The following is a 166,370-nucleotide window of genomic DNA, read 5'->3' as shown; positions in this document are numbered from 1 at the left end:
ATGCCTGGCGCACAACGAAAAAGAGCCCATCCGAGGATGAGCTCTAAGTCGTTGAAATCTGGTCGGCGTGGCAGGATTCGAACCTGCGACCCCTTCGTCCCGAACGAAGTGCGCTACCAAGCTGCGCCACACGCCGATCAACGGCCGGTATTATACGGATTGGCTGGTTTTTTACCAGCCCCCGTATGATTTTCACTGCCCACTGGCAGTGGGTAATACCGAGATATCCGCCACCCGCAGGAACAGGTTACGCAGCAGGTTGAGCATGGCCAGGCGGTTATTACGCACGGCCTCGTCGTCAGCCATCACCATGACTTCATCAAAGAAGTTATCCACCGGCTCCCGCAGGCTGGCGAGAGAGCTCAAGGCCGTCGCGTAATCGCCTTTTTCAAACAGTGGCAATGCCTTGTCGGCTTGCTGGCGGATTTGGTCGGCCAGTGTTATTTCCGCCTTGTCCTGCAACAACTCACTGTCGATGCTTTCACCAATGCTGTCGCCACCCTGCTTGGTAAGGATGTTGGACACCCGTTTGTTGGCGCCGGCCAGGGCCAGGGCTTCCGGTAGCTGGCGGAAGGCTTCCACGGCTTTCACCCGGCGGTCAAAGTCCAGCGGGCGTGTTGGACGGCGGGCGTGCACGGCGAGGTAGACTTCGGCACTGATGCCCTGCTCTTCATAATGCGCACGGAACCGTTCCAGCATGTAGTCCACCACCGTGTTGGCCACATTCGGTTCGGTGATGCTGTTGTGTTCCTCTACCGCCCACTCGCACAGGGTTTGCAGGTCCAGCGGCAGCTCCCGCTCGATGATGATGCGCAATACGCCCAGTGAGGCTCGACGCAGCCCGAACGGGTCACGGGTACCGGACGGTGGCTGGTTGATGCCGAACAGCCCCACCAGGGAATCGATGCGGTCGGCAATGGCCACGGCGCAGCCCGTCAGTGTTGCGGGCAGGTCGTCACCGGCAAAGCGGGGCATGTACTGCTCGTTCAGTGCGCTGGCCACGTCTTCGTTCTCGCCGTCGTTGGCGGCGTAGTACTGGCCCATGATGCCCTGCAGGTCAGTGAACTCCAGCACCATCTCGGTGACCAGGTCGGTCTTGGCGAGCATGGCGGCGCGCTCAGCCAGAACGGGATCGCTGCCAATGGCGTCGGCGATCTTCTTCACCAGTGCGGCAACGCGCACGGATTTGTCGTAAATGCTCCCCAGCTTGTCCTGGAACACGATCGGCTTGAGCCGGTCGATGCGGTCTTCCAGCCGGGTCTTGCGGTCAGTGTCGTAGAAGAAAGCCGCATCAGACAGGCGTGGGCGGATGACCTTTTCGTTGCCGGAAATGACCTGTTGCGGGTCCTTGCTTTCCAGGTTGGCGACGGTGATGAACAGCGGCAGCATCCGACCGTCAGCAGAGACCACGTGAAAGTACTTCTGGTGTTCCTTCATGGAGGAAATCAGTGCCTCGGCGGGAACTTCCAGGAAGCGTTCCTCGAAACGGCCCATAAGCGGCACGGGCCACTCGTTGAGGGCGGTGACTTCATCCAGCAGGTCTTCATCGATAACCGCCTGGCCGCCTGCTTCTTTCTTGGCGATGGCGGTGACGCCGTCGCGGATCTGCTCGCGGCGTTCGGCGAAGTCAGCGATCACATACCCTTCCTGGCGCAGCACCACTTCGTAGTCGCCGGGCGTGGGCACGATCAATGATTTCGGGCAGTGGAAACGGTGGCCACGGGTTTTATTACCCGGGGTCAGCCCGATGATCGGGGTGTCGATCACCTTGTTGCCGAACAGTAGGATGGCCCAGTGCACCGGGCGCACGAACTCGGTTCTGTGCGCGCCCCAGCGCATGCGTTTTGGGATCGGCAGTGCGGCCAGGGACTGGTCTACCAGTTCCGGCATCAGTTCAACGGTGGGACGGCCTTTCTCGATGGTGCGATAGACCACCCAGGCGCCCTTGTCGGTTTCCATGGTGTCGAGCTGATCTGGTGTTACGCCCAGGGAGGTGGCGAAGCCGGTCAGTGCCCGGGTGGGGTTGCCGGAATCGTCGAACGCAGCTTTCACGGCCGGGCCGCGTTTTTCCACCGGTTTGTCCGGCTGAGCGTCTTCCAGGTCCCGTACCCTGACGGCAAGCCGGCGTGGTGCAGCAAAGGCTTCCACCTTGCCGAACTGAATACCCGCCTCTTCCAGGCCATTGGTAATGCCACGGGTAAACGCGTCCGACAGTGGCTTGAGGGCCTTGGGAGGCAGCTCTTCAGTGCCCAGTTCGACCAGAAAATCCTGTTTTGCCATGATTATGCGTTCCCCTGTTCCTGCTGAGCTTTTTTCGCTTTCTTACCCTTCTTGCCATTCGCCTTTTCGGCGGCGGCCTCGGTCGCTGCCAGTACCTCTTTGCGCAGGGCATCCGGTGCCAGCGGGAAGCCAAGCTTGCGGCGGCTGTCGAAATACGCCTGGGCAACGGCCCGGGCCAGGGTGCGAACCCGCAGGATAAAACGTTGGCGCTCGGTCACGGAGATGGCGTGGCGGGCGTCAAGCAGATTGAAAGTGTGTGACGCCTTGAGCACCTGCTCATAGGCGGGCAATGCCAGGCCGGCTTCAATCAGGCGCGCGCTCTCGCGTTCGTGTACATCGAAGCTGTGAAACAGGAACTCGGTGTCGGCGTGCTCGAAGTTGTAGGTGGACATCTCCACCTCCTGCTGATGGAACACGTCGCCGTAGGTGACTACACCATCCGGGCCTTCGGTCCACACCAGGTCGTAGACACTGTCCACGCCCTGCAGGTACATGGCGATGCGCTCAAGCCCGTAGGTGAGCTCGCCGGTGACCGGGTAACATTCCAGGCCGCCCACCTGCTGGAAGTAGGTGAACTGGGTTACTTCCATGCCGTTCAGCCAGATTTCCCAACCCAGACCCCAGGCGCCGAGGGTGGGTGATTCCCAGTTGTCCTCGACGAAACGGATATCGTGTACCAGTGGGTCCAGCCCAAGAGCCTTCAGGGAATCCAGGTACAGCTCCTGAATGTTGTCCGGAGACGGTTTCAGCACCACCTGGAACTGGTAGTAGTGTTGCAGGCGGTTGGGGTTCTCACCGTAGCGGCCATCAGTGGGGCGGCGGCTGGGCTGAACGTAGGCGGCGTTCCAGGTTTCCGGACCGATGGAGCGCAGGAAGGTGGCCGGGTGGAAAGTGCCGGCACCCACTTCCATGTCCAGGGGCTGGAGGACGACGCAGCCGTGCTGCGCCCAGAAGTTCTGCAGGGCGAGGATCAGGCCCTGGAAGGTTTTGATGTCCGGCGTGTTTGCGGAAGTTGCCTTGTCTGTCACGACGTTTGCCTGCTGGTCAGTCTGTGTGTGGCGCCCGGGCATCTGGCCGGGGCACTCCGGAAAAAAGGGGCATTATACGCCTGCCAATCGCGTATTTCTAAGTTGGGTTCAGAAGATTGATTTTGCGCTAGAAGAACGTCAGTCCCACCTGGAACAGTTTCTCCACATCCCGTATCCGCGACTTGTCCACCAGGAACAGGATAACGTGGTCATCCGGCTGTACCCGCAGGTGGTCGTGGGCGATGAGGACCTCGCTGTGGCGGACGATGGCGCCGATGGTGGTGCCTTCCGGCAGGTTGATTTCGTCAAGTCGCTTGCCCACTACCCGGGAGGACCGGTGGTCGCCATGGGCGATGGCCTCAATGGCCTCAGCAGCGCCCCTACGGAGTGAGTGAACGTTTACTACGTCCCCGCGGCGAATGTGGGTAAGCAGGCTGCCAATGGTGGTTTGCTGGGGTGAAATAGCGACATCAATGTCGCCGCCCTGGATCAGGTCGACGTAGTCCGGGTTGTTGATCAGCGTCAGTACCTTGCGGGCACCCAGGCGTTTGGCCAGCAGTGACGCCATGATGTTGGCTTCGTCATCGTTGGTGACCGCACAGAAGACATCGGTATTCTCGATGTTCTCTTCCAGCAGAATGTCCTTGTTGGCGGCGTTGCCCTCCAGCACCACGGTTTTGCGAAGGTTCTCGGACAGCATCACGCAACGTTCGTGGTCCCGTTCCAGAAGTTTCACCTGGTAGCGGGATTCGAGAGTATGGGCCAGGCGCTGGCCAATGTTACCACCCCCACAGATGAAGATGCGCTTGTAGGGTTTTTCCAGTGGCTGCAACTCGCTCATGACCGAGCGAATATGGTCGGAGGCAGCGATGAAGAAAACCTCGTCGCCGTCTTCGATCACCGTATCCCCCTGAGGCATGATCGCCCGGTCTTTCCTGAAAATGGCGGCGACCCTTGTTTCGATTTTGGGCATATGGCTGCGCAGGTACGACAATTCGTGGCCAACCAGTGGGCCGCCTTCCGTCGCCCGAATGGCGACCAACTGAACAAGCCCCTTGGAAAACTCCAGTACCTGCAGCGCGCCGGGGTATTCGATCAGTCGTGTGATGTGCTTGGTGACCAGGTGCTCCGGGCTGATCAGAACATCGATGGGGAAACCCCGCAGGCTGTCCAGATCCTTTTTCTGATCTCGCTGGTAGAACAGTTCTGGTTTTGCCAGGTAGGCGTTGGCCCTGACCCGGCAGATGGTTGTCGGGGTTTTGTAGAGCAACTTGGAGACCTGGCAGGCCACCATGTTGACCTCGTCACTGTTGGTCACGGCGATGACCATGTCGCCATCTTCAGCGCCTGCCTGACGCAGAACCGTGGGGAAGGAGGCCATGCCCTGGACAGTCCGAATGTCCAGGCGATCCTGAAGCTCCCGCAGGCGGGTACTGTCACTGTCGATCACGGTGATGTCGTTGGCTTCGTTGGCGAGGTTTTCTGCCAGGGTCCCGCCCACCTGGCCGGCACCGAGAATCAGGATTTTCATGGTTCGGGTTTCTCCAGCACAGCGTAGAAAAATCCATCGTGGCTTTCGGGAACAGGCAGCATCTGGCGGCCGGTTTCCATATCGCGCCCCCAAAGGACATCGGGCTCCACCAGGGCAGCGTCGTCCTGCTGCTTCAGGAATCGACGAATTATACGGTGATTCTCCTGCGGAAACACCGAACAGGTGGCATAGACCAGGCGCCCTCCGGGTGCGAGCACTTGCCACATCGACTCCAGCAGACCCAGCTGAATGCTGGCGAGCGGGACAATGTCTGATTCACGGCGCAGCAACTTGATGTCCGGATGGCGGCGAATCACGCCGGTGGCGCTGCAGGGAACGTCCAGCAGGATGCGATCGAACGGCTTCCGGTCCCACCACTGGTCAATATCTGCGGCATCGGCCTGTTTCAGTGTCGCCACGAGATCCAGCCGTTCCAGGTTTTCCTGCACCCGTGGCAGTCGATCAGCGGATTCGTCGATAGCGACCACTTCTTCCAGTTGTCCGCAGCTTTCAAGGATAGCGCAGGTTTTGCCTCCCGGTGCGGCACAGGCATCCAACACCCGTTGGCCGGGCGCCAGGTCCATCAGGGTGGTGCAGAGCTGGGCTGCTTCATCCTGCACACTGACCGCGCCTTCGGAAAACCAGGGCAGAAGATCCACCGGCACCGGGGCGGCCAATTGGATGCCGTGGGGCGCAAACACGGTTGCGTTGGCATCGATACCGGCATCGGACAGTAATTGCAGGTAGTCGTCGCGGCTGAAGCGCAGGGCGTTCACCCGCAGGGTCATGGGGGCCTGGGTGTTGTTGGCTTCGAGAATAGCCTGCCAGTCGTGAGGCCAGTTATGGCGTAGTTTTTCAAGCATCCAGGGAGGGTGGCTGAAACGACCGATTTCGTCGGCAATGGGCGGCTCCCCTTCCCGCTCCGCAGCCCGCAGAACGCCGTTCACCAGCCCTGTCAGATGTGGTTTGTCGAGGGCGCGGCAGGCTTCCACGGTTTCATTCAGAATCGCGTAGGTGGCCTGCTGACTGAAGCGAAGCTGGAACAGTGCCACCAGCATCAAGTGGTGGACCACCCGGTCGGATTTGCGCAGCGGTTTTTTCAGGCGCGCCTGTAACTCGCCATCGAGCCGGTGAAACCAGCGACAGGTGCCGTAGCACAGTGCCTGTAGTGGTGGTCGTTCGTTGTCTGCCACATCACCCATGGCGTGGGGCAGGCATTGGGACAGCGACTGGCCGTTCTCAACGGATTGCAAAACCCGGGCAGCAACCGCCCGCAGTGGCTGGCCCTGCTGGCTCATTCAGTTCAGCTCCTGGCCGGGCATCAGTATGTCCTTGCCGCCGTTGATCAGGTCGTTCACCGATTGTGGCCGCGAGCCGGACAACTGCAAACGGGTGATCCTCAGGGATTCCAGGCCGCAGGCAATGTCGATGCCCTCGCGGTCGCGGCGAATCACCGTGCCGGGATGTTTGTCGCTGGTGTCGTCCAGAATCTCCGCCTGATGAATGCGGATGCGCAGATCGTCCAGGTCGGTGTAGGTGCCCGGCCAGGGATTAAAGGCACGAATCAGCCGGCTGATGGCGGGGGCATCCCGGGTCCAGTCGATATGCCCTTCTTCCTTGCTGAGTTTACGGGCATAGCAAGCCCTAGCCTCGTCCTGGACTTCGCCCTGCAGTTCGCCTTTCTCAAGCTGCTCCAGCGACTTGACGATGGCTTCGCCACCCAGGCCAGCCAGACGGTCGTGAAGGCTGCCGCCGGTATCCGCGTCTTCGATTGGGGTAATGGCTTTCAGCAACATTGCGCCGGTGTCGAGGCCAGCGTCCATCTGCATGATGGTAATACCGGTTTCCCGGTCATCCGCGGCGATCGCGCGCTGAATAGGCGCGGCACCGCGCCAGCGAGGCAGTAACGAGGCATGGATGTTCAGGCAGCCGTGACGAGGGAGGTCCAGCACCGCCTGCGGCAGAATCAGTCCGTAGGCAGCGACGATCATCACGTCTGCGTTAAGACTGCGGAGCTGTTCCTGCGCTTCGGGCGATTTCAGGGACTCTGGTTGAAACACGGGAATGCCCGCCTCAACCGCCACCTGTTTGACCGGGCTGGGTGTCAGTTTGCGGCCACGGCCAGCGGGCCGGTCGGGTTGGGAGTAAACGCCAACCACCTGATGATGGGTCGTGAGCAGTGCCTTCAGCGCGGTGGCTGCGAATTCGGGGGTGCCGGCAAAAACAAGTCGCACGGGTATCGCTTCCTGGTCCGTTGAATACGAAAAGACCGGGTTTTCACCCGGTCCCGATTTACGCTGTTTTGGCGGCTTCAGGCGCTTTTCTTGTGAAGCTTTTCCAGTTTCTTGCGAATACGGGTGCGCTTCAGTGAACTCAGGTAGTCCACAAACAGCTTGCCGTTGAGGTGATCCATCTCATGCTGGATACATACCGCCAACAGGCCACGGGCTTCCAGCTCAAAGGGTTTGCCGTCACGGCCAATAGCCCTGATCATGCAGTGTTCGATACGGGAGACGTCCTCGTAGAAACCCGGTACCGACAGGCAGCCTTCCTGCATCTCCTCAAGCTCGCCATCAAGCACTTCCACTTCCGGATTGATGAATACCCGCGGTTCACTTTTGTCTTCGGACAGATCCATGACGATGATCTGCTTGTGTACATTGACCTGGGTGGCTGCCAGGCCAATGCCGGGCGCATCGTACATGGTCTCGAACATGTCGTCGATCAGCTTGCGGGTCTCGTCTGTTACCTCGTCCACTGGCTTGGCAAGGGTGCGCAAGCGGGGGTCCGGGTATTCGAGAATATCTAGTATCATGGCGCTCGTACTTTTGGTGTCTGATTCTGGCTTTCACCGTTATCTTTTGTAACGGTGTGAATACTGTCTCCGAAATGCGACAGCGTACTGCGCATTTTTCCATCCCGTGACTATTATGATCGGGATGAAAGAGCCGGTTTCAACGGGTTTTTGCCGTTTATGGTGCTATTATCCCTCAACTCGCTCATTGAGTACAAACTGATCAGTTGATAGTCAAAAGCTTTCGACCATAGCGTAGAATTTACTGGAAGAACAAAAGATAACATCACAATTTGCGAGACATCTTCTATAGTAGTGGTATAAAAGGCAGAGTACCGGCTGCTTACCAAGAACAGAATCTATCGATTCAAGGCACGCGATCAAGGACTTAAACAATGAGGAAACTGCTGTACGCTCTGGCAGCAAGCATGCTGCTGCTAACCTCCTGGGCCCACGCCGCCCCGGAACTGAGGTCCGATCATCCCGAGCGTTACACTGTCGTGAAGGGTGACACCCTGTGGGATATTTCCGCCCGCTTCCTGAATAACCCCTGGTACTGGCCGGAAATCTGGCACGTGAATCCACAGGTTGCAAACCCACACCTGATCTATCCGGGTGACGAGCTGGCGCTGGTCTATATTGACGGCAAGCCGCGTGTTACCAAGGTTTCCAGTGATCGGGTGGTGAAGCTTTCACCAAAAGTGCGTTCCGAGCCCATCGATACGCCGATTCCCGCGATTCCCCTGGATGCGATCAGCAGTTTCCTGACCGACACGCGTATTGTTGACGTTGAGGCACTCAATGGCGCGCCTTACGTGCTGGAAGGCGAGGACGGCCGGATAATTACCGGCGCGGGTGATCGGATTTACGCCCGTGGTGAGAAGCCGGCTGACAATGTGGGCGTCTTCCGCCGCAGCAAGGAATTCCGCGATCCGGAAACCGGCGAGTTCCTTGGCCTTGAGGCCCGGAGTATTGCCCGCGGCGAAGTCATTGCCGAGAATAAAGACGTTCTGACACTCCGACTGAAGCAGTCCAATGAGGAAGTGCGCATCGGGGACCGTCTGCTGGTTGGCGAAGAGCGTCGCATCACCACCAGTTTTGTGCCCAGCTCTCCCGACAGTGACATCGAGGCCCAGATGATCTCGGTCGATGGTGGTGTCAGCCAGATCGGGCAGTTTGACGTGGTGGCTATCAACCGCGGTGAACGGGAAGGTCTGAAGCCGGGCAATGTCATGGCCGTGCTGAAGAGTGGCAATCTGGTTCGGGACCCGGTCACCAATGAAACCATCGAACTGCCCTCCGAGCGTGCCGGGCTGATGATGGTGTTCCAGACCTACGAGAAAATGAGCTATGGCCTGATCCTGCAGGCCACCCGTCCGTTGTCGGTTGGTGACAAGGTGACCAATCCCTGAGCTGATCACAACGTAAGACGTCCGTAGAAAGGGAGCCGCATCGCCGGCTCCTTTTTTTATGGCATAATTCACCCTCGGCCTGCCAGGAAGGCAGGCCCCGTTAGCCAACCCTGATCCACGGAAGGATGCCATGCCCCTCTCTACCGAGCCCCTGTCTGTCCCGAACCTGTTCCAGTCGGAACACGGGTTCTGGATATTCCTGTCCTGTCTGCCGAAATTCGGAGCCCGTCGCCAGCAGGCGATCCTCGAACAGATTCCGGATTTCCAGCATCTCCTGACCCATAACGCCGCCACGCTGAAAGCACTGGGTTTGGCGGCGGAAACGATCGACGCTCTCCAGGCATGGCGCCGCCAGGACAGCGCTCACCCTGTGATCGCCAGCGCCGACGGCATATACCGGGATTGCCTGCGGACCGGCACGGCTATCCTGACCATCGCCGATGCTGACTACCCCGAGCCTCTCAGGCATATTCACGACGGGCCATTGGTCCTCTATGTGCGCGGTGATCGCTCCCTGCTGGGGCGCGAGCAGATCGGTATTGTAGGTAGCCGCAACGCCACCCGGGCCGGGCTGGAACATGCCCGTTCCTTTGCCGCGGCGCTCGGCCAAAAAGGCTTGCTGGTGACCAGCGGGTTGGCCCTGGGGGTGGACGGCGCCGCCCATGCCGGCGCCCTGGATGCCGGCTTCCCGACCGTCGCCGTGATTGGCAATGGTGTTGATAAGCCTTACCCCTACCGCCACCGCACGCTCAGTGAGCGCATCGCCGGAGAGGGAGTGATTGTCTCCGAATACCCGCCAGGCACCTCCGCCAAGGCGGGCCACTTCCCTCGCCGAAACCGGATTATCAGCGGCCTTAGTCGAGGTATCCTGGTGGTAGAGGCGGGACTCAAAAGCGGCTCCCTGATCACCGCCCGACTGGCGCTGGAACAGGGGCGGGAGGTATTTGCGATTCCGGGCTCGGTCCACAATCCTTTGGCACGGGGCTGCCATCACCTGATACGCCAGGGTGCGAAGCTGGTGGAAACCGTGGACGATATCTGCGAGGAACTCGGCGGCTGGTGGACCAGTCAGAACGAGGGCGATTCCTCTTCGGTGATCATGAAAAGGCCAGCACCCGAAGGCCTGGACTCCCGGGAAATCGCGGTGCTGGAGGCTTTAGGGTATGATCCGCAGTCAACCGATGATTTGTGTTCAGTGACCGGTCTTCCCGCCGATCAGTTGATGCAGTCGCTGCTTCTCTTGGAGTTACAGGGATTGGTGGATTCTGCGCCGGGAGGGTTTCAACGGATTGGCTGAGCCACGTTTACAGACTTGAAGATTTCATGAAATTACCACAGCAACCTTTGTCCGACTGGCACCTTCATTGCGCCCGCCGCACCGTCCTTGGTGGCGGGGTCATTGCCTATCCCACGGAAGCCGTCTGGGGGCTGGGTTGTGACCCCTGGGATCAGGACGCCGTTGAACGGGTCCTGTCGCTCAAGCAGCGTCCCATGGAGAAGGGACTGATCCTTGTGGCGGCGTCTGTTGATCAGATACGGTTCCTGTTGGACCCATTGCCGAAGGAGCAGCAGCGCCAGGCGATGAGTCATTGGCCTGGCCCGGTTACCTGTCTTCTGCCGGATATCCGCAAGCAAATCCCACAACAGGTTCGGGGGCATCACAGCTCCATCGCTGTCAGGGTCAGTGACCACCCTGTTGTGCGCGCCTTGTGCGAGGCGGTCGGCTTTCCCCTGGTTTCAACCTCCTGTAATCCGGCAGGACGCCAGCCGGCCCGTTCCTCCTGGCAGGTACGTCGTTACTTCGAGGGCCAACTGGATTGGCTGGTGCCAGGAGACCTGGGCGGTAATCGTCAACCCAGCCGTATCATCGATATCGTCAGCGGAAAGCAACTGCGCTAGGAGTTCCCATGTCTCAGCACCCTGTCCAGCACCCCGACACCAATGCCGTGAAACAATACCTGCTTGGCCTGCAGGATCGAATCTGCGAACGGCTGGCTGCGGTCGATGGCAAGGGCGTTTTTGAAACCGATGCCTGGGACCGGCCCGAGGGCGGAGGTGGCATCAGCCGGGTGATCACCGATGGCGAGGTGTTCGAGAAAGGCGGTGTAAACTTCTCCCATGTGATGGGCGAGACCATGCCTGCGTCAGCCACCGCGCATAGACCCCACCTGGCGGGTGCGCCCTGGCAAGCCATGGGGGTGTCTCTGGTCATGCACCCTTCGAACCCCTACGTACCCACGTCCCACGCCAACGTCCGGTTTTTTGTTGCGACCCCCGAGGATGCAGAGCCGGTCTATTGGTTTGGCGGGGGTTATGACCTTACGCCCTATTACGGCTTCGACGAGGATTGCGTCCATTGGCACCGGGTTGCGAAAGCCGCTTGTGATCCTTTCGGCGACCAACTGTATCGTGAGTACAAGCACTGGTGTGACAACTATTTCTACCTCAAACACCGGGACGAGCCGCGGGGCGTGGGAGGGTTGTTTTTTGACGACCACAACACCGGGGATTTCAGCCGTGATTTTGCCTTGATACAGTCAGTCGGGGACAGCTTCATCGATGCCTATGAGCCCATTATCGAGCGACGAAAAGCCATGGTGTGGGGCGATCGCGAGCGCGATTTCCAGCTGTACCGCCGCGGCCGCTACGTGGAGTTCAACCTGGTGTACGACCGGGGCACCCTGTTTGGCCTGCAGTCCGGTGGCCGTACCGAATCCATTCTGATGTCGCTGCCGCCGCTGGTGCGCTGGGAATATGCCTTCGTGCCGGAGCCCGGCTCGGAAGAAGCCCGGCTGACGGACTATTTTCTTACTGGACGGGATTGGCTGGAGAATGTCGATGCATAACGATCTTTACGCCGTGGTGGGCAACCCTATCAGTCACAGCAAATCTCCCCGCATTCATAGCCTGTTTGCCCGCCAAACCGGCGAGCAGCTGGAGTACACGGCCATACAGGCGCCAGAAGACGATTTCGCGGGTACCGTCAAAGGCTTTTTCGAACGCGGTGGCAAGGGGTTGAATATCACCGTGCCTTTCAAGGAGCAGGCCTGGCAGCTCGCGGACCTGCGAACCCAGCGCGCCGAGCGAGCAGGTGCGGCGAATACGCTCTACAAAGACAGTAAGGGCTCACTAACCGCCGACAACACGGATGGCAAAGGACTGGTTACCGACCTGATGGTCAACCATGGCGTTCGCCTGGCGGGTAAACGCCTGCTGGTGTTGGGCGCCGGCGGGGCCGTTCGTGGCGTTCTGGGGCCGATTCTTGCGGAAGAACCCGCCGCCTTGACGATTGCCAACCGCACCCTGGCAAAAGCCGAGGGGCTGGTCAGTTTCTTTGAATCCGTGGCCGGCGATACGCACCTGGAGGCCTGCGGATTCGAACAGCCGGCCGACGCTTTCGACGTTATTATCAACGGCACCAGTGCCAGCCTGCAGGGAGATTTGCCGCCGGTTTCCACAAGTGTGATCGGTGCCGACACGGTGATCTACGACATGATGTATTCTCTGCAGACCACCACCTTCAACCAGTGGGCTCTGGACCAGGGAGCCACCCGGGTGTTCGATGGCCTGGGCATGCTGGTGGAACAGGCGGCGGAGTCGTTCCGGATATGGCGTGGAAAAACTCCGGACACCCGTCCGGTGATTGAAGAATTGCGAAACGACTGAGCCCAACCCGGATGAATGGGCTATGCTTCGCAGGTGCAAACGGTTCCCGAAGATCGCTGATTAATCGCTGATTTAAGGTCTCTGATGGATATACTCACCCTTGTCGGGCTGGTGGCAGGCGTACTGATTGTCGTGCTTGCGATGCTGGCTAACGCGTCGATACTGACCTTTTTCAACCTTCCGGGGTTGGCGATTGTGCTGGGTGGCACGTTTGCCGTTACCCTGATCAAGTTTCGTCTGCCTTCGGTGATGAGTGCTTTCAGGCTGGCGTTTTCAGCGGCATTCAAGGACCGCGTAGAACGGCCGGCGGAGTTGATCCGCGAAGTTGGAACATTGGCTCTTGTCGTTCGCAAGGAAGGTATCCTGGGCCTGGAAAACCACCCCACCAAAAACGAGTTTCTGCAAAAGGCCATCAATCTGTGCGTGGACGGCCACCCACCGGAGCTGGTTGAAGAAGCTCTGGCCCAGGAAACCCAACAGACGGCTGAGCGTTACGAAGTCTCCGAAAGGGTATTTCGTGGTATTGGTGAATCCGCTCCGGCCATTGGTATGCTGGGTACGCTGGTTGGCCTGGTGCAGATGCTCAACACCCTCGACGATCCGTCCTCCATTGGCCCGGCCATGGCGATCGCCCTGTTGACCACGCTCTATGGCGCCTTCATCGCCCAGCTGATCGCCCTGCCCCTGGCCGACAAGCTGCAGCTCAAGGCCGAAGATGAGGCACGTAACCAGGTACTGATCACCACGTCGATGCGTACTATCATGCGCGGCGAGAATCCCCGGGTTATGACCGAACTGCTGTCGTCCTTCGTAACGCCGGAGCAGCGCAACGGTCTTGCGCCGGAGCGGGAGGCGTAGGTTTTGGTGGTCCGCCAGCCCGTCAAAAAGAAGAAGCATGGCCGTGGCTCCCCGGCCTGGATCGTCACCTTTGCCGATCTGGCCACCCTGCTGCTGACCTTTTTTATCCTGTTGCTGTCCTTCGCCGAAATGGATGTTGAAAAATACCGTGCTATGGCCAATTCCATGGCGGTGGCCTTCGGCAGCAACCAGGTGCTCGGCGATGCGGTGGGGGGCTCGCCGCTGACATTGATTGAGTCGGATACGGTTTCCCTGCCGGAGCCAATGGAGACGGCGACCGACGAGCCCGAATTTATTGATGAACGCGCGGAGGGGGATGCCCCGACCAAAATTCCGGCGGGTGTGATCGATCTGGCCAGCCGAATGATCGAAGAGCTTGAACCGGAAGTGGCTTCGGAGGCATTGAGCGTCAACTACGATGAAAGCCGGGTGGTGATCCGGTTTTCGGAGGAAGCCACGTTCCGCTCCGGAGAAGCGGCGATCAAGCCGGGAATGGTGCCGATCATCGAGCGCGTGGTAGAGGTGTTGTCTGGTTGCACCGGTGACGTTCTGGTGGCGGGTTACACGGATGACCGCCCGATAGCCAGTGGCCGCTATCGCTCTAACTGGGACCTGTCTGCCGCGCGTGCCGTGTCGGTGGTTCACGAGCTGGTGCTGAATCGTCAGGTGCCGGCGGAGCGGGTTGTCGCGGCGGGCCGGGCGGAAACCAACCCGCTGGCGCCCAACGACAGCCCGGAGAACCGGGCCAAGAACCGAAGAGTGGAGATCGCCATCCGCAACCCGCAATGCGACGACAGCGTGGAGACGGATCAGTTACCGGTGGAAATTAACCCGTGAAGTTCGCATATGCCTGCCGGGAAGCTCCTCATAGTGAATTTATATAACCCCGGCGCTTTTAGATCTTTATACTGTGCAGCCCAACGCAAACACATTTGTCGTAACTATTTGCTGTAAAAAGCTGTAACGAAAAGGCCAGAGAGATTATGAGCGGACCTGACAAACCGAAAGTGATTGGTGAGGAATGGAGCGATGAGCGGGTAAAGAGCTTCCTGGCCATTACGCCCTACGACAGCAACATCAATCCTGACTTCAATGCCCTGATCAAGGCCTACCAGGCCATGATTGCCGAAGACTTTGACCGTTTCGTCGGTTTCTTTGTGGAAGCGGGGCGGGATCTCAACGCAGTTGATGAAAATGGTGAGACTATCCTGGACCTGGTGTCGCGGCACCGTCGTAGCACCGCTTACGCTGAGACACTTCGCAAAGCCGGCGCAAAAACAACGGCAGAGGCCGGGAGCTGAATCTCGCCGTTCTCCTTCTTTGCGGGTTACTGCTTAATAAAGCCTGAAGCGGATACTTTTACCGGAATGTGCGGACCGCTGAAAGTCCGATGAAGGAAGGGCCGGAAACTGGCCATTGAAGGCCCCGGTTGACCCGAGTGAGGGTGCGCGCCCCAACGGAATCCGCGTAAGCCTTCCTGATCACCGCTGCCAACAAACGGCGCCAGCATTGTGGGGTCGGCGCTGATCACATGAACAACGACGTCGCGGCTGGCGTTGTCGCCGGTGATCAAAGGGGCCGCCTGATGGTCGCCTGTCAGCACCAGCAGGGTCTTGTTATCCACATGACGTTTGGCGTACTCGGTGGCCACGTTCAGCGCATAATCCAGCGAGCGGGCGTAGTGATCGCGTACGCGCTCGGGGTCCCGCCACAGGCTTGCGGGTGCTTCGCCGGCATCTTTCCAGCGGTTAAAGATTTCTCCATCGCCGATGCTGTCCCAATCGTCCAGAACCGGGAGTATGGGGACCCATGGCGCGTGGCTGCTGATCAGTGCCACTTCAGCGAACACAGGGGTATGATTGGCGCGCTCCCGAATCTGGCGTTGGAACCATGACCAGGTGTACTGATCCGGCATGGTGACCCAGTTCAGGGCGGGTCCTCGATAGCCCATGGAGGTGGAGTGATAGATGCGGTTGTAGCCGAACGCAAGACCCTCCGGCCACTCGCGGGTAATGGCGGGCATAACAGCCACGGAATCATGGCCAGTCGCGCCCATATCGTCAATCAGTGTGGGATAGTCACTGGCCAGGAAAGTGTCGTAATCGAGTTGGGTATCGATCCATTGGCCGCTGAGCAGCGTGGTATGCGCCAGCCAGGATTGACCACCCTGAACGGGGGATTGCAGGCGGCCCGTGACCATATGCAGGCCGGCGTTCGCCAGCACCTGCTCCATTTGCTGGAGGCGAGGCTGGATCAGGCGCCCGTAACGCGGGTCGGTGACGGATGATATGCCGTAGGACTCAATGAACCCCAGGATCACATCGGTTTGAGCAAGCGCCTGCAGTGGCCTGGATTGGCTGGCGCCCGGGTTATCCATCAAATGCTGCTGGAAAGAGGCCGTTGACTGATAGGTATCAGCGGCCAGTTCAACTTGCTGAGTGGCTGCCCGGGCTGCCGTCAGGCCTACGAATGGTTGCGGCAGGAAAGTTACCCCGATGGCGACGATGCCCAGAGACGCAACAGCCCTTGCCGCGGCGCGGGAACGGTTTGCATCAACCTGCCGGAGCAACCGGCTCACGCAGATGCCCAACCCCACGAAGACAGTCAGGGCCATGACGATCAGCACCAGCGACAGCGTCACGCCCAGGTTGCTCTGCAACAGGTTAAACACCGAACCGGCAAGGCCCAGCTCGAGATAGAGATTGAAAGGTCGCCCGATGCTGTGGCGAACCAGAACATCACTCAGTGCAAAGAAGGCGAGCAGGCCAAAGAGAGCGCCAACAGTTGCCGCTCCGACACGCTTCCCCTTGCTTTCAGGTAGAAGAGCGAACAGTCCACTGATCAACAGGGCTTCCGCAGCCAACCAGGGCATTTGGGAATAGTGAGGCAGCAGCAACGCCAGAAACAGAACGTTCAGCAGGATGGTGGTGAGTAACAGTCGCTTCAATGGCGGATCTCTCCACTAAACCTCATTGAGATAGTCGTCCTTGAGTTTGACGTAATTGGCCGCGGTGTACTTGAAGAAGGTCTTTTCCTGATCCGACAACGCCCGGGCCTGTTTGCAGGGTGAGCCCACATACAGGTAACCGGACTCCAGGGTTTTGCCCGGCGGCACCAGGCAGCCTGCGGCGACAATCACTTCGTCCTCCACCACGGCGCCGTCCATGATGATGCAACCCATACCTACCAGCACCCGGTTACCAATGGTGCAGCCGTGCAGCAGCGCCTTGTGGCCAACGGTCACGTCATCCCCGATCTGAAGTGGATAGCCACCGGGGTTATAATCACTGGCATGAGTGATGTGCAGCACCGACCCATCCTGAATGCTGCAGCGGTTGCCGATGCGAATCTTGTGCATGTCGCCGCGCACCACGGTCATCGGCCAGATAGAGACGTCATCCCCGGTCTGGACATCCCCGATAACCACTGCACTGGGATCAATCCAGGCGCGTTCTCCAAATTGTGGCGTGTTACCCTTGTGTGTTCGTACATTCGACATTACATATACCTATATAGCGTTTACCCGAAGGCTCGGGGCACCTGTGGAGAGGCCTTTCCAAAACTGTACGGAGCCATGGATGGCGGAGTCCAAGCGTCACATGGATGTGCCGAAGGAGCGTGTTTTGGAAAGGCCTCCCCACAGGTGCCTTATCCCGATGTTGAATACTCGAAGCTACCTGACAAATTAAAGGCTGAGAAGGGGACTTATGAATAACCCGTTATTGACCGACGACCTGTTGCCCAAGTTTGACCATGTTCGCACCGAGCACATGGAACCGGCAATTGACCAGATTCTCAGCGAAAACCGCGTGAAAATCTCACAACTGGCGCAGCAGGACGAACCCACCTGGGAAACCCTGGCGCAACCGATGCAGGCAACCGAAGACCGGCTGGAAAGAGCCTGGTCGGTGATTTCCCACCTGAACGGTGTGATGAACAGCGACGACCTGCGCAAGGTGTACAAGAACTGCCTGGAAAAGCTCACCGAGTACAGCACCGAGCTGAGCCAGAATGCTGAACTCTGCGAGGCTTACAAGAAGCTGGCAGCAAGCGACCAGTACAATGAACTCAGCGAGGCACAGCGTAAATCCGTGGACAACACCCTGCGGGACTTCCACCTCGGTGGCGTCGATCTGCCCCAGGAAAAGAAAGAGCAGTACGCCAATCTGTCGATGGAGCTGTCGGAGCTCTCCAACCGTTTCAGCGACAATGTTCTGGATGCCACCCAACACTGGTTCAAGCACATCACCGATGTGGAAGAGCTGGCGGGCGTTCCTGAGAGCGCACTCGATGGCGCCAGGCAGGCAGCACAACAGAAGGATCTGGACGGCTATGTGATCACCCTGGATTTTCCCAGTTTCTACCCGGTGATGACCTACGGTGACAACCGCGACCTGCGCCGTGAAGTCTATGAAGCCTTTGTGACCCGAGCGTCCGACATGGGCCCGGATGCTGGCACTTGGGACAACACGCCAGTGATGGCGGAAATCCTCAAGCGTCGTCACGCCATGGCTCAGTTGCTCGGATTCGACAATTACGCCGAGCGCTCCCTGGCCACCAAGATGGCCCGCAATGTGGACGAAGTGCTGGACTTCCTGAACCAGCTGGCGGCCAAGTCCAAACCCATTGCCGAGCGGGAGTTTGCCGAGCTGAAGGCCTTCGCCAGGGACACCCACGGCGTTGACGACCTGCAGGCGTGGGACATCGGCTACTACAGTGAAAAACTGCGCCAGGAACGCTACGACATTTCCCCGGAAACCCTGCGCCCCTGGTTCCCGGTGGACAAGGTGGTCCCGGGCCTGTTTGCCGTGGCCGAGAAGCTGTTCGACGTGCAGATTGAAGCCAAACCAGAGGTAGAAACCTGGCACCCGGACGCGACCGCCTATTGCATCAGCCGCAATGGCGAGCCCCTGGCCTGGTTTTACCTTGACCTGTACGCTCGCCAAGGCAAGCGTGGCGGCGCCTGGATGGCGGACTGCCGGGTACGCTGGCGCAACCTGCGTGGCCAATTGCAACTGCCGGTGGCCTTCCTGACCTGTAACTTCACGCCGCCGGTGAACGGCAAGCCGTCACTGCTGACCCACGATGAGGTCACCACGCTGTTCCACGAGTTCGGGCACGGCCTGCACCACATGCTCACCCAGGTGGATGTGCTGGACGTATCCGGAATCAATGGCGTTGCCTGGGACGCCGTCGAGCTGCCCAGCCAGTTCCTGGAAAACTGGTGCTGGAACCCCGAGTCCCTGGCCCTGATCGCCTCGCACCATGAAACCGGTGAGCCGCTGCCGGACGACCTGCTGCAAAAGCTGCTGGCGGCCAAGAACTTCCAGTCCGGCATGGCGATGGTGCGTCAGCTGGAGTTTTCGCTGTTTGACTTCCGCCTGCACGCGGAATTCACCCTGGATGCCCCCACTAACCCGCTGGATATGCACCGCAAGGTGCGTAGCGAGATTGCGGTGGTGGAAGCACCGTCATTCAACCGCTTCCCCAACAGCTTCTCCCACATTTTTGCGGGTGGCTACGCCGCGGGTTATTACAGCTACAAATGGGCCGAGGTGCTGGCGGCGGATGCGTTTTCGCTGTTCGAGGAGAAGGGTATCTTCGATCCGCAAACCGGCAAGGCGTTCCTGCAGAACATCCTTGAAAAAGGCGGTTCCCAGGAACCGATGGAACTGTTCAAGGCGTTCCGTGGCCGTGAACCGGAGGTGGGTGCGCTGCTGAAACAGACGGGTATTACTGAAGACGCGGCTTAAGCCGATATCACCCGGTCAGTGTTGTGGCTGGCCGGGTTCTGGAATTGTTGGAGTTTTAACCATGGCGACCCCCAAACGTTTTATCGCCGGCGCTGTCTGTCCCCGTTGTGCGGAGATGGACAAAATCATGATGTTTACCACCGACGACGATGATCAGGTTCGCGAGTGCGTCGCCTGCGGTTTCACGGATGCGGTGTCTGATACCCCGGAGCCGACCAATCCCGAACTGGAAACCCGGGTGAACAAGCTCGACAACGAAGATGATCATACCGTTAAGCAGGTGGTGTTCTTTTCTTCCAAGGATGATTGAGGCTTTGGAGTTTGCCCTCTTTTTGTAGCCTGCCTGGTTTGGGGCTGCGAGGGGGCAGGGGGAGTTTTTGCTCTTGAAATGGAACTCGCTGCGCTCAGACACCCATTTCTGGCGAGCAAAAATCCCCCTACCCCCTCACGAACGAACCACGTCGATATCGCCAGGCGAACGCCGAGGGCTCGTCCCGCACGGCGATATCTTTCTGGTTTAATCCGGAGGGTGTTGGGGTGCTTTCTGCCGGGAAAAAGGTGTCTGAGCGCAGCGAGTTCTTTTTCCCAGAAGAAAGCATCACGACGCCGTCCAGGCCCCCACAAACCAGCAGGCTACAAAAAAGCAGGCAACTCCCAGCCTCAAAGAACCATAGCCGCCAACCACCCAAAGCCCAACAACGGCAGGTTGTAGTGCAGGAACGTCGGCACCACCGTATCCCAGATGTGGTTGTGCTGGCCGTCGACGTTGAGGCCAGCGGTAGGGCCGAGGGTGGAGTCCGAGGCCGGGGAGCCGGCATCGCCCAGCGCGCCGGCGGTGCCGACCAGGGCCACTATGGCCAGGGGGCTGAAGCCCAGTTCCAGGGCCAGCGGCACGTAGAGGGCGGCGATGATGGGGATGGTGGAGAAGGATGAGCCGATGCCCATGGTGATCAGCAGGCCGACGACCAGCATCAGCAGGGCGGCCAGAGCTTTGTTGTCGCCGATGGCAGAGACGGAGCCTTCCACCAGGGTGGCAATGTCACCGGTTTCGCGCATGACTTCCGCAAAGCCGGAGGCGGCGATCATGATGAAGCCGATCATTGCCAGCATTTTCATGCCTTCGGTGAACAGGTCGTCGGCTTCTTTCCATTTCACCACCCCGGACAGGTTGAACAGTACAAAGCCAGCCAGCGCCCCGAGGATCATCGAACCCAACCACAGTTGAACCACGAACGCCGCCACGATGGCGACCAGGGCCATCAGCAGCGTGCCGCCGTTGTAGGTCACATCCACCCGTTCGGTGCGGGCAATGGCGTCCAGATTGTAGTGTCGGTCGCCGCGGTAGCTGAAAAAGACGGCAACGAGAAGTCCACAGAGCATGCCGAGTGCTGGCAAGGCCATGGCGGACATGACATTGAGATCAGTGGCGTCGATGCCGTTGTCACCCACGTTCGCCAGCAGTATTTCATTGAGGTATATCCCTCCAAAACCCACAGGCAGGAACATGTAGGGTGTGATCAGGCCGAACGTGAGCACGCAGGCCACCAGGCGGCGGTCCATGTTCAGTTTGGCCATCACGTACAGCAGTGGTGGCACCACAAGCGGAATGAAAGCAATGTGAATGGGCAGGATGTTCTGGGACGACATGGCAATGGCCAGTAGCAGGCCAACGATCAGTAGGCGGATTCCGCCAGCGGCTTTGCCGTCATCCTGCCGGCCCACCAGGTTCAGGGCTTTGTCCGCCAGGGCATGGGCGAGGCCGGATTTGCCGATGGCGACGGCGAAGGCACCGAGGGTGGCGTAGGACAGGGCGACGGTGGCGCCGCCTCCCAGGCCCTCGTTAAACGCGGCAATGGTGGCGTCCAGTGACAGGCCGCTGATCAGGCCGCCGGCGACGGCGCCAATAATCAGGGCAACAACAACGTGGATGCGGCACAAGCTCAGCACGAGCATGATCACGACCGCAGCAACAACGGCATTCATGGCAAACTCCGGGATGTCGGGGATGGCTTTCAGCGCCCCGGAGGTGGGGCGGTTCAGGAAAGCGCGCTAATGTGCCGGAAACGCGTGCTGCAGTCAAAAATCGTGCTTACGGGTGATCGTCGGCCACGTAGGTAAACCGGGGAACATCCTCGCCAGCGACTTCCACTGTCTCCTGGAACATCGCCAAGGGTCGTACCCATAGGCTGTAGTCACCGTACAGGCAGCGGTATACGACCATCGGCTCTTCGGTTTCGCTGTGGCGGGCTACACCGATGACGTCATAATCCCTACCCTTATAGTGTCGGTATCGGCCTGGGCGGAGCTCTGACTTTTTATCGGTCATCGTATCTGTCTCCATGCGTCGTTAGTTACACGCGACCGGTGACCACTCGAACGGTCAGTTCTTGAGCTTGTAGCGGCCCGGTCCAAGAAAAATAACGGCAATGGCAATGAACAGGAAGAAGCCCTGCAGTTCGAGTGCCCAGCCGCCGTTGTTACCCAGTGCCATCAGTTCATGGCTGTGTACCAGAGCAATGGCCACCAGCATGTTGAAGGCGATGAGTAACGCGCCGATACGGGTCTGGTAACCCAGGATCACCATCAGTGGTGCCAGCAACTCACCAATGAACACGCCCCACGCGAAAAAGGCGGGAATCCCATGGCTGGCCAGTTGGCCTTCGATGAAGCCCACGCCATGGAACAGCTTGGCGATGCCATGAAACAGCAATAGTCCGCCCAGGGTCAGTCGAACAATCAGTTTTCCCAGATCCGCGTTGTCGAGCAAGGTTTATTCTCCCGTCAGGAAAGGTTTATCGGTCAGCGGGCAAGCTTAACCGGTTTGTCGCCCGGCTCAAATCAAAGGTTGCGGATCTGGGGGTACAGCGGCACCAGTTTTTTGATCAGTTGGTTCTGCGCACCCGTGGGTATGCCGTTCTCTTCCATGGCCAGGATGAGGTTCTCAGCCAGGGCATTGAATTGGGTGTCCGTCACGTTCATATCGGCGTGGCTTTCGCGCATTCCGCGCCCGGAATAGGTGCACGGCCCACCACTGAGTTCGCAGAGTTGGTCCGTCAGGTTGGTGTGGAACTGGCGCACGTTAATGCCACGAAACTGATCGTTGATACGCTCGTCTTCGACAATCCGGTAGAGCAGGTCTTCGACGATATCGGCAATGCCGGAACGTTCCCCAAGCTGCTGATAGAGAGAAGTATTCTGTTGGCTGGATTCAACCATGGACTGGCAACCGGAGAGAGCCAGAAGAGGTAATAGAACCAAGATGATGACAGAATGTTTCATAATGATCTCCCGGGTTGTCAGAAACTGGCCTGCAGTGAAAGGTAGGCGCCGCGCTGGTCTTCCAGGGTGGCAACATCACCAAGATTGACCAGGGCGGCCGTGACCGACAAGCGCCTGTCGGGTACCCAGGCAACAAAGACGTCCCACCAGTCTTCCTCGGTGGCGAAACCCAGGTTGTCCGGCTTCTGGCGGTATTCCGTACCCACCAGCCACTGGCGGGTCACAAACAACCCGACGCTGCCTTCAAACATGGCCTCGTAGCTGTCGTTGCGGTCGCCGCCGAAACCCAGTAGTCCGCCCTGATTGGCCTTGGTACCGCGAACGGTAGCATTGACCAGGAGATTGCGATCCATCACCGCCGCGAAGAAGAGTTTGCTGCCTCCGACGTAGATATCGGTGCCGCTGTCATCTTCCGCGCCGATGGCGTCGGGTACGGTAAACTCGCGGTTGCGTTTGTGCAGAAGCCCGGCTGACCATTGCCCCCAGGGGCTGTAGAGGGCGTCGCCGGCGAGTCTTACTTTGAGCCCGAAAACGTCCTGTACCAGTTCGTCCTCTTCAAGGCCAAAGCCGTTTTTCAGGGTGAACACCAGGCTGTCCAGGTCCAGAGTCTGGCGCGCCAGCGTGAGCTCAACACGATTGTTCCAGGTGACGCCTGTCCCGACCACCGACAGGGTATAGTCGTCGGTTTCAGCGCGGGACAGGGTCAGCGTGCCCCCCCACTCTTCATCGCTGGCATAGCCGCCAAGCAGGGCCCAGGGTGACAGACCGCCCCCGGCGGCACCCCCGACGGACGTTACCCCACCGGTGGCCCAAAGCCTGCTGCCTGTGTCTGCGGACAGGTTTGCCGATACCGTTAATGCCAGCAAACCGGTGCTTAGTGCCCTGGCCAAGCGTGTCATGACGTGGTTTCTCCTGCGTATCTGAGTTCCTGCTGACGGTCCGTCAGCGACTGCTCTGTCTCCTTCAGGTCGCCAGCGGCAACGGGGCGGCTGAGGAAGAACCCCTGCCCGATCTCACAGCCCCAGTCCCGCAGCAGCGACCAGCTTTCGGCGTTTTCGATCCCTTCCGCGACAACCCGCAACCCCAGGCCATGGGCCATATCAATGGTGGAGCGCACGATGAGCTGGTCCTGGGGTTCGGTATTCAGGCGCAGGACGAAGGATTTGTCGATCTTGAGTTCCTGCACCGGCAGATTGCGCAATTGCGACAGCGAGGAATAGCCTGTGCCAAAGTCGTCCACCGACAGTGTGACACCGAGTTGGCGTAAGCGCCGCAGGGTTTCAAAGGCCGTTTCGGGTTCCTCCATCAGGGCGCTCTCGGTTACCTCCAGGGTGATACTGGACATGGGTAACTGCCATTGGGAAAACGCCTCGGCAACTTCCCTGGCGAGTTCCGGGCGGGTGAGGTCGAGCGCCGACAGGTTGATGGCAACACCAATATTCAGGCCCGCGGCGTGCCACTTGCTTGCATCGTTGGCAACACGGCGGAGAATGTGTCGGGTCAGGTCGGTGATCTGGCCGGATTGCTCCGCCAGGAAAATGAACTCTTCCGGTGAGATGAACCCCAGGTCCGGGTGAATCCAGCGCACCAGTGCTTCGGCCTGATGAAAGCCGGCAGACGCCATATCAAGTTTGGGCTGGTAGTTCATATGCAAGCCGTTGCTGGCAATGGCGTGGTGCAGATCAGAGATCAGCTGAAGTTCCCTCAGGTGGTTCTCATCCTGTCCTGGCTGATAATGGGTTACGGGCAGCCGGCTTTTGTGTGCCTGTTCGAACGTGAGGTTCAGACGCCTGCGAACCTGGTCGGTATCGATGGCGTCCTGGGGTAGCTGCAGCGTAACCATGGTGCAGCGAAGGGAGAACGGAGTGTTGTCGATGAACAACGGCGATTCCACGATTTCGCTGATCTTGGTGGCAAGTTTATCGAGCTCGGATTGCGGCTGGAGACCAGTCATCATCAGGAATTCGGCGCCTCCGGTCCTTGCCAGTGCTGAGCTGCCGGGCAGTGCTTCCTCCAACCTGGCCGACACCGCCTGTAAAACCTTGTCCCCGAACTCGAGGCCCAGAGTGTCATTGACGTCAGAAATATCATTGAGGCGCAGGCCCATCAGGCTGCAGGGGCGGTGGTTGTCGAATTGCTCCCGCAGGCGCGACAGAAAGGCGTTTCGATTGGGTAGCCCGGTAATTTCATCGTGGCTGGCGGCGTAGTGTATCTGCTCCTCGCGGTCCCGCAGTTTGCTCAGCATGTCGCCAAGCGCCCTGCGCAATTCGGCCAGTTCGCCGCCGGCGCGAATACGGGGAGGTGCGGGCGTGTGGCCATCGCCGATGGCCTTGGCATAGTCCGCCAGTTGCAGGACTGGTTGCCCCATGTTGCGAGCGATAATGAGCGCAATCAGGGCAGCCAGCACAAGAACGGCACTGACCAGCGTAAGAATTTCCACAGCACGCTCATAGTAGTTGCTGAGACGGGCCTCACGGTTGATCAACAGCAGCAGCTGCAGGGCCGGTGTTTCGTCCCCGGTCAGGCTTATGATGCGGGTGAAGTAATGTGTACTCTCAAGAAACTGGTTCTCGCCGGACGTCCTGGCCATGGCATTGTTCAGTTCATCCAGCCTCGATGCGTTGATGGAACCCGGGTCGGTAAGAATCTGATAACTGCCTTCTTCACCAGTGGAGGCCCTGAACAACACCTCGGTGCCGCTCAGTCGACCGATAATGTCGGTAAGATCATTGTTGATGTTAAAACCGGCAATCAGCCAGGCCCTTAATCCGGGCGCTTCCACCGGGATTGTGAGCAGTTCAAAGCCGTCTGCACCGAAAACGCTCATCTGGCTGGCAAAGCCTGTTTGTCGCGCCCTGGACAGCATTTCTGTAACCAGCGGGCTATTGGCAAACGCATCGGGCAGTCCATCGGTGTCGGCGAGAATATGTCCGTCGCTGCCAAGCAAGACGGCAAAATCGGCATTCACCCTTCGGGCCTGATTGGTCAGTGCGCTGTCCGTGGTGGCGCGATCTCCGCTGGCGACGGCAGAGCGAAAGCCGAAATCGCGGACCACAACGTCCAGCCGGGAAAGGATCAGGCTGGTGCGGCGCTCAAGCACTTCCTCTGCAACTCGTTCACCGAGACTCAGTTGCTCAAGTGCACGTACTTTCTCATCCTCGAACAGGTAAAGCATTAACAGTGCACCGATGCTCAGGCTGACGATGGCCACCATGGTGACCATGACGGTGACTAAACGTCCACGAAACCCTATTCGGCTAGCGACCGCCATCAAAGCTCCCGGAAACGTTCTTGCAGGCCATCCAGCCTGTCATCACTCGCGGGTTCCGGGGACAATTTCACCGACAGTTTGAGTGATTCGGGATAGGGTTGCTCAACGGTGAATCGGGCCATACGGGTGTTGTCTGTCAATCGGGGGTGCCATACCTGGAGCTCAATCTTACCGGACCCATCGTCTGCCGACGGCGGAATCTCAACCGTCAATCGGCCCTGTTCATCCGTTCGGCCTGAGGGTGCACTGTCGATGACCAGAATAAAGGCCTGCATGTGGTCATGGATGTTGCAACCAATTTCCACCACACCGGTCTTGTTGAAGACAACCGGTTCTGTTGGTCGTCCGGCGTATAACTCAATGTTAAATGTCTTGGCGGGTGAGAATGAGTAGACGTGGTGCTGGGTGTTGTCCTGGTTGGGAAAGTCCACCTGGGAATGCTTGGGTATGATCAGCGTATGAGGGTGAAAGTTTCGGTTTTTCTGAACAATTTCAGCCTCTATGGGCGATTCCGTAGGGCCGTTTTCCAGAATCACCACGGCATTGGCGACCGGCTTTCCTGACAGGTTATCGGTCAGTTGAAGAGGTACGGTGTTGGTCTCGGTGCCGTTGCAGAGAGAGCCTGCAAGCAACAGAAACAGGGTTACGGTCAGCTTGTACATCAATGTTGTTCATCCGTATTTTCTAAAGACCCGCTCCTAACGACAAACGTATGTGGTTACGGACCAGCAGGTTTTCCCAATAGTGTCTCATCCAGTCCCATGCAACGTTCCTTGTCTGTTCTACGAACGGGTCCAGGTTCAGTTCGTAATAGTCCGGTGAGCCGGCAATCTGCAACACGGTGACGGTGATGGACTGGTCCAGTTCGTTGGCGAACGGTTCGCCGATCAACTGATGCGCCAGCAGATTTGCCCGTGTTGCCTCCACGTCGACCAGTTCGCTGGCGCGGGTGGAGCGGTTGTTTTCGTACATTTCCTCCATCAGGCGGTGGCAGAGATAGGCTCGTATCAGAAGCCCGTCAAGGCCATCATAACGTACCAGAAGAACGGATGGTTGGGTAAAATAACCGATCGCTGCCTCTACAAACGGCGCAAACAGCTCGGCCTTACGAGCTTCTCTTGCGCAGGCTTCCACGCATTCAATCAGTCGGGGCGCCATTTCGATGTACTCAATGGCAAACTGGAACAGGCAGGTCGCTGGCTGGTAACCGTCAATGGTGATGGTGGCAGGCAGCGACGATGCCCTCTCCCGCATCTGCTTTAGAAAGGTGCCGGAGCGGGCTTCCTGCCTTCGGGCCTGATCAATGATGTCGAGAACTACCTTTGGTGTCATTTCAGGAGAAGCCGGTCTCTGAACGGAATGGGGTCGCAAGGCGCCTCCCGTTATACGCTTGGGATCGTCAGGGGCATGGGAAGCGGCTGGCTACCGCAACATGCCTGCCTTTTCTCACAAGTGTAGACGAGTTTTGACAGGCTGCTGTGGTGTGAGCATTAAACCTGAACAGGTTGTACCTAGTTTGTCAGCACACTCCCTTACTGCCCTGAAAACCAGCGATCGTGCCGTGAATGGCTCAAAAACAGCCAACCCATGGAAACTGCCCGTGCCAGCATCAGGCAGATCAGCGAGAACCACAGTCCATGATTACCCCACCCGGTCGTCAGCCACCAGACCGGCAGGAAAACCACCAGTGCTGAAAACAGCATCGTGTTCTGCATGTCTCGCGTTCGGGTTGCGCCGATAAACACGCCATCCAGAAGGAAGCCCCACACCGAGGCCAGCGGTAGCATCCATAACCACGGTAGATAATCCCACGCGGTTGCGCGCACTTCCTCGATACCTGTTAGCAAGCCAATGAGGAAGCGCCCGCCAAGAACAAAGGCGACGGTAAACAGCACGGAACCCCACAACGACCACCGGAATGCCACCCGAAAGACATTTTTGAACTGGCGCCGATTGTTTCTTCCCACCGCTTCACCAATCAGTGCCTCGGCGGCATTGGCAAAGCCGTCAAGGCCGTTGGAAATGATCAGTAGAAAGGTAATCAGCACCGCGTTGGCGGCCAGTATGGTATCGCCCTGTCGCGCACCCTGTGCGGTGAAGAAGGCCAGCACCAGAAGCAGGGCAATGGTGCGCACCATGATGTACCGGTTGACCTGTAATATTCTGAGGTAGTCCCGCAGCTGCCCGAACAGCGCCCGCTCAAACCCCTGACCGTCCGGCATGCGTTTCAGCACCATGTAGAACCCGATGGCGGCCGCCGAGTACTCTGCCATCACGGTGGCCATGGCAACGCCCCGGCTGTTCCAGCCAAAACCGGTCACAAAGAGCACATCGAGAACAATGTTGAGCCCGTTGGCCACAATCAGCATGACCATGGGGCCTCGCGCGTACTGAGTGCCTATCAGCCAGCCCACCAGCGTGTATTGGCAGAGCACGGCCGGTGCGCTCCAGATACGGATGCTGGCGTACTCTGCTGCCAGCGCGGCAACACGTTCACTGGGGTTCATCAGCGTCAGGCCCAGTTTGATCAACGGCTGATGGAACAGAATCAGCAACAGGCCGATACCGATAGCCAGCAACACGGAGCGTAGCAGCAGGGCAATCTGCGCAAACTCATCGCGTTTGCCCCAGGCCTGGGCAGCCAGCCCCGTCGTGCCCATGCGCATAAAGCCAAAGGTCCAGTAGAGGATGCTGAACAGGTTTGCGCCCACCGCGACAGCCCCCAGATATTCCGGTGTATCGAGGTGTCCCAGCACGGCCGTATCCACAAGCCCCAGCAGCGGCACAGTGAGATTGGTGAGCATCAGTGGCCAGGCCAGCGCCCAGAGCCTGCGGTCGGTGGTGGCGAGTTGCGGAGCGGATTCTATGGGAATGAGAGGCCTTCCTTCTTTAATACATTTATGGGTGGACGGACTTTCGCATTTTTTTGATCTGTGTCTATACTGGGTTGTGTATTATCCATAGCAGACTTCCACCCTGACTTGGATAGTGTGTGCGAGCACTGTCTGGAACAGGGGGATTGGACGCAAAATCCGACAAGAATAACACTCTGTGGAGACACAGTATTATGCGCGTGCACGCTAAGCGGGCAGGTGTCCTCTTGGGCGGGCTTATGACGCCAGCGTTGTCCATGGCGGACTGGACGCTGAACATGAGTCCCGGGGTCACCGGTACCAGCAATGAAATCTTCAGCCTTCACATGACGATCCTCTGGATCTGCGTTGTCATCGGCATCGTGGTGTTTGGGGTCATGTTCTGGTCCATCTTCGCCCATCGCAAGTCCCCGGGCCGAAAACCGGCAAACTTTCACGAGAATACCCTGGTCGAGATTCTCTGGACCATCATTCCCCTCGTGATTCTGGTGGTAATGGCGATTCCTGCCACTGCAACGCTTGTGGACATGTACGACACCAGCGAAGCTGACGTAGACATCAAGGTCACCGGCTATCAGTGGCGCTGGAAATACGACTACATAGAGGATGATTTTGGATACTTTTCCAATATCACCACCAGCGATGACGAAATCTACAACCGCACCGAGAAAACCGAGAACTACCTGCTGGAAGTAGACAACCCGATGGTAGTGCCTGTTGGAGCGAAAATCCGCCTGTTGGTCACCGCCAATGATGTTATCCACTCCTGGTGGGTGCCTGCCTTCGGCGTGAAAAAGGACGCCATTCCCGGCTTTGTGAACGAAACCTGGACCAGGGTCGACGAGCCCGGTATCTATCGTGGTCAATGCACCGAGCTGTGTGGCGTAAAACACGGTTTCATGCCTGTGGTGGTCAAGGCGGTGCCTCAGGACGAATACGATGCCTGGGTGGCTGAGCAGAAGGAGGCGGCCCAGCGTGAGCGTGAGCTGACCGAGAAAGACTGGACCCTGGAAGAGCTGATGGCACGTGGCGAAAAAGCCTATGCCAGCGCGTGTGCTGCCTGCCACCAGGCGGACGGTAGCGGTGCGCCGCCAGCATTCCCGGCTCTGAAGGGCAGTAAAGTCGTGACCGAAGACATGCAGGCGCATATGGATATTGTTGTAAACGGCGTTTCCGGCACCGCCATGCAGGCGTTTGGCGGTCAGCTGAGCGAAGTCGACCTCGCAGCGGTCATCACCTATGAGCGGAATGCCTGGGGTAATGACACCGGTGAAATGGTGACGCCAAAAGAAGTCTTCGAGTACAAGAATCAGGAATGATGAACCGGGTGGGGTGGAGCGAAGGCTCCAGTCCACCCTATCCAATGACGCCAGATTAATGACATCACCAGCCTGAATATACGGCGGTAACGGGGGTTTTTCATGAGTGCGGTTGCAGATACCCACGCCCAGGACGATCATCACCACGGCCCCGCAAAGGGTTTTTCTCGGTGGCTGCTGACGACCAACCACAAAGATATCGGGACCATGTACCTGATATTCAGTTTCACGATGTTCCTGCTCGGCGGAACCATGGCCATGGTGATCCGGGCTGAACTGTTCCAGCCGGGCCTACAGATTGTCGAGCCGGAATTTTTCAACCAGATGACCACTATGCATGGTCTGATCATGGTGTTCGGCGCGGTTATGCCGGCCTTCGTTGGCCTTGCCAACTGGATGATTCCGCTGATGGTGGGCGCGCCTGACATGGCGCTGCCACGAATGAACAACTGGAGCTTCTGGCTCCTGCCGTGCGCCTTTCTGATTCTGGTATCCACACTGTTCATGCAGGGCGGTGCGCCCAACTTCGGCTGGACCTTCTACGCGCCGTTGTCGACGACCTACGGCCCGCCCAGTACCACGTTCTTTATCTTCGCCATTCACATCATGGGTGTGTCGTCGATCATGGGTGCTATCAACGTGATCGCCACCATCCTGAACATGCGGGCGCCGGGCATGACACTGATGAAGATGCCCCTGTTCGTCTGGACCTGGCTGATCACGGCGTTCCTGTTGATTGCTGTCATGCCAGTTCTGGCAGGCGTCGTCACCATGATGCTGATGGACATTAACTTCGGCACCAGTTTCTTTGATGCTTCTGGTGGTGGCGACCCGGTGCTGTTCCAGCATGTGTTCTGGTTCTTCGGGCACCCGGAGGTCTATATCATGATCCTGCCGGCCTTCGGTGCGGTGTCGCATATCATCCCGGCGTTTTCCCGTAAGCCCCTGTTTGGTTACGCCTCCATGGTATATGCGGTGGGCGCCATCGCCCTACTGTCGTTTGTGGTCTGGGCTCACCACATGTTCACCGTCGGTATTCCCATCGCCGGGCAGCTGTTCTTCATGTACGCCACCATGTTGATTGCCGTGCCCACGGGCGTGAAGGTGTTCAACTGGGTGGCGACCATGTTCCGGGGGTCACTGACCTTCGAGGCGCCGATGCTGTTTGCGGTCGCCTTCGTCATCCTGTTTACCATCGGCGGTTTCTCCGGCCTGATGCTGGCCATTGCACCGGCTGACTTCCAGTATCACGATACCTACTTCGTGGTAGCACACTTCCACTACGTACTGGTACCGGGCGCCATCTTCGGCATCTTTGCCTCGGCGTATTTCTGGCTGCCCAAGTGGACCGGCCATATGTACGACGAAACACTGGGCAAGACGCATTTCTGGCTGTCGTTCATCGGTATGAACCTGGCCTTCTTCCCGATGCACTTCCTCGGTTTGGCGGGTATGCCGCGGCGTATTCCGGATTACGCGCTGCAGTTTGCCGACTTCAACATGGTGTCCAGCATTGGCGCATTCATGTTTGGTGCCAGTCAGATCCTGTTCCTGGTGATTGTGGTCAAGTGCATCAAAGGCGGTGAAAAGGCCTCTGCCCAGCCGTGGGACGGTGCCGAAGGCCTTGAGTGGACAGTGCCCTCTCCGGCGCCCTACCACACCTTTGCCACGCCGCCGGAAGTGAAGTGAAACAGAGGCTGACTGGCGCCCACAACAACAAACGATAACGGATAAGCCATCGGAGATTGTCATGGCGGAAAACCAGACGTACTACGTTCCGGAACAGAGCAAGTGGCCGATTGTCGCCACCGTCGGGCTGGGGGTTACCCTCTACGGCGCGGCGGCCATTATGGTGAACGGCCAGCAGGGTGAGAGCACCACCGGCTCCTGGGTGATGTTCTTGATCGGTTCCCTGATCATGGCCTACATGCTGTTTGGATGGTTCGGGACCGTCATCAAGGAAAGCCGGTCAGGCCTGTACAGCCCACAGATGGATCGTTCCTTCCGCTGGGGTATGAGCTGGTTCATTTTTTCCGAGGTCATGTTCTTCGCGGCTTTCTTCGGTGCCCTGTTCTACACCCGGATGTTCGCGGTGCCCTGGCTTGGCGGTGAAGGCGACCGTGGCAGTTCCAATATCCTCTGGGAAGGTTTCCAGGCGACATGGCCGCTGATCAACAATCCTGACCCCGACGCTTACCCGGCACCGGAAGGCATTATCGGCCCCTGGGGTTTGCCACTGATCAACACCATTCTGCTGGTGACGTCGTCCTTTACGGTTACGGTTGCGCACCATGCCCTCAAGGAAGACAACCGCAAGAAGGTCAAACTCTGGCTGAGCGCCACCATTGCGCTGGCGCTGATCTTTGTGTGTGTCCAGGGCTATGAATACGCTCACGCCTATCAGGATCTGAACCTGACCCTGCAGTCCGGCATTTATGGCAGCACCTTCTTCATGCTGACCGGGTTTCACGGCGCCCATGTGATACTGGGTACCCTGATGCTCACGATCATGTTGATCCGCATACACAAAGGCCATTTCACCGGCGATTACCACTTTGGTTTCGAGGCGTCGGCGTGGTACTGGCACTTCGTGGATGTGGTCTGGCTCGGGCTGTTCGTCTTCGTTTACGTGCTCTGACGACGCGCGTCAGGGGGTCGGATTCAGGGTCAGGCCCCCTTGCCATACCGAAATCAGAATGACTGCCAGCAGCAGTACGCTGAGGGCGACCCGCAACGCCAGGGAATTCAGGACACGGTTCGTTTTCCCGCCATCCCGGATCAGGAAGAACAGACCGCTGAACAGGCTCACCAGAACGGCCAGCATGAGTACGACAATGAGAATCTTCAGCATGGGAAATCCTGTAAACGGGAATGTAGATCCAGAGCCCACTATAGCAGAGCATGTCTGATCCAACCGATCGTTCTCGTCGCCAATGGCACTTCGATTGGCGCCTGTTGGTGTTCGCCGGCTTCTTTCTGCCGGTACTGTTAGGCTTGGGGATCTGGCAGCTGGAGCGAGCAGGAGAGAAACAGGCCCAGCTTGAACAGTGGCAGCAACAGGCCGGAAACCTGAGCTGGTCGCAACATCTGGCGGCCGGCCTCGAAGCCGGGCAACCAGTGACACTGTCCGGCCGTTACAGCGAGGTATCCTGGCTCCTCGATAACCGTACACGCGATGGCGCGCCGGGCTATGAGGTACTGACCCTGTTCCACCCGGTTCAGGGCCGCCCGGTGGTTGTGAATCGCGGTTGGGTACAAGCTCCCCGGCGACGTGATCAACTGCCCGATGTCAGTTATCCGTCCGGAGAGCTTAGTGTGAAGGGGCGGTTGAGTGAGTTTCCGGAACCCCCGGTGCTCAAGTCCGTGCCATCTGACAACGCGGGCTGGCCGAAGCGAACACAGTCGCTGTCCCACGGGCAGGCTCGGGAAATTGAGAGTGATGTTGCCAGCCTGGTACTCAGGCTTTCCGGGCCGGAGCAACCTGGCGCCTACCGCGCCGACTGGGCTCCAGACCGGATGGGGCCGCAAACCCATTATGGATATGCCGTGCAATGGTTTTCACTGGCCATCGCGCTGGTTATATTGACGGTCGTAGCGAGCTATCGCAAAACAGGAGTCCGTAATCACAATGACAACGGCTGAGCGCATGGACCAGAAAGACCCGGACGACAACGTCTCTCCGGAGCAGGTACGCCGCGGCAGGCGAACCGCCCTTTTACTGTTTGCCATCGGTTTCGGTCCGATGATTTTTGCCACTATCATGTACTACACCGGCTGGCTGAATCCTGCCGGCAATAGCAATAATGGCGAGCTGATCCAGCCGCCGGCGCCCCTGGCTCAAATGCAGCTTCAGGGAGCCAGCGGCAACCCGCTTGTCGACCGCTTTGGCCCTGACGAACCCGACGCCGAATGGATGATGGTGGTGGTTTCCGAGCAATGCGCCTCGGAGTGTGAAGAGCTTCTGTATCTGGCGCGCCAGGTCAATATTGCCCTGGGCAAGAATGCTAACCGGGTAAATCGTTCGGCCTGGCTCGGCACTATCCCTGACGATCTTTCGGCTCGCTGGAGCGACGAATACAGCTCCATGGAACGGCTGAGTATCCTGGAGGGCCGCGCTCCGAAATGGCCGTCCGGCATCAACCCGGAGCACCAGCCACGGATTCTGCTGGTGGACCCCTTTGGTAACGTGATCATGCACTACGGCACCGAACACACGGGAAAGGATATGCTGAAGGATCTGAAACACCTGTTGAAGCTGTCACAGATCGGCTGACCATCAGTAACCGGAGATGCCCCGTTGAACACCACCCAACCCCGTCTTTCCCGCCCGGCCCACCTCATGGCGCGCTGGTCGCTACTGGCCACCCTGCTAGCGGTGGTCGTCATCATGCTTGGGGCCTGGACCCGATTGGTGGACGCGGGCCTTGGCTGTCCGGACTGGCCCGGTTGTTACGGGTTTCTGACGGTGCCCCATGATGAGTCGCGGATGGCCATCGCCAATGCGCGCTTTCCCGACACGCCCGTCGACGTGGAAAAAGGCTGGCCTGAAATGATCCACCGATACGCCGCCGGCACGCTGGGGCTGGTGGTGTTTGGCCTGGCGGCCTACGCGTTCCGTCATCGTCGTGACGGCGTGCCGCTTCGGTTGCCACTGTTTATTGCTGCCTTCATTCTGCTCCAGGGCGCCTTCGGCATGTGGACAGTGACCCTGAAGCTCTGGCCGCAGGTGGTTGCCCTGCACCTGTTAGGGGGCTTTACCACCCTGAGCCTGCTGACACTGCTCACGCTTCGCCTACGCCGTAGACCGCAACCTGAAGGGGAATCACCCGGCGCAGGCCGGCCCCCCGGGTTGCGCCGTTTCCGGCCGTGGCTATACGGTGGTCTGGCGCTGGTTGTTATGCAAATTGCACTGGGGGCCTGGACAGCGGCCAACTACGCTGCTGTGGCCTGTACTGACCTGCCCACCTGCCAGGGCGAATGGTGGCCGGCTGAGATGGACTTCCAGCATGGGTTCGATGTCACCCAGCATGTGGGGCCGAATTACCTGGGCGGGCAGCTAACGGCTGACGGTCGTGTCGCCATCCATGTCAGTCACCGGCTGGGAGCGATGATAGTGCTTGCGTACTTCACGGTTTTTCTGGCATTACTGTGGCGCAGGACAAAGCGAACACCACTGGCGTGGCATGTGCAGCTGGTGGCCGTGGCCCTGGTTGCGCAGATTGCGCTGGGCCTGGCCAACATTGTGTTTCATATACCCCTGTCAGTGGCGGTGGCGCACAACGCGATGGGCGCAGGGCTTTTGCTGGCAGTGATCAATCTGCTCTGGCGATTTCATCAACAGGCCCTGCCAGAGGCAGCGAAAACAGAACCTACAACAACAATCGAGCGAGAGGTGACGGCATGAGCGAGCACGTAAAGGCGCTGCCGGCGCAGGGAACGACCAACGAGTCCGCTGCCGCGGGCATTTCCTGGCGGGATTTTCTGGAGCTGACCAAGCCCACTGTGGTGGCGATGATGATCCTCACCTCAGTCATAGGCATGCTACTGGCCACACCGGGCGTGCCGGGTTGGGAGGTTATGCTCTACGGTAACCTGGGCATCGCCCTGCTGGCGGGCGCGGCAGCCGTGGTCAATCACGTGGTGGATCAGAAAATCGACACGGTCATGGCCCGTACCCGCAAACGGCCCGTCGCCACCGGGAAAATCTCGCCGCTGGACGCACTGCTGTTCGCAACCGTGCTGGCGGTTGCCGGCATGGTCATCCTGGTGTGGCAGGTGAATGCGCTGACAGCCTGGCTGACCCTGGCGTCACTGGTGGGGTATGCGGGCGTCTACACCCTGTTTCTCAAGCGTATGACCCCGCAGAACATCGTTATCGGTGGCCTGGCCGGCGCGATGCCGCCTTTGCTGGGCTGGACCGCGGTGACCGGGCAGGTGGAAGGCCACGCCCTGTTGCTGGTGCTGATCATCTTCGCCTGGACGCCACCGCATTTCTGGGCACTGGCCATCCATCGCAAGGAAGAATACGCCAAGGCCGGTATTCCCATGCTGCCAGTCACCCATGGCAACAAGTACACAGAGTTACATATACTCCTGTACACCCTGATGCTGCTTGCTGTCAGCCTGCTGCCGTTTGTCACCGGTATGTCTGGCGTTATCTATCTGGTGGGTGCACTGGCCCTCGGCCTGCGTTTCCTGCAGTATGCCGTACGGTTGCTCAGAGGTGATGACCGTCGTGTTGCGCTCAACACCTTCAAATATTCCATCACCTATCTGATGGCCCTGTTTGTGGTGCTGCTGGTCGACCACTTTGTGTTTTTCTGAATGCTGATTTACCGGAGATTTCATGGACCGTTCGATTCGCCTGACGCTGATCCTGCTGCTGTTGGTTGTCGTGCTGATCTTCGGGCTGGTGGTTGGACGGCAGGTGTTGCTGGTCGGAAATGACCAGCCTTCACCCCCGCCGGAACTCAGCAGTATCAACGCCTACGTGTACGAAAACAGTCGTAAACTTGCAGAGTTCGAGCTGCTTAACGAACAGGGCGAAACGGTCACCCGGGACAGCCTGAAGGGCAAATGGACGTTTGCTTTCGTTGGTTATACCAATTGCCCGGACATCTGCCCCGCTGCCATGGCGACCCTGCGCAAAACCGACAAAATGCTACCGGAGGAGCTACCGCAGCCGGAGTTCCTGTTGATTTCCGCCGACCCGGAACACGATACGCCCCAGAGACTGAAAGACTATGTGGGCTTTTTCGGCGACGACTTTCACGGCCTGACTGGCGACATTGAGACACTAAGAGAGCTCGCCAGAAGCATGAACGCGGTTTTCTCCCAACGTCAGGTGGATGGCGAACGGCTGGTGGAACACAGCGGGCATTTCACGCTGATCAACCCGGACGGCGAAATGACCGCCGTGCTTCAGCCTCCCCACAAGCCGGAAGACCTGGTTGAGGCCTATCGTGAGATCTACGAGTGGGCCCGGGAAAATCATCCGCGAGCGTCCCAGTCATGACCCTGCGCTCCTCGCTTTGACTCGGCTGACTTCCTGCTCCCACTGACTTAGACTGCCTACCGGCTTTCCCCAGGGGTTCTGTGATGCCAAATTCCCACCCTTCCTGCACACCGCCGCGGGATCTTTATCTGGTCGTGGTAGCGGGTGCCATCCTGTTGCTGGTCACCCATGGCCTGGGCCGTTTCATCTACACGCCGCTATTGCCGTATCTGGTGGACGATGGCCAGATCACTGCCGGGCAGGGTGCTGCGGTGGCCACCTGGAACTACCTTGGCTACCTCCTTGGCGCCTTGCTGGCCATCCGCTGGCACACCATCAGCCACATTCGCATGCTGCTGCCAGCGTCCCTCGCGGTTCACCTGTTGACCACCCTTGCGATGACACAGACTGACCACCTTGGGGCCATGTCCACCGCCCGCCTGTTTAACGGCATCGCCAACGGCGTTGTCTTTGTCCAGGCTCCGGCGTTGATCCTGGAATGGCTGGTGCTGCGCAACCGCGCCACTCTGAGTGGGCATCTCTACATTGGTGTAGGCCTGGGCCTTTTGGTATCAAGTGGCCTGGTCAGCTCCAGCGCCCACTGGCTTGAGGGAACTGAACGCTGGTGGCCTGCCGTCGTGCTTTCCATCCCCCTGGCCTGGTGGGCCACGGCGCGGTTACTCCGACTGGACGTACCGGTGAGGGCGCAAAGCGACGGCGAAACCCCGCCGGGAAAATCGCCCCTGTTTGACCGGGCAAGTGTGCCCCTGTTTCTCTCCTACGCCGGGGCTGGTCTCGGTTACATACTGCCGATGACGTTCTTGCCATTGCTGGCCAAGGACCAGTTACCGGCCGACCACTGGCTGCTGGATGGCGCCTGGTTCCTGGCGGCTGTGGCGACGATCCTGTCACCCTCGATATGGAACTATCTTGGTGCAAAAATCGGCGATCTCCCTGCATTGCGCATGAATTTCGTGGTACAGCTTGCCGGCGTCCTGGCAGCAGTGATCTTGCCTGGTGCCTTGGGCCTGGCGGTTTGTGCCGCCCTGGTGGGCAGCACGTTCGTGGGTACGGTGATGCTCACCCAACGCATCGGCCGGGCCCTGCATCCGCACCAGGGGCCGCGACTGTCAGCGGCAATGGTGTCGGTCTACGGCTTCACCCAGATGGCCGGCCCGTGGCTCACCAAGCAATGGCTGGAAGCCGGTGGTACCCTGACCACGGCCTTTGGCATCGGGGTGGTGGCGTTGGCTCTTGGAGCGGTGTTTGCGTTTTTTGTGCCTTTGCCTGGGGGGGGCTGGCAGGACTGATCGTTAGGGGGCATGAGCGGGGTGGTGGAATTATTTTCCTTGGGAATGGAACTCGCTTCGCTCAGACACCCATTCCTGGCGGAAAATAATTCCACCACCCCACTCTTATGTAACGCACAGTTATCGCGTCTGAGGAGGTATGAGCATCGCTGTTTCGTACAAACCGGAGCAGGCCCATAGTACGCTTTTGAGAAATCGACGAGTTACCTAAGGGTGTGGGTGTGTTTTATCTTTCAATAAAGAAAATGGTGTCCGAGCGAAGCGAGTTCATTTTCATTTGAAAAATAAAACACACCCACGCCCCTCCCCCAACCCAACCAGTCCTGAACACAGCCAAAAACAAATGCTCCCAATCAACAACATCATCCCGGACCTCCTGAACACCCTGGAGTCCCAAACAACCATCCTGCTACAGGCACCACCGGGCGCCGGCAAAACCACCAGGGTGCCACTGGCTCTGATGGATGCTCCCTGGCGTGAGGGTCGCAAGATCCTGATGTTGGAGCCGAGACGTTTGGCAGCCCGGTCGGCGGCAAGGTACATGGCCGGGCAGATGGGAGAGAAGCCGGGCCAGGCGGTGGGTTACCGCACGCGGCTGGATACGCGGGTGACGTCGGCGACGGTGATCGAAGTGGTCACCGAAGGCATTCTCACGCGGTTGATCCAGAATGATCCGGCGCTGGAAGACTACGCCGTTGTGATTTTCGATGAGTTTCACGAACGGTCATTGCAGGCTGATCTTGGGCTGGCGTTGGTGCGGGAAGCCCGCCAGGCCTTGAGGGAGGACCTGCGGATCATCGTCATGTCCGCCACGTTGGATACCGCACCCATCGCCCGGTTGCTGGGTGATGTGCCGGTGCTGAGTAGTGACGGCCGGGCGTTCCCTGTGGAGGTGGCGTATCGCCCCATTCCGCGTAATGGCCGGATCGAGCAACAGGTGGTGTCCGTTATTCATGAGGCACTGGCGGATCAGAGTGGGTCGTTGCTGGTGTTTCTTCCCGGTGCGGGCGAGATTCGTCGGGTTGAGCGTCAGCTTCAGAACCAGACAGGCAACGATGTGATCGTGGCACCGTTGTACGGCAACCTGAAAAGCGAGGAGCAGGACCGGGCCATCGCGCCGGCGCCCGAAGGTTACCGCAAAGTGGTTCTGGCCACGGCTATTGCCGAATCCAGTCTCACCATTGAAGGCGTGCGCGTCGTCATCGACAGCGGTCAACAACGCCGGGCGGTGTTTGATGCCAACAGCGGTATGACACGGCTGGTGACGGGCTGGGTGTCAAAAGCGTCTGCGGAGCAGCGCAAGGGACGGGCCGGGCGTATTGAGCCTGGCGCCTGTTACCGGCTGTGGAGCGAGTCCGCCCAGTTTGGTCTGGCCGAGTTCACCCCGCCGGAAATACAGGAAGCGGACCTGGCACCCCTGGTGCTGGAACTGGCGCAATGGGGCGCGCGGTCGCCGGATCAGCTGGACTGGATTGACCCGCCCCCTGCTGCGCACTGGCAGCAGGCTGTGGCGTTGTTGCAGTGGCTGGATATGCTGGATGCCGACAGCGCCATTACCGAACATGGCAAGGCGGCGCGGGACATGGGCGTTCATCCACGGCTGGCGCACATGATTCTACGCGGACGGGACATTGGCCATGGCTATCTCGCGGCCGAGTTGGCGGCGCTGCTGGAAGAACGGGATCTGGCGGGCCGATCAGCCGGGGCGGATATGCAGGAGCGGGTCAGGATGCTGCGGGGTTCTGGCCCGAGACAGGGTGTGGATACCGCCAGGGTGATATCGATCACCAAGTCGGTGTCCCGCCTGGCGGCAGGGCTTGAACGACCACAGGCGATGCCCTCCGAGGATGAGGTAGGACGCGTGCTCGCACAGGCCTACCCGGACCGGATTGCCCGTAAACGGCGGGGCGAAGCACCGCGATACCAGCTCAGCAACGGCCGCGGCGCAGCCCTTCGCAGCGACGACAGGCTGGCTCGCTATGAGTGGCTGGTTGCCGCTGAACTGGACGGCAAGGCCAGGGAGGCCACGATTTATCTTGCTGCACCGGTTACCCCAGCGGTGCTGGAACAGGACCTGTCCGGTCACATTGAAGAATACGAGGAGGCGGTCTGGGACGAGCGACGCGGAACCGTGGTGGCCCGTCGCGTCCGAAAACTGGGGCAGTTGGAGCTGGAGGAAACAGCCTTGCCGGCCCCGTCACCGGAACTGGTGCAGCAGGGGCTGCTCGCCGCCGTGCGCAAGAAGGGCCTTGGGAGCCTGCCATGGACGCCGGCGGCGGAGCAGTGGCTTGCCCGGGTCACCCTGCTGGCAGAGTACTTTTCCGGAGAATGGCCAACGGTCAGCGAGCGCTGGCTGACAGATAACCTGGAAACCTGGCTTGGTCCGTTCCTGGCAGGGATGACCCACTGGCGTGACCTGGACAAGCTCAACCTGAGCCAGGCTCTTGCCAGCCTGCTGGAGTATCCGCAACAACAGGCACTGGAAGACCTGGCGCCCACCCGCCTGACGATCCCAACCGGCCAGTCCGTGGCGCTGGATTACACCGCAGAAAACGGCCCTGTATTGGCGGCCAAGCTCCAGGCGCTGTTCGGCTGGACCAAAACTCCTACGGTTGCCGGAGGCCAAGTGCCCGTGGTGATCCACCTGCTGTCCCCAGCCCAGCGCCCTCTGGCCGTCACGGCCGACCTGGCAAGCTTCTGGCAGAACGCCTACCCGGAGGTCCGCAAGGACATGCGCGGTCGGTATCCCAAGCACCCCTGGCCGGAAGATCCCCTGACGGCCGATGCGAGTCAGGGGACTAAGAAGCGTCCTCCCCGCTCTATTGGCAAAGGGTGATGTCGTTACGAAAAGCGAGGGTTTGGCGGTGCTTTGATTTCGAGCTCTCCGACAAACCCAGGAAAAATCAGGGTAAATTGTCGCGACAACTGTTGTTAACTAAGGGTATGGGGGTGTTTTATTTTTCAATAAAGAAAATGGTGTCTGAGCGAAGCGAGTTCATTTTCATTTGAAAAATAAAACACCCCCATGCCCCGCCCCCTAAACCCCCAGTCCAACCCAAAGCCAAAGCAAAGAATAAACATTGCACCCAACCCAAACCTGTATAAAATGCGACCAACCCAACCACGCACCCAACCCAAATGAAACTGGTCTCCTTCGACATATTCCGCACCCTCGGCTTCCCGAATACCAAAACCCTCAAGCCCGAACAGTTCCTGGCCCACAAAGAGCTGCTTAAAGACGCAGACTGGGTGCTGTTCCCGGAATACTGGCAGCTGAATGCCCTCGTACACGGGCTGAAATGCCGCGTTTTCCCCAGTGTCGCCAGCTATCGCATCGGCCACGACAAGGTGGAAATGACCCGGGCTTTCCAGGCGGTCGCACCTGAACACACTCCGTGGACTCTGATTGAAGCCAATGGCCCGGAGGAACAGCAGGCGGTGTGGGATGCCATGGTCGTGCCCTTCGTGGCCAAGCTGCCCAAAGCCAGCATGGGCGAAGGTGTGTGGTTAATCGAAAACAAAGCCGACTGGCAGCGTTATTGTGAGCGAACCCATGTTCTTTATGCCCAGGAATACCTGCCGATTGATCGGGACGTGCGGGTGGTGATTGTCGGGGACAAAGTGGTATCCGCCTATTGGCGAACCCAGGCGGACCAGGGGTTCTACAATAACGTGTCGCAGGGTGGGCGCATCGACCGGGGGCCAGTGCCTTCCGTGGTAACCGATCTGGCACTGCGCCTTGCGCGGGAGCTGGAGGTGGATCACGCGGGGTTTGATATTGCCCTGGTGGAGGGGTATCCCTACGTGCTTGAGTTCAATCGGCTATTCGGCAATCAGGGACTCGGTCAGGGTAGTGATCTGAAAACTGCGATTCTGGATTACCTGCAGCGCCAGGCCGAGCCCGAAGACCCGAACGGCCCCACCGGGCCGGCGCCGTTGTGGCCAGTCGCAGTGTGAGCTGAAGGCAAAAGGGCCAGACGGTGGTTATGGGTAGATATGCTCATATCACGCCCCCGGAAAAGAACCGATGATCGCGCGATTGACGGGTACCGGATCGGTACCTATGTTGTTTGAACGACCCGTTTGCCCTTTGGAGGGAAACCCTATCCATGACCGAATCCACCAACGCCATCATCACTGACTACTACGACGCCGAGACCTTTGCCCGTATCAAGGCATTTGCCGATACCAAGGACACGCCCTGCGTCGTGATTGATACCGCGACCATCAACCGCCAGTACGATGAACTGGTGGAAGGCTTTCCCTATGCCAACGTCTACTATGCGGTGAAGGCCAACCCTGCCCCGCAGGTTCTGACGATGTTGCGGGACAAGGGCGCCAGCTTTGATATCGCGTCGGTGTACGAACTCGACAAGGTCATGGGCCTGGGTGTGACGGGCGACCGCATCAGTTACGGCAACACCATCAAGAAGGCCAAGGACATCCGCACCTTCTACGAGCGAGGTGTTCGCCTGTACGCGACGGATTCGGAAGCGGACCTGCGCAACATCGCGAAGGCGGCTCCGGGCTCGAAAGTGTATGTTCGCATCCTGACCGAAGGCACCCTGACCGCTGACTGGCCGCTGTCCCGCAAGTTCGGCTGCCAGACCGACATGGCCATGGACTTGCTGATCCTGGCCCGCGATCTGGGTCTGGTGCCTTACGGCGTGTCCTTCCACGTGGGCTCCCAGCAACGGGAAATCGGCGCGTGGGACGCCGCCCTGGGCAAGGTGAAGGTGATTTTCGAGCGTCTGAAGGAAGAAGACGGCATCGAACTGAAGATGATCAACATGGGCGGCGGCTTCCCGGCCAACTACATCACCCGTACGAATGACCTGAAAACCTACGCGGAAGAGATCAAGCGTTTCCTGGATGAGGATTTTGGCGATGATTTGCCGGAGATTATTATCGAACCGGGCCGCTCGCTGATTTCCAACGCAGGTGTTCTGGTAAGTGAAGTGGTGCTGATTTCACGTAAATCGCGTACTGCCCTACACCGTTGGGTATTCACCGATGTTGGTAAATTCGGTGGCTTGATCGAAACGCTTGATGAATCCATCAAGTTCCCGATCTATACCGAGAAATCCGGCGAAGGCGAGGACTGTGTAATTGCAGGCCCAACCTGCGACAGCGCCGATATCATGTACGAACACCACAAGTACCCGTTGCCGCTGAATTTGGCCATCGGCGACCGCATGTACTGGCTGTCCACCGGTGCCTACACTACGACGTACAGTGCCATAGAGTTTAACGGTTTCCCCCCGTTAAAGGACTATTACATCTAAGCCAGCGGTAAGGACGTGGGGTGGGGGTATATTTTCCGCCAGAAATGGGTGTCTGAGCGAAGCGAGTTCCATTTCCAAGGAAAAAATACCCCCACCCCGCGGCCCGGCAAAGCATAGATCAATGGCACCAGACAGAGGGTCAACTTTCGGGTTGGCCCTTTTGTCGTTTCAGGTCCAGGGTAAAGGTCAGGGGAAGAACCAGAACGCAATAGGCGATGATAAAGATAATGGCGTATCGGGCGTCGTTGCCCCAATCGGCCAGTAACCCGCCGATCATGGGAACAGAAAACGCCACCGTGTAACCAACCAGAAAGTTTCCTGCTGAGAGTCGCCCCGTTTCTCTTGATTCCACCAGTACAGGGGGTAAAGCCACCAGCAGGATCAGCAGAATGCCGGCCGTGAAGCTCATAAACGTTGCGCTGGCTATTGACCACCAGCCAGTAAAGACGACCGTTCCCACTGTGCCCAGGATGCTGCAGGTTGCCATCACCATGATGGGGCCTTTGAGGCCTACCCAATATCTCGCCATTTTCAGCATGACCAGGGAGGCGATCACCTGGGCGAAGTTATACCAGAACAAGGCGTCCGCCAGCATGTCGAAGTTGCCTTGTTGCTCCAGGATATTGCCCATGTAGGCGTTAAGGCCGAAGAACAGGGAGCCTGACAGGCCCAGCAGCAGGCCAATTCGCAGAGTCAGTGGGTTTTTCCAATCAGGCAGCCATGCCGGTTTCTTTACAGGTCGGGCCATTTCTCTTCGGGGCAGGAACAGAGCGGCAGCGACCAGCAACGCGGGCAGTGACCAGGCCAGCAGGGTGGCGCGCCAGCTGTCGTCCATCAATGGCATCAGTACTGGAAGAGTGATGCCGGCGCCGATGAATTCGCCCATCAGCATGCCGTTCATGTAGATAGCGGAGCCGATGGCCAGATGTTTGGGTTCGAGCCACCGTGGCAGGAGTGCCGGCAGGGAGGGCTGCATCATGGCCACACCCAGGCCCATGACGGCACTCGCCAGCATAAGCGTGATGGTATCGGGTGACAGCCCGCGACCGGCGGAACCGATGACCATGATCACCATGGCCAGCGCCAGGGTATTGCGTGGGCCCATCCGTGCGATGGCCAGGGAACCGGGCATGGAACCGACAGCCAGCATCAATATTGGAAGAGTGGTGAGCGCACCGGTCAGAGCCTGGGACAGGCTGAGTTCGTCGCTGATGAACGGCGCCAGGGGAGGTGCAACCAATACCGGTATGCGCAGGTAAACACCGGCAAGCCAAAGCAACACCGCCACCGGAAGCAGCTTGGCTGCCGGTGGCGGTGTTGTTGTGCCTGAAACGTCAGCCACTGGGGCCGGGCTTAGTTGTCGCCGGTGTCCGCGATGTAAGCGCCGTCTTCGTCGTGGACTTCACGGCCGGTGACGGGCGGGTTGAAGGCACAGATCAGTCGCATGTCTTCGGTGCCACCACGCAGCGTGTGCGGGTCGTTCTTGTCCAGCGCGTAAAGCGTGCCATCGGAAATCTCGTGGGTTTCGCCAGTGGCCTTGTCGTAGATGCTGCCGTTACCGGCGACACAATATACAGCTTCAAGGTGATGCTTGTACCAGAGGTTCAGCTCGGCGCCCGCAGGGATGATGGTCTCGTGGAATGAAAAGCCCATGCCGTCTTTCTTCAACAGCATGCGGCGGCTGGTCCAGCCCGGCCCTGATACTTCGCGCTCGGTGCCGATGATGTCCTGAACTCGTACAATTTTCATACTTATCCCTCGCTGTGTGATGGAGCAGCCTTACAGTATAAACATCCCCGTCAGGTTCGGTTCAACCGCCAATCGTCGTAGGCGTCCAGCGACTGCTCGATGGCGGCTATAAAGGCTATCCTCATTTTGTCATCCAAGGCGCGCTTTTTCCGGCAACGTTCAAAGGCCTGATGGATGGTCCGGCGTTGCCTGCGGTCGAGTTGCTCAAGCCAATGGTCATCGGCAGGTTCAAGATCCAGCAGGTCCCGGCCGGCATGATTTCGGTGGCTGATATGCCACCAGTGATTAACGGCCCTTCCTAATACAACATAGCCGAATTGGCTGTCTTGTACAGGCCCGAAGGTGGCGGTCCTGAGCCCGTTTTTCAGTACACCGGTATTGAGCACCGGCAGTGCCAGGCGGTCGCCGTAAAAATAGCTGCCTGCGGCACCGATCAGCCCGCCTACCAGGGCTCCGGCGCCCAGTGAATGGCCAAGGGTCAACGCATCCACCCCGGCCCCGCTCACGGCACCGGCCCCGAAGCCTGCGGTGGCCAGGTAGCGGCGGTTTACTCCCCAGGCTTTGTGGCTGTCTTCGCTGAACAGGTCGTGTTCACTGTGCCATTCCAGTTCCGCTTCCTGTCGTTGTACACGGTGATGCTCGTAGAGCTTCTCAATGGCAATTCGAAGGTGCTGTTCCCGTTTTCTCTGGTTGTCATACCAGCTTTTGCGCAACTGTGCGGCCAGGTCGTGATCGGAGATTTCGCTGGTCTGGAGCGTGGTCAGTGTCCGTTTTTCGCGGAAGGACATCATGTCTTCCAGGCTGCGGGCGATGAGTGTGGCCGCTTGGGTGCGGCGTTGCCGTCTCTGCGCCGAGAGAAACGCCGTCGCGCTGTCCAGGGGCTGCTCCCAGTCCGGCTCAAGTTGCCCAAAGGCCCGCAACAAGCTGAGGTGTTGCTCGAAGGGCGCGCGAACCGCATCAAAGGTCCGGACAACCTGGAAAAACTGGCCGAGCGCCCTGGCCCAGGTGTCGCTGTAGTCGTCTTCACCAATACTGTTGATCAAGGCGAGGCTCGGCCGGCCGGTCCAGCGCAGGATGGTCATCTCCGCTTCATGCTGGGTGCTGTAGGGAACCGAACCGTCAACCACGTAGATAATGCCCGCGCCTTCAATGAGCGGTTGCAAGAGCTCGCATTCATCGACAAAGCCGTTGTCCTGGCGGTGTTGGACCACAAAGGCCTCGGCGGTTTCGGCCCGGTCAGAGGCAGACACGCTGTGGGCTTCAAGCCATTCCAGTACACGCCGGGGGCGTTGGAACCCCGGCGTGTCCACCAGTGTGTACAGTGTCTTGCCATCGACAGCCAACGGATAGGCCTGATGTTTACGGGTGGTTCCAGGCTCCAGCGCGATGGCAATGGCGTCGTTCTGGGACAGCGTGGCCACAATGCTGGATTTGCCCTTGTTGGGGTGGCCGACCACGGCAAACACGGGGGCTTTCATTATTCGTCCTGGTCCTGCAGTGCGCGGTGCATAAGGATATCCGGCGGTGTTGTCATCGGCGTGCTGACCACCATCCTCTCATCCTCCGTACGCTCCGCAAACCGCAGCCACTGGCTGAGTTGATGGTCAGGTGGCGACTGGTCTGGTTGAGCTGCCATCGGTACCAGCGCAATGGTGGTCTGCCTTGGCCATGTTTCGCGGGCCTGTTGTAGAAAATCCGCAAGCTCGCCGGTGGGTGGTTCCCAACTGCGGGTGACGATAATGGCCGCTGGAGTGAGAGCACTGGTCAGTCGCTGGTTTGCCAGTTCGATGATGTGATGGTCGTGCTCGAGCGAGGCGCTACCGCCGGCGGCGAGGGGCTCCTGGTCTCCTGCGATGATGGTTTGCGGCAGCGCTGGCCTGCCGGCTTCCGCCCAGCGAATAATAGCCTGGGCCCTGGGGATAGGCTGCAATTTCGCAGACGTTGTCGTATCCGGTTGGTCGGCGGCGTCATTGTGGCGATTGCCCGTGTCCACGGTGGGTGTCTCCATGCGGTACTGGAGGGCGACCCAGCCATGATGGGCTCGGAGCGCCTTACGCGCGCGCATGTGGGGATGAACGATCGCCACCACCAGCAGAGCGAGCCGGGGCAGGACGACATAGATCATCCAGACCATTGCCACGAACGGCCACCAACTCCCCCAGAGGGCCGGATCGGTCGTTGTGGAAGACTGGCTGCGGAAGAACCGGGTGGCATCCACCAGTTCGCGGTCCGGCATCGCCGCAGGCCACAGATGCTGCCAGGGTGTGGCGATGGCGGATAGCATGCGGTAGTAGCTGTCGGTGCCGGTATTCAGGGTGGTGCTCCAGCCAAAGGCGAGATCCTGGATCACCACCAGTACCAGCAGGGTTATCAGTCCGGCGACACCAAACGCCAGTCCGCCGGTATGGGCGGCACGGGCCATTAACAGTGGTTGCAGTGTTCGCAGGGCGCCCGAGTGGCGTGCGACCGCAAACTTCCTCAGCAACCAGCGCCAGGGCTGCCAGCCGGCAAAGGCCTGGACAGTGGTAACCACAGCGAGGATGCACTGGAGCAGCACGAAGGCCAGGATCACCGTCAGATTGATTCGCTGGCCACCGTCGTAGAACAGTAGCCCCAGCATGGCGAGCGTTCCGGCAACGAGCCCCGCCAGGGCAAAACCTGTGGTCACCCTTCGCCAGAATTTCAACGGGTCATCGGTCGGTCCACGGCGGGACAGGCGCCTGACATGTTCAAGCCACCGATCCGGGCCCGGGCTGACGCCCTGGTTGTGGCAGTCCAGGGCAAAACGGCGATCCCGCCGGTGCAGGAACACCGGGTTCTGGTCGCGGTCGCGCTGAACCTGATTGTCGAACTCCAGTAATCGTCGAATGGCGCTGTCTGGCATCGAGTATCCTGATCGACTGGGCGGTGAGAGCCGCTGCGGAATGCTAGGATAAGGGTCTAGGATGATAAGGGTATCCCATAAACCGGTGTCGGACCTACCATGACCAACCACCTCATGAACCTTCGTCACGTCCCCGACGACGAGGCGGACGAAATACGCGAGCTGTTCGAGACGCACAACGTGTCCTACTACGAGACGCCTCCCAGTCGCTGGGGTATCAGCATGGGTGGATTCTGGGTCCACGACAATGAGGAGGCCCAACGAGCCCGGGAATTGCTGCAGACCTACCAGAAGGAGCGCCTGCAGCGTCAGCGTGACGCTTACGAGGAGGATCTGGCGGCGGGCCGGGTCGGCGGATTCTGGCATCGGCTTCGCCGCAAGCCGGTGACAACCCTGGCGGCTTGCCTGGCCATCGTTGTCATCCTGGCATTAACAATTGCTCCGTTTGTGACTCTTTAGTCACTCCGGCCGCTTTTCCGTGTGCCGGATCAGGAAGTCTGTGGCTTTCTCAACAGCATTGCCGGCCGTCAGGAAACTGGTGATGTGGCCTCGCAGGTGCATCAGGTAAAGCTCACTCTCAACGTGATGCTCCGCAAGGCGTGCCCGAAAATCCCGCGCCTGATCCGCAGGCACCAGCATATCCTGGGCGCCATGGAACAGGAAAAACGGAGGCGTGCCGGCGGTAATGTGGGTGATCGGCGAGGCGGCCTCATAAACACCCGGAATGTCCTGCAGATCACCGCCCAGGAACTGACGGATCAGCTTTCCGGACCCGAAGGTTCGCAGGTCGGCCGGCAAGCCACCGGCAACAACAGCCACCGGCCGCGCGTCCGCGCCTCCGTGTGGTTGGTTCAACGGGTGTTGGCTTTCGGCAATCACGGCCAACAAGCTGACCAGGTGAGCGCCGGAAGAAAAGCCAAATGCACTGATCGCATTCCGGTCCAGGTTGTAGGCTCCCGCCCTGGCATGAAGCCAGTTCATGGCTATCTGAAGATCGTGGAGTTGCGCCGGGAAGGTGTGTTCAGGTGCAAACCGATAATCAATGTTCATCACGGCAAAGCCCCGGCCGGCCAGGTGCTCTGCGATCCATGTCATGTCCTTCCGCGAACGCCGTTCCCAACCACCGCCATGCACCAGGAGTACTGCAGGTGCGGGGTCGGGGCTGTCTGGCAGATAAAGATCCGCCTGGAGCTCCTGAGGCCAGTTGTCCGGGGAATAGGTGATGCCAGTTGTGGTGCGAAAGCCGGTATCGGGTACCGACACCGTTTCCGCTGGCGCGTTCAGGTGTGAGGCGCAGGCAGATAGCAAGGTGCTGGCGGCCAATGCCAGCAGGCGGTTGATGTGCATGGACTCTCCGTTCATCCGGGCGGAAACGAAGACTTATACGTCTCGAATATGACCACGGATGCATTGTGCGGTGCTCAGCGCTGTCCTGAAAACGGGACACTGTCCTGGCTTCAGGACAATGTCGCGAGACGGCCCGTAGAGGGCATTTCCGCCCACCTCCCCCTCTAACCACTGTCCGGAAATCCGGAAATAGTGCTTGAGAATTAGAGCAATTCAAAGAAAAAGCAATGAAAATCAACGTCCTGCTGTATTGGCACAGGATACGCATGGCCCCTGTTATGGTACCCGGCTTCGTTCGTGTACGCCGGGTTCTCATGTCTAACAAAAACAACAGGGAACAACCTATGAAAACGCTATTTCAGTACACGCTGATTGGTGCGGTGGCTCTGACGGGTACCGCCTGCAACGACAGCAGCAGCAAGAAACCGTTCAACCAGCTCCCGGGATTCATCCAGGGAGAGGTCCATTCCACTCAGTATGATGGCGTCACCGATGATCTCCTGACCGGTGGACTTGGCGCCAGCGGCCTGGCCAGTGCAACGGCACCGGCCTTTGATGATCCGCTCAACCCCACGCCTGAAGAACTCCGGACGCTGGCCATCTACAACAACTATCGGGCTCTTGTGGACACCGTGCCCGGTGGTGGTTACGGCGAATTCTTTGGTCCCCAGGTCGATAGCAGTGGTGAGGGGCTGATTGCGGGTAATGAATACCTGGCTTACATGACGGTTAATGGCAGTGATGTGCCGGTGACCGTGATGGTCCAGGTTCCGGCCAGTTTCGACCCCGAGCAGGCCTGTATGGTAAAGGCGCCCTCGTCCGGCTCCCGCGGCATATACGGCGCAATCGGTACCGCCGGCGAATGGGGCCTGAAGAAAGGCTGCGCCGTGGTCTACACCGACAAGGGCACGGGAACCGGTTCCCACAACCTGGCCACCAACTCTGCCCAGCGTATCGACGGTACTCTTACCCAGGCGGATGAGCCGGTGCAGTTCCGGGCCGATCTGGATGCCCAGGCGCGGGCTGATTTTGATGCCGCCTGGCCGGACCGTTTCGCCTACAAGCACGCTCACTCCAAGGCCAACCCCGAGGCTGACTGGGGGCGGCATGTACTGCAGTCGATTGAGTTCGGCTTCTATGTGCTGAACGAGGAATTCGGGCAGGAAACCGGTAATGGCCGCAAAGTGATCAAGGTGAAGCCGAAGGATACCCTGGTGATTGCGTCCAGCGTTTCCAACGGTGGTGGGGCTTCGGTCCGTGCCGCTGAGCTTGACGATAAGGGGCTGATCGACGGGGTGGCGGTGTCGGAGCCCAACGTCAATCCGCAGGTGGATACCAGCTTTACCATCCGCCAGGGCAGTGGCCCCGAACTGGCCGAACACAGCCGCAGCCTGCTGGATTACACCACAGCGCTGGCGGTGTATCAGGGTTGCGCGAACATTGCACCGGAAGTGCGTGATGTGGCACCACTGAACGCCACATTCAACAACTTCACGATTGCGGAGAACATCTGTAACTCACTGGCCAACAAGGGCCTGGTGACAGGCGCTACCACCGACGACCGCGCCTCCGATGCGCTGCGCATCCTGGAAGAGGAAGTGGGTATCCAGCCGGAGCAGAACCTGCTGGCACCGGTTCATTTCGGGCTGGCGGTTGCCCAGAGCATCTCCACCACCTATGCCAACGCCTACGGTCAGGCCGGTGTTGAGGACAGGTTGTGTGATATCAGCCTGGCGGCTACGGGGGCTGGCGGAGCGGTCACGCCGATCACTGCGGCGCAGGAAGCAGCGCTGTTCTCCGCGAGTAACGGTATTCCCCCCAGTGCCGGGGTGAATCTGGTGTACGACGGTGCCGAAGGTCAGCCCACCAATCTGGGTGCCAGTGCATCGCCCAGCACCAGTCAGCAGGATTACGGTCTGGATGCTCTGCTGTGTCTGAGAAGCCTTGCCCTGGGCACCGATGCCGTGACCGGAAGCCCGCTGTCGGGTGATGCCGCGGAATGGTCAGAGCGTATTGCTGATGGCGTTGAGCAAATTCGCGCGTCTGGCAACCTGCGGGGCAAGCCAGCGGTCTTTGTGACCGGTCGTGCCGACGCCATCCTGCCCATCAACCACACCTCGCGGCCCTATTTCGGGCTGAACCAGCGGGTTGAGGGCAGCAACAGCAAGCTGAGGTATTACGAGATTCTCAATGCCCATCACCTGGATGTCCTCAACGGCTTTCCGGGTATTGCGGACCGGTATGTGCCGCTGCATCACTACTTCTTCCAGGCCCTGGATCTGGTGTGGGCGAACCTTGCCGATAAGCAGGCATTGCCGCCCAGTCAGGTGGTCAGAACGGTACCGCGTGGCGATATGGCCACCCCTCTGTCTGAGGCTAACCTGACCCCGATCGATCCTGCCCCGGATGCCGGCGACCGCATCGTGTTCGCTGACGATCAGGTACAGATTCCAGACTGACACACCTGTCGGTCGGCCCGGGCAGGTTCCGGGCCGGCATTGTTTGCCCCTGTTCCGGGGGCGCCATATACTTCCGTCTCTGCACCCGGTTCGCCGGGTGCTCTGGATATTGCCATGAATAACATCCAACCCGGTGGTACAGGGTACATGACAGAGCTGTTTACCGAGAATAACAAGAGTGGCCTGACCAGGGATCTGATCGAGGCACTGTTTCCCATGTTTGAGGAAGCCAGTGCCGGCGCGATTGCGGTTGACCATCAAAGCCGTATTACCTGGATCAACAACAGTTATGCCCATCTGCTCGGGTTGGAAGACCCCAGGGCCGTCATCGGTAAACCTGTTCGCCAGGTGATCCCCCAGAGCCGCATGCCGGAAGTGGTGGAAACCGGTAAACCCTTGCTGCTCGATATCATGGAGCACAGCAAGCAACAACTGGTGGTGACCCGGCTGCCGTTTTATGACGACGAAGGGCGCATCATGGGGGCGGTGGCGTTTGTGCTGTATGACGACCTGCAACCGCTGACGCCGTTGGTGGCCAAGTACCGTCGCCTGCACCAGGATCTGGCCGCAGCCCGCAAGGCGCTGGCGAAGAAAGCGCGTGGCACTCGCTACAACCTCGCCGACTTTGTGGGGGCCAGTCCCGCAGCGCTGGAGGTGAAGCGCCGGGCCCGATTGGCGGCCGGTCGTGACATGCCGGTGTTGTTGTTGGGAGAAACCGGCACAGGCAAGGAGGTGCTGGCGCAGGCCATTCATTCCGTTTCAACCCGTGCCGAAAAACCTTTCGTGGGCGTGAACGTTGCGGCTATTCCAGACAACCTGCTGGAAGCTGAATTTTTCGGCGTGGCACCCGGAGCCTACACCGGGGCGGATCGCCGCACCCGGGAAGGCAAGTTCCAGCTCGCCAACGGCGGCACCCTGTTTCTGGATGAAGTCGGGGATATGCCACTGCCGTTGCAGGCAAAACTGCTGCGGGCGTTGCAGGAAGGTGAGATTGAGCCTCTGGGCTCCAACAAGGTGGCCTCGGTGCATGTGCGGGTCATTGCCGCGACCAGTCGCAACCTGGAGGCGATGATTGCCGAAGGTGAGTTCCGGTCGGACCTGTATTACCGGCTGAACGTGCTGGAAATCCCTATTCCTCCGTTGCGGGACCGCCTGGCCGATCTGGGCGTGCTGTGTGAGGCCCTGCTGGGTGAAATCTGCGACGGTCTGGAGATGCGGGGTGAAATCACCGACGCTGGTGTGGCAGCTTTGGGCGGTTACGACTGGCCCGGTAATATCCGTGAGCTGCGCAATGTGCTGGAGCGGGCCCTGACCATGGGTGAAGACGGTGGTCTGCTGGACGCCGATGCCATTTTCAAGGTGTTGCCCCGCAATGGCAACCGGCCAGCCTCATCGCTGGTGCCACAGCCAGTGCGTCCACTGGCTAAAACCCTGGCCGATGCCGAAGCCCAGGCAATTGAAGAAGCGTTGGTCGCCAGTCGTGGTAATCGTACCCGGGCAGCCAAACTGCTGGGTATTTCGCGTTCGGTGCTTTACGAAAAACTCGCCAAGATGTCCTGAAATCAGGACACCTGTCCTGTTATCCGTACAAACCCCTACGACGGATGTCTATATGCGTCCGGTTTTCCGGACTGTCTGTCATGTGCGATGTCTTTCCTCGTTTTTATCTGTTTGATAAATAACAAAATATTGTGATTGGCACAGTGCCTGCTATATCCCGGATGCAGGACGTCAGAACAACGCAGAAAACAAGACTGGCGCTATCGTTGGACCCAAAACACATCTTGTCTGTCTCGTTTCCTGCGATGTCTGACTACACTCAGATAAGGCCCGTCGGGAACGTTCCTGTTTGGCCGAATACAACAACAATGCTAGGAGACTTGCCAATGAAACTCTTCAAGGCACTTACCGGTATCGCCGGTGCGATCGCCCTGACTACCGGATCGGCGTTCGCAGATGACCTGCGCTGGAAAATGCCGGTCGCCTTCGCCACTAACCTGCCCGGCCTGGGGTCACCTGCTGCCTGGGTCGCCGACAACCTCAATACCGCTTCCGATGGCAGCATCCAGGTTCGGGTCTACGAGCCCGGCAAGCTGGTACCTGCGTTCGATATTCTGCAGTCGGTTTCCGATGGCAAGGTATCCGCCGGCTACACCTGGATTGGTTACGACCAGGGCAAGGTGCCAGCGATTCCCTTGTTTGCCGCTGTTCCGTTCGGCATGAAGCCACCCGCCTATATCGGCTGGTATTACTTCGGCGGTGGGCATGAAATGCTGCAGGAAACCTATGCCAATAAAGGCTTCGATGTACACGCACAACTGTGCGGCATCATTGGGCCTGAAACAGCGGGTTGGTACTCCAAGCCCATCGAAACACTGGAAGACTACAAAGGCCTGAAGATCCGCTTCGCCGGCCTGGGTGGCAAGGTTCTGGAGAAGCTTGGCGCGTCCGTCACCATGATGCCCGGCGGCGAGCTTTACCAGGCACTGGAGAAAGGCACCATTGATGCCACCGAATTCTCCATGCCCGCCATCGACCAGATTCTCGGCTTCAATCAGGTGGTCAAGTACAACCTGTTCCCGGGCTGGCACCAGCAGTTCACGGCTCAGTATATGCTGATCAACAAGGATGAGTGGGCTCGTGCGACTGACGCCCAGAAGGCGCTGGTTGAGGCTTCTTGCACCGCAGCGACCACGCGTGGTCTCGCAGAAGGCGAGTACAAGAACGGCAAGGTTCTGGCCGAGTTCCAGGACAAGGGCGTTCAGGCCGATCAGATCCCCCGCGACGTTCTGCTCAAGCTGAAGGAAGTAACTCAGGAAGTGCTCGAAGAAGAAGCCTCCAAGGATGCTGACTTCAAGCGCGTCTATGAAAGCCAGCAGGAGTTCATGGAATCCTACAAGGTGTGGGACACCCGCGCCTATGTTCCGGCGGACCTGTAAGGTTCGGGGCTGACCCCGAGATGCCGACCAGAGTGTCGGTATTCTCTGATTAAGTCTGGATGGCCCTTCGGGGCCATCCTTGTTTCACGGCAGGCTTTCTGAACGAGGAACTGTTGTATGACAGTGTCTGATAAAGGCTCACCGCCCGATGTGCATGCATCGGCGTCGGACGCCGGTCAATTTATTCATCATCACACGGAATTCCCGACGACCTGGCTCAGCCAGTTTATGGACGGTGTAATTTCCGCAATAGGCAAGAGTGCTTCCTGGCTCTGGATCGTGGTCACCGGCGTGATCATCTATGCAGTGGTAGGTCGCTATGCCTTTGGCATGGGTTCGGTCACTCTGGAAGAAGTCCAATGGCATCTGGCCGGTGCAGGCTGGTTATTGGGGTTGGGCTATACCCTGGTGACGGATGACCATGTCAGAGTCGATGTGATCCATGAGCGCCTGTCTCTCAGGGGCCAGGCCTGGATCGAACTGCTCGGACTTGTATTCCTGCTGTTACCGTTTCTCGGGCTGGCAGTTTACGAAATGATCCCCTATGCCTTCAGTTCCTGGGCCCAGGGCGAGACCAGCCAAGCGCCTGCCGGGCTTCCTTATCGCTGGATTCTCAAGAGTATCCTGGCACTGTCTTTTGTTCTTCTGATTCTGGCAGCGCTATCCCGTCTGCTGAAAGTCACTGCTCTGCTTTTCGGTTTTCCGAAGCCAATTCGGATCGAGTCCGGGGATAACAATAAAGAGGATGCGTCCTGATGGAGCTTGAAACCCTTTTCGTAATCGGCATGTTCCTGACATTTGGAGCATTGTTGATGACCGGTTTTCCGGTTGCATGGGTGTTGGGTGGCACCGCAGTTATCTGGACCGTTGTCGGTGTAATCGCCGTCGAGAATTTTGGAGCAAATCTGTGGTTTGACTATTCCTCCTCCATGGGGCTCGTGCCCGAGCGGATATGGAAGGTTGTAAACAGCGAGACTCTTGTTGCTCTGCCCATGTTTATTTTCATGGGCATCATGCTTGACCAGTCCGGGGTGGCTGAGCGTTTGATGAACAGTATGGTCAAACTGTTTGGCGCTGTTCGCGGCGGCTATGCGGTAACCGTGATTGTTATCGGCGTACTGCTGGCCGCGACCACGGGTATCATCGGTGCGTCCGTTGTGCTGCTGGGCATGCTATCCCTGCCCGTGATGATGGAGAACAAGTACGACAAGGGATTTGCTGTGGGGACGGCCTGTGCGACTGGAACCCTGGGCATCCTGATTCCTCCGTCCATCATGCTGGTATTGATGGCGGATCGGCTGGCGGTTCCTGACGCGTCAGTTGGCGATCTGTTTATGGGTGCGTTCTTTCCTGGCCTTATGCTGGGGGCCATGTACGTGGCCTACGCCATTATCCGCCCAATGCTGCAACCGCACATTGCGCCGGTGCCCGAGGGTACTGAGAAAGTGACCTGGGGCATCGTCTGGGAAGTGGCAAAGGCCGTTGTGCCGACAGCCGCGTTAATTCTGGGCGTGCTGGGTTCTATCTTTGCCGGAATCGCAACACCAACGGAAGCCTCCGGTGTTGGCGCATTGGGCGCTTTGCTGTTGGCGCTGATGTCGGGTCGCCTGAGCATGAAAGTGCTCAACTCTTCCATGCAGCAGACAACCCGCACGGCGGCGTTCATTTTTGCCATTTTCCTGGGTGCCACGGCGTTCTCTGTCGTCCTCCGGGGGCTGGGTGGTGACCAGGTTATCGAGGACGCTCTGCTGGGACTGCCTTTCGGCCCCTATGGCGTGATTCTTACCATCCTGTTTGGTGTCTTTCTGCTCGGCTTCTTCCTGGATTGGGTCGAGATCACCCTGATCATCCTGCCGTTGGTGGCACCGGTGGTTCAGCAACTGGGCTTTGATCTGGTGTGGTTCACCATCCTCTTCGCCATGTGCCTGCAGACGTCGTTCCTGACGCCACCTGTCGGCTTTGCACTGTTCTACATCAAGGGTGTGGCACCGCCGGAAATCAAGGTGACCGACATCTACAAGGGCGTCATACCCTTCATCATTATTCAGCTGGTGGCTCTGGCGATTGTCTTCCTGGTGCCCGAAATCGCGACCTGGCTGCCTAGCGTGGCTTACGACTAAGGAGAGAGAAACATGCGTCTAGAAAACCGGATAGCCCTGATCACCGGGGCAGGGCGCGGAATTGGCCGGGCCATAGCCGAACATTATGGCCGTGAGGGCGCCCGGGTGGCCGTGGCCGACCTCACCCTGGAAAGCGCCCAGGACGCCGTTGATGCCATTGAAAAGGCAGGGGGCACCGCCATGGCCCTGGCCATGGACGTTACGGATGAGAAGGCGGTTGACCAAGGCGTGGCCGCCATCGTGGAAAAATGGGGTGGCCTCGACGTGGCCCTGGCCAACGCCGGTATCCAGCATATCGACCCATTGCATAAACTGGCCTTTGCCGACTGGCGTAAAGTGATGAATGTTCATCTGGACGGGGCGTTTCTGGTAACGCGAGCAGCCCTCAAACAGATGTACGCCAGTGGGGGCGGGACCATGTTGTATATGGGGTCTGTCCACTCCCTGGAAGCGTCTCCCCTCAAGGCGCCCTACGTGGCGGCGAAGCACGGCATGCTGGGCCTGTGCCGGGCGGTGGCGAAAGAGGGTGCCGAGCATGGTGTGAGTAGTAACATCATCTGCCCCGGTTTTGTCAGAACGCCCTTGGTGGACAAGCAGATCCCGGAGCAGGCCAAGGAGCTGGGCATTTCCGAAGAAGAGGTCATCAGTAAGGTTATGCTGAAGAATACCGTCGATGGCAAATTCACCACCCTGGAAGACGTCGCCGAGCTGGCAGTGCACCTGGCGGCCTTCCCCTCGGCGGCACTGACTGGCCAATCCATTGTGGTCAGTCACGGCTGGCATATGCAGTAAGCAACAGGAGAGACGGATGAGCAACACAGAACAATCACCAGTGGTCTGGTCTCCTTCGCAGGACACACTGAAACACTGCCAGATGGGCCAGTTCCAGGGTTGGCTGGAGCAACAGGGTTTCGGCCCGTTTGCCGATTACCACGCCCTCCACCGGTGGTCCATTGAGAACCTAGAGACCTTCTGGCAAAAGGTATGGGACTACTGTGGCCTGGTATGCGACACGCCAGTCGATGCCGTTCTGGGCAAACGTGATATGCCCGGCGCGGAGTGGTTCCCCGGTATGAAACTCAACTTTGCGGCCAACCTGCTGCGGTTGGCGGAAGGCGACCACGCCGAGCGCGAAGCGGTTGTGGCCTACTGCGAAACCCGCCCGGTACTGCGCCGCACCTACGCTGAATTGAAAGCGGACACCGGTGCCCTGGAAGCCTTCCTGCGCAACAAAGGGATTCGACAGGGTGACCGCGTGGCCGGTGTGGTCACCAATGGTTATGAGGCCCTTGTGGGTATGTTGGCGGCCACCAGCCTGGGCGCCGTCTGGAGTTCCGCGTCACCGGATTTCGGCGTGGGCGCCATCCTTGATCGCTTCGGCCAGATTGAGCCGGCAGCGCTGATCGTGGTCAACGGCTACGGCTATGGCGGCAAGGTCTTCAACCGCCAGGATGACTTCGCCGGCCTGATTGACGGCCTGCCCAGCCTGCGCTGCGTTGTCAGCATCGAACAGCTGCCAGGCGAACCCGCCGTCGCTGGCGACAAGGTTACCCACTGGGACGAGGCCCTTGCCGAGGGACAGGGCCAGGCGCCCTCCTTCACACCGTTGCCACCGGAGCACCCGGTGTACATCCTCTATTCCTCCGGCACCACCGGCAAACCCAAGTGCATCGTGCATGGCAACGCTGGCCTGCTGGTCAACCACGCCAAAGAACTGATGCTCCATGGCGATGTCGGCCCCGACGACCGCTTCCTGTACTTCACCACCTGCGGCTGGATGATGTGGAACTGGCAGGCGTCTGCCCTGCTGACTGGCGCGGCCGTCATCACGGTCGACGGCTCACCTGGCTACCCGGACCTGAACTATCTATGGCAGGTGGTGGCCGACGAGAAAGTCACCCATTACGGCACCAGCGCACGGTTCATCGCCGGCTGTCGCAAGGCTGAACTGGCCCCGGCGAAAAACCTGGACCTGACGGCCTTGAGAGTCGTCTTCTCCACTGGCTCACCCCTGTTGCCGGAAGACTATGACTGGATCTACAGCGACGGCGCCCCCAACGTATTGCTGGGCTCCATCGCCGGCGGCACCGACATCTGCGGCTGCTTCGTGGGCTCCACACCGCTGTTGCCGGTGCGCCGTGGCGAAATCCAGTGCCGCTTCCTGGGCGTTGACGCCGTGGCCTACGGCGACGACGGCCAGCCCGTCAGTGGCGGTCGAGGCGAACTCGTCTGCCGGCAGCCGCTGCCTTCCATGCCCGTCGCCTTCTGGGACGACCCCGGCAACGAGCGCTATAAAGACGCCTACTTCAACACCTTCCCGGATGTCTGGGCCCACGGCGACTTCATCGAATTCACCGAACACGGCGGCGCCGTCATCTACGGCCGTTCAGATGCCACCCTGAACCCAGGTGGCGTGAGAATCGGCACGGCTGAAATCTACCGCCAGGTGGAAACCGTGGCAGAGGTAAAAGACAGCCTCGTGGTCGGCCGCCAGATCGACGGCGACGTGGAAGTGGTCCTGCTGGTGGTCCCGGCGGAGGGAGGAACCCTCACCGAGGACTTGCAGAAAACCCTCAAAACCCGCATCCGCCAGGGCGCCAGCCCCCGCCATGTGCCCAAGCACATCATCCAGGTGCCGGATATTCCCTACACTCGTAGTGGCAAGAAGGTGGAGCTGGCGGTAGCACGGTTGATCAACGGTTCCAACAAAGCCGACAACCGGGATGCTCTTGACAATCCGGAGGCGTTGGACCGGATTCGTGATTGCCTGGAAGAGGTGGAGTTGTTGCCGAAGGGGTGAATTTGCCGTTGGATCGGCTGTCGGGGATTACGCCTTCGGCCAATCCAATCTTGTATCGGCCCCGTGGCGGGCATGCAAGGAGTTTGCCGAGCGCTGGAGGTGGGGACAACCAAAACTGTGCGGAGCCATGGATGGCGGAGCCCAAGCGCCACACGGACGTGCTTGAGCGTGTTTTGGTTGTCCCCACCTCCAGCGCGACACTCCCAAACCCAAATGTCCGAAAGTTTCGTAAATTCCTGCCTTTTCATCACCCTGTAACGGCTTTTAGCGAACTTTTAGTCGGTTCTTATACTAAGATCGTAACCAGAATTGGCAAAAAAATGCTATCTTAGTAGGTCTATCAAAAGTTCCCGAATCAGTCATCGCTCAAGCCAGACGTTCACAAGACGGCTGACCCTGCGGTGACCGTCCTGAACTCACCCATCAGCCTGAGGACGAAAATGACATCATCCAAAGCCAAGATCATTTACACACTGACCGATGAGGCCCCCGCCCTCGCGACACGGTCACTTCTTCCCATCCTCGAAACTTACGCCAAGCCCGCAGGCATCGAGTTCGGCACCAGCGACATCTCGCTTGCTGCCCGTATTCTCGCGCTCTTCCCTGATTACCTGGAAGAAAAGCAACAAGTTCCGGACGACCTCAAAGAGCTGGGTGACTACACTAAGGACCCGGAAGCCAACATCATCAAGCTTCCCAACATCAGTGCCTCAATTCCCCAGCTGCGGGCTGCCATCAAGGAGCTTAATGACCAGGGTTACAACGTTCCCGAGTACAAGGAACACCCTGAGTCTGACGAAGAGAAAGAAATCCATGCCCGCTACTCCAAAGTACTGGGCAGCGCTGTAAACCCGGTGCTGCGTGAAGGTAACTCCGACCGTCGTGCCCCCACAGCAGTCAAGGCCTTTGCCCGCAAACACCCCCACACCATGGGCGAGTGGAGCCCGGCGTCACGCACCCACGTGGCCCACATGCGCGGCGGTGATTTCTACTCCAACGAACAGTCTCTGACACTGGACAAGGCCACCAACGCCCGTATCGTTTTTGAGAACGCCAAGGGTAAGCAGACCGTTCTCAAGAGTGAACTGGCACTGCAGGAAGGCGAAGTGCTGGACGGCATGTTCATGAGCTGCAAAGCACTTCGCAAGTTCTTCGATGATTGCATCGAAGACTGCGAGAAGACCGGCGTGATGTTCTCCCTGCACGTCAAAGCCACGATGATGAAGATCTCCCACCCGATCGTCTTCGGTCACGCGGTAAAGATCTTCTACAAGGAACTGTTCGACAAGTACGGTGAACTGTTCGACGAGCTGGGCGTGAACCCCAACAACGGTCTTTCCAGTGTGACGGACAAAATCAAGCAACTGCCGGAGTCCAAGCAGGAGCAGATTCTGGAAGACCTGCACGCCTGCTATGAGCATCGTCCGGAAATTGCCATGGTAGATTCCGTCAAGGGCATCACCAACCTGCACGTACCCAGTGACGTCATTGTTGATGCCTCCATGCCGGCGATGATCCGCAACTCCGGCAAGATGTGGGCCCGGGACAACAAGCTCAAGGACACCAAAGCGGTGATGCCTGAGAGCACCTACGCCACCATCTACCAGGAAGTGATCAACTTCTGTAAGACCCACGGCGCGTTTGATCCCACCACCATGGGCACGGTGCCGAACGTTGGCCTGATGGCGCAGAAGGCTGAAGAGTACGGCTCCCACGACAAGACCTTTGAAATCAAGGAAGACGGCATCGTTCGTGTCATCGCTGAAGACGGCGCCGTGCTGACCGAGCACAAGGTCGAAAAGGGCGACATCTGGCGTGCCTGCCAGACCAAGGACCTGCCAATCCGCGATTGGGTCAAGTTGGCGGTTAACCGCGCCCGCGCTACCGGCATGCCAGCCCTGTTCTGGCTCGACGATGAGCGCCCGCACGACGCCGAGCTGATCAAGAAAGTGGAAATGTACCTCAAGGAACATGATACCGACGGCCTGGACATCCTCATCAAGTCGCCCGTACGTGCCATTCGCTGGACCATGGAGCGACTGATTCGTGGTCTGGATACCATCTCCGTCACTGGTAACGTCCTGCGCGACTACCTTACCGACCTGTTCCCGATCCTGGAGCTGGGCACCAGTGCCAAGATGCTGTCCATCGTGCCCCTGCTCAACGGCGGCGGCCTTTACGAGACCGGTGCTGGCGGTTCCGCGCCGAAGCACGTTCAGCAACTGCTGCAGGAAAATCACCTGCGCTGGGACTCGCTGGGCGAGTTCCTGGCCACGGCTGTTTCCCTGGAAGAACTGGGCGAAAAGCAGAACAACGAGCGGGCGCGCCTGCTGGGCCTGACCCTGGACAAAGCCACTGAACGCCTGCTGGAGAACAACCAGTCGCCGTCGCGCAACACCGGTGAGCTGGACAACCGCGGCAGCCACTTCCACCTCGCCCGTTACTGGGCGGAGGAACTGGCCAACCAGGATGACGACAAGGATCTGAAGGACTTCTTCGCCAAGCTGTCGAAGCAACTGGAAGACAACAAGGACAAGATCCTGGAAGAAATGAGTGTGATCCAGGGCCATCCGGCCGATATCGGTGGTTACTATCACCCACCGGCCGAGAAAGTCTGCAAGATCATGCAGCCCAGCGAGACCTTCAACCGCATTCTTGAAGAGGCTCGCGCACAGGTGAAGTAAGCTTATAAAGCCTGGCACAACCCGGACGGTGGAAACACCCTCCGGGTTTTTTTATGCCTCATCAATTGCAATATTCCCTCGACGGCAGCGCCGTCTGTGACTATTTTCAGGGTGTAATGCCTTCGATTTTGGCCCGAGGTGTTCACACCGACAGGGAAGCAGCCGGAACCCGGGGAAAGACTTAATGGAGAAGATTCAAGGGCGCCATATGCCACTGCGGCGATCACTATGGATTGTCGGCATCTATCTGCTGGTAGGATGGCTGTGGATTACGTTTTCAGATTATCTGGTACAGCAGTGGTTTCCCGACCCAGAGACACTGAGCCGGGTCCAGACCTACAAAGGAGCGTTCTTCGTCCTTGTGACTGCGCTCGTGCTTTTCCTGTCGTTGATCCGTCAATTCGTGAGTGATCGAACATTGCTGTCTCTGAACGTCCGTCAGCAGGAAGAGATTCGCGAATTGAACCAGTTCCGCGAAAGCGTGATTGAGCGTGCCAATGTATGGATCAATGTGCTGGATCCGGAGGGTCGGGTCGTACTCTGGAACAAGGCTGCTGAAGATATCAGCGGTTATCCTAGAGAAGAGGTCATGGATTCGGATGCAATATGGCAATGGTTGTACCCGGAAGAGGAGAACCGGGTGCGAATTCGCGAAAGGGCCAATGAGATCCTACGTGACGAAGGCGAGGTGGTGGGTTATGAAACCTGGATTACCACTCGCAACGGCCGCGAGCGTCAGCTCTCGTGGAACTCACGCAGCCTTCGGAACGATGCCGGGGAGATCACCGGCTCCATTGCTATCGGCCAGGACATAACCGATATCCGCGAAGCGGAGAACACCCTTCGATGGCGTGAACGCCAGCTATCCACAATCATGGACAACCTGCCCGGAATGGCCTACCGCTGCCGGTACGATGAGTTCTGGACCATGCTGTCCGTATCCAACGGTTGTCTTGAGTTGACCGGTTATGAGCCACACGAGCTGGTGAACAACAGCCTGGTCAGCTATGCAAAACTCATCGACGAAGCCTGCAATGAAACCATCCTGCGAACGGTAGAATCCGCCATCGGTAACGCCGAGCCATTTTCCATTGAATACCCGATAACCCGTAAGGATGGCCGGAAAATATGGGTATGGGAGCGTGGACGGGGCGTTGAAGGTGAGGGCGAACTGGTACTCGAGGGGATTATTCTCGATATCTCGGATCGTAAGGAGCTGGAGGAAGAACTGTCGGAACTGGCAACCCGTGACTCGCTGACCGGGGTGCTGAACCGGCGGGAGATGACCCGCATATTGGAAGAGGAAATCGCCCGCGCCAAACGTTACGACCGTGAGTTGGCCCTGTTGTGGATCGACTTTGACCACTTCAAAGCTATCAATGATGACCATGGGCACGCCGCCGGCGATGCCGTGCTGAAGGCGGTTAGTGCATTGCTGGCAGAGAGCGTGCGGAGTGCGGATAGTGTCGGTCGGTTTGGCGGTGAAGAGTTTGTTATCCTGTTGCCGGAAATGGACTATCGCGAGGCGCTGGATACCGCAGAACGACTGCGCCGGCTGGTGAGTGATGCCCCACAATCTCTGGGGAATGGCAACACGGTCGCACTGACCGTCAGTATCGGCGTTTCCGTATTTCCCGACCATGGTGAAAGCGCCGATACCCTCTGCGCGGCGGCCGACAGGGCCATGTATCAGGCCAAGGCCGATGGCCGCAATCAGGTGGTACTGGCACCCTTGACCGAGGAAGCCCATAATCCCTGAAGACGATGTGCTGGATGAGTTGACGCAGCCAGGCCCGCTATCCGGCCAATGTGCCGGGTGATATCCAGCGTCAGGATGTGCGAAAAGACAGTCTCCGGAATCAAAGGTCAAGCGATGAACCGAATTGCCCGCCGTGCGCTCCACACCTCCGCCGTTCCCACTGACCTGGCGTCAGTAACCCACCGCGATGAGGCTGGCGAGAAACCGGAGCTGGCCGGAGTGAGCCCCGAGGTTGTCGAGGCCATCTGGCACAGCGTTGAGCGGTTGTACCGAACCGGAGTGCATCCGGGGATACAGCTGTCGGTCAGGCACCGGGGCGAACAGATCCTGCATCGAGCCATCGGCCATGCCAGTGGCAACGGGCCCCATGACGCCGTGGGCGCGCTGAAGGTGCCGATGACCACCGAGACACCCATTTGCTATTTCTCCGCCTCCAAGGCAGTCACGGCCCTGCTCATCCACATCCTGGCGGAACAGGGACTGGTCAATCTGATGGACCCGGTGTCGTATTACTGCCCGGAGTTCGCGGGGGGTGGTAAGCGCACCATTACCATTCACCAGGTGTTGTCCCACCGTGGCGGCATTCCGGCGATTCCCCGGGAAACCCCCATTGATGTGCTCTGGGACAGGGACGAAATCTGGCGCCTGCTGTGTGAAGCGAAGCCGGTGGAGGTGGATGGTGCCAAAGTGGCGTACCACGCCATCACCGGGGGCTTTGTGTTGCAGCGGGTACTGGAGAAAGTGACCGGCGATACCATTGAGGCGTATATCGACCGACACCTCCGCAAGCCCATGGGTATGAAGTGGTTTACCTATGGGATTGCACCCGCAGACGTGGATAAGCTGGCCGGCAACTATGCCACCGGCCCAACGCCGCGCTTTCCGGTATCCTGGATTGTGAACCGGGCGCTGGGAGGCGATATACGCACCGTGGAACGAGTCTCCAATGATCCCCGCTTCCAGGAGGCGGTTATCCCTGCAGGCAACCTGTGTGGCACCGCCGAGGAAATGGGGCGTTTCTTTCAGATGATGCTTAATGGTGGGGTCTGGAATGGCAAACGTATTTGCAGCGAGATGACCGTGAGGCGCTCCATCCAACAGTTTGGCTCGCTACAGATTGACCGCACGATGATGATCCCCATGCGCTTCAGTGCGGGCATGATGCTTGGAGGCAACCCCGTGGGGCTTTGGGGCCAGCAAAGCAGGCATGCCTTTGGTCACATTGGTCTGATCAACAAGCTGTGCTGGGCCGATGCAGCCCGGGACATTTCCGTCAGCCTGCTCAACACCGGCATCCCCATTGTTGGCCACCACCTGCCGGCGCTGGCGCGGTTTGTCTACACAGTGTGCGACCGTTTTCCGTTGATACCGGAAAACCGCAGGCCCCTGGTGGCGGCCTGACCCCTTAAAGGGTTGCCAGCTGTTCCTCCAGTATCCCCAGCACTGACGACAGGATATCCCGGAAGTCGGTGAGTGTCTGGGTTCGCTGGATCACATCCTCCCGACTTTCATCCAGCCGCTCCAGCTTGGGGACCACCCGCCGGATTCCCTCAGTGATAACTTCGTAGGGGTAATGGTGGTCCATGATGCTGAGTTTGTTGATCTCAGCCACTTCCTGACTGAAGATGCTGATGATGTCGTAAAGCATGTCCTTGTGCTGAATGGAGCTCGCCTCCCAGTACGCATCGTCAAGCAGCTCCAGCAGGGAAAGGTATTCCCTTAGTGTGTCGGCAACGGATGTCTGGTTCATAAGCGGTCTTCCTGGCCGGGATGGAATGGGGCTGTTACGGCAAATGGCTGCGCATATATGGTGATCTGAAGGGAACTATAGCAGGGGTTTGTTCGTGTAGTTTGGGTAGCAGCGTCGTATTCGCTGCAAAAAATATGAAACTCTATTCATTTTTATTGAGTTTTGTCCGACAGTTGTTCAGAATTACGCCAAATCATACAACGTGGACAAAGCCTGCTACAGTATGTACTGAGGCTTTGGAAAAGCCCGACGAAACAGAAGGATAAAAGGACTTCCAGCCCGGCCAAAAAGAGCCACTAAAACATGGGCGGAATCATCGGTTTCGGCGTATTGATCATTGGACACTCAGTGGAAGAGGACGATCATGGATAAGCACACGCAGCCACAGTCTGGGCAGGAGCAGCCACGCCCGGTCAAGCTTGACCACCACGACAGTGTTCGGTCACACGTCTGCCAGCAGGTCAGTACTGAAGTGGCGCGACTTGAGCGCCGCATTGAAACCCTCCGACTGACCAAAGCCCCCCACGCCGCCATCATGATCTCGACCTACGAGCGCATGATCGACCGCAAGAAGGGGTTCCTCAAGAACTGGGACATGCAGGACCGGGCCATTTACTGACGCTCGCTGATGACCACGGACTCGTAGACAATCGCCTCGTCACCGCTCTGCTGATTGCCGCAGTGGGCAGGGTTGGGTGTCGTGCCCTCGGTATTGGTGGTGCTGGGCGGCTCATCAGAGGATGTGAACACACGTACCCTGGCGTTCTCATAGTTCACATCCACCCGTATACAATCGGGCTCTTCACCGTCAATGGTTATCCCCGAGGTCTGTGTCAGTGACAGCGTGTCGCGTTTGTTGCCAATAAACTCCTGCCGCATTTCCGCATTGCCAAATTCCCGTCCCGTCAGGCTGATGACGGCATACTCTGGCTGGTTGTAACCGCTGACGGAAAAATCCGGACCGTGAAAACGGCCGCTCCAGACTGCGCTGCTCACCTCCGGGGGAGATGTGTCGTCATCGGCGGGTTCCCTGGCGACAAACTGGGCCGCCCGAAAAACCTTGTCGAGCTGCGGGTTGCTGGTCCAGTCTAGCAGGACGTACACCCAGATCTGATCCGGCTCGGGCGGTTCGCCATTGTTGCCGCCGGTTTCGGTAAAGCGGATCAGTGCATCGTTGGCTGGAGTATTGTAACGGGAACCCTCGCCCTGAGTGATGCTGTCGCGCATCAGCCGCCGGCCATCATTGAAGGTGTTCACCTGATTCGTGCTGATAACGTAGTGGAGGAAATCCATCGGATTTCGCGCGTGGGTGTAGGTTGTCCCATCATCACTTGGCGTCAATCCCATCAGCAGTTCGAAGCGATCGCGGAGCTGGGCGACCACGCCTTCGTCATCCTCGCCGTCGGCGGGTTCAATGCCCCGATACACATCGTAGAAAGTGGTCTGTGGCAGTACCGGTGGCAGGCCATCTTCGTCCCCGACGGCAAAACTCTCGAAAGACAACGACACACTGGCCGCCGGATTGATGTAGTTGCTGTCGGAGGAGTCGTCTGGCCCACAGCCGGCCAATGTCAGGGCAAACAGAGGAATGGCGGCGAAAATGCAGGAATGTCTCATTTCAAGTGACCCTGAGATGCGTCGTTGTTGGTAAAACGCTAAAGTGTTTAGCCAGGGTGCCGCTGAATTTGTTCGGCACCTGCGTGACTGCTGACAATAAACCATAAAAAAGGCATCTGCCCTCGCGGAGATCACATTTTGCAGCAATGGGAATGCCACGTCCGATGGCTCCGTTTCATCGCGCTTGCGGTTCTGGCTATTGTTATTCCGGCCTCCGCCGTGGCGCAGGAACGATGCCAGGACGGCGAGATTGTTCTGAACAGCGCCACCAGCAGTGTGCGTGATCTGGGTAGTTGTATCTGGTACCTGGAGGACCCGGAGCACACCCTCGATTTCAACGACATCCTGAGTGGAGATACCGCGCCTTTCACCCGTCATGAGGGCGGTGTGCTGAATTTTGGCTACACGGAATCTGCTTATTGGGCCAGATTTGATGTCGAGGTAGGAGCTGGCGCAGCGCTGACAGACTGGATACTGGAGCTGGCCCTGCCACTGGTGGATGAGGTGGTGCTCTACCTGGTTCGGGATGGCGAGCTGATAGAGCAGCGCCGTGCGGGCTATGAGGGCGACTGGTCCGGGCGTGACCTGGCGGTGCCCAACCCCACGTTCCGATTGTCACTGGAACCAGGAAGTTCAACTCGCATCTATTTGCGCATTACCAATACCAATACCTTCCGCCTGCCGATCACCCTGTGGCACCCCGATGCCTATATCGAGAGGGTGTCAGTCGATGAAGCCGTGCGGGGTATTCTGTTTGGCAGCATTCTGGCCATTCTCGCTTACAACCTGTTTGTAGCCGTGTCCGTTCGCGAACGCAGCAATATTTACTACGTGTTGTACCTGGTATCGGCCGCTGTATTCATAGCCACTGAGCAGGTGCACGGTATCCAGTTACTGGAGAATCGCCCCGCTCTACTGCACAAAGAATACCTCCATTACCAGATCATCAATACCTGGTTCTGGGGTCTGTTGATGGCCCGGTCCCTGCTGGAAACCCGGGAGCGGTCGGCGGACCTGGACAAGGTGATCCAGCTTTGCCTGTACGCCATTGTGGCGACCTTTGTGCTATCCCTGTTCCTGCCCTACCACACGGCGATGGAATGGATCGTGCTGGCGTCGATCCTGCTCTGCATCATCCTGATTGTGGTCAGTTACCTGTCGTGGCGCTATTACAATCAGGCGGCACGCTCCTACTTCTTTGCCTGGACCCTGGCGCTGGTGGGTTTTGGTATCTATGGCCTGACCGTGATGGGATACCTGCCGTTGAACATGTTTACTTCCTATGCGCCGCAGTTCGGCCTGACGGCTCAGATCATCCTGTTCTCCTTTGCCCTGGCTGACCGGATCAAGCAGGTGCAGGGCGAAGCCCTGGGCTGGAGCCAGCGGGCACTGGCCAATCTGCGTCGATATCAGTCGCTGTTCGACAACGCCATAGAGGGCGTGTTCCAGATGTCACTGAACCGGCGTTTCGTCACCGCCAACCCCGCCATGGCAAGGTTGATGGGCTACACCAGCAGCCGGGAGCTGCTGGATCTTGACCCGGACGTCCTGGAAACCTGTTTTGCGGATGAGCGCGTGCGCCGCTGGGTGATTGGGCAGTTGGAATCCCGGGGCACAGTCAAGGGTATCGAAGCGCGGTATTACACCCGTTCCGGTGCAGAGCGCTGGGCCACCATTTCGTTACATACCGTGTATACCCCCGATGGCGATCCCGCCCACCTTGAGGGCACCTGTATTGATGCTACTGAGCGCCACCAACGCCAGCGTATCGAGCGGGAGCGGGAGCAGGAACGCCTGGAAAAAGAACTGGCGCGCAATTCGGCCGAAGCCAAGAGCCAGTTCCTGGCCAACATGAGCCACGAAATCCGAACACCGCTGGCGGCGATTATCGGTTATGGCGAAACCCTACTTGATCCGGACCTGACCGAGAGGGAGAAACACACCAGTGCGGAAACGGTGGTGCGCAGTGGCCGCCACCTGCTGGACCTTATCAACGATATCCTGGATCACTCAAAGATCGACGCCAACAAACTGGATGTGGATATAGTGTCGGTTAATTTGCCGGAACTGCTTGATGAGATCCGCGCTTTCTTCGCACCCAGGGCGCGGGAAAAGGGGCTGGCGTTTCATATCATCTGCGAGTATCCCCTGCCCGAGAAGGTTGCGACAGATCCGACCCGTTTCCGGCAAATTATCATCAATTTGTGTGGAAATGCGCTTAAGTTCACGGAAAAGGGGTCAATTTCTCTGAATGTCCGATGTGATCGGCAGCGTCAGGCTCTGGTGGCCCGGGTGGTGGACACCGGCATCGGCATGAAACCCGAGCAGTTGGGCCGGCTGTTTGACCCGTTTGCCCAGGGCAGCGCCGCGATTGCCCGGCAATATGGAGGAACCGGTCTTGGGCTGAGCATTTCCCGTCGGCTTGCGGAGTTGCTGGGTGGCAACATATCCGTTACCAGCACGTATGGCGAAGGCAGTGAGTTTGAGCTTTCCATCGCCACCGGCCCATTGGAGGATGTTCACTTTCTGCGCGACGCGTCGGAATTGTCGCAACGCCGGCGCAGTATTCCCATGGTGATTGCGCCGAGGCTTACCGGCCGTATTCTGTTGGCGGAGGACAATGACGTGAATCGTCGCCTGGTGTCCCTGCTTGTAGGCCGCACGGGCGCTGAGCTAGTCCATGTCGGCAATGGCGCTGAAGCACTGGATCTGGCGCTGCGGGAGCCCTTTGATCTGATTCTGATGGACATCCAGATGCCGGTAATGAACGGCCGGGATGCAACGGCGGCCATTCGTGAGGCTGGCCTGAATATCCCGGTCATCGCGTTGACGGCGAACGTGATGGCGGAGGATATTGCAGACTATCGCCTCGCAGGCTGTAATGACCACCTGGCCAAACCTATCGACAAACAGCGTTTCTACGAAGTCATGGCCAGATATCTGGTGGTGCGGCCGGAGAGTGAACCCGATAGTCACCGTCGCTATAGCGGCACGGTATTGGTCGCGGAGGACAACGAGGACAATCGTCGTCTGGTGGAGCGCATGCTCGGGGCCCAGGGTCTGGATGTCATCACCGTTGGCAGTGGCGATGATGCGGTCCGAACGGCGCTGTCCGAATCGGTGCAGATGGTGCTGATGGACCGCCATATGCCGGGTCTGGACGGCGTGGAGGCTACCCGGTTACTGCGACAGACGGGCTTCCGCCGGCCCGTTATCGCCTTCACTGCCGGTGAACAGTCGGAAACCGACGCATTGATGGCCGCCGGATGCGATGGGGTATTGAACAAGCCCATCGACAGTATGCACATGCTGACCACGCTGGACCGTTTCCTGGCGGAGTCCAGTGGCCCGAACAGGGACTCGACGGAGGATGAAGACATCGGCCACCTGGTCGAATGTTTCCTTGATGGGCTGGCGACCCGAAAAGTGGCCATGGAGGCGGCAGCCGCGCGTCACGACCAGCAGCGGTTGGCGTCGGAAGCCCATCAGATCAAAGGCACGGCCGGCGCCATGGGCTACCCTGACATGACACGGCAGGCGGGGAAGCTGGAGGCTTGCGTGAACGTTGAAGACCGTGACTGGGACCACGTTCACAGCCAACTGCAAGCCCTGGGTGACATGATCGACAGGGCATTGCAGGGGCGGGAGGCACGTCTATGACAATAGAAGTTTCGGCTACCGATAAAACAGGAATCGTGATTGATGAGTGAGAACCTCCAGCAAAGCGAACAGCACTCGCTGAGTATGATGTATGGTACCTACGCCGACATTCTGTTTGTCCTATTTCCATTCCTGGTCATCAGCATGCAACGGTTGTGGGATGGCCAGCTTTACGAGACGCTACTCAGGCCTGACCTGAGCATTGCGGCTGCGATACTGGCCGGGCTGGCCATCGGCAAATTCGTGCTGGGGCTGGTCAGTAACCGCGATTTGGGCCGTTACAAGGAGCGCATTGTGTTCTTTATCGCATTGACGCTGTTTGTAGTGCTGGGGCCGGCCATCATCCTTATGCTCAGTATTGCTGGTCATCGCGAAGTGCCAGGATTCGTGGCGTTTGTGCAGCCTATCCTGTTGATCATCGCGATTTCCCTCTACACCACGGCCGTCAGTATCAGTAATATCCTGACCCGGTCTGGCGGGGCCGGCGCCAGCTCGTCCCGCACCGCTGGCGTTCACCAGGGCGAAACTGGAGAACCCGCGCCAGCGACTGCCCAGCATGAGCCACTGGCCATTCCCCGACGAACCGGCGGCGATTCCCTTTGAAGTGCCCGGTGGGGCCGGGTATAAAATAGGATCAGGAGGCAGGGTATGAGTGACATGACAATATTGGTGGTGGAAGACGAGCCGGTCATCAGGGCGCGGTTGGTGGACATGCTCTACACGGCTGGCGCAAGCCGCGTGGTTGAGTGTCCGGACATTGCGGGTGCCAGGGCCGCCTTTGAGGCCGACGTCTTCCAGATCATCTTGCTGGATCTGGGGCTGCCGGACGGTAATGGTCATCAGTTGATGGAAGAATTCAAAGCCAAGCGCAAGGATCAGCACATTGTCCTGGTAACAGCGGATGACTCAATCGACAGCATCCAGAAGGCAATCAGTGCCGGAGCTAACGGTTACGTGGTCAAACCCTACTCCCAGGAAAAAATCCACGACGTGGTGAGCAATTACGCCATGGTGCACGGCGGCGATGCAGCCATGATACAGGGACTGAACCGCCAGCACTGACGGTTCGGCCCATCGGGTTTTCCATTACGCAACCTGGCGGGCGATCCAGGAACCATAGCGAGTGGCAAGAGCACGCACGTATCGTGCTTCGCCATCATTCAGATTGCCCAGAACACCCTTGAATATCCAGCCTCGCTCATACAGCCCCAGTACCCGTTGTTCGTCCTCCAGGTTGACGCGCTGGTTCAGTTTTTTGCAGATGGCATCCAGCAGGGGCAGCTTTTCCGGGCGCCGAATAGGCCCCGTGCGGCTGCTCGCCGGCTGGTTTGCTGCTTTTGTCGGATGTCTCTTCATGATCTTCTCCTTGTCGTTTTGCGGCTGCAAAAACAAAACCCCGGCGCTCTGGGCAACCGGGGTCTTGCGGAGAAGCTGGCCCGGTCGCTCCAAAGGCTCCCGGGACTGACCGAAAGCCGTTAGATGTCGTTCACCATGGAGTGCGCACACGTCTCACCCTTGCGGTGCGCAATCGCATCAATCATCAGATACTGGTATTTCTGAAGCATAGTCATGGGCCTTTTCCGGCATCGTTTGCCAAGCATATCGGTTTCGGTACTGTCATCAGTGTATCGCTTGCCCATGGCTTTGCAAGGGGCAGAGTGCTTCGGCAAACCCCTACAGACGCGGTTCCTCGAAGCGGTCATAATTTGTCCTGTCACGTGTTTTACGTTGTGCAATCCTCCGGTGCCCACCTTTTATCTGTGGCGTACCGTATGGATCTCTCCTTTATACGCAGCCCTCGGGGCTGCGTTTTTTTTTGGCCGTCCGAAAAGTGTGTTCCCGACGGCATCGTGGAAACCTCGTAGCCACTAGTTCGTACAGACGCCCGGGCCATATTTGGCGATAATTTGCACACTAATCAATGCAATGTATCGTCACAAATCAGAGGTTGAAACCCAGTAAGATGTCCGAAGAAAACGGATCTGCAAAAAACCGCTTACAGTCACACGCTATTGTCGAAGTGCTGCTTGTCCTGGCGCTCGCCGTTTACCTGCTCATTGCCCGCAGCCAGATGGTGGGTGATAATTTTTCCTTTACCGTCATTGGGGCGGCGCTGATGGTGCTGGTAACCTACTGGACACTGAACACCTTGCGTGATGGCCTCGAAGTCCTCGCCCTCAAGGTGAATAGCTCCCAGCGCTGAGTTCCTGCCGGCGCGCTGTGCTCCATGATGGAAGCCTCAGACCTGTCGGCTGTGACCGTGAAGCGGTTCGTCCTCGGCGGTGAACAGTTGGATCTCTTCCCAGGTTCTGTGGAGGATAAGCGCGTCGTTTGCCGCCCTGTGCACGGGTAACCCCAGACGTTTGATAACCTGCTGACGCGATGCCGACCAGTGCCTTACCTGATTGGCATCCAGCAACATGGAAATGGATTCCAGTTGAAAGTCGGCGCGGGTGTTGGCGGCTCGAAACAGGCGATGGAGCCAGAAGCTGTCAAACGTCCAGGCATCGCAGAATACCTGCCCCGAGAGCAGCTGGTTCAGGTGTGCCGCAACCTCCGACACGGGTGTACCCTCCGTTTCCAGGGTTTCCCGGGTGATTCCGTGAACCTGCTCGGCGCTTTCTGACCAGTCCTGCCAAAGTACATGGGGTTGTATCAGCCAACTGTGCAAGGTGCCGTCGGGCAAGCATATGCCCACCTCGATCGGATAGCTGGCGATCAGGTCGAGGCTAGAGGCCTCGAAGTCAATAAAGGCTGGGCTGGTTCTGGTTCTCATTCCGCCTAGTTTTTGTAGATGTGCCGTCATCAGAGTTTACCCGCACGTTCCTGCAGACGCGAACCCATCGTCGCATTCCACTGTTACAATGTGTCCACGGATGTTACTCCGACCCTATAACAATCCAGTGACGCCCTGCTGGCTGTCTGAAACCGGGATGACCTGATGACCGAAACCGTCGTTGTAATCTACTCTGGGGGAATGGATTCGTTCACCCTGCTCCACCTTGCCCGTGCCCGAGGGTACAAGGTTCATGCCCTGTCGTTTGACTACGGCCAGCGGCACGTTCGCGAACTGGAATGCGCCCGCCAGGTGTGTGAGGAGTTATCGGTACCGCACAAGGTGATCGATATTCGTGCGCTCAGTGAAGTCATGGCCGGATCGGCCCTGACGGACGCAGTGGACGTGCCCGAGGGGCACTACGAAGAAGACAACATGAAGGCCACCGTGGTGCCCAATCGCAACATGATTCTGTTGTCGCTGGCCACCGGCTATGCAGTTACCGCCGGCGCTGTTGCTGTTTGGTACGGCGCCCATGGCGGCGATCACGCGATTTATCCGGACTGTCGACCGGAGTTCGTGGAAAAAATGGACGCCGTCTGTCAGGTGGCCAACTACGAGCCGGTGAAAATAGAAGCGCCTTTCATGGGCTCGGACAAGGGTGCCATCCTTGCCGAGGGCCTGAAGCTGGGGCTCGATTACAGCAAAACCTGGACCTGTTACAACGGCCGGGATCGGGCCTGTGGCGTTTGCGGTTCCTGCGTGGAGCGCCTGGAGGCGTTTGCCGCCAACGGCGTTTCAGACCCTGTGCGGTATGAGGTGGAAACCTGATGTATCGGGTAAAAGAAGCGTTCTATACATTGCAGGGAGAGGGTGCCCAGGCCGGGCGGGCAGCGGTGTTTTGCCGCTTCAGCAAGTGCAATCTCTGGACTGGCCGTGAAAAGGACCGGGCCAATGCCGTATGCAGCTTCTGCGATACCGACTTCGTAGGTACCGATGGTCAGAACGGCGGCCAGTTTGAAACCGCGGATGCGCTGGCGGCACATATTCGTCGCCTTTGGCCGGATGCGCCCGGACGACCCTATGTGGTGTGCACGGGTGGTGAGCCGCTACTGCAACTGGATGAGAAGCTGGTTGATGCCTTTCACCGGGCCGGCTTTGAAGTGGGCGTGGAAACCAACGGCACACTGCCGGCACCGTCCGGTATTGACTGGTTGTGTGTGAGCCCCAAGGCGAACGCGCCGGTGGTGTTGCGCCAGTGTGACGAGCTGAAAGTGGTGTACCCTCAGCCCCTGGCGATGCCGGAGCGCTTCACCGATATTAATGCCAGCCACTATTTCCTCTCACCAATGGCGTCTCCGACCGTCTCGGAGGGTGAGCCTGACCCCATCAAGCAAAGTAACACCCGCAAAGCCACGTATTACTGCCTGACCCACCCGCAGTGGCGGTTGACCCTGCAGATGCACAAGATCATTGGCATTGACTGAGTGTTTCAGACCATCGCACTGGCTGGTGTTCTCTTGATCGACGTTGTTGGCAGTGACTCCTGGTTTCGGTACTGGCTGGGACTCTGTCCGGTCCAGCGCTTGAACGCACGGGTAAAGTTGGCGGCGTCGGCGTAGCCCAGGGCGTCGGCAATCTGGCTCAGGTTCATGGCAGTTTGTTGCAGCAACTCCCCCGCTCTTTCCAGTCGCACCTGATCCACCAGGTTCTGGAAACTGGCTTCCTCCGCCTGTAAACGCCGTTTCAAAGTGCGCTCCGACACAAACAGCGTTGTGGCTACCCTTGCCAGTTTCGGTGGGAACGGGTGACTGGTTTCAATCACCCGCCTGACCCGACAGGCAAATCCTGCATCTTCCGTTAGAAGACGCAAGGCTTCCTCACACTGGGCTTTCGAGGAAGCGGCCAACTGATCATCAGAAAATCGAATGGGCAATGCCAGCTGCGAATTGGGGATGACAATCGCATCTTCGCCAGCGCCGTACACCACGGGGACGGGTATTTGCTGGCGAAAGCGATGGAAGTAGGCCGGTTCCGATCCGCGTCGCTGAATCGACGATCCGGCGACCGGTGAGCCTGTCAGCTGCGCGCCCATAGACGCGCAGCCGAACAGCATGGCGTCCATGATAAAGCCCTGCAATGGACCCAGATCAATGCCGCACGAGATGGCGTAGATCGCCTGGCTATCATGCTGCCGGCGCTTGACGTGCAGATGTGGGGCTCGCAGGGTCAGGTAGCGTGTCATCAGGTCCAGAGCCTCTGCCAGTGTGCGGCTGCTCATGACCGCGGTGCCCAGGGCTCCGTGCAGTGGCAGTCGAAGCTCCCGGGCCAGCATGATGCCGAGCCCGGGCTCGCCGCTTTCGATGATGGCGCGGGTCACGAACTCGCTGGCCTGTGACTGACTGACTCTTAAATCGGTTGACTGCAGACGCACCGGGTCCAGGCCGACACGCTTGAGCAGCGCTTTTTCATCGACGCCGATAGTACTAAGCAACTCCGCCAGCAAGTGCAGGTAAATGGCCGGCATGCCCAGATCCTGAGTGGTAGATACTGAGGCGCGCATGGGATTTCCTCGTGTTTCCTGTTGTTGTTATGTCAGGGATGAAACTTCTTCCACGATTATGAACGGAATGTTCCTCCCACCCCATGACTTCGCTGACGGGTCAACAGGATATACAGGCCAATTAGCGGATCCGGCCGCCCGGCTAGTGGCGTTCGATGAAGGCTGCCAGTGCACGGGCTGAACGACCGGGATTCTCCAGCATGGGAAGATGGCCCACCCGAGGGAATATGTGGATATCTGCCTGGGGCGTCACCTTTCGATACCAGTCCACACAGCGTGTGGGCGTGATCACGTCCCGGTCCCCCCACTGGACCTGAAGGGGAGGTGTGCCGGGGCCAAGGTAACGCGCTGGTGCCAACGCGTCGGCGAGCATATCGTTGAAAATGTGGCGCAAGGATGCGGTTCGCTGCAACAAGTCCGGCCCCAGGAGCCCGGTCATGGCGACGCCCATGGCCGTGGGCTTGCCGCTGCCGACGCTGTTGAACATCCGGTAGACACCGGGCCAGTCCCGAGGAATCAGAAGGGCGTCGCGGTCGGATTCGAATGGGGCGTTAAGGTCCACGTTCGTATGTTCGGGTATGCCGGCGCTGTTAAGCACCGTCAGGGAGGTGGCTGTGGGTTTCATTTTGTGGGCGAGGACGGTGGCAATGGCCCCCCCCATGGAGCTGCCGACCAGATGAAGGTTGCCGGTGGCCAGAGTATCGATCCAGGCTTCCAGCCTTGACGCCTGGGCCTCGTAGCCGTAATCGGCGTCCGAACGGTACTCGCTTTCTCCAAGCCCTGGCAGGTCTGGGGCCAGAATGTGCCAGTGTTCGGGCAACCGCTGCAGCCAGAGCGCCCAGTTCTCTTTCATGGCGGCAAAACCGTGCATCAGTATGACCGTGGGCCGGTCCGCGGCGGACGTTCCTTTCTCCAGATACACCAACCGGTGTCCATCAATCACGGTTTCACGACGTTTTGCCTGTACCAGCCAACGTTGACTGGTGCGGGCGGCGGGCCACAAGTTTGGAGTGGGTATTTTCACGGTAGGCTTCCGTTTCAGCTGGGTTGGAGCCAGTTTACCGCTTATCCCACGCCGGGCTTTGGCCCGCCTGCCCTGATGCTGCGGCTCGGGGGCAAGGTGGAATCAGAGTGACAGGTCGGTGATGACCGGGTCGTGGTCCGATGAGCGCCAGGGCTGGCCTGTCGGTAAGGTAACAGGCCCTTTGTAGCCCAGAGCCCGGGGTTCATCGGAATTTATCGACCAGGTGCGGGCATCGATGATCCGTGGGAGAAGCCCGTTCGAGACCAGGCTGTAGTCCAGGGTTCCTCTACGGCCATGATAGCTATAGCTGGTGTGCTTACAGGTGGTATCGGTGCAGCCGTGGATGTGACGAACGGCATTGATAAAGCCCCCCGCTTCCAGCAGTTGCAGCGGCGTTTCCCGGGCGTAGGCGTTCATATCGCCGGTGATTATGGTGCCGGACAGGCCATCCGGGTGCGGTAGGGCCTGGGCCCAGCGGATAATAGCCCGGGTCGCCTGTTCGCGGCTGTGAGTGTAGCAGCCCTGGCCGTCGTCCTGATCCCGGTTCGGACCGCTGGCACCGCGACAAGCCTTGGATTTCAAGTGAGGAACGACAACCCTCAGGGATCGATAACTGTGAATGAGGCGGAATACCTGAGCGACTGGTGGCCGGCCACGGCGATCAAATGGTGTTGTTGTCAGGCGGCTGGCAGAGCCTTCCGCGACCACCCGGTCGCTGCGGTACAGCAGATCGGTGCGTATGGCATCACTGCCAGTGTTGTCGCTTGTTTCAACGTAGCGCCAGTGTGAACCCAAGGCGCCGGCCAATTCGGCAATGGCGCTGTCGCCGTCATAGCCGTCGTTTTCCATTTCTGTGACAGCGATGATGTCCGGGTTCGGCGCCGTCAGCGCGGCAACCAGCCGTGCTTTCTGTTGCTCAAACTGAGTGGCGGATCGGGCCCCCCGAGCTGCCGGAAAACCGCCGCCACGGCCATCGCCATTGAAGAAATTGCCAAGATTGAGTGTGACCACCCTGAGCGTGGCCGACTCCGGTCGCTCGGGTGCTGGTGCGCGTGGATTGGCGGGGCTGAACGCCGGCGTTGATTGCGGCTGCAGTCGCCAGGCGCCGAACCGAAAATCCAGTATGCCTGTTAACCCGCTGACCTTGTCGCCGGTGCGAACCGTGTTGTTTGCGGACAGTTGTGGCCCAGGCCAGGGAATCGGGCGCGGGTTGCGCGCCCCCAGGCCGTCATCCAGCAACAGTCGGTTGATCGCCTGCCACCTGTGGCGCGATTGAGCGCCCGGCCCTGGTTCCAGGATTTCCGTGGCCATCGTCTGAGGCTTTGCCGCGAGGGTGAGTTCACCGTAACGGGCCAGGTTATAGTGATTGATCACCGTTAGCTCGCCGGCGACGTTGATCCGCATGTTTTCCAGGTGTTCCGGAGGTTCGCCATCCTGCCACGGCAGCGTGACGGAGACAGGCTCAGGCAGACGGCCATTCCCGCAACGGGTGATGGAGGTAATATCGGTGAGCTCGGTCAGGCCATGGAACTCTTTCACCCGCCCTGAGACATGCACCCTATCCCCGTGCTGTCCGTCGGTGCGATGGGTGTAAACAAACAGGGCCTCGGAGCTTTGCGGATCGTTGTCCGTTTCGCCATCGGCTTGTTGCAGATAAAAACCGCGGAAGCCGCCTCGTTGGCGAGCATCCATGGTTATGATGCCTTCAACGGAAACGGTCTGGCCGGCGAAAGAGGAATGATCGCCCGTGCCCTGAATGCGGGAAACCGGGATAACCCCGGTACCACAATCCCCCGCCGCGACAGCGGGCAGGGCTATGAGCAGGGCGAGGGCAAGGCGCCAGAACAGGAAAGGGTTGGTTGTGATCACCCGCTCAGTCTAGCAGAGCCCCGCTACTGCTTTAATAGCCCGTTCGCGAGCCGACTCGGCAATGCCCAGCTGCTCCTCGTTGGCCAGTTCCAGCTGCTGGACCATTGGGTCCGGGTGCTGGCTGTCTGAACCCAGGCCGAGCCGGGACAGTACGTAGGGTGCAAGGGCCGCGCGAATGGTGAGTTCGAGCCGGTTGCTGACCATGCCGTAATCGGTGGCAACAATATCCTGCTGTGCCTTGTTCAAACGGCTATCAGGCATCATCACCAGTGAGACTTGACGGTTCCAGTCATCATCATGCTGGATGGTGTGACGGCTGCGTTGCCGGGTGGTTTCCGGCTTGCCGCGGAAACGGCTGAGGGCGAAGTCCCGAAATTCCCGGTTGGCGTCGCACCAGGCACGGAGGTGCCAGTTCTGGCCGACACACACCAGAGTGTGGGGTTCCAGAGTGCGCTGGGAAACGCCAGCAGGGCTTAGGGAGGCATACTCTGCCTTCATCACCCGGCCGTGGCGAGCTGCTGCAACTGCGGCACGCATGACTTCCGGCTTAACAACCCGTTCCGGGCCACGGACGATGGTGCTGTCAGGCAGGCTGATATTAAGCGATTCAAAGGTGTCACTGAGGGCGTCCTGGCGAGCCAGCAGATCCTGGTATTCACTGGCGTTGCCAGCGGTGACCACCGGCCGGAAACTGGACGATGGCACATAGCCTTTAAGGTGGCGATCGTAAACCAGATTGTCCGGTGCCAGTTCCCGCAGGTAGGTGTTGATATCCTTGGAAGCCTGCTGTCGCCCAATGCCGAAACTGTGGCAGATATGATTGGTGGTGAGCCGTCCTTCCCATAGGGCGATGATTTCAATCAGCCGGTAGCGAAGCAACAGATCCCATCGAATGGGCCAGTCCGTCTTTTTCATAACCAGGCGCTCATGGTTAGCGTGGATTGCATGAGATGAGAGACTCTCGTGGGTTCAAATAGGCAGCGATCAAACTACCCACATGTTAACCCTTCAGGCCGCCAGCGTGTGTTACGTCACCTTAATGTAAAATGATGTTAAATCCAGTCATCACGGCGCTGCAAGCGGTATTGGGGATTTCGGGAACTGCGTAGTGGTTTTGTGAATTACGCCCTGTTCTAATTCGTGCTCTGCAATGTTCCGGCGTTGCTGCTAGTTTCATTACATTCCTGTATCAACCTGTTTAAAGTACGCCGGAGCCAGACCGATGACCCGAATGGTCACCTCGCTTTCAGCCCTGATCCTCAGTATTGTCCTGCTGGTCAGTGGCAACGCCTTTCTGATGACTCTGTTGGGTGTGCGACTGAGTATTGAAGCGGTCTCGCCGAACATTATCGGCTGGATCCTGGTGTGTTACTCCATTGGCTTCGTGTTGGGTACGCTCTACGTCCATCTCATCATCGGTCGTGTCGGGCATATCCGGGCTTTCGCGGTCTTTGCCGCCATGGCGGCGGTGTGCGCCCTGCTGTATCCCATGGCGGTGTCCGAGGTGTTCTGGGCCATTTTGCGTGCCTTGTCGGGCTTCAGTGTGGCCGGCGTTCTGGTGGTGATTGAGAGCTGGTTCAGCAGTCGCGCCACCAACGCCAACCGGGGCGCCCTTTTTGCGGTTTATCAAATTGTGTTCTACCTGTCCGCCGCCGGTGGCCAGTTGCTGATCAACGTCGGTGAGCCGTCTTCGTTCATACCGTTTTCGCTCGCCGCTGTCCTGTTGACGCTGGCGCTGATTCCATTGTCGTTGACACGTATGGATGCCCCGGTGATCGAGCAGTCCGAGCGACTGTCATTCTTCACCCTGGCCCGTGAGTCGTTCACCGGGGTTTCCGGTGCGCTGATCTGCGGTGTCATGATCGGTTCTTTTTATGCGCTCGGCCCGGTATACGCCACCCTGGTGGGTCTGGAGGTCAGCCGGGTGTCCACCTTCATGGCCAGTGCCATTGTGGCGGCCATGCTCCTGGCCTGGCCGCTGGGGCTGGTGTGTGACCGGTTTGATCGTCGCCGCGTCATGTTCTGGGTGGCGGTGGCAGCGGGCACCGCGGCGGTGTCGGTTGGCATCCTCGGGGCTGAACGGATGTGGCTACTGACCCTGCTGGTTGGCCTGTTTACGGGCCTCTCGGCCACGCTGTATCCGATCGCTGTTGCAATCACCAACGACCGGATGGAAAGTAATCGTATTGTGGCCGCCAGCGCAACACTGCTGCTGAGTTACGGCGTGGGCAGTGTCATTGGCCCCATCGTGATGGCCGAGTTGGTGGGCATATTGGGCCCCAGGGGGCTGTTCTTCGGCAACGCCGGTTTCCTGGTGGTGTTGGCGATTATCACCAGTTATCGCATCAGCCACACGGAAGACGTGCCGGTGGCGGAGCAGGAACACTTCATACCTGCCATGCCTGAGACCTCGCCGGTGCTGACGGAAATGGACCCCCGTAACGAGGAATTTCACGAGTCACCAGCGGCTCAGGAGCGTCACGAAGACCTACACAGGACCGGCTGATAGGCCGGTCTTTCTCGCCTATCGGGCCGCGTCTCTCGGTTTTCCCCAATTTTGTTTCACCTTGCATATCTGTTTTTATCGTAATGGTTAGCTTACTATTGGTAACGTTGTCCGTCACTGCACCGTTTCGGCAGTGGTATTCGTTACAGGTAGTACAGCAGTCGATACCCCATTACCGGAGTCCCAGATCATGAGAGATCAGTTTCCCTTTGCCGTAGCCCGGGTCACCCGTCGCTGGCGCAAATTGCTGGATGAACGCCTTAAGGATCTGGGTGTCACCCAGGCTCGTTGGACCACCATGGTCTATCTGCAACAAGGGGGCGAAGGGCTGACCCAGCGTGAGCTCGCCCGCCTGATGGCCATTGAGAATCCGACGCTGGTGCGATTGCTGGACAGCCTGGAGCAGCAGGGCCTGATTGAGCGCCGTCCCTGTCCCAATGATCGTCGTGCCCGCCGTCTTCACCTTACCAAGGACGGGACCGAATTCATGAACGTCCTGACCGAGCGTGCGGCCCGCCTGCGTGAAGAGATGCTGGAGGGTATTAGCGACCGGGACATCGAAGGTGCCGTCAAGGTGTTCCACAGGATCCTGGAGAATGCGGAGCGGCAACGGTAATGGTGTGCGATCGATATCTCGGCCTGAAGGGGTCTTGGTCTGAGTGATAACACGGTTGAGGGGTTAAGGGCCCGTTACGGCGAACGCTGGCGTTGGCTGGCGGTTGCCACGGTCATGCTGGGCACCATGGCAACGGTGCTCAGCGCAACCGTGGTCAATGTTGCCCTGCACGACATCATGCTGGAATTCGGTATTCGGCAGGGCCAGGTGCACTGGCTGGCCACCGGGTTCATCGCGGCCATGACCACCACCATGCTGGCCTCGTCGTGGCTTCTGGATCACTTTGGCGTGCGCAAGACCCTGGCGACGGCCATGTTCCTGTTCACGGTGATCTCCCTCCTTGGTGGTTTTGCCACCTCCCCGGAACAGTTGATTGCCGCCCGCATTGGCCAGGGTGCCATGGCGGGGCTCATGCAGCCCATGGGTATGTATCTGGTGTTCCGGATTTTCCCCCGCAACCGTCGTGGGCAGGCCATGGGTATCTACGGCATGGGTGTGATTCTCGCTCCAGCCCTGGGCCCGGTTCTCGGGGGCTTCCTGGTGGATCAGTTGGACTGGCGCTATGTGATGTTCGCCCCCGTGCCCGTCACCCTGACCGGGGTGTTTATGGCATGGCGCTTTCTGCCGCTGCCGGTCTCCCGCCCGGCTCCCTACCGTTTTGACTTTCCTGGGTTGGTGCTCCTGGGCGCTGCCATCGGTCTGTCGCTGGACACCCTCAACCGGCTTCAGGAACTGGCGGGACAGGAAGCACGAATTGCCATCGAGGGCGCTGTTGCGGTCATCGCCCTGGTGCTGTTTGTGATTCGTGAGCGACGCGCCCGACACCCATTGGTGAACATAGAGCTTCTACGCAATCCGGCCTTCGTTTACGCCAACGTGGGCGCCATGGCGTTGGGGCTCGCCTTGTTTGGCTCCACCTACCTGGTACCCCTGTTTGTGCAGACGGCCCTGGAATTCACCGCCACCGAAGCCGGTTTGCTGATGTTGCCAGCAGGCATTGTGCTGGGCATGACCTTTCCATTGGCCGGGAGACTGGCGGACCGCCTGAGTGCCCGTAAGCTGGTGATATTCGGCATTGTCCTGTTCGCCATGTCGGCCATGTTGTTTGCGGTATCGGACATTGAGCTCGCCTTCGGCTGGCTGGCGCTATGGACCGTGTTGGGGCGAATCGGTATCGGCTTCATGCTGCCAGCCCTCTCAACGGGTGCCCTGAATCCACTGGCGCCGGAGCAACTCGGTGCCGGTTCGAGCACCATTAACTTTACCCGCCAGCTGGGTGGGGCCTTTGGCGTCAATATCGTGGCCCTGACCATTGAATTTGGTGACCACAGTGGCGGCATCCCCACCATTGGGGCATTTCATTCAGCCTGGTGGCTGGTGGCTGTATTCGTGGCGATGGCGGCAATTCCAGTGTGGAAAATGCGCGTATAGTTGCCATCCGCCCAGGTATTGATTAACATTTCGGCACTCTTCAGGGGAGTAGCCTCCGCAACGGAACCCGTTTCCAGGGGCGGATGGTAGTCAACATACTTGGGGCTCAATCTCCGTGGCTATCATGTTTCACCGGTACATCGGTGAAATTGGCAAGACCTGAGGCAGTTTCACCTCCCAGGGCGGAAGGTGGGCTGTCTCATGTCTGAATGTCCGCCCCGGAGCTTTTCATGGACGCTTTTCTCGCTTCAACGTTTGCGGTCGCCATTGCGGAGATCGGCGACAAGACCCAACTACTCTCTCTCTTCCTGGTTGCCCGTTACGCCAAGCGTGCGCCCATCATTCTTGGCATACTTGTCGCCACCCTGCTGAACCATGCCTTGTCAGCGCTGTTGGGTGCCTGGATCGCAGAGTGGATTCCGCAAGCCTGGCTACCCTGGATCCTGGCTACCAGCTTCGTGGCCATTGCGCTCTGGTTGTTGATTCCGGACAAGGATGACAATGGCGATTCGGCGTTCCTGGGGATGGGCGCCTTCATGGCCACGACGGTGATGTTCTTCCTGGCGGAGATCGGCGACAAGACCCAGGTTGCAACCGTGGTGCTGGCCGCGCGATATACGGACACCTTCTGGGTGATTATGGGCACCACCGTTGGTATGCTGCTAGCTAATATACCGGTTATCATGGCTGGTAAATGGTTGATGGAGCGGTTACCACTGGCGACGGCCAGAGTTGGAGCCAGTCTTCTATTTGTGATTCTGGCTGTTGCCACCGTTTGGACAGCCCTGACGTCGGTTTGAAGCGCGTTGTTGTCGCCGCAGACCGGATATCGGATTGAGACGCTATGTATCGAACGCAGTTGACAGGTTTTCTGCTGGTTTTGCTGGCCCTGGTGTCGGCCAACGTGGTTGGTGCCGAAACGGAAGCGCAGGCCGGGGGTCAGGAACTGACTACAGCCGAAGGAAAAAGCGACACCCCCGAGAAGCCCCGTGTTCCCCGGTTTTCCATTGACGGGGATCTGGCCGGGGAGCTGTCGGTGATGACCACCCGCTATGAAGACACCTTTGCGGCCATTGGCAATCAGAACAGTCTTGGTTATCTGGAACTCGTTAAGGCCAACCCCGGTGTTGATCCCTGGCTGCCCGGTGATGGCACCCGGATAACTGTGCCCCGGCACTACGTGCTTCCGGATGTAAAGCGCGAGGGCATAATCATCAATCTGGCGGAATACCGTTTGTACTACTTTACTGAGGGAAAGGTACAGGTCTATCCGGTGGGGGTAGGCACCGATGACAACCCATCGCCACTGACCAACGCTGAAGTGACCATGCCACTGGAGTCGCCGGCCTGGTATCCGCCTGCAAGCATCCGTGCCGAATACGAAGCTGCGGGAGAGTACCTGCCCAGGATGATTCCACCGGGGCCGGGTAATCCTCTGGGGTCCCACGCACTGATGCTCAGTGAGAAAGGGTACCTGATTCACGGTACCAACAAGTTGTTCGGAGTGGGCATGCAGGTCAGTCACGGTTGTTTCCGCATGTACAACGAGGATATATCGCGGTTTGTCTACGAAGTCAGTAAGGGCACGCCGGTGCAGGTTATCCATGAGCCCGTGAAGATCGGCCTGAAAGGTAATGAGGTCTGGCTGGAGGTACACCGCCCTGAAGAAGACTACAGTCAGCAGGACCGTGAACAATTGTGGAAGCAGGTGCAGAAAAAGGTGGAAGACTTCCGCCAGAAAATGCCCGGTGTGGAAGTGAAGCGCATGGCCATTGAACTGGCTGTGGACCAGGCGGACGGCCTGCCGCGGATGGTGGGTGAACGTCTGACCCGCGTCGCGGATGAGTCTGCCGGGCCGATGCGAAGTACCCCAGATGGCAATAAAGGTGAGAAGCAACGCCTCTGGTTCTGATACCGAAGGCTCTGATCCGCTGAACGGATCCGGGGAGGAGTGATGATCGCTAACCGACCCAACCAATCCAATCCCTCCGGCCGCCTGCACTGGTGGCTGGCCGTGTTCCTGCTGGGCCTGGTGCTGGCATTGGCCTCTCTGTCCCATACGGTTATCGCCCAGCAGGATGACGCTCCGAGAGGTCTTGTGTTGACCGTCGACGGGGCTATCGGCCCCGCCACCATGGATTACCTGGTGCGTGGCATTCGCCGCGCCGAGTCCGAAGGTGCCGAGTTGCTTGTTATCCGGATGGATACCCCTGGCGGTCTGATGGAATCCATGCGCGGTATCATCAAGGAGATCCTTTCTTCAGAGGTACCCGTGGTGACCTGGGTGTCGCCGGCAGGGGCGCGTGCCGCCAGCGCCGGTACCTACATTCTCTATGGCAGTCACGTGGCGGCCATGGCAGGGGCCACCCACCTGGGTTCGGCCACGCCGGTCCAGATGGGCGGGCTGCCCGGTTCCGAGGAACAGAAGCCTGCAGAAGACGCCGGGGATGCCAATCCCGATGACAAGGAAAGTGCCGGAAACGAGGAATCGGCGCAGGATGACGCCTCCGATAAACGCCGAGGCGGCACGGCCATGGAGCGTAAGGTTCTGGAAGATGCCGTCAGCTACATCCGTGGCCTGGCGGAGCGACATGGCCGCAACGCCGACTGGGCGGAGCAGGCAGTGCGCGAAGCCGTCAACCTGGGCGCCGAAGAAGCGTTGGCGCAGAACGTGGTCGATGTGGTGGCTGACAACATGGACAGCCTGATGCAGCAGATCGACGGGCGCACCGTGAAAATGGCCAATGGCGAGAAAACGCTGGCCACCGCGAACATTGAATTGACGCGAGCAGACCCGGACTGGCGCACGCGACTGCTATCGGTGATCACCAATCCGAATGTCGCTTACTTCCTGATGATCATCGGCTTCTACGGCATTATCTTCGAATTATCCAACCCCGGGGCGATATTCCCGGGTGTGATTGGCGCTATCTGCCTGATCCTCGCACTGTTTGCCTTCCAGGTGCTGTCCGTCAATTACGCGGGCCTGGCGCTGATTCTGTTGGGGCTTGCCTTCATTGTCGGCGAGGCCTTTATGCCCAGCTTCGGCATACTGGGCATAGGGGGGATTGTCGCGTTTGTAGCCGGTTCCATCATACTGATGGACGGCAGCCATCAGGAGATTTCACTGCCCACCATCGGTGGCACGGCACTGGTCGCGGCCGGCTTTATCCTCTGGACCGTCATCAAGTTCATCGGCTTGCGCCGGAAGCACCCGGTCAGCGGAAGCGAACAGATTGTCCACGAGAGAGTGACCGCACTTGATGACTTTCAGGAAGACGACGGGTATTTCAGGGGGCACGTGCGCATGAGCGGTGAACGCTGGAATGCCGCCTGCAAATCCCCAGTAGGCAACGGTGACAAGCTGAGGGTGACTGCATTGGAAGGTTTGACGGTGTACGTCGAAGCCGACAAAGCGGAACCCTGACGCCGGCCTGGAGAATGTTGACAGGTTACCCGGCGATCAAGCCAACGAAGGAGGCCTTATGAACATCACAGACCTGATTCCCTATATCGCACCCACGGTGGTGCTCCTGCTGATTCTTGGGTCGGCGATCAAGATTCTGCCGGAATACGAGCGTGGCGTGGTTTTCTTCCTGGGGCGCTTTCAGGGTGTCAAAGGGCCTGGCCTGATCATCGTAATCCCAGGTATCCAACAGATAACCCGCGTGGATTTGCGTGTTATTGCGTTGGACGTGCCAAGCCAGGACGTTATCTCGAAAGACAACGTGACCGTGCGGGTCAATGCCGTGCTGTATTTCCGGGTGGTCGACCCTGAGCGTGCGATTATACGGGTCGAGGATTTCGGCTCTGCTACCAGTCAACTGGCCCAGACGACGTTGCGTTCGGTACTGGGTAAGCATGATCTCGATGAAATGCTCTCAGAGCGTGACAAGCTGAATTCGGATATCCAGAGTATTATCGACGCCCAGACCGAGGAATGGGGCATCAAGGTCGCCAACGTTGAAATCAAGCACGTGGACCTGAATGAGTCGATGATTCGTGCCATTGCCCGTCAGGCGGAGGCAGAGCGGGAGCGTCGTGCCAAGGTGATTCACGCGGAGGGTGAATTGCAGGCATCGAAAAAGCTGGTTGAAGCGGCCGAAGTTATGTCCGCCAACTCTGGAGCAATGCAGCTGCGCTACATGCAAACCCTGGCGGATATGAGCACCAACAACAGTTCCACGATTGTGTTCCCGCTGCCGATGGAAATGATGTCTGCCTTTATGAGCAAAACGCCCTCACCACAGAAGCCGAAGAGCGATAACGACGAATCCTGATGAGTGCTACCAGGCGCCCACAAAAAAGGCCGGGACGAATCCCGGCCTTTTTTTACGTAACAGCCTTACTTCTGGCTGGCACGCTCGAGCATACGCTTGGCGCGCTCGTTGGCTTCGTTAGCAGCCTTCTGGGCAGCCTTGGCGGCAGCCAGTGCTTCGTCAGCAGTGCGCTGAGCGGAGCGTGCAGCGCTGGAAGCGCTGTTAGCGGTGTTCAGTGCATTTTCAGCGGTTTGCTCGGCGGAAGAAGCGGTTGCATTTGCTTCGTCGAGAGCGCCCTGGTCGGTTGTCGCACAACCTGCGGTCAGTGCGGTGGCCAGTGCAAACCCTGCGATCGTCAGTTTACGCATTGTATATCCCCTTATTGGTCGTTTTATTTCCTGCGTTCCAGAAGTCGTTGGTGCAGACATTCTGTCAAAACGGGGTCGTTAGCGTTTGGCCAACGACATCGTCAAACAGTGTAAATCAGTCTAGACAGAAATGTTAACTAAGGATACGTAAAAGTTCCTAGGTTATGACAACAACTTAATATTGCAGCAAGAATCTACGCATGAAGCGGGGATTGGATCAGTGTCAGGGGACAATCCGTATTGGCGTACCATCAGCCACCAATTGCCAGATTTCGTCCATTTCCTCGTTACTGACGGCGATGCAACCATCGGTCCAGTCCAATCCCAGGAAAGCGAATGCCATATCACCGGCTTCGTTTGGCAAACCATGAATCATGATGCTACCGCCGGGATCGAGCCCCCAGGCAGAAGCCTGCTCGCGGTCTTCAGCATTGGGATAGGAAATGTGGATGGATTTGTAGAAATCGCTGTTGGAGTTACGCCAATCCAGCACATATTTACCTTCGGGGGTGCGCTTATCCCCTTCGTAGAGCTTGTGCCCCGAGGGGTTGTCGCCCAGCCCGATACGGTAGCTGCGCACCACCTGGTCACCGGACAGCAGGTAAAGCCTGCGCTCTTCCTTGCGAACCAGAACCTCGCTGACTTCCGGCGTTTCATCCATGGCACCCATCGGCAGCTCCGATGCCGATAGCGGGGATAGGGGCGCCAGCAACAACGAGAAAGCAAAGGCCAGAAAGCTGGCAATGGCAACTGAGGACCGGCCGGTGCCGGAGAGTGAAATCGACATTTTCAGTAGCATAAGGAGTCAATGATTAATCTTTGTACACTTTATAGCACAGGACTTTTGTTAATCGAACCAGGGTTTTGAGTGTTTTTGTTAAAGATTTTTATTGGTTGTCCATTTTCAGGCCTACCTTCGTCACCCGGTCGGCCTCGGTTGCCCTTGCGACCAGGGTAACGGGGCCCAGTACCACCTTGTCGCCCACCACCGGATGCCCTTTGGTGCGCCGCGCAAAGCACTCCGCCAGGGACAATTCTGGGGGCAGCTGGTCAAACTCGATGCCGTAGACCTGCTCCACATCCCCCAGCAGAGCATCACCATTGAGCACGAAGTCGCCAAAGAAGGCGCGCTCGGCGAGGTATTTGGGTGCATGGCGACCGCTGAGGGCTTTGCCCAGCTCGGACAGCATCGCTGGCGTTGCAAACATTGCCAGTACATCGCCGCTGGCGACTTCCATATCCGGGCTGGGCTGATAACACGTCCGTTTGCGGAAAACGCCAGCGATGGCCGTGTTGTCCGGTAAACGGAGCTGGCCCAGGGGCCTGGGTGACTCCCAGGCACCGCCCCGGAGCGGGAACAGCATCAGTTCGTGGTCCCCGGCGGCCGGGACATCGAGGGGCAGGCGGCGGTAGGGATCTTCACCTGCGGGGACTTCCAGTCGCAGCTTCCTGGCCAGTGGCGCCATGGTGGTCCCCTGGACCACCAGCGACACCAGTACGATGAAGAAGGCAACATGGAAGATGAGCTGCGCCTCCGGCAGCCCGGCGATGATCGGGAATAACGCCAGCACAATGGGCACGGCGCCTCGCAAACCAACCCAGCTGATAAAGCCCAGCTCGCGTCGATTAAAACCGAAAGGCCAGAGTGTCGCCATCACCGTCAGCGGCCGGATCAGGAAAATCAGCGCCAGCGCCAGGATCAGACCGCCCCCGGCGAGAGGCAACAGTTCCGAGGGCGTGACCAACAACCCCAGCATCAGGAACAGGCATAGCTGGGCCAGCCAGGCCAGGCCATCGTGAACCTGGAGAATCATCGGCATCATTCGAACCGGGCGGTTGCCAACCACCACACCGGCCAGATAGATCGCCAGGAAACCGCTACCTCCGAGCGCGTTGGTGCCGGAGAACACCATGATGCCGGCGGCCACCACCAGCAAAGGGTATAGCGACGGGGTCAGCCGAACCCGGTTGGCCAGTTCCACTACGATAAAACCGCCGGCGACGCCTACCGCACCGCCAATGCCGAATTGCTTCACCAGCATCATCATCGCCATCCAGCCTTCGGATGTTCCGCCTGCCTCAATCATGGTGACCAGCATCAGGGTCAGGAAAATCGCCATCGGGTCGTTGCTGCCGGACTCGATTTCCAGGGTTGCACTGACCCGTTCGTTCAAATGAAGGCCGCGCCCCTGAAGCAGTGAAAACACTGCCGCTGCATCGGTGGAGGAGATAATGGCGCCAATCAGCAGTGCTGTCAGCCAGTGCATGTCAAACACCCACCAGGCCACCAGGCCGGCCCCGGAGGCGGTCAGGAATACGCCAACGGAAGCGAGTACCAATGCCGGGCGGAGACCGACACGAAAGGTTTCTGCCCGGGTGCGCATGCCGCCATCCAGCAGGATCACGCCGAGCGCCAGGTTGGCAATCAGGAACGCCAGCTCGAAGTCGTCGAAGAGGATGCCACCGGGACCGTCTTCCCCCATGATCATGCCGACCACGAGAAAAATCAGCAGTACCGGCATGCCCAGCCTGCTGGACAGCGGGCTGAGCATGATGCTGATGACCAGCATCAGAGCGCCGATCAGAGTAACTAGCGGATCCATTCCTGCTCCGGCCTGGGAATATGTCTCGATGATAGCAGGGTCACGAGCGGATCAGTGCAGTTTCAGGCGCGGGTGCATGGCCCGGCTTATCCGGTCCATCAACCAGATGATTCCGGTTCGAACGACGCCGTGCAGCGCGACCTGGTGCATGCGGTAGAGCGACAGGTAAAACAGGCGCGCGACTTTGCCCTCGATGTACATACTGCGACCGGAGAGATTCCCCATCAGGTTCCCCACGGTGGTGTAGCGGCTGAAATTGATCAGCGAACCATGGTCGTTGTAGACAAACGGAACCGCCTCACGGCCTTCCAGTCGATGACACAGGGTCTTGAAAAGAGTGTCCGCCTGCTGGTGCGCGGATTGAGCACGCGGTGGTACGGGCCGTTCTGACTGGGGCTGGGGGCACTCGGCGCAATCGCCAAAGGCAAAGATGTCCGGAGCCGTGGTGGCCTCCAGGGTTTGCTTCACCTTGATCTGGTTGCCACGGTTCGTTTCCAGGCCGTCCAGTGTTGCCAGGAACGCAGGCGCCTTGATGCCGGCGGCCCAGATGGTCATCTCCGAGGCGATTTCCGTGCCGTCTTTGAGCACCACCACGCCATCGCGGACTTCGCTGACGGGCTCGCCAGTCATCACCCTGACATTCTGGTGATCCAGTTCGCGGGTTGCGGCCTCGGAGAGCCGGGCCGGCAGCGCCGGCAGAATGCGGTCAGCGGCTTCGACAACGGTAATGGATACGTCCTCCGGCCGCAGGTGATTCATACCGTATATGGGCAGTTCCCTGGAAGCCAGTCGCAGTTCCGCTGCCAGTTCAACGCCGGTTGCGCCGGCGCCAATGATGGTGATGGGCAGTTCATGGCCATTGCCGGATTGGGCATCGTGGTTCTTACGCAAAAATGCGTTAAGCATCAGGTTGTGGAAACGCCGGGCCTGGTTGAGGCTGTCCAGGAACAGGCAATGATCCTGGGCGCCGGGGGTTCCGAAGTCGTTCGCTGTACTGCCCACGGCAATCACCAGGGTGTCATAACCGATGCGGCGTTCCGGCACGACTTCGCCGCCGTCCTCATCGTGGAATGGCGCGATGATCACTTCCCTGGCGTTGTGATCCAGGCCGTTCATGCGCCCGAGCTGGAATTCATAGTGATGCTTGCGTGCGTGGGCCCGGTAGTTGATTTCGTTGGCGTTGGCATCAAGCGAGCCGGAGGCCACTTCGTGAAGCAGGGGTTTCCAGACGTGGGTCAGGCCGGCGTCGACCAGGGTGATACGGGCTTTGCGTTTCTTTCCGAGTTTGTTACCGAGGCGGGTGGCCAGCTCAAGACCGCCCGCGCCGCCGCCTACGACGACGATGTGATGCAGATTATCCATGACAAGGGTTCCTGAAGTGAAGATAGCCAAGAACTCTCGTCAAAAACCCTTGGCTGTCCTCACTGGGGAAGGCAACGACACAGAGCGGTAATGCTAACGCACTGTTGTGACAGGGACAATTCGCCGTTAGTACCTATATCCGGGGCAGGCCCTGAGCGGGCGGGGTCTAGTGGCGGGCACGATAGTGATCGAGCATGGCGGCCATGTCTTCGGCAAGCTCAGCGACCTGTTCAGAGCTGATCTCCCGCTGGGCAAAAGACCGGAGGCCAATGATCTGTGCCTGAAGCAGTCTTGCCAGCCGGGCACAATGGGTTCCTGGTGCCAGCTCGCCCTGGCGTTTCGCCTGCTCCAGAAGTTCAGTCAGGGCCTGCTCAATAGCGCTCAGGATCGAGTTCGCCTGGTTTGCAATGGCTGTATTGGTGTTACTGGCTTCGAGCAGGGTTTTAACGACCATGCAGGCGCGGGATGGCGACTCGCCGCCGGGGCTGGCCTGTCGTGCGATGCAACGAAGGTGCTCTTGCAGCCCGTCCATCACCGACGGACTTCCAGCCAAGTGCTCGCGCAGTTCCAGCCCGCTTCTCTGTGCATAGGCAGCCAGCGCTTCGCTGAACAGTCCATCCTTGCTGCCAAAGGTTGCATAAATGCTGCCAGGGCGCATGTCCAGAGCCTGCTCAATCTGCTTCATGGAAGCGCCGGCATAGCCCCGCTCCCAAAACAGGTTCATTGCTTTGTCTAGCGCGATTTGTCGATCGTAACGAGCGTTTCTGGCCATGGGTACCTGCCAACGACGGGTGATTTAATTCCTCGTAATGATAGCTTGAGTGATCGCTCAAAAACAGTTACCGTGGGTTTGTAATTGAATGAACGCTCAACATTAACCGAAAGGAGAGTGTTATGACGGATTTCACCATCCACGATGTCAAATCGGCGCCCGAAAAATCAAAACCGCTTCTGGAAAATTCAGTCAAGGGCTTTGGCATGATTCCCAGTTTGCACGGGATCATGGCAGAAGCACCAGGAACTCTTGAGGGTTATCAGACCTTGCACCGGTTGGTGCTGGAAAGCAGTTTTGACAATGATGAGAAAACCGTTGTCTGGCAGACCATTAACGTAGAGAACGCCTGCCATTACTGCGTGCCGGCGCACACCGGAATCGCCAAGATGATGGAAGTGTCGGACGACATCATCAACGCGCTGCGCGACGAGACGCCACTGCCCAGTGACAAGCTTGAAGCCCTGAGGACGTTCACGCTGGCTGTCATGCACAAGAAAGGTAATGTCGGTAAGGAAGAACTGGATGCGTTCTATGGTGCTGGCTATAAGCATCGTCAGGTACTGGAAGTGATCCTGGTGCTGTCCCAGAAAGTCATGAGCAACTACATCAACCACATTGCGGAAACGCCGGTTGATGAGCCATTCCAGAAGTTTGCCTGGGAAAAGAAGAAGTAACGGAACGATTCCCTGACGCTACGGGTGCGGTTCAGCCCGCATCCGTTGCCAGTATCTGCGCTTGCCGCTGGCGTTTCTTCTCCAGCACCTTGTCCACGCATTGGCTCTGGTCTTTCAGAATCACCACGCACTCCAGGCACTGGATGCATTCGTTGTAGTCAATCCGGCCATCTTTATGGATCGCATTGATTCCGCAACTGTTCTTGCAGTGCTGGCAAGGCTTGCCGCACAGCTCCACCCGGTCGAGCCAACTGAACAGGCGCAGCTTGCCCAGAACCGCCAGGCCGGCCCCGAGCGGGCAAAGGTAGCGGCAGTAGAACTTGTGGATGAACATACCCACCACCAGCAGGCCAACGGCATAGGCGACGAACGGCCAATAACGCACGAAGAAGAGCGTGATGCCGGTTTTGAACGGTTCCACTTCCACCAGCTTCTCTGCCAGTTCCAGTGAATAGAACGCCGTTCCCACCAGTACCAGAAGTATCGGGTACTTCAATAGAATCAGCCGCCGATGCCATTTTTCCGGTACTTTCACCTGGCGGAACTTCAGTTTCTCGCCCAACCAGGCCGCCATCTCCTGCAACGCGCCAAAGGGGCATAGCCAGCCACAGAACAGCCCGCGCCCCCAGACAAACAGGCTGATAAAGGTGTAGGTCCACAGGATAAACAGCACCGGGTCCATCAGGAATACGTTGAGTGAAAAACCGTCCCAGATGGCCAGGAACAGGGTGTAGATATTCACCACCGAAAGCTGACCCTGAGCATAGAAGCCGATAAAGAACAGGGTGAACAACAGAAAGCCCCAGCGGAACCGATGCACCAGTTTCGGATATTGGCTCAGGGTGCGCTGGCGGGCGAAGAACACCGTCAACAGGGTGAGACTGAGGACCAACAGGGAAATGGTCAACCAGCGTTCCTTCCATAGCCCGATCCACACCGGTTGGCGATTGTCTTCTGGCCGAGGTGTCACCTCGACGGCTTCGAACAGCTCCTGCGCAAAGGCCATCGGGATCTCCAGCTCGGTGCTGTCGGCAACCAGGTGATTCTTCCGCAATGTGACGCCCAGCTTCAGAGTCGCTTCGGCACCGGGATTGAAGCCTGCGTTGCCGCCGACCCGGAACAGGGTTGTCCGGGCGAACTCCGGCATGCCGTCGGCGTTGATCTGTATGTTCTGGTCGAACACGTTGATATCGCGAATGTCCAGCGACAGACTATTTTGCTGCAATCCCAGGCGATCCGGTGAGCTTCCTGGGGTGAAGTCATCCGGTAGGTGTGGGTAAAGTCCGCGGGACATGACGGCCAGTATCTGGGCGTCTGGCCCCGTCTTTTCTTTCAGCCGCTGGAAACCTTCGTCGCCCAACAGATTGCGGCCCACCATTGGTGCGTTGATGTAGCCGAAAAACAGCTCGGCGAAAGGCTCGCCAGGGTCAGGTTGCGACGCCTCGGGATAATCCACCAGGGGCGAGCCCAGTTTCTGTTCGATCGCCGCAGAGCTGATACGCCAGTGGCCGATGTACCCCCGTTCGATCAGTTGCGCCCACGACAGCGGTTGGTAGAGATCGGTTTTCGCCCGGGTAGGCGCTTCCTGAGTAAATCCGGCGAGCTTCTTTCGAGCCACCTTGAGGGCCGAGGACAGAACCGTGTCGTTGATGATCAGCACGGAGACCGTGGCCTTACTCACTCCATCGAAATGCACCACGTTGCCATCCGGGCTTTTGCCGCTGCGAGAGCCCGACGTATCGATAATAATCTGTTCGGTAAGTGAGCGGCCCTCGTACTGGTCGATGAACTCGAACAGCGGTTCTTCGCCAAGTCCATGAAGAAACACCGGTTCGTGATGGTTGAGAATGCGAATGCCGGTAAAGCGGCCGCGGCTGTCGAGCCCGATCAACATGCTGACGGGTTTCCCGGCAAAGCCCTGGAGTGGACTGATATCGCGGGATTCGTAGGCGTAGCCTATCAGCTCCTGAAGCTGATACACCGGGTACACCGGGTAGTCCGGCAACCGGTCACGAATGTCTGTGGCCTTGGGGAATAGTTCCTGGATTAACGCCTGCTTCTCATCGTCCAGGGCGCCATACGTCGCCAGGGGAAAACAGGCTAGGACCAACAGCAGCAATAGCCGCAAGGGCATGGTCTCTCTCCATCGATTTCTTGTTGTTGGTCAGATCCATGCTAGAGATTTGCCATGCGGGCACAATGCGACCTCCGGGCCGGGCAGGTGCTACTTTGTGAGGAGAAATGAAGGCTGAGAAGGAAAGCAGAGGTCGATCAGTTCAGGCGAATCACCCGCCCCATTAAACGTCGCCAGTCGATAGGCAGGCGGTTTTCCAGCGCCACCAGGGAGGGGGCTTTGGTGTGCAGGGCTTCAAAGGGACGCTTGCTGGCGAAGATCACCGTGTTGTTGGTTTTACTCTTGAACAGCAGGAGGACTGCAAACCCCGCGCGCAGCTGGTGGAACAACGGACCATTGATGTCCGGCGTGCGGTGATAATTGATGGCGAGCCAGCCGTCGTCGCCAAGTACCCGGCTGCATTGTCTGATAAACTGCCGCTGGGCCTGGGCCGGGCTCATACGGTCGGAGTTGTACATGTCGGCCAGGATGAGGTCGCTGCTACCGTCCGGCGCTTTGCCGAGAGCGTCCCTGGCATCGCCGATGGTCATCGTCAGGTTGGCGGAATGCGGCAGGCTGAAGTATTCGCGGGCCACCTCCAGCACCCGGGGCCGCAGTTCCACCGCGTGGACCTGGCACTCCGGCAGCAGGTGCAGCAGCGCACTGGCCATCACGCCGCCGCCGAGGCCAAGTATCGTGGCGTGTGCGGGCTGCGCAAAGGCAACTGGCAACAGCATGGCGCGGCTGTACTCATGAACGGGAAGATGGGGCCTGCGGCGATCTATCTTGCTTTGCTCAAACACCGAATCAAAGGTCATCACCCGATGTTTGCGATAGTCGACCACCAGAATGCCACCGAGTGCGTCCCGGGTGTAATGGATAATCTCGCCCTTCACGGTGGCGTCCCTTGTCTGATCGCTGCGTCGTTATTCTGGGCATTTATCCGCCGCTTCTCAAGCCGCACGTCAGGGCCGGAGGCCGCGAGCCTGTGAGCATGGACACCTTCAGTGCCCTGGCCTGCCCGTTGGACGGTGAGCCCCTGAACCAGTCCGGTACCTGCTGGCGTTGCCCGGCTGGTCACAGTTTTGATGTTGCCCGCCAGGGCTACCTGCACCTGCTGCCGGTCCAGAAGAAGCGCTCGCTGGACCCGGGTGATAGCAAGGACATGGTGGCGGCGCGCCGGCGCTTCCTGAATGCCGGTTTCTATCAGCCCATTGCCGGGGCCGTGAACAAAGCGGTGGCGCCCGGAGCCGACGATGCCAAACCACTGGCCTGCCTGGACGCTGGGTGTGGAGAGGGCTATTACCTCCGGCAACTGGCAGCGGCAAATACGGAGAGGTCTCTTGCGCTGGTGGGAGTGGATATCTCCAAGTGGGCGACCTTGGCCGCCGCGAAGCAGGATAAGCGCCCCCGTTGGCTGGTCGGCAGTAACGCTAACCTGCCGGTGTTGAACGGCAGCCTGGATTGCGTACTCTGCCTGTTTGGCTTTCCCGTCTACAGTGAGTTTGCCCGTGTGCTCAAACCCGGCGGCATCCTGATCCAGGCCGACGCTGGCCCCGATCACCTGCGGGAACTGCGGGAGATTATTTATCCGTCGCTCAAACCCGAAAAGCCGCCAGCTGTTGACGTGCCTGAAGGTTTTTTGAGTCTGGGGACAGAGACGATTCGTTATTCACTGACCTTGGAAAGCCAGGAGGCGATTGCCGACCTGCTGGCGATGACGCCGCATTTTTACCGGGCGCCTGCGGAGGGGCGGGTTCGTGCCGAGACACTCGAAACCCTGGCGGTGACGGTCGAAGTCACGCTGAGGCGTTTTGTTCGTGATTCTGCCGCTACGACGACAACGCCCCGATAGCCTCGTTCGCTTCCATGGTCCGGGCCAGATCCTCTGCCGTTTGCCCATCCTCATCTTTCAACGATTTATCCGCGCCTGCTTCCAGCAAACGCCCAATCATATCCACCCGATTGAACATGGCGGCGACCATCAGCGGTGTTTTGGCGCCTGCCGGGCGATGGTCGACGTCGGCGCCGGAGGTCAGCAGCAGGTCTACAATGTCGGTATTGCCCTGATACACCGCGCTGGCCAGGGGCGTTTGTAGCTGGTCGTTGGCCAGGTTGGGGTCGGCACCCTGTTCCAGCAGCAGGCGCGCGGTGTCTTTGTGGCCGTTGCTGCAGGCGAGCATCAGCAGGCTGTCACCGGTGTTGGTGCGGATGTCCACGGGTACGCCGGCGTTGAGCATCACGCTGAGGGGGCCGGCACCACCATTCCGGGCCAGTTCGAACAACCCCTGGGCGAAAGCAATGGCGTCTTCGTCCTGTTGATTGTCGGGGTTCTGGGGCCTGGTTGGCTTGTCGTGGCTCATGGTTTTCCTCTGGTTTCATAGCGAATCTTGGGCAACCGTAACACGCCTGGAGCCAGCCAAGAATTGGACTTGGGTACGGTATGGATCTGGACAGACCCACAACGCCACTGTTAAAACCGTGCTATCAGGTAAGCAAAACCATCAAGGGTACAGGAGAACAGGACTGTGAAAATCAAGGTTCGAGGTATTGAAGAAGGCCAGCCGGTGCCGGAGAAATTCGCGTTTGGTGTCTACAGCGAACAGGACCACATGAGCTTTGGCCCCAACCGCAACCCGGAACTGGTCTGGGAGGACGCGCCGGAGGGCACCAGGAGTTTCGTGGTGATGATGTTTGACCCGGACGTGCCCAGCGTGGCGGACGACGTCAATCAGGAAGGCAAAACCGTGTCGAAGGACATTCCCCGGGTGGATTTCTTCCACTGGCTGCTGGTGGACGTGCCGGCCGCCACGTCCCGCATCCCCGAGGGCGAGGACAGCGATGGTGTGATTCCCAAGGGAAAGGAGCCCGGTCCGGGCCCGATCGGTATTCGTGGCGTGAACAACTACACCCAGTTCCTGGCTGGCAATCCCGACATGGCAGGAACCTATGCCGGTTACGATGGTCCCTGTCCGCCCTGGAACGATGAGATCCTCCATCATTACCACTACGAAGTGCACGCGCTGGATGTTGAAACTCTGGGGCTGGATGGTGAGTTCGATGGTGCCGCAGTTCGTGAAGCCATGGCAGGTCACGTTCTGGCCAGCGCCCGGGTGACCGGTACCTACACGCTGAATCCGGATTTACGTAAAGACTGAGCAGCCACAGGCTGGCGCCATCCGCAAGAAAGCCGGAATGTCGGGTGACCGACGTCCGGCTTTTTTATGCGAGACCATTTAAGGGGATTTTCGACTCGGTTCAGCCTGTGCCTGCGAGTAACTGTTCAAAGGTAGTGATGGTTCCCGGACTGTCCGGCTCATAGCCGGGAAGGTGTTCGATCCGATCGATAAAGGCCTGCGAGCGCATCAGCTCAATCAGGTGCGACAGGTTGTCCTGCCCCAGCCGCTCTTCATGGCAGAGCAGGAGGTAGTGCTCGCTGGCCATTTCCACGAAATCAAGGTTGAACTGGCTGGCCGCCGCTTCCACGCCGAAGCCTACATCCGCCATTCCCGACGCGACAAAGGCAGCGACGGCAGTGTGTGTGAACTCGTGCTGAGGCGAGCGGTTGATGCTCTTTTCAGTGAGTCCCGCCTGACGTAGCAGAAGGTTGAACAGGATGCGGGTGCCGGAATGGCGGTCACGGCCGATAAAACGGAGCCCGGAAGCGGCCAGTTCCGACAGGTTGTGGACCTTCACCGGGGCGTCTTTGCGCATCAGTAGGCCTTCGCGCCGGGTGACAAAACGAATCAGCCGGAATCGTTTGCCGGCCAGCTGATGCTGGTAATGGGCCATGATTTCCCGGGCCCGTTCCGGGCAGGTGGGAAAGTGAAAGCTTGCCAGGTCGCATTCGCCGCGATTGAGGGCGGTCAGTGCCTCTTCGGGGTTGCGGTATTGGAGATTGACTTCAACGCGGTCAGAGAACTCCGGGAGCAGGGCCACGGCATACCCGTGGCTGGCGTGAAGACGAAGGACCGGGTGCTCACCGGCCAGCAGTTGCTGGATCTGGTCGTTAAATTCGGACGCCATGCTGTCGATCTGAGGCCCGAGCCGGGCTTTGACCCGCTGATCTGCCCACAGCAATTTCTCGCCCAGGGCGGACAGCTCGGTGCCGTGCCCCTTGCGCATGATCACCAGTGGCATTCCGAAAACATCGGAACTGCGATTGAGCAAGTTCCAGGCGTGGCGGTAAGACACGCCGGCCGCCTCTGCCGCCGCGGTCAGTTTGCCACTGTCGCGGATCGTTTCGAGCAGGCGGAATAATACCGGCTCGAACAGCTCACCGTTATCGGTTCGGAAGACCCAGGCAGGGGAAATAGACAGCCTTTTCTTATGCATTCCTATTCATATTCCGTCGGCGATGATGGAGTGGTAGCGTATGGCTATCACTGTTCAGATACTGTAACAGAACAAGAAATAATAGGAACAAATATGCATATGTCAGAGGTGAATCAGCAATCACTCGGCGCCATGGCTTACGCCCGCGACTGGACACCTGACATGGTCCGGGCGGAAATGGACGCCCTGAAACACAAGCCTGGCGCCCTGCTCCCCATCCTGCACGCCGTCCAGAACCGGATTGGTTACATCCCCGAGGGCGCCGTGGCCATCATCGCTGAGGCGCTGCAGCAGACCCGTGCCGAAGTCCATGGTGTGATCAGCTTCTACCACCATTTCCGCACTCATCCGGTGGGCAGCAAGGTGATTCACGTGTGTCGCGCCGAGGCCTGTCAGGCCATGGGTGGGCGCATGCTTGAAGCGCATATCAAGGACCGCCTGGGGGTGGACTATCACGGCACCTCAGCCGACAACGAGTTTACCCTGGAGCCTGTCTACTGCCTGGGCAACTGCGCCTGTGCCCCTTCCATCCGCGTGAATGACGATATCCACGGCCGCATGACGCCGCAGAAGTTTGATCGCCTGGCGGACAAGCTCACCACGTCCGCGCTGGACATCCGGTAATCACGGGAGCATCGATGATGGCAACCAGAATCTACGTGCCCTGCGATACCACCGCCCTGTCCATGGGCGCGGATGACGTGGCGAGACTGATAGAACACCATGCCGGAGTTCAGGGTGTGGCTATTGAACTGGTTCGTAACGGTTCCCGAGGGTTGTTCTGGCTTGAACCAATGGTGGAAGTCGAGACGGCCAGCGGCCGGATCGGCTATGGCCCGGTGGAACCGGATGACGTTCAGGGGCTGGTGGAGGCCGGGTTGTTCGATGGTGCGTCCGACCATCCTCTGTTTCTTGGCCCGGTGGCCGATATTCCCTACCTGAAACGCCAGCAACGCCTGACTTTTTCCCGTATTGGCATCACCGATCCGCTGTCGATTACCGACTATCGTGATCATGGCGGCTTTGACGGCCTGGAAACGGCGATCAGCGTGGAGCCCCAGGGCATTGTCGACGAGGTCAAAGCCTCCGGCCTCCGTGGTCGGGGTGGCGCAGCCTTTCCCACCGGTATCAAGTGGCAGACCGTACACGATGAGCCCTGGCAGCAGCAGAAGTACGTCGTCTGCAACGCCGATGAGGGTGATTCCGGCACCTTCGCAGACCGGCTCGCCATGGAATGTGACCCTTACATGCTGATCGAAGGCATGACCATTGCCGGGCTGGCGGTTGGGGCGACCCAGGGATTCATCTATCTGCGGTCGGAATACCCGGTGGCGCACCGCATTCTGAATGAAGCGATCCGTCGTGCCGAAGCCGAAGGCTATCTGGGCCAGGATGTTCGGGGCAGCGGTCGTGCCTTCGATCTGGAAGTGCGGCTGGCGGCGGGCGCCTACATCTGTGGTGAGGAGACCTCGCTGTTGGAAAGCCTGGAGGGCAAGCGCGGCCTGGTTCGAGCAAAGCCGCCCCTGCCCGCGATCAAAGGGCTGTTCGGCCAGCCCACCGTGGTCAATAACGTACTGTCGTTTGCCGCCGTACCATTCATTCTGGCTCAGGGTGGCCATGCTTATGCGGACTACGGTATGGGGAAATCACGGGGCACCCTGCCGATCCAGTTGGCGGGCAACATCCGCCAGGGCGGCCTGATCGAACTGGCTTTTGGCGTTAGTTTGCGGGAGATCCTCGAAGATTTCGGTGGCGGCACCTTCTCGGGCCGCCCCATGAAAGCGGTCCAGGTGGGTGGCCCGCTGATGGCGTATATGCCGGAAAGTCAGTGGAACACGCCCATGGATTACGAGGCCTTCGGCCAGCTTGGCGCGGGTGTCGGCCATGGCGGCGTGGTGGTGTTTGACGACACCGTGGATATGGGTGAACAGGCCCGGTTCGCCATGGAGTTCTGCACCGTGGAGTCCTGCGGCAAATGCACGCCGTGCCGGATCGGCTCGGTGCGTGGTGTGGAAGTGATTGACCGCATTCGGGCCGGCGAAAACAGGGAGGCCAATCTGGTGCTGCTGGAAGAGCTGTGCGAGACCATGGTTGACGGCTCTCTTTGTGCGATGGGCGGTATGACCCCGTTCCCGGTACAGAGTGTGATGAAACATTTCCCGGACGACCTGACGGCCTGACCGACGCGAGTGGAGGCACGAACAATGTTGCACTATTACGATCCAAACACGGCCGAACCAACCCTGAATCCGGACATTGATTACGGTACGCCGCCCAGCACCTCCGAAACTCTGGTCAGCCTGTCCATTGACGGCACCGACATTGCCGTGCCTGAAGGCACCTCGGTGCTGCGGGCGGCAACACTGGCGGGTATCAACATCCCCAAACTGTGCGCCTCGGACAACCTCGAAGCCTTCGGTTCCTGTCGCCTGTGCGCGGTGGAGATCGAGGGCCGCCGCGGCTATCCGGCCTCCTGTACCACGCCGGTGTCCGAGGGCATGGCCGTCACCACCCAAAACGGCAAGCTGGGCAAGCTCCGGCGCAACATCATGGAGCTGTATATTTCCGATCACCCGCTGGACTGCCTGACCTGCCCGGCCAACGGCGACTGTGAACTGCAGGACGTGGCCGGCGCCGTGGGTTTGCGGGAAGTGCGCTACGGTTTTGAGGGCGAGAACCACCTGGACGTGGAAGTGGACGATTCCAACCCCTACTTCAGCTTCGACCCCAGCAAGTGCATTGTCTGCTCCCGCTGCGTGCGCGCCTGCGAGGAAGTGCAGGGCACCTTTGCCCTGACCATTGACGGCCGCGGCTTCGACTCCAAGGTATCTGCGGGCCAGAACGATCCGTTCATGGATTCCGAGTGCGTGTCCTGCGGCGCCTGCGTGCAGGCCTGCCCCACCTCCACATTGATGGAAAAGAGCGTGATCGACGCCGGCCAGCCCGAGCACAGCGTGGTCACCACATGCGCCTACTGCGGCGTGGGCTGCTCGTTCAAGGCGGAGATGAAAGGCGACCAGCTGGTGCGCATGGTTCCCTACAAGGGCGGCGATGCCAACCACGGTCACTCCTGCGTGAAAGGCCGCTTTGCCTTTGGCTATGCCACCCACAAGGACCGCATCAAGGAGCCGATGATCCGGGACTCCATCAACGCCCCCTGGAAAGTGGTGTCCTGGGAGGAGGCCATCGAGTTCTCCGCCAGAAAGCTCAAGGACACCCAGGCCAGATATGGCCGGGAAAGCATCGGTGGTATCACCTCCTCACGCTGCACCAACGAGGAAACCTATCTGGTGCAGAAGCTGATCCGCGCCGCGTTCGGCAACAACAACACTGATACCTGTGCGCGGGTCTGTCATTCACCCACCGGCTTTGGTCTGAAGACCACCATGGGCGAGTCCGCCGGGACCCAGACCTTTGACTCGGTGATGAAGGCTGACACCATGATCGTAATCGGTGCCAACCCCACCGACGCCCACCCGGTGTTCGCCTCCCAGATGCGCAAGCGGCTGCGCCAGGGCGCGAAGCTGATTGTGATTGATCCACGCCGCATCGACCTGCTGAAAACACCCCACGGCACCGAAGGCATTCACCTGCCGCTACGCCCGGGCACCAACGTGGCGATGATCAACGCCCTGGCCCACGTTGTCGTAACGGAAGGCCTGGAAGACAAGGCGTTTATCGAAAGCCGTTGTGACCCGAAACACTACAACCAGTGGCGTGAGTTTATCGCCGAGGAGCGCAACTCTCCGGAAGCCCTGGAAGCGGTCACCGGGGTGTCGGCGGACCTGGTACGCCAGGCCGCACGAGCCTATGGCGAAGCGGGTAATGGCGCCATCTATTACGGCCTCGGGGTCACCGAGCACAGCCAGGGTTCGACCATGGTGATGGGCATAGCCAACCTGGCCATGGCCACCGGCAACATCGGCCGTGAAGGCGTTGGCGTGAATCCGTTACGGGGCCAGAACAACGTTCAGGGTTCCTGCGACATGGGCTCCTTCCCCCACGAACTGCCGGGCTATCAGCATGTGGGCGACCCGGCCGTTCGAGCCAGGTTTCAGGAGGCCTGGAATGTGGCCATTGACGATGAGCCGGGCCTGCGGATTCCCAACATGTTTGATGCCGCCATCGCCGGCAGCTTCAAGGCCATGTATGTGCAGGGCGAGGACATTGCCCAGTCCGATCCCAATACCCAGCATGTGGAGGCGGCGCTCAGTTCGCTGGATTGCCTGATCGTGCAGGACATCTTCCTCAACGAAACCGCCAAGTACGCCCATGTGCTGCTGCCGGGTTCCACGTTCCTGGAAAAGAACGGCACCTTCACCAACGCCGAGCGCCGTATTAACCGGGTGCGTAAAGTGATGGCGCCGGTGGCGGGCATGGAGGACTGGGAAGTCACCATGGCGTTGTCGAACGCGCTGGGCTATCCGATGCAGTACCGTCATCCGTCCGAAATCATGGATGAGATCGCCCGGTTGACGCCGACGTTTACCGGTGTCAGTTACGACAAGTTGGACGAACTGGGCAGCATCCAGTGGCCCTGTAACGACAAGCATCCCGACGGCACGCCCACCATGCACACCCTCGATTTCCCGATCGGCAAGGGCAAGTTTGCGGTCACCGAGTATGTTGCCAGCGAGGAAAAAACCAATCGCAAGTTCCCGCTGTTGCTGACCACCGGTCGCATCCTGAGCCAGTACAATGTCGGTGCCCAGACCCGACGCACCGAGAACAGCCAGTGGCATCAGGAGGATGTACTGGAAGTTCATCCCAGCGATGCCGAACTCAGGGGCATCCGCGAGGGCGACTGGCTGGGCATCACCAGCCGTGTGGGCCAGACGGTCCTGCGGGCAAGAATCAGTGATCGCATGTTGCCGGGGGTGGTGTACACCACCTTCCACCACCCGGGCAGCGGTGCCAATGTGATCACCACCGACAGCTCTGACTGGGCCACCAACTGCCCGGAATACAAGGTGACTGCGGTGCAGGTGGAGAAGGTCTCGCAGCCGTCAGAATGGCAACGCCACTTCGAGCAGTTTGACCAGCGCCAGCAAGGGTTGTTGGAACCGTCGGCCAGCCATATGGAGCAACCCGATGCCGCGGCACTCAAATAACCCGGAGCTGGCAGTCATGCCAGTGATGGGGCCGGACCCTGAGAAGGGTGCGCCAGCGTCCTGTGACCTCCCGGTGGAGGTTCATGGCGGTATTGAGGGCGCCCCCGGTCAGGATAGTGTCGCCGAAGAGGTGCCGGTGGCGATGGTTTATAACGGCATATCCCATGCGGTAATGATGGCATCGCCTTGTGATCTGGAGGATTTTGCACTGGGTTTCAGTCTGACCGAAGGCATTATCGACAGCCTCGGGCAGTTGTTTAACCTGAACGTACATGCCGTCGACGAGGGCATCGCTATCGAGATGCACATCGCCGGCGACTGTTTTGCCCGTTTGCGCCAACAGCGACGGAATATGACCGGACGAACCGGCTGCGGGCTATGCGGCACCGAATCCCTGGCCCATGCGGTCCGGGCGATCCCACGCGTGCCGCTTCGCCCGATACCGGATGATGAAGACGTTCAGCGCGCTCTGAGCAGCCTTCGGCACTACCAGCCCCTGCAGGAACAGACCGGCGCCACCCACGGTGCAGCCTGGTGCGATAGCCAGGGCCGCATCGAACTGGTTCGGGAAGATGTCGGCCGTCATAACGCACTCGATAAACTGATCGGCGCACGGATACACAAGAAGGGCGAGTCGGCCTTCGACGATGGCTTTGCACTGGTTTCCAGTCGCGCCAGCTTCGAGATGGTGCAGAAAAGTGCCAGTGTCGGTATCGGTTGCCTGGTGGCTGTCTCTGCGGCCACGGCACTGGCGGTCCGGGAAGCGCGAACGGCCGGCATGACCCTGATCGGGTTCGCCCGCCCTGGGCGGCATGTCATCTACAATCGGGGCGACAGTGGCCAACCTTCCGAGGAACGCGAGCATGAGTGACCAGCAGTTGCGGAACCTGATCAAGATGATCAACCAGATCAGTGATAACAACCTCCATCATGGCGATGAGGGCGAGGCGGCGGAGGTGGTCGCCACCCACATCAGGAAGTTCTGGGCCCGGAGTATGAAACAGCAGATCAGCGATTATGCAACGTCGGACGGGGCAGAGTTGAATGCCGTTTCCCGGCTGGCCGTCGAGCGCCTCTCGTTGTAAGAACTGATGGTTTTGATTTAGACAATGAGAATTGTTAGCATTTGCACCTCGTTAACATGAGGTAATGTCTGTCATCCTGAAGGGTGCGGGCAAAATGCATTAACCATTCGAGATTTGTCTATGAAAACTCCGGAGTCACGTCCCCTGCTGCTGGCGCTGGCCATAGCGGCTGTTCACGGTTCTGCACTGGCGCAATCTTCGTCCAATACCCAATCCGGCGACAACGCCAAAGCGTTACCGGACCTGGTTATCACGGCCACCCGCAACAAAAGCACAGCGGGAGAGACTCCGCAGAAGACAACCATCATTACCCGCGAGCAGATCGAACAACAGCAGGCGATTTCCAATGACCCCGGCCAGGTGCTGAGCAACCTGATTCCTTCCTACTCTCCGGGCCGTCAGAAACTGTCCAACGCCGGTGAAACCTTCCGGGGCCGGTCACCCCTGTTCCTGGTGGACGGTGTGCCGCAGAGCAATCCACTGCGGGACAGCGCGCGGGACAGCTACACCATCGATCTGGATATGGTCGAGCGTATCGAAGTAATCCACGGTGCCAGTGCGGAGCACGGCCTGGGTGCGACGGGTGGCATCATCAATTTTGTAACTCGCAGGCCCGACAGCGGTGAGGTTTCCCAGTCTGTGTCGGCCAGCGTGACCAGTGACGACAACGTGGACTCCGATGGCCAGGGTTACAAAGTGGGCTACCGGATCAGCGGTCAGCAGGGCCGCTGGGACTATCTTCTGGGCGGGAACATTCAGGAGCGCGGCGTGTTCTACGATGGCGAGGACCGCCTGATCGGGGTGGCCTATCCCGGTGAACTCCAGAACACCGAAAGCTATGACGTATTGGCCAAGCTGGGTTACTGGCTGGATGACGACCAGAACGTGGAGTTTTTCATCAACCGCTTCCAACTGGAAGGCAAAGGCGGTTACGTACCGGTACCCGGCGACCGCGACAACGGAGTACCCACAACAGCACGTCCAGGCATCATTGATGGTGAACCGGGAGAGAACGAAGTCACCACCGCTCGCCTTTCTTACTCGCACGGCGATTGGCTGGGCAACCAGGTGGATACCCAGCTATACAGCCAGACCTTCCGGGCCCGGTTTGCCACCACGCCGTTCTTCCCCTATGTGGACGCCAACGGCAACGATCAGCTCGACCAGACCCGTAATGAATCCGACAAGGTGGGCGCCAAGTTCACCCTCACCCGCGACGGCCTGCTGAACGATTACCTGACCCTGACAACGGGGCTGGATGTTCTTCAGGATGAAACCCGCCAGACGCTGGTGGAAACCGGGCGTACCTACGTACCCAAATCGCAGTTCCGCAACTACGCAGCCTTCCTGCAGGGCGATGTTGCGGTCACCAACCGTTTGACCCTGCACACCGGTGTCCGCTATGAACATGCGGAGCTTAAGGTCGACACCTACAACACCATCGACCGTAGCAATGTCACCCAGGATAACGTCACCGTCCAGGGTGGCAATCCGGACTTCAATGAAACCCTGTTCAATGCGGGTGTTGTCTATCAGGCGACGGACCAGTTGCAGCTGTTTGCGAACTATTCCGAGGGCTTCGGCATGCCAGATGTTGGCCGTGTACTGAGGGGAATCAGCGACGCGGGGCAGGACGTTGATAATCTGTTGGTACTGGAGCCGATCATCACTGATAACCGTGAGATTGGTGGCCGTTTCGACTGGGACCGCTATCACTTTGAGGTGAGTTACTACGAGTCGGATTCCGACTTTGGTGAGCGCCTGACGGAAGTGAACGGCACCTGGGTCGGCAACCGGGAAAAAACCGAGATCCAGGGTGTGGAAGTCACCGCCGATGCGGACCTGAACGACGCGCATAACCTGGCGTTCTCATACACCTATGCGGATGGTGAGTCCGACACCGACGGTGATGGCGATGTAGACACTGAGCTGAGCGGCATCAATATTGCGCCGGAAACCCTGAAACTGAGCTGGTCAGCTGCCTGGACGAAGAGGCTGTCGAGCCACCTTCAGTTCACCCAGTTCCTGGACCGGGACATCGAAGGAGATGACCTGGACTTCGACGGATACGGGTTGGTGGATGGCTCTATGGCCTACCGGACCCGTGCCGGGAAGTTCTCCCTGGGCATCGAGAACCTGCTGGATAAGGACTACTTCACGTACTACTCCCAGTCTGCCCGGGTGAGTGACGAGTACTATTTCCAGGGCCGTGGCCGCACCGTCACCCTTGGTTATCAGCTCGACTTCTGAGCAGTCGGCATCCCAAAGCCCGGGGCCTCAGTGCTCCGGGCTTTTACTGTCACCCCAGTTCCCGCCTGAGTCGGTACAGCAGGTACACGAAGAAGGGCGCACCGATGCCCGCAACGAAAATGCCGGCCGGTAGATCCCTGGGTATGAACGCTACCCGACCCACCCAGTCCGCATAGAGAAGAATCAATGCGCCGATCAGTGCCGCGATGGGCAACAGCCCCGTGTGGCCACTGTTGACCAGTCGTCGCGCCATGTGTGGCGCAATCAGGCCGATGAACCCGACCGCGCCGGCATAGGCCACGGCAGAGCCGGCGAGCGCCACAGCCAGCACCAGGAACAGCAAACGATGGCCTTGCAGGGCGCTACCCAGGCCCAGCGCCATATCTTCCCCCATGGATTGTGCATCGAGGTGTCGCAGCTTGATCAGCGCCAGGGGCCAGCACACCATCAGCCAGGGTGCCAGGGCGGTGACGTCGTGCCACTGTGAGGCGTAGAGGCTGCCAGTGAGCCAGATATAGGCATTCATGGCGGTGGCATCGGGGCTCAGTACCAGCAGCAGGGTGGTCACTGCGGTCAGCCCGGCTGCCAGCCCGATGCCCACCAGCACCAGCCTGGCGGGGCTGATTCCCCGGTGCCAGGCCAGAGCGGTAATGCCCAAGGCCACGACAAAGGCGCCCCCCATGGCGACGGGCGCCAGTAGCAGCGAGGTTCCGGTGACACCGCCGAGCCAGAGGAACAGCACCGCGGCGGCCGAGGCCCCACTGGTGATGCCAATGACATCCGGTGACGCCAGCGGGTTTCTCACCAGACCTTGCAGGATGAGGCCGGCTGAGCCCAGAGCAGCGCCCACCAGGATGGCCATGAGTATTCTGGGCAGGCGAATTTCCAGAACAATCAATGCCAGCTGCGACTGGTTCGGGGCGACCAGTGTGCCGAGTACCTCCATAACCGAGGTGGGATGGCTGCCGGATGTAAGTGCGAGAACACTGCTGGCAGCCAGTAACACTGTGAGCACACCGGTGACCACCATAACTCTGGTATTGAGCTTGACCGACCAGCGGTCATTGCGGGAGCGAAGTATCAGGGCTCGGCTCATGATACTTTCCTCACATGTCGGGCGAGATGGAGGAATAGCGGTGTGCCCAGCAGCGCTGTCATGACTCCCACGGGAATCTCCTGGGGTGGTATCACCAGCCTGGCGATGGTGTCGGCAGCCAGCAGCAGCGTGGCGCCAATAATGGCCGACAGGGGTAGCAGCCAGCGATGATCCGTACCAAATAGGCCGCGGGCCATGTGTGGCACGATCAGGCCGACAAAACCGATCAGCCCTGCCATGGCCACCGAAGTGCCCGCCAGGACAATCACCACCAGACCGATCAACAATCGCACCTGCCCTACTCTGAGCCCCAGGCCGCGAATGACCTCATCGTCCAGTCCGAGCAGATTCAGTTGCCGGGACAATAGCAACGCGAGGATCAGGGCGCCGCCGAACAGCGGCAACAATGGCACTATCGCATCCAGTTCGCGCCCTGAAACGGAACCCGCCAGCCAGAACAGAATGCTTTCGAAACGGTCCTGGTTGAGGATCAGCAACCCCTGGGCAAAGGAGACGAACAGCGCTGTCACCGCGACGCCGGCGAGCACCGTACGCACGGGGGAAACACCGCGCCCGGCTTCCTGCCCCAGAAAATACACCAGCACGGCGGCCGTGGCGGCGCCGGTAAAGGCCGCCCACACCAGTTGCGACGGCGAGGTCAGCGAAAACAGCGTGGCGCCGATAACCACGAAAAACATGGCGCCGGCATTGATGCCGAGAATGCCGGGTGACGCCAGAGGGTTGCGGGTCAGTGTCTGCATCAGCGCTCCGGCAATGGCCAGGCCGGCACCCACGACCACGGAGGTCACGGTGCGCGAAAAGCGTTCCGAGTGAATGACCAGATGCTCGAGGGAGCCGGGGTCGTAGTCCGTCAGGCTGTTGATCAGCATCGCCAGCGACACAGGAATGTGACCGAATATCAGGCTTGATACCGTAGCGGCCAGCAGCAGGCCCAGGCAGAGTAGGGTTCCCAGCGTTTTTGCCGGTGGGGTGGTCAGCATCGTGGGCACCCCTGACGTTCGGGTTGATGAAGGTCGTAGTGCTGGTAGAGCTCGTCCAGCATCCGATTGGCGGCAATAATGCCAGCGCCCATGTTCCAGGTGACCGGGTCCACCTGATAGACGTCGTTTTGCCGCACGGCTTTCAGGTTTTTCCAAAGGGGGTGGCTGGTCCAGGTGTTGAACGTGCGCTGAACGGCGGGATCGTCCTCCATGAAGATGAAGACGGCCTCGGCGTCCATGGCCGGGATGCTTTCCTGGCTGGTGAGCTTTATGCCCCAGCTTTCCTGGCGATGGGAGGCTGGGGCAGTGAAGCCAAGCTCGTCCAGCACGGAGCGGGCGAAGCCGCCGTAGTAGATGCGGGCATGGTCGGCCCGAAAACTCAGGATTGCCACCTCCTGGGGCCACTGTTCACCCAGCTTTTGGCGGATTCGGGTTCTGAAATCCTCAACCCGTTCCTGCCAGCGCGTCAGCAATTCCTCACCGCGAGCCGTGCGGCCGGTGGCCTTTGCCATCATCGTAAGCAGTGCCTTGAAGTCGTAGACATTGCCCGGTATAACCGTGGGCGCGATGCGTTCCAGCAAGGGGTAGATGGTGCGATGCCGGTTCCTGGCGCCAACAATCAGGTCCGGCGACAGCCAGGCGATGCGCTCCAGGTCAGGCTGGGTTTCCAACCCCAGATAGGTCACGCCCTGAAGGTCTTCACGCAGATACTGATACATCGGCTTTTCGGTCCAGGACTCCACCACGCCTATGGGGTTGATCCCCAGCGCCACAGCGGTATCGGTGGCGCCCTGATACAGGGATACCACACGATCAGGCCGGCCCGCGATGGTAGCTTCACCAAGGGCATGCTCCACGGTGGTTACCGGGGTAGTTGTGATGGCAGCGATGGCTGCGGGGGATTGAAGGAGACAGGTAACGATCAGCAGGAAGCTGGCGTAGCGGTGCATGATAAATCCGGTTGTTTAGCGGACAGCAACTATGGGCTGATTTGATGGGGTCAATTTGATAATGAGAATGGGAGATAATATCATCTGACTTCACTCGAAAGCGACGCCAATATGCCCCTGAATCGACATTCCCCATCCCCGGACTACGATCGCCAGCCACGACTGCGGGGTGACTCAGTGTGCGCGGGATACGACGGCCGGCAGGTGCTGGCGGACGTGGATTTCACGGTGCATGAGGGCAGTGTCACTGTCCTGCTGGGGCCGAACGGCTCGGGCAAATCCACCCTGCTCAAAACCCTGGCCCGAACGCTGGCCCCCAGCGCTGGCAAGGTGCTTCTTGACGGCAACGACATCCATCGTCAGCCCACCCGCACCGTCGCGCAACAGCTCGGAATACTGCCACAGAGCCCAACCGCACCGGACGGGCTGACGGTCAGGGAGTTGGTAGGGCTTGGGCGTTTCCCCTATCAGAGCCTGATGCGCCAGTGGTCCCGACACGACGAAGCCGCCGTTGAGGAGGCCATGAGGGTGGCTGATGTTGCGACGTTTGCAGACCGGCCGGTGGATGCGCTCAGTGGCGGGCAGCGTCAGCGCTGCTGGATTGCCATGGTGCTGGCCCAGGAAACCGATCTGCTTCTGCTTGATGAACCCACCACGTTTCTGGACCTGAAGGTACAGGTGGACCTGCTGGAACTGCTGGTATCCCTGGCGCACACACAAGGGCGGACGCTGTTGGTAGTGCTCCACGACCTCAACCTGGCGGCGGCCTACGCCGACCGGCTGGTAATGATGAAGGCGGGCCGGATTCTGCACGACGGCCCACCGGAGACCGTGTTTACCGCCGACAACCTCAAGCAGGTGTTTGATCTTGATGCCCAGGTTATCCGTGAACCTTTGGCGGGCCGGCCGGTTTGTGTGCCGATAAAACGAACCGTGGCAGAGACCGCCTCCTTTACCTCGCCGGTGGTAACGGCATGAGTGCCTCCGCCCATCGGTTCTGTGCTGTCGACAGTATTGAGGCCGGCGACCCTCTTGCCGGCACAGCAACCCATGCCGAGAGTAATCTGCTGATCAGTTGGCCGCGGCCGAAGTGGTCACGAAGCCTGCGAATCGCCCGTGATATGGATGACGACCTGGCATCACGGGTCAACCGTCTTGCGGCGAGTGGACGGCGGGTGAACCTGATTCACCAGCGTGGTCGGCCGGCGCTCAGTCACCGACTTTACCTATTGCCGGAAGGCCGCAGCTTTGACGTTGAGCGGCGTGACCTGCCGGCGTTTCTGGAGGCCCTGGAGTCCGGCAACGACCTGAGTGGGTGGGCTGGCACAGCGATGACGGACTCCCTGGTGCTGTGTTGCACCCATGGCCGCAAGGACAAGTGCTGTGCCAAGTTTGGATATGCGACCTATCAGGAGCTCGCCCGTACAGTCGCAGACCGGGACCTGCCGTTTGAGGTCTGGGAAAGTTCCCATCTGGGCGGATGCCGGCTTGCGGCGAGCATCATGGTGTTCCCGTCCATGCGCAAATTTGGCCGCGTTGCGCCGGAACAGGTGCTGCCTTTTCTGCAGCATGAGGCAGATGGCCTTCCTTACCTGCCCTGTTATCGTGGCCAGTCGCTGCTGACGCCTGCCCAACAGTGCGCTGAAATCTCCGCCCTGGAGTGGCTTTCTGACAGAAACATTTGTGCGGCACTGTCAGTTGGTCCGGAAGCTTCCTGTGATGACAGCAAGGAGGTTGTGGTGCAAGTGGACTGGGCGTCGAATGATGATTCCGGGGCACTGACAGCCCGATGCGGCACCATGGAGGTCATGCGCGTCGATACCTGTGCGGACCTGGACGACGGCCCAACGGCGTCGCTTTGCTGGATGGTAAAAGACATAAGGCCGCTGTGAGCGGCCTTATGTGTGGTGTTTACCTGTCCAACGTTTACCAGTCGACCCCATAAGTCACCATGACCGAGCGGCCCGGTGCAGCGGTGTACTGGGTGTCGAAATTATAGATCTGCGAGATCACCGGGAAGTAGTCTTCATTCAGCAGATTGTTGATGGCTAGGGTGATATCCCCGTTGCCGGTCCGCCAGGTGCTGGTCAGATCCAGAACCGTGAAGGACTCCACCTCGCCCTGGCCAAAACCGCTACCGCTAAAGCGGTCGCGATCACCCACGACCATGGCTTGCAGGCGATTGCTCCAGCGCGCAGTAGTATCGTGTTCCACATAGCCGGTGAGCTTGAGTGGTGAAATCCGGTTGCCGGCAAGATAGGTGTCGTAGCTGCCATCATCGTCAGAATCGACTTTGCCTTCCATCCAGGTAAAGGTGCCGCCGGCACTCAGGTCACGGGTGGGATAGGTGTTGAGCTCTGCCTCGAAACCGTAGATACGTTCAGGGCTGCGCAGCACGGGAATGGGCTCGTTGGCGTTGGCTGCCGCAAGGCTGGTTCCCAGTTCCGACTCACTGTAGAACAGCGTCAGTGCAAGATCGGCGCGATCCCAGACGGCCTCGGTGCCAACCTCGTAGTTGTCGACCACCTGTGGCTCAGGGCGGATCTGATCCAGCGATGTGCCCTGCTGGGGCTGGCGCAGGGTGCGGCCAATCTCCGGCACCGTGAAGCCCTGAGAGAAGCTGGCGGTGGCTGCCCAGACATCGTTCACCTGGTATCGGGCTCCGGTATTGAAGACCGTTTCGCTGTACTCCAGCTCACCGCCTTCGACGTCTGCACCAAACACCGTGGTGTAGTCGTCCACCTCGAACCAGAATTTTTCGTAGCGGACACCAGCATTAACGGTCCACTTGGGATTCAGCCGAAGTTCCGCCTGCAGGAACGGCGCCACACTGTTCTGGTCCATTTCAGGTACGAACGTCCGCCCGTCTTCCAGGGGCTGGGCCGTGGTTTCCATCAGTGTGTCCAGGCCCCAGAGCAACTTGGCGCCAGACATGACGTCAAACGGCGTCTCGAAGTCCAGACGGGAGCCGATGCGCTCCGATTCGGTCAGCGACTGTCCACCGCCGGGATAGAAGGTGGCGAAGTACCCGAATCGGGTCATGTAGTCGCGATAATACAGCTGCGCACCCAGTGAGGTATTGCCGAACAGTTGCTGGTCGCTGTAGGTCAGGTTCACGTTCAGGTTTTCAGTGCCCTGATCCTTGCCACCCGGGTCGCCTTTGACGGCGCGGGTTTTCTGCTCGCCGTACACGCCCGCTTCAAGGACGTAATTGGTGTCCTGCTTGATGTCGTAGTAGCTGGTGGTCAGTTCCAGGCGCTTGTCGGCGTCCAGGTCGAAGCCGAGCTTTGCAAGCACGTCGAACTCGCGGGAGTCGGCAATGCCACCCTGGCCGTTCGGGTCCGGCGGGATGCGGTCGCCATCGGCATCGAAGACATTAGCGCGTTTTTCGTAGGAGCCTCGGAGCTGGTAGTCAAAGGCTCCTGAGCCACCGGTCACGCTCTGGGATAGCCCGAATTGTTCGCTGTCCTTGATGTGCTCGGTCGAGAAACCACCATTCAGTTCGGTGCGGTATAAGGGGGCGCCTTTCTCGTTCTTGCGGGTGATGATGTTGATGATGCCGCCGGTACCGCCAAAGCCGTACACACCATTGGAGCCCCGGATTACTTCGATGCGCTCGATCGATGACGGGTCAATGGAGTTCAGGGAGTGAAGCCCGTCGCGCAGGCTGATGGTCTGGGGGATGCCGTCAATCAGTACGAACAGGTTTCGGCCACGCAGCGTCTGCGCCACACTGGTTAAACCGTGGGTAGAGGGCGACAGGCCTGGAACGGTTTTGGCCAGAATATCGCCCACGTTGCCACCCAATGAGGACTGTTTGTCGATGGCGTCGCGGTCAACCACGGTGACCGCACCGGGGTTAACGTTGAGGGAGTCGAGACCGCGAGTGGCGGTTACTTCAAGTGTATCAAGAGATTTCGGTGCCTGATCGGTGCCTTCCTGAGCAGTTGCGGTTGTGGCGCATCCAAGCGCGAAGATCAGGGAATAGCGAAGAGGGTTGGGTTGTTTGAGCATGGTTCTCGGCACCTGATGGTTGTTTTTCGTCACGATGCGGAAACTAAACTAAGTGTAATCGATTATCAATACTAATTGCATTGTAACAATGGCCGGCTTTTCGTGTCGGTGAAAGAGCAAAGTCGATGAACCTGTAGACCTGTGGAACCTGTAGATCTTTGGAGAGTGATGTGAACAAACCTGGACGATTGATAGGCCTGATGATGTTCGCCGTCATCATGCCGGTGACCGCTGCCGCCGCTGAAGCAACGTTTGACCCGTTTCAGCGTCTGCTAACACAGTACCTGACAGAGTCGACAACGACCGAGGGTGGCCTGGTTTCCGCATTTGACTATGAGGCGGCCCTGGCCTCATCGCAGACCGACGGCCTGCTGGCGGACCAGCGTGACCGCCTTGCAGATTTCGATACCGGCACCCTCGATGGCGAGGCTGAATCCGTCGCCTTCTGGCTCAACGCCTATAATTTCTTCATGATCGACCAGATCCTGACTGAGCGACCGGACGGAGAACTCGTCGACTCGGTCTGGGACTACGGTGGTCGCGTCAATCCCTTTGTGGACAGTGTTTTTGACCGGGAAAAGTTTGAGATAGGCGGACAGGAATACAGCCTGAACCAGATGGAGAAGGATATCCTTCTTGGGGAGGAATACGCAGATAAAGGGTGGAAAGACGCGCGGGTACACTTCGCGGTGAATTGTGCGTCCGTTGGCTGCCCGCCATTGCGGGAGACTGTCTACACGGCTGACAATCTGGAAAACCTGCTGGCAGAGAATACCCGGCGTGCGTTTAATACGGATCGGCATCTGAGGATAGATACTGATACAGCGTATGTCACCGAACTGTTCAAGTGGTACGCGACGGATTTCGAAGAGGCATCGGGAACACCAAAGGCGTTTATCAGGGCCTGGGCGGATGCGTCAGTGGCGAGTCGCGTCGCGCAAACGTCTGCGATGGAGTACATCGATTACGACTGGGCGCTTAACAAGCCCGACAATTTTTCTGAATTCCGATAATCGGTGTTGGTCGGTCCGACCGCCGTTCATACCGGATTGGTGGCCAGGATTTTCTTCAGAAAGTCCTTGGTTCGTGGGTCCTTGGGATTGTGGAAAATCTCACTGGGAGGCCCCTGCTCCACGATTCGACCGCCGTCGATAAAGATCACACGGTCGGCCACGTCCCGCGCGAAGGACATTTCGTGGGTAACCACCATCATGGTCTGGCGTTCCGAGGCCAACTGTTTCATCAGCCCCAGCACTTCTTCCACCCACTCGGGGTCGAGTGACGAGGTGGGCTCGTCAAACAGGATGACTTCCGCGCCTGTCGCCATGGCACGGCCGATACCGACCCGCTGTTGCTGGCCGCCGGACATGGACGCCGGATAGGCATCTGCCTTGTCGGCGAGGCCGATCCGATCAAGTATCTCCCGTGCGCGCTGGTAGGCTTTTTCTTTCGGCCAGCGATCCACCACGAGCAACCGTTCCGCGATGTTCTGCAACGCGGTCTTGTTGGAGAACAGGGCATAGTTCTGGAAAACGAACGCGGTTCGCCGGCGCATGGAGAGAATGTCCGCACGGCTGGCGCGGTTCACATCCACGGTCAGATCACCCACGGTCATGGTGCCTTTGGTGGGTTGTTCCAGAAAGTTGACGCAGCGCAACAGGGTGGATTTTCCGGTCCCTGAGGGACCGATGATCACGACGATCTCACCTTCTTCGATGGCGAGATCGATGCCGTCGAGAACCACGGCCTTGCCAAAATGTTTGCTCAGTGATTCCAGTTTGATCATCGGCTGTAGGCCTTGTTCAGACGGATTTCCAGGTAGTGCTGAAGCTTGGAGAGCATCTCAACAACGATCCAGTACATGATGGCGGCAACAATGAAGGCCTCGAAGTATAGGAAACTGCCGGCGGCCTCTTTCTGGGTGGCACCCATCAGCTCGGTAACCCCCAGGGTAAATGCCAGGGAGGTGGCCTTGATCATGTCGATGAAGTAGTTCATCAGCGTGGGCAGTGCCACACGTGTGGCCTGGGGCAACACTATCCGTCGCATCAGCTGGCCGTTGGTCATGCCGATCGACAGGGCGGCTTCGGTCTGGCTGCGGTCCACACCCACGATGGCGGCACGTATCGATTCCGCCATGTACGCCGAAAAATGCATGGTCAGGCCCATGATGGTCGCCGTAACGCCGTCTATGACCGTCAATGCACTGACCAGTTGCGGCAGCCCGTAATAGAACAGGAACAACTGCACCAGCAGCGGAGTGCCCCGGAAAAAGGAAATGAACACGATGGTCAGCTGATTGAGCACCGGGATGCGCAGCACCCTGACGACGGCGAACAGGCAGGCGAGGATCAGCGCCAGCACCATCCCGACGCCGGCCAGCTGCAGGGTGAGAGGCAGGTACCCGAGCAACACAGGTACCAGCCCAAGCATGTATTCGACGTTCAACACGTCCATAGCGAGTCAGGCCTTGATGGCGCCCCTCAGGGCTGGGTGATGTCGGTGCCGAACCACTTCTCTGAAATGGAGGCCAGGGTTCCGTTGTCACGCAGGGTTGCCAGGGCAGCGTTTACTTCATCACGCAGCGCTCGTCCGGCGTCCGTGTCGCGAAACGGGTAGGCGTTGGTGATCTGGGAGAACGTTGGGCCGGCGAGCTCCAGCGGCAGTGGCTTCTCCTTGATGATCTGGCTGGCACTGACCCGGTCCATAACGAAGGCGTCTACGCGGCCGAGAGCGGTATCACGCTCCAGATTGCTCTCATAGGTTTTGATGTTGATTTGGTCTGCATAGGGCAGTTCCCGCAACAGGGCCTCGAAGTTGGAGCCCAGGTTCACCGCGACGGTTTTACCCTTCAGATCTTCCACACCCTCGACCTCTGTGTTGCCTTCCTTGGTCACTACCTGAGCACCGTCATAGACATACGGTTCGCTGAAAATGTAGGCCTTCTGGCGCTCCTCGGTGATGGTGATCTGGTTGGCAACGGTGTCGATGCGCCCGGATTCCAACATGCCAAACAGGCCTGAGAAGTTGGCGGTCTGGTACTGGATTTCACGCCCCATTTCCTTGCCAATTGCGTTCATCACATCAACTTCAAACCCCTTGAGGGTATCCTGCTCCACAAAGGTAAACGGGAAATACTGGCCGGACATTCCGACTCTCAAGGGGTCTCCCTGGGCGAGAGCAGGAGCACTTACCATCATGGATACGATGATCAACGAATGAATCAATAGTGTTTTCATAGAACCTCCTTCCAGAGTTTGTCGCCTTCACGGCCCACGTTGGGACGAGCATGGAGTTATCATACGCGCCCTTGGCGTTTATTGAGAGTCGCGGTAGCCGCGACGATGCTCTTTTCGATCACCCACAACCGATCCTGCCCCCAACAGCTGACCTCCCCGTAACGGAAGCTGGGAACGCCCCATAGCCCGCAGTCATACATGGCTTTGCGGTTGTCCTCCGCCCACTCACGCCAGCTTTGATCGTTCAATAAAGCCTTGGCTTTCTGCCAGTCCAGGCCGGCTCGTTCGACGATTACTTTCAGACCGGCATCGGTTTCGGAGCGGATGCCTTCGGCATTGACGGCCCTGGCGTAGGCCAGCATGTAGTCGGTCTCGCGACCGAGTGAGCGGGCGTATTCGAACAAGGCATAGCATCTTTCCACGCCCGGCCCCAAAGGATCGGCGACGAAACCATACGGAATGCCCAGCTTGTTGGCCTCCCTTTTGGTGTCGTGGAAGATGTACCACTTTTTGGCATCCGGTACCGACTGCCCGCGCATCAACATGGGCAGAACCGGTCTCAATTGGAGAGGAATATTCCACGCCTTGGCCAACTGGACTGCTCGCTCCAGGCCCAGATAGGAGTATGGGCTGCGGATGGAAAAGAAGACCTCAAGGGTGGTGGTCGCTCGATGGCCGTCAGCCGGGGTGGGGCTGCTACTCATCAAACCGGACCATGTGCGCGTGAACAGGACTGCATCGGGGACGTCCCGGTTCAGTCCCTGTTCGTTTAGACGCCGCTCAAGATGATCCAGGCGGTCCACACCCCAGAACCATTCACCCAGGTACCTCGTCATGCTGCCTTGATAGTGCCCTAGCCTCCGGAGCAACCGTTCATTCTCGGACAGCTGTGCGTGGTCATACCTTGCGGGCGCTGTGTCCGGTGGCGAGCCGGAATGTGAATGCCATAGATCTTCCAGCACACGCACGGCGGTTATCAGCCCTTCACCGGTTTTTTCTGCATTGAGCAGACGGGCCGTGGCTGTCGTCAGTTCGGTCTCGGAGGGCGCCGTCGGCCGGTCTGGAGGCGTGAAGCCGTATAGTTGTGTGAGCCTTGTGGCGTCCTGTTGCGCCCAGGTGCGCCAGAGAGCCGGCTCGGGGTACATGTTGTCGTCCAGTTGCCAGACAGTATGGACCCGGAAACGCACATAAAAACGTTCCTGTAGCTGGATAAGCGCTTGCAACAGGGGCAGCCCAAATGGGTCTCGGGGGTTTACGAACACCTGGACAAGATCGCTCTCACCCCGCGTCTTTGCCCGTAGGTTGTGAAGGGATCGTTGCAGAGCGTATCGGGGTGCACTGGAAAGGGCACGGGCAAGCCAGGGCATAACATCGGCTTTGACCGGACGGCGCATAAGGTCGTCTCTTTGTTGTTATTGGTTAAGTTGAAGCCAGCGCGCCAGCTGCGAGCCGGGGTGTCGGCTGATGGACCACGGCAACCATACCATCACTGCCAGGATAATCGCGCCTGCGGCGACGGTAAGTACCGGATTCAACGTGAACGTGTTCCCCAGGCCTGCAAACACCACCGTCATTGGCAGCATGCCAACGAAGGTGGCAATCGCAAAGCGCCAGGCGCGTATGGCAGTGACGCCGGCGGCGTAACTGATCAGGGCGAACGAGAAAACGGGTATCAGCCGGGTCAGCAGGATGGCAATGGTGAGAAAGCGTTGCGAGCCATCCCGTGCAAGCACAGGGTTGTCCGGAAAACGTTTGCAGATCACCTCGCGTCCGAGGCAACGGGCAACCCAGAACGCCGCCATGGCGCCCAGCAGGGCACCGGTTGCTGCAATGGCGGTTCCCTCAAGCACGCCAAACGCCAGACCTGCGGTTGCACTGACCGGAAGTGTGGGAATCGGGCCTATCACAACCGCCATCGTCATCAGCAGCATCAGCAACAGTGGGCCGGCAGCCCCCTGGCTTTTCAGCCATTGTGCAAGGGCATCTGGAGACAGGTCCGCGGGTATTCCCAATATCTGCAGCAGCCACCAGGCACCTGCCAGGGCAGCCATTACCACAACAACGATGGCGATTCTCAGTGTCATTCCGCCCACCGGAACCCCCGGTAATCAAACCCTTGTTCCAGTGTGGGTTTAACGACGTCGAAATAGGGGGAGGCGTCGAAATCCCGGGGCGCAAATAGAGAATGGTGGCGAATCCGGAAGTACTCGCGCTTTTGCGCATCGCAAGCCGGATCACCTTCTGATTCGGACAGGCTTACGGGCAGTATCGGGTAACGGAGGGCCTGGAATCCCTCGGCGATGAATGTGGAGCAGATCGCCCGCGTGGGATCACCGCTGCCAAGGGCCAGAAGCGAACGTCGGTAACGGGACGGTACCGGTGGCGTCGGGCACAGGTAGCGTGCCAGATCCCAGACGTTTTTCAGGTCGTACTGGTGGCCGAGCCGGCTTTTCGAGTAATCCACAAGCTTGTCGATATCATTGTCGGTGAGTCCGACCGGGCGACAGATGCGGGTATGGGTGTTGCGGTATGCCGACAACGAAAGCGGGCGAATCCCTTCCTCAAGATCCGCCTCGATCAGTACATGTGGCTCGTCATTGCCGGCGGCGCCAAGGCCCGCGTTCGGTCCCAGGTAAAGGGCGGCGTGCGACCAGGTTGACTGAGTCAGGTACTTGATGGCCACACTGATTCGCGTATTTCCCTCCACCAGTAAAACGTCGCCGGGCTGAAGAGTTTTTTCCAGGGCCTCCCAGGCGGAGGTGCGCACCGAGTGTTGGGTGACCTGCTTTGAAAGATAGGTGGTCAGGCGCCGTGACAGCCAGTTCAGTAGCATCGGTACTCCGGTTGTTGGCGGTAGGTTGATAGCAACAAGGACAAACAACCGGACTGACTGTTACAACGCCCTGGCGCCGTTTTACGCAGCAGTGGGAGCCGGTTGCCTCGAAAGCGTAAGCGTATCGTAATCACGAAGCAGATACAGCGCCGCGCATGCGGCGAGCATGGGCCAGGCCGCAAAGAACAGGAGGTTATCGAAAGGCTGCAGGTATTTCGCGAATGAGGACAGGGTGGAAGCACCGTGGAAGATCAGGAGTGCGCCGTAAGTCCAGGTTTTCAGAAGGCCAGCAACAAACATCAGTATCAGCACAAGTTGTGCGATGCCGATGAGGTAGACGGCTGTCTCGCCAAGGCCATCGAGCCCGTAGAATGAATCGAAAACCTTGATAGCGTGCTCGGGCTGAACCAGTTTATCCAGGGTCCAGACCAGAAAAACAACGAAAACACCAAGTCGAAGTAACAGCAGGGCAAGGGGTAACTGCTTGGGCATTCCATATCTCCTTTCGAATTTTGAATGATCGTTCCAGAGACAGAGCGGCGGTGTGGGAGTTCCATTGGCAAGCGAAAAGAGTGGTTCTGTCAGAGCCTGGTGTAACGTCCGGAAGGGGCGGGTGTCGTTAAACGAAAGCGAAGAGCATCACGGATCCGACGTGTCGTTTCCGGAGTGCCGAGCGTTGAGCGACTCACTGACACGTTCGTCAATCCGGCGTACCAGATCTTCGTCCAGCTGCTGGCTCGAGTGGGCGTTCATAAGCTCTATGCTGGCCCGCAGGCTGCCAATGAAGCTACGACATCGACCGCACATCAGCAGGTGCATTTTCACAGACATTACTTTCCCGGTGCCCAGCTCACCGTCAATGTAATCGCTGGCGATGCGAGCCAGATCCCGGCACATTAACATTCGCCTGTCTCCTGAAATGTCTCAACCATCAGAAAGATTTTCTGCCGTGCCCGATGCAGGAGCACGCGCAGGTTAGAGGCGCTGACATCCAGAATGTTACACACGTCGTCGGATTTGTGCTGATGCGCTTCGTACAACATCAATGCTGATCGTTGTGTTTCCGGCAGTGCGGACAGGTGTCGATCAAGGCAGTCGCTCAGTGCACCGTTCTCCATCAGTGCCTGGGCGGACTCATTGGTTTTCAGGCTCGGCGGTGTGGCCCAGCGACCATTGGGCGCAAAGCGGGCGGCGAGGTCCGGGTCCAGCGCTTCCGAAAAATCCGCGTTCACTTCCCTCTTGGTCTTTCGGAGATGATTCTTGGCCCGGTTTGCCACGATACGGTGCAACCATGTCTTCAGGCCGGAACGGCCCTCAAATGTCTGAACGGCGTCGATAACCGTCACCCAGCAATCCTGGACAATTTCCTCTGCCGAGGCGTGATCAAGGTAAAAGCGGGCGACGGCCATCATGCCAGGGGTGTATAAACGCACAGCCTCGCGAAAGGCGCCCTGGTTCCCCGACTTCAGGCCGGTGATGAGGATGTCGTCGTCAGATTGGTGCGTTGTGGTTTCCATTCCGTATACCCCAGGACACCCGCGTTAGAGCGTTGTTATAAACATGTTATTGGACATCCAGAGCGGCCTGGACAATGGTATGTCTATAGTCGCAGCCATTAGTTCCAGTAATGATGAGTCACTGCTCAAAAAAATTTTAGACCCTGGCTGCTGTAACATCCTGCGCTTTGGCGTGTCTCTCAGAGCAACCGTTTTCACTTTTAATTTATGGATTTAGCTATGAACTCCAAAAAGCTCGTTTTGCTGCTGGTTATCGGTGTCGTGGTTGCACTGTTTGTCAGTTTTGGCGGTCACGAGATACTCACGCTGGAAAACCTGCAGAAACACCAGTCTGCCATTGAACAGTGGATCAATCAGAATTTGCTGGCGGCGGTGCTTGGGTTTGCTGGAGTGTATGTGGTGGTAACGGCGCTGTCGCTGCCCGGTGCCGCGATCATGACGCTGGCCGGCGGTGCCTTTTTCGGTAATGTCTATGGTCTGGTTGCAGTATCCATCGCATCGACCATCGGTGCCTCACTTGCGTTCCTGGTGGCCAGGTTTCTGATGCGGGATACCTTGCGGGAGAAGTACGCGGAAACCGTCGCAAAGATGGACCGAGGCATCAAAAAAGACGGTGCGTTCTATCTTGCCACCCTGCGTCTGGTACCGGTATTTCCGTTCTTCCTGATTAACCTGGCGATGGGCCTGACCGCCATGAAGCTGAAGACCTACGCTCTGGTGAGCTGGGCGGCGATGCTGCCGGGGACCTTTGTGTATGTAAACGCCGGCACCCAGCTGTCGACGATTGAAACCACCAGCGACATTGTGTCGGCCAATATTCTGCTGTCTTTCGCGCTGTTGGGGGTGTTCCCGCTGATCGCCAAGTTTGTTGTCGGTTTCATTCGCAAGCGCCGGGTGTACGCCGGCTGGCAGAAACCCGAGTCGTTTGATTACAACCTGCTGGTGATTGGCGGTGGCTCGGCGGGCCTGGTGTCGGCGTACATTGCCGCAGCGGTTAAGGCCAAGGTGGCGCTGATCGAGAAAGACAAAATGGGCGGAGACTGCCTCAACACCGGTTGCGTGCCGTCCAAGGCGCTGATTCGCAGTGCCAAGGCGGCCGACACCCTGCGCCAGGCGAATCGTTATGGCCTGGAGTCGGTACCGGTAAAAGGCTCCTTTGCCAATATCATGGCGAGGGTGAAAGAAGTCATCGCCAAGGTGGAACCCCACGACTCGCCCGAGCGCTTCCGCAAACTGGGTGTTGACTGCATCTCCGGTACCGCCAGCTTCGTATCGCCCTGGGAGCTGGAAGTGGTCCATAGCGACGGTCACACCGAGCGCCTGACCGCGCGCAGTATTGTGGTGGCCACTGGGGGCAAGCCGGCAGTGCCGCCCATTCCCGGTTTGGCGGACATGGAGCCGCTGACATCGGACAATCTATGGTCCCTGCAGACCCAGCCTGAGCGCTTGCTGGTACTTGGTGGCGGCCCCATTGGCTCGGAACTGGCCCATGCCTTTGCGAGGCTTGGCAGCAAGGTGATCCAGGTGGAAATGGGCGAGCGTTTGCTGGCCAAGGAAGACGCCGATGTCTCCGAGGTCATCCGGAAACAGTTTGAACAGGATGGCATTGATCTGCGGCTTAACCACGCCGCCAAGGAGTTCGCTGTCGAGGACGGAGAAAAGGTGGCCTACTGCGAGTTCAACGGCGAGCGCGTGAGGATCGTGTTTGACCAGGTTCTGGTTGCTGTTGGTCGTGCCGCTCGAACCGACGGCCTGGGGCTGGAAAAGATTGGGGTGGAAACCCTGCCCAATGGCACTGTGCCGGTGGCAGAAGACATGAGCATGCGCTTCCCCAACGTCTTCGCCTGTGGCGATGTGGCCGGGCCCTATCAGTTTACCCACGCGGCGGCTCACCAGGCCTGGTACGCGGCAGTGAACGGTCTGTTTGGCGAGTTCAAGCGTTTCCAAGTGGATTACCGGGTGATGCCCTGGGTGACCTTTACCTCGCCGGAAGTGGCCAGGGTCGGCCTTAGCGAGGCCGAAGCCAAGGAAAAAGGTGTGGCTTACGAAGTCACCCGCTATGGCCTGGACGACCTGGATCGTGCCATTGCTGAGAGTGAGGATTACGGTTTTATCAAGGTGCTCACGCCGCCAGGGAAGGACAAGATTCTGGGTGCCGTCGTGGTCGGTGTGCACGCCGGCGAGATACTGGCCGAGTTCACCCTGGCCATGAAGCACGGCCTGGGCCTGAACAAAATTCTGGGCACTATCCACCCTTACCCGACCTGGAACGAATCAGCCAAGTATGCCGCTGGAGAGTGGAAGCGCGAACACGCACCCCAGGGCATTCTCAAACTGCTTGAGAAACTTCACGGCTGGCGCCGTGGCAAACAGACCGGCGACAAGGCCGGCCGGGAAGTAACAACGTAAAACAGAATAAGTGCAGGTGTTACAGGGCCTGCACCTTTTTTGGCACTCATAGATTCATCGTCAACACGGAGCAGCTATGCCCCTGACCCAAACCGCCGAAAGACGTATTCCCGCCGTGGAAGTGCTGGAACCGAGGGCCCGCGACAGCTGGACCCACACCCGCAACGGCGACCCGCGCGGCTACATTGATTCCGACAAGCTCAAGGAACTGTGGATTCATACCGGCACCGCCTGCAACCTGGCCTGCCCGTTTTGCCTGGAAGGGTCACACCCCGGCGATGGCCGTATTCCGGGCATGAAGTTGAGCGACGTGAAACCCTTTATTCACGAAGCCCTGGATATGGGGGTGGAGCAGTTCTCCTTCACCGGCGGTGAGCCTTTCGTGATCAAGGATTTCATCAATATCCTCGATTACGCCAGCCAGCACCGTCCCTGCTTTGTCCTGACCAATGCCACGGATCCACTGCTCAAACGCCGTCATCAGGTGCTGCCGTTACTGGACAACGCCTACCCGATCCATTTTCGCGTCAGCCTGGATTTTCCTGACCGGGCCCGGCATGACGTGGACCGGGGTGAAGGCAGTTTCGATAAGGCATTGGAGGGTATTCGCTGGCTGGTCGACCAGGGTTTTCAGGTATCGATTGCTCGCCAGACCGATCCGGAGGAGATTCCGGCAGATGTGGAAGCGGCTTTCCGCGAGATTCTGAGGGACTGGGGCATTCCTGAAACGCTGGCATTCACCGCGTTCCCTGATCTGGGGACGCCCGGCTCAGAAGACGGCAGCCCGGAGATTACCGAAACCTGCATGGAGAAATACCCCACCAAAGAGGCGCGGTCGCACTTCATGTGCACTTATACGCGCATGCTGGTGAAGCGGGATGACCGGGTGCGGGTGTATGCCTGTACGTTGGTGGATGACGATCCGCAGTATGACCTTGGCGGGACACTGGCGGAGAGCATGGATGAGCGGATTATGTTGCGGCATCACCGGTGTTTTGCCTGTTATCGGTTTGGGGCTAGTTGTTCGGCGCCTGGGTGACTTTTTTAAGACTGGTTGCTGGGAGTTGGCGGTCTGGGGGCGGTTGAATGACTGCAATTCGCTGGATTAGAACAAAGAACGGACGAGGAAAAGACAGACAATGAACTTTACGGAAGCGACCCTGTTTTGGGGGTTTTTGGTGGTTTATGGGGTGGTGATGTATGTGTTGTCGCCCAAGAGCAAAAACGCCAATTCGTTCTATAAAGGTGCGGATGATCAGGGTAACCCGGTAAGTCAGTGGTCGCTGACGGCGAGTATTTTCATCAGTTGGATCTTTGCCAAGTCGGTGACCAACGCGGCCAACCTGGGGGCTGCTTATGGTGTCACCGGCGGTCTGGCGTACGCCAGTTACTGGCTGTCGATTCCCGTGGCCGGCTACATCATCTATTTGATTCGGACCCAGACCGGTGCCCGCAGCCTGCAGGATTTCCTCACGTCGCGCTTTGGCCGGCTGGCCAGTCTGGCGTTTGCGGCGGCCATCCTGATCCGTCTGTATAACGAAGTCTGGAGTAACACCGCCGTGGTGGGCGGCTATTTCGGGCTGCCGGGTGAGTGGGAGTACTACTCCGCGGCGATGCTGTTTACCGTCTTTACTCTCGCCTACAGCCTGAAAGGTGGCCTGCGGTCGTCGATATTCACGGATGTGATTCAGGCGTTCGTGTTTGTGTTCTTTGTCGGCGCGGTGCTGTTCCTGATTGTGCCGGCCAATGACACCAGTGCCCTGCTCACCGACGGTGAGTTCAAGCTCAATGCCGGCTTTGACCTGTTGCTCGTCGCGCTGTTGCAGATGTTCAGCTACCCCTTCCACGATCCGGTGCTAACCGACCGCGGCTTTGTGAACAAGGAAAAAACGATGTTGAAGAGCTTCGTGGTGGCAGGACTGCTGGGCTTTGTGGCGGTGTTCATCTTCAGCCTCGTCGGTGTTCACGCACGGCTCAATGGCATTGAGGCCATGGGTAATGCGCCCGCGGCTGTCGGACAATCGCTTGGGTTGGCGGCGCTCTTCTTCATGAGTGTGGTGATGATGACCTCCGCCGGCTCCACGCTGGATTCCACATTCAGTTCACTGGCCAAGTCCCTGGCGGTGGATCTGCCACGGCTGGCGAAACGTGCCAAAGACCGCTTGCCGAGCGTTCGCGTGGGCGCGGTCATCATGATTGTGTTCGCACTGCTGGGTAACCTGCCGATGTTTGCCGGCACCGACATTCTCAAGGCCACCACCATTTCCGGCACCATGGTGATGGGGCTGGCACCGGTGTTCCTGTTCTACGGGTTTACCCGCTGGTCGCCCTGGAGCTTTCATCTCAGTTTCTGGACCGGCCTGGGTCTGGGTGTGCTGCTGGCAACGGGGCTGATTCCCGCCAGCTGGGCCATCGGTGACGGCAAATACGCCATGCTGCTGGGTGTAAACGCCTACGGCTTCCTGATCTGCACCGCCGGTTTCTTTGTGCCGCTGGTCGTCCGCCGACTTGCCGGGCGCTCTCTGGCGGCCGGGGAGGTTTAGGAGGTGGTGTCGTGACCGAGGGCCGGAGTTGTCCGCTGGCGTATCGCTACGATCCGGCGTCGCTGTGTGCTGAGCCGCAACAGGTGGCCGGGGACGTGCTGTATGTTATCGGTGGCCTGTACGGAAATCCCCTTGCCCTGGATGAAATCGAGCGATTGGCACGGGCGGAGGAGCGACAGGGTCGCCGGGTGACGTTGGTGTTTAACGGGGATTTTAACTGGTTTAACGCCACCGACGGGCTGTTCCGGGAGATCAACAATCGGGTGCTGGAGCACACCGTCAGCCTGGGCAACGTGGATTATGAACTGGCCAACCCCAATGATGGCGCCGGCTGCGGTTGTGCCTATCCGGATTTCGTGGATGAGGGCGTCGTGGCACGTTCCAACGCCATTATGGGGCGGCTGCAGGGGGTGGCCGGGGAGCATTCCGATATTCAGGCGCGGTTATCCCTCTTACCCCGTTACCGTTGCCTGATATTTGGAGGCCTAAAGGTTTTGGTGATTCACGGCGATCCGGAGTCCCTCGCCGGTTGGGGGTTGGCCCATGAATCCTTTGTGGCTGGTAACGAGGCGAAGCTGACGGAGTGGTTCCTGGCCAGCGGTGCTGATGTGATTGTCTCCACCCACACCTGCCTGCCAGTACTGTGGTCGGGAATGGTGAACGAGCGACGTTGTGTGGTTGCCAACAACGGGGCAGCCGGAATGGGGAATCTGCGGCAGGACCCCCGTGGGTTGATCACCCGGATCGGTCTGGCGAGCCCCGTGGCTGAGCCGGTTGCCGGTCTTGAGCGGCAGGGCCTGAATGTCTCACTGTTACCCGTGGACTATGACGTCGACGCCTGGTTAGAGCAGTTTGACCGGCTCTGGCCGGCGGGTTCGGCCGCCGCTGTGTCGTACCGGGACCGGATCGTTGGAGGGACTTCGATAACCGCAGACGATATTACGTTTCCCCCTGGAAGGGGCTCTATAGGGTAACGAATTTGTCACTGGCGGTTGGTGTAATAATGTCTATTCTGAAGGTGAGAGGTAGCCATCGGGGCTGGCGGCCCCAGAGCGCCGACTTGAAATATATTTTGTGGTCTATATAATTTAACGCTAACTTTTTGAGGCGAATCGATCACGTTATGACATCAGAAGGCTCGAATACCACCGCCATCACCCTCCGCACGTCGGTCAAGGATGATGGCTACAGGCTTCACCAGTTGGTGGCACAATGCCCCCCGCTGGACCCTAACTCGATCTACTGCAACCTCCTGCAGTGCAGCCATTTTGCCGAAACCGGCGTGGCCGCGGAGATAGACGGCGATCTGGTCGGCTTTATTTCCGGATATATTCCCCCCCAACAGCCCAAAACCGTTTTTGTCTGGCAGGTGGCCGTTCACGAGAAAGGTCGTGGGCAAGGTCTTGCCAAGCGGATGTTGAAGGCGATTGTGGCCAGGGACGCGTGTAAAGACGTGACCCACATGGAAACCACCATCACTGAAGACAATGAGGCTTCCTGGGCGCTGTTCCGGTCCTTTGCCCGTGACATGGGTGCTGAACTGACTTACCACGAGCACTTTGAGAAAGACACCCACTTTGGCGGCAAGCACGACTCCGAGTTCCTGCTCCGCATCGGGCCTTTCACAAAGACGGCGTAGCAGCCTTCCCGAACGACCGATCCCCCTGTTTGGACTAGCCGGCAGATTGCTGAGGTGAATCTGTCACAACGGCTTCAACCAACGTGCTACCGCACAGTTACCTCGAACCTGACATGCTAAGAGGCAAGACAATGGAACTTTTCAAGTCGACCGAATCCGAAGTACGCGTTTATTCCCGTGCCTTTCCGGTGATCTTTAACCGTGCCAAGAACGCGCACCTGTACACCGAAGATGGCAAGGAATACCTGGACTTCCTGGCCGGCGCCGGGTCACTGAACTATGGCCACAACAACGACATTCTCAAGAAAGCGCTGCTCGAGTACATTGAAAGCGATGGTGTCAGCCAGGGCCTGGATATGTTTACCACCGCCAAGCACGATTTCATTGAGTCGTACAAGAAGCACATCCTGGACCCCCGTGGCCTGGACTACAAAATGCAGTTTACCGGTCCTACCGGCACCAACTGCGTGGAAGCGGCCCTGAAACTGGCTCGCAAGGTGAAAGGCCGCAATGGCATCGTGTCCTTCACCAATGGCTTCCACGGCGTCACCATGGGTGCGGTCGCGGCCACAGGCAACAAGCACCACCGTGGCGGCGTTGGCACCCCGCTGGGGAATGTGGACTTCATGTTCTATGACGGCTACCTGGGTGAGAACGTAGATACCCTGGAAATCATGGACAAGGTGTTGTCCGACGGCTCCTCCGGCTTTGAACTGCCGGCAGCGGTCATCGTTGAAGCGGTCCAGGGCGAAGGCGGATTGAACGCCGCCCGCGCTGAATGGCTGCAGGGCCTCGAGAAGCTGTGCAAAAAGTACGACATTCTGTTGATCGTTGACGATATCCAGGCAGGGAACGGCCGTACCGGCGAGTTCTTCAGTTTCGAATTTGCGGGCATCAAGCCGGATATCGTAACGGTATCCAAGTCGTTGAGCGGTTACGGCCTGCCGATGGCCCTGGTGCTGTTCAAGCCGGAGCTTGATGTCTGGGGGCCGGGCGAGCACAACGGCACCTTCCGGGGCAACAACATGGCCTTTGTAACCGCCCGCGCAGCGGTCGAGACCTACTGGAAAGACGATGCCTTTGCCAATGAAGTGAAAGCCAAGACCGAGGTTCTGGCTGAAGGGCTGCAGGCAATCTGTGACAAGTACCCGGGCGAGTTCAGGATGAAAGGCCGGGGCATGATGCGTGGCATTGAAGCCACCGACGCTGAAGTGACGGACAAGATCACCGGTCGCGCCTTTGAGAAGGGCCTGATTATTGAAACCAGCGGCCCCAATGACGAAGTGATCAAATGCCTGATGCCGCTGACCACCAGCGAGGACGATCTGCGCAAAGGTGCTAAACTTCTAGGTCAAAGCGTGGACGAAATCATGCAGGAGGGAATGAGCAAGGCGTCCTGAGACGCCTGCCATCTCCCGACACTCATTCTGCAGGATAACGACGGTAACATTATGACTAGCGAACAACATACCGTAGAGAAAATCGGCGGCACCTCCATGAGCAATTATGAGGCGGTGCGCGACAACATCATTCTCGGCGGGCGCTCCAAGGACGACCTGTACCAGCGCATCTTCGTGGTCTCCGCCTATGGCGGTGTCACCGACGAATTGCTGGAGCACAAGAAAACCGGAGAACCGGGTGTCTATGCCCTGTTCGCCGATGCCGAGTCGGACTGGGCCTGGGGCGACGACCTCACCAAACTGATCCAGTTCCTGACCGACATCAATGGCGAGCTGTTCCCGGACCCCATGCTCAAGCAGCAGGCGGACCAGTTCATCACCGACCGCATCGAAGGCGTTCGCGGCTGCCTGATTGATCTGCAACGTCTGTGTTCCTACGGGCAGTTCCAGCTTGAGGAACATCTGCTGACGGTTCGTGAAATGCTGGCCGGTATCGGTGAGGCCCACAGTGCCTTCAACACCGCCCTGAAGCTCCAGCAGGAAGGCATCAACGCGCGGTTCGTGGACCTGACCGGGTGGCGCGACAATGAACTGTTGCCGCTGGATGAAAAGCTCAAGCAGGCATTCGACGCGGTGGACCTGAGCCGTGAGCTGCCGATCGTGACGGGGTATGCCCAGTGCAAGGAAGGCCTGATGCGTACCTTCGACCGGGGCTACAGCGAGATGACCTTCAGCCGGGTCGCGGTGATTACCAACGCCCGCGAAGCGATCATCCACAAGGAATACCACCTCAGTTCCGCGGACCCCAACATTGTCGGTGCGGACAAGGTCGTCCCCCTGGGGCGCACCAACTATGACGTTGCTGACCAGTTGGCGAACCTCGGTATGGAAGCGATCCACCCGCGCGCTGGCAAGGGCATGCGTCAGAACGAGATTCCGCTGCGGGTGATGAACACCTTCGAGCCGGAGCACACCGGTACCCTGATCACCGGCGACTACGTCAGTGAGAAGCCTCAGGTAGAGATCATCGCGGGTAACAAAGGCGTGTTTGCCATTGAGGTGTTCGATCAGGACATGCAGGGTGAGCCCGGTTCCGACCGTCGCATTCTGGAAGTGCTGGGTCGCTTCAAGGTGCGTTTCGTATCCAAGGACACCAACGCCAACACCATTACCCACTACGTGGACAGTACGCTCAAACACGTCAAACGGGTGGTCAGGGCGCTGAAAGACGAATTTCCCAACGCCGAAATCAGCACTCGCAAGGTGGCGATCGTGTCTGCCATTGGCAGCGATATCAAGGTGTCGGGCATCCTGGCTCGGTCAGTCAAGGCCCTGGCGGATGAGGATATCAGCGTTCTGGCCCTGCACCAGTGCATGCGGCAGGTGGACATCCAGTTCGTAGTGGACGAAGACGCCTATGAGAAGACCATTGTGGCGCTTCATGGCGCGCTGATTGAGCCTCACAACCACGAGTACGCGATCGTTGCAGCGTAACCTGCTGGTTCTCTACGTCGGTAATTGCCACAACTGACAGTCTGTGCCCCCGGCAACGGGGGATCCATGACGCTGTTCCGCGCGTATTCTCTGGAAATTCGCGATCGGAACCTGTGCCATGACTGACGTTCAGAGCCCGGGGCCGTCTCCGACCATAGCCCATTCCGGCGAAACGGAATCCCTGGTAGGGCTGTACTTCAGGGATGCGTCCCGTTACGAATTGCTCACCAATGAGGGCGAGCGCCGACTTTCACGGCGCCTGACCTTCTGCTATCGGATCATATCTGCCGAGCTGGCCTTGCCGGAAGGCACCCCTCAGACATTCCGCGAAGTGGTTGGAAGCCTGGGCGACGCCTGTGCTTTTTCGAGGCGGTGTCGTCGTGCCTACCATCTCGCCACCGCCAGTCGTCAGCGGCTGATTCGCAGCAATCTCCGGCTCGCGGTGCACATCGCACGGCGCTACGCCAACCGCGGCATTCCTATGTCGGATGTCATTCAGGATGCCAATGTCGGTCTGATCAAGGCCGTGGAGCGGTTTGATCCTACCAAGGGCTTTCGTTTCTCGACCTATGCCTACTGGTGGATCAGCGAAGAGGTGAAGCGGTGCATGAAGCGTGGAACCCGGCTTGTGCATACCCCTGAAAACGTGGTCGATGAAATCCGCCTGTTGCAGAAAAAATCCCTGGTACTGCACCAGACATTGGGCCGCACACCGTCGCAGACCGAACTGGCGCGGGAGATTGAGGTGTCGCCTTCCCGCATTGGTGAGCTGCGGGCGCTGGCCAGTCTGGAAGTGTCGGTGGATCTGCCGGTGGGCATGGAGGGTGGCATTACGCTGGGTGACAGCCTATGTGCAGACGATCAGTCCGCGCCGGACCACGACATGGCCCAGCGTGACCGCAAACGGACACTGACCGCTCTCTTGGCGGAACTGAGTTCGCGGGAAAAGGATGTCCTGGCCAGGCGTTACGGCCTGGGTCTCCCAGAACCGGAAACCCTGCAGGTGATCTCCGATGACCTGGGAATAAGCCGGGAGCGGGTGCGGCAGATAGAGAAAAGCGCCCTGAAAAAGTTACGGGGCCGTTTTATCGACCCTAACGACGAGCTCCGGGGCTAGTATTCAGGGCCGGTATCGACCGGCTTAGCCCTGGGCCAGAATGAACCAGGCGCCCGCCGCTACCTGGCACGCCAGGACAACAGCTGTCAGTCCCAGCCGCAACTTCAGATACCAGTCCGGCCAATAACCCCTCATCCAGCGAGCGTCGACCACATACAGCGCGACATAGGCCAGCGTGTAAACCAGGATCTGGCCGGCAATGGGCAGCAGCAGACCAATGCCGGCGGTGATGAAGAACACTTGGCTCAACAACATGGTTACCAGAGGGGAAATCGGGTAGCAGCGATTCTCAAGCTGCATGGCCAGTGGCCAGTAGATGCCCGCCATAAAGCCCAGAATGCCCGCGCTGTACAGGTAGAAATAGCGGGAGATGGCCAGGCTCTGTTCAGGCAACGCAAAGAGTCCGAAAATGGCGGCAAGGAAAGGCAGCAGCCCGCCAATGCCCACGACGATCGCCAGTCTGGCGACGGCAATCACGAGTGCTTCCCCTGAACCCGAATCCTCATTGGTTCGATAGCGGCGGGCTCCGTGCCCACCAACTCAATGGCCGGGTTGATCGACTGCCTGAGTTCTTCCAGGGTTATTCTCACCGTATGACTCTCACCGTAAAACGCGGGGATGATGTGCTACCCACGGACTTACGAGCAACGGATCGTTTGGGATCATTCCAGTCGTGTAACGCCGAGGAAATAATAGTCAGACATTGTCCGCGAGCTCACGGCAGGCGGCGTGTTGAGGGCACTGAACGAGGTGGTCATTGACCATGCCCGTGGCCTGCATGAAGGCATATACAATGGTGGGCCCCACAAAGTTGAAGCCGCGTTTTTTCAGTGCCTTGGACATGGCTTCGGCCTCGGGCGTGTAAACCGGCACGTCGGCAAAACGCTGCCAGTGATTCTGGATAGGCTCTCCACCGACAAACGACCACAGGAAGTTACTGAACGAGTGGCCCTGATCCCGTAGCTCCAGGTAGCCCCGGGCGTTGCGGATGATGGACTCGACTTTCAGGCGGTTACGGACGATGCCAGTGTCCTGCATCAAGGCGTCGACTTTGGCCTCGTCATAACGGACGATTTTTTCAGGGTCGAAATGGTCGTAGGCGGCGCGGTAGTTGTCCTGTTTCTTGAGTATGGTGATCCAGCTCAGGCCCGCCTGCTGGCCGTCGAGGCACAGTTTCTCAAACAGCGCCAGGTCGTCGTATTCGGGGCGGCCCCATACGGTGTCGTGGTAGTGAACGTAGATCGGGTCATCGCCACACCAGGGGCAGCGTTGTTGATTGTCCATAGTCCTGCCTTCTCGCCTGAGGTTGGTGGAGCCGCGCGGATTACGGCTGTAGACGGTCGATGTGCCAGCCATCGCCCTGCCTGACGTATTCAAAGCGGTCATGCAGGCGACTCGGCCGCCCCTGCCAGAACTCGATTCGTTCCGGCACCACGCGGTAACCGCCCCAAAAATCGGGTAGCGGGATCGCGCCGTCCTTGAACCGGCGTTTCATCTCGGCCACTTTCTGTTCCAGCAAACCGCGGGAGTTGATCGCCCTGCTCTGTTCGGATACCCAGGCACCAATCTGGCTGCCCCGGGGGCGAGAGGTGAAGTACCTCAGGGATTCGGATTTGCTGACCTTTTCCACATGGCCCTGAATCCGCACCTGGCGGTTCAGCCCGATCCAGGGGAACAGCAGGGCGGCTTTTGGATTTTCTGCCATCTCGTGGGCCTTGCGGCTGCCGTAGTTGGTATAGAACACAAAACCGGCGTCGTCGAAGTATTTCAACAGGACGGTCCGTATGTCGGGCATGCCGTCTCCGCCTGAGGTGGCCAGTGACATGGCATTGGGCTCAAGAATGCCGGCCTCACGGGCATCCGCGAACCAGTTCTGGAATTGTCTGACGGGGTTGTCATCAAGGGCGTCGCGCTCGAGGCCTTCGCTTTCGAAGTCGCGGCGCATATCGCTAATATCCATTCGGGTTTCCTGAATGAGGGATTTCGTCGCTTGATACGGTGAAAACAGAATATCGGGTTCGTCGCTCCATGTCAGTCCATCGCGCTGTCCGGCTGACAAACCGGTGACTGGCGGGCTATCCTTGGTGGACAGATTGGCGACAGACTGCGCCTGTCAGCATTGAAAAACAAGGAGAGCCCGGTGGCTGCGAACCGCAAACGACGATTGTCTGCCAGAAATATCTCGATAGTGGTACTGGTGCTGGTGGTGATCTATGCCCTCGCCGGGTTTGCGCTACTGCCATGGTGGCTGGAGCGAACGCTGCCGGAGCGGCTGGACCAACACATGGGGTGGCAGGCCGAGATTGAAGAGATCCAGGTGAACCCCTTCGCCATGAGCGTTGAAGCCGTCGGCCTGGAGGCCAGGGACGCTGAAGGCGAACCGGTGGTTGCCTTTGACAGCCTTTACGCCAACCTCGGGGTTTGGCGATTGCTCACCGGAATTGTCGCGCTGCAGGACATCGAACTGGAAGACCCTTACGTTCGCCTGGATTTGCTGGAGGACTACAGTGTCAACTTCGCCCGGGATTGGCAGGCCCATAATCCGGGTAGCGAACAACCGGCGCCCGAGGAGGCGGATTCCGGAGAGCCGCCCAGAGTCTATTTTGACCGGATCAGGGTCTCGGGTGGCGAGCTGCTGTTCCGGGATTTCAGCCAGCAAGGCCATGAGGAATTCCGGGTTACGCCCCTGGATCTGGCATTGAACGACCTGGCCACCTGGCCCCGTGAGGACGCCGACAGCAACTATTACCTGCTGGCAGCGGTCGGGAGCCAGACCATTGAGTGGGAAGGCAACCTGAGTATCGCCCCTCTCTATTCAAAAGGGTTTCTCAAACTTGGCGAGGTGTCCCACGAAACCCTGCAGCATTTCCTCAAGCCCTATCTTCCCTACCAGCTTCGTAGCGGCAGTGTGACCCTCAGTTCGCAGTACGAACTGCGTTCTTCCGGTGAGCTGTATCTAACCACCTCGGAGGGCCAGCTCACCATTAACGATGTCGATCTCGGCCTTGAGACTGGAAACGACGATGAGCTACTGAGCGCGGACCGCCTGAGCGTGGGTGGTATCCGTTTCGGGCTTAACGAACGGGAACTGTCGACGGGTACCGTAAATATCGATGGCGTCAGCCTGTCCCTGCATCGCGACACGGATGGCCAGCTCAATCTGCTGGCACCGTTTCAGGATGGTACGGACGAAACAGGCAGTGACGATGGTGGAGCAGGTGTGCCATTTCGCTGGTCTGTGTCCGGCGTGGAACTGGCCAACAGCAACGTGAACTGGCGGGACGAGCAGCCGCAACTGCCCGCCGAACTGGCCCTTGAGGACCTGTCGATCAGTATCGATGAGATCTCCCATCGCCTGGAGGAACCGGTCAATTACAACGCCAGTGGTGCACTGAACGGTGGTGGGAGACTTTCGATCAATGGTCAGGCCACATTGGCGCCTTTCACGCTGGAGGCCGGGCTGTCTGGCAGTAAGGTTGCTCTTTCGCAGTTTGGGGCCTATATCAACCAGGCGGCGAACCTGGAGGTCAGGAATGGCCTTTTGTCCGTCGATGGCAACCTGGATCTGGACCAACAGCAAGACCCGATGACGGGTACGTTTAGTGGGACTGGCGAGGTGGCCTCCCTGGATCTGCGTCTTGGCGACAGTGACCAGCCCCTGATCCGTTGGCAGAGCGTGCGCCTGGAACCATTGGAGTACAACGTCGCGCCGGCACGGCTGCAGATTGGCACCATTACCCTGGTGGGTCCTGCGGTGAACGTGGTCCGTGACAGCAACGGCACTCATAATGTTGAACGGATTGTCAGGTCCTCGCCGTCGGACGAATCCGCGCCAGCTGGAGAAACAACCAGTAGCGACGGCGAACCCGGCTTCATCTTCCGCATTGGCCAACTGATGCTGGAAGAAGGTGCCATCTCCTACACCGATCGGACCCTGGACCCGACATTCGCAACCCGGTTCGACCAGTTGCGCGGCTCAGTAACCGGGCTTAGCAACGTGGCGCCGCAACAGGGCCAGATCTCGATCCAGGGGCGGGTTGGCGATGTGGCAACCATGGCGCTGGATGGTTCCGTGGGCACACTGGGAACCGATAATGTGAGCGATCTGAAGCTGACTATGGAGAACGTTTCATTGCCCATGCTGTCGCCGTATTTTGGCCGTTACCTGGGATACAGCGTGGACAGCGGCAAGCTCAAGCTGGATCTGGATTATGAGTTTTCCGGCAGCCGTCTGGATGCCGCCAACAGCGTTATCCTGGATCGACTGGAGCTTGGAGGCCCTGTTCCGAGTGACGAGGCCGTCAGTGCACCGGTCAAGCTTGGCCTGGCGTTACTGCGTGATCGGCAGGGTGTCATCGATATCGACCTGCCCATCAGCGGAGATCTGGAAAGTCCGGACTTCAATATTGGTCAGGTTGTCATGAGGACATTCGTAAACCTCGTTGCCAAAGCCGCCACGTCGCCATTCAGCATGCTGGGTTCGATTGCGGATTTTGCGGGCCTGTCGGGAGAAGAACTGGGCAATGTGCGTTTTGAAGCGGGGCGCACCGAGCTTGCCGATGGGGAAGGCGTCAAACTGGAGGCACTGGGCAAGGCCTTGAATGAACGCCCTGGTCTGGCGCTCAATGTTCGTGGAGCGGTCGCACCAGAGGCAGACGGAGACGCGTTACGGCGGCAGAAACTGTTCGAGCAACTGGACATAGCGGATGGAGCTTCCGCGTCTACACGTATCGCTCGGCTTGAGAAGGCGTACGCGGATTCGGATTACGTGGCGTCGGTGGAAGCTTTCCGAAACGACGTTGCCGGCGGGAACGCAGAACCCGGCGAACAGGAATGGGAGCAGGCGCTGGTGAAGCGACTGATAGCCGATGTGGAACTGCCACCGGAGGCTTTGGGCAACCTGGCAACATCCCGGGGCGTATGGCTCCGGGAGCAAATGCTGCAGGAGCATGGAGCATCAGAAAATCAGGTATACCTGCTTGACCCTGTGCGCGACGCGACGGCCGATGAGGCCGGCACTGTCACCGTCAGCTTTGAGCTGGATGTGCGGTGACAGCGGCTGGGATCAAGGCGCTGCTGGCTCGGGGATGCCTGGCGGCAACTGGAGGTCGCGTTTATCGACAAATTGCTGGTACCGCCCGTCTTTGAACAGCGGCGACAGCAGTTGCTCCAATGTGGCTGCGTCGATGGGGCCGTTGTCCCGTGCCATGATATGGAGGAGATAGGTCTGATCGGGGGTATCGGACACCAGGAACCTGTCACTGTCCTCGGGGTTGTCGTTCAGGTGGCTCTGTAGATAGGAGCGACTGACCACAGCCACTTCGGCCAGTGACGGACGGTCCGCCTTGATCAGGTCAAGATTACGGCTGTGGCTATGGGAGAACTCGATATTGAATCGTTTCTCAAGCTCGGCGTTATCCGTAGACAGGCCGGCGAAGCCATAGTGATAGCCCGAGATAGCAACGAGCTGTCGCTCGGTGACGTTGTCAAAGAAGCTTTGGTCACGGCCGGGTTTGTTGAGGGCGACATAGACGTCTTCGTCCATCAGAATTGGTCGGGTAGCGTTAACAGGCAGGTTTTCCCAGCCCCAGCTCGGGTTCTCAAAGAAAATAACGTCGTACAATCCGGCGTGGAAATCCAGGTGTCTGCGTTTTGGGGAAGTGTAGACAATCCGGAACGTGACCTTGTCGTTAGTTGAATCCAGCTCTCTTAACAGGTCACCGAGTAAGCCCTCCACCTTGTTTTCACTGTTCACACTGGCCACCGGAGGGAAATTATAAACGCCGACAGCGATGTTGGTCTGGGCCGAAACAGTGGTTGTAACACCGAGAGTCAGTGTTAAGCCCAGTATCAGAAGGGTGACTTTCAGCGGATGTCTGCGCTTTAATCCGAGTTGGAGTTTCAAGGTAGAGTGCTTCCCGGCATCAAGGTTTGAACGTCCATTCACATTACCACTATTTAATCTTAGTCAGAAGAGGCCAACAATAAACTCATGCAAAACGTGAAGCGCCCATTATGAAACGCCCTCTCAGTCATTTTTTTGCCTATGTGTCTCGCCTGCGGTGGATCAAGCGATGGGGGCTGATGCGCAACGCGATTGAGGAAAATGTCGCCACTCATTCCTGGGAGGTGGCTACCCTGGCCCATGCGCTTGCGATTATCCGTAACCGGCATTTTGGCGGGCAGGTCAACGCTGACCGGATCGCTGCCGCAGCACTCTACCACGATGCCACAGAGGTTATTACAGGCGATATGCCGACACCGGTCAAATACCATTCGCAGGTTATGCGGGAAGCGTTCGGAGACATCGAGCACAAGGCGGAGGCCGAGCTACTGGCGCTGCTACCGGCGGACCTGCAGGAGGATTTTGCGCCCTATGTTCGCGAATCCGGATGGGAGCAGGAGGAGAAGGAATTGATCAAGGCGGCCGACCGGCTCTCGGCGTTGTTGAAATGCCAGGCTGAGATGCAGGCGGGCAACAAGGAGTTTGAACCAGCGGCGGGTCACATCCTGAAAAAGCTGGAGGATGACGCCCTGCCGGAAGTGATGTATTTCCTGGAAGTGTTTGCGCCGGGTTATCAGCGGCCCCTCGACAACCTCCTGGAATAGGACAATTGCTGCTATGGAGCCGGGCCTGAAATTTAGGGTTTATCGCTTTTTCGCACTATCATTCCAAGAGTTAAGTGCATGCCAAACTTTCGAAGGATCCTATTCAACGTTTTCACGGTCCCTGTCTCTGGGTCGCGCTCGATAGCGGAGATGGTCGTCGCTGAGAATCCTGCGATTCTCCCGAATTGTTTCTGGTTGAGGCCTGTAAATTTTAGACGAAGCCGCCGAATGGCTTGACCGAGGTGGATTTCCTCGGTCTGAAGTTCAGTTATAATCTCCTCTCGAATTTTGGTCCGCTCTTCCGGTGTAAGATCCGGCCGCTTTAATTTGGGCATGAATGTTTTGAATCCCGTTGAGTCAGTGTGGTTGCAGTAAACGCTCGAGCTGCTCAAGTGCCAGTTCAGGCTCATGCATTCTAATGGAGGCGTGATCCAGCATCTTGGCAGGGGCGCCACACCGCTTAAGACCATCTTTCATGCCTGTCAGTTTCGATAACTCGCCTTCCATGAGGCCGGCTGCTCTCTTGGGATCGGTCGCGAGCTCCTCTAGAATGGCGGCATAATCTGGGTTCCGTCGCCTATCCAAGAGGTGTTTCGGCCACCAGGTAGAATTTGCAATTGGCTCAGGGTCTAAAACCATTGGTGCTAAGTCATAAGCCGGCGCTAATTCAATGTCGTGGCCACGTTTTATCAAAGATGTATTTCTTCCATGGTTGTCTCTATTACCGACTGTGGTATTCAGCACATCGCGAACCAAGTAATCAGCGAGTAGAGCGTCTTTATTCTTGGGCTTTGTAATGCACTCTCGCAGTTTTTGAATCACATCCACGTGCTCAAGTCGTGCACCATCGCCTATCATTCCCATGATGGAATAAACAGATTCCATACCGTGGCGTGATACACCATCAGCCCCCACCTCCCGATCGAATCGAGGTAACCACAGTGCAACGTCGCCATTGATCTCATCGAAGAATGTGCCGACTATAGACGTGAACCCTCGAGCCTCAAGCAACTGATAAACAGCTGCCTCGCCTTCAAGAACCTGAACATCATCTTTGGATCTGTTGCCGCGCGGGAATTTTACGAGCCAGTGGCGCGAAATATCCTCTTCAGGAATAGTTCCCTCAAGCGCATACTCACCGTAATGATTCTCAACCAATAGGAGTTTCGGGGCATCACCACCGGCACCTGTGGCGCCGCCAATCGCGACATGTAAGTTGTTAGCATATTGAACTAGGGCGTCAGCGCGAGTACATACGTCTTGTCGGTCAAAGAGGACGATTTCGGACTCGGCAACCTCTTTTTCAAAGGCTTTGGCGGCCTCTTTAATCCGTAGGTTGCCAATCGGCCCAATGCACCCCTCAGTCAAGAGTCGAACATCAATTGCCTGTTCTGGGTCACGGGAATATCCAAGTTGTTTTACTAAAGCTCGGCGCCCAGCGCCTTGAGGAATAATATCGCGCAATATTGGTGCAATTTCTCCCGCCATGAAATCACCGCCCAGGATGCACGGTAGATTTACTCCGACGGCTTTCTTGTTATTCAGGTCCTCTCTTTCATAATCGCCACCCTGTTCGAGGGCCGCCAAGACATATTGAATGTCGTATGAAAACGTCGGTTTACCGAGCAGTCCGTCGGTTTCGTGTGGAAAAGCAACGGTGCCAGCATCGTGCCACTGATTGTCCCAGTGAATCTGCAGAGTGAGGCTCATTGATTCAGACCCTATGTTGCAAGAATACTTGCAACAATATTAGATGGCTCGGGCTTTATTGCAAGTTTACTTGCAAGGTAAGCGATAAAAAGCAAAATCGTTGCAAGTATACTTGCAGAGTAGATTAGAGCCTGGGTCTGTTTATTTGCTGAGCATAAGGGCAACAAGGAGTTTGAGCCAGCGACCCCTCGACAACCTACTGGAATAAGGGCTGCCGGGGCCGCTGAGTGGCGGAGCGCTCTAGCTGCTGCCGGCTGACGCCACCATGCCACCGCGCAGGCCATCCTGTTTCACACTCTGGCGCACGATGTCTTCGGGGCTGCCTGCCAGTTCCCGGAACATGCCCATGGAACCCAGCAGGGCGGATGACTCGTAGGGCACGAAGACCCGTTCCCCTTCCTTGGCCATGTTCGGCAGTACCTTGATGTAGCTTTGCCCCAGCAAATAGCCGATAACGGTCTGCTTGTTCTCTTCGGTGTCACCCATGGCACTCAAGACCAGGCGAATGGATTCCTGCTCACCCTGGGCACGCAGGATGGCAGATTCCTTGTCGCCCTGAGCGTTGAGAATGGCGGATTCCCGCTGGCCCTGGGCCATGGCAATAGCGGCGGACTTCTCACCTTCGGCCTCGGTCACCGTGGCGCGACGCTTACGCTCGGCGGCCATCTGCAGGCGCATGGCTTCTTCCACCTCTTCCGGCATGCTGATGTCCTGAACTTCAACGCGAGTCAGCTTCACACCCCACTTTGACGCCGCTTCTTCCATTTCGGCCTGGATGGCGTTGTTCACTTCGCTACGGGATTCAAACAGCTTGTCCAGCTCCATCTTACCCACCACGGAGCGCAGGGTGGTTTTGGCCAGAACCTCGACCGCCTGGCTCATGTTGGCCACTTCGTAAACCGCACGGCGTGGGTCGATAATCTGGTAGTAAAGCGCGCCGTTGATGTTTACGGTGACGTTGTCGGTGGTTACCACCGGCTGTCCGGGGAAGTCCATGACGGTTTCGCGGCGGTCAATGCGGGTTTCGAAACTGCTGCTTGGATGATACTCGTCGCCGATGCGCACGTAGCGGGTCATGGTGATGGCGCGCGGGCGCTCAATGAAGGGGATGATGATGTTAACACCACTCTCCAGTATGCGATTGAATGACCCTAGCCGCTCGATCACCATCACTTCGGACTGGCGCACAATCACCAGGCCCTTGGCGATGATGAAAATGCCAATGACGACGAAAATAAGGCTGATCACCAGCCCCGGGGAAACCACGTTTTCCATGTTTACTGCTCCTTTTTAGTGATCGTGTGAACAACGGCAGTGGTGCCGTCAAAACGTTCGAAAGTAACCTCGGTGCCTGCGGGCAGTTCGGTCATGCCGGTATCGCTGGTACGCAGGCGATAGAAGTCGCCGTTGATCTTGATGCCACTGGCGCCGTCAAAATCGCGCTTCAGCGTGCGATACTGCTTGCCCTGCTCGACGCCGGTGCCGGTTGTCCCGTAAGCGACACCCTTGGGGGAAAACCTCGGTTTGATCCAGCGAATGGCAATGGGTACCAGAATGCCCGAAAACACGCCCATACCGACCAGTTGCCATTCGAAAGGCGCGCCGAGAGCGGTCAACAGCGCCGTTAAAGCAGCTGCAATCCCCAGTGCCAGTAGCACCAGCACACCAGACGTCAGTTCTGCGAGACTCAATACGAGGGCGAGTATCAGCCAGAAATGCGTGAGACTCCATTCCATACAGCAACATCCACTAGTGACAGAAAAAAGGGTTGGCCAGGAGATTGTAACCAAACCCGGCCAACGTCGTCCCGGATTGTGCACATTCATGGGGACGGAGTCACGATATTCGTGGTGTTGCTGAACCCCGGGTATCGAGTGGCCCGAATGCCCCGATCATAGGCGCGCTTTTGCCATATCCAGCGGCCCGACACCTGTTAGAGTAAGCAACACATCGCACAACAAGAGGTCATCGACCATGAAAGATCTGAACAACAGGGTAGCCGTGGTTACCGGCGCGGGTTCCGGCATAGGCCGGGCGCTGGCCGTGGCACTGGCGGAAAAGGGCTGTCGCCTGGCGCTTTCCGATGTCAACGAGACAGGCCTTGCGGAAACTGCAGCTGGCTGTAGCGGGGCGGAAGTTCGCACCTATACCCTGGATGTCTCAGACCGGGATGCCATCTACGCTCATGCTGAGCAGGTCGCCAGGGATTTCGGCCAGGTGAACCTGGTGATTAACAACGCCGGCGTTGCCCTGTCCGCATCTGTGCGAGAGATGACCGACGATGACTTCAAGTGGATCATGGATATCGATTTCTGGGGCGTGGCCCATGGTACCCGGGCCTTCCTGCCGCACCTGATCGCCTCCGGGGATGGTCACGTGGTGAATATTTCCAGCGTGTTCGGACTTATTGGCGTACCCAAACAAAGCGCCTATAACGCGGCTAAATTCGCAGTTCGTGGCTTTACTGAGTCACTGCGCCAGGAAATGAAGCTGGAAAAGCAGCCGGTCGCGGTGAGTTGCGTTCATCCTGGTGGCATCCGCACCAACATTGCGAATGCGGCGCGTATGGGTAAATCGGAGAACGCCGAGGCCCAGCGCAAGGGCTTCGACAAGCTCGCCATGACCACTCCGGAAAAGGCGGCGAATATCATCGTCCGCGGCATTCTGAAGGATGAATCCCGAATTCTGGTCGGGCCGGATGCCTGGGGCATCGATGCCCTGAACCGGGTTCTGGGGTCCGCCTACCAGCCTCTGGTTGAGCGTTTTTCGCGGAAAAATCTTTACGTCTGAAACCCTTTTTCATGCTTGCCGTATTTCGGTGGTTTCGCGGCAGTTTGCCGGGATGATTGAAGCCCAGTGACTGCCACTGTATATTTTGCATACAGCCACCGATATTCCAATCTCGCTGTATTTCAGGGAAAGAGGCAGCATGAACACTCCCCAGCACCCGGACCTTGGTGCGTCGCTTGAACAAAGCCGCTCAGGTCTCCGGGACACCCACCGTCGTTCGCTGATGCGAGCGCTGTTTCTCGTGACCGGTTCTGCACTGGTGGTTTTTGGCTGCCTGCAGATTCTGAACGGCTATATCTGGCTCGCGACGGGGGAGCTCATTGCGAGCCTTATCCTGTTCTTTGGGGTTACCCGAATCAATCGCACACCTCGTCTCCAGGTCTGGATCTACAGTTATCTGGTGACGGGGTTTTCCTTCGCCTTGATGATCATGCTGGTACCCGAAGCCTCGGTGTCTGCCTTCGTGTGGGTGCTGATGATACCGGTTCTGGCGTATTTGCTGCTGGGAAAGAAAGAAGGTTTCCTGCTCAGCGCGCCGTTCGTGGTGGCGGGCTGCGTCACCTACTACTTCCACCTGGAGTTCGTCGCTGATGCCGGCGGCGTGATCGACCTGCTAAACATGGTGCTCTGCGCCATCCTGATGCTGAGTTTTATCCATCTTTATGAAGCCCGTCGTGAGGAAGCCGAGCAAAAGTTGTTCACTCTTGCACAGACTGATGCACTCACAGGACTGGCCAACCGTGCGAATTTCCAGAGCACCCTGGCCCGCACCCTCGCGGAGTGTGCTCGCAGTGGTTCGGGATTTGCCCTGGTGATTATGGACATCGACCACTTCAAGGTAGTGAATGACACCATGGGCCATGACGCCGGGGACCATGTTCTGCAAAACATTGGCAAGCAGCTCACCGAACGTCTGCGGACCACCGACGCAGTGGGACGATTGGGCGGAGAGGAATTCGGGTTGATTCTGCGGGATGTGAAACTCGAGGATTCGTTCCAGTTAATGGACGAGTTGCGCCAGCGTATTGCCGACAGCGAACTTCCCTATGGTGATGCCCTGATCCGGGTGACCGCATCGTTCGGAATTGCGCATTATCCCGATCATGCCATCGAAGCCGAGTCCTTGTTCCGGATTGCCGACCGCTGCCTGTTCAGCAGCAAGCGGGCCGGGCGCAATCGGGTCGCCAGGGCGGGCCTTTCGCCGGTCAAAGGCCCGCTTGCGACAGCAAGGACTTAGTGATCATCCAGGGTTACTGACATACAGGGTTACTGAATAGTCCGGCGATTTCCCTTCTGATACTGCGGGGCAATGTACTCGTTGATCTGCTCCTTGAAGCGGGCAATCAGTTCGCTGTTGTCGTGGTCCCAAGGGTGGAATCCTGGCTTGAAGTATTCCAGCCAGGTGGGGATCAGGCTGGAGAAGGTGCCGTTTTTGCCCCACATCCGCCACAAGCCGCGGGCAGAGTCTTTCAGTGAGAAGTTCTTCGGATCGTTCAGCATCATCCGGGTGGTGAAGTAACTGGCCATCACGCCCAATGCGGCTGTACTGAATGCCAGGTAAAACGTGCGCTCGGCATAGGTGCCGCCGACCTGGTTGAACACGTCGTAGGTCACCGCTTTGTGCTCGGTTTCCTCAATGGCGTGCCACACCCACAGCGGGCGCATGGTTTCATGCATGTCTTCGCGAACGTCGCTGCGCTCCAGCAGCATGTCCGCCATCATCGCGGTCATATGTTCCAGGGCGCAGGTGATGGCCAGTTGGTGCCGTTTTGGAAGCTTCTTGGCAATGCCCAACACCACTTCCAGGTGTTCTTCCAGTTCCTCCACGGGCATGCCCTGATCCCGCACGTGCTGGTTCATGGACTTGTGTTCCAGCGAGTGCATGGCTTCCTGGCCGATAAAGCCCCTGACTTCTTTTTTCAGCTTGGGGTCGTTGATCTGATCCTGATAGTAGCGGACCGAATCCACGAAAAACTGCTCGCCCTGCGGGAACAGCACAGACAGGGCGTTCATGGTGTGGCTCAGGATGTAGCTGTTGTCCAGCCAGTAGTGGGGAACCTTCTCCCCGAATTCAAACCCCATGCGCTGTGGCTTGATGGCAACGTTGTCCGGGGTGCGTGCAACCGGCTTTGACTCAGTGGTTTTCGTTCTCAGCATATCGTTACTCCTGCGCTTGGGCGCTATGGCTGATGTGATGGGACCAGTGTGTGTGAGTCAACGCGGGCTTTGAATGCGAAAAGGGGACGGCCATCGTGGATTAGGGGCCAGGGGCGGCCTCAATTGACTATGCTGACGTGGTTGCCGGTGCCTCCAGTCACAGTGTGGCTGCGCCGGGCTTCTGATAGCATCGGTGGCAGTGAGTCTTCCCACAACAAATCTCACACAACGAAAAGGAACCTGCATGGCGAACCCGGGCCCGGAAAAAGAACGGCAGATGCTGGGACTGTTCCTGGTTCCCGGTGTGTACCTCCGGGTGCTGGCGGATGTGGTGCGGCAGTTGGGCCACAACGACCGTGCTCTGTACGAAGGCATGGCATTCACGCCCCAGGATCTGAAATCCAATGACAGCCGGGTGTTTGTCACCGATGCGATTGTAATGGTGGAGCGGGCTCTGAACCTGGCCAGCAAAGACGGCTTGAGCTTCATGCTGGCGCGGGAACTGCGGGTCACCATCCATGGCACCCTCGGCTTCGCCGCCCTGACCAGCCCCACACTCGCTGGCGCCCTGGATTCGGTAAGGCGCTACCTGCAGTTGCGTGTGCCCTTCCTCACTATGACCCTGACCGACACCGGCGACCATGTGTTGGTGCGGTTGCGCTCCGAGTTCGACGTGCCCACCCAGTACCGTTTTCTGGCGGAAACCGTCAGTGCCACGCTGATGATGCTGGCGGAACAACTGATCGACCGGGAGGATGCGGAAAAACGGGGATTCCCGCTGGTGGATGGCAAGCTCCCTGGCGTGAAGGTACAACTGACTTCTCCGGAGCCGGCCTATTACCCCAGGTTTGCGCCCCAGCTACCGGTACCTTTCGAGTATGGCCAGCCCGAGGAAACCATGGTGTTTCCCAAGGGGCTACTGGATACCCGAATGCGACTGGCGGATGCCGAGGCCTCGCGGATGGCACGGGACCAGTGTGAGTTCGAACTGCAGAAAGCCCTGAAAGACCAGGGCGATATTTCCTACGCCATTCGCAACATGCTCCACGTGATGCCCGGGCCATTGCCGTCCCTGGAGACCATGGCCGAACGCTTCTGCGTATCGTCCCGCACGTTGAAGCGGCGGCTGGCGGAAAAGGACACCACCTACCGCGAAATCGTGGAAGCTGTCCTGAAAGACCGTGCCATCCAACTCCTGCGGTACACCAACCAGTCAGTCAGCGAGATCGCCTATGAGCTGGGCTACGCGGACCTGTCCAACTTCAGCCGGGCTTTCCGCAAGTGGACTGGCAAGTCGGCCAGCGAATTCCGCGAAGGCGGCCCGGACCCGGCACCCGAGGTTGGTCCCTGACTACGACCCCCTGCTAATGCGACAGATTAAAAATGCTGTGCTAGCTTGAAAGTTCGCTACAGAAAAACAGCAGTCCACGGCCACTCGGCTGTCTGACTGGCTCACTAACGCATTGAGTGGGGTCTGTGGATGCCACCGTTCGTCAACGGATACATCCGTTTCGTGGATGCCGTGAATTACCGTGTGGGTAGAGCGGTGATGTACGGCATCTTTGTCATCGTCGCTATTCTGCTTTGGTCATCCATTTCCAAAGCGTTTTTCCTTCCCTCTTTATGGACACTCGAAGCCGCTCAGTTTGCCATGGTGGCGTATTACATCCTGGGCGGTCCCTATTCCATCCAGTTGGACGCCAATGTGCGCATGGACCTGTTTTACGGCGGTTGGTCCGTCCGTAAAAAAGCCTGGTTCGATGTCTTCACCATTTTCTTCCTGATTTTCTTTCTGGGCGTGCTCCTGTACGGCGCCTACGACAGCACGAGCTATGCGATTCAATACGGCGAACGCAGCGCATCCGCGTGGCGACCCTACATGTGGCCGATCAAGGTGGTGATGTGCATCGGCTTCTCACTCATGCTGTTGCAGGCGGTATCGGAGCTTTTCAAAGACATCGCACGCATTCGGGGAGAAGACATCTGATGTCTTACGATCTCATCGCCATTTTCATGTTTGCCTCAATGATGCTGATGCTGATGACCGGCCAGCGCGTGTTTGGCGCCATTGGTGCCGTTGCTGCGGCCTCAGCGCTGGCGCTGTGGGGAACCGGTGGTTCCGATATCCCTTTCTCATCCGCCATGAAGCTGATGAACTGGTATCCGCTGCTGACGCTGCCGATGTTTATCTTCATGGGCTACGTGCTCTCGGAATCGAAAATCGCCGACGATCTCTACCGAATGTTTCATGTCTGGATGGGGCCGATTCATGGCGGGCTTGCCATTGGCACCATTGGCCTGATGGTGCTGGTGTCGGCCATGAACGGCCTATCAGTTGCGGGTATGGCCATCGGTGCCACCATTGCCCTGCCCGAATTGCTCCGGCGGGGTTATGACAAGCGCATGGTGACGGGTGTGGTTCAGGCCGGCTCGTCCCTGGGCATTCTGGTACCGCCCTCGGTGGTGTTGGTGCTGTACGCCATGATTGCCCGCCAGCCGGTGGGACAGCTATGGCTTGCGGGCGTTGTGCCGGGGCTGATCATGGCGGTGATGTTTATCGTCTACATTGCGGTGCGGTGTCGTCTTCAGCCTGAACTCGGGCCTGTGCTGCCAAAAGAGGAGCGCCAGGTCAGCCTGGGCGAGAAATTGCGTCTGTTGCGTGCCGGGGTTCTGCCGGTGGTTATTTTCGCCTCTATGATGGTGCCGTTCGTCAAAGGCTGGACCAGCCTGGTGGAAAGTTCGGCCATCGGTGCCATGGCGGCATTCATCGCGGCGATCCTCAAACGCCGGATGACCCGGGCCGTGTTTGAAGCGTCCGTACGCCAGACGCTGGCCATTTCCTGCATGTTCATGTGGATCATCCTTGCCGCCCTGGGTTTCGGTGCCGTGTTTGATGGGCTGGGCGCGGTAAAGGCCATCGACAGCCTGTTTACCGAGCAACTGGGGCTTAACCCCTGGATGATCCTGATCATGATGCAGTTGTCGTTTCTGTTGATGGGTACCTTCCTGGACGATACCGCAATGCTGGTGATTGTGGCGCCCCTGTACGTGCCGTTGGTGGCAGCTCTTGGCTTTGATCTTATCTGGTATGGCGTTCTCTACACGATTACCACCCAGATTGCCTATATGACGCCGCCTTTCGGTTACAACCTGTTCCTGATGCGGGCCATGGCGCCGCCTGAGATTTCCCTGCGCGATATCTACAGTTCAATTCTCCCGTTTGTCTGCGTGATGCTGGTGGCACTGTCGCTGATCATGGCCTTTCCACAGATTGCGCTCTGGCTGCCGGAGTACGTTTACAACAGGTGAACCGTCAACGTTTTTGGATGAATACGAATGTCGAGTAACACCCCGGAGGCCGGCCGGCTTCCATAACAAGCGTCAGTCAAGGAGGTCGACATGACCACAAGACGTAAATTTCTCGCATCAGCATCCGTAGCAGCACTGGCCGGGGCCGCCGCCCTAACGCCACCCAGACTTTACGCGCAGGAGCCAAAAATACGATGGCGGCTGCAAACCTACGCCGGGCCGGCCCTGGCAGAGCATGTGGTCAAGCCGGCGATCGACAGTTTCAACCGTATTGCCGGCAAAGAGATGCAGATCGAGCTCTATTTTGCCGATCAGCTTGTGCCCACGGGGGAACTGTTCCGCGCCATGCAGAAAGGCACCATTGACGCGGTTCAGTCCGATGACGATTCCATGGCCTCTCCCACCGAGGTTACTGTTTTCGGTGGCTACTTCCCGTTCGCCAGCCGCTATTCGCTGGACGTACCCGTGCTGTTCAATCAGTACGGCCTGAATGAAATCTGGGATGAAGAGTATTCCAAGGTGGGCGTGAAACACCTGTCCGCCGGTGCCTGGGACCCCTGCCACTTTGCCACCAAAGAGCCGATCCACAGCCTCGAGGATCTCAAGGGCAAGCGTGTGTTCACCTTCCCCACTGCCGGCCGTTTCATGAGCCAGTTCGGCGTGGTACCGGTTCAACTGCCCTGGGAAGACATCGAAGTCGCGGTGCAGACGGGTGAGCTGGACGGGATCGCCTGGTCGGGTATTACCGAGGACTACACGGTGGGCTGGGCGGATGTGACCAACTACTTCCTGACCAACAACATCTCCGGTGCTTGGGCGGGATCCTTCTTCGCCAACATGGACCGCTACAACGAGCTTCCGGATCATCTCAAGGAACTGCTCAAACTGACCATGGACAGCTCCCACTACTACCGTCAGTGGTGGTATTGGGGAGGCGAGGCCAAACTGCGTACAGACGGCACGAAGATGAAGTTGACCACCATTCCAGACAAGGAGTGGGCAGAAGTTGAAAAGGCCGCGCGCGTGTTCTGGGACGAGGTTGCCCAGGAATCCGAAACCAAGGCCCGGGTGGTCAAGATCCTCAAGGAATACAACGAGAAAATGGAGAAGGCGGGGCGGCCCTATCGATACACCTGATGGGATCGCAGAGAAACACTGCGTTCAGTGGCGATCACTACCGGATTTACTCGTCACTGAGCGCGGCGCCTTTTAGCCTAACTGATATTGCGGAGCGGTGAGATGGCAGCTCAACTGTCTTTTAAGGAACTGAAAACGTGTGTCGAGGACGGCACCATTGATACGGTCGTGGCGGCGATTCCGGACATGCAGGGGCGTCTCATGGGCAAGCGCTTCCAGGCCCAGTACTTTATCGACACCGCCTGGGAAGAGAGCCACTGTTGCAAGTACCTGGTGGCGACCGATCTGGAAATGACAACGGTGGAGAACTACGCCTCGACCAGTTGGGCGGCCGGCTATGGCGACTATGTGATGAAGCCGGACCTGACCACCCTGCGCCGCCTGCCATGGCTCGAGGGTACCGCCTTTATTCTGTGTGATCTGATTGATCACGCCACCCATGAGCCGGTACCTCACTCGCCCCGGGCGGTGCTGAAAAAACAGCTGGAACGGTTGTCAGCCATGGGGCTGCAGATGACCACGGCCACCGAACTGGAGTTTTTCATTTTCCGGGAGACCTTTGAGGAGATGCAGAAGCGTCAGTATCACCATATGACGCCCATCAGCCCCTATAACGAGGACTACCACATCTTCCAGACCACCCGTGAGGAAGATGTGATGCGGCCCATCCGCAATGGGCTCTACCAGGCGGGGATCACGGTCGAGAGCAGCAAGGGTGAGGCCGACGCTGGTCAGGCCGAGCTCAACATTCACTACTCCGACCCGCTCGCCATGGCCGACACTCACGTTCTGGTGAAAAATGCCGTCAAGGAAATCGCCTGGCAGCACGGGCGCAGCGTGAGTTTCATGGCCAAGTGGAACCACAACGCCGCCGGGTCATCCAGCCATATTCATCAGGCCCTCTCGGACAGTGCCGGAAAATCAGTGTTCTATGACCCCAATGGTGCCCATGGTATGTCCAGAACCATGGAGCATGCGCTGGCGGGGCTACTGGAATACGCCAACGACACCACTTTCTTTCTCGCGCCTTACGTTAACTCGTACAAGCGATTTGCCGCCGGCACCTTTGCCCCGACCAGCACTGTCTGGTCCATCGACAACCGTACGGCCGGTTACCGCGTTGTCGCACCGAACACGGACGCCGTGCGAGTGGAGTGTCGCATCGGCGGGTCGGACCTGAACCCGTACCTGGCGTTGGCATCGCAGATTGCCGCCACCATCGCCGGTATCGAAGGCAAACTCGAACTGGAGCCGGAGTTCTCCGGCAATGCCTATGGCGCCGAGTCTGCGCGCAGTATCCCAGCCACATTGAGGGCAGCCACGGAATCGTTACGCGGCTCGACCATGCTGCGGGAAGCCATGGGTAACGACGTCATTGATCACTACGTGCGCTGTGCGGAGTGGGAGCAGGAAGATTTTGATCGTGTGGTTACCGATTACGAAGTCAAACGTGGATTTGAGCAGGCGTAGGACACAGCTATGAGCACACCCATTCAATGCATATCGCCCATCGATGGTTCCGTGTACGTGGAGCGCACAACGCTTTCCCTGGAAGCCGCGCGGGAGGCCGTTGCCAGGGCAAAAAACGCGCAGCCGGACTGGGCCGCCCTGCCACTGTCAGAGCGGGTTCAGCGGGTTCGCGACGGCATCGCCCGACTCGGTGACATGAACGACGACATCGTGGAAAAACTGGCGTGGCAGATGGGGCGGCCCGTGCGCTACGGCGGCGAGTTCGGCGGCGTGGATGAGCGTGCCGGGATGATGGCCGATCTGGCGGAAGAAGGACTTGCCCCCATCGAGATTGAAAACAGCGCCTCCTTTCATCGCTACATTCAGCGCGAACCTCACGGCGCTGTGTTGGTTGTCGCGCCCTGGAACTATCCCTACATGACGGCGGTGAACACGGTCGTTCCCGCCCTGATTGCCGGTAACGCAGTGTTTCTCAAACACGCGTCACAAACGCCCCTGGTCGGTGAGCACATGGCGGAGGCGTTCCATGCCGCCGGTGTCCCCAGCGAGATCTTCCAGAATGTGTTCCTGTCCCACGACACCACTTCCGCGCTGATCGCGGAAAAGGCCTTCGGTTTCGTCAACTTTACCGGCTCGGTGAATGGGGGGCAGGCCATAGAACGGGCCGCCGCCGGCACGTTTACCGGCGTAGGGTTGGAGCTTGGTGGTAAGGACCCCGGTTATGTGATGGACGATGCGGATCTGGATGCCGCCGTGGAGACACTGATCGACGGCGCCATGTTCAACGCCGGCCAGTGTTGTTGTGGCATTGAGCGCATTTACGTCGCCGAAAACCTGTTTGAGGCGTTTGTTGAGAAAGCTGTTGCCATCGTCAGCGGCTACCGGCTTGGCAATCCGCTGGACAGAGACACAACGCTCGGCCCGATGGCGCATGTCCGCTTTGCCGACCATGTCCGGGAGCAGACGGCAGAGGCCGTTGCCAGCGGTGCCCGGGCACTGATCGACCCCGAACTCTTCCCTGAACAGGGCGGCGCCTATCTGATGCCGCAGATCCTTATCGACGTGGACCATTCCATGCGGGTCATGCGGGAGGAGTCCTTTGGCCCGGTGGTTGGCATCATGAAAGTCAAAGATGACGCTGAAGCGGTCGCACTGATGAACGACAGCGAGTTCGGCCTGACCGCGTCCCTGTGGACCAGAGATATTGACCGCGCCACGCGGGTGGCCGATCAGATTGAAACCGGCACGGTGTTCATGAACCGTTGTGATTATCTGGACCCGGCGCTTTGCTGGACCGGCTGCAAGAACACCGGTCGCGGTGGAGGGCTTTCGATCATCGGCTACCACAACCTGACGCGCCCGAAATCGTATTACCTGAAAAAACCGGTGAACTGATATCCGGATCAACAGACAACCCGATTCTCTGACGAGGGGCTGACAATGACACTCTCCGCAAACTGGTCCTATCCCACGGATATTCGTTTTGGCGCCGGCCGTATTGCCGAACTCGGCGAATGCTGTAAGGAGGCAGGTATAACCCGGCCGTTACTGGTGACCGACCGAGGGTTGGCAAGCCTTCCCATTACCCAGGACACGCTCGATTTAATGGAGAAGGCTGGCCTTGGACGAGCCATGTTTTCAGAGGTTGATCCCAACCCCACGGAAATCAACATGGAAGCGGGCCGGAAGGTCTTCCTCGATGGCAACCACGACGGCGTGATCGCCTTCGGCGGAGGGTCCGGGCTGGACCTGGGTAAATTGCTGGCCTTCATGGCCGGTCAGACCCGGCCGGTGTGGGACTTCGAGGATATTGGTGACTGGTGGAAACGCGCGGATGCCGATGCGATTGCCCCCATCATTGCCGTACCAACGACCGCTGGCACGGGGTCGGAGGTCGGTCGAGCCAGTGTCATCGTCAACAGTCAGAGCCACGTCAAAAAGATCATTTTTCATCCCCGGATACTGCCGTCGATTGTGATCTCCGACCCCGAACTGACGGTCGGTATGCCGCCATTTATCACCGCAGGAACCGGCATGGATGCGTTTATCCACTGTTTTGAAGCCTTCTGCTCCCCCAACTTCCACCCCATGAGCCAGGGTATTGCACTGGAGGGCATGCGGCTGGTGAAAGAAAACCTGCCCCGGGTGTATGCGGATGCTGCCGATATCGAGGCTCGCGGGCAGATGCTGGTCGCCGCCGCCATGGGCGCTGTAGCTTTCCAGAAGGGGCTGGGGGCGACCCACGCGGTCTCCCATTCGGTCGGCGCGATCTATAACACCCACCATGGCATGACCAACGCCGTGGTGCTGCCGTCGGTCATCACCATGAACCGACCAGCGATCGAAAACCGGGTCGACGACATTACCCGCTACCTGGGCATTGCCAATGGCTTTGACGGGTTCACCCAGTTCATCATGACGTTGCGGGAATCCCTTGGCGTGCCGGAGCGTTTGAGGGACATGGGTGTGGGGACGGATCGCATTGAGGAAATGACCAGAATGGCGCTTGAAGACCCAAGTGCCGGTGGCAACCCGGTGAAGATGACAGCGGAAAACACGCGAGCTTTGTTTGAAGCCTGCATCTGATTGATCTATTGTCGGTTTTGGCCAAGTCTCACGCCAAAACCCGAGCCAAAAGGAACGCAAATGGCAGACAATCAGGACACCCACAGCAAACTCATCGGCTACCTGCTCTGGATCTTCGGGTTCCTGGGGTCGCACCGCTTCTACTACGGCAAGCCCATCACCGGCACCATCTGGTTTTTCACCCTGGGGTTGCTGTTCATTGGCTGGATCATCGACCTGTTCCTGATACCGGCCATGGACCGGGAGGCGGATCACCGGTTCCGTGAGGGCGAGGTCAGTTTCAACATCGGTTGGATTCTACTGACCTTCCTTGGCGTATTTGGTATCCACCGGATGTACATGGGCAAGTGGATCACCGGAATCATTTACTTGCTGACGGGCGGTCTGTTCCTGGTGGGTGTGCTTTATGATTTCTGGACACTGAACAGCCAGATCTCGGAGCGGAATCAGGAAGTGAAGTTCGGCTAGGTGTTACAGCCCAGCCGCCTGCTCCAGCTCGCTCAGGCCGTCTTCAAGATAATCCAGCATGCGCTGCAGGCTGGGTAGGGTGCGACGGCAGCCAATCAGCCCGAACTCCACCTGGTCGCAGTAGCTGGTCAAGGTCATGTTCAGGGCAATCCGGTCCATGGCGATGGACACCGGATACATGCCCTCAAGCCTCGCGCCGTTCCAGAAACTGGGTTCCTTGGGCCCTGGTACGTTGGAAATGACCACGTTAAAGGTCTGCCACTTCGGCGCCAGCCCCGTTAGCAGGTTGAAGCTCGCCGGGGCCAGCAGCAGCGCCGTGTAATTCAGGATTTCTTCCGGGGTCATGGCCGCGTAGCGCTGTTTGGAGGCTTTCACGTCTTCGTGGATATAGCGCAGCCGCTCAGCGGCGTCGTTCAGGTGGGTGCCTAGGGAAGCGAGGATAATACCCACCTGGTTGCCACCGGAGCTGTCATCCGTGCGCAGGGAAACCGGTACCATGGCGACCAGCGGTTTTTCTGGCAACGCGTCCTGATTCATCAGGTAGGTCCGCAGGGCCGTGGCACACATGGTCATGACCACGTCGTTAACCGTTGTACCGAAGGCGGTGCATACGGCACGGATGCGTTTCAGATCATAGGACTGGGCCGCAAAACGGCGGGAGCCGGTGATCTTGCCATTCAGGACGCAGCGCGGCGCGTGGAAGATGGAATCGTAGGCCGGGTCCTTGCGGGCCCGGTTAACGGTGTTCAGCAGCGCCTTGGTGACCGCCGGAACCGTGCCCAGCTGTTTACCCGATTCCCCGAGCAGATGGGCAACGTTGCGCCACATCGACGGGCCTTCATCGCCGTCACCGCTGCGGCTGCGGCGCGGCAGAGACCAGATCGGCGGCATGCCCCGCTGCTCCGGGTCCTGTGACAGCATGCGCTGGAACAGGCGCATGGCAGACACGCCATCCACCAGGGAGTGGTGTACCTTGGTGTAAACGGCGAACTGCCGGTCTTTCAGGCCTTCAATGAGGTGGAACTCCCACATGGGCCGTTCCCGGTCCATCAGGTGGCTGTGTTCGGCGGAGACAAACGACAACAACTCCCGGACCCGGCCTGGAGTGGGGAGGGCCTCAAAGCGGAAATGGTGCTCCAGGTCCAGCTGCTCGTCTTCTACCCAGACCGGTTGACCGAACCGACTGCCCAGGCGCCTGTCGAAGGGAGGTGTGACGATGGTTTCCTCCCGCAACTGGTCCGCAAGTTGGGCCACATAGTCATCCGGAGCATCCTCGGGGAACGAGAACAGCTGCAGGCCGCCAACGTGCATGGGCTGCTGGCGTTTTTCCAGCCACAGGAATACCTGGTCTACCGGGCTTAGTGCTTTCACGAAACAGATCTCGCCTTGTTGTGATTATTGTCTGGGAGTCAGTGTTGCAGCATTTCTGGTTTGGGGGAAGTTTCGGGTTCGTGCTGAACAGGCCTGTTTTGTTGGTCTTGGGGGGAGTCGCCGCTTCGGGGGGTGGGGTTATTTTTTCTTTGGGAAAAAGAACTCGCTTCGCTCAGACACCTTTTTCCTGGCAGAAAAAATAACCCCACCCCCCAAATCGGCTTTTCGCACCATGGTGCGGCCTGCCGGGGAACTGACTCATAGTCTATGCTACGGCTGATTCTTTGTTGGACGTCGGGATTTCGATTCGGACGTTGTTGCCGTCCAACAAGACCGGGTACGTTTTCACGGCTACCTCTTCGTCCTCCAGGCAGTGGCCGGTCTGCAGGTTGAAGTGTTGCTTGTACAGCGGAGACGCCACCACCGGCTGCCCTTTCAGATCCCCGGTAATCCCCCGCGCCAGCACGTTCTTACCGGTAAACGGATCGGTATGACTGATCGCAAACAACGCCGGCAACCGATGCGGCAGATAAAACACCGCCACCGGCCCGTCTTCCGTCCAGACCGCAACGCCGGACTCGGGCACAAGGTCATCAACGGTACAAACAACGTCCCAGGAAGTGCGTGCTTTCATAACGTTCTCCAATTTCGTTTCAGGTGTATCCATGGCGCCAACTCGTGACGGGATAAGTATTTAAACAGCGACAACTGGTGTCCAGATGAGCGTGGGGGTCGGTATTTTTTCCCGCCAGGAAAAAGGTGTCCGAGCGCAGCGAGTTCTTTTTCCCAAGGGAAAAAATACCGACCCCCGCGCTCCACCCCAAGCCACCAGTCCTAAGCAGGCTCCCCCTCAAGCAGAGGCCGACGCTGATCACGTTCGGTAGTCCACTCCTGAACCGGATCCTTCTTCTCAGGAGCATTCACAAACTCCCGGAACCGCTTCCGCTTCTCAGGATCCTCAACCGCCGTCTTCCACTCGCACTGATAGGTATCCACCAGATCCGCCATGTGCTGCTCCAGCTCCTGACCAATACCCAGGCTGTCCTCCAGGACCACCTGCTTCAGATAGTCCAGGCCACCTTCCAGGTTCTCCATCCACACACTGGTGCGTTGCAGACGGTCCGCGGTGCGTACGTAGAACATCAACACCCGGTCGATAGCGCTGATCAGTTCCTCGTCGGACAAATCCGTGGCGAACAAATCCGCGTGGCGCGGACGCATGCCGCCGTTGCCGCATACGTACAGGTTCCAGCCGTTCTCGGTGGCGATCACGCCGATGTCCTTACTCTGGGCTTCCGCACATTCGCGGGTGCAGCCGGACACCGCCATCTTGAGCTTATGGGGGGAACGCAGGCCCTTGTAGCGGTTCTCCAGAAAGATCGCCATGCCCACGCTGTCCTGCACGCCGTAGCGGCACCAGGTGCTGCCGACGCAGGACTTCACCGTGCGCAGGGACTTGCCATAGGCGTGGCCGGTTTCGAAGCCTGCGGCGATGAGTTTTTCCCAGATTTCGGGCAGTTCGCTCAGGGTGGCGCCGAACAGGTCCACCCTTTGACCGCCCGTGATCTTGGTGTACAGGTTGTATTCCTTGGCCACTTCACCCAGCACAATCAGCTTGTCCGGGGTGATTTCGCCGCCCGGCACCCGGGGCACGATGGAGTAGGTACCGTTCTTCTGCATATTGGCCATGAAGGTATCGTTGGTGTCCTGCAGGGGCACGTGGTCGGTGGCCAGGATGTGCTCGTTCCAGCAGGTGGCAAGGATGGACGCGACGGTCGGTTTGCAGATGTCGCAGCCATGGCCCTTGCCGTGATCTCGGATCAATGTCCGGAAGGTGCGGATGCCATTGACCTTCACGATATTGAACAGGTCCTGGCGGCTATATGGGAAGTGCTCACAGATGTCCTTGCTGACTTCCACGCCACGTTTTTCCAGTTCGCTGTCCACCACGTTTTTCAGCAGCGCTGCGCAGCCGCCACAGCCGGTGCTGGCCTTGGTTTCTGCCTTAACACCGGCAAGGTCGGTACAGCCGGCATCGATCACGCCGCAGATATCACCCTTGGACACGTTGTGGCAGGAGCAGATCGAGGCGGTTTCCGGCAGGGCATCCGGGCCCAGCGCGGGAGCACCGCCCTGGCTTTCCGGCAGGATCAGGGTCTCCGGGTTCTCCGGCAGCTCAATGCCGTTCAACGCGTATTGCAGCAAGGTATCGTAGTGGCTGTTGTCGCCCACCAGGATGGCGCCCAGCAGGGTCTTGCCATCCTCGCTGATCACCATGCGGCGGTAGTGGCCGGCCTGTTCATCGTTGAATCGGATGTTGCGGGCGCCCGGCGTCTGGGCATGGGCATCGCCGATCGAACCCACATCCACACCCAGCAGCTTGAGTTTGGTGCTCATGTCGGCGCCGGTAAAGGCCGCTTCGGTGTCACCGTTCAGCACCGAGGCCAGGGTGCGGGCCATGGTGTAGCCCGGTGCCACCAGGCCAAAAATCTTTTCACTCCACAGCGCGCACTCGCCAATGGCGTGGATGTGGGGGTCGGAGGTGGTGCACTGGTCGTTGATGACAATGCCGCCCCGTTCACCCATGGCCAGTTCGCTGGAACGGGCCAGGGCATCCTGGGGGCGGATGCCGGCGGAGAATACGATCAGGTCGGTTTCCAAATGGGTATCGTCGCTGAAATTCATCCGCAGGCGGGCTTCTTCGCCTTCGACGATTTCAGTGGTGGCTTTCTCGGTGTGTACCTGCACACCCAACTCCTCAATTTTGCGTTTGAGCAGGGCACCGCCGTCGCTGTCGAGCTGCACCGGCATCAGCCGGGGTGCAAATTCCACCACGTGGGCGTCCAGGCCCAGGCTCTTGAGTGCATTCGCTGCTTCCAGACCCAGAAGGCCACCGCCCACCACTACGCCGGTTTTAACACCGTCGGCGCTGGCACGGATGCTGTCGAGGTCTTCCAGGGTGCGATACACCAGGCAGTGGGGGTGCTCGTTGCCCTTGATGGGCGGCACGAACGGATAGGAACCGGTGGCCAGCACCAGTTCGTCGTAGCCGTAATCGCCCATCGGTGTGGTAATGGTTTGATTGGCGCGGTCGATGCCGGTTACCTGTTCGCCCAGACGCAGGTCGATGTGGTTCTCGGCGTACCAGTCGGCGGTGCCCATGGCCAGGTCGGCATGGGTGGAACCACCAAAGTACTCGGACAGGTGAACCCGGTCATACGCCAGCAGTTTCTCTTCACCAAACACCTTGATGTCGAAATCGGCCGCTGCCGGGGTTTCCACCAACTGTTCCAGGAAGTGGTGGCCGACCATACCGTTGCCAATCACGATCAGGGTTTTCTTGCTCATGGTAATTCCTCTCTCTGTTCCCGGCCGCTTTACGCGGCTTCGCAGTAGTGCTTGCCAAAGGCCAGATGGGCCCGGTAAGGGCTGATGTCATCGGCCTGTTGAATGCGTTCGCTGTACCAGGGGCCGTCGCTGGTTTCACCGAAGAGCACGGCGCCTGTGAGTCTTTGGTCGCGAATCAGCAGGCGGCAGTAGCGATTGGTGTCGTAGTCCTGCCAGACCACGGATTCGGTCTCAGCGTCCGCGTCGGTCTGGCCGCAGGAAAATATCGGGATGCCGCTGATTTTCAGGCGTGTCGGGATGATGGATGGCTCAAACGTCGCCTGGCTGTTCTCGTCGCACAGCACCTGTGCCAGCACGTCCGCCTGTTGATAGCCGGGCTCCACCAGCCCGAAGGTCTGGCTGCCGACCTGGCAGCATTCGCCCAGTGCATGGATGTATTGGTCGCTGGTTTGCAGCTGCGGATTCACCCGGATGGCGCGTTCACAATTCAGCCCCGCTTCCAGAGCCAGTTCCGTGTTCGGGGTAATGCCAGCGGCGATCACCACCAGATCGGTGCTGATCAGGGTTTCGTCGTCCAGCTGCACGGCACGGACCACATTGCGACCGAGCAGGGCCACGGGAGATGTTTGCGTGCGAATGGTCAGCCCGCGTTTGGTCAGGGCCTCTTCCAGCAGGGCGCCGCCGGCCGCGTCGAGTTGCCGGTTGAGAAGATGGCCGCTACGGTGCAGTACGGTCACCGCCATACCCCGGCTGCGCAAGCCTTCAGCCGCCTCCAGACCTAGGAAACCACCACCGATGACCACCGCGCGGCGATGGCGTTGGCTGATGTTGATCAGACGGCGGGTATCCTGCAGGTCGCGGAAGCCCATCACACCGTCCAACTCCTCACCCTTCAGGCCAAGACTGGCGGAGCGGGAACCGGTGGCCAGAACCAGGCTGGTGTAGTGTTGAGTCCGCCCGCTGGCAGTGGTAACCGTGCGTTCTTCCCGGTCAATGGCGGTAACGGGATCTCCCTGATGCAAGGTGATGTTGTTGTGCTGATACCAGTCCGGTTGCTGCAATTGCAGACTGTCTTCGTTGGCATCGCCGGCCAGCAGGGCCGAAAGCTGGATGCGGTTGTAGGCAGGGCTTGCCTCGCCATTGAACACCACAATGCGTGCAAAAGGCCGATGCGGTTGAGCAACCAGTTTTTCGAGCAGACGCTGGGCCACCATGCCGTGTCCGCAGATAACGAGAGTCTGTTCTGCCTTTGCGCTCATGATCGTGGTGCCCTTCTTGTGCCCGAAACGAAAAAAGCCGGAGCATCTGATTCCCGAAGGAACTCGATGGTCCGGCGCCAATGCCAACAACAATGATCTGATGGTCCGGCCGATCCTTAGCCGGGACATTCTTCCCTGTATCTACAGTAGCGAACGCCGTGCCAAAACTATTAGTCCTTTATTTACAGTAAGTTGAAGAATTTCGCTTTGAGCTTGGCCCGAAAACTGTGCGCTCTGACAGGGCGACGTGCACCGGATGAGTGCTTCTGAAGGGCGCGAGCGTCTCCGTTTGATTTCATGCAATGCGGCGAACGGGGCTCTCAGAATGCTCGTTATCGACATCCGGTGAGCTGTCTTCCTGCGACGCCGCTTCGGCTTCAGCGGTGGGCTTATCCTGTTCATCCTCGCCTTTGCCGGGGAAGCGCTGTTTTTCATACAGGAAGGACAATACCGCCTGACGGTAGCGCACATATTCTGGGTGGTCGGCCAGGGTGACCCGATTACGGGGGCGCTCCAGCTCAATGTGCAACTCCTCCCCGATGGTGGCAGCCGGCCCGTTGGTCATCATCACAATGCGGTCCGACAGCAGCACGGCCTCGTCCACATCGTGGGTAATCATGATCACCGTGCTGTTCAGGTCCTGCTGAATTTTCATCAGCGAATCCTGCAGGTGCGCCCGGGTCAGCGCATCCAGCGCGCCAAAAGGCTCGTCCATCAACAGTACGCTGGGCTTCATCGACAGTGCCCGGGCAATCCCGACCCGTTGGGCCATACCCCCAGAGATCTCTCCGGGGCGTTTATCCAGGGCGTGGTCCATGTTGACCAGCTTGAGGTTGTGAAGAATCCATTCCTTTCGCTCAGCTCTGCTCATGGATTTGCGGAATACCTGCTGAACGGCCAGCTCAACGTTTTCATACACCGTCAGCCAGGGCATTAACGAGTGATTCTGAAACACCACTGCCCGTTCCGGCCCCGGTGTGTTCACCTCATGCCCGTCCAGCACACAGCCACCGCGGGTAGCCTGAAGCAGGCCGGCCACAATATTCAGCACAGTGGACTTACCGCAACCGGAGTGGCCAATCAGTGAAACGAATTCGCCTTTACGAATCTTCAGGTCGACGTTTTCCAGTGCTACGAATGGCCCATCTTTTGTATCAAAGGCCATCTGCACATTGGTCAATTCAAGATGCGACTTACTCATGTTCTTTCTCCTCTGGTTTCGGAGTACGAGCTGGCAGGGAGGGTGGTCCGGGGCACGCTGTGAATACGTCCCTGTACGCTCGACAAAAACATCCATGTTTTTGACGTCCCCGGACCACCCTCCCTGCCAGCTCTATGCTGAGTTCTATTCGTTCCAGGCTACTTTTTTCTGAATCAGTAGCATGATTCGATCAAGAAGGAAGCCAATAAAACCGATGGCCAGTACCGCCACCATTATTCGGCTCAGGGATTCACTGCTGCCATTCTGGAATTCGTCCCAGACAAATTTTCCGAGGCCTGGGCTCTGAGCCAGCATTTCGGCCGCTATGAGAACCATCCAGGCGATGCCCAGGGACACTCTCAGGCCGGTGAAGATCATCGGAACAGATGACGGCAACACGACCTTGCGAACGTGAGTCCAGAACGACAGTTGCAGCACTTTTGAAACGTTTAAAAGATCGGGATTTACCGCTGAAACCCCAACGCTCGTGTTAATCAGCGTTGGCCACAGGCTGCACAGGGTGACTGTGATCATCGAGGTCAGGAACGACTTCTCGAACATCGGGTCATCACTCACGTACGTAGCGGAGACCACCATCGTGACCAGCGGCAGCCAGGCCAGTGGCGATACCGGCTTGAAAATCTGGATCAGAGGATTGATGGCCGCCGAGAAGTGGCGGTTCAGACCGATAATGATGCCTAGAGGCACGGCAATGAGGGTTGCCATTACAAAGCCGGCCAACACCGTACCCAGGCTGGTAAAGATCTGGTCAATGAACGTGGGTGCGCCGGGATAGTCGCGGATTTTCACCTCCGCGTCTGGGGTCTCTGCCAGGATGCGTTCGTTGCGCTCCTCCTGCATGGTGACAAACTGCGCAGCCCGGTCCCGCTGGTTGCTGTGCTCCTGCCACAATTGCCCAGACTGCTCCAGCACATCGGCGGGGCCCGGGAAGGCCCCCAGCGATGTTTGCACCTGGGGCGCGGCCAGATGCCAGAAGCCGAGGAACAGCGCGATACCGATAGCTGGCAGCAGCAACTGGCGGAAGGTTTCGGCCAGGTTCTGGCCGGACAGCTTTTCCGTCAACGCACGGAGCCAGCGTTGGCCTGATGATAACGAGTCGGTCTGGCTGAGCGTGGTCATGTGATGTCTCCTGACACTCAAGTCTTAAGGGGTTTGCGAGCCTTTCAGGCCAATCTCAAAGCTGTCGATGTAGGCGTTCGGTTCCCTCGGAGTGAAGGCCACGCCGTCGATCAGCTCGCCCTGGTGCGGGCGCGCAAAGTTTTCCGCATCCAGGTCCGGGAAATCCTCTGCCTTGAGTGTGCCGTCCTCGATCAGGGTTCGGGCCGCTTCCTTGTAGATATCCGCGCGATAGACCTTGGCTGCGGTTTCCATATACCAGTCGTCGGACTTCGGCTCGGCAATCTGCCCCCAGCGGCGCATCTGGCTCAGATACCAGATGGCATCGGAGGGATAGGGGTAGGTGGCGTAGTAGCGAAAGAACACGTTGAAGTCCGGCACCTTGCGGACATCGCCTTTTTCGTACTCGAAGGTGCCGGTCATGGAATTAGCGATCACTTCCTCGTCGGCGCCCACGTAGCTTGAGCGGGACAGGATTTTCACCGCTTCTTCACGGTTGGCGTTGTCATTTTCATCCAGCCAGTGGGCGGCGCGGATCAGTGCGCGAAGCAGCCTGAGATGGGTGTTGGGATACTGTTCTGCCCAGGCTTCAGTAACACCGAATACTTTCTCAGGGTTGTTGGGCCAGATTTCGTAGTCGGTGATGACCGGCACGCCGATGCCTTTGAACACTGCTTGCTGGTTCCAGGGCTCACCCACGCAATAGCCCTGAATGGTGCCGGCTTCCATGGTGGCCGGCATTTGCGGTGGCGGCGTGACCGACAGGTGAACGTCGGCGTCTATGTTGCCGCTGGTGTCACCACGCTGGGGAGCGTAATAGCCCGGGTTCAGGCCGCCTGCAGCGAGCCAGTAACGAAGCTCGTAGTTGTGGGTGGACACAGGGAAAACCATGCCCATGCGAAAACGCTCGCCCTTGTCACGGTATTGGTCGATGACCGGTTTCAGAGCAGTGGCGCTGATGGGATGAGCGGGATTGCCGTCGCTGCCGTCTTCAATGTGTGGGCGCATTTGCTCCCATACGTCGTTCGATACGGTAATGCCGTTGCCGTTCAGGTCCATGCTGAACGCGGTGATGATGTCCGCCTGGGTGCCGTAACCAATGGTCGCACCAAGTGGCTGGCCTGCCAGCATGTGGGCGCCATCAAGGGTGCCGGTCACCACGCCGTCGAGCAGGACTTTCCAGTTGGCCTGGGCTTCGAGTTCCACGAACAGGCCTTCATCCAGGAAAAATCCCTGTTCCCAGGCAATGGCCAGTGGCGCCATGTCCGTCAGTTTGATGAAGCCGAGCTTCAGGTCTGGCTTTTCGGCCGGGCCGATGTCGGCGTGTGCTGAGCCCGCCGCCGTCAAGATCAAGAATGTCGCTGCCAGTGTTCTCAGTTGCATGGTGCTCTCCCGGAGTATTATTCAGACAAAAAAAAGGTTCAT

At 58.7% G+C, this 166,370-nt stretch carries 147 protein-coding genes and 1 tRNA gene; 79 read left to right on the top strand and 69 right to left on the bottom strand.

The annotated features are described in order from the left end of the window. Positions 1-59: 59 nt before the first annotated feature. The 7 genes from B2590_RS10675 to def all read right to left on the bottom strand — a co-directional run bounded on the left by B2590_RS10675 (position 60) and on the right by def (position 7,654). Positions 60-136 (bottom strand) — tRNA-Pro (locus B2590_RS10675). Positions 137-192: 56 nt separating this feature from the next. Then, complete coding sequence (gene glyS / locus B2590_RS10670) at positions 193-2,280, bottom strand: glycine--tRNA ligase subunit beta (RefSeq protein ID WP_286847940.1); 2,088 nt, start codon at positions 2,278-2,280, stop codon at positions 193-195. Positions 2,281-2,282: 2 nt separating this feature from the next. Then, on the bottom strand, positions 2,283-3,308 hold the full coding sequence (gene glyQ, locus B2590_RS10665; protein ID WP_036212087.1) for a glycine--tRNA ligase subunit alpha: 1,026 nt from the start codon (positions 3,306-3,308) through the stop codon (positions 2,283-2,285). A gap of 127 nt (positions 3,309-3,435) precedes the next feature. Further along, entirely contained in the window at positions 3,436-4,839 is a 1,404-nt protein-coding gene (gene trkA / locus B2590_RS10660) for a Trk system potassium transporter TrkA (RefSeq protein ID WP_036211787.1), read from the bottom strand. Continuing rightward, a complete protein-coding gene (gene rsmB, locus B2590_RS10655) occupies positions 4,836-6,137 on the bottom strand; it encodes a 16S rRNA (cytosine(967)-C(5))-methyltransferase RsmB (RefSeq protein ID WP_036211791.1) in 1,302 nt (433 codons plus the stop codon). Before rsmB ends, trkA begins: the two co-directional genes overlap by 4 nt. Beyond that, entirely contained in the window at positions 6,138-7,073 is a 936-nt protein-coding gene (fmt, locus tag B2590_RS10650) for a methionyl-tRNA formyltransferase (RefSeq protein WP_286810033.1), read from the bottom strand. Positions 7,074-7,150: 77 nt separating this feature from the next. After that, positions 7,151-7,654: a peptide deformylase gene (def, locus tag B2590_RS10645; protein WP_036211796.1), complete on the bottom strand. Its 504-nt coding sequence runs from the start codon at positions 7,652-7,654 to the stop codon at positions 7,151-7,153. 374 nt (positions 7,655-8,028) lie between these two features. Between def and B2590_RS10640 the strand changes: the two genes are divergently transcribed. The 8 genes from B2590_RS10640 (at position 8,029) to B2590_RS10605 (ending at position 14,870) form a co-directional block, all read left to right on the top strand. After that, entirely contained in the window at positions 8,029-9,045 is a 1,017-nt protein-coding gene (locus B2590_RS10640; protein ID WP_075196395.1) for a LysM peptidoglycan-binding domain-containing protein, read from the top strand. A gap of 130 nt (positions 9,046-9,175) precedes the next feature. Continuing rightward, positions 9,176-10,342 carry a DNA-processing protein DprA gene (dprA, locus tag B2590_RS10635; RefSeq protein WP_127402048.1) on the top strand — a complete coding sequence of 389 codons (1,167 nt, stop codon included), beginning with the start codon at positions 9,176-9,178 and terminating at the stop codon, positions 10,340-10,342. Positions 10,343-10,368: 26 nt separating this feature from the next. Beyond that, positions 10,369-10,944, top strand: coding sequence for an L-threonylcarbamoyladenylate synthase (locus B2590_RS10630; protein ID WP_075196393.1), 576 nt, complete (start codon positions 10,369-10,371; stop codon positions 10,942-10,944). Between the two features lie 8 nt (positions 10,945-10,952). Further along, positions 10,953-11,891, top strand: a complete 939-nt coding sequence (hemF, locus tag B2590_RS10625; protein WP_286810032.1) for an oxygen-dependent coproporphyrinogen oxidase — start codon at positions 10,953-10,955, stop codon at positions 11,889-11,891. Continuing rightward, positions 11,884-12,711, top strand: a complete 828-nt coding sequence (gene aroE, locus B2590_RS10620) for a shikimate dehydrogenase (RefSeq protein ID WP_286847939.1) — start codon at positions 11,884-11,886, stop codon at positions 12,709-12,711. The genes hemF and aroE overlap by 8 nt, the downstream gene beginning before the upstream one ends. Positions 12,712-12,795: 84 nt before the next feature. Then, positions 12,796-13,569: a MotA/TolQ/ExbB proton channel family protein gene (locus B2590_RS10615; protein WP_075196391.1), complete on the top strand. Its 774-nt coding sequence runs from the start codon at positions 12,796-12,798 to the stop codon at positions 13,567-13,569. 3 nt (positions 13,570-13,572) lie between these two features. Further along, positions 13,573-14,406 (top strand): flagellar motor protein MotB, encoded by an 834-nt coding sequence (locus B2590_RS10610; protein ID WP_075196390.1) that lies wholly within the window; start codon positions 13,573-13,575, stop codon positions 14,404-14,406. Positions 14,407-14,552: 146 nt separating this feature from the next. After that, on the top strand, positions 14,553-14,870 hold the full coding sequence (locus B2590_RS10605; protein WP_007152958.1) for a PA4642 family protein: 318 nt from the start codon (positions 14,553-14,555) through the stop codon (positions 14,868-14,870). 26 nt (positions 14,871-14,896) lie between these two features. On the opposite strand, the gene B2590_RS10600 is transcribed toward B2590_RS10605, so the two are convergent. Together B2590_RS10600 and B2590_RS10595 are read right to left on the bottom strand one after the other, a co-directional pair. Then, positions 14,897-16,516, bottom strand: coding sequence for a hypothetical protein (locus B2590_RS10600; protein ID WP_286810844.1), 1,620 nt, complete (start codon positions 16,514-16,516; stop codon positions 14,897-14,899). A 15-nt stretch (positions 16,517-16,531) separates the two neighbouring features. Then, positions 16,532-17,068 carry a gamma carbonic anhydrase family protein gene (locus tag B2590_RS10595; RefSeq protein WP_041332737.1) on the bottom strand — a complete coding sequence of 179 codons (537 nt, stop codon included), beginning with the start codon at positions 17,066-17,068 and terminating at the stop codon, positions 16,532-16,534. A gap of 208 nt (positions 17,069-17,276) precedes the next feature. Here B2590_RS10595 and prlC point away from each other — a divergent pair, with 208 nt between their 5' ends. Together prlC and B2590_RS10585 are read left to right on the top strand one after the other, a co-directional pair. Beyond that, the gene (gene prlC, locus B2590_RS10590) at positions 17,277-19,322 is read left to right on the top strand and encodes an oligopeptidase A (protein WP_041332739.1); all 2,046 of its coding nucleotides are present in this window, start codon (positions 17,277-17,279) and stop codon (positions 19,320-19,322) included. A 61-nt stretch (positions 19,323-19,383) separates the two neighbouring features. Continuing rightward, positions 19,384-19,632, top strand: a complete 249-nt coding sequence (locus tag B2590_RS10585) for a YheV family putative zinc ribbon protein (RefSeq protein WP_091643245.1) — start codon at positions 19,384-19,386, stop codon at positions 19,630-19,632. Between the two features lie 350 nt (positions 19,633-19,982). Here B2590_RS10585 and B2590_RS10580 read toward each other — a convergent pair whose 3' ends face one another. The 9 genes from B2590_RS10580 to B2590_RS10540 all read right to left on the bottom strand — a co-directional run bounded on the left by B2590_RS10580 (position 19,983) and on the right by B2590_RS10540 (position 28,676). Then, the gene (locus B2590_RS10580; RefSeq protein ID WP_286810843.1) at positions 19,983-21,305 is read right to left on the bottom strand and encodes a Na+/H+ antiporter family protein; all 1,323 of its coding nucleotides are present in this window, start codon (positions 21,303-21,305) and stop codon (positions 19,983-19,985) included. A gap of 106 nt (positions 21,306-21,411) precedes the next feature. Further along, a complete protein-coding gene (locus B2590_RS10575; protein ID WP_286810842.1) occupies positions 21,412-21,648 on the bottom strand; it encodes a DUF1653 domain-containing protein in 237 nt (78 codons plus the stop codon). 54 nt (positions 21,649-21,702) lie between these two features. Beyond that, entirely contained in the window at positions 21,703-22,089 is a 387-nt protein-coding gene (locus tag B2590_RS10570; RefSeq protein WP_286810841.1) for a DoxX family protein, read from the bottom strand. Between the two features lie 71 nt (positions 22,090-22,160). Further along, positions 22,161-22,601 (bottom strand): group I truncated hemoglobin, encoded by a 441-nt coding sequence (locus B2590_RS10565; RefSeq protein WP_286810840.1) that lies wholly within the window; start codon positions 22,599-22,601, stop codon positions 22,161-22,163. Between the two features lie 17 nt (positions 22,602-22,618). Next, positions 22,619-23,500: a DUF3034 family protein gene (locus B2590_RS10560; RefSeq protein WP_286810839.1), complete on the bottom strand. Its 882-nt coding sequence runs from the start codon at positions 23,498-23,500 to the stop codon at positions 22,619-22,621. Further along, on the bottom strand, positions 23,497-25,872 hold the full coding sequence (locus tag B2590_RS10555; RefSeq protein WP_286810838.1) for a putative bifunctional diguanylate cyclase/phosphodiesterase: 2,376 nt from the start codon (positions 25,870-25,872) through the stop codon (positions 23,497-23,499). Before B2590_RS10555 ends, B2590_RS10560 begins: the two co-directional genes overlap by 4 nt. Beyond that, positions 25,872-26,534, bottom strand: a complete 663-nt coding sequence (locus B2590_RS10550) for a methylamine utilization protein (RefSeq protein ID WP_286810837.1) — start codon at positions 26,532-26,534, stop codon at positions 25,872-25,874. The genes B2590_RS10555 and B2590_RS10550 overlap by 1 nt, the downstream gene beginning before the upstream one ends. 22 nt (positions 26,535-26,556) lie before the next feature. Next, the gene (locus B2590_RS10545; protein ID WP_286810836.1) at positions 26,557-27,204 is read right to left on the bottom strand and encodes a hypothetical protein; all 648 of its coding nucleotides are present in this window, start codon (positions 27,202-27,204) and stop codon (positions 26,557-26,559) included. A gap of 200 nt (positions 27,205-27,404) precedes the next feature. Then, complete coding sequence (locus B2590_RS10540; RefSeq protein WP_286810835.1) at positions 27,405-28,676, bottom strand: MATE family efflux transporter; 1,272 nt, start codon at positions 28,674-28,676, stop codon at positions 27,405-27,407. 263 nt (positions 28,677-28,939) lie between these two features. Between B2590_RS10540 and coxB the strand changes: the two genes are divergently transcribed. From coxB to B2590_RS10525, 3 genes are all read left to right on the top strand, one after another. Further along, entirely contained in the window at positions 28,940-30,064 is a 1,125-nt protein-coding gene (gene coxB / locus B2590_RS10535) for a cytochrome c oxidase subunit II (protein WP_075196382.1), read from the top strand. Positions 30,065-30,166: 102 nt separating this feature from the next. Further along, the gene (ctaD, locus tag B2590_RS10530; RefSeq protein WP_278368283.1) at positions 30,167-31,753 is read left to right on the top strand and encodes a cytochrome c oxidase subunit I; all 1,587 of its coding nucleotides are present in this window, start codon (positions 30,167-30,169) and stop codon (positions 31,751-31,753) included. Positions 31,754-31,814: 61 nt separating this feature from the next. Further along, positions 31,815-32,702 (top strand): cytochrome c oxidase subunit 3, encoded by an 888-nt coding sequence (locus B2590_RS10525; protein WP_075196380.1) that lies wholly within the window; start codon positions 31,815-31,817, stop codon positions 32,700-32,702. 9 nt (positions 32,703-32,711) lie between these two features. On the opposite strand, the gene B2590_RS10520 is transcribed toward B2590_RS10525, so the two are convergent. Continuing rightward, entirely contained in the window at positions 32,712-32,915 is a 204-nt protein-coding gene (locus B2590_RS10520) for a twin transmembrane helix small protein (RefSeq protein ID WP_007152938.1), read from the bottom strand. A 50-nt stretch (positions 32,916-32,965) separates the two neighbouring features. Here B2590_RS10520 and B2590_RS10515 point away from each other — a divergent pair, with 50 nt between their 5' ends. The 9 genes from B2590_RS10515 (at position 32,966) to B2590_RS10475 (ending at position 43,653) form a co-directional block, all read left to right on the top strand. After that, positions 32,966-33,706 (top strand): SURF1 family protein, encoded by a 741-nt coding sequence (locus tag B2590_RS10515; RefSeq protein ID WP_273065020.1) that lies wholly within the window; start codon positions 32,966-32,968, stop codon positions 33,704-33,706. Then, positions 33,693-34,337 (top strand): hypothetical protein, encoded by a 645-nt coding sequence (locus tag B2590_RS10510; protein WP_051946976.1) that lies wholly within the window; start codon positions 33,693-33,695, stop codon positions 34,335-34,337. The genes B2590_RS10515 and B2590_RS10510 overlap by 14 nt, the downstream gene beginning before the upstream one ends. Before the next feature lie 24 nt (positions 34,338-34,361). After that, positions 34,362-35,468, top strand: coding sequence for a COX15/CtaA family protein (locus tag B2590_RS10505; RefSeq protein ID WP_369810871.1), 1,107 nt, complete (start codon positions 34,362-34,364; stop codon positions 35,466-35,468). Continuing rightward, the gene (gene cyoE, locus B2590_RS10500; RefSeq protein WP_036207795.1) at positions 35,465-36,388 is read left to right on the top strand and encodes a heme o synthase; all 924 of its coding nucleotides are present in this window, start codon (positions 35,465-35,467) and stop codon (positions 36,386-36,388) included. The genes B2590_RS10505 and cyoE overlap by 4 nt, the downstream gene beginning before the upstream one ends. 22 nt (positions 36,389-36,410) lie before the next feature. Continuing rightward, positions 36,411-37,079 (top strand): SCO family protein, encoded by a 669-nt coding sequence (locus B2590_RS10495; protein WP_036207792.1) that lies wholly within the window; start codon positions 36,411-36,413, stop codon positions 37,077-37,079. A gap of 83 nt (positions 37,080-37,162) precedes the next feature. Next, positions 37,163-38,368, top strand: a complete 1,206-nt coding sequence (locus tag B2590_RS10490) for a YbfB/YjiJ family MFS transporter (protein ID WP_278368280.1) — start codon at positions 37,163-37,165, stop codon at positions 38,366-38,368. A gap of 343 nt (positions 38,369-38,711) precedes the next feature. After that, the gene (hrpB, locus tag B2590_RS10485) at positions 38,712-41,204 is read left to right on the top strand and encodes an ATP-dependent helicase HrpB (RefSeq protein ID WP_286810539.1); all 2,493 of its coding nucleotides are present in this window, start codon (positions 38,712-38,714) and stop codon (positions 41,202-41,204) included. Between the two features lie 302 nt (positions 41,205-41,506). Further along, positions 41,507-42,325: an ATP-grasp domain-containing protein gene (locus tag B2590_RS10480; protein ID WP_085678176.1), complete on the top strand. Its 819-nt coding sequence runs from the start codon at positions 41,507-41,509 to the stop codon at positions 42,323-42,325. Positions 42,326-42,477: 152 nt separating this feature from the next. Next, entirely contained in the window at positions 42,478-43,653 is a 1,176-nt protein-coding gene (locus tag B2590_RS10475) for a type III PLP-dependent enzyme (RefSeq protein WP_126810903.1), read from the top strand. 139 nt (positions 43,654-43,792) lie between these two features. On the opposite strand, the gene B2590_RS10470 is transcribed toward B2590_RS10475, so the two are convergent. Genes B2590_RS10470 through B2590_RS10455 form a run of 4 tightly spaced genes read right to left on the bottom strand, consistent with a single transcriptional unit; the run spans position 43,793 to position 48,286 of the window. Further along, a complete protein-coding gene (locus B2590_RS10470) occupies positions 43,793-44,995 on the bottom strand; it encodes a CynX/NimT family MFS transporter (protein WP_286810538.1) in 1,203 nt (400 codons plus the stop codon). 11 nt (positions 44,996-45,006) lie between these two features. Next, positions 45,007-45,402 carry an ectoine synthase gene (locus B2590_RS10465; RefSeq protein ID WP_075196372.1) on the bottom strand — a complete coding sequence of 132 codons (396 nt, stop codon included), beginning with the start codon at positions 45,400-45,402 and terminating at the stop codon, positions 45,007-45,009. Positions 45,403-45,452: 50 nt separating this feature from the next. After that, positions 45,453-46,883 (bottom strand): GTPase/DUF3482 domain-containing protein, encoded by a 1,431-nt coding sequence (locus B2590_RS10460; protein WP_286810542.1) that lies wholly within the window; start codon positions 46,881-46,883, stop codon positions 45,453-45,455. Next, a complete protein-coding gene (locus B2590_RS10455; protein WP_286810537.1) occupies positions 46,880-48,286 on the bottom strand; it encodes a DUF2868 domain-containing protein in 1,407 nt (468 codons plus the stop codon). The genes B2590_RS10460 and B2590_RS10455 overlap by 4 nt, the downstream gene beginning before the upstream one ends. A 99-nt stretch (positions 48,287-48,385) precedes the next feature. On the opposite strand from B2590_RS10455, the gene B2590_RS10450 reads away from it, so the two are divergent. Continuing rightward, the gene (locus B2590_RS10450) at positions 48,386-48,745 is read left to right on the top strand and encodes a DUF6164 family protein (RefSeq protein ID WP_036207734.1); all 360 of its coding nucleotides are present in this window, start codon (positions 48,386-48,388) and stop codon (positions 48,743-48,745) included. Here B2590_RS10450 and B2590_RS10445 read toward each other — a convergent pair whose 3' ends face one another. After that, on the bottom strand, positions 48,746-49,633 hold the full coding sequence (locus B2590_RS10445) for an alpha/beta hydrolase (RefSeq protein WP_081899282.1): 888 nt from the start codon (positions 49,631-49,633) through the stop codon (positions 48,746-48,748). Between the two features lie 344 nt (positions 49,634-49,977). Here B2590_RS10445 and B2590_RS10440 point away from each other — a divergent pair, with 344 nt between their 5' ends. The 10 genes from B2590_RS10440 to B2590_RS10395 all read left to right on the top strand — a co-directional run bounded on the left by B2590_RS10440 (position 49,978) and on the right by B2590_RS10395 (position 65,795). Then, positions 49,978-52,092, top strand: coding sequence for a 3-hydroxybutyrate oligomer hydrolase family protein (locus B2590_RS10440; RefSeq protein WP_286810536.1), 2,115 nt, complete (start codon positions 49,978-49,980; stop codon positions 52,090-52,092). A gap of 114 nt (positions 52,093-52,206) precedes the next feature. Then, positions 52,207-53,652: a sigma-54 interaction domain-containing protein gene (locus B2590_RS10435; RefSeq protein ID WP_286810535.1), complete on the top strand. Its 1,446-nt coding sequence runs from the start codon at positions 52,207-52,209 to the stop codon at positions 53,650-53,652. Between the two features lie 326 nt (positions 53,653-53,978). After that, positions 53,979-55,031, top strand: coding sequence for a TRAP transporter substrate-binding protein (locus B2590_RS10430; RefSeq protein ID WP_036207728.1), 1,053 nt, complete (start codon positions 53,979-53,981; stop codon positions 55,029-55,031). A gap of 117 nt (positions 55,032-55,148) precedes the next feature. After that, positions 55,149-55,787, top strand: a complete 639-nt coding sequence (locus tag B2590_RS10425) for a TRAP transporter small permease subunit (protein WP_075196368.1) — start codon at positions 55,149-55,151, stop codon at positions 55,785-55,787. Further along, a complete protein-coding gene (locus tag B2590_RS10420) occupies positions 55,787-57,151 on the top strand; it encodes a TRAP transporter large permease (protein WP_075196367.1) in 1,365 nt (454 codons plus the stop codon). The genes B2590_RS10425 and B2590_RS10420 overlap by 1 nt, the downstream gene beginning before the upstream one ends. Before the next feature lie 12 nt (positions 57,152-57,163). Next, positions 57,164-57,943: a 3-hydroxybutyrate dehydrogenase gene (locus tag B2590_RS10415; protein ID WP_286810534.1), complete on the top strand. Its 780-nt coding sequence runs from the start codon at positions 57,164-57,166 to the stop codon at positions 57,941-57,943. A gap of 16 nt (positions 57,944-57,959) precedes the next feature. Continuing rightward, entirely contained in the window at positions 57,960-59,951 is a 1,992-nt protein-coding gene (locus tag B2590_RS10410) for an acetoacetate--CoA ligase (RefSeq protein ID WP_286810533.1), read from the top strand. Between the two features lie 440 nt (positions 59,952-60,391). Continuing rightward, entirely contained in the window at positions 60,392-62,635 is a 2,244-nt protein-coding gene (locus B2590_RS10405; protein ID WP_085678157.1) for an NADP-dependent isocitrate dehydrogenase, read from the top strand. Between the two features lie 184 nt (positions 62,636-62,819). Further along, a complete protein-coding gene (locus B2590_RS10400) occupies positions 62,820-64,394 on the top strand; it encodes a sensor domain-containing diguanylate cyclase (RefSeq protein WP_036207711.1) in 1,575 nt (524 codons plus the stop codon). Positions 64,395-64,508: 114 nt separating this feature from the next. Further along, a complete protein-coding gene (locus B2590_RS10395) occupies positions 64,509-65,795 on the top strand; it encodes a serine hydrolase domain-containing protein (RefSeq protein WP_286810532.1) in 1,287 nt (428 codons plus the stop codon). Between the two features lie 4 nt (positions 65,796-65,799). Here the strand turns inward: B2590_RS10395 and B2590_RS10390 are convergent, their stop codons facing one another. Next, on the bottom strand, positions 65,800-66,144 hold the full coding sequence (locus B2590_RS10390; RefSeq protein WP_036207704.1) for a hypothetical protein: 345 nt from the start codon (positions 66,142-66,144) through the stop codon (positions 65,800-65,802). A 364-nt stretch (positions 66,145-66,508) separates the two neighbouring features. Here B2590_RS10390 and B2590_RS10385 point away from each other — a divergent pair, with 364 nt between their 5' ends. Further along, positions 66,509-66,763, top strand: coding sequence for a hypothetical protein (locus tag B2590_RS10385; RefSeq protein WP_286810531.1), 255 nt, complete (start codon positions 66,509-66,511; stop codon positions 66,761-66,763). Here the strand turns inward: B2590_RS10385 and B2590_RS10380 are convergent. Next, on the bottom strand, positions 66,757-67,761 hold the full coding sequence (locus tag B2590_RS10380) for a hypothetical protein (RefSeq protein ID WP_286810530.1): 1,005 nt from the start codon (positions 67,759-67,761) through the stop codon (positions 66,757-66,759). The genes B2590_RS10385 and B2590_RS10380 overlap by 7 nt on opposite strands. Before the next feature lie 138 nt (positions 67,762-67,899). Between B2590_RS10380 and B2590_RS10375 the strand changes: the two genes are divergently transcribed. Genes B2590_RS10375 through B2590_RS10365 form a run of 3 tightly spaced genes read left to right on the top strand, consistent with a single transcriptional unit; the run spans position 67,900 to position 72,483 of the window. Next, the gene (locus tag B2590_RS10375; RefSeq protein ID WP_286847938.1) at positions 67,900-71,421 is read left to right on the top strand and encodes a response regulator; all 3,522 of its coding nucleotides are present in this window, start codon (positions 67,900-67,902) and stop codon (positions 71,419-71,421) included. 42 nt (positions 71,422-71,463) lie between these two features. Further along, positions 71,464-72,024 (top strand): hypothetical protein, encoded by a 561-nt coding sequence (locus B2590_RS10370; RefSeq protein ID WP_286810527.1) that lies wholly within the window; start codon positions 71,464-71,466, stop codon positions 72,022-72,024. A gap of 45 nt (positions 72,025-72,069) precedes the next feature. Further along, on the top strand, positions 72,070-72,483 hold the full coding sequence (locus B2590_RS10365) for a response regulator (protein ID WP_286810526.1): 414 nt from the start codon (positions 72,070-72,072) through the stop codon (positions 72,481-72,483). A gap of 24 nt (positions 72,484-72,507) precedes the next feature. Here the strand turns inward: B2590_RS10365 and B2590_RS10360 are convergent, their stop codons facing one another. Next, entirely contained in the window at positions 72,508-72,777 is a 270-nt protein-coding gene (locus B2590_RS10360; protein ID WP_286810525.1) for a hypothetical protein, read from the bottom strand. A gap of 607 nt (positions 72,778-73,384) precedes the next feature. Here B2590_RS10360 and B2590_RS10355 point away from each other — a divergent pair. Further along, positions 73,385-73,624 carry a hypothetical protein gene (locus tag B2590_RS10355; protein WP_286810524.1) on the top strand — a complete coding sequence of 80 codons (240 nt, stop codon included), beginning with the start codon at positions 73,385-73,387 and terminating at the stop codon, positions 73,622-73,624. Between the two features lie 36 nt (positions 73,625-73,660). Here the strand turns inward: B2590_RS10355 and B2590_RS10350 are convergent, their stop codons facing one another. After that, the gene (locus tag B2590_RS10350) at positions 73,661-74,197 is read right to left on the bottom strand and encodes a hypothetical protein (RefSeq protein ID WP_286810523.1); all 537 of its coding nucleotides are present in this window, start codon (positions 74,195-74,197) and stop codon (positions 73,661-73,663) included. A gap of 165 nt (positions 74,198-74,362) precedes the next feature. Here B2590_RS10350 and queC point away from each other — a divergent pair, with 165 nt between their 5' ends. Further along, positions 74,363-75,028: a 7-cyano-7-deazaguanine synthase QueC gene (gene queC / locus B2590_RS10345; protein WP_286810522.1), complete on the top strand. Its 666-nt coding sequence runs from the start codon at positions 74,363-74,365 to the stop codon at positions 75,026-75,028. Beyond that, on the top strand, positions 75,028-75,684 hold the full coding sequence (gene queE, locus B2590_RS10340; RefSeq protein WP_286847937.1) for a 7-carboxy-7-deazaguanine synthase: 657 nt from the start codon (positions 75,028-75,030) through the stop codon (positions 75,682-75,684). The genes queC and queE overlap by 1 nt, the downstream gene beginning before the upstream one ends. 5 nt (positions 75,685-75,689) lie before the next feature. Here queE and B2590_RS10335 read toward each other — a convergent pair whose 3' ends face one another. From B2590_RS10335 to B2590_RS10320, 4 genes are all read right to left on the bottom strand, one after another. Further along, entirely contained in the window at positions 75,690-76,760 is a 1,071-nt protein-coding gene (locus B2590_RS10335; RefSeq protein ID WP_286810519.1) for an AraC family transcriptional regulator, read from the bottom strand. Between the two features lie 142 nt (positions 76,761-76,902). Next, positions 76,903-77,784, bottom strand: coding sequence for an alpha/beta fold hydrolase (locus B2590_RS10330; RefSeq protein ID WP_286810518.1), 882 nt, complete (start codon positions 77,782-77,784; stop codon positions 76,903-76,905). 102 nt (positions 77,785-77,886) lie between these two features. Next, a complete protein-coding gene (locus B2590_RS10325; protein WP_286810517.1) occupies positions 77,887-79,653 on the bottom strand; it encodes an ExeM/NucH family extracellular endonuclease in 1,767 nt (588 codons plus the stop codon). A gap of 9 nt (positions 79,654-79,662) precedes the next feature. After that, a complete protein-coding gene (locus B2590_RS10320; RefSeq protein WP_036207665.1) occupies positions 79,663-80,568 on the bottom strand; it encodes a WYL domain-containing protein in 906 nt (301 codons plus the stop codon). 307 nt (positions 80,569-80,875) lie between these two features. Here B2590_RS10320 and B2590_RS10315 point away from each other — a divergent pair, with 307 nt between their 5' ends. From B2590_RS10315 to B2590_RS10285, 7 genes are all read left to right on the top strand, one after another. Next, a complete protein-coding gene (locus B2590_RS10315) occupies positions 80,876-82,159 on the top strand; it encodes an MFS transporter (RefSeq protein WP_075196356.1) in 1,284 nt (427 codons plus the stop codon). Positions 82,160-82,349: 190 nt separating this feature from the next. Then, positions 82,350-82,775, top strand: coding sequence for a MarR family transcriptional regulator (locus tag B2590_RS10310; RefSeq protein WP_036207661.1), 426 nt, complete (start codon positions 82,350-82,352; stop codon positions 82,773-82,775). 39 nt (positions 82,776-82,814) lie between these two features. Further along, a complete protein-coding gene (locus tag B2590_RS10305; RefSeq protein ID WP_036207660.1) occupies positions 82,815-84,206 on the top strand; it encodes a DHA2 family efflux MFS transporter permease subunit in 1,392 nt (463 codons plus the stop codon). 230 nt (positions 84,207-84,436) lie between these two features. After that, positions 84,437-85,006 (top strand): TMEM165/GDT1 family protein, encoded by a 570-nt coding sequence (locus tag B2590_RS10300; protein ID WP_286810516.1) that lies wholly within the window; start codon positions 84,437-84,439, stop codon positions 85,004-85,006. Between the two features lie 44 nt (positions 85,007-85,050). Further along, complete coding sequence (locus B2590_RS10295; protein ID WP_127402059.1) at positions 85,051-86,118, top strand: L,D-transpeptidase family protein; 1,068 nt, start codon at positions 85,051-85,053, stop codon at positions 86,116-86,118. Between the two features lie 42 nt (positions 86,119-86,160). Further along, positions 86,161-87,633: an NfeD family protein gene (locus tag B2590_RS10290; RefSeq protein ID WP_075196354.1), complete on the top strand. Its 1,473-nt coding sequence runs from the start codon at positions 86,161-86,163 to the stop codon at positions 87,631-87,633. Positions 87,634-87,691: 58 nt separating this feature from the next. Next, a complete protein-coding gene (locus B2590_RS10285; RefSeq protein WP_041332783.1) occupies positions 87,692-88,486 on the top strand; it encodes a slipin family protein in 795 nt (264 codons plus the stop codon). Positions 88,487-88,551: 65 nt separating this feature from the next. Here the strand turns inward: B2590_RS10285 and B2590_RS10280 are convergent, their stop codons facing one another. The 5 genes from B2590_RS10280 to B2590_RS10260 form a co-directional block, all read right to left on the bottom strand. Next, positions 88,552-88,833: an Lpp/OprI family alanine-zipper lipoprotein gene (locus B2590_RS10280; protein WP_007154661.1), complete on the bottom strand. Its 282-nt coding sequence runs from the start codon at positions 88,831-88,833 to the stop codon at positions 88,552-88,554. A 223-nt stretch (positions 88,834-89,056) separates the two neighbouring features. Continuing rightward, positions 89,057-89,503: a L,D-transpeptidase family protein gene (locus B2590_RS10275; protein ID WP_226910032.1), complete on the bottom strand. Its 447-nt coding sequence runs from the start codon at positions 89,501-89,503 to the stop codon at positions 89,057-89,059. 217 nt (positions 89,504-89,720) lie between these two features. Continuing rightward, a complete protein-coding gene (locus B2590_RS10270; RefSeq protein WP_127402061.1) occupies positions 89,721-91,436 on the bottom strand; it encodes a potassium/proton antiporter in 1,716 nt (571 codons plus the stop codon). Positions 91,437-91,487: 51 nt separating this feature from the next. Next, positions 91,488-92,798 carry an NAD(P)/FAD-dependent oxidoreductase gene (locus B2590_RS10265; RefSeq protein ID WP_036207642.1) on the bottom strand — a complete coding sequence of 437 codons (1,311 nt, stop codon included), beginning with the start codon at positions 92,796-92,798 and terminating at the stop codon, positions 91,488-91,490. A 166-nt stretch (positions 92,799-92,964) separates the two neighbouring features. Beyond that, on the bottom strand, positions 92,965-93,570 hold the full coding sequence (locus B2590_RS10260) for a TetR/AcrR family transcriptional regulator (protein ID WP_036207639.1): 606 nt from the start codon (positions 93,568-93,570) through the stop codon (positions 92,965-92,967). Positions 93,571-93,692: 122 nt separating this feature from the next. Here B2590_RS10260 and B2590_RS10255 point away from each other — a divergent pair, with 122 nt between their 5' ends. Continuing rightward, positions 93,693-94,247 (top strand): carboxymuconolactone decarboxylase family protein, encoded by a 555-nt coding sequence (locus B2590_RS10255; RefSeq protein ID WP_286810515.1) that lies wholly within the window; start codon positions 93,693-93,695, stop codon positions 94,245-94,247. A gap of 31 nt (positions 94,248-94,278) precedes the next feature. On the opposite strand, the gene B2590_RS10250 is transcribed toward B2590_RS10255, so the two are convergent. Both B2590_RS10250 and B2590_RS10245 read right to left on the bottom strand, forming a co-directional pair. Then, the gene (locus B2590_RS10250; protein ID WP_286810514.1) at positions 94,279-96,381 is read right to left on the bottom strand and encodes a NosR/NirI family protein; all 2,103 of its coding nucleotides are present in this window, start codon (positions 96,379-96,381) and stop codon (positions 94,279-94,281) included. Positions 96,382-96,518: 137 nt separating this feature from the next. Further along, positions 96,519-97,256 (bottom strand): spermidine synthase, encoded by a 738-nt coding sequence (locus tag B2590_RS10245; protein ID WP_286810513.1) that lies wholly within the window; start codon positions 97,254-97,256, stop codon positions 96,519-96,521. An 11-nt stretch (positions 97,257-97,267) separates the two neighbouring features. Here B2590_RS10245 and B2590_RS10240 point away from each other — a divergent pair, with 11 nt between their 5' ends. Then, the gene (locus B2590_RS10240) at positions 97,268-98,215 is read left to right on the top strand and encodes a putative RNA methyltransferase (RefSeq protein WP_349677111.1); all 948 of its coding nucleotides are present in this window, start codon (positions 97,268-97,270) and stop codon (positions 98,213-98,215) included. On the opposite strand, the gene B2590_RS10235 is transcribed toward B2590_RS10240, so the two are convergent. Further along, positions 98,193-98,723, bottom strand: a complete 531-nt coding sequence (locus B2590_RS10235; protein ID WP_085678122.1) for an ankyrin repeat domain-containing protein — start codon at positions 98,721-98,723, stop codon at positions 98,193-98,195. The two genes, B2590_RS10240 and B2590_RS10235, sit on opposite strands and share 23 nt — an antisense overlap. Before the next feature lie 165 nt (positions 98,724-98,888). Here B2590_RS10235 and B2590_RS10230 point away from each other — a divergent pair, with 165 nt between their 5' ends. Beyond that, entirely contained in the window at positions 98,889-99,518 is a 630-nt protein-coding gene (locus B2590_RS10230; protein WP_036207624.1) for a YbhB/YbcL family Raf kinase inhibitor-like protein, read from the top strand. Positions 99,519-99,618: 100 nt separating this feature from the next. Here the strand turns inward: B2590_RS10230 and B2590_RS10225 are convergent, their stop codons facing one another. Continuing rightward, positions 99,619-100,695 (bottom strand): substrate-binding domain-containing protein, encoded by a 1,077-nt coding sequence (locus B2590_RS10225; protein ID WP_286810512.1) that lies wholly within the window; start codon positions 100,693-100,695, stop codon positions 99,619-99,621. 132 nt (positions 100,696-100,827) lie between these two features. Between B2590_RS10225 and B2590_RS10220 the strand changes: the two genes are divergently transcribed. The 6 genes from B2590_RS10220 (at position 100,828) to B2590_RS10195 (ending at position 109,141) form a co-directional block, all read left to right on the top strand. Then, on the top strand, positions 100,828-101,319 hold the full coding sequence (locus tag B2590_RS10220; protein WP_036207823.1) for a formate dehydrogenase subunit gamma: 492 nt from the start codon (positions 100,828-100,830) through the stop codon (positions 101,317-101,319). Between the two features lie 17 nt (positions 101,320-101,336). Next, positions 101,337-102,875 (top strand): formate dehydrogenase beta subunit, encoded by a 1,539-nt coding sequence (locus B2590_RS10215; protein WP_036207822.1) that lies wholly within the window; start codon positions 101,337-101,339, stop codon positions 102,873-102,875. Positions 102,876-102,899: 24 nt separating this feature from the next. Next, positions 102,900-105,806 carry a formate dehydrogenase subunit alpha gene (fdhF, locus tag B2590_RS10210; RefSeq protein WP_286810511.1) on the top strand — a complete coding sequence of 969 codons (2,907 nt, stop codon included), beginning with the start codon at positions 102,900-102,902 and terminating at the stop codon, positions 105,804-105,806. Further along, positions 105,787-106,677, top strand: coding sequence for a formate dehydrogenase accessory sulfurtransferase FdhD (gene fdhD / locus B2590_RS10205; protein ID WP_085678117.1), 891 nt, complete (start codon positions 105,787-105,789; stop codon positions 106,675-106,677). Before fdhF ends, fdhD begins: the two co-directional genes overlap by 20 nt. After that, the gene (locus tag B2590_RS10200; protein WP_075196346.1) at positions 106,670-106,891 is read left to right on the top strand and encodes a formate dehydrogenase subunit delta; all 222 of its coding nucleotides are present in this window, start codon (positions 106,670-106,672) and stop codon (positions 106,889-106,891) included. The genes fdhD and B2590_RS10200 overlap by 8 nt, the downstream gene beginning before the upstream one ends. 120 nt (positions 106,892-107,011) lie before the next feature. Next, complete coding sequence (locus B2590_RS10195) at positions 107,012-109,141, top strand: TonB-dependent receptor (RefSeq protein WP_136633941.1); 2,130 nt, start codon at positions 107,012-107,014, stop codon at positions 109,139-109,141. 49 nt (positions 109,142-109,190) lie between these two features. Here the strand turns inward: B2590_RS10195 and B2590_RS10190 are convergent, their stop codons facing one another. From B2590_RS10190 to B2590_RS10180, 3 genes are read right to left on the bottom strand one after another with little or no spacing between them, the layout of a single operon-like run. Then, the gene (locus B2590_RS10190; protein ID WP_199480503.1) at positions 109,191-110,237 is read right to left on the bottom strand and encodes a FecCD family ABC transporter permease; all 1,047 of its coding nucleotides are present in this window, start codon (positions 110,235-110,237) and stop codon (positions 109,191-109,193) included. Continuing rightward, positions 110,234-111,238, bottom strand: a complete 1,005-nt coding sequence (locus tag B2590_RS10185; protein WP_228210661.1) for a FecCD family ABC transporter permease — start codon at positions 111,236-111,238, stop codon at positions 110,234-110,236. Before B2590_RS10185 ends, B2590_RS10190 begins: the two co-directional genes overlap by 4 nt. After that, positions 111,232-112,188 (bottom strand): ABC transporter substrate-binding protein, encoded by a 957-nt coding sequence (locus B2590_RS10180; RefSeq protein WP_136633939.1) that lies wholly within the window; start codon positions 112,186-112,188, stop codon positions 111,232-111,234. Before B2590_RS10180 ends, B2590_RS10185 begins: the two co-directional genes overlap by 7 nt. A gap of 111 nt (positions 112,189-112,299) precedes the next feature. Between B2590_RS10180 and B2590_RS10175 the strand changes: the two genes are divergently transcribed. Continuing rightward, on the top strand, positions 112,300-113,166 hold the full coding sequence (locus tag B2590_RS10175; RefSeq protein ID WP_228210662.1) for an ABC transporter ATP-binding protein: 867 nt from the start codon (positions 112,300-112,302) through the stop codon (positions 113,164-113,166). Beyond that, the gene (locus B2590_RS10170) at positions 113,163-114,080 is read left to right on the top strand and encodes a sucrase ferredoxin (RefSeq protein ID WP_286810510.1); all 918 of its coding nucleotides are present in this window, start codon (positions 113,163-113,165) and stop codon (positions 114,078-114,080) included. Before B2590_RS10175 ends, B2590_RS10170 begins: the two co-directional genes overlap by 4 nt. Before the next feature lie 34 nt (positions 114,081-114,114). Here B2590_RS10170 and B2590_RS10165 read toward each other — a convergent pair whose 3' ends face one another. Continuing rightward, a complete protein-coding gene (locus B2590_RS10165) occupies positions 114,115-116,202 on the bottom strand; it encodes a TonB-dependent receptor (protein ID WP_286810509.1) in 2,088 nt (695 codons plus the stop codon). 170 nt (positions 116,203-116,372) lie between these two features. Between B2590_RS10165 and B2590_RS10160 the strand changes: the two genes are divergently transcribed. Then, positions 116,373-117,215: a DUF547 domain-containing protein gene (locus tag B2590_RS10160; protein ID WP_273065812.1), complete on the top strand. Its 843-nt coding sequence runs from the start codon at positions 116,373-116,375 to the stop codon at positions 117,213-117,215. A 26-nt stretch (positions 117,216-117,241) separates the two neighbouring features. Here B2590_RS10160 and B2590_RS10155 read toward each other — a convergent pair whose 3' ends face one another. From B2590_RS10155 to B2590_RS10115, 9 genes are all read right to left on the bottom strand, one after another. Continuing rightward, a complete protein-coding gene (locus tag B2590_RS10155) occupies positions 117,242-117,988 on the bottom strand; it encodes an amino acid ABC transporter ATP-binding protein (RefSeq protein ID WP_036201846.1) in 747 nt (248 codons plus the stop codon). Further along, entirely contained in the window at positions 117,985-118,659 is a 675-nt protein-coding gene (locus B2590_RS10150; protein WP_075196337.1) for an amino acid ABC transporter permease, read from the bottom strand. Before B2590_RS10150 ends, B2590_RS10155 begins: the two co-directional genes overlap by 4 nt. 26 nt (positions 118,660-118,685) lie before the next feature. Beyond that, positions 118,686-119,441 (bottom strand): amino acid ABC transporter substrate-binding protein, encoded by a 756-nt coding sequence (locus B2590_RS10145; RefSeq protein ID WP_286810508.1) that lies wholly within the window; start codon positions 119,439-119,441, stop codon positions 118,686-118,688. A 59-nt stretch (positions 119,442-119,500) separates the two neighbouring features. After that, positions 119,501-120,835, bottom strand: a complete 1,335-nt coding sequence (locus B2590_RS10140) for a DsbA family protein (protein ID WP_286810507.1) — start codon at positions 120,833-120,835, stop codon at positions 119,501-119,503. Between the two features lie 18 nt (positions 120,836-120,853). After that, positions 120,854-121,525: a TVP38/TMEM64 family protein gene (locus B2590_RS10135; RefSeq protein WP_286810506.1), complete on the bottom strand. Its 672-nt coding sequence runs from the start codon at positions 121,523-121,525 to the stop codon at positions 120,854-120,856. Next, positions 121,522-122,274 (bottom strand): YiiX/YebB-like N1pC/P60 family cysteine hydrolase, encoded by a 753-nt coding sequence (locus B2590_RS10130; RefSeq protein WP_286810505.1) that lies wholly within the window; start codon positions 122,272-122,274, stop codon positions 121,522-121,524. Before B2590_RS10130 ends, B2590_RS10135 begins: the two co-directional genes overlap by 4 nt. A gap of 81 nt (positions 122,275-122,355) precedes the next feature. Next, positions 122,356-122,766, bottom strand: a complete 411-nt coding sequence (locus B2590_RS10125) for a hypothetical protein (protein WP_007154865.1) — start codon at positions 122,764-122,766, stop codon at positions 122,356-122,358. A 147-nt stretch (positions 122,767-122,913) separates the two neighbouring features. Continuing rightward, a complete protein-coding gene (locus B2590_RS10120; RefSeq protein ID WP_041332818.1) occupies positions 122,914-123,177 on the bottom strand; it encodes a zf-HC2 domain-containing protein in 264 nt (87 codons plus the stop codon). Further along, entirely contained in the window at positions 123,171-123,791 is a 621-nt protein-coding gene (locus tag B2590_RS10115) for an RNA polymerase sigma factor (protein WP_007154863.1), read from the bottom strand. The genes B2590_RS10120 and B2590_RS10115 overlap by 7 nt, the downstream gene beginning before the upstream one ends. 219 nt (positions 123,792-124,010) lie before the next feature. Here B2590_RS10115 and B2590_RS10110 point away from each other — a divergent pair, with 219 nt between their 5' ends. The 8 genes from B2590_RS10110 to B2590_RS10075 all read left to right on the top strand — a co-directional run bounded on the left by B2590_RS10110 (position 124,011) and on the right by B2590_RS10075 (position 134,393). Then, positions 124,011-126,200: an FAD-dependent oxidoreductase gene (locus B2590_RS10110; RefSeq protein ID WP_228210665.1), complete on the top strand. Its 2,190-nt coding sequence runs from the start codon at positions 124,011-124,013 to the stop codon at positions 126,198-126,200. A 76-nt stretch (positions 126,201-126,276) separates the two neighbouring features. Further along, positions 126,277-127,239: a radical SAM protein gene (locus B2590_RS10105; RefSeq protein ID WP_041332820.1), complete on the top strand. Its 963-nt coding sequence runs from the start codon at positions 126,277-126,279 to the stop codon at positions 127,237-127,239. A 100-nt stretch (positions 127,240-127,339) separates the two neighbouring features. After that, positions 127,340-128,743, top strand: coding sequence for a sodium:solute symporter family transporter (locus B2590_RS10100; protein ID WP_007154860.1), 1,404 nt, complete (start codon positions 127,340-127,342; stop codon positions 128,741-128,743). An 11-nt stretch (positions 128,744-128,754) separates the two neighbouring features. Beyond that, entirely contained in the window at positions 128,755-129,717 is a 963-nt protein-coding gene (locus B2590_RS10095; RefSeq protein ID WP_286810504.1) for a metallophosphoesterase family protein, read from the top strand. Positions 129,718-129,866: 149 nt separating this feature from the next. Continuing rightward, positions 129,867-130,382: a diaminobutyrate acetyltransferase gene (gene ectA / locus B2590_RS10090; RefSeq protein ID WP_286810503.1), complete on the top strand. Its 516-nt coding sequence runs from the start codon at positions 129,867-129,869 to the stop codon at positions 130,380-130,382. A gap of 131 nt (positions 130,383-130,513) precedes the next feature. Beyond that, positions 130,514-131,782, top strand: a complete 1,269-nt coding sequence (gene ectB, locus B2590_RS10085) for a diaminobutyrate--2-oxoglutarate transaminase (protein ID WP_278368262.1) — start codon at positions 130,514-130,516, stop codon at positions 131,780-131,782. Between the two features lie 51 nt (positions 131,783-131,833). Further along, a complete protein-coding gene (locus tag B2590_RS10080; RefSeq protein ID WP_075196330.1) occupies positions 131,834-133,276 on the top strand; it encodes an aspartate kinase in 1,443 nt (480 codons plus the stop codon). Positions 133,277-133,394: 118 nt separating this feature from the next. Continuing rightward, complete coding sequence (locus B2590_RS10075; protein WP_286810501.1) at positions 133,395-134,393, top strand: sigma-70 family RNA polymerase sigma factor; 999 nt, start codon at positions 133,395-133,397, stop codon at positions 134,391-134,393. A gap of 24 nt (positions 134,394-134,417) precedes the next feature. On the opposite strand, the gene B2590_RS10070 is transcribed toward B2590_RS10075, so the two are convergent. From B2590_RS10070 to pdxH, 3 genes are all read right to left on the bottom strand, one after another. Then, positions 134,418-134,870, bottom strand: a complete 453-nt coding sequence (locus B2590_RS10070) for a DUF3429 domain-containing protein (RefSeq protein WP_075196328.1) — start codon at positions 134,868-134,870, stop codon at positions 134,418-134,420. A gap of 219 nt (positions 134,871-135,089) precedes the next feature. Continuing rightward, positions 135,090-135,677: a DNA-3-methyladenine glycosylase I gene (locus B2590_RS10065; RefSeq protein ID WP_286810499.1), complete on the bottom strand. Its 588-nt coding sequence runs from the start codon at positions 135,675-135,677 to the stop codon at positions 135,090-135,092. Positions 135,678-135,717: 40 nt separating this feature from the next. Then, positions 135,718-136,353, bottom strand: a complete 636-nt coding sequence (pdxH, locus tag B2590_RS10060) for a pyridoxamine 5'-phosphate oxidase (protein ID WP_286810497.1) — start codon at positions 136,351-136,353, stop codon at positions 135,718-135,720. Between the two features lie 180 nt (positions 136,354-136,533). On the opposite strand from pdxH, the gene B2590_RS10055 reads away from it, so the two are divergent. Next, a complete protein-coding gene (locus tag B2590_RS10055; protein ID WP_286810496.1) occupies positions 136,534-139,446 on the top strand; it encodes a DUF748 domain-containing protein in 2,913 nt (970 codons plus the stop codon). A gap of 12 nt (positions 139,447-139,458) precedes the next feature. Here the strand turns inward: B2590_RS10055 and B2590_RS10050 are convergent, their stop codons facing one another. Then, positions 139,459-140,298, bottom strand: coding sequence for an amino acid ABC transporter substrate-binding protein (locus B2590_RS10050; protein WP_286810495.1), 840 nt, complete (start codon positions 140,296-140,298; stop codon positions 139,459-139,461). 110 nt (positions 140,299-140,408) lie between these two features. On the opposite strand from B2590_RS10050, the gene yfbR reads away from it, so the two are divergent. Continuing rightward, positions 140,409-141,002: a 5'-deoxynucleotidase gene (yfbR, locus tag B2590_RS10045; protein WP_127402071.1), complete on the top strand. Its 594-nt coding sequence runs from the start codon at positions 140,409-140,411 to the stop codon at positions 141,000-141,002. Positions 141,003-141,359: 357 nt separating this feature from the next. Here yfbR and B2590_RS10040 read toward each other — a convergent pair whose 3' ends face one another. The 3 genes from B2590_RS10040 to B2590_RS10030 all read right to left on the bottom strand — a co-directional run bounded on the left by B2590_RS10040 (position 141,360) and on the right by B2590_RS10030 (position 144,448). Then, positions 141,360-142,712, bottom strand: a complete 1,353-nt coding sequence (locus B2590_RS10040) for a HipA domain-containing protein (RefSeq protein ID WP_075196323.1) — start codon at positions 142,710-142,712, stop codon at positions 141,360-141,362. A 240-nt stretch (positions 142,713-142,952) separates the two neighbouring features. Further along, the gene (locus tag B2590_RS10035; protein ID WP_127402072.1) at positions 142,953-143,987 is read right to left on the bottom strand and encodes an SPFH domain-containing protein; all 1,035 of its coding nucleotides are present in this window, start codon (positions 143,985-143,987) and stop codon (positions 142,953-142,955) included. 2 nt (positions 143,988-143,989) lie between these two features. Continuing rightward, on the bottom strand, positions 143,990-144,448 hold the full coding sequence (locus B2590_RS10030) for an NfeD family protein (RefSeq protein WP_286810493.1): 459 nt from the start codon (positions 144,446-144,448) through the stop codon (positions 143,990-143,992). 238 nt (positions 144,449-144,686) lie between these two features. Here B2590_RS10030 and B2590_RS10025 point away from each other — a divergent pair, with 238 nt between their 5' ends. Together B2590_RS10025 and B2590_RS10020 are read left to right on the top strand one after the other, a co-directional pair. Continuing rightward, complete coding sequence (locus B2590_RS10025) at positions 144,687-145,502, top strand: SDR family NAD(P)-dependent oxidoreductase (protein WP_273063433.1); 816 nt, start codon at positions 144,687-144,689, stop codon at positions 145,500-145,502. Positions 145,503-145,641: 139 nt separating this feature from the next. After that, positions 145,642-146,739 carry a GGDEF domain-containing protein gene (locus B2590_RS10020; RefSeq protein ID WP_273063434.1) on the top strand — a complete coding sequence of 366 codons (1,098 nt, stop codon included), beginning with the start codon at positions 145,642-145,644 and terminating at the stop codon, positions 146,737-146,739. Positions 146,740-146,768: 29 nt separating this feature from the next. On the opposite strand, the gene B2590_RS10015 is transcribed toward B2590_RS10020, so the two are convergent. Beyond that, a complete protein-coding gene (locus tag B2590_RS10015) occupies positions 146,769-147,659 on the bottom strand; it encodes a metal-dependent hydrolase (protein ID WP_041332837.1) in 891 nt (296 codons plus the stop codon). Between the two features lie 244 nt (positions 147,660-147,903). On the opposite strand from B2590_RS10015, the gene B2590_RS10010 reads away from it, so the two are divergent. The 8 genes from B2590_RS10010 (at position 147,904) to B2590_RS09975 (ending at position 156,629) form a co-directional block, all read left to right on the top strand. After that, on the top strand, positions 147,904-149,010 hold the full coding sequence (locus B2590_RS10010; RefSeq protein WP_286810491.1) for a helix-turn-helix domain-containing protein: 1,107 nt from the start codon (positions 147,904-147,906) through the stop codon (positions 149,008-149,010). 129 nt (positions 149,011-149,139) lie between these two features. Further along, positions 149,140-149,646: a TRAP transporter small permease subunit gene (locus B2590_RS10005; RefSeq protein WP_286810490.1), complete on the top strand. Its 507-nt coding sequence runs from the start codon at positions 149,140-149,142 to the stop codon at positions 149,644-149,646. Next, complete coding sequence (locus tag B2590_RS10000; protein ID WP_286847936.1) at positions 149,646-150,968, top strand: TRAP transporter large permease; 1,323 nt, start codon at positions 149,646-149,648, stop codon at positions 150,966-150,968. Before B2590_RS10005 ends, B2590_RS10000 begins: the two co-directional genes overlap by 1 nt. Before the next feature lie 90 nt (positions 150,969-151,058). Beyond that, on the top strand, positions 151,059-152,105 hold the full coding sequence (locus B2590_RS09995; protein WP_036201943.1) for a TRAP transporter substrate-binding protein: 1,047 nt from the start codon (positions 151,059-151,061) through the stop codon (positions 152,103-152,105). A 102-nt stretch (positions 152,106-152,207) separates the two neighbouring features. Continuing rightward, complete coding sequence (locus B2590_RS09990; RefSeq protein WP_091642578.1) at positions 152,208-153,575, top strand: glutamine synthetase family protein; 1,368 nt, start codon at positions 152,208-152,210, stop codon at positions 153,573-153,575. A 9-nt stretch (positions 153,576-153,584) separates the two neighbouring features. Continuing rightward, entirely contained in the window at positions 153,585-154,970 is a 1,386-nt protein-coding gene (locus B2590_RS09985; RefSeq protein WP_286810487.1) for an aldehyde dehydrogenase family protein, read from the top strand. 45 nt (positions 154,971-155,015) lie between these two features. After that, positions 155,016-156,161, top strand: a complete 1,146-nt coding sequence (locus B2590_RS09980; RefSeq protein WP_091642575.1) for an iron-containing alcohol dehydrogenase — start codon at positions 155,016-155,018, stop codon at positions 156,159-156,161. 60 nt (positions 156,162-156,221) lie between these two features. Continuing rightward, positions 156,222-156,629 carry an NINE protein gene (locus B2590_RS09975; protein ID WP_041332848.1) on the top strand — a complete coding sequence of 136 codons (408 nt, stop codon included), beginning with the start codon at positions 156,222-156,224 and terminating at the stop codon, positions 156,627-156,629. A gap of 3 nt (positions 156,630-156,632) precedes the next feature. Here B2590_RS09975 and B2590_RS09970 read toward each other — a convergent pair whose 3' ends face one another. From B2590_RS09970 to B2590_RS09940, 7 genes are all read right to left on the bottom strand, one after another. After that, positions 156,633-158,000: a WS/DGAT/MGAT family O-acyltransferase gene (locus tag B2590_RS09970; RefSeq protein WP_286810486.1), complete on the bottom strand. Its 1,368-nt coding sequence runs from the start codon at positions 157,998-158,000 to the stop codon at positions 156,633-156,635. A 265-nt stretch (positions 158,001-158,265) separates the two neighbouring features. Continuing rightward, positions 158,266-158,634, bottom strand: coding sequence for a nitrite reductase small subunit NirD (gene nirD / locus B2590_RS09965; protein ID WP_286810485.1), 369 nt, complete (start codon positions 158,632-158,634; stop codon positions 158,266-158,268). A 200-nt stretch (positions 158,635-158,834) separates the two neighbouring features. After that, positions 158,835-161,348: a nitrite reductase large subunit NirB gene (gene nirB, locus B2590_RS09960; RefSeq protein WP_286847935.1), complete on the bottom strand. Its 2,514-nt coding sequence runs from the start codon at positions 161,346-161,348 to the stop codon at positions 158,835-158,837. A gap of 29 nt (positions 161,349-161,377) precedes the next feature. Beyond that, positions 161,378-162,607 (bottom strand): NAD(P)/FAD-dependent oxidoreductase, encoded by a 1,230-nt coding sequence (locus B2590_RS09955; RefSeq protein ID WP_286810483.1) that lies wholly within the window; start codon positions 162,605-162,607, stop codon positions 161,378-161,380. A 295-nt stretch (positions 162,608-162,902) separates the two neighbouring features. Then, positions 162,903-163,772, bottom strand: a complete 870-nt coding sequence (locus tag B2590_RS09950) for an ABC transporter ATP-binding protein (RefSeq protein WP_227663761.1) — start codon at positions 163,770-163,772, stop codon at positions 162,903-162,905. Between the two features lie 180 nt (positions 163,773-163,952). Then, a complete protein-coding gene (locus B2590_RS09945) occupies positions 163,953-164,948 on the bottom strand; it encodes an ABC transporter permease (RefSeq protein WP_286847934.1) in 996 nt (331 codons plus the stop codon). 24 nt (positions 164,949-164,972) lie between these two features. Beyond that, a complete protein-coding gene (locus B2590_RS09940) occupies positions 164,973-166,328 on the bottom strand; it encodes a CmpA/NrtA family ABC transporter substrate-binding protein (protein WP_036201974.1) in 1,356 nt (451 codons plus the stop codon). Positions 166,329-166,370: the final 42 nt, after the last annotated feature.

Origin of the sequence: Marinobacter sp. UBA3604, from assembly GCF_002375325.1 — a bacterium.
GTDB lineage: Bacteria > Pseudomonadota > Gammaproteobacteria > Pseudomonadales > Oleiphilaceae > Marinobacter > Marinobacter salarius.
The sequence above is the reverse complement of the archived record's forward strand: the minus strand, read 5'-3'. Positions and strand labels throughout refer to the sequence as shown.

Coding starts and splice junctions, on each gene's coding strand:
- glyS (WP_286847940.1), bottom strand. CDS start 2,280: ATGGCAAAACAGGATTTTCTGGTCGAACTGGGCACTGAAGAGCTGCCT.
- trkA (WP_036211787.1), bottom strand. CDS start 4,839: ATGAAAATCCTGATTCTCGGTGCCGGCCAGGTGGGCGGGACCCTGGCA.
- rsmB (WP_036211791.1), bottom strand. CDS start 6,137: ATGAGCCAGCAGGGCCAGCCACTGCGGGCGGTTGCTGCCCGGGTTTTG.
- def (WP_036211796.1), bottom strand. CDS start 7,654: ATGATACTAGATATTCTCGAATACCCGGACCCCCGCTTGCGCACCCTT.
- B2590_RS10640 (WP_075196395.1), top strand. CDS start 8,029: ATGAGGAAACTGCTGTACGCTCTGGCAGCAAGCATGCTGCTGCTAACC.
- dprA (WP_127402048.1), top strand. CDS start 9,176: ATGCCCCTCTCTACCGAGCCCCTGTCTGTCCCGAACCTGTTCCAGTCG.
- B2590_RS10630 (WP_075196393.1), top strand. CDS start 10,369: ATGAAATTACCACAGCAACCTTTGTCCGACTGGCACCTTCATTGCGCC.
- hemF (WP_286810032.1), top strand. CDS start 10,953: ATGTCTCAGCACCCTGTCCAGCACCCCGACACCAATGCCGTGAAACAA.
- aroE (WP_286847939.1), top strand. CDS start 11,884: ATGCATAACGATCTTTACGCCGTGGTGGGCAACCCTATCAGTCACAGC.
- B2590_RS10615 (WP_075196391.1), top strand. CDS start 12,796: ATGGATATACTCACCCTTGTCGGGCTGGTGGCAGGCGTACTGATTGTC.
- B2590_RS10605 (WP_007152958.1), top strand. CDS start 14,553: ATGAGCGGACCTGACAAACCGAAAGTGATTGGTGAGGAATGGAGCGAT.
- B2590_RS10595 (WP_041332737.1), bottom strand. CDS start 17,068: ATGTCGAATGTACGAACACACAAGGGTAACACGCCACAATTTGGAGAA.
- prlC (WP_041332739.1), top strand. CDS start 17,277: ATGAATAACCCGTTATTGACCGACGACCTGTTGCCCAAGTTTGACCAT.
- B2590_RS10585 (WP_091643245.1), top strand. CDS start 19,384: ATGGCGACCCCCAAACGTTTTATCGCCGGCGCTGTCTGTCCCCGTTGT.
- B2590_RS10580 (WP_286810843.1), bottom strand. CDS start 21,305: ATGAATGCCGTTGTTGCTGCGGTCGTGATCATGCTCGTGCTGAGCTTG.
- B2590_RS10575 (WP_286810842.1), bottom strand. CDS start 21,648: ATGACCGATAAAAAGTCAGAGCTCCGCCCAGGCCGATACCGACACTAT.
- B2590_RS10565 (WP_286810840.1), bottom strand. CDS start 22,601: ATGAAACATTCTGTCATCATCTTGGTTCTATTACCTCTTCTGGCTCTC.
- B2590_RS10560 (WP_286810839.1), bottom strand. CDS start 23,500: ATGACACGCTTGGCCAGGGCACTAAGCACCGGTTTGCTGGCATTAACG.
- B2590_RS10555 (WP_286810838.1), bottom strand. CDS start 25,872: ATGGCGGTCGCTAGCCGAATAGGGTTTCGTGGACGTTTAGTCACCGTC.
- B2590_RS10550 (WP_286810837.1), bottom strand. CDS start 26,534: ATGTACAAGCTGACCGTAACCCTGTTTCTGTTGCTTGCAGGCTCTCTC.
- B2590_RS10545 (WP_286810836.1), bottom strand. CDS start 27,204: ATGACACCAAAGGTAGTTCTCGACATCATTGATCAGGCCCGAAGGCAG.
- B2590_RS10540 (WP_286810835.1), bottom strand. CDS start 28,676: ATGCTCACCAATCTCACTGTGCCGCTGCTGGGGCTTGTGGATACGGCC.
- coxB (WP_075196382.1), top strand. CDS start 28,940: ATGCGCGTGCACGCTAAGCGGGCAGGTGTCCTCTTGGGCGGGCTTATG.
- ctaD (WP_278368283.1), top strand. CDS start 30,167: ATGAGTGCGGTTGCAGATACCCACGCCCAGGACGATCATCACCACGGC.
- B2590_RS10525 (WP_075196380.1), top strand. CDS start 31,815: ATGGCGGAAAACCAGACGTACTACGTTCCGGAACAGAGCAAGTGGCCG.
- B2590_RS10520 (WP_007152938.1), bottom strand. CDS start 32,915: ATGCTGAAGATTCTCATTGTCGTACTCATGCTGGCCGTTCTGGTGAGC.
- B2590_RS10515 (WP_273065020.1), top strand. CDS start 32,966: ATGTCTGATCCAACCGATCGTTCTCGTCGCCAATGGCACTTCGATTGG.
- B2590_RS10510 (WP_051946976.1), top strand. CDS start 33,693: ATGACAACGGCTGAGCGCATGGACCAGAAAGACCCGGACGACAACGTC.
- cyoE (WP_036207795.1), top strand. CDS start 35,465: ATGAGCGAGCACGTAAAGGCGCTGCCGGCGCAGGGAACGACCAACGAG.
- B2590_RS10495 (WP_036207792.1), top strand. CDS start 36,411: ATGGACCGTTCGATTCGCCTGACGCTGATCCTGCTGCTGTTGGTTGTC.
- B2590_RS10490 (WP_278368280.1), top strand. CDS start 37,163: ATGCCAAATTCCCACCCTTCCTGCACACCGCCGCGGGATCTTTATCTG.
- hrpB (WP_286810539.1), top strand. CDS start 38,712: ATGCTCCCAATCAACAACATCATCCCGGACCTCCTGAACACCCTGGAG.
- B2590_RS10480 (WP_085678176.1), top strand. CDS start 41,507: ATGAAACTGGTCTCCTTCGACATATTCCGCACCCTCGGCTTCCCGAAT.
- B2590_RS10475 (WP_126810903.1), top strand. CDS start 42,478: ATGACCGAATCCACCAACGCCATCATCACTGACTACTACGACGCCGAG.
- B2590_RS10465 (WP_075196372.1), bottom strand. CDS start 45,402: ATGAAAATTGTACGAGTTCAGGACATCATCGGCACCGAGCGCGAAGTA.
- B2590_RS10455 (WP_286810537.1), bottom strand. CDS start 48,286: ATGCCAGACAGCGCCATTCGACGATTACTGGAGTTCGACAATCAGGTT.
- B2590_RS10450 (WP_036207734.1), top strand. CDS start 48,386: ATGACCAACCACCTCATGAACCTTCGTCACGTCCCCGACGACGAGGCG.
- B2590_RS10445 (WP_081899282.1), bottom strand. CDS start 49,633: ATGCACATCAACCGCCTGCTGGCATTGGCCGCCAGCACCTTGCTATCT.
- B2590_RS10440 (WP_286810536.1), top strand. CDS start 49,978: ATGAAAACGCTATTTCAGTACACGCTGATTGGTGCGGTGGCTCTGACG.
- B2590_RS10435 (WP_286810535.1), top strand. CDS start 52,207: ATGAATAACATCCAACCCGGTGGTACAGGGTACATGACAGAGCTGTTT.
- B2590_RS10430 (WP_036207728.1), top strand. CDS start 53,979: ATGAAACTCTTCAAGGCACTTACCGGTATCGCCGGTGCGATCGCCCTG.
- B2590_RS10425 (WP_075196368.1), top strand. CDS start 55,149: ATGACAGTGTCTGATAAAGGCTCACCGCCCGATGTGCATGCATCGGCG.
- B2590_RS10420 (WP_075196367.1), top strand. CDS start 55,787: ATGGAGCTTGAAACCCTTTTCGTAATCGGCATGTTCCTGACATTTGGA.
- B2590_RS10415 (WP_286810534.1), top strand. CDS start 57,164: ATGCGTCTAGAAAACCGGATAGCCCTGATCACCGGGGCAGGGCGCGGA.
- B2590_RS10410 (WP_286810533.1), top strand. CDS start 57,960: ATGAGCAACACAGAACAATCACCAGTGGTCTGGTCTCCTTCGCAGGAC.
- B2590_RS10405 (WP_085678157.1), top strand. CDS start 60,392: ATGACATCATCCAAAGCCAAGATCATTTACACACTGACCGATGAGGCC.
- B2590_RS10400 (WP_036207711.1), top strand. CDS start 62,820: ATGGAGAAGATTCAAGGGCGCCATATGCCACTGCGGCGATCACTATGG.
- B2590_RS10395 (WP_286810532.1), top strand. CDS start 64,509: ATGAACCGAATTGCCCGCCGTGCGCTCCACACCTCCGCCGTTCCCACT.
- B2590_RS10390 (WP_036207704.1), bottom strand. CDS start 66,144: ATGAACCAGACATCCGTTGCCGACACACTAAGGGAATACCTTTCCCTG.
- B2590_RS10385 (WP_286810531.1), top strand. CDS start 66,509: ATGGATAAGCACACGCAGCCACAGTCTGGGCAGGAGCAGCCACGCCCG.
- B2590_RS10380 (WP_286810530.1), bottom strand. CDS start 67,761: ATGAGACATTCCTGCATTTTCGCCGCCATTCCTCTGTTTGCCCTGACA.
- B2590_RS10370 (WP_286810527.1), top strand. CDS start 71,464: ATGAGTGAGAACCTCCAGCAAAGCGAACAGCACTCGCTGAGTATGATG.
- B2590_RS10365 (WP_286810526.1), top strand. CDS start 72,070: ATGAGTGACATGACAATATTGGTGGTGGAAGACGAGCCGGTCATCAGG.
- B2590_RS10360 (WP_286810525.1), bottom strand. CDS start 72,777: ATGAAGAGACATCCGACAAAAGCAGCAAACCAGCCGGCGAGCAGCCGC.
- B2590_RS10355 (WP_286810524.1), top strand. CDS start 73,385: ATGTCCGAAGAAAACGGATCTGCAAAAAACCGCTTACAGTCACACGCT.
- B2590_RS10350 (WP_286810523.1), bottom strand. CDS start 74,197: ATGAGAACCAGAACCAGCCCAGCCTTTATTGACTTCGAGGCCTCTAGC.
- queC (WP_286810522.1), top strand. CDS start 74,363: ATGACCGAAACCGTCGTTGTAATCTACTCTGGGGGAATGGATTCGTTC.
- queE (WP_286847937.1), top strand. CDS start 75,028: ATGTATCGGGTAAAAGAAGCGTTCTATACATTGCAGGGAGAGGGTGCC.
- B2590_RS10335 (WP_286810519.1), bottom strand. CDS start 76,760: ATGCGCGCCTCAGTATCTACCACTCAGGATCTGGGCATGCCGGCCATT.
- B2590_RS10320 (WP_036207665.1), bottom strand. CDS start 80,568: ATGAAAAAGACGGACTGGCCCATTCGATGGGATCTGTTGCTTCGCTAC.
- B2590_RS10315 (WP_075196356.1), top strand. CDS start 80,876: ATGACCCGAATGGTCACCTCGCTTTCAGCCCTGATCCTCAGTATTGTC.
- B2590_RS10310 (WP_036207661.1), top strand. CDS start 82,350: ATGAGAGATCAGTTTCCCTTTGCCGTAGCCCGGGTCACCCGTCGCTGG.
- B2590_RS10300 (WP_286810516.1), top strand. CDS start 84,437: ATGGACGCTTTTCTCGCTTCAACGTTTGCGGTCGCCATTGCGGAGATC.
- B2590_RS10295 (WP_127402059.1), top strand. CDS start 85,051: ATGTATCGAACGCAGTTGACAGGTTTTCTGCTGGTTTTGCTGGCCCTG.
- B2590_RS10290 (WP_075196354.1), top strand. CDS start 86,161: ATGATCGCTAACCGACCCAACCAATCCAATCCCTCCGGCCGCCTGCAC.
- B2590_RS10285 (WP_041332783.1), top strand. CDS start 87,692: ATGAACATCACAGACCTGATTCCCTATATCGCACCCACGGTGGTGCTC.
- B2590_RS10280 (WP_007154661.1), bottom strand. CDS start 88,833: ATGCGTAAACTGACGATCGCAGGGTTTGCACTGGCCACCGCACTGACC.
- B2590_RS10275 (WP_226910032.1), bottom strand. CDS start 89,503: ATGGGTGCCATGGATGAAACGCCGGAAGTCAGCGAGGTTCTGGTTCGC.
- B2590_RS10270 (WP_127402061.1), bottom strand. CDS start 91,436: ATGGATCCGCTAGTTACTCTGATCGGCGCTCTGATGCTGGTCATCAGC.
- B2590_RS10265 (WP_036207642.1), bottom strand. CDS start 92,798: ATGGATAATCTGCATCACATCGTCGTCGTAGGCGGCGGCGCGGGCGGT.
- B2590_RS10260 (WP_036207639.1), bottom strand. CDS start 93,570: ATGGCCAGAAACGCTCGTTACGATCGACAAATCGCGCTAGACAAAGCA.
- B2590_RS10255 (WP_286810515.1), top strand. CDS start 93,693: ATGACGGATTTCACCATCCACGATGTCAAATCGGCGCCCGAAAAATCA.
- B2590_RS10250 (WP_286810514.1), bottom strand. CDS start 96,381: ATGCCCTTGCGGCTATTGCTGCTGTTGGTCCTAGCCTGTTTTCCCCTG.
- B2590_RS10235 (WP_085678122.1), bottom strand. CDS start 98,723: ATGAGCCACGACAAGCCAACCAGGCCCCAGAACCCCGACAATCAACAG.
- B2590_RS10225 (WP_286810512.1), bottom strand. CDS start 100,695: ATGCATAAGAAAAGGCTGTCTATTTCCCCTGCCTGGGTCTTCCGAACC.
- B2590_RS10220 (WP_036207823.1), top strand. CDS start 100,828: ATGGCTTACGCCCGCGACTGGACACCTGACATGGTCCGGGCGGAAATG.
- B2590_RS10215 (WP_036207822.1), top strand. CDS start 101,337: ATGGCAACCAGAATCTACGTGCCCTGCGATACCACCGCCCTGTCCATG.
- fdhF (WP_286810511.1), top strand. CDS start 102,900: ATGTTGCACTATTACGATCCAAACACGGCCGAACCAACCCTGAATCCG.
- fdhD (WP_085678117.1), top strand. CDS start 105,787: ATGCCGCGGCACTCAAATAACCCGGAGCTGGCAGTCATGCCAGTGATG.
- B2590_RS10200 (WP_075196346.1), top strand. CDS start 106,670: ATGAGTGACCAGCAGTTGCGGAACCTGATCAAGATGATCAACCAGATC.
- B2590_RS10195 (WP_136633941.1), top strand. CDS start 107,012: ATGAAAACTCCGGAGTCACGTCCCCTGCTGCTGGCGCTGGCCATAGCG.
- B2590_RS10190 (WP_199480503.1), bottom strand. CDS start 110,237: ATGAGCCGAGCCCTGATACTTCGCTCCCGCAATGACCGCTGGTCGGTC.
- B2590_RS10185 (WP_228210661.1), bottom strand. CDS start 111,238: ATGCTGACCACCCCACCGGCAAAAACGCTGGGAACCCTACTCTGCCTG.
- B2590_RS10180 (WP_136633939.1), bottom strand. CDS start 112,188: ATGCACCGCTACGCCAGCTTCCTGCTGATCGTTACCTGTCTCCTTCAA.
- B2590_RS10175 (WP_228210662.1), top strand. CDS start 112,300: ATGCCCCTGAATCGACATTCCCCATCCCCGGACTACGATCGCCAGCCA.
- B2590_RS10170 (WP_286810510.1), top strand. CDS start 113,163: ATGAGTGCCTCCGCCCATCGGTTCTGTGCTGTCGACAGTATTGAGGCC.
- B2590_RS10165 (WP_286810509.1), bottom strand. CDS start 116,202: ATGCTCAAACAACCCAACCCTCTTCGCTATTCCCTGATCTTCGCGCTT.
- B2590_RS10155 (WP_036201846.1), bottom strand. CDS start 117,988: ATGATCAAACTGGAATCACTGAGCAAACATTTTGGCAAGGCCGTGGTT.
- B2590_RS10150 (WP_075196337.1), bottom strand. CDS start 118,659: ATGGACGTGTTGAACGTCGAATACATGCTTGGGCTGGTACCTGTGTTG.
- B2590_RS10145 (WP_286810508.1), bottom strand. CDS start 119,441: ATGAAAACACTATTGATTCATTCGTTGATCATCGTATCCATGATGGTA.
- B2590_RS10140 (WP_286810507.1), bottom strand. CDS start 120,835: ATGCGCCGTCCGGTCAAAGCCGATGTTATGCCCTGGCTTGCCCGTGCC.
- B2590_RS10135 (WP_286810506.1), bottom strand. CDS start 121,525: ATGACACTGAGAATCGCCATCGTTGTTGTGGTAATGGCTGCCCTGGCA.
- B2590_RS10130 (WP_286810505.1), bottom strand. CDS start 122,274: ATGCTACTGAACTGGCTGTCACGGCGCCTGACCACCTATCTTTCAAAG.
- B2590_RS10125 (WP_007154865.1), bottom strand. CDS start 122,766: ATGCCCAAGCAGTTACCCCTTGCCCTGCTGTTACTTCGACTTGGTGTT.
- B2590_RS10120 (WP_041332818.1), bottom strand. CDS start 123,177: ATGTTAATGTGCCGGGATCTGGCTCGCATCGCCAGCGATTACATTGAC.
- B2590_RS10115 (WP_007154863.1), bottom strand. CDS start 123,791: ATGGAAACCACAACGCACCAATCTGACGACGACATCCTCATCACCGGC.
- B2590_RS10110 (WP_228210665.1), top strand. CDS start 124,011: ATGAACTCCAAAAAGCTCGTTTTGCTGCTGGTTATCGGTGTCGTGGTT.
- B2590_RS10105 (WP_041332820.1), top strand. CDS start 126,277: ATGCCCCTGACCCAAACCGCCGAAAGACGTATTCCCGCCGTGGAAGTG.
- B2590_RS10100 (WP_007154860.1), top strand. CDS start 127,340: ATGAACTTTACGGAAGCGACCCTGTTTTGGGGGTTTTTGGTGGTTTAT.
- ectA (WP_286810503.1), top strand. CDS start 129,867: ATGACATCAGAAGGCTCGAATACCACCGCCATCACCCTCCGCACGTCG.
- ectB (WP_278368262.1), top strand. CDS start 130,514: ATGGAACTTTTCAAGTCGACCGAATCCGAAGTACGCGTTTATTCCCGT.
- B2590_RS10080 (WP_075196330.1), top strand. CDS start 131,834: ATGACTAGCGAACAACATACCGTAGAGAAAATCGGCGGCACCTCCATG.
- B2590_RS10075 (WP_286810501.1), top strand. CDS start 133,395: ATGACTGACGTTCAGAGCCCGGGGCCGTCTCCGACCATAGCCCATTCC.
- B2590_RS10065 (WP_286810499.1), bottom strand. CDS start 135,677: ATGGACAATCAACAACGCTGCCCCTGGTGTGGCGATGACCCGATCTAC.
- pdxH (WP_286810497.1), bottom strand. CDS start 136,353: ATGGATATTAGCGATATGCGCCGCGACTTCGAAAGCGAAGGCCTCGAG.
- yfbR (WP_127402071.1), top strand. CDS start 140,409: ATGAAACGCCCTCTCAGTCATTTTTTTGCCTATGTGTCTCGCCTGCGG.
- B2590_RS10040 (WP_075196323.1), bottom strand. CDS start 142,712: ATGAGCCTCACTCTGCAGATTCACTGGGACAATCAGTGGCACGATGCT.
- B2590_RS10035 (WP_127402072.1), bottom strand. CDS start 143,987: ATGGAAAACGTGGTTTCCCCGGGGCTGGTGATCAGCCTTATTTTCGTC.
- B2590_RS10030 (WP_286810493.1), bottom strand. CDS start 144,448: ATGGAATGGAGTCTCACGCATTTCTGGCTGATACTCGCCCTCGTATTG.
- B2590_RS10025 (WP_273063433.1), top strand. CDS start 144,687: ATGAAAGATCTGAACAACAGGGTAGCCGTGGTTACCGGCGCGGGTTCC.
- B2590_RS10020 (WP_273063434.1), top strand. CDS start 145,642: ATGAACACTCCCCAGCACCCGGACCTTGGTGCGTCGCTTGAACAAAGC.
- B2590_RS10015 (WP_041332837.1), bottom strand. CDS start 147,659: ATGCTGAGAACGAAAACCACTGAGTCAAAGCCGGTTGCACGCACCCCG.
- B2590_RS10010 (WP_286810491.1), top strand. CDS start 147,904: ATGGCGAACCCGGGCCCGGAAAAAGAACGGCAGATGCTGGGACTGTTC.
- B2590_RS10005 (WP_286810490.1), top strand. CDS start 149,140: ATGCCACCGTTCGTCAACGGATACATCCGTTTCGTGGATGCCGTGAAT.
- B2590_RS10000 (WP_286847936.1), top strand. CDS start 149,646: ATGTCTTACGATCTCATCGCCATTTTCATGTTTGCCTCAATGATGCTG.
- B2590_RS09995 (WP_036201943.1), top strand. CDS start 151,059: ATGACCACAAGACGTAAATTTCTCGCATCAGCATCCGTAGCAGCACTG.
- B2590_RS09990 (WP_091642578.1), top strand. CDS start 152,208: ATGGCAGCTCAACTGTCTTTTAAGGAACTGAAAACGTGTGTCGAGGAC.
- B2590_RS09985 (WP_286810487.1), top strand. CDS start 153,585: ATGAGCACACCCATTCAATGCATATCGCCCATCGATGGTTCCGTGTAC.
- B2590_RS09980 (WP_091642575.1), top strand. CDS start 155,016: ATGACACTCTCCGCAAACTGGTCCTATCCCACGGATATTCGTTTTGGC.
- B2590_RS09975 (WP_041332848.1), top strand. CDS start 156,222: ATGGCAGACAATCAGGACACCCACAGCAAACTCATCGGCTACCTGCTC.
- nirD (WP_286810485.1), bottom strand. CDS start 158,634: ATGAAAGCACGCACTTCCTGGGACGTTGTTTGTACCGTTGATGACCTT.
- nirB (WP_286847935.1), bottom strand. CDS start 161,348: ATGAGCAAGAAAACCCTGATCGTGATTGGCAACGGTATGGTCGGCCAC.
- B2590_RS09955 (WP_286810483.1), bottom strand. CDS start 162,607: ATGAGCGCAAAGGCAGAACAGACTCTCGTTATCTGCGGACACGGCATG.
- B2590_RS09950 (WP_227663761.1), bottom strand. CDS start 163,772: ATGGCCTTTGATACAAAAGATGGGCCATTCGTAGCACTGGAAAACGTC.
- B2590_RS09945 (WP_286847934.1), bottom strand. CDS start 164,948: ATGACCACGCTCAGCCAGACCGACTCGTTATCATCAGGCCAACGCTGG.
- B2590_RS09940 (WP_036201974.1), bottom strand. CDS start 166,328: ATGCAACTGAGAACACTGGCAGCGACATTCTTGATCTTGACGGCGGCG.